This window comes from Microbacterium esteraromaticum, assembly GCF_016907315.1.
In the GTDB taxonomy this organism is placed as follows: Bacteria; Actinomycetota; Actinomycetes; order Actinomycetales; family Microbacteriaceae; genus Microbacterium; species Microbacterium esteraromaticum.
Genome location: NZ_JAFBBS010000001.1, coordinates 281,918 through 511,087 on the forward strand (window position 1 = coordinate 281,918; position 229,170 = coordinate 511,087).

Sequence of the window (229,170 nt, forward strand, 5' to 3'; positions counted from 1 at the left end):
GATTCTGCGCGTTGATCGGGCTGATGCCGCCGAAGTGCCGGTAGTGGTGCGAGACGTCCTCGAGGCGCTCGTCCGGGATGCCGCGGCCGCGCGTGACATTGCGCAGGAACGGGATCACGTCGTCCTGGCCCTCCGGTCCGCCGAAGCCGGCGAGCAGGATGCCGTCGTAGGCGACGGGGACCTCGATGTGCGCCGAGCCTGCGGATGCTGCCGGCGACGCGTGCGGGACGACGATCTTCTCTGGGGAGCTCACGTGGTACATCCTGTCACCGACTCTCTATGAGCCAGCATCGAGGTCTGCGCACGTCTGCGGCGCTGGCGTAGGCTGTCATGGTTGCCGTCGGCGCCAGCAGCGTCGATGCACCTCGACATCCCCTCCACCCATGGGAGAAGACAGCTGTGCCTGGAGAAAACCTCACCCGTACCGAAGCGCAGGAGCGCCGTGCCGTCATCGACACGCAGTCGTACGAGATCTCGCTCGACCTGACCAAGGGCGCGGAGGTGTTCGGCTCGCGCAGCGTGGTCCGGTTCACCGCCACGCCCGGCGCATCGACGTTCATCGACCTGATCGCGCACGAGGTGCGCGAGATCACGCTCAACGGCGAGCAGGTCGACCCGAGCGCCGCATTCGCCGACTCGCGCATCGCCCTCGACGGGCTGCAGGCCGAGAACGTGCTCATCGTCGACGCCGACTGCCTGTACACGAACACCGGCGAGGGTCTGCACCGCTTCGTCGATCCGGTCGACGGCGAGGTGTACCTCTACTCGCAGTTCGAGGTGCCCGACTCGCGCCGCGTGTTCGCCGTGTTCGAGCAGCCCGATCTGAAGGCGACGTTCCAGTTCACCGTGACTGCTCCTTCCGCATGGAAGGTCGTCTCGAACTCCCCCACTCCCGAGCCCATCGTGCACGACTCGTCCTCGGGCTCCGAAGGCGTGGCGACCTGGGGCTTCGAGCCCACCCCGCGCATCTCCTCGTACATCACCGCGCTCGTGGCGGGTCCGTACGAGTCGACGTTCTCGGAGCTGACCAGCGCCTCGGGCAAGGTCATCCCGCTCGGCGTGTACGGCCGCAAGAGCCTGTGGCAGCACCTCGACGCCGACTACATCTTCGACAAGACCCGCGAGGGCTTCGAGTACTTCGAGGCGAAGTTCGGCGTGCCGTACCCGTTCGAGAAGTACGACCAGCTGTTCGTGCCCGAGTTCAACGCGGGCGCGATGGAGAACGCAGGCGCGGTCACGTTCACCGAGACCTACGTGTTCCGCAGCAAGGTGACCGACGCCGTCAAGGAGCGTCGCGTCGTGACGATCCTGCACGAGCTGGCGCACATGTGGTTCGGCGATCTCGTCACCATGAAGTGGTGGAACGATCTCTGGCTGAACGAGTCGTTCGCCGAATGGGCGTCCACCATCGCAACGGCCGAGGCCACGGAATGGAAGGCCGCCTGGACGACCTTCAACGCGATGGAGAAGACCTGGGCCTACCGGCAGGATCAGCTGCCGTCGACACACCCCATCGTCGCCGAGATCAACGACCTCGAAGACGTCATGGTGAACTTCGACGGCATCACCTACGCCAAGGGCGGCTCGGTTCTCAAGCAGCTGACGGCGTGGGTCGGCATCGACGCGTTCTTCGCCGGAGTCGGCCAGTACTTCCAGAAGCACTCGTGGGGCAACACCGAGCTGAGCGACCTCCTCACCGAGCTCGAGGCGACCAGCGGCCGGGACCTCACCACCTGGGCGAAGAAGTGGCTCGAGACCGCCGGTGTGAACACGCTCGCCCCGGTGATCGTCGAAGACGCCGCAGGCGTCATCACCCGATTCGCGGTGACCCAGACCGCTCCGGCCGACTACCCGACCATCCGTCCCCACCGTCTCGGCATCGGCTTCTACAGCCTCGCCGACTCCGACGGTCGCTCCGAGCTGGTGCGCACGCACTATGTCGAGGTCGACATCGATGGCGATCGCACGGAGATCCCCGAGCTGCAGGGTCTTGAGCGCCCCGACATGGTGCTGCTCAACGACAACGACCTCGCCTACGCGAAGATCCGCCTCGACGAGCGCTCGCTCGCTACGGCGATCGAGCACCTGTCCGACATCTCCGACCCGCTCGCGCGGTCGCTCGTGTGGGGTGCGGCATGGGATCAGACGCGCGATGCCGAGACTGCGGCCTCCGACTACATCGACCTCGTGCTCGGCAACATCGGTCACGAGACCGAGTCGACCACGGTGCGCACCACGCTCGCCCAGCTGCAGCTCGCCGCCAACATCTACGTCACTCCGAGCTCCCGCGCCGCCGCTCGCGAGAAGATCGCCGACGGCCTGTGGGCGCTCGCCCAGCAGGCGGAGGCAGGCAGCGACAGCCAGCTGCAGCTGGTCACCGCGTTCGCCAACTCGATCGCCACCGCCGAGCACGCCGGCGTCGTCGGACGCCTGCGCGCGGGCGAGGAGACCCTGCCCGGTCTCGAGATCGACGCAGATCTGTCGTGGCTGCTGCTCGTTGGCCTCGCGGCCGCCGGCGCGACCGACGCCGCCGCGATCGACGCGGCGCTCGCTGCCGACAACACGTCCAAGGGCGGCGAGTTCGCCGCCCAGGCTCGCGCCGCTCTGCCGACTGCTGAGGCGAAGCAGGCCGCCTGGTCGTCGCTCATCGACAACAGCGACCTGCCGAACACGATCGTGCGCTCGGCCGCCCTCGGCTTCGTGCACCCGTCCGGCGTCGAGGTGCTCGGCGCTTTCATCCCGAAATACTTCGAGATGCTGCTGCCCATCTGGGAGGAGCGCACCTACCAGATCGCCGACTATCTGGTCGTGGGCCTCTACCCTCGCTCGCTCGCCAGCGTCGAGCTTCGGGATGCGACCCGCGCCTGGCTCGCCGAGAACCAGGATGCCGCTCCCGCGCTGCGTCGCCTCGTGCACGAGAACCTGGCCGACGTCGAACGTGCCCTCGCCGCGCAGTCGCGCGACGCAGAGGACTGATCCGCACGGCTCACTCGCCGTGATCGAGGCCTCAGCGCTCAGTGAGCGCTGAGGCCTTCTCGGTACCATCGAGGTGATGGACATCCGCTTCCCCGCCGCGACACCCGCTCCCGACCCCACCGATGCCGGATGGTGGGGTGACGTGCTCGACCTGCTCCTCAAAGTCGGCGGAAAGGCCTTGGCCGTCGCCGTGATCATCGCGACGTGCGTGGTGATCGCCTTCGTACTGCGGGTGGTGATCCGCCGCGTCGTGCAGCGCATCGTCAACAGCGCGAAGACGAAGGCGCGCGTCGACGACACGCAGGCTCTCGAGCGCTCGCCCCTCGCCGACATGCGGCTCGTGCAGCGCACCCGCACCCTGGGCTCGATCCTGCAGAACATCGTCAACGTGATGCTCGTCGTGATCGCGCTGGTGCTCAGCGTGAACGCCGTCGACCCCAGCCTTCTCGGCTCTCTCACCCTGCTGACCGCCGCCGTCGGTGCCGGTCTCGGTTTCGGCGCGCAGAACATCGTCAAGGACGTGCTGAACGGCATCTTCCTCGTCGCCGAGGATCAAGTCGGCATCGGCGACGTGGTCGACCTGGGTCTCGCCTCAGGTGTCGTGGAGTACGTCAGCGTCCGGGTCACGCAGGTGCGCGATGTGAACGGCACGCTGTGGTACGTGCGCAACGGCGAGGTCACCAGAATCGGCAACATGTCGCAGGGATGGGCGCGCGCGATCATCGATCTCGGGGTGGAACCGGATGCCGATCTGGAGGTCGTGGAGAAGACCATGCTCGAGACCGCGCAGGGTCTGGCGAAGGATCCGAAGTGGCGTACCCGCATCATCGCGAAACCCGAGATCTGGGGCCTGGAGAGCATCGACGGGGACGCCCTGGTGGTGAGGGTCGTGATGAAGACCCGGGCCAACGCCATGGACGATGTGTCGCAGGAGCTGCGCAGCAGGCTGCGCACGGCGCTTCTGGAGCACGAGATCGGGATCCCGCGGATGAATGCCGTCACCCTCTCCGGCCTCGACGGCGCGCGCCGCGTACGCGGCGCCAACCCGCCCGTCACCAAGCCGAACCCGGTCACGGGGGTGCCGAAGCTCATCGAGCGCGGCATCTGGCGACGCAAGAAGACGACCGACGAGGAAGGCGGCGCACAGTGACGTTCTACGACGAGGTCGGCGGCCAGCCCACTTTCGAGCGGCTCGTCGCGGTGTTCTACCGCGAGGTCGCGCTCGACCCCGTGCTCAAGCCGATGTATCCCGAAGAGGACCTCGGGCCTGCCGCTGAGCGACTGACCTGGTTCCTCGCCCAGTACTGGGGCGGGCCGAGCACATACGGCGAGCAGCGCGGTCATCCCCGTCTCCGCATGCGGCACGTGCCGTTCCACATCGATCCCGACGCGCGCGACCGCTGGCTCCGGCACATGCGCACGGCCCTCGACGAGGTTCAGCTCTCGCCGATGCACGAGGCCACGCTCTGGGACTATCTCGAGCGCGCGGCATATGCCATGGTGAACACATTCGAGCCCTCGGGCATCGGGACGAGCCCCCAGGGCCGCCCCACGCTCGAGCACCGCGCCGCCCCGGAGTCGACGGAGACCGCATGACATCCCTGCCCCGCACCCCTGCATCCGATGTGCTCGTGATCGGCTGGGGGCTGGCGGGGCTGGTGTCGGCTGCCGAGGCGCTCGCCGCGGGAAAGCGCGTGACCATCATCGATCAGGAGCCCCGCCAGAACCTCGGCGGGCAGGCATGGTGGTCGTTCGGCGGACTCTTCCTGGTGGACTCACCGGAGCAGCGTCGGATGGGCATCCGCGACTCGCTCGAGCTGGCGCGACAGGACTGGTTCGGCAACGCCGGCTTCGACCGCGACGTGGACGCCTGGCCGAGGCGCTGGGCCGAGGCGTACCTGGAGTTCGCGGCGGGCAGCAAACGGGCCTGGCTCCGCGAGCGCGGAGTCGGCTTCTTCCCAGTCGTCGGCTGGGCGGAACGCGGCGGCAGCGGCGCGATCGGGCCCGGCAACTCGGTGCCACGATTCCATATCACCTGGGGCACGGGCCCTGGCATCCTGGAGCCCTTCATCGCCGCGGTCGAGCAGGGCGAGGCAGAGGGCAGGATCACGATCCTGTCGCGGCACCGGGTGTCCGAGCTGATCGTCGAGTCCGGCGCTGTCGTCGGCGCCACGGGTGTCGTACTCGCAGACACGCACGCACCTCGGGGCGTGCCCACGTCGCGGGAACCGGTGGCTGATTTCGAGGCGAGGGCGGATGCCGTGATCGTCGCCTCCGGCGGCATCGGCGGCGACCATGACCTCGTCCGCGCCTTCTGGCCCGATCGTCTCGGGGCTCCGCCGAAGCGCATGCTGACCGGGGTGCCTGCGTACGTCGACGGCTCTATGCAGGCTGTGGTCCGCGCCGCGGGGGCCGGCCTCATCAATACCGACCGGATGTGGCACTACGTCGAGGGCATCGAGAACTGGGATCCCGTGTGGCCTGGTCACGGCATCCGGATCCTGCCCGGCCCGTCGTCGCTGTGGCTGGATGCCACGGGCGCGCGTCTGCCTGTGCCGCTGTATCCGGGTTTCGACACCCTCGGCACGCTCGCTCATCTGCGGCGCACGGGGCACGATCACTCCTGGTTCGTCACCTCGCTGAAGATCATCGAGAAGGAGTTCGCCCTGTCGGGCAGCGAACAGAACCCTGACCTGACCGGCCGAGACGTCCGCCTGCTGCTGAAGTCGCGTCTGGCGAAGGGACCAACGGGTCCCGTGCAGTCGTTCCTCGACGAGGGCGCCGACTTCGTCGTGGAGCGCGACCTCGAGTCGCTGCTCGACGGCATGCGCGCCATGCCAGGAGGCGATGTGCTCGATGCGGGACGCGTTCGCGATGAGGTCGTCGCCCGCGACCGTGAGATCGAAAACGACTTCACGAAGGATGCCCAGATCGCGATGCTGCGCTCCATGCGCGGCTACCGCGGCGACCGGCTGATCCGCACCGCTCCCCCGCATCGGCTGCAGGACCCCGCGGCAGGGCCGATGGTCGCCGTCAAGCTCCACGTGCTCACGCGAAAGTCGCTCGGCGGCATCCACACCGATCTCGACGGACGAGCGCTCGACGCCTCAGGCGACCCGATCCCCGGCTTGTTCGCAGCGGGAGAGGCGAGCGGCTTCGGGGGCGGTGGGATGCACGGCTATCGCGCACTCGAGGGCACCTTCCTCGGCGGATGCCTGTTCTCGGGCCGGCAGGCCGGTCGCGCAGCCTCCCGCTAGCCGTTCCCGCCCGTGCTGCGCACCGCCGTGAGGCCCGTCACCGCTGGTCCACGGCTCAGCACGTGCCCGCGGGCGAAGGCGAGCCGGGTCCACCGGCCCGACTCTGTCACCCGCACCTGCTCGGCCCCGCTGATGAAGCCGAACGCGTGGGCGGCGAAGGCGACCCCGCGAGGCAGACCTCCGAGGGCCTCATCGGGCTCGCCCCAGATCCGTGCTCGAAGTGCGCGAACGGCTTCCTCGCCGGAGCCGGGCGAGGTGCCGTGCGCGACCGCAGCGATGCCCCACTGCGCGCGCTCGGCCACGATCTGCGCGGTGAGGTCGGCCACGTGCATCCACTCGCCGCGCGGCGGGGCGACGCCCGCCCACGCCGGCGCACGGCCGGTGTCGGGAAGCGTGAGCTCATGGGGATTGGAGCCCTCGGCGAGGTCATCGACCACGATGTCGCAGCGCAGCTCGGGATCGGCGCGGACGATGCGCATCGCGAGCACCGTCGGCGTCTGGTCGAAAAGGCTCTGTGGCGCGAGCGCAGCCGATGTGAGAGCGAGCACCCCGTCGGCTGCCTGCAGTCGCACCCCGTCGGCGCCCGCTTGAGCGGCCCGTCCCGAGAAGGTCAGCACGTCACGTGCGGTCTGGGTGTCGGCGAGCACGAGCGGTCTGGTCACTCCTCCTAAACTAGTCGGATGACCGCTGAGCAGGATGCCCGCCGAACCGTCGACGCCCTGCTGGACGTGCTCGATCTCGCGGCGTCGGAGGCGAGGACGACCGAGGACATCTTCACCGGTCGATCGCACTTCATGCCCACGGGGCGGGTATACGGCGGCCAGGTGCTGGCGCAGTCGCTGGTCGCTGCCGAGCGGACCTTGCCCGAGGACCGCGTGGTGCACTCGATGCACGGATACTTCCTGCGTCCCGGCGACACCTCGAGCGGCATCACGTTCGCCGTCGACCGCATCCACGACGGCCGGTCGTTTTCGACGCGGCGTTGTCAGGCCTTCCAGGGCGGGGTGCCGATCTTCTCGATGATCGCCTCGTTCCAGGACGAAGACCCCGGTGCCGACCATGCCGAGCCGATGCCCGCCGGCATTCCGGAACCAGAGCAGCTGCGGCCCGATGAGGAGCTTCTCGGCGATGTGCATCCGCTGACGCGGAAGATGCTCACGGAGCGACCCGCCGATGTGCGTCATGTTGAAGGGCCGCTCTTCGTCGATGTGGCCGGTGAGCGCGTGGCGCATCAGGCGGTGTGGATGCGGCTGCGAGCGGAGATGCCAGACGACCCGCGACTTCACCGCGCCGCGCTGGCCTACCTCAGCGACATGACCATTCAGGAGTCGATCCTGCGTCGGCACGGCGTCACGTGGAACACTCCGGGTCTCAAGGTCGCGAGCCTCGATCACGCCATGTGGTGGCACCGCTTCGGCCGCGCCGATGACTGGGTGCTCTATGTGCAGGAGTCGCCCAACGCCCGCGGCGGTCGTGGTCTCTCGACCGGCCGGATCTACGATCGCGAAGGCGCCCTGCTCGCCAGCGTCGCGCAGGAGGTCATGGTGCGGGTGCCAGGAGCCGATTCCTGAGGGCGGGCCTCAGCGGCGCGAGTAGCTGATCGGCTCGCCGACGAAGGGCTCCCACGCAGCGCGCATCTCGGGGCTGATCCGCACCGGTCGTCCGGACGCCGCGTCGACCAGCACGATCACCGCGGTCGAGCGCGCGTAGAGGGTGCGCTCGACGCTCGCGGGGTCGTTGTGCACCTCGTAGCAGACCTCGAGGCTCGAACCGCCGAGCTTGCCGAACCACATCTGCACCTCGAGCGGGCGGCGCTGGTAAGGCACCGGCGCGAGATACTCGATCTCCTGCCGGGCGATCAGAGTGAGGATGCCCTGCTCGATGCCGGAGTCGAGCACTGCCGTCGCCGGCGCCTGCTCACCCTCCTCCGGCTTCCAGAAGGCTCGCACCCGCGCCTCTTCGAGCAGCTTGAGCATCGAGGTGTTGTTGACGTGGTTGAACGCGTCCAGATCTCCCCATCGCAGGTGGATGGGGATGTGCAGCCGCTCAGTTGTCACGCTCACACCTCTCGTCAGGTTCGATCGACGCGGAGACCACGCCCCGCGGCTCCGCGCAGCGAGAACGACGCCCGGAGCCGAGTGGGTTGCGATCAGTCGCGGGTGAGCTTGCGGTGGGTGGTGCGGTGCGGACGAGCCGCCTCCGGGCCCATGCGCTCGATCTTGTTCTTCTCGTAGGCCTCGAAGTTGCCCTCGAACCAATGCCACTGCGAGGGGTTCTCGTCCGTGCCTTCGTACGCGAGGATGTGCGTGGCGATGCGGTCGAGGAACCACCGGTCGTGCGTGATCACCACGGCGCAGCCGGGGAACTCCAGCAGCGCGTTCTCGAGCGAGCTCAGCGTCTCGACGTCGAGGTCGTTCGTCGGCTCGTCGAGGAGCAGCAGGTTTCCGCCCTCCTTGAGCGTGAGCGCCAGGTTGAGACGGTTGCGCTCACCGCCCGAGAGCACGCCGGCCTTCTTCTGCTGGTCGGGCCCCTTGAAGCCGAACTTCGACACGTAGGCGCGAGAGGGGATCTCGGTCTTGCCCACCGTGATGAAGTCGAGCCCGTCGGAGACGACCTCCCACAGCGTCTTGTTCGGGTCGATGTTGGCGCGCGACTGGTCGACATAGCTGATCTTGACCGTCTCGCCGACCTTGAGGTCGCCGCCGTCGAGCGGCTCGAGGCCGACGATGGTCTTGAAGAGCGTGGTCTTTCCGACACCATTGGGGCCGATGACGCCGACGATCCCGTTCGGCGGAAGGCTGAAGCTCAGCCCGTCGATGAGCACGCGGTCACCGAACGCCTTGTGCAGCTTCTTCGCCTCGATGACGACGTTGCCGAGGCGCGGACCTGCGGGGATCTGGATCTCCTCGAAGTCGAGCTTGCGGGTGCGCTCAGCCTCGGCAGCCATCTCCTCGTAGCGGGCCAGACGCGCCTTCGACTTCGTCTGACGTCCCTTGGCGCTCGAGCGGACCCACTCGAGCTCGTCCTTCAGTCGCTTGGCGAGCTTGGCATCCTTCTTGCCCTGGATGTCCAGGCGCTCGGCCTTCTTCTCGAGGTAGGTCGAGTAGTTGCCCTCGTAGCCGATCAGCCGGCCGCGGTCGACCTCGGCGATCCACTCAGCGACGTTGTCGAGGAAGTACCGGTCGTGCGTGATCGCGATGACCGCGCCCTTGTAGTCCTTGAGGTGCTGCTCGAGCCAGAGCACGCTCTCGGCGTCCAGGTGGTTGGTCGGCTCGTCGAGCAGAAGCAGATCAGGCTTCTGCAGCAGCAGCTTCGCCAGCGCCACGCGGCGCTTCTCTCCACCGGAGAGCGGGCCGATCTCGGCGTCGGCAGGCGGGGTGCGCAGTGCGTCCATCGCCTGCTCGAGCTGCGAATCGAGGTCCCAGCCGTCGGCCGCGTCGATCTCCTCCTGCAGCACGCCCATCTCGGCGAGCAGCGAGTCGAAGTCGGCGTCGGGGTCGGCCATCAGCGCCGAGATCTCGTTGAACCGGTCGAGCTTGGGCTTGATGGCCACGCCGTCCTGGATGTTCTCGAGGACGGTCTTGGACTCGTCGAGTTCCGGCTCCTGCATGAGGATGCCGACGCTGAATCCGGGGGTGAGCTTCGCCTCGCCGTTCGACGGGGTGTCGAGGCCGGCCATGATCTTGAGGATCGTCGACTTTCCGGCACCGTTCGGGCCGACCATGCCGATCTTCGCCCCCGGCAGGAACGCCATCGTCACGTCGTCGAGGATGAGCTTGTCGCCGACCGCCTTGCGGGCCCGCACCATGGAATAGATGTATTCAGCCATACCGTTCAACGCTCCTCTGGAAGACCTGTCTCAGCGCCCGTGATCCGGCGCAGCGCATACCGGTGCCGGATGCGCGAAGTGTGTGGCCGACGATGGGGCGGGGCCCCGACTCTCATCGGCTCGACTCACCAGCCTACCGGTCGCAGCTTCACGCCGCGCTCAGGCGCCGTAGGACGACGCACGAGGCGACAGGCGTCACCAGTCGATGGTCCTGGTCCGGCCCGCGAGACACGATCCGTCCGCCAGCCGCGGCATGAGAGCGGTCTGCGGCTCGCCTGTCGACGGCCCCACCTGACCGACCAGGCACTCGGCATCGCTCCATGCGACCGAGAACTGCAGGCTCTCCGCCGGGTTCCCGACCGTGCTCAGGTCTGAGGTGACCTGCATGCTCTGCTTCGCGAACCCCGCCTGCACGAGCGCGTCGATGTATGCGCGTCCCTGGTCGCGGGCATCCGATCCCCAGATCCGCACGGTCACGTCGGTGAACGATGCGAGCGCGTCCTCGGCGCCCGTGGGCGTGGCCGACGGGGTCGGTGTCGGGCTCGCCGCGGACGCCGCCGCCGATGGCGATGAGGACTCCTGCCCCGGCAGCTCCGGGGCAGAACCGCAGCCGGTGATCGTCAGGGCGAGGACGACGACGGAGGCGCCGAGCGGCAACCGAACACAGCGATGGCGCCGGACGGAGACGGATGACCCTCGAAGCACGCGAGAAGTCTAAGGGCTGAGGGCCCCGCCTCCGTCTCTCGCGCTCACGCGAGGGACATCGCGCGCCCCTGAGCGCCTTCCAAGTCGGTGGCCACGTCGCCGTCCCCCGTCGGAACCAGGCCCGCGTCGCCCCACGCGTCGTGCTCGGCCGACGTCGGCTCGTCGTCGCGCGGCGCCTCTTCCGACTGAGCCGGAGCCGAGCCCTGTCCGGCGCGCGGCCGACGGACGAACGCGCTCGTGCCGCGACGGAGATCGTGCCCGATCGCATCGGCGGTGAGCTCGATGTCGATCCCCTTCTTGCCATTCGCCTCCCACTCCCTCTGGCGCAGGCGCCCGACCACGATCACCGGGTGACCGCGGTGCAGGGATCCCTTGGCGTGCTCGGCCAGGTTGCCGAACGCCGACACCGCGTACCAGTTGGTGCCGTTCTCGACCCACGCACCCGTCCGCTGGTCGAAGTAGCCCGAGGTGGTCGCGACGCGGAAGTTGATCACAGCCTTTCCGGCGCGGGTCTCGTTGCTGATGGGGTCGTTGCCGATGTTCCCGGCGATCGTGACGACGTCGTTGCTGATGCTCATGCGGTACTCCTTCGTTGCCGGGACGAGCCCGGGTCAGAACAGAGTGCACCTCGCCACGGGACGCTCGCGGCGGGAATCCCGGTGGTGGTGGACAACTCGTCGACGAGTGAATCGGTGCAGGAGGACCGGATCGGCGCGCACCGCCGTCAGTGCACGAACAGCAGCAGCCCCGCGACGAGGATGAACAGTACGCCGAAGACCGAGTTCAGGACTCGCTGTCCCCTGACATCACGACTGAAGCGACGGAACGGCTTCGCCGCTGCGGCGAAGAAGAACCACATCACGAGGATGTCGACCACGACCACCGTGCCGATGAGCACGAGGTACTGCGGCAGCGGATCACGGTCGAGACGCACGAACTGCGGCACGAAAGCGAGGAAGAAGACGATCGCCTTGGGGTTGAGCAGGTTGACCCAGAAGCCGCGTCGGAAGATCGACAACGCTCCCTCACGGACGACGCTCGAGCGCTCGATCGTCTGAGGGTCGGGCCTGGCGATGATCAACCGGATGCCCAGGTACACCAGGTACGCCGCTCCCGCGTATCTGATGATCTCGAACAGCACCGGCGACCGCGAGACCAGCAGTCCGACACCTGCGGCGACGATCATGACGTGCACGATGAGAGCGGCCTGCTGCCCGAGCACCCCCCAGAGCGAGCGACGCCACCCCTGTGCGAGCGCATTGCTCATCGTGTTGATGGCGCCGGCGCCGGGTGTGAAGCTGATCACCACGCACGCCGCGAGCAGCGAGAGCCATACCGTCCACGTCACCAGCACAGCGTAGTGACAGAGCGCCTCCGGCGCGGAATCGGCGATGTCGGGGCACGCTCCTATGGTGAGGCCATGGCCCTCCCGATCCACGCCGCTCCCTGGCTCGCCCGTGTGGGCGTCTTCGACCTCGAGACCACCGGCCTCGACGTCACGGACGACCGCATCGTGACCGCTCATGTGGGCGTTCTCGACAGACACGGCAGAGAGCTCGCCGCACGGGACTGGCTCGCCGATCCGAGCATCCCGATACCCGACGGTGCGACGGCCGTTCACGGGATCAGCACCGACCACGCGCGCGAGCATGGTCGGCCCGCGCAGGAGGTGGTCGCGCAGGTGATCCACGCCCTGCGCGTGCTCTTCGCACAGGGGCTGCCGATCGTCGTGTACAACGCCTCCTACGATTTCTCGCTGCTCGCTCACGAGGCGCGGCGCCACGGCATCGACGAGCTGACCATGCCCTCACCGGTGATCGACCCGCTGGTGATCGATAAGGCGTACGACCGCTACCGGCCGGGCAAGCGCACGCTCAGCGTCGTCGCCGATCACTACTCGGTGCCCCTGCAGGGCGCGCATGAAGCGTCAGCGGACGCGGTGGCGGCCGGACGCGTGGCCCTCGCTCTGGCGAAGGAGTTCCCGCTGCCGCACTCGGCCACTGAGCTGCACTCACGTCAGATCGGCTGGGCGCGCGAACAGGCGGCCGGCCTCACCGAGTACTTCATCCGCACCGGTCGGCTCGAACCGGAGCAGACAGTTGACGGCACGTGGCCCGTCCGCGCATGACGCAGGCACGCCCGGGGACGGATCCCGGGTACGACGAAGGCCCCGCCGGAGCGGGGCCTTCGCGGTGGCAGCTTACTTGGAGGAGCCGCCGAAGCCCTTGAAGCGCTGGTTGAACTTCTCGACGCGACCGGCCGAGTCCATGATGCGCTGCTTGCCCGTGTAGAACGGGTGCGAAGCCGAGGAGATCTCGACGTCGATGACGGGGTACTCCACACCGTCCAGCTCGATCGTCTTATCGCTCGTGACGGTGGAGCGGGTGAGGAAGGTCTCGCCCGATCCGAGGTCGCGGAACACGACGGCCTTGTACTCGGGGTGGATGTCAGTCTTCATGGGATTCCTTACGTGGTGCCCTGGATTCTGCCAGGGACGAGGGAAGTCTGCGGTGCGATCGCACCAAGGATCTACTTTAGCACCTCTCAGGCAGCACGTGCCGCGTAGCGGCCGGCCTCACGGGTGAGCACGATCGGCATGCCGAACGCATCGGTGAGCGCCTCGGCCGTGAGGGTCTCTGCGATCGGCCCCGAGGCCACGACACCCCCATCACGCAGCAGCAGGACATGCGTGAACCCGACCGGGATCTCCTCGACGTGATGGGTGACCATGACCATCGCCGGCGTCGTTGGCGATGCGGCATAGCCGCTGAGAAGCTGAAGCAGCTCCTCACGGGCGCCGAGGTCGAGGCTCGCCGTCGGCTCATCGAGCAGCAGCAGTTCAGGATCGGTCATCACGGCACGAGCGATCTGCACCCGCTTCTGCTCACCATCGCTCAGCGTGCCGAACAGACGCTCCGCGAGGTGCTCGAGGTGCCAGTCCGCCAGAACGCGGCGCGCACGGCGTTCGTCGATCGCCTCGTACTCCTCGTTCCAGCGGCCCATGACCGAGAACGCTGCCGTCATCACGGTGTTGAGGACGGTCTCGTCGCGCGGGATGCGGCGGGCCATCGCAGAGGAGGCGAAGCCGATCCGAGGACGCAGCTCGAAGACATCCGTTCGACCGAGGGTCTCCCCCAGCACCGTGACGGTTCCCGACGTGGGGTGCATGAGCGTGTCCGCCAGCTGCAGCAGCGTGGTCTTGCCTGCGCCGTTCGGCCCGAGCACCACCCACCGCTGATCCTCCGACACCGACCAGGTCACCTGATCGACGATGTTGCGGCCTTCGCGACGCACGACGACATCAGTGAGATCCAGAGCGCTCGACATGACGTCAGCCTATCGGCTCAGGAGGTCAGCTCCTCGTACAGCGCGCGCGTGGTGTCGGCGATCGCTCCCCAGCTGAACTCGCTGCGAGCACGCTCGCGCCCTGCCTCGCCGTACTGCTTCGCCCGCCCCTGATCCCCCGTGACCTCGGTGAGCACGGCGGCGAGATCCGACACGTAGCGGTCAGGATCGACGGGAGTCCCGGTGCCGTCCTGCAGCTGCTCGATCGGGACGAGTCGGCCGGTCACACCGTCGTCGACCACCTCGGGGATGCCTCCCGTCGCCGTCCCGACGACGGCAGCCCCGCACGCCATGGCCTCGAGGTTGACGATGCCGAGCGGCTCGTACACCGACGGGCACACGAACGTGGTCGCGGCGGCCAGGATCGCCGAGAGCTCGTCGCGCGGCAGCATCCGTTCGATCCACACGACCCCCTCCCGCGTCTGCTGCAGCAGGCGAACACCCTCCTGCACCTCAGCCATGATCTCGGGGGTGTCGGGAGCACCAGCACAGAGCACGAGCTGCACGTCCTTCGGCAGCAGCTGCGCTGCCCGCAGCAGGTACGGCAGGCCCTTCTGCCTGGTGATGCGTCCGACGAACACGACGGACGGGCGCGACGGGTCCATGCCGATGCTCTCGAGGAACGCCGGGTTCTCGACCGGGCGCCAGCGCTCGACATCGATGCCGTTGTGGATGACCCTCACGCGAGCGGGGTCGACCTGCGGATAGCTGCGGAGGATGTCCTGCCGCATACCGGCGCTCACGGCGATGATCGCGGCGGCGTTCTCATAGGCGAGTCGTTCGATGCCGCTCGACACGGCGTATCCGCCGCCGAGCTGCTCGGCCTTCCAGGGCCGCAATGGCTCGAGGCTGTGGGCTGTGAGGACGTGCGGGATGCCATGCAGCTGCGAGGCGAGGTGGCCCGCGAAGTTCGCGTACCAGGTGTGGCTGTGCACGAGGTCGGCTCCCGCGACGTCACCGACCATGACCAGGTCGGTGCCGAGCGTCTGCAGCGCGGGGTTGGCACCGGCGAGCTCAGCCGGGACGCTGTACGCCACGGTTCCGGGCTCTGCGCGCTCGGCGCCGAAGGCCCTCACCCGTACATCGATGCTGCTTCGCAGCGCGGCGACCAGCTCCGCGACATGCACCCCGGCGCCGCCGTATATCTCGGGCGGATATTCCTTGGTGATGATGTCGACTCGCATGTCTGCACGGTAGTACATCGACCGCCGGGCGCTCTATGGTGGACGCATGTCGGCTCCAAAGAAGGTTTTCGGGATCATCCTCGCCGGCGGCGAGGGCAAGCGACTCATGCCCCTCACTGCGGACAGAGCCAAACCGGCGGTGCCTTTCGGCGGCCAGTACCGGCTGATCGACTTCGCCATCTCGAACCTCATAAACTCCGGCCTCAGACAGGTCGTCGTGCTGACGCAGTACAAGTCGCACAGCCTCGACCGGCACGTGTCCCAGAACTGGCGGATGTCGGCGCTCCTCGACTCGTACGTCACCTCGGTGCCGGCGCAGCAGCGTCTCGGCAAGCGCTGGTTCTCGGGTTCGGCCGACGCGATCCTGCAGAGCCTCAACCTGATCAACGACGAGAAGCCCGACATCGTGGTCGTCATCGGCGCCGACCACGTCTACCGCATGGACTTCCAGCAGATGATCGACGCGCACATCGCATCGGGCGCGCCCGCGACCGTGGCGGGCATCCGCCAGCCGATCGCATTGGCATCCCAGTTCGGCGTGATCGACGCCGACCCCGAAACGGGGCGGATCCGGGACTTCCTCGAGAAGCCCGCTGACCCGGTCGGGCTGGCCGACTCGCCCGACGAGGTGCTGGTCTCCATGGGCAACTACGTCTTCGATGCCGATGCACTCGTCGCGGCGGTGGAGGCCGACGGCGAATCCGCCTCCTCCGGTCACGACATGGGCGGCGACATCATCCCCTACTTCGTCGAACGCGGCGAGGCCGGCTACTACGACATGAAGCAGAACGACGTCCCTGGCTCATCGCCACGCGACCGCTCGTACTGGCGCGACGTGGGAACCATCGACTCGTACTTCGACGCGCACATGGATCTGATCTCGACGCTGCCGATCTTCAACCTGTACAACACCGACTGGCCCATCCGCACGCAGAACGTGAACATGCCCCCGGCGAAGTTCGTCCGCGACGCGGTGGGTCGCATCGGCAACGCGATCGACTCCGTCGTCGCGGCAGGCTCCGTGCTCTCCGGCACGCACATCGAGCGCAGCGTGATCGGTCTCGGCGGCGTGGCGCTCGGCGGATCGACGATCACCGACTCCGTGCTGCTCGACCACGTCCATCTGGGCCTCGGGGCACGCGTGCGGCGGGCTGTGCTCGACAAGAACGTCATCCTCGAAGATGGAGCGACCGTCGGCGTCGATCGGGAACGCGATCTCGAGCGCGGTTTCACCGTGACCGACACCGGCATCACGGTCGTCGGCAAGGGCGTGCGCATCACTCGCTGACCGATACGCTCGACGGGTGACCGCTGCGCGCTTCCTCGTCGTCCTCGATGCCGATTCCACGCTCATCCGCAACGAGGTGATCGAGCTGCTCGCCGACGAAGCGGGCCGCCGCGCTGAGGTGCAGGCGGCGACCGAGGCCGCCATGCGCGGCGACGTGGATTTCGCCACGAGCCTGCGCTCGCGGGTCGACGCGCTGCGCGGTGTGCCGACGGCGGCGTTCGAGAGGGTGCTCGCCCGCATCGAGCCGACTCCTGGAGTGCGGGAGCTCACGGATGCGGTGCACGAGCGGGGCGGAGTCGTGGGTGTCGTCTCGGGTGGCTTCCACGAGATCCTCGATCACATCGCCCCCGACCTCGGCGTCGACCGGTGGCGAGCCAATCGACTGCTCCTCGACGGCGACGCGCTCGCGGGGTCGGTCGAGGGCGAGATCGTGGATGCCGAGGCGAAGGCGGCCTCTCTGCGGAACTGGGCTGAAGAGCTGGGCGTCGCACCGCACGCGACCATCGCGATCGGCGACGGCGCGAATGATCTCACCATGATGGCCGTCGCGGGCCTCGGCATCGCGTTCAACGCGAAGCCCGCGGTGCGAGCGGCGGCGTCGCTCGTGATCGGGCCGCAGGATCTGTCGGAGGTCATTCCTCTGCTGCCCTGATGTCGGCGGTGGCGGCTAGCGTCGTCACATGGACATCATCCTCATTCCCGGCCTGTGGCTGGACGCGTCCTCGTGGGACGACGTGACTCCGATTCTGAGCACCGCCGGGCATCGAGTTCATCCGATGACGATGCCCGGACTGGGCGAGGCGGCACCCGAGGTCGGCATGGCCGACTGGGTGGATGCCGTCGTCGCGCTCATCGACGACCTCGAGGGCCCCGTGGCCCTCGTCGGTCACTCCGGCGGCGGCAACGTCGTCTGGGGCGCAGCCGACGCGCGACCGGACCGGGTAGCCCGCGTGATCTTCGTCGACACCGTACCTCCGGCTCCTGACCGCGGCATCGGCGAGTTCGAGGTCGTGGAGGGCGTGGTGCCCTTCCCCGGGTGGGATCATTTCCCCGACGAGGACGTGCACGACCTCGACGACGAGACCAGAGCACGCACCGCCGCTCAGACCACGAGCATCCCGGCACGAGTTCCGTCAGATCCGATCAGCCTCGCGGATGAGCGCCGCTTCGCCGTCCCGGTGACGCTGCTGATGGGCGCATACGACCGGCAGCGGCTCGAGGCGGAGCTCGCGGACTGGGGCCCGTGGGGTGCCGAGTTCGCGTCGATCGCCGATGCGACCGTCGTCACGCTCGGATCAGGTCACTGGCCGCAGTTCTCGATGCCGGAGCGGCTCGCGACGGCGATCCTCGACGCCGTCAGATCCTGAGCCTGTCGCGGCGGTCGGGTCAGTGCCCCATACCCAGGCCGCCGTCGACCGGGATCACGGCGCCCGAGATATAACCGGCGTCGTCGCCGGCGAGCCATGCCACGGCTCCGGCCACCTCATCCGGGGTGGCGAAGCGACCCGCCGGGATGCTGGCCTTGTACTGCTTCTGGGTCTCTTCGGGCAGCTCGGCGGTCATGTCGGTCTCGATGAACCCTGGCGCGACGACGTTCGCCGTGATCCCCCGGCCACCCAGCTCCCGCGTGAGTGAGCGGGCGAAGCCCACCAGGGCGCTCTTGGACGCCGAGTAGTTCACCTGCCCAGCCGAGCCGTAGAGCCCGACCACGCTCGAGATGAGGATGACCCGACCGAAGCGAGCGCGGAGCATGCCCTTCGACGCGCGCTTGACCACACGGAACGCGCCGCCCAGGTTGGTCGCGACGACGCTGTCGAAGTCGTCCTCGCTCATGCGCATGAGCAGGGTGTCCTTGGTGATCCCGGCGTTGGCGACGACGATCTCGACGGGCCCGAGCTGCTGCTCGACCTCGGTGAACGCCGCATCGATCGCGGCGGCATCGGTCACATCGGCTCGGACCGTGAGCGTACCCGCGGGGCCCTCGCCGCTGCGGGCGGTGACCGCGACGCGGTAGCCCTCGCGGACGAAGCGTTCGGCGATCGCGCGGCCGATGCCGCGGTTTCCGCCGGTGACGAGGACGACGCGCTCAGCGCTCATGGGGAACTCCTGACTGGGAACGGATCGCTCGCCATCCTATCGAGCGCCGACCCTCCGAACGGCGACCGGTGTGCCGGGCGCGGCGTAGGCTGGAGGCACCGTGAAAGAGAAGCACCACGCCCCGTCCGTCACCTCCCTGCCGCCGTCGCCGCGGGACGAGGCTGACCACCGCGTGCGCCGTTACGCCCTGACGATGGGCATCCGCTCGGTCTGCTTCCTGCTCATGGCGCTCGTGCAGCCCATCGGCTGGTGGACATGGGCTTTCGCGGCTGCCGCGATCTTCCTCCCGTACATCGCAGTCGTGTATGCCAACGCCGGCAGCGACAGCACTCCGAGCACCGTCGAATCGCCGGTCGCTGAGCTCGACGCCCCTCGGGCATCCGCTCCCGACTCCATCTCCACGCAGCCCGAGGTGATCACGATCATCGAGAAGCGCGACGACCCCGGAGCCGACGAGAGATGACCGACGCGCTCGAATGCGCGCGGGCGGAGTGCCGGCAGCCCGCTACGCATTACATCGTCTGGCGCAATCCGCGCATCCATGCCGCTGACCGACGCAAGATCTGGCTCGCCTGCGACGCGCACGTCGGATTCCTCAGCGACTATCTGCGAGCCAGGGACTTTCCCGTCGAGGTGCACGAGGGGACGCCGGAGTGAGTCGTCTGATGCGCTGGGGCGTCTATCTGCTCGTCGCCATCGGCTTCGCGATCGCGTGCGCATTCCTCTCGCAGTGGCAGTTCGATCGCAATGAATCGCGGGCGGAGCAGATCGCGCTCGTGGAGCGGAACTACGACGCCGACCCCGTGCCGGTGTCGGACCTGCTCGGAACCGCCGGAGTGCTGCAGGCTTCCGATGAATGGCATCCGGTGCTGCTGCGGGGCGAGTATCTCGCCGACGAGCAGCTTCTGGTGCGCAACCGCCCGCACGGCGGTACCAGCGCGTTCGAGGTTCTCGTGCCGTTCCGCGACGAGAGCGGACTCGTGCTGCTCGTCGATCGCGGGTGGATCTCACCCGGCGAGGACAGCGTGCCGAAGTCGGTGCCCGCTCCCCCGGAGGGCGACGGCACGGTCGTCGTGCGGCTGCGCCCTGGCGAGTCGCTTCCGGCATCCGGGCGCAGCGCTCCCGCGGGCCAGGTGCCGACGATCCATCTGCCGACGATCGCCGATCGCGTGAATCCGTCGCTCGTCACCGGCGCCTACGGTCAGCTCGTCTCCGAGGACCCGGCTGCGGAAGCCGGACTCGGCGGGTTCGCATCACCCACCGATGATCCTGGGCCCCATCTCTCCTACGCGATCCAGTGGATCCTGTTCGCGATCATGGGCTTCGCCTTCATCGCCTACGTGATCCGCATCGAGATCGTGAAGGCGAAGGAGGACGCCGGCGAGCTGCCGAAGCGGCAGCCACGGCGACGCGACCGCGATGCCGACGACGAAGACGCGCTGCTCGACGCCGTCCCGCGCTGACGCGTCCGTGCTGAGGCGACGCTCCCGTCGGATCGGACTCAGGCGAGCTCGATGAGGTCCTGGTAGTCCTTGCTCCAGATGTCCTCGACGCCGTCCGGCAGGATCAGCACGCGCTCGGGGTTCAGCGACGCGACCGCGCCCGGATCGTGCGAGACCAGCACGACAGCGCCTTCGTAGTGAGCCAGCGCGCCGAGGATCTCCTCACGCGAGGCCGGATCGAGGTTGTTCGTCGGCTCGTCGAGCAGCAGCATGTTCGCCGACGAGACGACCAGGGTCGCCAGTGACAGACGCGTCTTCTCGCCGCCGGAGAGCACGCCGGCCGGCTTGTGCACGTCATCGCCGGTGAAGAGGAACGATCCGAGCACCTTGCGAGCCTCGGTCTCGTTCAGATCCGGCGCCGCCGAGATCATGTTCTCGAGCACCGAGCGCTTCACGTCGAGGTTCTCGTGCTCCTGCGCGTAGTAGCCGATCTTGAGTCCGTGGCCCGGTTCGAGCTGGCCGGTGTCCGGCTGGTCGACGCCTGCGAGCAGACGGAGCAGCGTCGTCTTGCCTGCGCCGTTGAGGCCGAGCACGACGACCTTCGAGCCGCGGTCGATCGCGAGGTCGACATCGGTGAAGATCTCGAGCGAGCCGTACGACTTGGACAGCCCTGACGCCATCAGCGGGGTCTTTCCGCACGGAGCGGGCTTCGGGAAGCGCAGCTTGGCGACCCTGTCGACCTGACGCACCTCATCGAGGCCGGACAGGAGCTTCTCGGCCCTGGCGACCATCTGGTGCGCCGCAGCGGCCTTCGAGGCCTTCGCGCCGAAGCGGGCGGCCTGAAGCTGCAGCTGCGTCGCTTTCTTCTCGGCGTTGGCACGTTCCTTCTTGCGGCGCTCTTCATCGGCCACCCGCTGACGCAGGTAGTTCTTCCAGTTCATGTTGTAGATGTCGATGACCTGGCGGTTCGCATCGAGGTAGAAGACCCGGTTGACCGTCTCGCCGACGAGCTCGACGTCGTGACTGATCACGATGAGCCCGCCCTTGTAGTTCTTCAGGAAGTCGCGAAGCCACACGACGCTGTCGGCGTCGAGGTGGTTGGTGGGCTCGTCGAGGATCATCGTCTCAGCATCGGAGAACAGGATGCGGGCGAGCTCGATGCGGCGGCGCTGTCCACCGGAGAGGGTGTTCAGCGGCTGGTCGAGGATGCGGTCAGGGAGCGAGAGGTTGTGGGCGATGGATGCCGCTTCCGCTTCGGCCGCATAGCCACCGAGCGCTTCGAAGCGCTCGGTGAGATTGGCGAACTTGCGCATGGCACGCTCGGCGATCTTGGGGTCTTCGGACGCCATGTCGTGCGAGGCGTTGCTGATTCCCAGCTGGATCGAGCCCAGGCCGCGTGCGTCGAGGATGCGCGTGCGCGCGAGCATCTCCGGGTCGCCGGTGCGCGGGTCCTGCGGCAGGTACCCGATCTCGCCCGACCGGGTGACCTTGCCCTCGGAGGCGAGCACGTCGCCGGCGAGCACCTTGGTGAGGGTGGTCTTGCCGGCGCCGTTGCGGCCGACGAGGCCGATCTTGTCGCCGTCGGCGACTCGGAACGAGACGTCCGACATGAGCACGCGGGCTCCGACGCGGATCTCGAGTTCGTGCACGGCGAGCACAGCGCAGTCCGATCTTCGGGAGGTGAGGATGAGCGGCCGAATGGCCAGCCTCCCAGTGTACGCGACTGTCGTGCGTCGGTCCGTCGCCCGAACGACGCCGTCGCGGGACCGCTCTGTGTCAGCGGGCGAGACCGCGAGCGGACAGGGCATCCCCGACGTCGTCAGCATGCCGCATCGCGAGAACCAGCAGCGGAAGCGCGACCCGGGGACCGAGCCGCACACCGCGGGCGTGCTGCGCCTCGCGAACCTGCCGCAAGAACCCGGCGAGGGCCGGAACCATCGCGATCGTCAGCGAGATGGTGAGCGCGGCTGTCTCGGGGTTCACCCCCACGCGACGGAAGGGGCCCAGTCCCCGCTCGATCACGTCGAGCAGATCTCCCATGCGCGTCGTGCGGGTCACGGTCTCAGCCAGAAGGATCAGCCCGACGACCCGCGAGGTGTTCTGCACGGCGGTGAACGGGTCGACGAACACCCATAGCGCGCCGCCGAGCAGAAGGATCAGCCAGCGCAGATTCCACCACGCGCTCGCGACCTCCCGCGGGCCGAGGCCTGCGATGAACAGAGTCGCGGTCGCGATGACCACAACGCCCACACCGCCTACCACGCCGAGGGGCACCAGAGAGATCGCGAGCGCCGCGACGATCAGCCCGCACAGCTTCGCCCCGGTGGGGAGTCTGTGCACGATGGTGCTCCCTGGCCGGAACAACGAGATCATGCGACCAGCCGCCGGTAGGCGTCGATGACGTCGTCGGGTTCCCCGACACCCCGCACCCTGCCCTCATCGAACAGCACCACCTCGTCGCACGCCGCGGCGAGATCGAGATCATGGGTGACGATCACCACCGGCGCATCGAGCGACAGCAGCAGATCTCCGATCCGCTGGGCGTTGCGAAGGTCGAGGAGCGTGGTCGGTTCGTCGGCGACCACCAGATCGGGTTCGGTGGCGAGCACCGACGCGATGGCCAGCAATTGGCGCTGACCGCCCGACAGCGAGGACGCGGGCTGGTCCCCTCTGCTCTCCAGGCCGAACCGCGACAGCGTCTCGTGAACCCGCTCAGCCCGCTGCGCTCTCGGCAGACCGCGCAGCGAGAGCGCCACGTCCTCCGCGGCGGTCGGCATGAGGATCTGGGCCTCGGGGTTCGTGAAGACGAAGCCGACACGATCGCGCAGCGCACGGGCATCCCGGCTGACGTCATACCCGAGCACAGTCGCCCGACCGCTCGTCGGCGCGCGCAGCCCGTTGAGCATGCGCGCGAAGGTCGACTTTCCCGATCCGTTCGCCCCGATCACAGCGGTGCGAGCCGCGCTCAGACGCAGATCGACGTCGTGCAGGACGCGCTCCCCGTCCACCGTGCACTCGACGCCGTCGAACCGGATCCCGGGATCGGTCACGGGAGGGCTGATGCCGGCGACGCGGCGCCGCGCACGGGGAACGCCCGCGGGTAGGCCCGACGCAGGGCCAGCGCCAGCACCGTGGCAGCTCCGGCCTTGATGAGATCTCCTGGCAGGAAGACGAGAGCGGACAGAGCCGTCAGGTCGAGCGGCACCCCCGTGACGGCGGCCTGCACCGGGACGCCGAACAGATACACCACGGCGATGCCGCCGATGATCGTCGCGGCGGCGGTGCGCCACCAGACGGGGCGTCCCGAATGGGCGATCAGGCCGATGACGATCGTCCCGAAGACCCAGCCGAGCATGTAGCCCGCCGTCGGTCCGACGAACACCCCGAGTCCGCCTCGCCCGCCTGCCAGAACCGGGAGCCCGACCGCGGCCAGGGCGAGCACGACAAGGATCGCCAACGGAGCTCGCCGCGCACCCAGCACCAGTCCAGCGAGCATGACCCCGAGCGTCTGACCGGTGATCGGCACGCCTCCCGGGAGTGGCACGATCACGGTGCCGAGCACGATGATCAGCGCAGCGAAGACGGCGATGCGGGCGATCTCTGCACCGAGCGGGCGGGGTTCGGTCATGGGTCCTCCGTGAGTCGTGGCCTGCGGACGCCTGAGCGTCATGGGAACACTGTTCACTGTATTGACGTGCCTGCCGACACCAGCACGGAACAGATACAGCGTCGCCGGGAAAAGCTTGTCGCCGGTCGACACGCATACCCGCGCATGTCAGCGCTGTGCGTCGCCCATCCTCAGACCGGGCAGCACTGCCAGGATCGTCAGCACGGCGGCGAAGGCGTACACCGTCAGGTACCCGCTGCCGAGCAGCGGCAGGGCGACGAACCCGAGACCGGCGACGGCCACGGCGAGGGCTGAGCCGGTGGCGTCCGAGATCGACAGCGCGGAGGAGTTGAATCCCTCGTCCCTGGGCGTCGAATACGCGAGGGTGAGCACCGTCAGCCGAGGGTAGAGCAGACCCATCCCGGCGCCGGCGAGCCCCCAGCCGACCACGATGATCCACGGCAGCGGCCAGAACAGCACCACGGCGATGATGCCGAGCAGAGCGGCGATGAGCAGAACGAAGGTGATCAGCATGATCCGCCGGCTGCCGAGCCTGTCGCCGTAGCGTCCCTGCACCGCCGACGCACTCGACCAGCCGAGCGCTGCGAGCGTGAGCGCGAGGCCCGCGATCGAGGGCGAGAAGTCGAAGTCGTCCATCAGCAGCTTGGGGATGTACGCCTCGGCGGCGAAGAACGCGCCGGCGATGAGGCCACGGGTGAGGACGACGCTCGGCAGACCCGGTGCGGCCTTCAGAGTGCGGCGCGGAAGCAGAGGAAGCAGAGCGAACCCGATGATCGCGATCCCGATCGCCGCGAGGGGCCCGCCGGCAGCCGGCGGGAGCTCAACGGTGAACCCCACTCCCACGGCGCAGATCGCGACGACGACGGCGAGCAGCATGCGCATCGCGAACGCACCCTGATCGGCAGGTTCGACTCCTTCGGCATCCGCGATGGCGGCGTCCGGGTTCTCTTCGCCCGCATCCGTCTCGAGACGAACGCCGCTCAGTCGCTGCACGACGAGCACGAACGCGCCCGCCGTCAGCACTGCCACGCCGAGGAAGGTCCAGCGCCAGTGCAGCAGCTCCGTGACGAGCCCCGCGAGGAACGGCCCGATCATCGACGGGACCACCCAGGCGGCGGCGTATGCGGCGAAGATGCGCCCATGCAGCTGGGGCGGGTAGACGCGGGCGACGACCACATACAGCGCGACCGTCTGTCCGCCGGCGCCGAGTCCCTGGATCAGCCGGCCGGCGAGGAAGGTGTACATATCGAGGGCGAGGCCGGACACGACGAGCCCGACGAGGAACAGCGCGACCGCCGTGTACAGCGGAGCGCGGGGTCCCGAGCGATCGCTCCATGTGCCTGCCGCGACCATGCCGATGACGCTCGTCGCGAGCGTGCCCGAGAACGCCACCGCATACAGCGCCTCGCCGTGCAGATCGGCGCTCACCACCGGCATCACCGTGGTCACCGCGAGAGCCTCGATCGCCGCGAGGAAGATCAGGACGACCGAGCCGATCGTGATGCCGAGACGGGTGCGATCCCAGATCGTCGCGACCGGTGAGGTGGTGGTCACTCCTCGGCCCCGGCGGGGCGAGCCGAGTCGCCGGTGCGCAGCGCGGCGATCCTGGTTATGGCCTCTGTGATGATCTCAGGGCTGGTGCCGAAATTGAGGCGGACATGTCCCGCACCCTCGGCGCCGAACGCCGGCCCGTAGTGCAGCGCGACATCCGCCTCCCGCAGAATGCGTCTCGCCGGGTTCTCGCCCCAGCCGAGGTGCGTGAGGTCGATCCAGGCGAGGTACCCGGCGTCGGGCATCCGGTAGCGCGCCTCGGGCAGGTGCTCAGCCAGAAGCGCTGCGAGGAGACGGCGATTCTCGTCGAGCGTGCGGAGAAGACCGTCGAGCCAGTCGTCGCTCTCGGGAGCGAACGCGGCCACAGCCGCCAGCAGGCCGAACTGACCGGTGCGCCACTCGACCTCGACCGGCAGCTCGCGAAGAACCCGCTGCGTGTCAGCGCTTGCGGCCACCATGAGCGCGCACTTGAGTCCTGCGAGATTGAACGCCTTGCTGGCGCTCACGACCGCGTATCCGACTCGCGACGCAGCGTCGCCGGTCGCGAGGAACGGCGTGAAGCCGGACCCCGGCTGACTGAGCGGCGCGTGGATCTCGTCCGAGATCACCGCCACGCCGTGCTCAGCGGCGAGCTCCGCCAGCGCACGCAGCGACTCGGCCGAGTGAACGGTGCCGGTCGGATTGTGAGGGTTGCAGAGCAGAACCGCACGGGCACCGGATGCCAGAGCGGCGGCGATGCCGTCGAGATCCAGCTCCCACCCATCGCCCGTGTCGCGCAGCGGCACGCGCTCGACGACTCCCCCGGCCTCAGCGACCAGGTCGAAGAACGGCGGGTACACGGGCGGGTTGACGACCACCCGCTCCCCCGGCACGATGACCCGACGGAGGATCTCGACGATGCCCATGCTCACATCCGCTGTGCTGCGCATGCCGGCCAGGTCCGGCGACCAGCCGAACCAACGCTCCGCGAACGCCGCGTATGCTCCGGCGAGCGGACTGCGGGAGGCGACATATCCCGTATCGCCGATGCGAACGGCACGCTCGAGCGCAGCGCTGACGGCCGGAGCGAGTGGGAAGTCCGTCTCGGCGACGAAGAGCGGGAGCACCCCTGCCGGGTACTCCCGCCACTTCTCGCTCGTGCGCTGCCGCAGTTCCGCCAAGGGAAGAGCCACGACGTGAGCCGTCATGTCAGATCGCGAATCCGAGGGCGCGCATCATGTCGCGCCCGTCGTCCGTGATGCGCTCGGGGCCCCACGGCGGCATCCACACCCAGTTGATGCGGAACTGGTCGACGACCGAGTCCAGTGCCTGCGCGGTCTGCTCCTCGAGCACGTCCGTGAGCGGGCATCCGGCGCTGGTCAGCGTCATGTGGATGACAAGCGCGTCGTTCTCGTCGTCCCACGAGAGGTCGTAGATCAGGCCCAGGTCGACGACGTTGATCCCGAGCTCGGGATCCATGACGTCCTTCAGAGCCTCGGTGACCTCGTCGTGCTTCTCAGGAGTGAGCGTCGCGGTCATGCTCTCAGCCTACGCTTCGATGGGCTCTGAGGGGTCGAGGAAGCGGTCGTAGCCCTCTTCCTCGAGGCGGTCGGCCAGCTCGGGGCCGCCCTCTTCGACGATCTTCCCCTTGACGACCACGTGCACGAAGTCGGGGCGGATGTAGCGCAGGATGCGGGTGTAGTGCGTGATGAGCAGCACACCGAGGTTGGTCGCCTCCTTGGCGCGGTTCACGCCCTCCGAGACGATCTTCAGTGCATCGACGTCGAGACCGGAGTCGGTCTCGTCGAGCACGGCGAGCTTCGGCTTGAGCACCTCGAGCTGCATGATCTCGTGGCGCTTCTTCTCGCCGCCCGAGAAGCCCTCGTTGACGTTGCGCTGCGCGAACTTCGGGTCCATGCGCAGGTTCGACATGGCCTCCTTGACGTCCTTCGTCCACTGACGGATCGAGGGCGCCTCGCCGTCGATCGCGGTCTTCGCGGTGCGGAGGAAGTTGGTCACCGTGACGCCGGGGATCTCGACCGGGTACTGCATGGCGAGGAACAGGCCGGCACGTGCCCGCTCGTCGACGCTCATCTCGAGCACGTCCTCACCGTCGAAGGTGATGGTGCCCTGGGTGACGGTGTACTTGGGGTGACCGGCGATCGTGTAGGCGAGCGTCGACTTTCCTGAGCCGTTCGGGCCCATGATGGCGTGCGTCTCACCGGTCTCGATGGTGAGGTCGATCCCGTTGAGGATCGGGGTCTCGCCCTGGTCGGTCTCGACCGTTACGTGCAGGTCGCGGATCTCGAGCACAGACATTCAGACTTCCTTAGTGACAGTGGGGTCGATGAGCACATCGTCGCCGTCGATCTCGACGACGAACACCGGGACGGGCTCGTAAGCGGGGAGGTTGAGGGGGTGACCGGTCTCGAGCGAGAACGCCGAGCCGTGGGCCCAGCACTCCAGCGTCTTGCCTTCCACGAAGCCCTCGGACAGCGAGATGTCGCCGTGGGTGCAGCGGTCGCCGATCGCGTGGATCTGGTCGTCGCCGTCCTTCACGATGGAGATCGCGATGCCGTCGAGTTCGACGCGCAGCGGCGTGTCCTGCTCGAGCTCGCTGACGCTGCAGGCGCGCTGAGCGCTCACTTGGTCACCGCCTCGAGCTCGGCCTCGAGGGCGGCGATCAGTTCGTCCTGCAGCGAGGGGATGCCGATGCGCTGCACGACCTCGGTGAGGAAGCCGAACACGACAAGGCGACGCGCCTCCTCCTCGGAGATGCCGCGCGCCTGCAGGTAGAACAGCTGCTCGTCGTCGAAGCGTCCCGTCGCGCTCGCGTGACCGGCGCCGGCGATGTCGCCGGTCTGGATCTCGAGGTTCGGGATCGAGTCGGCGCGGGCGCCCTCGGTGAGCACGAGGTTGCGGTTCGCCTCGTACGAGTCGGTGCCGGTGGCATCCGGTCCGATCAGCACGTCGCCGATCCACACGCTGTGCGCGCTCTCACCGTGCAGCGCGCCCTTGTAGAGCACGTCGCCGGTCGTGTGCGCGCCCTTGTGGTGCAGGTAGACCTGGCTCTCGAGGTGCTGGCCCGAATCCGCGAACGACAGACCGTACAGGTAGCCGTGCGAACCGGTGCCGGCGAGCTCGACGTTCGGGTTCACTCGGACGACGCCGCCGCCGAGGCTGACGACGATGTGGGTGAGCTCGGCATCGCGGTCGACGCGAGCCTGGTGGGCGGCGGCGTGCACAGCATCGTCTTCCCAGCGCTGCACCGTCACGAGCTTCAGCTTCGCGCCGTCGCGCACGATGATCTCGACGTTCTGCGCGTACTCTGCCGTGCCGCTGTGCTGCAGCACGACCGTCGCCACGCTGTGGCGTCCCGCCTCGATCACGAGATGCGCATCGGCTCGACCGCCGGTGCCGTCGATCGTGACGACGATCGGCTCGGCGACCTCTTCATCGGCGGGGATGCTCAGGTGCAGCGCCTCGCCGGCGCCCTGCCACGCGACGGCCGAGACGACGTCCTCGGGGACGAAGAACTCGCCGCGAGGAGCCGTGCCGTGTGCGAGCGGCGTGCTGACGTACTGCTCGTGGCTGAAGGCGTAGGTGACGCCCTCGCCCGCGTCAGCCGTCTCGAGGAGCGACTTCAGCTGTGCGATGGGCGTGTGCTTCCAGTTGACCTCGCGGCCCGTGGGGGCGCCGAAGTCCTGAGGGTCGAACGACCGCGGCCGCTCGGAGCGGGTCTGCACCGGCACGAAGCCGGCGTCTGCGACCTGCGCGGCAGGGTCGATGTGCGCGTTCGTCTGCGGCGCCAGCTCGGGCGCCTGTGTGGGGGCCGTCATCAGCCGACCGATCCTTCCATGCCCATCTCGATGAGCTTGTTCAGTTCCATCGCGTACTCCATGGGCAGCTCGCGCGCGATCGGCTCGATGAACCCGCGCACGATCATCGCCATGGCCTCGGTCTCCTCGATGCCGCGGGACTGCAGATAGAAGAGCTGCTCCTCGCTGACCTTCGAGACCGTGGCCTCGTGGCCGAGCTGCACGTCGTCGACGCGGATGTCGATGGCCGGATACGTGTCGGAGCGCGACTGCGTGTCGACCAGCAGGGCATCGCACACCACCGAGTTGGCGGAGTGGTGCGCCGCCGCGTCCACGCGGACCTCGCCGCGGTAACCCGCACGACCGCCGCCACGGGCGATCGACTTCGAGACGATCGACGACTGCGTGTACGGCGCCATGTGCACCATCTTCGCGCCGGCGTCCTGGTGCTGGCCGGGACCAGCGAACGCGACCGAGAGCGTCTCGCCCTTGGCGTGCTCGCCCATCAGGTAGATCGACGGGTACTTCATGGTCACCTTGGAGCCGATGTTGCCGTCGACCCACTCCATGGTCGCGCCCTCGTGGGCGACCGCGCGCTTGGTGACGAGGTTGTAGACGTTGCTCGACCAGTTCTGGATCGTGGTGTAGCGAACGCGGGCGTTCTTCTTCACGATGATCTCGACGACGGCCGAGTGCAGCGAGTCCGACTTGTAGATCGGCGCGGTGCAGCCCTCGATGTAGTGCACGTAGCTGTCTTCATCGGCGATGATCAGCGTCCGCTCGAACTGACCCATGTTCTCGGTGTTGATGCGGAAGTACGCCTGCAGCGGGATCTCGACGTGCACGCCCTTGGGCACGTACACGAACGACCCGCCCGACCACACGGCGGTGTTCAGCGCTGCGAACTTGTTGTCTCCCGACGGGATGACGGTGCCGAAGTACTCCTCGAAGAACTCGGGGTGCTCGCGCAGCGCCGTGTCGGTGTCCATGAAGATGACACCCTGCTCCTCCAGGTCCTCGCGGATCTGGTGGTAGACGACCTCGGACTCGTACTGAGCCGCGACGCCGGCCACGAGACGCTGACGCTCGGCTTCGGGGATGCCGAGTCGCTCGTAGGTGTTCTTGATGTCGTCGGGCAGGTCTTCCCAGCTCTGCGCCTGCTTCTCGGTGGAGCGCACGAAGTACTTGATGTTGTCGAAGTCGATCTCGCTGAGGTCGGCGCCCCAGGTGGGCATCGGCTTGCGGTCGAAGAGCGACAGCCCCTTGAGGCGGGTCTTCAGCATCCACTCCGGCTCGCTCTTGAGAGCCGAGATGTCGCGCACGACGTCTTCAGACAGACCGCGACGCGCGCTGGCTCCGGCGGCATCCGCGTCGTGCCAGCCGAACTCGTACACCCCCAGCCCTTCGAGTTCCGGGCGGTCGATCAGCACATCCGACATGACACACTCTCCTCAACACGGGCCCAGACGGTGTCATCCGCCCCGGCACACCGGTTCCCCGTCGAGTCTTCAGGGAATGGATGCCGCTGATGGGCCCTCATCTTCGGCGCAGGACTCGCGCCTAAACTGTCGGTGAGGGAATTCGCGCTGCGCGCAGCCCCTCACCACAATCCCGATTCTACAGGTTCCGCCTCGCGCGCGGGCCGCGCCCGCCTGTCGATTCCGCGAACCGGAGGCACCATGAACCACACCGCCGCCCCGGATATGATCCCGGGTCGCCACACCCGCAGTGACCGCTTCGGGTGGCTCCCGACGACGATCGACCGGCGACTGAGGATCTTCGCCTGGCTGTCGTTCCTCGCCGAGGTCATCATCATCGGCACCGGCGGCGCCGTGCGCCTGACCGGGTCCGGACTCGGATGCTCCGAGTGGCCGCTGTGCACGCCCGAGTCTCTCGTGCCGATCCTCGAGGTGCAGGGCCTGCACGGCGCGATCGAGTTCGGGAACCGGGTGATGACCGGGGTCGTGGGGCTGCTGGCGCTCGCGGTGCTGATGATCACGCTGCATGTCATCAGCGGCCGACGCCTGGTGGTACGGGCCCTCTGGTTCGCGCTCGGCGGCATCGTGCTCGGTGTGCTGGTCTACACGGCGACGGCCGTCATCGGCGTGCCAGGCGCCGACGGCCGGACGACCGCGGTGATCGCCGCGGCCTTCATGTCGGCGGCCCTGCTGCTCGCCGTGCTCGTCGGCGCCACCGATTCGCTGCGTCAGCCGACGCCCCGGAAGGATCTCGCCGTGCTCGCCTGGGTCGTGCTGGTCGGCGTGATGGCACAGGCCGTGGTCGGCGGTTTCGCGGTGATCAGCAACCTCAACGCCTTCGTCGTCGGCTTCCACTATGCGGTCTCACTGACCCTGGTGTGCGTCACAGCCCTGTTCCTCGTACGGCTCGACACGCCTGAAGCGCCGCAAGCGCCGGCCGTGCCGAGGTGGTTCTCCGTCCTCACGCACGTCACGGGCCTGGCTCTGGCGCTCACCATCGTCTTCGGGGTGCTGACGACCGGTTCCGGGCCGCACTCGGGCGACGAGGCCATCACACGTCAGGGCTTCGACGCGACGGTGCTCGCTCATGTGCACTCCTGGCCCGGATACATCCTCGCTGCTCTGGTCGTGACTCTGCTCGTGACCGCCTGGGTGATGCGTCTGCGGCCGCGCACCTGGCTGCTCGTGCTGACCGCAGCGATCGCCGTGCAGGTGGGCGTCGGCGTGCTTCAGGCCCGCACCGGGCTGCCGCCCGTGCTCGTCGGCGTGCACATGGTGCTCGCAGCTCTCTCCGCCGCGACCTACGTGGTCGTCGTCACGAAGCTTAAGAAGCCAGTGGCCTGAGGCCCTCCCTCACCGCACATGACAGTGGCCCCGCCGGATCGGCGGGGCCACTGTCATGAAGTCCGATGATCAGAACGGCAGCAGCGGGTCGACCGCGACGGCGAGGAAGATCAGCGTCAGGTAGGTGATCGATGCGTGGAACACGCGCATCGGGCGCGCCTCGCCGCCGTGCACGGCGCGGTTGTACAGGCGGTGCGACTCGTAGATGAACCAGCCGCCGAAGACGAGCGCCGAGACGGTGTACACCAGACCCATCTGGGCGACCGGCACGAGCAGCAGCGAGCAGGCGACGGTCGCCCACGCGTAGAGGATGACCTGCAGCCCGACCTGCGAGGCAGAGCGGGTCACCCCGAGCATCGGCACGTCGACGTCGTCGTAGTCGTCCTTGTACTTCATCGACAGCGGCCAGTAGTGCGGGGGCGTCCACAGGAACACGAGCACGAACAGCACGAAGGGCGGCCAGTCCAGCGATCCCGTGACCGCGCTCCAGCCGATGAGCACGGGGAAGCATCCGGCGATGCCGCCCCACACGATGTTCTGCTCGGTGCGACGCTTGAGGATCATCGTGTAGATCACGACGTAGAAGAAGATCGCGACGACCGAGAGCGTGGCTGCGAGCCAGTTGGTCGTGAGCAGAAGCCAGACGGTGGATGCCACGGCGAGCACCCAGGAGAAGACCAGGGCGCCCCGCGGCGACACCTCTCCCGTGACGAGCGGACGGTTCTCGGTGCGCTTCATGTGCACGTCGATGTCCCGGTCCAGGTACATGTTGAAGGATGCTGCGGATGAGGCGCTCATCGCACCGCCGATCACCGTCGCGATGACGAGCCAGATGTCGGGCATCCCGCCTTCGGCGAGGAACATCACCGGCACGGTGGAGACGAGCAGCAGCTCCAGCACACGGGGTTTGGTGAGGGCGATGTAACCGCGGATCCTCTGACCGAGCGAGTGATGAGTCGCGGCGGTCTGCGATGTCGTCGAGATCGCGATCCCCTCCTTATGCGTGCATGGCGGACGTCGTCCCAGTCTATGCCACTCGGCGTGTCGCACCGGGTGGCCCGAGAGTCCGCGGCGCAGTCGCTCCTCAACAGGCTGGAAAGCGATTTCCCTGACGCTGTGACCTCGCGCAACACACGCCGGACGACCGGGGGCACCCCGCTATGCTGAAACCCACTCGCGCACCCGCAGCTGTGCAGTTCCACTCCGTGACGACGCGGAAAGCGCAGGAATACGGGAGCCTCCGCAAGCGTCTGAAGGAGTATGGCCGTGGCAGAACTTCACTGGGATGAGATCGACCGACGTGCGGTGGACACCGCCCGAGTGCTCGCGGCCGACGCCGTCGAGAAGGTCGGCAACGGTCATCCCGGAACAGCGATGAGTCTCGCCCCTGCCGCGTACCTGCTGTACCAGCGCGTCATGCGTCATGATCCCGCCGACACCGACTGGCTCGGCCGCGACCGTTTCATCCTCTCGGTCGGCCACTCGTCGCTCACCCAGTACGTGCAGCTCTACCTCGGCGGCTTCGGACTCGAGCTCGAAGACCTGCAGTCGCTGCGCACCTGGGGATCGAAGACCCCTGGGCACCCCGAGTACGGTCACACGAAGGGCGTCGAGATCACCACCGGCCCCCTCGGCCAGGGCCTCGCCTCGGCCGTCGGCTTCGCCTACGCCGCGCGGTACGAGCGCGGTCTGTTCGACCCGGATGCCGCCCCGGGCACCAGCCCGTTCGACCACTTCGTCTACGTGATCGCGGGAGACGGCGACCTCCAGGAGGGCGTCACCAGCGAAGCGTCGTCGCTCGCCGGGCACCAGCAGCTCGGCAACCTCATCGCCATCTACGACTCCAACCAGATCTCGATCGAGGACGACACCGACGTCGCGTTCACCGAGGATGTCGCCGCGCGCTACGAGGCCTATGGCTGGCATGTGCAGACCGTCGACTGGAAGAAGACCGGCGAGTACGTCGAGGACGTGGCGGAGCTGCACGCCGCGATCGCCGCCGCGCAGGGCGAGCAGGCGAAGCCGTCGCTGATCATCCTGAGGACCATCATCGGCTGGCCGTCGCCCGGCAAGCAGAACACCGGCAAGATCCACGGCTCCGCGCTCGGCGCCGACGAGCTCGCCGCCACCAAGAAGGTGCTGGGCTTCGACCCCGAGCAGCACTTCGTCGTCGCCGACGACATCATCGCGCACACCCGCAAGCTCGGTGAGCGCGCCGCCGAGGCACGTGCCGAATGGCAGAAGTCGTTCGATGCATGGGCCGAGGCGAACCCCGAGCGCAAAGCGCTGCTCGACCGTCTCGAGGCGCACGAGCTGCCCGAAGGCATCGCCGACGCGCTGCCGGTCTTCGAAGCAGGCAAGGACGTCTCGACCCGCGCGGCCTCCGGCCAGGTCATCAACGCCCTCGCCGCAGAGCTCCCCGAGCTCTGGGGAGGTTCCGCCGACCTCGCGGAGTCGAATCTCACCACCATCAAGGACGCGCCGTCGTTCATCCCGGTCGAGTGGTCGACGCACGAGTGGAAGGGCAACCCCTACGGCCGCGTGCTGCACTTCGGCATCCGCGAGCACGCGATGGGCGCGATCGTCAACGGCATCGTCCTGCACGGACCGACCCGCGCGTTCGGCGGCACATTCCTCATCTTCAGCGACTACATGCGCCCCGCGGTGCGTCTGGCAGCGCTCATGAACGTGCCGAGCATCTTCGTCTGGACCCACGACTCCGTCGCTCTCGGCGAGGACGGCCCGACCCACCAGCCGATCGAGCAGCTCGCCTCCTTGCGTCTCATCCCCAACTTCACCGTCGTGCGCCCCGCCGACGCCAACGAGACCGCTGCCGCGTGGCTCGAGCTGCTGCGCCGCCACGGCGGCCCCGCGGGAATCGCGCTGACGCGTCAGAACATCGCGGTGTTCGAGCGCGGCGACGGCGAGGCATCCGGTGACACCTTCGCCTCTGCAGCCCACACGGCCAAGGGCGCATACGTGCTCGCAGAGGCGCCGGGCGGGACGCCCGACGTGATCCTCATCGCCACCGGCTCCGAGGTGCAGCTCGCCGTCGCCGCCCGCGAGACGCTGGCAGCCGAAGGTGTGAACGCCCGCGTGGTGTCCGCGCCGTCGCTGGAGTGGTTCGCCGAGCAGGACGAGGCGTACCGCGAGTCGGTGCTGCCGGCGTCGGTCACCGCCCGAGTCTCGGTCGAGGCCGGATCCGTCGCCAGCTGGCGCGGCATCGTCGGCGACCGCGGCCGCTCCGTCGGCATCGACCACTTCGGCGCGTCGGCCGACTACAAGACCCTGTTCGAGAAGTTCGGCGTCACCGCCGAGGCCGTCGTGGACGCCGCCCGCGAGACCATCGCCGCGTCAGCGCGCTGAACGACGCAGAAGGAGAACAAGACATCATGAGCACCCCCACCGAGAACCTCGCACAGGCCGGCGTCAGCATCTGGCTCGACGACCTGTCCCGCACCCGCATCAGCACCGGAAATCTGCAGCAGCTGATCGAGAGCCGCAACGTCGTCGGCGTCACGACCAACCCGACCATCTTCGCGACAGCCCTGATGGACCAGAACGACACCTCGTACGACGCGCAGACTCACGAGCTCGCCGTGGCAGGCGCCTCAGCGGAGGACGCCGTGTTCGCGGCCACCACGCAGGACGTCGCCGCCGCGCTCGACATCTTCCGTCCCGTGTGGGAGAAGACGAACCACGTCGACGGCCGCGTCTCGATCGAGGTGTCCCCCGACCTCGCGCACGACACCGAGGGAACCGTGGCCCAGGCCAAGCAGCTGTGGGAGAAGATCGACCGCCCCAACCTGCTGGTCAAGATCCCGGCCACGAAGGCCGGCCTTCCCGCCATCACCGAGGCGATCGCAGCAGGCATCAGCGTGAACGTCACGCTCATCTTCAGCCTCGAGCGCTACAACGACGTCATCGACGCGTACCTCGCTGGTCTCGAGGGCGCCAAGGAGGCGGGCATCGACCTCTCGACGATCCACTCGGTCGCGTCGTTCTTCGTGTCGCGCGTCGACACCGAGACCGACAAGCGACTGGTCGAGATCGGCACCGACGAGGCCCTGGCGCTCAAGAGCAAGGCCGGTCTCGCCAACGCGCGCCTCGCCTATGAGCTCTTCGAGAAGAAGTTCGCCGAGAAGCGGGCGCAGGACCTCATCGCCACTGGTGCCAACCTGCAGCGCCCGCTCTGGGCATCCACCGGCGTCAAGGACCCGAACCTCCCCGACACGCTCTACGTCACCCAGCTCGTCGCCCCCGGCGTCGTCAACACGATGCCCGAGAAGACGCTCGAGGCCACGTTCGACCACGGCGAGGTCACTGGGGACACGATCACCTCGACCTACGCCGAGTCGCACGAGGTCTTCGCCGGTCTCAAGGCCGTCGGCGTCGACTTCGACGACGTCACCCAGGTGCTCGAAGACGAGGGAGTCGCCAAGTTCATCGACTCGTGGCACGGTCTGCTCGCTCAGGTCGCAGAGGGCCTGGAAGCCGCACGATGACCGTCTCGGTGCACGTGTCGCATGCGGCGCAGCCCGCCGTCGACCAGGTCGTCGCAACGCTGGTCGGCGACCTCGTCGCGTCACGTGTCACCGCAGCGGACAGCGACCTCTGGGGTCCGGATGCCGCCGCCGAAGCAGCCATCAGACTCGGCTGGGTCGAGGCCGTCTCGAACTCGCGCCCGCTCGTCGCGGAGATCGTCGCGCTGCGCGATGACCTCCGCGCACGCGGAGTCGATCGCATCGTCCTCGCGGGCATGGGCGGATCCTCGCTCGCCCCCGAGGTCATCGCCAACACGGCGGGTGTGCCCCTGACGATCCTCGACAGCACCGCGCCCGCGCAGGTGCTGCGCGCGATAGACGACGACCTCGCGCGCACGGCGCTGGTCGTGTCGTCGAAGTCCGGATCGACGATCGAGACCGACTCTCAGCGCCGCGCGTTCGAGGCCGCCTTCAGCGACCTGGGAATCGACCCGGCAGAGCGCATCATCGTCGTCACCGATCCCGGCTCGCCGTTGGAGTCCTCGGCACGGGATGCCGGATACAGGGTCTTCACGGCCGACCCGAACGTCGGCGGACGGTACTCCGCACTCACCGCATTCGGGCTGGTACCCGCGGGCCTCGCCGGCGCCGACATCGGGGAGCTGCTCGACGAGGCAGAGGCCTCGCTGCTGCAGTTCGCCGTGGACTCCTCCGACAATCCGGCACTGCGGCTGGCAGCGGCGATCGTCGGCACCGCCCCCCGACACGACAAGCTCGGCCTGATCAGTGACGGCACCCACATCGAAGGACTGCCCGACTGGATCGAGCAGCTCGTCGCGGAGTCCACAGGCAAGGCGGGCACGGGAATCCTCCCCGTCGTGCTGCTGCCCGTCTCCCCCGAAGTCGACGCCCGGCCGGCCGACCTGCAGATCGTGCGTCTCGTCGACGACGCCGACGAGCTCCACCTGCGTCACCAGGGCGACATCCTCGTCAGCGGAACCCTCGGAGCGCAGTTCCTGCTCTGGGAGTATGCGACCGCGATCGCGGGTCACCTCCTGGGGATCAACCCGTTCGACCAGCCCGATGTCGAGGCAGCGAAGACCGCCGCGCGAGGCCTTCTCGACGCCAGACCCGAGGTCTCCGCGCCGGCGTTCATCGAGGAGGGCATCGAGGTGCGGGCATCCGACCCCGCTCTTCTCGCCGCCGGCACTCTCGCGGGCGTGCTCGATGCGCTCTGGGCCCGCCTCGGCGCCGACGGCTACGTCGCCATCCAGGCGTACGTCGACCGCACCGGCGTTCCCCAGCTGCGGGGGCTGCGAGAGATGGTGGCGGCCGACTCGGGCCGGCCGACGACCTTCGGATGGGGCCCGCGCTTCCTGCACTCGACCGGCCAGTATCATAAGGGCGGCCCCGCGCAGGGCGTGTACCTGCAGATCACCGAGCGCACCGACGTCGATCTCGAGGTCCCCGGACGCCCGTTCACCTTCGGGCAGCTGATCGAGGCGCAGGCCGCGGGTGACGCGGCCGTGCTCTCGGGCCTGGGCCGTCCCGTCGTCACCTTGACCATCACAGATGCCGTGGATGACGTGCTGGCGCTCTTCGAAGCCGCCCAGTGAGATCACCCGCACCACTTGGAGAACTCCCCCACCGATGACTGCCCCCGTCTCCCGCGGACACAACCCCCTCCGCGATCCCGATGATCGCCGTCTGAACCGCATCGCAGGGCCGAGTGCCCTTGTGATCTTCGGAGTGACCGGCGACCTGTCCCGCAAGAAGCTGATGCCGGCGGTCTACGACCTCGCCAATCGCGGCCTGCTGCCCCCCGGATTCGCTCTCGTCGGGTTCGCCCGGCGGGAATGGGAGGACCAGGACTTCGCCAAGGTCGTGTACGACGCCGTCCGCGAGCACGCCAGGACCGAGTTCCGCGAAGAGACGTGGCAGCAGCTGGTGCAGGGCATCCGCTTCGTGCAGGGCACCTTCGACGACGCCGACTCCTTCGCGCGTCTGCGCGAGACCATCGAGACGCTCGACGTCGAACGCGGCACCATGGGCAACCACGCCTTCTACCTCTCGATCCCCCCGAAGGACTTCCCCACGGTGGCGCGACAGCTGAAGGAATCCGGACTCGTCGGCGAGCACAGCGACGACGACAGCTGCTGGCGGCGCGTCGTGATCGAGAAGCCGTTCGGCGACGATCTCGAGTCGGCTCGAGCGCTGAACAGCGCGCTCGAGGTGGCCTTCCCCGCCGACTCGATCTTCCGCATCGACCACTACCTCGGCAAGGAGACGGTGCAGAACATCCTCGCGCTGCGCTTCGCCAACGAGCTGTACGAGCCGATCTGGAACCGCAATCACATCGACCACGTGCAGATCACCATGGCCGAGGACATCGGCGTGGGCGGACGAGCCGGGTACTACGACGGCATCGGGGCCGCGCGCGACGTCATCCAGAACCACCTGCTGCAGCTTCTCGCCCTGACCGCGATGGAGGAGCCGATCAGCCTCTCGGCCGAGCACCTGCGCGCCGAGAAGGAGAAGGTGCTCGGGGCCGTGCAGCTGCCAGACGACCTCTCGCTCGCCGCAGCGCGCGGCCAGTACGCCGGCGGATGGCAGGGCGGTGAGAAGGTGAACGGCTTCCTCGAAGAGGAGGGCATGAACCCGGAGTCGACCACCGAGACGTACGCGGCTCTCAAGCTCGAGATCGCCACTCGCCGCTGGGCCGGCGTTCCGTTCTACCTGCGCACGGGCAAGCGCCTCGGGCGCCGGGTCACCGAGATCGCCGTCGTCTTCAAGCGCGCCCCGCAGCACCTCATGGGCCGCTCGTCCGAGCTCGGCCAGAACGCCCTGGTCATCCGCGTGCAGCCGAACGAGGGCGTCACCATCCGGTTCGGCTCGAAGGTGCCCGGCGCAGGAGCCGAGGTGCGCGACGTGACCATGGACTTCGGCTACGGCCACGCGTTCACCGAGGCGAGCCCCGAGGCGTACGAGCGGCTCATTCTCGACGTCCTGCTGGGCGATCCCCCGCTGTTCCCTCGTCACGAGGAGGTCGAGCTGTCGTGGAAGATCCTCGACCCCATCGAGGAGTACTGGGCATCGCTCGACTCGCAGCCCGAGCAGTACGCACCAGGGTCCTGGGGGCCGGCGTCGGCCGATGACCTCCTCGCCCGCGACGGACGAGTCTGGAGACGCCCGTGATCATCGACATCCCCGACACGACCGTCAGTCAGGTCGCCAAGCAGCTCGTGAAGGTGCGCGAAGAGGGCGGCGCCGTCGCCCTCGGTCGCGTTCTGACGCTCATCATCGCGGCCCGCAACGGCGTCGCTGAAGAGGCCATCGAGGCGGCCAACGACGCTTCCCGTGAGCACCCCATGCGCGTGATCGTGCTGACCCTGGGCGACGGCGACGCTCGTCTCGACGCGCAGATCCGTGTCGGCGGGGACGCCGGTGCGAGCGAGGTCGTCGTGCTGCGTGCATACGGAGACGCCGCGAGTAACGCCGAGAGCCTGGTGACCGGTCTTCTTCTGCCCGATGCCCCGGTCGTCGCGTGGTGGCCGGATGAGGCGCCCCTCGACGCCGCCGACTCTCCGCTGGGCCGCATCGCGCAGCGCCGCATCACGGATGCCGCGACGTCACCCGACGTGCGCGACAGGCTCACTCTGCTGGGCAGCACGCATGCACCGGGCGACACCGATCTCGCCTGGACGCGCCTCACGCACTGGCGTGAGCAGCTCGCTGCCGTTCTCGATCAGCCCCCGTTCGAGAGCGTGACGGCTGCCGAGGTCAGGGGCGCCGCGGCGTCGCCGTCGACCGCACTGCTGGCCGCGTGGCTGCAGATGGCTCTCGACGTGCCGGTGACCTGGTCGTACGAGAACCCCGACGAGTGGCAGGAAGGCATCAAGTCGGTGCGACTGACGCGCGAGAGCGGCGACATCCTGCTCGAGCGTCCGTCGCCGAGCATCGCCGTGCTGACGCAGCCCGGTCAGCCCGATCACGAGCTGCACCTGCCACGGCGTACCCTGCGTGAGTGCCTCGCCGAGGAGCTGCGCCGCCTCGACGCCGATCTGCTCTATGGTCGAGTCATCACCGAGGGCTGGTCGCACCTCGGCCCGCCAGAGCAGAGAGCGTGATCGGATGAAGGTGCAGGGGACGATGAAGTCCGTCGTCGTCGAGGAGACCCCCGAAACTCTCGCCTCGCGCGTAGCCGACCGCTTCATCACCCGGCTCCAGGCGCGAACCCGCAACGGGCGCCTGGCGCACGTCTGCCTGACGGGCGGGTCGATGGGCGGCAAGGTGCTCGCAGCGACCGCACGCGATGCCCGCGCGGCCGATCTCGACTGGTCGCTTGTGCACTTCTGGTGGGGCGACGAGCGCTTCGTCGAGCGCGACGATCCCGATCGAAACTCGCTGCAGTCGCGCGCGGCCCTCCTCGACCACATCCCGGTGCCGGCCGAGAACATCCACGAGGTAGCAGCTCCGAGCGACGGTGTGACCCTCGACGAGGCCGCCGCGGCGTACGCAGCCGACCTGGCACGGTTCTCGAGCGACCACGGCGACTGGCCGTCGTTCGCGGTCTGCTTCCTCGGTGTCGGTCCCGACGGGCACATCGCATCGCTGTTCCCTGACCGCCCAGAGGTGACCGTCACCGACGTGGCCGCACTGCCCGTGCGCAACTCTCCCAAGCCACCGCCTGAGCGCGTCACCCTGACCCGCCCCGTGCTCAACTCGTCCAAGCGCGTCTGGCTCGTGCTGACGGGCGCAGACAAGGCATCCGCCCTGGGTCTTGCTCTCGCCGGAGCCAGCTACGCGAGCGTCCCCGCTGCAGGAGCGAAAGGTCGTCGTCGCACGATCTTCTTCGTCGACGAGGCCGCGGCGTCCGAGGTCTCGCCCGAGCTCATCGACCGGGACTACTGAGCGGAGCCCGGCTCGCTGCCGCGTCGGATGCCGAGCTCCTGGCTGTCGCTGAGCACCTGCGGGTGGTAGCGCGCGAGCCCGAACACTCCCCAGATGGCGATCGCACCGGCCACGGCGAACAGCACGAGCACCCACACGGGCGCCGCAGCCGCCTCGCCGAGGACAAGAGCGCCGATGAGCACGGCGACGATCGGATCGACCACGGTGAGTCCGGCGATCACCAGGTCCGGCGGGCCGGAGCTGTATGCCGTCTGCACGAAGTAGGCGCCCACCGCGGCGGCCGCGATGAGGGCGATCACGCACACCACGGTCAGCCACTCGAAGTCGCCCGCCTGGATGCGGCTGATGACCGCCTTCGCAAGCGTGGCGACGAAACCGTAGAGGATGCCGGCTCCCGTGACGTAGAACAGCGCGCGCATGCGACGACGGAGGATGAGCCAGCAGGTGCCGAGAACGATGATCACGACCAGAAGGATCGTCAGGATCATGAACAGGTCGTCGTTGCTGATCGGGCGCTCGGTCGCATAGAGCGCGGCGAGGATCACGAACAGGAAGATGCCGCCAAGGCACGCACCGATCGCGATCAACGACTGCCTGGTCGGGGTGTGCCCCGAGATGCGGGCGTTGAGCAGCGTCGTCACCACGAGCGCGATCGCGCCGAGCGGCTGCACGACGATCAGCGGAGCGATGGCGATCGCGCTGAGCTGGCACGCGATCGCGAGCCCCAACATGATCGTTCCGATGATCCACGAGGGTCTGGTGAGCAGCGCCCTGATCTGAGCGCCGCTGAGCCCGGTCGTGCCCTCGGTGCCGCTGAGCCGCTCGACCTTCTCGACCCCGCGATGCTGATACTGGGCGCCGAGCGACATGAAGACGGCGCCGGCCAGCGCGAGCGGGATTCCGAGCAGCAGAGCCGGGTTCTGGAAGACTCCGACCAGCTGATCGCTGACGTTCGCTGCGAACTCCACCCCATGATGCACCGTCTCACCCTACCTGGCACCGCGCTCCCATTAGGGTTGTGGCGTGGCTGTTCTTCCGATCCGCATCATGGGTGACCCTGTCCTGCACGCACGAGCGAGCGAGGTCGACGACGTGACCGACGAGATCCGCACCCTCGTCGCCGACATGTACCAGACCATGGACGTCGCGCCCGGCGTCGGCCTCGCGGCCCCCCAGGTCGGCGTGGGCCTTCGCATCTACGTGTACTCGTACGTCGATGACGATGACAACCCCTGGCGGGGCGAGATCATCAACCCCGTGCTCTGGATCGCGCCGATCGAGCCGGGGTCGCCGGATCCCGACGAGGAGTCGGAAGGCTGCCTGTCGTTCCCCGGCGAGCGATTCGCCCTGCGCCGATCCGATCGCGTCCTGGTCACCGGGAGCGACCTCGAGGGGCGCGACGTGCGCATCGAGGTGGACGGCTGGCGTGCGCGCATCATGCAGCACGAGTTCGATCACCTCGACGGCATTCTCTACGTCGATCGCCTTGACGACTCCGATTGGAAGACCGTTCAGAAGATCGCGCGCAAGCGCGGCTGGAACCGCGGCTCGCACAGCTGGATGCCAGGAGTCGACGACCTCGAGGGCTGACACCGACTTGCCGCGCGCCCTCGGGCGTCAGTACGGTCTGAGAGGCGGAATCCCGTCACCTCTCCCCTGCACTGGAGCGCTCTCCCATGTCACTTCGCTCGTCCCTTCGCCCTCTCGCCCTCACCGGGTCGGCCCTCGCGGCCGCTGTGCTGCTCAGCGGCTGCAGCATCCCCGCCAACGTCTTCAGCGGCGACGCTGAGCGCAATGAGAAGGGCGCTGTCACCGCCGACTCGAAGATCGACATCTTCGAGTTGAAGGTGGGTGACTGCAAGCTCGCCGACGACGCGTCGAGCACCGAGCTCAGCGACACCAACGTTGTGCCGTGCGATGACCCGCACGACGAGGAGATCTTCTACGAGTTCGACCTTCCCGAGGGCGATTTCCCTGCGGCCGATGTCGTGGAGAAGACCGTCTGGGAGACGTGCGATCCGCAGTTCGAGGCATTCGTCGGCCTCAGCGAGGCGGACTCGACGCTGACCTACGCGTACTTCTCGCCCACCAAGGATGGCTGGGAGCAGCTCGACGACCGCACGATCCAGTGCGTGCTCTTCAGCGAGGAGGGCACTCCGCTCGAGGGGTCCGCCAAGGGCACCAAGATCTGAGCCGCACCGGCGCGCGGTCGCCGGGAATCACGGACGATCCGGTGTGTCGGGGCGCGAGCCTGCACCGACACACCGGATGCCGGGCATCCGGTCCGATGTCTCCGGCAGGCGCGCTCGGCAGCTCTGCGCGCATACGACGAAACCCCGCCACGAGGGCGGGGTTTCGAGGGGATTGGCTCCCCGGCTTGGACTCGAACCAAGAACCTGCCGGTTAACAGCCGGCTGCTCTGCCAATTGAGCTACCGAGGATCATTCGGTCGCTGCCCGCTGCGCGGGCAACTCCCCCAGCTTAGCAAACTCCGCGGGCACTGCCGAACACGGACGGCACCCCGGGCGTGGCGCGGTCAGGGTGCCAGATCGGTCTCGGCGTTGGGTGCCCAGATCAGGTCAGACCCGATACCCCTGGCGACCACGTGGCCCGTCTTGAGCAACAGCGTCTCGGCGTCGAGCTCGCGGATGAAGGCGGCATCGTTCGTCACCAGCAGCGCCGCCATCGCGCGCTCGGTGCGGCGGCGGGTGATCGCGTCGAACACGACCGGCCGTACCTCCAGGTCGAGGTTCGAGAGGGGCTCGTCGGCGATCAGCACGTGCGGCTCGAGCATGAGAGCCCTGGCGATCGCGACGCGTTGCCGCATGCCCGCGCTCAGCTCGTACGGGAACTTCGATGCGAGGCCGAGCGGCAGGTGCAGCTCGTCGAGCAGAGACGCCACACGGATCGCCAGCGCCCTGCCGTTGACCTTCTTCTCGCGCGACGTGATGGGTTCCGAGATCGCCTCCCCGACGGTGAGCCGCGGTGGCAGCGATGCCCCCGCGCTCTGCGGGAGGTGACCGGTGAGCGCCGTGAGAGTGCGTCGCCTACGGCCGGGCCTGCGGATGTTCACGCCGCAGACCGTCGCACGGCCGCCGGCGACCTTCAGTGACGCATCGCCCATGCCGGCGAGTGCAGTCACCAGGGTGGACTTGCCAGAGCCTGTGGCCCCGCCGATGCACATCAGCTCCCCGGGCTTGAGCGCGAAGGTGACGCCGTCGACCGCGCGGGTCGTCCCACCGTGACCGATCCTGTCGATGACCAGGTCGTGGCAGTCGATCGCGAACTCGCTGTCGGCAGGCATACCGTCCATCCTGCCCGCTCAGCGCCCGAATGCGCTCAGGACTCGGCGAACCTGAGCCGCTCGGCGTCCACATCACGCAGCCGCATGCGCAGCGCACGCCCGCCGTCGGAGTCGGCGGGAACCCGCTGCACGGCACCAAGAAGCTCCTGCTTCTCGCGTTCGATCGCCCTCAGGATCAGGCGGCGGCAGAGGTCGACGGACGAGGCGAGAGCACCTTCGTCGTCCCGGGCGGGGAACGGCATCATCAGCAGCTCGCCCGCGAGGCTTCGATACGGCTCGCGCACGGCATCCGCGGCAGCCGTCGCCCAGCCGACGCGGGTGCGGTCGGAGACGGATGCGACGGCGTCGCGCACAGCCTCCAGCGCCGGATGCCGGAAGGGCTCGTTCAGCGCGCGCGCCAGCGTCTGCTGGTCGAGGCGGTGTCCGTACTGCAGCACGCCCATCAGGGCGTCGCGCTCGAGCGCGACCTCGGGGGTACGCGGCAGGTCGGCCAGGCGCACGCGGCTGATCGCCTCCCCGCCGTCGGCGGGAGCGTTCTGCTGGCGCAGCACGGGCTGCTCGCGCTGGCCCTTCGCGGCTCGCTGCACCTGCTGGTGCACGGCGGTGGGATCCATGCCGAGCCGTCGTGCGAGCACGCGCTCATAGCCGGGGCGCAACAGCTCATCGCGGATCTCGGCGACGATCGGAGCGGCTGCCCGCAGCGCGCCGACCTGGCCTTCCACGGTCGCGAGATCGTAGCCCGCGAGCTTGCGGTCGATCGCGAACTCGAACATCGGCACCTTGGCGTCCATCAGACCCCGCACCGCGGCATCCCCCCGCTGCAGACGCAGATCGCAGGGGTCGAGTCCGTCCGGCGCGACGGCGACGAAGGTCTGCGCGGTGAAGCGCGAGTCCTCTGAGAACGCGCGCAGCGCGGCCTTCTGCCCCGCCTCGTCGCCGTCGAACGTGAAGACGACCTCGCCGGCGGCGGAGTCGTCGCCCATGACGCGCCGCAGCACCTTGATGTGCTCGGCCCCGAAGGCCGTACCGCAGGTGGCGATCGCGGTGGTCACACCCGCGAGGTGACAGGCCATCACGTCGGTGTATCCCTCGACGACGACGACGCGACGCGGGTCCCCCCTGCTGATGTCGCGCTTGGCCAGATCGAGGCCGTACAGCACCTGGGCCTTCTTGTAGATCGGCGTCTCGGGGGTGTTCAGGTACTTCGGGCCCTGATCGTCGTCGTACAGCTTGCGCGCGCCGAAGCCGATGGTCTGCCCTGTGACGTCGCGGATCGGCCATACGACCCGGCCACGGAACCGGTCGTACACGCCCCGCTGGCCGGCCGAGACGAGGCCTGCGGCCGTGAGCTCCTCACGGGTGAATCCCTTGGCGGTGAGGGCCTTCAGCATGTTGTCCCAGCCGCGTGGAGCGTACCCGACTCCGAAGTGCGCCGCGGCACCCGCGTCGAAACCGCGTTCGCCGAGGAAGCGTCTGGCGCTCTCGGCCTCAGGGCTGAGCAGCTGCGAACGGAAGTACTCACCCGCGGCCGTGTTCGCGGCATACAGCCGGCTGCGCCCGCTGGTCTCGGGGGCGGCGCCGCCGTCTTCGTAGTGCAGCGAGTAGCCCACGCGCGCCGCGAGTCGTTCGACCGCCTCCGTGAAGCTGACGTGGTCCATCTCGCGCAGGAACGAGTAGACGTCGCCCGAGGCCCCGCAGCCGAAGCAGTGGTAATAGCCGACCTGAGGCCTGACGTGGAAGCTCGGGCTCTTCTCGTCGTGGAACGGGCACAGTCCCTTGAGCGATCCGACGCCCGCCGACTTCAGCGCGACGCGCTCACCGACGATGTCGGCGATGTTCGTGCGGGTCTTCACCTCTTCGACGTCTGCCTGCAGGATGCGGGGCATCAGAGCACCCCTTCGGCGACCACCCGGGATTCTGCGCGGCGCTGCACACCCGGACGCGCATGACGCGGACTCCAGATGCCCACTTCGGCCGGATCGATCTCGCCGACCAGGCGGTTGTGCCAGTCCACGGCCGTCTGGTCCGTGAGGCTGGCGATCTGATCGACGACCACGCGGGCACGCTGGGCGTCGGTGCCTGCGGCGAGGAAGTCCGCCGAGAACGCGGGCTCGAGCACGTCGGCGCCGGCCGACCACAGCGCGTCGGTCGACCAGAGGGCGTCGGCGAGGCGGTGCAGTACCCGACGCTGCTCTTTGTAGACGCCCTTCCTGGCGTCTATCGTCACGATCGCCTGCCCCATGATGCCCTTGAGCACGGCGATCTCGGTCTCGACCTCGCGCGGGATGACGACGTGCGCGCTGTATCGGGCAAGGGTCTCGCCGGGGTACGCGGCTCTGGTCGCCGCGACCGAGCCGCGTGCGAAGCGGCCGATCATGTCGCTGGTCAGGTTCTTCAGGCGGGCGAGGTCGCGACGCGAACGGTCGAACGACCGCATCCACATCGTCTCGCGGGTGAGACGGTACAGCGCGTCGGCCAGCTCATCGCGGGTGTAGTCATATCCGACCCACTGCTGGATGCGCCCGACGAGCGGATGGTGCTCGACCGGGTCCGAGAGCTGGGCGACATCGACGTAGCCGTTGACGATCGCGTCCTCGAAGTCGTGCACCGAGTAGGCGATGTCGACGGAGAGATCCATGATCTCGGCCTCGATGCAGCGCTCGCGGCCGGGTGCGCCCTCGCGCATCCATCGGAAGACCGGCTCGTCTTCAGGATAGACGCCGAACTTCAGGCGCCCTCCCGGGTCGGGCACGGGCTCGTCGACCGTCCAGGGATACTTGCACGTCGCATCCAGGCTGGCTCGTGTGAGGTTCAGCCCGACGGAGTGATCGCCGTCGTCGAGCACCTTGGCCTCGAGGCGCGTCAGGATGCGCAGAGACTGGGCGTTGCCCTCGAAGCCGCCGATATCCTCCGCCCACTCGTTCAGCGCCCGCTCGCCGTTATGGCCGAACGGCGGATGCCCGAGGTCGTGGCTGAGGCAGGCCGTATCGACCACATCGGCCGAGACTCCCAGCGCGCTGGCCAGTTCACGGCCGACCTGGGCGACCTCGAGCGAGTGCGTGAGCCGGTTGCGGGCGAAGTCCGCTGTGCTGGCGGGGCTCAGCACCTGCGTTTTGGCAGCCAGACGGCGGAGGGCGGCCGAGTGCAGCACGCGTGCACGATCGCGTGAGAAGTCGTCTCTCTCGGAGCGATGGGTCTCGGCGAAGAAGCGTTCGGCGTCGTGGGCGCGGTAGCCGCGGGCGGGAGACGGGTCAGCCGCCATCGTTCTCGGTCTCCGCTCCGCGCATCATGTCGCCGACGCCCTCACCGAGCTCGCGCGAGTCGAGCCAGCCTTCCGGCAGGGCCGTGCGCTTGGGCGAGCCGGCACGACCGCGCTGCCCCTCGGCACCCGCGCCCGGATAGGGCGCGTCGCCGATGGTGCCGAGCAGGTCGTCGATCTCCTGCAGCGTCGACGCCCGGGCGAGCGCCGCGCGCAGCTCGCCGCCGACCGGGTAGCCCTTGAAGTACCAGGCGACGTGCTTGCGGATGTCCTTGCAGCCTCGGTCCTCGTCCTCGAAGAACTCGACGAGCAGCTCGGCATGCCGTCGGAAGGCGTCCTTGACGAAACCGAGGGTCGCGTCGACGACCGGGCGCTGGCCGGCGGCGGAGGACTGAGGTCCGAGCGCTGCGGCGAGCTCGCCGAAGAGCCACGGGCGCCCCAGGCATCCGCGTCCGACGACGACGCCGTCGCAGCCGGTCTCGTCCATCATCCGCACGGCGTCGTCCGCCGACCAGATGTCACCGTTGCCCAGCACGGGGATGCTCGTCACGGCCTGCTTGAGCTCGCCGATGGCGCTCCAGTCGGCGTGCCCCGAGTAGTACTCCGACGCGGTGCGCGCGTGCAGGGCGACAGCGGCGGCACCGGCGTCCTCCGCGGCGCGACCGGCGTCGAGGAAGGTCAGATGGTCCTTGTTGATGCCTTTGCGCATCTTCACGGTGAGCGGCACGTCGCCCGCCGCGGTGACCGCGCGCTGCACGATCTCGGAGAACAGTCCGATCTTCCACGGCAGCGCCGCTCCCCCGCCCTTGCGCGTGACCTTGGGCACGGGGCAGCCGAAGTTCAGGTCGATGTGATCGGCCTTGTCCTCGGCCACGATGATGCCCACGGCCTCTGCGATCGTCGCTGGGTCGACACCGTACAGCTGGATCGATCGAGGTGTCTCGCTCTCGTGATGCTGGATGAGCCGCATCGTGATCGCGTTGCGCTCGACGAGAGCCCTCGAGGTGATCATCTCGCTGACGTAGAGACCTGCGCCGTACTCGCGGCAGAGCCGTCGGAACGCGGTGTTGGTGATGCCCGCCATCGGGGCGAGCACGACCGGGGTGTCGAGTTCGATCGGGCCGATGCGCAGCGCCGGAGTCGGAGCGGCTGCGATGGCGGAGTCAGTTACCAGAGTCATGTCCTGTCCATTCTCCCAGACACCGGCCGGGCGCGGGCGCAGCCGATCTAGGCTGTGCACATGACCGATCCGACCCTGCGACAGATCCCCTTCACCGACGCCACCGGCGCCGAGAAGACACTCGACGACGTCGGTGCCGACGTCGTGCTGATCGTGAACGTCGCCTCGAAGTGCGGGCTCACACCGCAGTACACGCAGCTCGAGGAGCTGCAGCGCCGATTCGGGGAGCGAGGCTTCAGCGTGATCGGCTTCCCCTGCAACCAGTTCTTCGGGCAGGAGCCGGGTTCGCTGGACGAGATCCTGGAGTTCTGCTCCACCTCGTACGGCGTGACGTTCCCCGTGAACGACAAGGTGAAGGTCAACGGGCGCAGCGCGCACGAGCTGTACAAGGCGCTGAAGCAGACCCCTGATGCCGCTGGAAGAGCCGGACGGGTGGAGTGGAACTTCGAGAAGTTCCTCGTCGACGCCGATGGCGCGGTGCAGCGATTCCGTCCGAAGCAGAAGCCGGACGACCCCGAGATCGTCGCCGCGATCGAGGCAGCGCTGGCAGACGTCGACCGCTGACGCGAATCGTTCACCCCGACCCGCCCGGCCCCGGCGCGGCTCGTTCACCTCGCATTCTCCTCCTGGCCTCTCTGCGGCCCTAGGTTCTCGTGTCGGCGACACCGCCGACGAACGGAGAACCGAGAATGACCGAACGACCGCCCCTCAGCCGCCGAACCGTCCTGACCGCAGGCGCGCTGGGCGCCGTCACCGCCGCCCTGCCCCTGAGCGCGGCCAACGCCGCAGCCGCGGCATCCACCTCCGGACCCGCCTCGGGCCGGCCAGGGCCGCGCGCGCCTCGTCTGCGCTTCCGCTCGGACCGCACGTTCAAGGTCGTGCAGTTCAACGACACGCAGGACGACGAGCGTACCGACCAGCGCACGGTCGAGCTGATGGAGAAGACGCTCGACCAGGAGAAGCCCGACTTCGTCGTGATCAACGGAGACGTGATCACCGGCGGCTGCGAGACACGGCTGGCGGTGAAGCAGGCCATCAACAACGTCGTGTCGCCGATGGAGGCCAGACGGATCCCCTGGGCCGTCACCTACGGCAACCACGACGAGGATTCCCTTCCGCAGTCGGGCGTCGACGAAGCGGGGATGCTCGAGATCTACCGTTCGTACGACTTCAACGTCAACGCGGAGAGCACTCGAGGCCTCACCGGCACGAGCAACACGATCGTGCCGATCGCCTCGTCGTCGCGGAAGAACCGCGAGGCGTTCGCGCTGTGGCTGATCGACTCGGGCCGCTACGCACCGTCGAAGATCAACGGCCAGAACTTCGACGGCTACCCCACGTGGGACTGGCTGCGCATGGATCAGGTCAGCTGGTACCGGGAGCAGTCGCAGGGTCTGGAGAAGCGCCTGGGTCGCAAGCTGCCCGGCCTCATGTTCATCCACATCGCACTGTGGGAGCACCGGTTCATGTGGTGGGGCGGTGTCGACACGCGCACGGCCGCAGACGCCGCACGAGGCAAGGCACGTCACGGCATCGTCGGCGAACGCAACGAAGACGAGTGCCCCGGTCCGTTCAACTCGGGCATGTTCAACGCGATCCTCGAACGGGGTGATGTCAAGGGCGTCTTCGTCGGCCACGATCACATCAACGACTATGTGGGCGACTACTACGGGGTGAAGCTCGGCTACGCGCCAGGCACCGGCTTCGGGGCGTACGGACTGGCCGGCGCCGAACGCAACCGCATGCGTGGCGGGCGCGTGTTCGAACTCACTGAGAACGGCGACGACGTCACGATCGAGACCCGGGTCGTCTACGCGCGCGATCTCGGCATCGACCTGACGGCGAACGACCAGCCGATGGAGCCGCGGCCGCTGCCTGCGAAGCAGCAGGCTCTCTGAGCCGACCCGACGCAGACGAGGGGCCCGATCCGGCTGGATCGGGCCCCTCGTCTGCGTCGGGTCAGTTCGCGGCGGCGGTCTTCTGCGTCCAGACGTCGCGGATGACGTTCTCGAACGCCTCCGGAGGCTGGGCTCCGCTGACGCCGTACTGCCCGTCGATCACGAAGAACGGCACGCCGTTGATGCCGTACGCGCGAGCCTGCGCCTGATCGGCGCGAACGGCATCGAGGTGCGCGTTCGTCTCGAGCGCGGTGCGCGCCTCATCCGCATCCAGCCCGACCTCCTCCGCCAGGGCGACGAGATCGTCGATGCGGCCGACGTGGCGGCCCTCGGTGAAGTACGCCGACATCAGGCGCTCCTCCATCTCGTGCTGAAGACCTTCGGCCTTCGCGAAGTGCAGCAGCTCGTGGGCCTTCACGGTGTTGGTGTGCTGCAGCAGGTCGAAGCGGTATTCCAGCCCTGCTCCGGATGCCACGTTCGTGACGTGCGCGAGCATCTGCTCGACCTGCTCGCGGGGCATGCCCTTGTGCCCGGCGAGGAAGTCGACCTCGTCGCCGTCGAAGTCGACGGGCGTGTCGGGTGAGAGCTCGAAGGAGTGGAAGGTGACGTTCACCTGCGGGGCGTCGTCGTCAGCCGAGGTGGCCGCGAGCCCCTTCTCGAGGTTGCGCTTGCCGATGTAGCACCAGGGGCAGGCGATGTCGGACCAGATGTCGATCGAGATGGGTTCAGTCACAGTGACATACAACCGCATGCCCCCGTGCGCATATTCCCGTTCGGGTAGCCTTCTCGGGTGCTCACCGCAGTGGACCCTCTTCCGTTCCGTCCTTCACGGGTGCTGATCGCGGGCGTCACGGGCTCTGGCAAGACCACCCTCGCACGGCGTCTCGCCGCGGTATGGGGTCTTCGCCACGTCGAGATCGACGGGCTGTACCACGGCGCTGGGTGGAAGCCACGGCCCGACTTTCTCGACGATGTACGGGCCTTTGCTGCCGAGAGTCGCTGGGTGACCGAGTGGCAGTACACGAGCAAGGGCACCGACGAGATCCTCGCTCCCCGCGCGGAGGCGGTGCTCTGGCTCGACTACCCCTACCGGGTGGTGCGCTCGCGTCTCGTGCGCCGGACGGTGGCCCGCCAGGTGCTGCGGACCGAGCTCTGGAACGGCAACAGGGAGCGGGGGATCCTCAACATCTTCAACCGAGACGCCGAAGACAACATCCTGCTGTGGCAGACGCGGACTCTGCACAAGTGGACGGAGCGCATGCCTGAGGTCGAGGCGCGGTTCCCCCATCTGAGCATCGTGCGCTTCACCCACCCGCGGGAGACCGAGCGCTGGCTGAGCGCTCAGGTCGAGACGTCGGGAGAGTCGACCGCTCCCCCGAAGCGGCGGTCGCGCGACAAGTAGATCTCGATCGCCCGCCACAGCTCCTCTCGGGAGAAGTCGGGCCACAGGGTGTCGAGGAACACCATCTCTGCGTAGGCGGCCTGCCAGAGCAGGAAGTTCGAGGTGCGCTGCTCGCCCGAGCTGCGCAGGAAGAGGTCGACATCGGGCATGTCCGGCACGTAGAGGTGCCTGCGGATCTGCTTCTCGGTGATGGCGCTGGGGCGCATCCGCCCCGCCTTCACCTCTTCGGCCATGGCGCGCATCGCGTCGACGAGCTCGACGCGGCCGCCATAGTTCACGCACATCGTGAGGGTGAGCACGTCGTTGTCTCTCGTGAGCTGCTCGGCGAACTGCAGCTCCTTGATGACCGATCCCCACAGACGCGGCTTGCGTCCGGCCCAGCGCACCCGCACGCCCCACTCGTTGAGCTGATCGCGGCGGCGGTGGAGCACGTCACGGTTGTAGCCCATGAGAAAGCGAACCTCTTCGGGCGAACGTGCCCAGTTCTCGGTCGAGAAGGCGTACACCGACAGGTGCTTGACCCCAGCCTGGATGGCGCCGGCGACGACGTCGAGCAGCACCTCTTCGCCGGCTTTGTGCCCCTCAATGCGGTTGAGGCCGCGACGGTTCGCCCAGCGTCCGTTGCCGTCCATCACTATCGCGACGTGCTCTGGTACCGCGGGGAACGCCGGCGGGGTCTTGCCCGTCCAGTCGAGCGGGCGGAACGGCACCGCATCCTTGTGCGTGTACGGCTTCGGGGTCACCGTGCTCCAATTCTCGGGGGGTGCGTGACGTGCTCGAGTGAGCGGATCCCGCGCTCGAGGTGCCACTGGGCGTACGCGGCGATCGTGCCTGACGCGGCGGCGAGATCGGGCTGCGGTGCGGCGTCGACCGTCTCCCACTGGCCGCTCATCAGCGCTCGCAGCAGTCCGAGGGTCGACGGCGAGATGCGGGGACTGCCGGCCGGCGCGCACGAATCGCACACCGATCCCCCGAGCTGCGCGCCGAAGTGCCGGTGCGGACCGGGCGCTCCGCAGCGGGCGCAGTCGTCGAGTGCGGGAGCCCAGCCCGACAGGGCCATGACGCGCAGGAGGTAGGAGTCCAGGATGCTGCGAGCAGCGTGCTCACCGCGCGACAGCGAGCGCAGGCCGCCCACGAGCAGCAGGTACTGCTCGGCCGTCGCCTCTGCCTCGTTGAGCCGGTCGGCCGTCTCGACCATCGCACTGGCCGCCGTGAAGCGTTCGTAGTCGACCGCGATGTCGGCGCCGTACGCGCCGAGGGAATCGGCCTGCTGCACGATGTCGAGGGTGCGGCCCTTGTACATCTGCACGTCGGCGACCATGAACGGCTCGAGCCGTGAGCCGAACTTCGACGAGGTGCGCCGCACGCCCTTCGCGACCGCACGGATCTTGCCGTTGCGCCGCGAGAGCATCGTGACGATGCGATCTGCTTCACCCAGCTTGTGGGTGCGCAGGATCACCGCTTCGTCTCGGTAGGTGGGCACTCAACGATTATCTCCCGGGCACGAGAGAATGGACGGGTGACGGAACCGCTCTTCACCATCCCGCTCTGGGCCGATCTTCTCGGTGTCGGGCTCGGCGGCATCCAGGGGGCGATGTTCGCCTCCGGCTTCCAGGGCCAGCGCCGCCTCGACTGGCTCGGCGTCGCGATCATCGGCATCATGATCGGCATGGGCGGCGGTCTCATCCGCGACCTGCTGATCGGCCAGCCGCCGGCGACGCTGCAGAACGACTGGTATCTCATCACCGCGGGCGGTGCGGCACTGTTCGGGATGCTGCTCGCCGGCGTCTTCAACCGGATCAACACGTTCATCGTGGTGCTCGACGCGGCCGTGATCGGCATGTTCGGGGCCTTCGGCGTCAGCAAGGCGCTCGGGTTCGGCATCCCGCCGGTACCGGCTGTGTTCATCGGCGTATGCGCCGCCGTGGGCGGCGGCGTGCTGCGCGACGTGCTCATGGGTCTGCCGGTCGCGATCATGCACGTCGGTTCGCTGTACGCCGTGGCGGCCGGGGTCGGATGCACGGCGATCGTCATCATGCACGCCTTCGGCGTCCCGATCGCCCTCGCCGCCGTCATCGGCATCGTGGTCACCGCGGTGATCCGCGTGCTCGCGGTGATCTTCGACGTCTCCCTCCCCGAGCAGCGCCGGCTCTACCGCCGCAAGGTCGCCACCGAGACGGGGATGATTCCGATCATCAAGCCGTGAGGCAGCTCAGCGCGACGAGCCGTCTCCCTGTTCGATGATCGGCGCCAGCCCGTCGAGCACGCGTTCCAGGCCGAAGCGCCACGCGGCATCAGCGTCGTAGGCGCCATCGAGCTCGGCACCCACCGCGGCGCCGACGCGCTGGGCGAGCGGATGCCTCTCGCCCAGGTGCCCAGCCAGCGGCATGGCGACCCGCTCCCAGTCCAGCGCGCCGGCGCTCTGCGCTTCACGACGCCGCAGAGCGCCGGCCCTGGCGAAGTCGAGGACGAAAGACAGCGCCGCGTCACGCCGGAGGTCGTCGAGCCGCAGACCGTCGAAGACCGCCAGCTCACGGTCGTACTTCGCAATCGTCCCCGGGCCGAGCACCAGTCGCGGGTCGTGCACCTCGAGCAGCCAGGGCCGCGCGCACAGCAGGTCGCGATTGCGGTCGGCGAGATCTCGCACTCGTTCACGCCACGTCGACGGATCGCCGCTGCAATCGGGGGCGGGCATTCGGGTGTGTGCGAGGTCAGCCATAAGCACGAGCAGGTCTTCACGGCTGTTCACGTAGGTGTACACAGCCATCGGCGTCAGGCCGAGCCGCTGCGCCAGCGCCCGCACCGTCAGCGCCGAGAGGCCCGACTCATCGGCCAGGGCGATCGCGGTCGAGACCACCTCGCGCGGCGTCGTTCGCCGGCGCGGGCCGCGACGAGCTGCGCCGGCGTCGGACTCGTCGCTCCACAGAAGATCGATCAGATCCGGCATCGGGGAATACCTCCTCACGTCATTCACTTACTCTATACGCTGTATAAAAAACAATGGGAGGCTTCATGAACATCACCCGCACCGCGATCTCACTCAACGTCGCCGACATCACGGCATCCGCGGCCTTCGCCACCACGCACTTCGGGTATCAGCAGGAGATGGCCGCCGACGGGTTCGTGTCGCTCACGCACCCGACCGGAGGAGGCAACATCATCTTCCTCGAGACGGGGCTGAGCACCTTCCGGCCGTCCGAGAACGCAGGGCCCGCAGGACAGGGGCTTCTGCTCGTGTTCGTGATCGACGACCTCGACGCTCAATACGCCCGCATCGCCGCCTCCGGGGCACGAGTGGTGACCGAACCCGAGACCGAGCCATGGGGCGAGCGCTACTGCCAGTTCGCCGACCCCAACGGCATCATCTGGCAGCTCGTCCAGTGGGTCGACTGACCTCGTCGATCGGCCGACGCGAACACGATGGCCCCGGGTTCACGACCCGGGGCCATCGTGGTGAACCTCAGACCGCGGCGAGTTCGCTTTCGCGCGAGCGGATCGAGCGGTTCACGCACGAGACGATCGCCTTGAGCGAGGCCGTCGAGATGTCGCCGTCGATGCCGACTCCCCACAGTCGCTGGTCGTCGACCTGCAGCTCGACGTAAGCGGCCGCCTGCGCGTCGCCACCCGTCGACAGCGTGTGCTCGACGTAGTCGTAGAGCGAGATGTCGAAGCCGCGTTCACGCAGCACCTCGATGAACGCGGCGATCGGGCCGTTGCCGCTGCCCGAAGCGCTCTCGCTGATCTCGCCGTCACGCAGCACGACGTCGAGCGAGACCTCGCCCGACATGTCGCTGCGCGTCTGCGTGCCCAGCAGCTCGAAGCGGCCCCACTTCGAGGCATCGTCGTGCGAAGGCAGGTACTCGTCGTGGAAGATCGACCAGATCTGCTCGCTCGTGACCTCACCACCCTCGGCATCGGTCTTGGCCTGCACGACACCCGAGAACTCGATCTGCAGCTTGCGGGGCAGGTCGAGAGCGTGGTCCGTCTTCAGCAGGTAGGCGACGCCGCCCTTGCCCGACTGCGAGTTGACGCGGATCACGGCCTCGTACGAGCGACCCAGATCCTTCGGGTCGACCGGCAGGTACGGCACGCCCCATTCGATCTCGTCGACCGAGACGCCCTGCTCGGCGGCCTTTGCCGCCATGGCCTCGAAGCCCTTCTTGATCGCATCCTGGTGCGAGCCGCTGAAGGCCGTGAAGACCAGGTCTCCGGCCCACGGGCTGCGCTCGGGCACGGGCAGCTGGTTGCAGTACTCGACGGTGCGCTTGACCTGGTCGATGTCGCTGAAGTCGATCTGCGGGTCGATCCCCTGTGTGAACAGGTTGATGCCCAGCGCGACCAGGTCGACGTTGCCCGTGCGCTCTCCGTTGCCGAACAGGCATCCCTCGATGCGGTCGGCGCCGGCCAGGTATCCGAGTTCGGCGGCGGCGATGGCCGTGCCGCGGTCGTTGTGCGGGTGCAGGGAGAGGATGACGTTCTCACGGTGCGCCAGGTGACGGTTCATCCACTCGATCGAGTCGGCGTACACGTTCGGCGAGGCCATCTCGACGGTCGCAGGCAGGTTGATGATCACCTTGCGGTCGGGCGTGGGCTCGAGAACGTCGAGTACCGCGTTGCAGACCTCGACCGCGTAATCCAGCTCCGTGCCGGTGTAGCTCTCAGGCGAGTACTCGTAGTACACCTGCGTGTCGGGGATGCGCTTCTCGAACTGACGGCACAGTCGGGCGCCCTCGAGTGCGATCTGCTTGACGCCCTCGCGGTCCGAGCGGAACACGACCTCGCGTTGCAGGACGCTGGTGGAGTTGTAGAAGTGCACGATGGCCTGCTTCGCGCCGGCGATCGCCTCGTAGGTGCGCTCGATGAGGTGCTCACGGCACTGCGTCAGGACCTGGATCGTGACGTCGTCGGGGATGAGGTTCTCTTCGATCAGCTGGCGCACGAAGTCGAAATCGGTCTGGCTGGCCGACGGGAAGCCTACCTCGATCTCTTTGTAGCCCATGCTCACGAGCAGCTCGAACATCACGCGCTTGCGCTCGGGCGACATCGGGTCGATCAGCGCCTGGTTGCCGTCGCGGAGGTCGACGGCGCACCAGCGCGGCGCTTCGGTGATGCGCTTCGACGGCCAGGTGCGGTCTTCGAGGTCGATGCGGATCTGCTCGTGGAACGGACGGTACTTGTGCACCGGCATAGCGGAGGGCTTCTGGTGATTCTTCATGATTGGGGCTGCTTCTCTTCGTCAGATAACGTGCTCGGGCCAACACAAGCGCCGCGACGAGGAAGGCCCGATGATCAGGACTCGTCGCGGCAGCTAAGAAGAAGCAGACCGCCCAGAGGCATGCCTCGATGCTAGCACCTCGCTGAGCACAATGCTCACCCTGGCGCTCATCACGGGATCAGCGCGATCTTCCCGCCCGGATGCCCCTCCGCGAGGAGCGCGAGCGCCTGCGGCGCCTGAGCAAGCGGATACTCATGCGCGACGGGAACGATGAGCTCGCCCCGTTCCGCCGCCTCGACGAGGCGGGTGCGCACGGCATCGCGGTATCTCGCGGTCGCGGGATCGGAGCCCGAGCTCGCCAGGAACCCGTGCTCGGCCGCCGAACCAGGGGCGGCGATCGTGACGATCCGCCTGCGGTCTGGCACAAGGGCGATCGACGCGTCCGTCGCCTCGGTCGTGCCAGCGGCATCGAGGGCCGCGTCGATGGCCCCGACCCCTGCATGTGCCATCGCCTCGCGCACGTGCGATGCGAGCATCCCGTCGCCGTACTCGACGGGAATCCCGCCGAAGCGTCGCACCTCGTCGAAGCGGGCCCGGCTCGCCGTGCCGATGATCCGGATGCCCTGCATCGCCGCCTGCTGAAGAACGCTCACTCCGACAGCACCGGATGCGGCGTGCAGCAGCAGCGTCTCGCCGCGCATCGCGCCGACGGCGTGCAGCATCGCCGCTGCGGTGGTGCCTGCGAGCAGCAGGTTGGCCGCCTGCGCGTGACTCAGCGCGCGGGGTTTGCGCAGCACCTTCTGTGCCGGGACCGTGAGCTCTGAGGCGTACCCTCCACGCACGCGGAAAGCGATGACCTCATCGCCGACAGCGACCGGTCCGGTGACGATCTCGGTGCCAGGGCCGACAGCCGTCACGACGCCGGAGATCTCGTAGCCGATGGGAACGGGGAGCTCGACACCCGCGCGAGCGGTTGCGACATGCTTCGCGTCCGCCGGGTTGACCCCGGCCGCGTGCACGCGGATGGTCAGCTCGCCGGCGTCCGGAGCCGCGACATCGAAGGGCTCGAGACGCCACCCCTCAGGCGAACCCCACTCGTGGGCGACCCAGTGCTCGGCCATCGTGGAGGCCGCCTTCAGAATCCGAGACGCCCGAGCTGCTTCGGGTCGCGCTGCCACTCCTTCGCGACCTTCACATGCAGCTTGAGGAACACGCGGGTGCCCAGCAGCTCCTCTATGCCCTCGCGGGCCACGGCTCCCACGTCGCGCAGACGAGCGCCCTTGCGGCCGATGATGATCGCCTTCTGGCTGTCGCGCTCGACGACGATCGACGCATACACGTCGGTGAGATCGCTGTCCTCGCGAGGCGCGACGTCGTCGACCACGACGGCGATCGAGTGCGGCAGCTCGTCGCGCACGCCCTCGAGCGCCGCCTCGCGGATGATCTCCGCGATGCGATCCTCGTCGGACTCGTCGGTGACGATGCCGTCCTCGTAGAGACGGGGCCCGGTGGGCATGAGCTGCAGCATCTCGTCGGCGAGCACGTCGAGCTGCTCGCGGGTGAGGGCCGAGAGCGGGATGACCGCCGCCCAGTCCTCGCGCAGCGAGTCGACCTCCATGAGTCGCTCGATGATGGCGTCCTTGTCAGCCGCATCGGTCTTCGTGACGATCGCGACCTTCTTCGCGCGCGAGTATCCGTCGAGCGACGCCGCGATGCGGCGGTCGCCAGGGCCCACCTTCTCGGTCGCAGGAACGCAGAAGCCGATCACATCGACGTCGCCGAGCACCTGCTCGACCAGATCGTTGAGCCGCTCCCCGAGCAGCGTGCGCGGCTTGTGGATGCCAGGCGTGTCGACGATCACGAGCTGCCCGTCGGGGCGGTTCAGGATGCCCCGGATCGCGCGCCTCGTGGTCTGCGGCTTCTCACTCGTGATCGCGATCTTCTCGCCCACCAGCGCGTTCGTCAGCGTCGACTTGCCGACGTTCGGCCGTCCGACGAACGTCACGAAGCCGCTTCGCGTCTCGTGCCCTGCCATTCCGGTCTGCTCACTCATCGCCGTGTCCTCCATCGCCTTCATCGTCCCAGCCCTCGGGCGCTCGCTCCACGAACACCGTCGCGATCCCTCTTCCTCGTCCTCGGGACGCGCCGCCGGTGAGCACCAGGCCCTGCACCGTGGCGGTGACGCCAGGCTGCGGGATCTGCCCCAGAGCCTTGGCGAGCAGACCGCCGATGGAGTCGACGTCATCGTCTTCCAGCTCGAGCCCGAACAGGTCGCCGACATCCTCGAGGCCGAGGCGCGAGTTGACCCGATACCGGCCGTCCGGCAGCTCGACGACCTCCGCAGGTCCGCGGTCGTACTCGTCGGCGATCTCGCCCACGAGTTCTTCGATGAGGTCTTCCAGCGTGACGAGCCCCGAGATGCCGCCGTGCTCGTCGATCACGATGCACACGTGCACCGCGTCGCGCTTCATCTGCTGCAGCAGCGTCTCGGCGCGCATCGACTCGGGCACGTAGACCGCGGGCCTGGCGATCGGCCGCACCGGCCTGCCGCGCCACGCGCTCTCGTCGCGGTAGGCGAACTGCACCAGGTCCTTCAGATACAGCACGCCGACGACGTCGTCGGCATCGTCGTCGACCACGGGCATGCGCGAGACGCCCGTGCGCAGGAACAGCTCCATCGCCTCGGTCGTGGTGGCCTCGGCATCCACCGTCATCATCTCGGTGCGCGGCACCATGACGGCACGCACGAACTGGTCGGTGAAGTCGAACACAGAGTGGATCAGGTCGCGGTCGTCCTCTTCGATGAGCAGGTTCGACGCGGCCTCGTCGACCATGCTCAGCAACTGCTCCTCAGATGCGAAGCTGCTGCGTCCCGCACCGGGCGTGACCCGCTGACCGACCGAGACCAGCGCCTGTGCGAGCGGGCCGAGAAGGATGCGCATGCCGTGCACGACCGGCGCCCAGGCGCGGAGCATCGACGCGGCGTGCAGACGGCCGAACGAGCGAGGGCTGGCGCCGACGAGCACGAACGTGATGCCGGTCATCAGCACCGCGGCGGCAAGCATCGCCCACCAGATGCTGGGCAGCAGCGCGTCGAGCGCCACCGTCACGAACACAGCCGCCGTGGTCTCCGACAGCACGCGCATGAACGCGACGGCGTTCACGTGCGGGGCGGGGTCGGCGGCGATCCGCGCGAGCGCGTCGGCGTTGCGTCCGTCGGCCGCCATGTTCTCGAGGTCACTGGTCGAGCTGACCGAGAACGCGGCGTCGACGGCGGCCATCAGACCGCCGAAGGCGACCAGCAGCACGGCCGCCGCGAGGAGTATCGCCGGGGTCATCGACCGCGTTCGGCGCGCGCGAAGCCCTCGATCAGCGACTTCTGCAGCCCGAACATCTCACGCTCCTCGTCGGGTTCAGCGTGGTCGAAGCCGAGCAGGTGCAGCAGGCCGTGCGTCGTGAGCAGGATGAGCTCATCCATCAGCGAGTGACCGGCGGTCTGCGCCTGCGCTTCGGCGACCTGCGGGCAGAGCACGATGTCGCCCAGCAGACCGGGAGCGGTGGGATTCTCGGCGCTGCCCGGTCGCAGCTCGTCCATCGGGAAGCTCAGCACGTCGGTCGGCCCTGGTTCGTCCATCCACTGCACGTGCAGCGACTCCATGGCGCCCTCGTCGACCAGCACGATCGCGACCTCGGCGTCCGGGCTGACGTGCAGCTGGGCGAGGTTGAAGTCGGTGAGCCGCTGCAGCACGGTCTCGTCGACCGCGATCGCAGACTCGTTGTTGATCTCGATCATTTCAGGCCTCGCTTCGGCATACGGTCTCGGGGTTTCTGCGGCTGACCGCTGCGGCGCTCGGCACGGTTCGCGAACTGGTGCGCCTGCTCGCGCTCGACGCGCGCGGCCGTGCGCTGCTCGTCGTACTCGCTGTAGGCGTCGACGATGCGACCGACGAGGGAGTGGCGGACGACGTCATCGCTGGTGAGACGGGCGAAGTGGATGTCGTCGATGTCGCTGAGCACGCGCGTGACCAGGCGAAGGCCCGACGCACCCTGCGGCAGGTCGATCTGGGTGATGTCACCGGTGACGACCATCTTCGTGCCGAAGCCGAGGCGTGTCAGGAACATCTTCATCTGCTCGGGCGTGGTGTTCTGGGCCTCGTCGAGCACGACATACGAATCGTTGAGGGTGCGGCCGCGCATGTACGCGAGAGGGGCGACCTCGATGGTGCCCGTGGCCATCAGCCGCGGCACGACCTCGGGATCCATCATCTCGTTGAGCGCGTCGTAGAGCGGGCGCAGGTATGGATCGATCTTGTCGTTGAGCGACCCGGGCAGGAAGCCGAGCCGCTCCCCCGCCTCGACGGCGGGGCGGGTGAGGATGATGCGCTGCACCTCTTTGCGCTGCAGTGCCTGCACGGCCTTCGCCATCGCCAGGTAGGTCTTTCCTGTACCGGCTGGGCCGATGCCGAACACGATGGTGTTCTGCTCGATCGCGTCGACATATTCCTTCTGGCCGAGCGTCTTCGGACGGATGACCTTGCCGCGCGTCGAGAGGATGGCCTCGCCGAGCACCTCGCTCGGACGCGGCCCCTCGTCGCGACGCAGCATGCGCGCGGAGTGCTCGACATCGCTCGGCACGAGATCGTGCCCGGAGCGCGTCATCTCCATGAGCTCTTCGACGAGACGCCTGGCGGCGCCGACGTCTTCGGTCGATCCGCCGAGAGTGATCTCGTTGCCCCTCACCAGCACCTGGACGCTCGGATGCTGCTTCTCGAGCATCTTCAGCAGCCGGTCCTGCGGGCCGAGCAACTGCACCATGGCGATACCGTCTGCGTAGATGCGCTCGGTGCGCTCGGGCTGCACGGGGAACTGGGGTGGTGCGCTCTCCGGGTGAGCGCTGTCGTCAGAAGCCAACGAGCTTGCCTTCCTCGATGTTGCCGAGCACGTGCGCGTGCACGTGGAAGACCGACTGCGCGGCGCTCGCGCCGTTGTTGAAGATCAGACGGTACTCGCCGTTGGCGTGCTCGGTGGCGATCTGCTTCGCGACGGCGACCATGTCTGCCATCAGCCCGGGGTCGCCGGCCGCCAGCTCGGTGACGTCGCGATACTGCTCGGTCTTGGGGATCACGAGCGCGTGCAGCGGCGCCTGCGGATTGATGTCGCGGATCGCGAAGACCCGGTCGGTCTCGGCGAGGATCTCGCCGGGGATCTCCCCGTTCAGGATGCGGGTGAAGATCGAGGGTTCGCTCATGCCTGCAAGTCTATTCACCAGCGGCCGAGGTTGGCCGAGAGCACCGCGATCGCCGCGGGACCGGCCGTCGACGTGCGCAGCACCGTGTCTCCGAGGCGCACGCGCTCGGCGCCTGCCGCCTCGAGCCGCTCGATCTCGTCTGGCGCGATCCCGCCCTCCGGACCGACCACCAGCACCAGATCGCGCCCGTCGGGGCGGATGCCCGTGAGCGGCGTCTCTGTCCACGGGTCGAGGACGAGGAGGCGCGCGTGCGCCGCTCGTTCGGCCAGCTGAGCTGTCGAGTGCACCGGCGCGACCTCAGGGACCCAGGCGCGATGCGCCTGCTTGGCGGCCTCGCGCACGATGCTCGCCCAGCGCTCGCGGCCCTTGGCCGCTTTCGGCCCCTCCCAGCGCGATACGCTCCTGGCCGCCTGCCACGGCACGATCTCGTCGACGCCGAGCTCGCAGGCCGCCTGCACGGCCATCTCGTCCCGGTCCCCCTTGGCGAGCGCCTGCACGAGCACTATCCGCGTCTCGGGTCCGTCCTGCACGCGGCGCTCGGTGATCCGCACCGACACCTGGGACGCCGAGACGTCCTCCGCCGTACCCTCGAGCCACACGCCGCGGCCATCGCCGATGGTGACGGTCTCGCCCATGCGCACGCGGCGGACCACCGAGGCGTGCTTGGCCTCAGCGCCCGTCAGTCTCACGAGCTCGCCGACGGCGGCATCGGTGCAGTCGGGTACGACGAAGTGCAGGGCCATGGGGGCTCCGATCGGCTGGGGAAGGTCGGTCAGTGGCTGCGGAAGCGATCGCGCAGCTTCGAGAACAGCCCCTGCTGGAACTGAGCGAGCTTCGGCGCAGGCGCCTTGGCCTTCTTCGCGAAGTCCTCGATGAGCTTGCGCTGCGACCCGTCGAGCTTGGTGGGGGTGATGACCTGAACGCCCACCCGCAGGTCGCCGCGCTGCGATCCGCGCAGCGGGGTGATTCCCCGCCCGCCGATAGTGAGCACGTCGCCCGACTGCACGCCCGCACGAAGTTCGAGGTCGACGGTGCCGTCGAGTCCCTCGATGCTCGTCGTGGTGCCGAGGATGGCATCCGTCATCGACACCTCGAGCGTCGCGAGCAGGTCGTCGCCGTCGCGGCTGAAAACAGGATGCGGTGCGACCGAGACCTCCACGTACAGGTCGCCGTTCGGGCCGCCGGCGCGGCCGACCTCGCCCGATCCGGGAAGCTGAAGGCGCAGACCCGTCTCGACGCCGGCGGGGATGTCGAGCGCCACGGTGCGGCGCGAGCGAACCCGGCCCTGACCAGCGCACGAACCGCACGGGTTGGGGATGACGGTGCCGAAGCCCTCGCAACTGCCGCACGGCTGGGTCGTGACCACGTTGCCGAGGAGGCTCCGCACCTGGCGCTGCACGTGACCGCTGCCACCGCAGACGTCGCAGGTGACCGGCGATGTTCCTGGCTGGCAGCAACTGCCCTGGCAGGTCTCGCAGAGCACCGCGGTGTCGACCTCGATGTCGCGGTGCACGCCGAACACGACGTCTCCGAGTTCGAGGTCGATGCGCACCAGGGCATCCTGCCCCCGCTCGCGACGCGAGCGAGGACGCGCCGAGCGGCCTCCCCCGGCCGCGCCGAAGAACGTCTCGAAGATGTCGCCGAAGCCGCCGAACCCTCCGAAGCCGCCGTTCTGGTCGCCGCCCATGTCGTACCGGCGGCGCGAGTCCTCGTCGCTCAGCACGTCGTAGGCGTGCGTGACGAGCTTGAACCGCTCTGCCGCGTCTTCTCCCGGGTTCACGTCCGGGTGCAGCTGCCGAGCGAGCTTGCGGTACGCCTTCTTGATCTCGTCCTGGGAAGCGTCTCTCGACACCCCGAGGACCTCGTAGTGATCCGCCACGGTCACCTTTCTTCGTGTGCGTTCGTGTGTTCGACCGTCCGCATCAGCGGGCGGCCTCGTCTTCTTCGAGCATCCGCGACAGGTAGCGGGCCACGGCCCGGGCTGCGGCGAGGTTGCTCGGATAGTCCATGCGGGTCGGTCCCATCACGCCGACACGCGCCGTGCCGCCGGGTGCGGCGTAGTTGCTCGCGACGATGGACGCCTCGCCGAGCCCGAACGGCGCGTTCTCGGTGCCGATGCTGGTGGCCAGGCCGTGCTCGTCGGTCACCATCTCGCTCATCAGGCGAAGAAGGGTCACCTGCTCCTCGATCGCCTCGAGCAGAGGGTGGATGCTGCCGCGGAAGTCCTGCTCGCGGCGCGCGAGGGTCGCCGCACCCGCCATCACCAGCCTCTCCTGCCGGAACTCGGCCAGCTCCTCCGCGATCACGGCGGCGAGAGCGCCGAGGGCGGGCTGCAGACGCGCGCCCGTCTTCGGCTCGATCGCCGAAGCGATGCGCTCGGCGGCCTCGCCGACGGCGCGGCCGGTGATGAGCGCCGCCAGCTGCGCGCGGAGCACCGCCAGATCGGCATCGTCGATGTCTATAGGCAGCGGTGAGATGCGCTGCGATACACCGCCCGCGTCGGTGACCAGCACCACGAGCACGCGGTTCGGCGCGAGGGCGACGAGCTCGACGTGGGTGATGCTCGCCCGGGCGAACGACGGGTACTGCGCGAGCGCAACCTGACCCGTCAGCTGCGTGAGCACGCGCACGGTGCGCGCCATCAGGTCGTCGAGGTCGCTGGGTGCCGCCAGGAACGATTCGATGGCGGTGCGCTGCGGCGCCGACAGCGGACGCAGCTGAGCGAGGTGGTTGACGAAGACGCGATAGCCCTTGTCGGTCGGCACCCGGCCCGATGAGGTGTGCGGAGCCGTGATGAGCTCTTCGTCTTCGAGCTGGGCCATGTCGTTGCGGATCGTCGCCGCCGACACGCCGAACGCATGCCGCTCGACGATCGACTTGCTGCCGACCGGCTCGTGCGTGGCGACGTAGTCCTGCACGATCGCGCGGAGGACCTCCAGCCCTCGCTGTGTGACCATCATCCCTCCCGCTGGCACTCGAACGTTCCGAGTGCCAATCCTACCCTGGAGCGGCTGTGGCCGGAGCGGCGCGCGGCGATCACTCGGTGAGCGCGCGCACGACGGCATCGGCCAGCAGCCGGCCGCGCAGCGTCAGCCGCACTCGGCGCTCTCGCAGCGCGGCGCTCGCGTCGGCGAGGCCGTCGGAGATGAGCTCGGCGACGCGGTCCCGACGGCTCTCTGCTATGTCGTCGATGGGCAGCCCCTCCGCTAGACGGCTCTGCAGCAGCACGCGCTCGAGGGTGCGCGCCTCGAGGTCGGGCCGCTCACGTCCCGCTGCGGGCGACTCGGCCAGCGCGAGCCGCTGCGCATAGGCGGCCGGATGCTTCACGTTCCACCACCGCAGCCCCGCGACATGGCTGTGCGCTCCGGGTCCGAATCCCCACCAGTCCGATCCGCGCCAGTACGCCAGATTGTGCCGCGAACGGTGATCGCCGCCGTCGGCGCGCGCCCAGTTGCTCACCTCGTACCAGTCGAAACCTGCCGCGCCCAGCCGCTGATCGGCTGCCTCGTACATGTCGGCCTGCAGATCGTCGTCGGGTGCAGCGACCTCGCCGCGACGGATCTGCCTGGCGAGCTTGGTGCCGTCCTCGATGATCAGCGCATACGCCGAGATGTGGTCGGGTGCGAGTGCGAGCGCCGCGTCGAGCGACCGCTCCCAGTCGGCCAGCGACTCCCCCGGCGCGCCGTAGATGAGATCGACGCTGACGTCGAGCCCGCCGTCCCGAGCGGCATCGACGGCCGTGCGCACGTTCTCGGGACGATGCGTGCGGTCGAGAGCGGCGAGCACGTGCGGCACGACCGATTGCATGCCGATCGAGAGGCGGGTCACACCGGCATCCACCAGCGTCCGCACGACCTCGGGCGTGACCGTGTCGGGGTTGGCCTCGACCGTCACCTCGGCGCCGTCACGGATGCCGAAGGCGGCCGTCGCCGCGGTGAGCATCCGGGCCAGATCACCGGCGGGCAGCAGAGTGGGTGTGCCTCCGCCGAAGAAGACGGTGTCGAGCGGACGGATGCCCCCGGCTTCGTCGAGCACATCGCGGGCGAGTGCGATCTCGCGGATCAGCGTGTCGGCGTACTCGTCCTGCTTCGCGCCGCGCAGTTCGGTCGCCGTATAGGTGTTGAAGTCGCAGTAGCCGCAGCGCACGCGGCAGAACGGCACGTGCAGATAAGCGGAGAAGGGCGCCGCAGCGTCGACGACGAGGTCTTCGGGAAGACGTCCGTGGGATGGGGCGGGGTCACCCAGCGGAAGAGCACCCGCCATCAGATCGGCGTCGCGTACAGCGGCGAGATGGCGCGCAGGTACAGCGCGAACAGCTCGCGGCGCCGGCGGCGCACCATGCCGGGAAGACGGTAGAGCAGAGCCACGGGCGCGTCGAAGGCACGCACCGTGAACCACACCTCGTCGGTGTCCTCGCGCCACTCGATGTCGAACGACTCCTCACCGCTGACCACCGAGCCGCCGACGGTGCCGAGCACGAAGCCGATACGACGATGCTCCTCGGTCACCGAGATGACCCGCAGCTCGGCATCCGCCCGCATGCCCTTCACTCGGCCGTGCAGCTTGAGCGTCATCCCCGGCGCGACGAAGGGCATGCCGTCGGCGGCGAAGCGCTGTTCGACCTGGGTGCGGTTCGGCGCGATGGGAGCACCCTCCGCATCGAAGCTGACGCCCGTGTACGCCGACCCGGCGGCGGGACGGACGTCGCGCAGCTCGAGGCCGGCGGCGCGCTGCGCCGTCCAGGACAGCAGGGCTTCACCCGCGGTGCGGAAGCGATCCTCGCCGCTGCCGAGACGCCACGAGTCCTCGGCCGGGATGCTGCGCTCCGGCGGATACTGCATGAGGTCGGGCGCATGGGTCGCACCCACCGCGGCATAGTCCACCGTGCCTTCTCGGAAAGTCCCGCGCCGCATGATCTCCAGCCTAAGTGACCTGTCTGAACAGACTCCGAACGACACCGCGTTCGCGGTGGACTACTTCTTATCCTTGCCTTCGACGTCACCCGACAGGGCTGCGATGAACGCCTCCTGCGGCACCTCGACGCGGCCGACCATCTTCATGCGCTTCTTGCCCTCCTTCTGCTTCTCGAGCAGCTTGCGCTTGCGGCTGATGTCACCGCCGTAGCACTTGGCGAGCACGTCCTTGCGGAGTGCGCGAATGGTTTCCCGAGCGATGATCCTGGCGCCGATGGCGGCCTGGATCGGAACCTCGAAGTTCTGACGAGGGATGAGCTTGCGCAGCCGCTCGGTCATGAGCGTGCCGTACGCATAGGCCTTGTCGCGGTGCACGATGGCGCTGAAGGCGTCGACCTTGTCGCCCTGCAGCAGCACATCGACCTTCACCAGGTCGGCCTCCTGGACTCCGGCGGGCTCGTAGTCGAGCGATGCGTAGCCCTGAGTCCTGGACTTGAGGTGGTCGAAGAAGTCGAACACGATCTCGCCGAGCGGCATCATGTAGCGCAGCTCGACGCGCTCCTCCGAGAAGTACTCCATGCCGAGCAGCGACCCTCGCCGCGACTGGCACAGCTCCATCACTGTGCCGACGTAGTCCTTGGGCAGCAGGATCGCCGCCTTGACCATCGGCTCGGCGACCGAGGCGACGCGCCCATCCGGATACTCGCTCGGGTTGGTGACGGTCACGTTCTCACCCGTATCGGTGGTCACCTCGTAGATCACGCTCGGAGCCGTGGTGATGAGGTCGAGTCCGAACTCGCGCGACAGGCGCTCGGTGATGATCTCGAGGTGCAGCAGTCCGAGGAAGCCGCAGCGGAAGCCGAAGCCCAGCGCGACAGAGGTCTCGGGCTCGTACTGCAGGGAGGCGTCGGACAGCTTGAGCTTGTCGAGTGCCTCACGCAGCTCGGCGTAGTCGCTGCCGTCGATCGGGTAGATGCCGGAGAACACCATCGGCTTCGGGTCGGTGTAGCCGGCCAGCGCCTCGGTCGCGGCGTTCCTGGCGGTTGTGACGGTGTCACCGACCTTGGAGAGGCGCACGTCCTTCACACCGGTGATCAGGTAGCCGACCTCGCCGACGCCGAGTCCCTTCGACGGGATGGGCTCGGGGCTCGAGACGCCGATCTCCAGCAGGTCGTGCATCGCCTTGGTCGACATCATCTGGATGCGCTCGCGCGGGTTCAGCTGGCCGTCGACCATGCGCACGTAGGTGACGACGCCGCGGTACGAGTCGTAGACGGAGTCGAAGATCATGGCGCGGGCAGGGGCATCCGGATCTCCGACCGGGGCGGGGATGTCCTGCACGATCCTGTCGAGGAGCTCCTCAACTCCGACACCGGTCTTGCCCGAGACGCGCAGGACGTCCTCAGGCTTTCCGCCGATCAGATCGGCGAGCTCCTTGGCGAACTTGTCGGGGTCTGCCGCGGGCAGGTCGATCTTGTTCAGGACGGGGATGATGTGCAGGTCGTTCTCGAGCGCCAGATACAGGTTGGCGAGGGTCTGCGCCTCGATGCCCTGCGCAGCATCGACGAGCAGGATGGCGCCCTCGCATGCGGCCAGTGACCGCGACACCTCGTAGGTGAAGTCGACGTGGCCCGGGGTGTCGATCATGTTGAGGGCGAACGTCTCGCCCTCCGCCGACCAGGGCATCCGCACGGCCTGGCTCTTGATCGTGATGCCGCGCTCACGCTCGATGTCCATGCGGTCCAGGTACTGCGCGCGCATGTCGCGATCCGCCACCGAGCCGGTGACCTGCAGCATCCGGTCGGCCAGCGTCGACTTGCCGTGGTCGATGTGGGCGATGATGCAGAAGTTGCGGATCTGCGTGGCGGGCGTCGCCGCAGGCGACAGCGGGGTGAGAGCGCGGGGTGACATGTGGTCCTTGAGGCGTCCGAGAGGGTTCAGGCAAGTCTACGTTCAGGCGGGCGGATCACCCATTCGTGCAGACCGGTGATAGTCTCGCGAAGTTGCCCTGATGGCACTGGATGCCGTCGGTGACAAGACTCCGTCACGGACCGCCCGTGTCTGACGGCGTTCGCTCCCCCGGGGGTGTGTTTGAATGCATCCCGACCCAGCGTTGCGTCGGCAGATCCCGAGCGCGTCTGTAAAAGAGAAAGACTCAACACCTTGATCAAGTATCTGTTGCGCCGCCTCATCGGGTGGGTGCTGATGATCGTCATCGCGACGAACATCACCTACTTCCTCGCGTGGCTGTATCTCGACCCAGAGAACAACTACTCCCAGCGCCGCCCGCCCATGTCGCCCGAGCAGATCGACGGTCTGCTCCGGCCGCGCAATCTGAGCGAGAACGTTCCGCTCGTGGAGCGCTGGTGGACCTGGCTCTCGAACATCGTCCTGCACTGGGACTGGGGCATGGGCCCCACCGGAGAGTCGGTCAACGAGCAGGTCGCCTACCGCGTCTGGGTCAGCGCGGAGCTCGTGCTCGGCGCGACGATCCTCACCACGGTCATCGGCATCGCGCTCGGCGTCTACACGGCGTCTCGCCAGTACAAGCTCGCCGACCGCATCGGCCAGGCGACCAGCATCGTGACGATGAACATCCCGACCGTCGTCGCCGGTTTCGGTCTCGTGCTGCTCGCGATCGGCTTCAACAACTGGGTCGGCACCACCGTCTTCTACGTGGTCGGCTCATCGAGCAAGGGCGTCGAGGGCTTCTTCCCCGTTCTGATCGACGCGCTGCAGCATCTCGCACTGCCGACCATCGGACTCGTGATCGTCGGATACGCGCAGATCCACTTCCTCCAGCGGTCGCTGCTGCTCGACAACATCAAGGCCGACTACGTGCGCACCGCTCGCGCCAAGGGCCTCACCAAGCAGCAGGCCATCCGCAAGCACGCCCTGCGCACCTCGCTGATCCCCGTCACCACCCAGGTCGCCTTCACCATCCCGCTGGTCTTCACCGGCGCGGTGATCACCGAGACGATCTTCAACTGGCGCGGTATGGGCAGCTACTTCATCACGACGCTGAACACGAACGACGTGCACGGCACGGTCGCCGTCGCCGCGTTCGGTGCCCTCATGACCGCCATCGGCGCCATCCTCGCCGATGCCATGGTCGTCATCCTCGATCCGAGAGTGCGGGTGAGCTGATGTCCTCCATCACCACGAATCCCCCGGCCGACGTCACACCCAAGGCACGCAAGCGCACGTCGATGCTGTCGCTGTACACACGGCGGTTCATGCGCAACCGCGGCGCTGTCATCGGCCTCGTCGTGCTCGCCCTGCTCGTGCTGTTCTCGGTCATCGGGCCGCTGATCTCGCCCTACGGCCCGGAAGACCTCGACTTCATGGCGCTGCGCACGCCACCGGACGCGACGCACTGGTTCGGCACGAACGGCTCGGGCAACGACAACTTCTACCAGGTGGCCACTGGCCTTCAGCGCTCGATGATGATCGCGGCTGTGGTCTCGATCGGAACGACCGCACTGTCGGCCGTGATCGGAGCCACCGCTGCGTACTTCGGCGGCCCCTACGAGCGGATCATGCTCACGGTGATCCACTTCATGATGGTGATCCCGAACTTCCTCATCCTCGCGATGATCTCGAACGACGCGGGCGGAAACTGGATCGTCATCTCGCTGGTGATGATCTTCGTCGTCGGCTGGTTCATGCCGGCGCGGATCATCTGGACCCTGTCGCTCTCGATCCGCGAGCGGGAGTACATCCATGCCGCGCGCTACGCGGGCATCTCGGGCATCAAGATCGTGCTGCGGCACATGCTCCCGAACATCGGATCGCTTCTCGTCATCAACTTCACGATCGGGGTCGTGAACGCGGTCGTCACCGAGACGGCGCTGTCGTTCCTCGGTTTCGGCGTCAAGCTGCCGGACGTCTCCCTGGGTGCGCTCATCGGGTACGGCTCGAGCACGCTCGTCAGTGCACCGTGGCTGTTCTACTTCCCTGCTGCTGCGCTGACCCTGCTCACCGTGTCGATGGCGCTCATCGCCGACGGCCTGCGTGACGCCCTCGACCCGACTTCGGCGGCTGGAGGTCGCGCATGAGTACTGTTCTTTCCGTTCGCGACCTCAAGGTCAGCTTCGCTTCCGAGGCCGGGCGCGTCGATGCCGTGCGCGGCGTCTCGTTCGACCTCGAGGCGGGCAAGACGCTCAGCATCGTCGGGGAGTCCGGATCAGGCAAGTCGGTCACGTCGCTGGCCATCATGGGCCTGCTCGACGAGAACGCCAAGGTCACCGGGTCGATCATGTTCGACGGCCAGGAGCTCATCGGCAAGTCCGACAAGCAGCTCTCGGTCATCCGCGGCAACGGCATGGCGATGGTCTTCCAGGACCCTCTCACCTCGCTCACGCCGGTCTTCACGATCGGCGACCAGCTCATCGAGGCGCTGACCGTGCACCGCAGCCTGCCGAAGAAGGATGCCTGGAACCGTGCCGTCGAGCTGCTGACCCTGGTCGGCATCCCCGAGCCGGAGCGCCGCATGAAGTCGTTCCCGCACGAGTTCTCCGGCGGCATGCGCCAGCGCGTCGTCATCGCTATCGCGATGGCCAACAACCCGAAGCTGATCATCGCCGACGAGCCCACGACGGCCCTCGACGTGACGATCCAGGCGCAGATCCTCGAGCTCATGGACAAGGCTCAGGACGAGACCGGCGCAGCCATGATCATGATCACGCACGACATGGGCGTGGTGGCCAAGACCGCCGACGACGTGCTGGTGATGTACGCAGGCAAGCCCGTCGAGCACGCGCCCGTGCGCGAGCTGTTCTACCGCACGCGGATGCCCTACTCGATCGGCCTGCTCGGGGCGATCCCGCGGGTCGACAAGAGCGAGAAGGTGCCCCTGATCCCGATCAAGGGCAACCCGCCGCTGCTGATCGATCTGCCCGACGCCTGCCCGTTCGCCGCGCGCTGCCCGATCGCGATCGAGGCGTGCGTCCAGCGGGAGCCCGACCTCATGCCGATCGGCACCGACGGCGACGCGCCGCACACGGTGGCCTGCATCCGCGCTCACGAGATCGACGACGAGGGCAGGATCGGCGGCCTGCCGGTGTACCCCGTTCCGGTCATCCCGGAGAGCACGCTGACCCGCATCCCGCGCGAGGAGCGTCCGATCACGCTCGAAGCGGTCAACCTGAAGAAGTCGTTCCCGCTGATGAAGGGCTCGTTCCTCAAGCGCAAGGTCGGCGAGGTCCAGGCGGTGAAGGGCATCAGCTTCGACATCCGCGAGGGCGAGACGCTGGCGATCGTCGGCGAATCGGGCAGCGGCAAGACGACGACCCTGCTGCAGATCATGGATCTGGTGAAGCAGGAGGACGGCGACATCCGGATCACCGGCACCAGCGTCGCGGACATCCGCAACCGTGCTCAGGAGCGCAAGCTGCGCCGCGACCTGCAGATCGTCTTCCAGGATCCGATGGGCGCGCTCGACCCGCGTATGACGGTGTGGGACATCATCGCAGAGCCGATGCTGGCGATCGGGATGCCCAAGGCCGAGGTGTTCGATCGCGTGGAGGAGCTGATGGGGCTGGTCGGTCTCGACCCGGCGCACGTCGATCGCTTCCCGCAGGCGTTCTCGGGCGGTCAGCGTCAGCGCATCGGCATCGCCCGCGCGCTGTCGACGAACCCGAAGATCGTCGTACTCGACGAGCCCGTCTCGGCGCTCGACGTGTCGATCCAGGCCGGCGTCATCAACCTGCTCGACGAGCTCAAGGCGAAGCTCGGTCTCTCGTATCTGTTCGTCGCCCACGACCTCGCCGTGATCCGGCACATCGCCGATCGCGTCGCCGTCATGTACAAGGGCGCTTTCGTCGAGCAGGGGGATGTCGATCAGGTGTTCGACGACCCGCAGCACCCGTACACGAAGGCTCTGCTGTCGGCCATCCCGATCCCGGATCCTGACATCGAGCGCACACGCGAGCGCATCATCCTCCCCGTCGACGGGTTCGATGCGGTCGCCGCTTCCTGACTCGCGATCGATTATGCACAGTCCGATAACGAAACGGCTGTGGCGTCGAACCGCGTTGCAGGGGCGGAGTTAGTCTGCCCCTATCCCAAGAAAGGCCGACAGGCACTAAGGAGTACCATGAAACGGCATCAGAAGCTGGTGGGCATCGCAGCCCTCAGTGGCGCCCTCGCACTCGTCATGAGCGGATGTGCGCCCGCGGGCAACGGCAACGGAACCGGCGACGAGGGCGACGCCCAGACCGTCACCGGTGCGGACTACAACCCGCAGCCGCGCGAGAACCTCAAGCAGGGTGGCGAGCTTCGCATCCCCGTCTCGAACATCGCCGAGCAGCTCAACTACTTCCACGGCGACGGCGACGCTCGCGTCACCCAGATCGGCACGTGGTTCCGTCCCCAGATCCTGCTGATGAAGCCGGACGGAACGGTCTACAAGAACGACGCGTACCTCGACGAGTACAAGTTCGGCGTCGAGGACGGCAAGACCGTCCTGCACTTCAAGGTCAACGAGAAGGCTGTCTGGAACGACGGCACCCCGATCGACGTCTCGGCGTTCAAGGCGACCTGGCAGGCCCAGAGCGGCGAGAACGAGGAGTACCAGCCGAACTCCACCGATGGCTGGAAGGAGATCGAGTCCGTCGAGGCCGGCGAGAACGACCGCGACGTCATCGTCACCTTCAAGGGCGAGTTCGCCTGGCCCGAGATGGTCTACTCGCAGCTGCTGCACCCCGCTGTCGACACCCCCGAGAAGTTCAACACCGCGTTCCTCGGTGACTGGCACCCGGAGTGGGCAGCCGGCCCGTACACGATCAAGGAGTTCGACAAGACCGGTGGCGTCGTCACCCTCGAGCCGAACGACAAGTGGTGGGGCGAGAAGCCGCTGCTCGACGAGGTGAGCTTCATCCAGATGGAGCCGACCGCTGCCGTCAACGCTCTGCGCAACGGCGAGGTCGACATGGCCGAGACCGGCTCCGCCGAGCTGCTCGCGCAGGTCGAGGACCTCAAGGGCGTCAAGACCTACAAGGGTCAGGCCACCGCTAACGCGCTGTTCACCCTGAACGCCAAGTCGCCGGCGCTCGAGGACCTCGAGGTCCGCAAGGCCGTCATGACCGCGATCAACCTCGAAGAGGTCAAGAAGATCGTCTTCAACGGCCTGAACTACACCGAGGACCCGGCGGGCTCGCTCACGCTGTTCTCGTTCCAGCCGAACTACTCGAACTCGCTCGAGAAGGCCGGCCGCAAGGACGGCGACACCGAGGCTGCGAACAAGCTCCTCGACGAGGCCGGCTGGGTTGCCGGCGACGACGGCATCCGTGAGAAGGACGGCGAGCGGCTGAAGCTCGTCTTCCCCGTGCACAGCGACACCGAGACCGCCAAGGCTCGCTCGCTCGCCGTGCAGGCGCAGCTGAAGAAGGTCGGCGTCGAGGTCGAGGTGGACATGCGTCCGTCTGCAGACTTCGCCGAGGACTACAACACCCAGAACGGTGACATCTTCTTCCTGAACTTCACCTCGTCCGACCCGTTCGGCGCGGCGTGGTTCTGCCAGCTGTACTGCCAGGGCGACAGCCTGAACCTCACCGGCACCCAGACGCCGGAGATCGACAAGATGATCCACGAGGAGCTGGAGACCATCTCCGACCCCGAGAAGCAGACCATCAAGGCCATGGAGATGGAGGCCGAGATCATGTCGCAGACGTGGGGTCTGCTTCCCGCCTTCAACGGCCCGGAGATCTGGACCGTCAAGGAGGGTCTCGCCAACCTGACCCCCGAGCCCTACGTGGGCCTCGACCTCTTCGGCATCCAGCCGGTGGAGAACGTGGGTTACGAGAAGTGATCTGACGGGTAGCTGAGCAGACCGCACAGCGCCCGACGAGCGGGGCCGGTGGATGATCCACCGGCCCCGCTTTCTTTCTTATGCTGAACGTGTGAGCGTTCAGGTCGTCCTCGTGCACGGGATCCGCACGTCGGCGACGATGTGGCGTTCGCAGCTCGAGTGGCTGGCCGAGAACGGGATCGCGGCGACTGCGGTCGATCTGCCCGCGCACGGCACGCGGATGGATGAGGACTTCACCCTGCATGAGGCTCTGCACACCATCGACGTCGCGGTGCGCAGAGCCGCTGCCGCCGGACCGGTGCTGCTCGTCGGCCATTCGATGGGCGGGCTGCTCTCCCTCGCCTATGCGGGCGGCGAGGACCCGCCGCCGATCGCGGGGATCGTCGCGGTGTCGTGCACCGCTCTTCCCCGCGGGCCGGCGCTGCGCGCGTACCGTGTGCTCGCCGGGGCGATGAACTCGCTCCCAGGGCGTGGGCAGTGGCTCACGGATCGGGTGCTCGCGGCGACGCTGCCTGTCGACACCCGCGGCGACTTCGCCGCGGGTGGGTACGCGTTCGACGCACAGGATGCCGCCCTGAGCAGCCTCGAGGCGCTCGACCTGTCGACCTCGCTCTCGCGCATCCGGGTTCCGCTCTGGTTCGTGAACGGGCAGTTCGACCAGCTGAGAGTGAATGAGGGGCTGTTCCAGCGTCTTGCGCCGCATGCCGAGCTGATCGTCGTGCCACGGGCGTCGCACCTGGTGACGGCGATGCGCCCGTCCGTCTTCAACGCGGTGCTGCGAGTGGCGACGGCGGTCGTTGATGCACAGGGGCGGACGTGAGCGAGGGCCGGCACGCTGATGAGGCGGGGTCCGCACCTGGTCCCGGCTGCTGGTAGTATTGTTTCTTGGCTTGCGTGTGGGTTCGTCCCTCACGACCGCTGTGCGACGTCCCTCTACCGTCGGCAGCATCCGATTCCCATCCAGACAGAAAGTGTCCACACGTGGCAAACATCAAGTCGCAGATCAAGCGCAACAAGACCAACCTGAAGGCTCAGGAGCGCAACCGCGCCGTCAAGAGCGAGCTGAAGACGCTGGTCCGCAAGACCCGCCAGGCCATCGCCGCCGGCGACAAGGAGGCCGCAGAGGGCGCCCTCAAGGTCGCTTCCGTGAAGCTCGACAAGGCCGTCAGCAAGGGCGTCGTGCACAAGAACCAGGCGAAGAACCGCAAGTCGGCCATCGCCAAGCAGGTCGCCGCGCTCTGAGCTGAAGCATCCTGCTCTGAAGGCCCGTCCCGTTCGCGGGGCGGGCCTTCTGCTGTGTCAGGTCAGTGAGAGGCGGTGAAGGCGTCTCGGGTGGCGACGACCGTCACCATGCGCTCGAGGGCGAAGATCGGGTCGCGTGCGGCGCCCTTGACCTCGGCATCGGCGCGGGCCGTCGCCTGGATCGCCATGCCGAGCGAGCGCTCGTTCCACCCTGCGAGATCTTTGCGGGCGCGATCCACCTGCCAGTCCTTCATACCCAGCTGCTGCGCGAGCTGACGGCTGGGCTCGCGCCGGCCGGCGACGCGCGCCATGGTGCGCAGCTTCATGGCGAAGGCGGCGACCATGGGCACGGGGTCGGCTCCGGATGCCAGAGCGTGACGCAGTGCGACGAGAGCCTCGCCGTAACGACCGGCGATGGCGGTGTCTGCGACGACGAACGCCGATACCTCGACCCGGCCGCCGTAGTACTTGCTGATGACGTCATCCGTGATGTCGCCCTCGACGTCGCCGATCAGCTGCTGACACGCAGCAGCGAGCTCGGTGAGGTCATCGGCGAAGGCCGAGACGAGCGCACGCAGGGCGGTCGGCTGGATGCGCTTCTTCACGGACTTGAACTCGCCCGCGGCGAAGTCGACGCGGTCGGAGTCTCGTTTGACGGCGGCGCAGGGGATCTCGATGCCGCCGCCGGTGCCGGCGCGCACCGCGTCGAGCAGCTTCTTGCCGCGCACGGTCGCTCCGGTGTGGCGGAGGATCACCGTCGCACCCTCCTGCGGTGCCTCGAGGTAGCGAACAGCCTCCTGGAGGAAAGCGTCAGTGCACTTCTCGACCCCTGCCACGCGAACGAGACGGGGCTCGCCGAACAGTGAGGGCGAGGTGAGCCCGAGCAGGCTGCCGGCGGAATAGTCATCAGCTCGGATGTCGCTCACTTCGAGCGCGGGATCTTCCGCACGCAGGTAGTCGCGCACACCGGCGATCGCACGCTCGGCCAGCACCTCTTCAGGACCCGACACGAGCACGATCGGAGCGGGTCGCGGCTCACGCCACGACACCTGCGGGATCTTGGCGCCCTTCGCGGCCGTGCTGCGTGCCGAAGAACGAGGAGCTGCCATGCTCTCAGCCTACCGGCGGGTGCCGACCTTCACTCCTGGTGCTCGGTCCACACGGCGAGCCGACCGTCGTGCCCGCCCACCAGCACAAGCCCTCGCCGGTCGGTGCGCAGCGCCCGAGAGCCCGCAGCCTCGAGCAGCGAGAGAGTCTCCTTGCGCGGATGCCCGTAGTCGTTCCCCTCTCCGACGCTGATCAGCGCCACCGGCGCCGCGACCTCGGCGTACAGCGCCGGCTCCTGGTCACGACTGCCGTGGTGCGCGACCTTCACGACCGCATAGCGGTCGTTCACACGTCCGCTCGACAGCAGCTGCCGCTGAGGAGCCGCAGAGAGGTCGCCGAGCATCAGCATCCGCGGGACTCCCCCGCCGGCGATGTCGACGACGAGACTCGCGTCGTTGCCGCTCGGAAACGCCGCTGAGTCCGGCGGCGGCCAGACTATCCGCCATCGGGCCGCACCCAGCGACCCGTGTGTGCCGACAGCCCCCTCCCGGAGCACCGCGCCTGCCGCCGCCAGCTCGTCCAGGATCCTCTGATCGGCGGGTTCGGCGACCGGTCCGTGCAGCACCGTCGCGACCCTTCCCGCGAGCGATGTCGCCGCGCCGACGTGATCGAGGTCGAAGTGGGTGAGCACGAGCAGGTCGATCTGCTCGGTGCCGGTCTGGGCGAGACAGCGACCGAGGGCGTCGGGATCAGCACCCGTGTCGACCAAGGCCGTGTGGCCATCCGATCTGATCAGCACCGCATCGCCCTGCCCGATGTCGCAGGCGGCGATCGACCATTCCCCTGGCGCCGTCATGGATGCGAGAGGCCCGGTGAGCAGCATCCGTGCCGCCGATACGGCCAGGGCGATGACGACCACCGCGGCGGCGGCGAGATGCAGCCGTCGCGAACGAGGTCGGACGAGCACGAGCGTGACCGCGGTGCTCAGCAGCGCGACCACGAACGCCGTCACAGGACCAGCCGGCACAGCCGCTGTCGCGCCGGGGAGGCCTGCGGTCACGGTCGCCGTCGTCTGGATCCAGGCCGCGGGGAGCCACGCGGCCGCGGCGAGCAGATCCGCCAGCGCGGGCAGAGGTGCCGCCAGGCACGCGAGAAGCCCGATGACCGTCGCGATGGGTGCGGCGGGCGCCGCGAGAAGATTGGCGATCACTCCGACGATCGATTGCGTCTCGGAGAACAGTGCGACGATCGGACCGCACACGAGCTGCGCTGCGAGCGGCACCGACAGCGCCAGCGCGAGCGGCCGGGGCATCCACCTGACGAGCCCGCGCAGCAGCGGCCTCGACAGCACGAGCAGCGCGGCGGTCGCCGCCGCCGAGAGCGCGAAACCCGGTGCGGCGGCCAGCCACGGGTCGACGATCAGCAGCCCGCAGACCGCCAGCGACAGCATCGGCAGTCCCGCGCTCGGACGACCGAGCAGCACCGCGAGCATGGCGAGCGACGCCATGACCGACGCGCGCACGACGCTCGGCTCCGGCGTGACGAGCACGACGAATGCCCCCAGTGCGAGCAGCGACAGGGCGACACGCAGAAAGAGTCCGCCGGCGCACAGCGACACGAGCCAGAAGACGGCTGCGACGACGATCGCGCAGTTCGCGCCGCTGACGGCAGTGAGGTGGCTGAGGCCGGATGCCAGCATCGCCGCGCTCACGTCTGGAGGCACGGCTCTCGTGTCGCCCACGGCGAGACCGGGCAGAAGTCCGGCGCCGGGTTCGGGCAGTGCCCCGGCGCGCTCGATGAAGCCCTCACGCACCCCGGCAGCGACGGCGAAGATACCGGTCGCCGGTCGAGCCACCTCCGCACGGGAACCGAATACGACCAGCACGACACGCTCGCCGGCATCCGTGCGCTTGCCCTGCCCTGTGACGCGAAGGACAGCACCGAGGTCCGCGCCGTCGATCGGGTCGACTCCGACGCGAACCGGCGCGCTGATCCGCTGATGCTGCGCCGGCGGCCCGATCTCGAGTGTCTGCGCGTCGAACCACAGCCGGCCGTCACGGCCCGCGGACGCCGAGGAGGTGACCTCCACCAGAGCCTCGATCACGTGTCCGTCCTGTGCGGCAAGGATCTCTCGCGCCGGCTGCGCCGCTGCGACGGTGGCTGCGAGCCCCGCGGCGCACAGCAGTCCGAGCACGACGAGGCCCGCACCGCGCCGCCGCAGAGCCACTACGAGCACGGCGCCGGCGATGCCTGCGCCGCTCGCGGGGACGGCGAGGCCAGGCACATGGACCAGAAGCAAAGCGATGCTCCACAGCGCCACCGCCAGCAGGGCGGTGCGCAGGTCTCTCACACCCTCACCTTCTCGCGCACACCGGCGAGCAGCTTCTCGCCGATACCGGGCACGGCCAGCAGATCGTCGACGGAGCGGAACCCGCCGTTCTCATCACGCCAGTCGATGATCCGCTGAGCGAGGGCGGGACCGATTCTCGGCAGGGTCTCCAGTGCCGCGGTGTCAGCGGTGTTCAGGTTCACAACGCCATCGCTGTCGGGACCGGCACCTGCCGCTCCGGCAGCTCCTTGCGCCGGCTCAGCGCCGATCTTCGGTACGACGACCTGCTCGCCGTCGCTCAGCGGCCGAGCCAGATTCACCGCCTGGAGGTCGGCGCTCTCGAGCGTGCCGCCGGCCGCGGCCAATGCGTCCACGAGCCGGGCCTCGGGATCGACGACGTACAGCCCCGGCGCGGTGACCTCGCCGAGCACGTGTACGTACAGCCCATCGGCGGGCGCGACCCCGGATGCCTCGCCTTCTGGGAATGACGTCGACGAGCCGTCATCGAACGCGATGCTCTCGACCGGTGCACCCTGCCCGCGCAGGATGCCCCACCCGACCGCGACCGAGAGCACCACCAGCCCCAGCGTCACGGCGGCGCCCACGCCCAGTCTGAGGCGCGAGCGCGCGCCGAGACGCGACTCTGCGGGTTCGTCAGCTGGCACCCTGCAACGCTAGGCCGCACTTCGCATCGCGCCGGGCGCGGATCCCACTGCGTGTGGACAACTCACCAGCGCCGATGGCTGTGCAGAACCGGGGCATCTAGCGCGCGCCGTTCCATAGGGGGCGATCATCCGCCGCATGGCCGGAGAACCGACCACGCGGCGGGCGTCCGCTGAGCCCGTCAGCCCTTGACGGCGAAGTTGACGATCTTCGGCGCGCGGACGATCACGCGCACGATCTCCTTGCCCTCGAGAGCGCGCTGCACCTTCTCGTCGGCGCGTGCCGCGGCCTCGAGGTCTGCGTCGGAGATGTCGGCTGCGACGTCGAGGGTCGCGCGGACCTTGCCGTTGACCTGAACCGCGACGGTCGCCGTGGCCTGCACCAGCAGGGCAGGGTCAGCATCCGGCCACTGCACGGCGCTCACCGACGGCTCGTGGCCGAGTCGTGCCCACATCTCCTCCCCGGTGTGCGGGGAGATGAGCTCGATGATCATCGCCACCGTCTCGGCGGCCTCGCGCACCGCAGAGTCGGCGGCGCCTGCACCGGTGTCGATCGTCTTGCGGATGCCGTTCACGAGCTCCATCAGACGGGCGACGAGCACGTTGAACTTGGTCTGCTCGACCAGTGACGGCGCATCGGCCAGCAGACGGTGGGTGATGCGACGCAGGGTCACGTCACCGGCATCGGGAGTCGTGCCTGGCTCGCTCGCGACCTCGTCCGCGACGCGCAGCGCACGCGAGAGGAACTTCTGTGCGCCCGACAGCGAGACGCCGTTCCACTCCTTGTCGTCCTCAACCGGGCCGGCGAACGCCAGCCCCAGGCGCAGCGCGTCGGCGCCGTACTGCCCGAGAAGGTCGGACAGCTCGACGAGATTGCCCTTGCTCTTCGACATCTTCGCGCCGTCCATGATGACCATGCCCTGGTTCACCAGGTTCGAGAACGGCTCCTCGAAGTCGATCAGACCGAGGTCGAACAGCACCTTGGTGATGAAGCGGGCGTACAGCAGGTGCAGGATCGCGTGCTCGACACCGCCGAAGTAGCCGTCGATCGGAGCCCACCGCTTCGCCTGCTCGGGGTCGAAGGCGAACTCGTCGCTGTTCGGCGACAGGAACCGCAGGAAGTACCACGAGCTGTCGACGAAGGTGTCCATCGTGTCGGCGTCACGCAGAGCGGGCTCGCCAGAAGCCGGATCGATCGTGCGCACCCACGACTCGGCCGCGCCCAGGGGCGACGAGCCCTTGGGGCGCAGGTCGAGACCGTCGACGCTCGGCAGCTTCACGGGCAGGCGGTCCTCGCGCACCGGCACGACGCTGCCGTCGTCCAGGTGGAGCATCGGGATCGGGGTGCCCCAGAAGCGCTGACGCGAGATCAGCCAGTCGCGCAGGCGGTAGTTCTTCGCGGCGCGGCCGGTGCCCGCCTCGCTCAGCTTCTCGACCGTGCGGGCGATGGCCTCGTTCTTCTCGAGGCCGTCGAGCTCACCCGAACCCGTCATGCGGCCGTTGCCGATCAGAGCGACGCCGGTGATCGCAGGGTCGAGCTCAGCCAGGTCCTCACCCTCGTTCGCCCCGCCAGCGACGGTCGTGTCGAGCACGACCCGGATCGGCAGATCGAAGGCGCGGGCGAAGTCGAGGTCGCGCTGGTCGTGCGCCGGCACGGCCATCACGGCACCGTGACCGTAGTCGGCCAGGACGTAGTCGGCGGCCCAGATCGGCATCCGCCCGCCGTTCACCGGGTTGATCGCAAAGCGCTCGAGGAACACGCCCGTCTTCGGACGGTCGGTCGACTGCCGCTCGATCTCGCTCTGCTTCTGCACCGTCTCGAGGTAGCCCTGGAAGCGCTCGCGCACCTCGGACGACGCTCCGGATGCCAGCTCCGCCGCCAGGTCGGAGTCAGGGGCGATCACGAAGAACGTCGCGCCGTGCAGGGTGTCGGGGCGCGTCGTGAAGACTGTGACGGGCTCGTCGCGACCCTCGATCAGGAAGTCGACGTCGGCTCCCGTCGATCGGCCGATCCAGTTCCGCTGCATCTGCAGCACCTTGTGCGGCCAGTGGCCTTCGAGGGTGTCGAGGTCATCGAGCAGACGGTCGGCGTATTCGGTGATCTTGAAGTACCACTGCGTCAGCTTCTTCTTGACGACCTCGGCGCCGCACCGCTCGCATCGGCCGTCGACGACCTGCTCGTTGGCCAGCACCGTCTGGTCGTTCGGGCACCAGTTCACGGCGCTCTTCTTGCGGTACGCGAGACCGCGTTCGTACAGCTTCAGGAACAGCCACTGGTTCCAGCGGTAGTACTCGGGGTCGGAGGTGTGCAGCACGCGCGACCAGTCGTACGACATGCCGTAGCCGCGGAAGCCGGCCTTGTGCTGGTCGATGTTCTTGTAGGTCCACTCACGCGGGTCAGCGCCGCGCTTGATGGCCGCGTTCTCAGCGGGCAGGCCGAACGAGTCCCAGCCGATCGGGTTGAGCACGTTGTGGCCGCGGTGACGCCAGTACCGCGCGACGATGTCGGGGTACAGGTAGTTGATGGCGTGCCCCATGTGCAGATCGCCCGACGGGTACGGGAACATGCCGAGGATGTACTTGCGCGGCCTCTCGTCGTCGTCGCCGCCGGCCACGAACGTCTCATTGTCGGCCCAGTACTCCTGCCACTTGAGCTGGATGTCATGTGCGGACATGACTTCAGTGGACTCGGCGTGCGACGCGTGCTCGGTCAAGGAAACGGCCAATCTGACGATGCGGGACAGCCCGGAAATCGGGTCCTTCCAGGGTATCGCGAGCCAGACGCGCCTAGGTAACCGGCAGCAGGTCCCGCCACGGCTGCGGCAGCTGCGCACCGAGGGCGGCGAGCGGCGCTCGCGCCTTCGTCGCGACCTCGGCAGCCTCGGCTTCCGGCTGCGACAGCCAGGTGATCCCGCCGCCGGCGCCCACGGATGCCGAGTCCGCGTCGACCACGATCGTGCGGATGACCATCGCCAGGTCGACGCGTCCGTCGAGGCCGACGTGTCCGAAGCATCCGGAGTAGATGCCGCGAGGCGCCCGCTCGAGGCGGTGCAGGATCGTCATCGCCGACAGCTTGGGCGCACCGGTCATGCTGCCCGCGGGGAAGGCGGCGTCGCACAGGTCGCCGAAGGTGACGCCCTCGCGCAGCCGAACGCTGACCGTGCTGACAAGCTGATGGACCGCGGGATACGTCTCGACCTGCCAGAGCCTCTCGACGTCGACCGTGCCCGGGACGCCGACGTGCGACAGGTCGTTGCGCATGAGGTCGACGATCATGACGTTCTCCGCGCGCTCCTTGACATCGGCGCGCAGCTCATCGGCGAGCCGGGCGTCGTCCTCCGCCGTCGCACCGCGCGGCCGGGTCCCCTTGATGGGGCTCGTCGACGCCCGCCCGTCGCCTGTCGCGAGGAACTGCTCGGGGCTCGCGCTGAGCACGTGCTGCTCCCCCACCCGCAGGTAGCCGCCGTGATGAGCGGGCGTCGCCGCACGCAGTCGCCGGTAGACGGCGAAGGGATCACCGGGCCGCGCTGTCGTGAATCGCGTCGTGAGGCACAGCTGATACGCGTCGCCGCGCCGGATCGCCGCCCTGCACTCCTCGACGAGTGCGGTGTACTCGGTCACCCCGTGCCTCGGGGTCGCGATCTGCGAGCCTGCGGGGTCTGCGGCGGGTTCGAGAGCAGAGGCGCTCATCGCCTCGCTCACGGTGCGCGCCCATGCGTCGATCTCGTCCGCAGGCGCGAGCGCATGCACCTCGCCCGTGGCATGGTCCACCGCAACCGCGCGGGCGACGGCGATCCAGGTCGGCGGCGCTGCGGTGCCGGCGACGGGCGCGCCGTTCGCCGCAGCGCCGTGCTCGTACGGCAGCCAGCCGACCCAGCCGCCGAGGAACGGGATGGGCGACGTCTCCGCCGGTCTGCTCAGGTCGACGGCGCGCACCGCCCCGAGATCGAGCTCGGCGAGGCCCGTTCCGATGAGACTCCAGCCGACCTGCGGGTCGATGCCGGCATCCAGCCAGAAGACATCCCCCTCGCGGCCGAACAAGCGGGCGAACATCGTCTCGACGTCCGGATGCCGATCGTCGACGGCACGCGCGACGCGTGCGCTCAGCGGGAGTGGTGCGGGCACCTTCACAGCGTATGGCTCCGCGGCAGGCTTTACGCTCATGGGGTGAACGACTTCGTGCTCTGGGTCATCGAGGCCGTGCAGGCCGTCGACCCGGTGCTGCGCACGGTGCTGGCGGGTGTGGCGATCATGCTCGAGACGAGCATCCTGATCGGCCTCGTCGTCCCCGGCGACACGGTCGTCCTCGTGGCGGCGATCGGCGTCGACGGCTGGGCAGAGGGCATCGCACTCGGCGTCACGGTGGTCATCGGCGCGCTGATCGGCGAGTCCATCGGCTTCTGGCTGGGCACCTGGGCAGGTCCGCACATCCGCGCCTCCTGGCTCGGGCGCCGGATCGGCGAGGAGCACTGGCAGCGCTCCGAGCGCTATCTTCGTCGCCGCGGCGGCGTCGCCATCTTCCTCTCCCGGTTCCTGCCGGTGCTGCACTCGCTCGTGCCGCTCACCGTGGGGATGAGCGGGTACGCGTACCGCCGGTTCATCGCCTGGACGCTGCCTGCGTGCGTGCTGTGGTCCGGTCTCTATGTCGGCCTCGCCGCCACCGCTGCCGGCAGCTACCACGAGCTCTCGGACCGAGTGCACTACGCCGGCTACCTGTTCGTCGGGGTCATCGTGGTGCTGCTGGTGGTGCTGCTCGTCGGCAAGAAGCTGCTCGCACGGCGCGAGGAGCGGCACATGCGCCATCCCGGCGAGGTGAACGAAGGCGAGCGGCACTCCGAAGGGTGACCCTGCAGCGCAACCGTGAAAGACTGGTGACGATGTCTCCTGCCTCACCGGCCAAGATCCACTGGTTCGCCCGACTCGAACACCGCGTCCACGTCTGGCGCGAGCGACGCGCTCGCCGACGGGGGCGTTCGGCGACCGCGGTGCCTTTCCCCGGCTACGGCAGCACCGCCGGCTGGGTCCGCGTCGTGGGTCGCGCGCTGATCGTGCCGGCGCCGCTGAAGAAGACCCGCGGCGAGGGCAGTGTCCGGGGCTGGCGCTCGTTCGTCAGTATCCCGGTCAGCTTCGCCTCCGTCGTCATCGAGATCGGCGGGCGGACGCACACGGTCGTCGCCGACCGCGGCGGCGTGATCGACACGGTGATCGACGCGGACCTCCCAGCGGGCTGGCAGACCTTCACGATGTCTGTCGAGGGACAGAAGCCGCTCGAGGCCACCGCCTTCATCGTCGACGAGAACGTCGAGTTCGGCGTGGTGTCCGACGTGGACGACACCGTGATGGTCACGGCGCTGCCGAGGCCGTTCATCGCCGCATGGAACTCGTTCGTGGTCGACGAGCACGCCCGCACGCCGGTGCCCGGCATGGCGGTGCTGCTCGAGCAGCTGCGGCGCGACAACCCCGGCTCGCCGATGATCTACCTCTCGACCGGAGCGTGGAATGTCGCGCCGACCCTGCGGCGCTTCCTCAGCCGTCACCTCTTCCCGGCCGGCGCCATGCTGCTCACCGACTGGGGCCCCACGCACGACCGCTGGTTCCGCAGTGGCCAGGCGCACAAGACGAGCAACCTCCGCCGCCTGGCGCAGGAGTTCCCGAACGTCAGGTGGCTGCTGATCGGAGACGACGGACAGCACGACGAGGCGATCTACTCGCAGTTCCAGGAGGAGCATCCCTCATCGGTCGCCGCGGTGGCGATCCGCCGCCTGCTGCCGGCCGAGGCGGTGCTGGCCGGCGGTCGTGCGTCAGGTGAGCACGCCGACGGGGACGTTCCGTGGGTGAGCGCCGAGGACGGCGCCGGCCTGCGCGAGCGGCTCACCGAGGTCGGCATCCTCAACGACCCGTCATGATGACTCTGTCGCGCGCCGAATGGTCGGCTCGTGCTGAGGCGCATTCCGAGCGAGCCGACGCTCTGACGGCTGCGCACCGCAAGCGTCAGCAGCGCGGCGAGAAGCATCCGGTCGAGGACTTCCTCTTCACCTATTACTCGTACAAGCCCGCGCAGCTGCGCAGGTGGCATCCCGGTGCGGGGGTAACGCTTCACGACGCCGCCGAGCGAGCCGGCTGGCGGTGGTACTCGCCCGGCCCCCATTCCGGTGACGTCGTTCCCGATGCGGAGATGTTCCGCGCAGAGAAGCCGCAGCTCGCCTCGCTCATCGAGCGCATGCTGCGGCTGACGGCTGCACGCCCCGGTCAGTTCGGATGCTTCGGACTGCACGAATGGGCGATGGTCTATCGCACCGAGGAGCACCGGCATGCCGTTCCCCTGCGGCTGGGCAGCGCTGGTACGGATGCGGTCGTCGAGGACGGCGACCTGCGATGCACGCATTTCGATGCCTTCCGCTTCTTCACCGACGACGCGGCGCCCCGCAACCGGCTGCCCCTGAGTCGTGAGAGCCAGCCCGATCTCGAGCAGCCCGGATGCCTCCATGCGGGCATGGACGTGTACAAGTGGGCCATCAAGCTGGGTCCGCTGGTACCGGGTGAGCTCATGCTCGACGCCTTCGAGCTCGCCTCCGACATCCGCCGTCTCGACATGGAGGCCGCGCCCTACGATCTGTCGGAGTGGGGTGTTCGGCCGGTGCGGATCGAGACCGCGGAGGGCAAGGCCGAGTACGTGCGCCGGCAGCGGGTATTCGCTGAGCGGGGTAACGCTCTGCGTCACGCCATACTCGACGCCTGGCTCGGGGTGCCACTCGCCGCGGAGTCGGCGGCGAGCTGAGAGAGCTGCCGGCGCACACCGGTCGCTGCAATGCGCCCGGCGCGGTTGGCTCCGATCGTGCTCGCTGAGGGCCCGTAGCCGACGAGCTGGATGCGGGGATCGGCCACCGCGGTCGTGCCGCGCCCGCCACGATCGAGCTGGATGCCGCCTCGCGGGCCGCGCAGACGAAGCGGGGCGAGGTGGGCGATCGCGGGCCGGAACCCGGTTGCCCAGACGATGATGTCGACAGCTTCGAAGGACCCGTCCGCCCACCGCACGCCGTCGGGCTCGATCGACGAGAACATCGGGCGTCGTGCCGCGTACGCCCCGAGCCGCTCGGCTTCCCGCTCCTGCGGACGCAGCATCAGTCCTGTGACGCTGACGACGCTCTCGGGCGGCAGGCCCTGAGCGACTCTCTGCTCGACCAGGGCGACCGCAGCGGCCCCCGCCTCGGGCGTGAAGTCGTCGGTTCGCCAGACCGGCGGCCTGCGGGTCACCCACACCGTGTCGGCGATCGGGGCGAGCGCACCGAGGAACTGCACGGCGGATGCGCCGCCGCCGACGACCAGCACCCGCTTGCCGCGGAAGTGCTCGGGTCCCGGATAGTCGACGGTGTGCAGCTGCTCACCGACGAAGGTCTCCATGCCCGGGTAGTGCGGCACGAATGGCTGGGTCCAGGTGCCCGTCGCGTTGACGAGGGTGCGACTGCGCCAGGACCGCTCCCCCGCCCGGACCACCAGGATGCCGTCGTCGTCGCGCACGTCGTCGACGTGGACAGGACGGATCACGGGCAGGTCATGCTCTCGTTCGTATGCAGCGAACGTCTGCGGCACGGCGATGTTCGCTCGGGCATCGTCATGCACGGGCGCGTCGTCGCCGGGCAGCTCGGCGACGCGATGCACATCGCGCATGGTCAGGGCATCCCACCGGTGCTGCCAGGCCCCGCCCGGGTGCACGTTCGCGTCGAGTACGACGTGCTCGACGCCGAGCCGCTGCAGGTGGTACGACGCAGAGAGGCCCGCCTGGCCAGCTCCGATCACGACGCTGTCGAGAATGCTCACACCCGTGCACAACATCTGCACAGGCGCCGTTGTTCCTGCTTGCTACCCTGGTTCTGAAGCGACCGGCGGGACGACCCGGCGGAGAGATCACAGGTGGGGACGGCCCCGCAGATTCGGTTCGCACCGTGACCCGCTCAGACCTCCTCCGCTCCGTCCTCACTCGCAGCGCCATCGTGCGTCTCGTGCTCGGCTGGGGCTCATTCGTCCTCCTGCTGGCCCTCGGGCCGCTGCTGTCAGGGCCATTGCCGACGATCATGCTCTGGCTGGCGCTGGCGGCCATCGTCGCGGTGATCGTCGTCTGCGCATTCGGCGTGGTCATCGAGGCCGAGCATCTGGCGCATCGCCTCGGTGATCCGTACGGCACCCTCGTGCTGACGCTGTCTATCGCCGCGATCGAGGTGATCCTCATCGCCGCCGTGATGCTCGGGCCCGGTGAGCATCAGACGATCGCGAGGGACTCGGTGATGGCCGTGTCGATGATCATCATGAATCTGGTCATCGGCGTCGCGCTCATCGCCGGCGGACTGCGTCACTCCGAGCCCAGGGCGAATCGGACGGGCGTCTCGACGTACCTCGGCATGCTCATCGTGCTGCTCGCGGTGGCCTTCGCGTTCCCGGCGTTCCTCGGTGACGGCGGCGCCTATGCCCCCGCCGCAGCGGTGGCGATGATCGTGCTCGTCGTGCTGCTCTACGCGTTCTTCCTGCTGCGTCAGATGGGCGCACAGAAGACGGATTTCCAGGAGGTGGACGACAGCCGGGATGCCCGTGGCGATGGCACCCGCACCTCCGCGGTGGCCGTGATGGTCGAGCACCGCGCGGAGCTCATCGCCCGCGCCCTGCTTCTGCTCGCCCTCGTGCTGCCGATCGTGCTGCTCTCGCACGACATGGCGACGCTGCTCGACGATGGGTTGGGGAGACTCGGAGCGCCGGTGGCACTGTCGGGCATCCTCATCGCGATGATCGTGTTCCTGCCCGAGACGATCACCACCGTGCGGGCGGCGCTGGGCGGCGAGATGCAGCGGGTCAGCAATCTGTGCCACGGTGCCCTGGTCTCGACCGCCGGGCTTACGATCCCCGCGGTGCTCACGATCGGCCTGCTGACCGGGCAGACCGTGCTGCTCGCCGAGAGCCCGGGGAATCTGCTGCTGCTGGGCCTCACCCTGCTGCTGACGATGTCCACCTTCAGCGCGCGGCGCCTGAACCCGTTGCACGGCGCCACGCATCTGCTGCTCTTCGTGCTCTACGTGTTCAGTGTGTTCGCATAGCGGCGGCGCCCAGGCATCCGGGAGCAGACGTCGTGCGCTCTGGAGAGCCTCTGGTGAGCCGACGGACGTGGAGGCCTTCAGCGGTGCGCGGCGGGAAGGCTGAGAGCCTGTTCTCGGGCGGAGCGGATCCAACCGAGAACAGGCTCTCCAATGGGGAACTCCAACGGCGTCGAGGAATCAGTCGCGCGGGAACGGCTCGCGCGTCGGAATGTCCTCATAGTCTTCGGGGTCGAGGTTGTCGATGCTGCCGTCAACGACCGCGTCGACGAGGCCCATGAGACCGGTTTCGACCTGCTTGACCAGCTTGCCGCTGGACTTCGTGCCGTCGTACTGTGTCTGGCTCGAGGTCTCGAAGAGGACCGTCGCGCTGCCACGCAGAGCGAACGAGCCGAGAGCAGTGCCGGGGAGGTTTGTGTCCTGCGGGTACAGCGTCACGTTGCCGAAGCCTGACTCGCCGCGGTTCTGCAGAGCGTTGTACACAGCGACGTTTGCGCGACGCGAGTGATCGTAATCGAACTTGGGCCAGTCGCCGAACGCGGTCGGGTCGGCGATGAAGCGGCCCGAGATCGACAGGAATGAACGCTCTCCTGTGGCGGAGTCCAGGTAGCAGTTGCCCTGGTTATGCAGGTCCACGAAGTAGTCGACGGTGCCGAACTCACCTTCGAGGTCGCGATACAGGTCGCGCACGAGCTGGGTCTCGGGGTTGATGTACCAGCCAGTGCCGGCGCTCGTACCAGGGAAGTCCGCGGGGTTCGGAACATAGTCGAGGTCGGGGTTGAAGTCGCGGTTCATGTCGAAGCCGCCGACGCGCGAGTTGTAGTTCCACGAGGGCTGCGCACCTGCGAGCTGGGGGAAGTCAGCGACGACCTCGTCCCACGAGTGCTGGTTCTGACGCGTGTCGTTCTCGCCGCCGTCGACGTTCATACGCGGGATCGTGACGATCGTGACCGCATCGCGCAGCTGCTGGGCGGCGCGCGTGTTGCTGCCCCAGTCAGCGAGCAGGTTGAGCAGCGCCTCGGTGCCGTGGTTCTCGTTGCCGTGGATCTGCGACTCGATGAAGATGACGGTGTCGCCATGGCCGACGCGCGCGGTGTAGATGTCGGTTCCATTGCCCGTCTGACCGAGGACGTCGACCGCGACGGTGCCGTTGGTCGTGTGCTCGATCTTGTCGAGAGCCTTCGTCAGCTGCGCGTGGTTGACGAAGCCGTCGATGTTGTTGCTGGCTTCTGTGCCGCAGTGTGCGTTCGCGGGCGGTCCTGCGTAGGCCGGGGCTGTGGCCAGAAACAGGCTGCCGACCATGGCCGTAGCGCTGGCGATAGCGAGGACTTTGCCGCGAGTTCTCTTCGTGGGACGTGATTCGATCATTGAATCTCTCCTTCTGAGTTCGGTAACTGACCGTCACACGGTTTGTGGAGAAAGCGCAAGCCTGTCTGCGGAAATGACCTATTTCTCGTGTTCGACCTACATGAAGTCGGCGACACGCGCTCGAGTGCAGGGATCTTCCTGTGGATCTCCGCCACGATGGGGCGTTTGGGCATCGCCAGACTGTCTACCGGGGTCAACGAGGCGTGCACCGCCGACCGGAGCGCCAAACGAAGAACTCCCCGCCGAGGCGGGGAGCTATCTTGGTGGACCTGAGGGGACTCGAACCCCTGACCCCCTGCATGCCATGCAGGTGCGCTACCAGCTGCGCCACAGGCCCATCTTCGCTGCCGAACTCGGCAACCTGATCAGCATACTACGTACCGGCGGGCGACAGCCAAATCGCCCGTGCCGGTCGGGAGTGTCGGCTACTCCTCGGTCGACGCGGCGTCAAGAGCCTGCGGTGCGCGCCGCACGCGAGCTAGATTCACGGCACCCGGCTCGCATCGAGTCGACGAGCAGAGGAGCGATCATGACCAACCCCACCCCCAACATGCTTCCCGAAGATCCCGACCTCGAAGAAGACGACGCGGGCCTGCCGACCAGGGAGATCGACGGCGAGGTCGAGATCGATCCGGACGCCGATCCGGATCAGGTCGACAGCATCGACGCCGATCGCCTGGCCTCCGGTGCAGAGGAAGAAGACGACGCATGGGCGGGCGACAAGCGCATCGACTGACGTCAGCTGATCGCGAGGGGCCCCTCGAGAGCGTACGAGATATCGGCGACCTCGAAGCCGATCGCCCGGTTCAACGAGAGCATGGCGCTGTTGTCGACGGCGGTCGACGTCTGCACCCATCGTGCGGCGGCCGCCGCCGGCACCGAGCGCAGCTGCCGTAGATTCTCAGCCTTGAGCAATCGCGCGATTCCGCGGCCGCGATACGCGCCCTCGACGAAGGTGTCATCCTGCACGATGATCTCGTCACCGTCTCTCGCGACGAAGATCACCGTGTAGCCGACGCCGCGCGATCCTGCGCGCGCCATCGCCCGAACGAGGATCCACCCCTGATCGCTCATGCGCTTCTCATGAGCACGCACCCAGTCCGGGTCGATCACGGTCGCCCGCCTGGTGAGCTCGCCCAGGGGCACATCATCGCGCATGCTCGCGTTCAGGCGCACCCAGTCACCGAGGAGCCCATCGGGAACGGCCCCCGTCCACGCGACGACGTCCACGCCCGAGACCGCAGGGGCATCGGGCGCCGCGGACGCGCTGTCGCGCAGCATCCGGAACTCGCTGTTCGCGATCGACAGGCCGATGCGCTCCGCGAAGGCCACTCCCGGCGCTGACCACGTCTCTGACTGCACGACAGCAGGCGAGTGCTCAGCGAGCAGCTCTCGCGCGGCCTCCCAGAGCGCCGTACCGCGACCGCGACGACGGTGTTCGGGGAGCACTCCGACAGTGACCTCTGCAGGATCGCCGTCGCTCACCGCCACATCCGCCGCGCCCGCGACAGAGCCGTCGTCAGCGTGATAGACGAGCGCCCAGCGGCGACGGCCCGAAGGCGGGTCGGCGAACTGCGCCAGAACGCTCTCGTCGCTCGGCCACCAGGCCCCGACGCGGTCTTCGACACATGATCGCCGGATCGCAGCGCTCCATTCGATGAGCGCCGCCGCGTCGACCGGGTCGACGACGGAGACGCTCACCGTCACTCCCCCGCGGCGGGGGCGGGAAGCTCGATCGGAACGACCGGGCAGTCCTTCCAGAGACGCTCGAGCCCGTAGTAGACGCGCTCCTCGGAGTGGAAGACGTGCACGACGAGGTCACCGAAGTCGAGCAGCACCCAGCGCGACTCGGCCCGGCCTTCACGGCGCACGCGACGGTGACCGGCCTCGAGAAGCTGGTCCTCGATCTCGTCCGCGATGGCGGCGACGTTGCGCTCGCTGTTTCCGGTGACGAGAAGGAAGATGTCGACGAGCGGCAGCGGCTCGGAGACGTTGAGGGCGATGAGGTCCTCCCCGCCCTTCGCATCCGCCGCGCGCGCGGCGATCTGCAGCATCTCAACGGCGGTCTGAGGGGATTGCATCAACCGAGGACTCCTGAAGTGAAAGCGATGATGAGCGACGCGGCCAGCGCGAGCGCGAGACCACCGGCGACGATCGCCAGGGTCAGAGTGAGCTTGTTGCTCTTGTCGGGGGCGGGCGGTCGGATGACCTCGCCCGCGGGCTTGGAGGTGCTGATCGCCGAGCTGGCGGCGATCGGGGTGGGCGACGAGGCGGGAGCGAGCTCGCCGTCGAGCAGCACGGCGTCGATGTCTTTGCCGTCAGTGGTGCCGAGTGCGTGGCCCTGCGAGCCGACGCCCTCAGGAAGCTGATAGGTGCCGGTGATCAGCAGCTCACCGGTGGACGCGACGGGCCCCGAGAGCGACCCCGCCCCCGGCGACGGCGTGAAGATGAGGGTGCTCGCAGTCTTGTGGGGGCCGGCGGAACCGCTCTCGAGCAGTTCGTCGAACGCTGCGGGAGCAGCGTGTTCGCCGTGTGACCTCTTGACGCCGATGCCGAACGCGGCACCGACCATCGGACGATCCGCTTCGCTCTCGGTCTCTATCACCTGCGCGGCCGCAGAACCGACGGTCGGCTCGGTCTGCGAATCGACGCCGGACTCAGCTGAGATCGGCTCGAACGGGGCAGGCTCGTCGGCGGCCGGCTCCGAGTCAGCGGGCTCCGACGGCGCGTCGACGCGCGGCGCCTGTGCGGGCTGGGGAGCGAAAGCGGGGATGCCCGACACGAGGCCGGGCGACTCGACAGACGGCTCATCCGGCGTGACCTGCTCGATGACAGGCTCGTCGACGACGGGCTGCTGGACCACCGGCTCGTCGACGACCGGTTGCGCGACGGCCGGCTCGTCAGCGACCGGCTGCTCGCCAGTGGCGACCACGGGGACGGACCCGGTGCGAATGCGCTCCTGCTCGCGCGCGGCGCGACGGGTCAACGGCGAGGCTGCGGGCGGCACGGACTGTGGCCCAGCGGAAGGTGTCGGAGCGGTCGTCTCGTCGGAGGGCTCGGCGACCTGCAGCTCGGCAGGCTCCGGCTGAGCGGCAGCCGCGGCCTCCTCACCGCCGACGACCGGTGTCGAGCCGGTCAGACGAAGCTCACGCAGCTGCTTGCGCGTGAGGGTGTGCCCGTCCTCTTCAGTGCTCATGCCTTGCTCCGATACAGATGATGCTTCGCGATGTACTGGACCACGCCATCCGGTACCAGGTACCAGACCGGCTGCCCGTCGGCGACGCGCTCTCGGCAGTCCGTCGATGAGATCGACAGCGCCGGCACTTCGAGCTGACTCACATCCTCGGTGGGCAGTCCGTCCGTGCTCAGCACGTGGCCTGGTCGAGAGACGGCGACGAAGTGGGCGAGATCCCACAGTTCATCATGGTCCCTCCAGCTGAGAATCTGCGCCACGGCATCGGCCCCGGTGATGAAGAACAGCTCGGCGTCGGGTCGCTGCGCCTTGAGATCGCGCAGGGTGTCGATCGTGTATGTCGGACCGTCGCGATCGATATCGACCCGGCTCACGGTGAAGTCGGGATTGGATGCCGTCGCGATGACCGTCATCAGGTAGCGATGCTCGCTCGGTGAGACGTTCTGCTTCTGCCACGGCTGCCCTGTGGGCACGAACACGACCTCATCGAGGTCGAACGAGTGCGCCACCTCGCTCGCCGCGACCAGGTGACCATGGTGGATGGGGTCGAACGTGCCACCCATCACGCCGATGCGCGGTGCTCGAGCGGTGGAATCGTGCATGCGGTCCTAGTGGCCGTGGCCGTGGCCGTCCTTGCCGTGCTTCAGCGCGTACGCCTCGGCCTTGGCCGCGTGACGGTTGGCGACGTTGCGGAAAGACAGCGTCACCAGGCCCATCACGGCGAAGATGATCGCGGCGATGACACCGAAGATGAAGGTTTCGGCAGCCACGTTGCCGTGGTGCTCCGTCTCGGCTGCGGCCATCGCAATCTGTGCGACGAGGTTCATCCTGACTCCGTTCGTGACCTGGCGAGCAAACGCCTGTCCAGTCTAGTCCTCAGCCGCGGATCTGACCGGACCCGCGCGCGAGCCACTTCGTGCTGGTCAGCTCGCCGAGGCCCATGGGGCCGCGCGCGTGGAGCTTCTGCGTCGAGATGCCCACCTCGGCACCGAAGCCGAACTCCGCACCGTCGGTGAACCGCGTGGAGGCGTTGACCATCACGACAGCGGAATCGACCTCGGCCAGGAAGCGCTCGGCGTTGCGCGAATCGGTCGTGATGATCGACTCCGTGTGACCCGTGCTGTAGCGACGGATGTGCGCGAGTGCCTCGTCGAGGTCATCGACGACCTTGATCGCGATCTCGAGCCCCAGGTACTCGGTGGCCCAGTCCTCGTCGGTGGCCGGGATCGTACCCGCGACGAGGCCGACGACCATGTCGTCTCCATGGATCGCCACGCCCTCACTGAGCAGAGCGCTGGCGATGACAGGCACGAGCTGAGGGGCTGCCTGGCGATGCACGAGCAGCGTCTCGACGGCGTTGCACACGCTGGGTCGCTGCACCTTCGCGTTGACGACGATGTCGCGCGCCCAGTCCATCGGCGCCGACTCGTCGATCACGATGTGCACTACGCCGGCCCCGGTCTCGATGACCGGCACCGTCGACTCGGTGACCACGGTCTCGATGAGAGAGGCGCTGCCACGCGGCACCAGCACGTCGATGAGCCCGCGGGCGTGCATCATGGCCTTCGCGCCCTCCCGTCCGAAGTCATCAACGCTCTGGATCGCTTCGGGATCGTGCCCGAGCGCCTCGACAGCCTGGCGCATGACCGAGACGAGAACCGTGTTCGAGTCCCGTGCGGCGCTGCCGCCCCGCAGCACGACCGCGTTGCCCGAGCGCAGCGCGAGCGCGGCGATGTCGACGGTCACGTTCGGCCGTGCCTCGTAGATCGCTCCGACCACCCCGAAGGGCACGCGCACCTGCTCGAGAGCCACGCCGTTCGGCATTCGGTGCCCGCCCACGACCTGACCGACCGGGTCGGGCAGGGTGGCGACGTCACGGACCGCGGCGGCAAGGGCCGCGACGCGCCGCTCATCCAGCCGCAGCCTGTCGATGAGCGCGTCGCCGATGGCATCCGCCCGTCCTCGCTCGACATCGCGGGAGTTCGCCTCGACGATGCGCGCCGTGCTCGATTCGATCGCGGCGGCGATCGCCTCGAGCAGGTCGGCCTTCTCGCCGCTGGTCAGACGGGCGACCGAGCGAGAGGCCTCCTTTGCGCGCGTCAGGCGATCCAGCGCGGTGTCCGCGGGGGCGTCGGTGACGGAGGAAGTGCTCATCCGGTCAGTGTATCGACGGCCGAGCAGCCCCCGGGCCGCCGTGACGTCCGCCGTCAGGCCGTGACAGAGGGTGCGAACCAGGTGCCGATCTGCGCGCCCTCGAGAGCCTTGCCCACGAGGTCGGCGCTCGTGACCAGCACGCCGATGCCCGATCCCGCCGCCATTCTGGCCGCGGAGACCTTGGTGGCCGCTCCCCCGGTGCCGACGCTGTTGACGACTGACGCACCGAACTCGAGCCCGCTCAGATCGGAGTCGGCGGGTATCTCGTCGATCGGCACCGCCGTCGGGTCGGTCGGCGGCTTCGTGTACAGCGACTCGACATCGCTCAGCAGCACGAGGGCGTCGGCGCCGACGAGCTGGGCGACCAGGGCCGCGAGCCGATCGTTGTCTCCGAAGCGGATCTCCTGCGTCGCGACCGTGTCGTTCTCATTGACGATGGGCAGGATGCGCAGCGACAGCAGCCGCTCCATCGCGCGCCTGGCGTTGCTGCGAGATGTCGGGTTCTCGAGGTCGCCCGTCGTCAGCAGCACCTGGCCGGCGACGATGCCGAACGGCCGCAGCGCCTCCTGGTAGCGGAAGACGAGCACGTTCTGTCCGACCGCCGCAGCGGCCTGCTGGGTCGCCAGATCGGTCGGACGGGAGTCGAGCGCCAGAAACGGGATGCCCGTGGCGATCGCGCCTGAGGAGACGAGGATGATCTCGGAACCGCGGCGATGCGCCGATGACAGCGCCTGCACGATCATCGGGATGCGCCACGACGACTCGCCGCTGATCGACGACGAGCCGACCTTCACGACGATCCGCCCCGCGGTCGCGAGCTCCGCGCGGGTGCGCGCGGTCATTCCTCGTCCTCGCGGGATGCGAGGCGCTTCTCCTCGAGCTCCGCCCGGGCTGCAGCCCTGGCATCCATCATCTCGTGGTACTGCTCGCGACGTTCGGCCGTGGTACGACGGTTCGACCCGCCGATGCGGACATCGGTACCGCGCGGCGAGCTCATCAGCTCGGCCGTCGAGGCGATCGAGGGCTCCCAGTCGAAGACCACGCTGTTGTCGCCGGTGCCGATCATGACGGTCGCCCCCGGGACGGCGCCGGCCTTGAACAGGGCGTCCTCGACGCCGAGGCGCTCGAGGCGGTCACCGAGGTAGCCGACAGCCTCCTCGTTCTGGAAGTCGGTCTGCTGAACCCAGCGCCACGGCTTCTCGCCGAGCACGCGGTAGACGTTGCCGTAGGTGCCGCCCTCGACGCGGATCGAGAACTCCTCCCTGGCGCCCTTCGGACGGATCACGACGCGCTCACGCGGAATCTCGGCGGCGACCTCGGCGCGGTGCTGGTCGACGAGCTCGGCCAGCGCGAAGCTGAGCGGGCGCAGGCCCTGATGGGCGACCGCAGAGATCTCGAACACGCGGAAGCCGCGCGCCTCGATCTCGGGGCGCACCATCTCGGCGAGATCGCGCGCCTCAGGGACGTCCACCTTGTTGAGGGCGACGAGCTGCGGGCGCTCGAGCAGCGGCTTCTGCCCCTCGGGCACCTCGTACGCGGCGAGCTCGGCGAGGATGACGTCGAGGTCGGAGAGCGGGTCGCGCCCGGGCTCGAGCGTCGCGCAGTCGAGGACGTGCAGCAGAGCGCTGCAGCGCTCGACATGCCGAAGGAACTCCAGCCCGAGGCCCTTGCCCTCGCTCGCACCCTCGATCAGTCCGGGCACGTCGGCGACGGTGTAGCGGCTGTCGCCGGCCTGCACGACGCCGAGGTTCGGGTGCAGCGTGGTGAACGGGTAGTCGGCGATCTTCGGTCGCGCTGCCGACAGCGCGGCGATCAGGCTCGATTTGCCGGCCGACGGGTAGCCCACGAGGGCGACATCCGCGACGGTCTTGAGCTCGAGGACGACCGAGCACTCCTGACCTGGCGTGCCCAGCAGCGCGAAGCCGGGAGCCTTGCGCTTGGGTGAGGCGAGAGCCGCGTTGCCGAGCCCTCCGCGACCGCCCTCGGCCACCACGTACCGCTCGCCCGGGGTGATCATGTCGTGCAGGACTTCGCCCTCGACGCTCTTGACCACGGTGCCGACCGGCACGGGCAGCTCGAGGGACTCGCCGTCGTAGCCCGAGCGGAGATCTCCCATGCCGAAGCCGCCGTTGCCACCGGTGCGGTGCGGCGAGTGGTGGTACGACAGCAGCGTCGTCACCTGGGGGTCGGCGATGAGGATGATGTCTCCGCCATCGCCGCCCTTTCCGCCGTCGGGGCCGCCGAGCGGCTTGAACTTCTCACGACGGACCGAGACGCAGCCGTTGCCGCCCTTGCCGGCGCGAAGGTGCAGCGTGACGGTGTCGACGAACGTGACCATGTGCGTGCTCCTCCGAGGGTTGTGCTGGGATACGAGGACGGGGCGAGCCGAAGCCCGCCCCGTCCAGGAAGTCTGCTGCTCTTACTGAGCAGCTGCGACGATGTTGACGACCTTGCGGCCGCCCTTCTTGCCGAACTCGACAGCGCCCGCCTCGAGAGCGAACAGCGTGTCGTCGCCGCCACGACCGACGCCTGCGCCGGGGTGGAAGTGGGTGCCGCGCTGACGGACGAGGATCTCGCCGGCGTTGACGGTCTGACCGCCGAAGCGCTTCACGCCGAGTCGCTGTGCGTTGGAGTCACGACCGTTGCGGGTCGAGCTCGCGCCCTTCTTATGTGCCATGTCTGAGCCTCTTCCGTGCTTACTTGATGCCGGTGATCTTGACGCGCGTGAGCTCCTGACGGTGGCCCTGGCGCTTCTTGTAGCCGGTCTTGTTCTTGTACTTCTGGATGACGATCTTCGGTCCGCGGAGGTTGCCGAGAACCTCAGCCGTGACCTTGACCTTCGCCAGCTTGTCGGCGTCGGTGGTCACAGAGGCACCGTCGACGAGAAGCACGGCGGGAAGCTCGATGTTCTCGCCCTGGGCAGCCTGAACACGGTCGAGCTGAACGATCGTGCCGACCTCGACCTTCTCCTGCCGGCCACCGGCGCGCACTACTGCGTAAACCACTTCATACCTGTTTCGTTGGGGAGCGGATCGCTCCGGGAATCTCACGGGAAGACTGTTGCTTGCGTACATCGCCCGGGGCGACGGGTGCAGACGCAAGACTTCTCCTGCGACCGGAAAAGCCGTCAGGGGTCTCGCACCAAAGGACAACTTTACCGGATCATCGCCGATGCCGCAAAGCGAGGCCGGAGGTGTGTCCCGGTCCTAAGATCGCGACATGACCGTTCTCGTCGACGACCCCATCTGGCCAGCGCACGGCCGGCTCTGGGCGCATCTCGTCAGCGACTCGGATCTGGCGGAGCTGCATGCGTTCGCCGCAGAGCAGGGCATCCCCGCTCGCGCCTTCGACCGCGACCACTACGACGTTCCCGAGGACTCGCTGCCGAGACTCCTCGCCGCCGGTGCGGTGCACGTGGGCGGCAAGGAGCTCACCAGGCGACTGATCCGCTCAGGACTCCGGGTTCGAGCCCGCGACCGGCGCTGATCCCTCGCCCTGTGCCTGCGAGGCGTTGGGCGTGAGCATGGCGGTCGTGACGCGACGGCGGTTGCGTCCCTGTCCAGGGGCCTTCGGCTCAGGAAGCGCGTCGAGCACGGAGTCGAGCAGCTGCTCGGTCTCGGTCTTCGGCGCCTTGCGGTCGCCGCCGCGCTTCTTGCGCTTCTTCGGGCGCTCGCTCTGCGCAGGCGCCTCGACGACGGTCTGCGGCTCGGCTGCAGCCGGCTGCTCGCCGGGGGTCTCACCGTTCGCGACGATGGTCGAGGCGGCGATCGCGGCGAGAGCCGACTTCGCACCCTCGGTGATGCTGTGCGTGCCGCCGTTCGCCTGCGGCTGCTGTGCCTGAGCGGCGGCGGGCTGCTGCGACTGCGATCCGCCGCGCGAGCGACGGTTCTGACCGCCGCCGTTGCTCGAGCCGCCGTTGCCACTGCGATGCTTGACCACAGGATCGTGGTGCACGATCACGCCTCGGCCGGCGCACACGTCGCATGCCTCGCTGAAGGTCTCGAGCAGACCGAGGCCGAGCTTCTTGCGGGTCATCTGCACGAGGCCGAGCGAGGTGACCTCGGCGACCTGATGCTTCGTGCGGTCGCGGCTCAGGCACTCCACCAGGCGGCGCAGCACGAGATCGCGGTTGGACTCGAGCACCATGTCGATGAAGTCGACGACGATGATGCCGCCGATGTCGCGCAGACGCAGCTGGCGGACGATCTCCTCGGCGGCCTCGAGGTTGTTCTTGGTGACGGTCTCTTCGAGGTTTCCGCCAGAGCCGACGAACTTGCCGGTGTTGACGTCGACGACCGTCATGGCCTCGGTGCGGTCGATCACGAGCGAGCCGCCCGAGGGCAGCCAGACCTTGCGGTCGAGCGCCTTCTCGATCTGCTCGGTGATGCGGTACGCGTCGAACGGGTCGACGTCGTCGGTGTAGGTCTCGACGCGCTCGAGCAGATCGGGGGCGACGCTCTCGAGGTACGCGCGGATGGTGCGCTGCGCGTCGTCGCCCTGGATCGTCATGCGGGTGAAGTCTTCGTTGAAGACATCGCGCACGATCTTGACCAGCAGGTCGGGCTCGGCGTGCAGCAGCGCCGGAGCCTGCTGCGTCTGCACCTGCTTCTGGATGTGCTCCCACTGCGAGGTGAGCCGCTGCACGTCGCGCGTCAGCTGCTCCTCGGTGGCGCCCTCGGCCGCAGTGCGGACGATCACGCCCGACGACTCGGGGAGCACCTCCTTGAGGATGCGCTTCAGGCGGGCGCGCTCGTTGTCGGGGAGCTTGCGCGAGATGCCGTTCATCGATCCGCCCGGCACGTACACGAGGTACCGGCCGGGAAGCGAGATCTGGCTGGTGAGGCGGGCTCCCTTGTGTCCGACAGGGTCCTTGGTGACCTGCACGAGAACGCGGTCGCCGGCCTTCAGAGCGAGCTCGATGCGGCGCGGCTGGTTGCCGGTCTCGACACCATCCCAGTCGACCTCGCCCGAGTACAGCACGGCGTTGCGGCCGCGGCCGATGTCGACGAACGCGGCCTCCATGCTGGGCAGCACGTTCTGCACGCGACCCAGGTACACGTTGCCGATCAGCGACGCGTCCTGATTGCGGGCGACGTAATGCTCGACGAGCACGTCGTCTTCGAGCACGCCGATCTGGGTGCGGCCGTTCTTGGCGCGCACGACCATCATGCGGTCGACCGACTCGCGGCGGGCGAGGAACTCGGCCTCGGTCACAACGGGACGACGGCGACCGGCATCGCGACCGTCGCGACGGCGCTGCTTCTTGGCCTCGAGGCGCGTCGAGCCCTTGATGGCCTTCGGCTCGGTGATGTACTCCACCTGGCGCTGACGCTGGCGCGGCTCTTCGCGCTGGTCGTCACCCTCCCCGCGGCGACGGCCACGGCCACGGCGGAAGGCGCTGCCGCGGTCGTCACCCTCGTCGTCGTCACGGCTGCTGCGCGCGGGCAGCGGCACCACCTCGGGTGCGTAGAAGTGCAGCTGGGTCGACACCTTCGAGACGAAGACCTCGGGCAGCAGCCCCAGGCTCACGGCCGTCACCGGCTTCGGAGCCTCGGGCTCCGCAGCCGTCTCGGGCTCCGCGACCGTCTCCGGCTGCGGCTGAGGCTCGGGCTCCGCGCCCGTCTCAGGCTCTGCGGCCGTCTCCGGCTCCGACTGAGCCTCGGACTCCGCGGATGCCTGTGGTGCGGCTTCCGCGTCTGGATCCCCGTCGCGCTCGGCGGGCGCATCCGCAGCGGACTGGTCGTCCGCGGCGGGCTGCTCCACAGCATCCGGCTCCGCGACGGGCTCAGCCGTCTCGGCGGTCCGGGCGTCCTCGACTACCGGCTGCGCCGGCGTCTCGTCGAGGGTGGGGGTGTTGTTGTCATCGTTCTCATCGGCCATCTCTGGCTAGCTCCCTGCGCGGGCACTGCGTGCGCCGCGAAAACTCGTGCGGCGAAACAGCGGCCGCGAACTCAATCGGCTGGCGGTCGGCTCTGCGGCGCGACCACCTGGGGCACATGACCCCGAAGTCTTGTCGATTCGATCGCGAATGCACGCGACGTCGTCTTGAGCCATTATCGCACTACCCGACGCCGACGACCGCACGCGTTCGACTCGCGCGCCGCGATTCACCCGAGCCGCATAGACACCGTTGGGATAATCGCGCCATGACCACGCAGCGCTCCCGCCATGTCGGCTACGGAATCTGGCTCGTCTTCGCCACGATCGTCGGCTGGTGGGCGGCGTTCCAGCTCACCATGGAGAAGTTCTACGTTCTCGAGAACCCGGGCGAGACCACCAGCTGCTACGTGAGCGTGATGCTGCAGTGCGACAAGAACCTCTCGTCGTGGCAGGGCGAGGTGTTCGGGTTCCCCAACCCCCTCATCGGCGTGACCGCGTGGATGGCGGTACTGGTGATGGGCGTGGCCGTGCTCGCCGGCGTGCGATTCCCGCGCTGGTTCTGGGGGCTGTTCGGCGTCGGCGTGCTCGGGGCCTTCCTCTTCGTGTGCTGGCTCATCGGCCAGAGCATCTACAGCCTGCACACCCTCTGCCCGTGGTGCATGGCGACGTGGTCTGTCACCATCCCCACCTTCTTGGCGACGACGCTGCATCTCATCCGCAACGGCACGCTGGGTCGTTCGGCCGCGATGCGCGAACGCGCCGGACGCCTGATGGTCTGGGTGCCGCTGGCGACGATCGTCGCCTACGCGATCATCATCGCGATGGCTCAGCTCGCCGGCCTCGACCTGCTCGGCGAGGTCGTCGGCATGATCTTCTGACGCAGGCAGATGCGCAGACGAAGAGAGGGATGCCCGTGCGGGCATCCCTCTCTTCGTCTGCGGTCGGGGTTCAGTCGAACCAGATGCCGAGCTCGCGCGCAGCCGACTCGGGGCTGTCGGAGCCGTGCACGAGGTTCTGCTGCACCTTGAGGCCCCAATCCCGGCCGAAGTCGCCGCGGATGGTGCCGGGAGCGGCAGTGGTCGGATCGGTCGTGCCCGCGAGCGAGCGGAAGCCCTCGATGACACGGTTGCCCGCGAGGCGGATCGCCACCGACGGGCCCGACATCATGAACTCGAGAAGCGGCTCGTAGAACGGCTTGCCCTCGTGCTCGGCATAGTGCGCCGCAAGGCGGTCTCGGTCGGGCTCGACCAGACGCAGGTCGACGAGCGCGTAGCCCTTCGCCTCGATGCGGGCGAGGATGCTGCCGGTCAGGCCGCGGGCGACGCCGTCGGGCTTGACGAGGACGAGGGTTTCTTCAGTGGCCATGTCATTCGCTCTCTGTGTGAGGTTCTGCCGGCGGGCCCGCCGGCCGCTGTCGGTCGATTCGGGCCCCACCGATCGTCGCATACGCCCACATGCCGCCGAAAATCAGCACCACGAAGATGATGGCGGGCTCGAAGATGCCGCCGAGGGCGATGACGCCCTGCAGGACCCACCCTGCCGGGATCGCCCATGGCCTGGTGATCGACCCGGCGACACCGATGAGGGCGACGGCGACCACCACGCCTGCGACGATCCCCCACCACGACGGGATGCCCGCGGGCAGGGCGTCGAGTCCGAAGATCACGAGACCAGCGAGCAGCGCGCCGACGGCCTCGAAGCCGAGCACGATCGAGCCGAGCTTCTGCACCAGGGTGCGCTGCGTGCGAGGACGAGGCGCTCTGGGCGCGCGGGCGCTCACGCGCGCCACCCCGACTTCCAGTCCTCCTCCTCGGAGAGCAGGATCGCCTCGCCCGCGAGCACGATGGACCCGGCGATGACGACGGCGCGGCGATCGGCGGAGGCCGCCCATTCGCGCGCGGCATCGACGGCGTCGGCGAGGGTGGGATGCACGCTCGCGCGGCGTCCACGCTCCTCCACCAGGTCGGCGATGGCATCGGCATCCGCCGCTCGATCGGAATCGGGAGCCGTCGCGAAGACCTCTGCCACCTGCGGCAGCAGCGCGTCGACGATGCCCGCGGCGTCCTTGTCTGCGAAGACGCCCAGCACTAGAGCCCACTCGTCGAAGTCGAAGCTGTCGTCGAGCGATCGTGCGAGGGCGGCGGCTCCGTGCGGGTTGTGAGCGGCGTCGACGACCACGGTCGGCGCGATGCCGAGCAGCTGAAGCCGTCCGGGCGACGTGGCGTTCTGCAGGCCGTCCGCGAGGATGTCGCCGACGATGCGCTGCGAGGCGCCGCCGATCAGCGACTCCACGGCCGCCACCGCGAGAGCGGCGTTGTGGCCCTGGTGCGCGCCGTACAGCGGCAGATACTCGTCGGTGTACTCCCCCGCGAGGCCGCGGATGCTGATCAGCTGACCCCCGACGGCGAGCTTCTGCTCGCTGAGCCCGAACTGCTCGCCCTCGAACGCGATCGTCGCGTCCTTCTCACCGGCCACCCGGCGAAGCACGGCAGCGACCTCCGGCTTCTGCTCGGCGGAGACGACGGCGGCGCCGTCCTTGATGATCCCTGCCTTGACCTCGGCGATCGCCTCGACCGTGTCGCCGAGGCGGTCGGCGTGGTCCATGTCGATCGGAGCGAAGACCGCGACATCGCCATCGGCCGTGTTCGTCGAATCCCAGGATCCCCCCATGCCGACCTCGAGCACGAGCACGTCCACGGGCGCATCCGATGCGGCGACGAACGCGAGCACGGTCAGCAGCTCGAAGAAGGTGAGCGGAGCGTCGCCCGCGGTCTCGAGCTCGGCGTCGACGATGCCGACGAACGGCTCGATCTCGTCCCAGGCGTCCGCGATCGCACCGTCGGCGATCGGCTCGCCGTCGATCATGATGCGCTCGGTGAACCGCTTGAGGTGAGGACTGGTGAACAGGCCGGTTCGCAGACCGTGCGAGCGCAGCAGGCTCTCGATCATGCGGGCCGTCGAGGTCTTGCCGTTCGTACCGGTGATGTGCACGACCCGGTAGGTGCGCTGCGGGTCGTCGAGCAGGGTGAGGATGCGGGCGACCCGCTCCTTGCGGGGCTGGACCCACCGCTCCCCCGCACGCTCGAGCAGCTTCTCGTAGACGATGTCGGCACGCTGGACGTCACTCACTCTGAGGCTCCGATCCTCGAGACGGCGACGGTGAAGTCGCCGCGGTTCGCATAGGTTCCCTTGGCGATGACCGCGGAGAACTCGCTCTCCGCCAGTACGTCGTCCGCGCCCAGCAGGGCGTGCTCCAGCGCGAGCGTCTCGCCCGCGACGTCGGCGATCTCGAACGCTGAGTACACGGCATCCCCGTCTTCGGCGTCGTCGAAGCGCAGCGCGAGACGGATGCGGTCGCTGACGTCGAAGCCGGCGTTCTTGCGCGTGTCCTGCACGGCGCGGATCACGTCGCGCGCGAGTCCCTCTGCTTCCAGCTCGGGCGTGGTCGCAGTGTCGAGCAGCATGAATCCGCCGCCGGGAACCAGCGCGAGCGCCTCACCCTCGGGCCGGCCGGACGTCTCGAGCACCAGGTCGTACTCGTGCGGCTCGAGAGCGACGCCGTCGGCGGTCACCACTCCGCCCTCTTCGGTCCAGAAGCCCTCCTTCGCCGCCCGGATGACCTTCTGCACCTCCTTGCCGAGGCGCGGACCGGCAGCGCGGGCGTTGACGCTGAGGCGGTGACTGATGCCATAGTCGGATGCCGTGGTCTCGGCGAGCTGCACGAGCTCGACCGACTTCACGTTCAGCTCCTCCTGCAGGATCCCCTCGAACTGGGCGAGGTCCGCGGCGAGCGGCGACACGACGGTCAGGCGCGCGAGCGGAAGACGCACGCGCAGCTTCTCCTTCTTGCGCAGGGCGTTGCCCACGCTCGACAGCTCGCGCACCGCATCCATCGCGTCGCGCACCTCGTCGGCCGCCGGGAACACGGCCGCATCCGGCCAGTCGGTCAGATGCACGCTGCGCCCGCCGGTCAGACCCTGCCAGACGCGCTCGCTGATGAGCGGCACGAGCGGAGCCGCCACGCGGGTGAGCGTCTCGAGCACCGTGTAGAGGGTGTCGAACGCCTCGCGGCTCTTGGGGTCTTCGCTCACGCCCTCCCAGAACCGGTCCCGCGAGCGGCGGATGTACCAGTTCGTCAGCACCTCGGCGAAGTCGCGCAGACGCGCCGATGCGGTTGTGGAGTCGAGCCCCTCGAGGTCGACACGCACCTCGCGCACGAGATCGCCGAGGCGCGCCAGGATGTACCGGTCCAGCACGTCGGTGCTGTCGGTGCGCCACGCGGCCTCGTAGCCGCCGCTCGCGTTGGCGTAGGTCGCGAAGAAGTACCACGAGTTCCACAGCGGCAGGATGAACTCCCGCACACCAGCGCGGATGCCCTCCTCCGTGACGGCGAGGTTGCCGCCGCGCAGCACCGAGCTCGACATGAGGAACCAGCGCATGGCATCCGAACCGTCGCGGTCGAGCACCTCACTGACATCGGGATAGTTGCGCAGCGACTTCGACATCTTGTAGCCGTCGCTGCCGAGCACGATGCCGTGGCAGCTCACCCCTGTGAAGGCCGGACGGTTGAACAGCGCGGTCGACAGGACGTGCATGACGTAGAACCACCCACGGGTCTGCCCGATGTACTCGACGATGAAGTCGGCCGGCGCGTGGGAATCGAACCACTCCTGGTTCTCGAAGGGATAGTGCACCTGTGCATACGGCATCGAACCGGAGTCGAACCAGACATCGAAGACGTCTTCGATGCGGCGCATCGTGCTGTTCCCGGTCGGGTCGTCGGGGTTCGGCCGGGTGAGGTCGTCGATGTAGGGGCGGTGCAGATCGATCTCGCCCTCGGGATTGCGGGGCAGCGTGCCGAAGTCGCGCTCCAGCTCCTCCAGCGATCCGTAGGCGTCGACGCGCGGGTACTCGGGGTCATCGCTCTTCCAGATCGGGATGGGCGAGCCCCAGTAGCGGTTACGGCTGATAGACCAGTCGCGCGCCCCCTCGAGCCACTTGCCGAACTGACCGTACTTCACGTTCTCGGGCACCCAGGTGATCTGCTCGTTGTTCGCGAGGAGGTCGTCCTTGATGTCGGTCACGCGGATGAACCAGCTCGAGACGGCCTTGTAGATCAGGGGGTTCCGGCAGCGCCAGCAGTGCGGATAGGAGTGCACGTAGCTCTGCTCGCGCAGCATTCGGCCAGAGGCGCGCAGCAGGCGGATGAGCGGCGTGTTGGCATCCATCCACAGCTGCCCGGCGACGTCTGTCACGGACGACAGGAAGCGTCCGCCGTCGTCGAGGGAGATGATCGTCGGGATGCCTGCGGCGTTCGTGACCCGCTGGTCGTCCTCACCGTAGGCGGGCGCCTGGTGCACGATGCCTGTGCCGTCGGTGGTCGTCACGTAGTCGTCGACGAGGATGCGCCAGGCGTTCTCGGTGCCCCAGGTCTCCGCATCCGCGTAGTAGTCGAAGAGCCGGTCGTACGCGACGTCCTCGAGGTCGCGACCGAGGACGGTCTGCTGCACAGCGGCGAGCGCGTCGTCAGCCGACTCGTACCCGAGGTCCTTGGCGTAGCCACCCAGCAGGTCGCGGGCGAGCAGGTAGCGGTGCGCGTCGCTCTCGGCCACGTCGTCGCCGGGGACGATATCGGCGGCGCCGTTCGGGCCGCCGGGCACGACGACGTACTCGATCTCGGGTCCGACGACGAGCGCGAGGTTCGTGGGAAGGGTCCAGGGCGTGGTCGTCCAGGCCAGCGCGCGCACTGCGGTGAGACCCAGGCTCTCGGCCTTGGCTCCCACGAGCGGGAAGGTGACCGTGACCGACGGGTCCTGACGGTCCTTGTACACGTCGTCGTCCATGCGCAGCTCGTGCGCAGACAGCGGCGTCTCGTCGCGCCAGCAATACGGCAGCACGCGGTATCCCTCGTAGGCGAGGCCCTTGTCGTAGAGGGTCTTGAACGCCCACAGCACGCTCTCCATGTAGCCGAGGTCGAGCGTCTTGTATCCGCGCTCGAAGTCGACCCACCTGGCCTGACGCGTGACGTAGTCCTGCCACTCGTGCGTGTAGGTGAGCACCGAGTCGCGCGCCTTCGCGTTGAAGACGTCGATGCCCATCTGCTCGATCTCGCTCTTCTCGGTGATGCCGAGCTGCTTCATCGCCTCGAGCTCGGCGGGCAGACCGTGCGTGTCCCACCCGAAGACGCGATCGACCTTCTTGCCGAGCATGGTCTGGAACCGGGGGAAGACGTCCTTCGCATACCCGGTCAGGAGGTGACCGTAGTGCGGCAGTCCGTTGGCGAACGGAGGGCCGTCGTAGAAGACCCACTCGTCGGCGCCGTCGCGCTGCGCGATAGAGGCCCGGAAGGTGTCGTCGGCCTTCCAGAAGTCGAGCACCTCGCGCTCGATCTCGGGGAAGCGCGGGCTCGGGGTGACGGCGTCGGCTGCTGCGCCGAAGGAGGAGCGCGGGTAGGTCATCGTCTCTCGCAGTGGTCGTGGGCGGATGCTGCTGCAGGGACGACCCGTGCTGACGCACGAACCGCGGTACCACCCTGCGTGCTTCTCGCGAAGCCACTCTCACTGCGGCGATGACGGGCCTGCCCCGCTCGGTTCTACTTCCCCGCCGAGGCGGAGGGTTCTTCCGAGAGCTCCCCGGTGATGGCCGGATCACAGCTGATGCGCCCATTCTACGCGGCCCCCGCGGTCATCGCATCCGCACCCGCGCCCACCCCGCCCGCCTCGCCTGCGCCCGACGCACCGCGAGTGCGTCCGACCCGCCGCCCGTGCGTCCGACCTGCACCGTGCGCCTGCCGCGGAGATGTACGCCTGCCGCGGAGATCTCTCGCGAATTCGTCCGCGCGAAGCGCACATCTCCGCGCGAAGCGCACAGACGACTACCGCGGAACATGCAGACCCTGAGCGATGGCTCGCATGATCACGTCCTGCACAGCGGGCCAGTCGAACATCACCTGCGAGTACGAGACCCTGATGACGTGGTACCCGAGCAGCATCAGCTCGGCGTCGTGCTTGATGTCCTCCGAGCGCTGCGCTCCGACGTGGTGCCTGCCGTCGATCTGCAGCACCAGACGGTCACCGAGGAGGGCGTCGACGCGGTGACCGTGGATCCAGATCTGGATGCGAAGGGGTTGGCGCAGCCAACGCAGTCGGGGCCTCAAGTAGGTCTCGAGTCCAGCATCCGCGAATGGAGACGCAGAGGCGAGCACGCGGCGAGCCGCCGGCCGCAGAGGCAGTCGCGAGAGAGCGTCGATCTGGACCAGGCCCTTGTTGAGCGCCGAGTCCCACGTCGCGAGCGCACGCTCGAAGGGCTCGCACTCCGCGATGTATCCGAGCGTGTTCTCGATCGGATCGATGACCTCATCGGGTGAACGCGGGATCAGCGGCGCACCCCAGTGCACCTTGGCGCCGACACCCACCTTCCCTGTGTGGGACTCCGGCACAGCGACGTGGGGTCTGCCGGATGCATCGTGCAGCCAGAGCCTGTAGTGCTGCGCGGCCGTGCGACAGGTGATCACCACGCCGGTCTTCACAGCGTCACGCAGAGTCGGGGCGAGATCAGGCGTGGCGATCCAGCCGCGACGCGGACGAGTCAGCGTTCCCGCCGACACGGCGGATTCGATGGTTCGTCGCGCGAAGCCGTGCTCCGTGATCAGCGCCATTCGTGCATACCCTCCCTGCGCCCTCACGAGCTGGACGAGTTCGACTGCTGAAGGGACGACCATCTGCTCAGGATCCGGCGACGCGCCAGCCCGGGCATCCGGCAATCGCGCTGTCTGGGGACAACTGGCCCTGAGCGCCCGACTGTGGAGACTCGAAACGGGTGCTCTCGCCGCGGGGATGTACGCCTGCCGCGGAGAGCTCCCGCGAACTCGTCCGCGCGAAGCGAACTCGTCCGCGCGAAGCGCACATCTCCGCGCGAAGCGCACATCTCCGCGCAGGGCTCACGGCGCACGGCGCAGGACGCGCGGGAGACGCAGGAGGCGCAGGACAAGCAGGACGAGCAGGAAGGCTACATGGACCCGCATAGAGTCGAGGGCATGGCCAGCCGTCGCACCGCCCTCCGCCCGCCCCTGGTCTCGGAGCCCGATCTGCCGGACATCGTGAGTCCCGCCGCTCCCCGTCGCAGTTCCGATCTGAGAGCCGCGATCATCGAAGTAGACGGCGAGGCCGATCTCGCGCATTCGACGCTCGAGCAGTGCGTCCTCAGCGGCAGCGGGTCGGCACTCGACCTCGACGGCGCCACGATGATGGATGTGGACGTACGCGATCTCCGCGTCGCCAAGGTCTCGGCACGGCGATCGACTCTCCGTCGTGTGCGCATCTCAGGAGGTCGCCTCGGGACCCTGGATCTCAGCGACAGCGGCGTCCACGAACTCGAGCTGCGCGATGTGCGCATCGACTACCTCACGCTGGCCGGATGCAAGGCCGTCGACGTGCGCGTGGATTCCTGCAGGATCGCTGCCCTCGACATGCCGGGCGCGACGCTCTCGCGTGTGGCGTTCGCAGCCACGTCCAGCGACGAGGTCGACCCGCGCGGCATGCGAGCGGAGCATCTCGATCTTCGCGGACTCGACGCCCTGGGCTTCCTCGACGTCACGGCATTGCGCGGCGCGACGCTGACGCTGCGTCAGGTGGAGCTGCTTGCGCCGGTCTTCGCCACGGCGGCCGGCATCCTCATCAGCGACTGAGCGCGCTCCGCTGCCGGATCAGACAGCGGCCGCCACCAGTTCTCGGGTGAACGGATGCCGAGGGCGCCCGAACACCTCGCTCACGGCGCCCTGCTCGACGATGACCCCGTCGCGCATCACGAGCACGTCGTCGCACACCGCGGCGATGACCGCGAGATCGTGCGCGACGAACACCATCGTGAGCTGCCGTTCGACCTGCAGTCGCGAGAGCAGATCGAGGACGCGTGCGCGCACCGTGGGGTCGAGTGCCGACACCGGTTCGTCGAGCACCAGCACCTGCGGATCGGCGGCGAGCGCTCGCGCGATCGCCGCTCGCTGACGCTGCCCGCCCGAGAGCTGCCGAGGGCGTCGAGCAGCCAGCGTCTCGTCGAGACCCACCTCGCTCAGCAGCCGGACGACAGCTCGGGGGCGTTCGCTGCGCGGCATGCCGGCCGCCTGCAGCGCCTCCGAGATCGACCTGCCGACCGTCCACCGCGGGTCGAAGGCTCCGAGCGGGTTCTGGTGCACGAGCTGCACACGCTGCGCACGCGCCCAGTCGATCGAGCCTTCGTCGGGGCGCTCGACGCCGATCAGCAGCCTGGCCAGCGTCGTCTTGCCCGACCCCGACTCGCCGACGATGCCGAGCGTTCGCCCTGATCTGAGCGTGAACGTCGCCCCGACGACGGCAGGACGCGCGAACCGCTTCGATGCCTCACGCACCTCCAGCAGCACCTCACCTGAGACGCCGTCCTGCATGCGCGGTGTCGCGACGCTCGCCTCGATGAGCGACCGCGTGTACGCCTCCCGCGGCGAGGTCATGACCTCGGTGACCGCTCCCTGCTCGATGATCCGCCCCTCGCGCATCACCAGCACGCGGTCGGCCACTCGGCGCACCGCGGCGAAATCATGGCTGATGAACAGCACGGCGCGCCCCTGGTCGGCTATCGATCGCAGCAGCGAGAGGATGCGCGCCTGCACCGTCGCATCCAGTGCGGTCGTCGCCTCGTCGGCGACGAGCACGGCGGGATCCGCGGCGAGCGCCGAGGCGATCAGGGCGCGCTGCCGCATGCCTCCTGACAGCTCGTGGGGATAGCTTCGGGCGCGGTGTCCCGGTTCTGGCAGCGAGACGGATTCCAGCAGCTGCACGGCCCGCTCATCCCGACGGCCTCGGTGCAGGCCGTGGATCTCCATGGGCTCGGCGACCTCGCGGCCGATGCGGCGCAACGGGTCGAGTGCGGCGAGAGCGTCCTGCGAGACGAGGGCGACGCGCCGGCCACGGAGCCTCCGCCAGCCGGACTCACCCAGCGCCGCGGCGTCGGTGCCGTCGATCCGCAGCTCGTCGACCGTCATGCGAGCACCGTCGGGCAGCATCCCGAGCAGGGCTCTCGCCGTGAGGGACTTGCCCGCTCCGGATTCGCCGACGATGGCGACGCACTCCCCCGGTGCGACGTCGAGGTCCACCCCGTCCACGACGCGCTGTGCGTCGATCTCGATGCGCAGCCCGCGCAGTCGGACCGCAGTCATGCGCGCCTCCCCTCCACGCTGGCGCGCAGCGCACGACCGATGACCGTCGCGCTGATCACCGTGAGGGTGATCGCCAGACCGGGGAAGACCGAGATCCACCAGGCCCGGCCGAGGACGTTCCGACCGCCCGAGAGCATCAGCCCCCACTCCGGTGCGGGCTCCGATGGCCCGAGGCCGAGGAAGCTGAGGCCTGCGGCGGCCAGGATGCTCGATCCGATGCCGATCGTCGCGAGCACGCTCAGCGATCCGAGCACCCCAGGCGCGACGTGACGCGTGAAGGTGCGCACGGGCCCGACGCCGAGAATGCGCGCAGCCTCGACGTGCTCGGCGACGCGCAGCGTGCGGGTCTGCGTGCGGGCGAGGCGGATGTACACCGGCACCGCGGCGATCGTGACGGCGATCGCGACGTTCACCGCGCCGGGTCCGAGCACGGCCACGACGATCAGGGCGATGAGGAACTCGGGGAAGGCGAGCAGGACGTCGGTGGCGCGCATCGCCGCCGAGTCGAGAATCCGTGGCGCGACGCCCGACAGCGAGCCGAGCACGAGACCGACGGCCACGGCGAGCAGGGTGGCGAGCAGACCGATGCCGACGGAGCGCCCGGCTCCGTGGACGACGCGGGAGAAGACGTCGCGCCCCGACTGATCCGTGCCGAAGAGATGCGCTCCTCCCGGCGCCTCGAGAGCGGAGCGCACGTCGGCGCGCAGCGGATCATGAGTTGCCAGGGCATCGGGGAACACCGCGGCGAGCGCGACCGCGGCGAGGAACATCACCGCGAGGACGAGTGCGGTACGTCTGGCGATCATCGCCGCTCCTCGATCGCGGGCGCTTCGAAGGCTGCGGGACGAGCACGCAGCCGCGCGTCGATGAGCGGGTGCAGCAGCTCGACGATGACGTTCACGACGACGAAGACCGCAGCACTGAGCATGATCACGCCGGCGACGACGGGCAGGTCGCGGTCGACGATGGCGGTCAGCGTCACGCGTCCGAGCCCCGGCCTGGCGAAGACCGTCTCGACGAGCACCGCACCGCCGAGAAGCGAACCGATGAGATACGCGGTGAGCGTCAGGGCGCCGGCCGCGCCGTGACGCAGCGAGTGACGCAGCACGAGGCGGGCGGGCCCCGCGCCGCGCGAGCGCGCTGTCTCCGCGAACGGCTGCCGCTCCGCCTCGTCGATGCCGTCTCGCAGCACCTGGCTGATCAGCGCCGACACCGGGAGGGCGAGCGTGACGGCGGGCAGCACGACCGTGGCGGGGCTGCGGGTCCCTGCCACGGGGAACCATCCGAGGCTGAAGGCGAAGACGGCGAGCAGCACGATGCCGATCCAGAACACCGGCGACGAGAGCACGATCAGCTCCCCGGTCACGACCGCCGCCCGAGCGATCCCCCTGCGCGCGAGCAGCGCCACGGCCAGGGCGATGAGGATCGCGATCAGCAGGGCCAGACCGGTGAGCTGCAGCGTGGAGCCGAGCTGGCGCCCGATGACGTCGCTGACGGGCATCCGGAGCTGGTATGACGTACCGAGGTCGCCGCGCAGCAGCCCGCCGACGTACGAGAAGTACTGCTCGAGCGGCGGCCGGTCGAGGCCGAGCTCCGCGCGCACTCCTGCCTTGACGGCATCGCTGACCTTGGCCTGGGGGCCGAGCATGACCGAGACAGCATCGCCCGGGATGATCCGGAACGCGAGGAAGGCCAGCGTCGCCGCACCCCAGAGCACGAGGACGGCAGACGCGGCGATCCCCACGATCCGGATCAGGGCGTGCCGCACGTCAGCGGCTGACGCTCGCGTCGTAGAACAGCGGACGGCCGTACAGGTCGTACTCGATGCCCCCGACGCCCTTCGCGGAGCCGGTGATCAGCGACGACACGTAGAGCGGCACGATCGCGACGTGCTCGGCGTTCCACTGCTGCAGCTCGGTGTAGATCTTCGCGCGCTCGGCGGTGTCGGACGTCGAGAGACCCTGCTCGAGCAGCTCGTCCACAGCAGGGTCGCTCACCTGCGAGGCGTTCTGGAAGCCGTCGGTCCCCAGGTGGCTGCGCAGCAGATCGGCGTCCACGCCCGAGAAGTCCCAGTCGGTGATGTCGTAGGTCTTCGGGCCGTACTGCTCGTTGTAGGCGGCGGGCTCGAGCTTCTCGCGCACGATCTCGAAGCCGACGTCCTTCAGGTCGGACTGAATGGCGTTGGCCAGCGCCGTGCGGTCGTCCGAGATCGGGGTCCAGGCGATCCAGCGGGCTGAGAGACGCTCGCCGTCCTTCATCCGGATGCCGTCTGCGCCACGCTCCGTCCAGCCGGCGTCGTCGAGAAGGGCGTTCGCCTTGTCGGCGTCGAATGCCCAGGTGCCCTCGAGCGACTCGTCGTAACCAGGGGTGGTCGGGCCGAGGATGCTCCAGGCACGGGGGAACTCGCCGAAGAAGATCTCGTCGACGGCCGCATCGATGTCGATCGCCAGGGAGAACGCCTGGCGCACCTTCTGATCGGCGAACACGCCGTGCTTCTCGTTCAGGAACAGCGAGTAGGGCAGGCCGGGGTACTCCTTGGCCGTCACGGTGATGTCGTCGCCGAGGTCGGCGACGACGTTCGGCGGCAGCTGGGTGGCGACGTCGGCCTCGCCCGACGAGAGCACGCCGGCGCGGACGGATGCCTCGGGCAGCAGCTCGATGCGGAGCGTCTTGATCTTGGGAGCCTCGGCCCCGTCCGGCCCCCAGGCGTAGTCGTCGTTGCGGGTGTAGACGATCTCCTGGTCGGCGGTGTACTCGCTGAGCACGAACGGGCCGGTGCCGACCGTGACATCGGGACCGCCTGCCGCGAGCTGATCGGCCGAGCTCTCGAGCACCTTCGGCGACCAGAAGCCGAGCTGCGCGGTGCTGGCGGCCTGCAGGAAGGGTGCATACGGCTGGGTGAAGCTGACCTCGACCGTGTGCTCGCCGACCACCTCGGTGCCCGCGTACAGCTCGCCGCCGAGCATGCTGGCGGCCTGAGCAGACTTCGTCGCGGGGTCGACGATGCGGTCGAAGTTCGCCTTCACTGCGGCGGCGTCGAACGCCGTGCCGTCGGAGAAGGTGACGTCGTCGCGCAGTTCGAAGGTGTACGTGCGGCCGTCGTCCGACACCTTCCAGCTCTTGGCGAGCCACGGCGAGAACGAGCCATCGGCCTCCTGGAAGACGAGCGAGTCGAGCACCTGGCGCTGCACCATGCCCGATACGTCGAGCTGGCTGGTCTGCGGATCCATGTGTCCTGCGGAGAGGTTCGCCCCCTCGATGGCCCAGACGAGTTCGGCGTCGGTGTCGGCGGACCCGCCGTCGTCGGCGGGTCCAGCGCAGGCGCTGAGGAGGAGGGCGGATGCTGCTGCCAGGGCGACAACGGGCAGAAGGCGACGCACGGGGAAGGAAGGCATTCGGGAACCTCGATGAGTGCGGGAAAAGGGGAACACTCCATCCTACCGGCGGTTGTTGCACTGGGTCGATCTACGAGTCCCACTGTGGCGACCGATAGACTCGCGGGACAACCCACACTCAGGCACGCTCACACAGTGCCGCACACATCGCTCGAGGAGACCTCCATGTCCAGCATCCCTGACAAGCCCGCACTCGAAGGCCTCGAGACGAAGTGGGGAGAGCGATGGTCGGCACAGGGCACCTTCCTCTTCGACCGCGCCCGCGCCGTGGCATCCGGCCGTGACAGCGTCTACTCGATCGACACTCCCCCGCCCACCGCCTCCGGCAGCCTGCATATCGGCCACGTGTTCTCGTACACGCACACCGACATCAAGGCGCGATTCGAGCGCATGCGCGGACGCAACGTGTTCTACCCGATGGGCTGGGACGACAACGGCCTGCCGACCGAGCGCCGCGTGCAGAACTATTACGGCGTGCGCTGCGATCCGTCTCTCCCCTACGACCCCGACTTCACCCCGCCGTTCGAGGGCGGCGACAACAAGTCGTCGCGCGCTGCCGACCAGCAGCCCATCAGCCGGCGCAACTTCATCGAGCTCTGCGAGAAGCTGACCGTCGAGGACGAGAAGCAGTTCGAGGCGCTCTTCCGCCAGCTCGGATTGAGCGTCGACTGGACGCAGACGTACCGCACGATCTCCGACGACACGATCAGGCAGAGCCAGCTCGCCTTCCTGCGCGGTCTTGAGCGCGGAGAGGCCTACCAGTCGCTGGCGCCCACCCTGTGGGACATCGACTTCCGCTCGGCGATCGCGCAGGCTGAGCTCGAAGACCGCGACCAGCAGGCGGCGTACCACCGCGTCGCCTTCCACAAGACCGACGGATCGGGTGACATCCACATCGAGACCACCCGTCCCGAGCTGCTTCCCGCCTGCGTCGCGCTCGTGGCGCACCCCGACGACGAGCGCTACCAGCCGTACTTCGGCAAGACGGTGCGCACCCCGATCTTCGACGTCGAGGTGCCCGTGCTCGCGCACCACCTCGCGCAGCCCGACAAGGGCTCCGGCATCGCGATGATCTGCACCTTCGGCGACGTCACCGACATCATCTGGTGGCGGGAGCTCGACCTTCCCAACCGCACCATCCTCGGCAAGGACGGCCGCGTGCTCGCCGACGTCCCTGAGGCCATCGTCTCCGAGGCGGGCAGGAACGCCTACGCCGAGCTCGCCGGCAAGACCGTCTTCAGCGCCCGTAAGAGCATGGTCGAGCAGCTGCAGGCGTCCGGTGACCTGCTCGAGGTCGGCAAGCCCTTCAATCACGCCGTGAAGTTCTTCGAGAAGGGCGATCGCCCTCTCGAGATCGTCTCAACGCGCCAGTGGTACATCCGCAATGGGGCGCGCGACCCGCAGCTGCGCGAGCAGCTGCTCGAGAACGGTCGATCGCTGAACTGGCACCCCGACTTCATGCGCGTCCGCTACGAGAACTGGGTAGGCGGCCTCACCGGCGATTGGCTCATCTCGCGCCAGCGGTTCTTCGGTGTGCCCATCCCTGTCTGGTACGCCCTCGATGAGAACGGAGAGCGCGACTACGACCGTGTGCTGACCCCCTCGCTCGATAGCCTGCCGATCGATCCGACGACCGATCTCCCCGACGGGTACACGGAAGAGCAGCGCGGTGTGCCCGGCGGCTTCGACGCCGAGCAGGACATCTTCGACACCTGGGCGACCTCGTCGCTCACCCCTCAGCTGGCCGGCGGCTGGCAGCGTGACGAAGAACTGTGGAACACCGTCGCCCCGTTCGACCTGCGCCCCCAGGGCCAGGACATCATCCGCACCTGGCTGTTCTCGACCATGCTTCGCTCGACACTCGAGGACCAGCGCTCGCCGTGGCGCAACGCCGCGATCTCGGGCTTCATCGTCGACCCCGATCGCAAGAAGATGTCGAAGTCGAAGGGCAACGTCGTCACCCCGGCGGACATCCTCGACAAGCACGGCTCGGATGCGGTGCGCTACTGGTCGGCATCCAGCCGTCTCGGCATGGACGCCGCGTTCGACCCGCAGAACCCCACGCAGGTGAAGATCGGCCGTCGCCTGGCGATCAAGATCCTGAACGCGGCGAAGTTCGTGCTGTCGTTCCCGGTGCCCGAGGGGGCGCAGGTCACGCACGCGCTCGACGCCTCGATGCTCACGGCTCTCGACCAGGTCGTGCGCGACGCGACGAAGGCGTACGAGAACTACGACCAGGCGAAGGCGCTGGAAGTCACCGAGGCGTTCTTCTGGACGTTCTGCGACGACTATCTCGAACTGGTGAAGGAGCGCGCCTACGATCAGACCGACGTGGGCCAGGCCTCGGCCGCGCTCGCGCTGCACCTGGCGCTGTCGACGCTGCTGCGCCTGCTCGCCCCGATCGTGTCGTTCGCGACGGAGGAGGCGTGGTCGTGGTTCGAGGAGGGCTCCATCCACACCGCCGCCTGGCCCGAGCCGCTCGGCATCGAGGGCGACCCCGCGGTGCTCACGACCGCCAGCGAGGCGCTGATCGGCATCCGCCGCGCGAAGACCGAGGCGAAGGCATCGCAGAAGACTCCTGTCGCGACCGCCACGATCGCGGCGCCCGCGGCGAAGGTCGAGGCGCTCCGCGCCGCTGCCGACGACCTGCGCGCCGTGGGCCGCATCGCCGAGCTCACCTTCGCAGAGGCCGACGAGCTCGCCGTCACAGCGATCGAGCTGGCACCGGTGGAGAGCTGATGCAGCTCGGCACTCGCTGGGCGACGGGAGCCGAGCCGCCTGCGTCGGTCCCCGCCGCCCTGCGCCCGGCGATCGCCGAGGTCGAGGCCCGTGGCCTTACCGGGCACTGGACGCTCACCTGGCTCGAAGGCCGGCCGATCGCGGAGCTGGATGCCGGGTGGGAGGTTCTGCTCACGGCATCCGGCGACGTCGTCGCCCGCCCTTTCCAGGACTGACCCGGGTCCTCTCTTCACCGCGGCGCATCGGACCGGCGCTCAGCGGCCAGAGAGACCGACCATCGCAAGAAGGTGGTCGACCTCGTGCGGGTCAGCGCGGCGGGTCTGCTGCTCCTGCAGCAGACTGAGCGCGATCTCTCGGCGCTCGGCACGAGCGGTCACCCGGCGCTCGACGTGCCGGGTGAGTGCTGCGGCCAGCTGCTGCAGCAGACGCTCGAACGGCGTGGGCGATGCGAGGCGAAGAGTTGCAGTGGTCATGGTCACTCCTGATTCATGGCGCCGCGGCTGTTCGCCACGGGAAGATCGAAGACCTCGGCGCGCAGAGACACGCGCCGGGTGCCGGGCAGCGACTCCTGCCCCCGATAGCGCTCGACCGCCGCGTCGACCACGGCGGTGAGCTCATCCTTCAGCTCGGCCATCTGCTCAGGCGTGATGTCGAGCATCGTGGTCATGACCAGGCCGGCATCCCTCCAGCCCTCTGGCTGCTCGGACTCAGGACGGTTGATGTACTCCATCAGGGTCTGGTGACGAAGACGAAGGAACTCGGTCGTCACGATCTGCGCAGCGGCGCGGTTCGACGGCGACATCGCCTCGGCGGGACCCGGCATGTTGATCCGCCCCTTGGGCCGCTCCCACCAGCGCTCCCGTGCGGTCCCCCGGTCGGGAACCTCACGGATCAGATCGTGAGCGGCGAGGGCGCGCAGGTGGTAGCTGGTCGCGCCCGAGGTCTCGCCGATCAGCGCGGCGAGCGTGCTCGCCGTCTGGGGTCCGCGTTCGCTCAGCAGATCGTAGATCCGCACACGCAGCGGGTGCGCAAGAGCTTTCAGCGCACTGGCGTCAAGGGTGCGTATCTGCTGTTCGTCCGTCATGCATGCAAAGATACTCTTGCAAATAGTTCTTTGCAAGAGTTTCTTTGCACGTCTTCTCGAGTCAGTTCTCGGCGTCGCGGGCGGCGACGAACGCCGCCACGCAGCGTTCGACCTGCTCGCTCGTGTGCGCCGCTGAGAGCTGCACACGGATGCGCGCCTTGCCGCGCGGTACGACAGGGAAGCTGAACGCAGTGACGTACACGCCCTGGCGCTGCATCTCGTCGGCGATACGCGCGGTGAGCGCCGCGTCGCCGAACATCACCGGCACGATCGGGTGCTCGCCGGGGAGCAGGTCGAAGCCCTCCTCGGTCATGCGGCGGCGGAACAGCTCGGCATTCCCGGTCAGTCGTGCCCGCAGGTCTGCCGAGCCCTCGACCAGGTCGAGCGCAGTGAGGGTGCCCGCGACGATCGAGGGCGCGAGCGTGTTCGAGAAGAGGTACGGTCGCGAACGCTGACGCAGCAGGGCGACGATGTCGCGGTGTGCGGCGACGTAGCCGCCCGATGCTCCACCCAGCGCCTTGCCGAAGGTGCCGGTGTAGATGTCGACGCGGTCAGAGACGCCGCAGAACTCGGGAGTGCCGCGTCCGTTCTCACCGACGAACCCGACCGCATGCGAGTCATCGACGAAGACGAGTGCGTCGTAGCGCTCCGCCAGGTCGCAGATCTCACGCAGCGGGGCGATGTAGCCGTCCATCGAGAAGACGCCGTCGGTCACGACGACGCGGAATCGGGCATCCGACGCGGCCTTGAGCTGCTCTTCCAGATCAGCCATGTCGCGGTTGCGGTAGCGCAGACGGCGCGCCTTCGACAGTCGGATGCCGTCGATGATCGACGCGTGGTTCAGCTCGTCCGAGATGATCGCGTCGTCCGCCGTGAACAGCGTCTCGAACACACCGCCGTTCGCGTCGAAGCACGAGGAGTACAGGATCGCGTCGTCGGTGCCGAGGAAGGCGGCGAGACGCCGCTCGAGCTCGAGGTGCTGCTCCTGCGTGCCGCAGATGAAGCGGACGCTCGCAAGGCCGTAGCCCCACTCGTCGAGTGCGCCCTTCGCGGCCGCGAGGATGCGCTCGTCGTCGGCGAGACCCAGATAGTTGTTGGCGCAGAAGTTGAGCACCTCGACGCCTCCGGTCACGATCTCGGCCTTCTGCGGGCCCGAGATCCCTCGTTCCCGCTTGGTGAGCCCCGCCTCCTCGATGCCGGCGAGCTCGGACTGCAGGTGATCCTTGAATGTCGTGTACATGGCTGCTCCTTGCAGTCGTTCTTACAGCTCGGTCCAGTCGAGGATGATCTTGCCCGTGCCCGCCGACTCGGCGGCGGCGAAACCGCGCTCCCAGTCGCGTGCGGGGATCACGTCGGCGATCACGCGGGCGATAGACTCACGCAGCGTCGCGCTGGTCTGCAGCATCGCGCCCATCGCGTTCCAGGTCTCGAACATCTCGCGGCCGTAGATGCCCTTGATCGTGAGCATGTGGGTCACGAGCTTGCCCCAGTCGATGTCGAATCCTGAGCTCGGGAGCCCCAGCATGGCGATCTGGCCGCCGTGGTTCATGTTGTCGATCATCGCGGGCAGTGCCGAGGGTGCACCGCTCATCTCGAAGCCGATGTCGAAGCCCTCGCGCATGCCGAGCGCGCGCTGCGCGTCGCGGATGTCCTCCTGCGAGACATCGACGACCGCGTCGGCGCCCATCTGCTTCGCCATGTCGAGGCGCGGCGCGCTGACGTCTGTGGCCACGATGAACCGCGCGCCCGCGTGCCGGGCGACGGCGATCGACATGAGGCCGATGGGGCCGCATCCGGTGATCAGCACGTCCTCGCCGATCACGCGGTACATGAGTGCGGTGTGCACGGCGTTGCCCAGCGGGTCGAAGATGGCGCCGAGCTCAGGCGTGACGTCGTCGTGGTGCACCCAGACGTTGGTCGCGGGAAGCGAGAGGTACTCGGCGAAGGCACCGTCTCGCTGCAGCCCGAGGCCGATGGTGCGGATGCACATCTGGCGGCGCCCGGCGCGGCAGTTGCGGCAGGTGCCACAGACGATGTGCCCCTCACCCGAGACCCGATCGCCGACCGATATGTCGTGCACGAGCGGCCCGACCTCGACGACCTCGCCGTAGAACTCATGGCCGGGGATCAACGGCGCCTCGATCGCTGAAGCGGCCCAGTCGTCCCAGCGGTGGATGTGCAGGTCGGTGCCGCAGATGCCGGTGCGGAGCACGCGGATGACGACCTCGCCGGTTGCAGCGACGGGGTCGGGGCGATCGACGAGCTCGAAGCCCGCGCGCGGACCGCTCTTGAACAGTGCCTTCATGCTTCGATCTCACCGTATCCAACCATGTAGAACAACGACCTCTTACTGCACGGTCGATTAAGAGGATCTGAAAAGTAGGATCGGATCATGGAACTCCATCAGCTCCAGATCCTGCGCGAACTCGGCGCCCTCGGCAGCGTCACGGCCGTCGCCGATGCGCTGCGGGTCACGCCGTCAGCAGTGTCGCAGCAGCTCGCCGCGCTGCAACGCGGCGTGCGCACTCCCCTCACCCGGAGACAGGGGCGCACACTCGTGCTGACGGCCGCCGGGCAGGTGCTCGCCGAAGCCGGCGGTGAGGCGCTGGATGCCATGGCCGCCGCGCGCGGTGCCCTCGACGCCTTCGAGCACGACGCCGCGGGCGTCGTCAGTGTGAGCGGCTTCCACAGCGCAGGCCAGGCTCTGTTCGGCGCGCTGCTGCGCGAGCTCTCCGGCAGCGACGACGCTCCCACCGTGCAGCTCACCGACGAGGATGTCGCACAGAGCGAGTTCCCCGCCCTCACCGCTCGATACGACATCGTGCTCGCGCACCGCATGGAGCACTCCGAACCGTGGCCCTCGCAGGGCGTGCGCAGCCTCACCCTCGTACGCGAACCGCTCGACGTCGCGGTCGCCGTATCGCACCCTCTCGCCACACGCTCCTCGGTCTCGCCTGCGGACATCGCCGGCGAGCGCTGGGTCACGAGCCGCATCGGATATTCGCCCGACGACGTTCTCGGCGCCGTCGCCGCAGTCGCGAACGTGGCCCCGCGCGTGCAGCACCGCATCAACGACTACGGGGCGGTGGCGGCCGCCGTCGCGGCGGGCGACGTGATCGGCCTGCTCCCCCGCTTCACCTCACGCAGCGTCGACGACAGCGAGATCGTGCGCATCCCGCTGCTCGGCGTCAGCACCCACCGTCTGATCGACGTGCTCGCACGCCCCGAGACACTGCGCCGTCGAAGCGTGCGGCTCGTCGTCGAGGGTCTGCAGCAGGTCATGGCGCGCCTGAGCGGCTGACGGCATGTCATCGGCTCGGAACGGCAGAGGGGCCGGCCCGAAGCAGCGCTTCGACCGGCCCCGGTGCCCTCCGCCTCAGGAGGAGCAGGTGACCTCGGTGCGGTAGATCTGCATGTCACCGCCGGCCGCGTGCGGCGTCATGCACGGCGTGTGGGCGATGTACATGACCTGCTGATACAGCGGCTGGATCACCTGGTCCGCGAGGATGCGGTCCTCCGCCTTCTGCCAGAGTGCGTCCGCCTCATCCTGGCTCGGCGCGGCGAGCGCGGCGTCGACCGCCGCCTGCCCCTCCGCGTCCGCGTACTGAAGCCGGTAGTTGGCGTCGACGTACACCGACGCGACCCACTCGGATGCCGCGGGGAACGACGAGCCCCAGAGCTGGATGACAGGACCGTCGAGCTTGTAGGAGTTGATCGTCTCGGACAGGGCCGCAGCGGGAACCGGCTTCGGCTCGACCTCGAGCCCGATCTCCTTCGCCGAGTTCGAGACGGCGAGCGCCGTTGCCGCATCGGTGGTGTTCTCCGACGAGTAGTTCAGCGGAATGGTGCCCGTGAAGCCAGACTTCTCGATCAGCGCCTTGGCGGCATCGGGATCGAACGTGCAGGACTCGCCGCATGCGTCTTCGCGGTATGCCGACACCGAGTTCGGCATCAGCGAGCCGGCAGGCACCGTCGCCTCCTTGAACAGGTCCTTCGAGATGCTCTCCCGGTCGACGATCATCGAGAACGCCTGGCGGACCTCGAGCGGGAACGTCGCGTCGAGGTAGGTCGGCCAGGTGAAGTAGGTCTCGAGCGTGTTGCGCTCGATGGCCGTCAGCCCCTTCTCACCGAGCGAGTTGCGGCCCTGCGCGATGAGCCCGGGCGGCAGGCTGCGCAGCACATCCGCATTGCCGGCGAGCACATCCTGATAGGCGGTGTTGGTGTCGGTGTAGACGCGGAAGGTGATCTTGTCGGCGGCGCCCTCGGGCACCCAGCCCTTGTACTTCGGATCCTTCTCGAGCACGGCCTCGACCTGAGGGTCGAGGGACTTCAGCGTGTAGACGCCGTTTCCGATCGGCTTCTTGTCGTACGCGAGCGGGTCGGCGAAGGCACTTTCGGGCATCGGGCAGAACGCGAGCTGCGAGAGGATGTAGGGAACGTCGTTGTTCGGCGTCTTCATCTCGATCGTGAAGGTGGTCTCGTCGACGAGGGTGATCCCCGAGAACGTCTCGGCCGCCGCCTCACCCTCGGCGGGGTTCATCTCGTCGTAGCCCTTGATGGGGCCGTAGGCGTAGTTCGACGGCATCGCGTTCACGCCGGCGCCGACGAAGTTGAACGTGTCGACATAGGTCTCAGCAGTGATCGGCGTGCCGTCGGAGAACGTGTGCCCGTCGGCGACCTCGATCGTCCAGGTGACCTGGTCTTCGCTCTCGACCGATTCGGCTCCGCGCATGAAGACCGTGCCGTCCTCTTCGATGCCGGTGAGGGGTTCACAGAGGGCCATCGCGATCTGACTGCCCGGGTTCTGGGCTCCGGTGATGCGGCCGATCTCGCCGTTGTTCACCGCCACGAGCGATGTCGTGCCGTCGCCGGTCTCGGTGGGCTGACCGAGACAGCCTGTCAGCATGGTGGCGCATGCGGCAGCGGCGACGATGCCGGTCCCGATGCGACTGGTGGTGCGCTTCATGGGTGGGTCCTTTCGGAGGGGGTGGTGCTCTGCGTGTCGGACGGGAGGATCGGAATGGTCGAGACCATTCCGACGGAAGAGTGCGTGATCTGCGCCGAGAGATGGCACGACGCCCGGTGCGAGGGCGCTCCACCCGGCACGGGTCGGAGTTCGGGCACCTCGACGGCGCAGCGTTCGATGGCCGCGTAGCAGCGGGTGTGGAACGGGCATCCCGGCGGCGGGTCGATCGGCGAGGGCGGGTCGCCTTCGAGTACGACTCGCTCCAACCTTTCGTTCGGGGCCAGCTTGCGGGGAATCGCAGACAGGAGTGCACGCGTGTAGGGATGCGCGGTCGCTCCGTACACGTCATCGCCGTCGCCCTGTTCGACGACCTTGCCGAGGTACATGGTCACGATGCGATCCGACATGTGCTGGACGACGTCGAGGTCGTGTGCGATGAAGATGATCGACAGACCCAGCTCGCGCTTGAGACGGTTCAGCAGGTTGAGAACCTGCGCACGCACGGAGATGTCGAGGGCGGACACCGGCTCGTCGCACACGAGCAGCTTCGGCTCGACGGCCAGAGCGCGGGCGATGCCGATCCGCTGCAGCTGGCCGCCCGAGAACTCGTGAGGATAGCGGTGCGCGTGGTCGGGGTTGAGACCCACCTGTGCCAGCAGCTCGGCCACGCGGCCGTCGATCTGGTTCGCCGGGAGCAGCGCGTGGGTCACGATCCCCTCGGCGATCGACTGCCCGATCGAGCGGCGGGGATCGAGCGAGGCGTGCGGGTCCTGGAACACCATCTGCACCTCGCGGTGCAGGAGCGTCTTGCGGTCGGCGCGCGACATCGTTCCCACGTCCGCACCGTTCCAGCGAACGGTCCCCTCACTCGGCTCCTCGAGACCGCAGATGATCCGCGCCAGCGTCGACTTCCCGCATCCGGATTCTCCGACGAGTCCGACGGTCTCGCCCTCGTCGACGGCGAAGTCCACTCCGTCGACGGCTCGCACCTGCCCGTGAACCGCTCGCGAGAACAGTGCGTGCTTCTGCTTGTAGAACCGGCGCACCGATTCAAGCTCCAACAGGGGCATCCGCGAGCACCTCCTCCTTGTGATGGCATGCGGCCGCGCGCTGGGCGGCGAACGGTTCGAGCAGCGGCAGCACTGACCGGCACTCGTCGGTCGCGAACTCGCACCGCGGGTTGAAGCTGCAGCCCGGCGGCCTCAGCGCGATGTCGGGCGGAAGGCCGGGGATGGTGGGAAGATCCGCACCGCGATGGGCTGCGCTCGGGATCGAGCCGAGGAGTCCTCTCGTGTAGGGATGCGCGGGACGATCGAACATCGTGCCGATCGGACCCGACTCAGCGACGCGGCCGGCGTACATCACGAGAGCCCGGTCTGCCAGCTGACCGGCCACACCCAGATCGTGCGTGATCATCAGCAGCGCCATGCGCCGCTCCTGCGTGATCTCACTCAGGAGCTCCAGGATCTGCGCCTGAACCGTCGCGTCCAGCGCCGTCGTCGGCTCATCGGCGATGAGGACATCCGGGTCCAGGGCCAGAGCCATCGCGATCATGATGCGCTGACGCATGCCCCCCGAGAACTGGAACGGGTAGTCGTTCGCGCGGTTCGCCGCATCGGGGATGCGCACCGCACGCATCATGTCGATGGCCGCTGCGATCGCCTGCCTCTTCGGCATTCCGCGGTGCACGCGATACAGCTCCGCGATCTGCGTGGACACGGTCTGCACAGGGTTCAGGGCACTCAGGGCATCCTGGAAGATCATCGCGATGCGGGCGCCCTGCACTTTGCGCAGCCTGGCCGGCGGCAGTGTGAGCAGATCTTCCCCGTCGAACATGATGCGGCCGCCGGTGACGCGGGACGCGGGCTTCGGGAGGATGCCCATGATCGCCTTGGCGGTGATGCTCTTGCCGGAGCCTGATTCGCCGAGAACGGCGAGAGTCTCACCGCGGTCGAGAGTGAAGCTGACGTCCTGCAGCGCGGGGATGGGCGGGCGTCCTCCCGATCGGAATTCGAGGGAGAGGTTCTGCACGTCGAGCAGCGCGGTCATCGGCGGGCCTTCGGGTCGAGGGCGTCGCGCAGGCTCTCGCCGAGCACGACGAAGGCGAGCGTTGTGAGGCCCAGCATGAGCGCGGGGAAGAACATCAGCAGTGGTGCGATCTGCCAGTTGCCGTCTTGACTGGCGAGCGCGATCTGGATGCCCCACGAGAAGGCGGGAAGACGAAGGCCGACCCCGAGGATCGAGAACCCAGCCTCAGCCGCCATACCGGCGCCGACGGACAGCGTGGTCATCACGATCAGCGGTGTCACCGCATTCGGGATGACATGGGTACGCAGAATGCGCCATGGGCCCACGCCGAGTCCACGCGCTGCCTGAATGTACTCGAGGTTGCGCACCTGCATGACGGAGCTGCGCATGTAGCGCATGGTCGCCGCCCAGCTGAAGAGCACGAGCACCATCACGATGGTCCACACAGTGCGGGAGCGGAACTGGTAGAGGATCACGAGGCTGGCGATGCCGACGGGGATGCCGAGGATCACGTTCGATGTCCAGGAGATGACCGAGTCGGTGATCCCGCCGAAGTAGCCGGCCAGGGATCCGGCGATGAGTGCGATGACGAAGGAGATCGCCGCTGTGTACACGCCCACCTCGAGCGAGGTGCGCGCTCCGTGGACGATGTTCGACCAGTAGTCGCACCCCTGGATGTCGAAGCCCATCGGATGCCCGGGCTGCGGACCGACGCGCGACATCGACAGGTCGCAGTCCCGGGGGTCGATCGACGTGAAGAGGCCGGGGAAGAGCGACATCAGCGTCACGACGACGATGATCAGCGCGGCGATGTCGAAGAAGGGGCTCTTCCACAGGCTGCGCAGTCCGCTGCGGGGGCGCCCGCGTCGCATGCGCGTGCCGCGCATGGCGATCAGCGTGGTCGTGGATTCAGGCATGACGGACCCTCGGATCGATGATCGGGTACAGCAGGTCGACGACGAGAGCAGCGACCAGGTAGAACAGCAGCAGGAACACGGAGACCCCGACCACGACCGGGCCGTTCTGCGTGTCTATCGCTCTCGCCAGGGTCCCGCCGAGCCCGGGAAGGTTGAAGATCGTCTCGATGAGGACGGACCCGCCGAGCAGCGCGGCGATGCTGAGCCCGAGGTACGTCACGACCGGCACGAAGGCGTTGCGCAGGGCATGCACCCACATGATCCGCTGCGGACCGATCCCCTTCGCGGTGGCCGTCACGATGTAGTCCGAGCGGAGCACGTCGACGAGGCTGGTGCGGCTGAGCCTGGCCAGCGGGGACGCCGTCTCCAGAGCGAGCACGATCGCCGGCAGGATGAACGCGAGCGGGAACCCCGCTTGGACCCCGGAGATCGGGAGCCAGTGCAGCTTGATGCCGAAGACGTACTGCGAGAAGTAGGCGATGATGAAGCCAGGCACCGCCAGGAAGAAGATCGTGAAGAACAGGTTGAACTTGTCCGGGAAGCGGCCCTGACGAAGACCTGCCCAGACGCCGAGGCAGACCCCGATCACGATCTTGAGAACGAACGCCGACAGCGCGAGCACCACGGTGTAGGGAAGCGCGGTGGCGATCAGCGTCGATACCGAGTTGCCGTTGAAGTCATGACCGAAGTCGCCCTGCAGCACGCCCCACAGGTATTTGCCGTACTGGACGAAGAACGGATCGTCGAGGTTGTACTGGTCGCGGATGGCCGCGATCGTGGAGTTCGAGAGCCGCTTCTCTCCCCCGGCGAGCCGCGCGACAGGGTCCCCGGGGATGAGGAAGACGAGCAGGTACACGAGGAACGTCGATCCGATGAGAGTCGGGATCATCATCAGGATGCGGCGCAGCGCGTAGCGGAGCATCAGCGGCGGGACGGCTGGTGCGCCGCGTAGTACTCGAGCAGGTCGTCGCTCAGACGAGGGATCTGGACCGGCGCGGACTGGGAGCGGATGGACAGAGCGCCACCGATTCCGGCCGCCACTGCGTCGCGTGCGGCGACGGGACTGGTGTCGGTGGGCGTTCCGCGGCGGACGAAGTCGACGAACTCCGCAACGGTCAGCGGGTCCGCTCCGCCGTGCCCGCCGTCCCCGCCGTCGTCGATCGGGTACCGAACGTGGCCCTTCTCGAGGTAGTCGCTTCGGGCGTTCCACAGCCGGATCTCGCCGCCCGCGTCGTCGTCGAAGTTCTCGATGCGCCCCTCGGTGCCGATCACCGTGTAGTTGCGCCAGTAGTCGGGCGTGAAGTGACACTGCTGGTAGCTCATGAGCACGCCCGAGTCGGTGCGCATCATGATCATCGAGATGTCCTCGACGTCGATGACGGGGTTCAGGTCCTGCTGCGCCGCCGGAGGCCAGTTCGACATCGAGAACCAGTCACCCATTCGACGGTCGGAGTTGTCGCGTCGCGACTCGACGTCGCCGTACACGGCCAGGTCGCCCACACCCACCACCGAGCGGGTCGAGGTGCCGGCGATCCAATGCATCACATCGATGTCGTGCGCACCCTTCTGCAGCAGGAGGCTCATCGCCTTGTCGCGCTCGGCGTGCCAGTCCTTGAAGTAGTAGTCCCCGCCGTGTCCGACGAAGTGACGGCACCAGATGGCCTTGACCTCGCCGATCTCACCGCGGTCGACGATCTCCTTCAGCATCCGGACGACTCGCATGTGGCGCATGTTGTGGCCGACGTAGACCTTCGTGCCTGTGCGGTGGCCGGCCTCGAGGATGCGATCTGCGTCTTCGATCGAGATCGCGAGCGGCTTCTCGATGTAGGTGGCGATGCCTGCCTCGAGCAGCTCGACCGACACGTCGGCATGCGTGAAGTCGGGCGTCGTGACGAATGCGCCGTCGATCTCGATGCCGGATGCGAGCAGTTCCGCCACCGAGCCGAAGACCGGGATGTCACCGAACAGGCGCCGTGCACGCTCGTGGGTCTTCACATCGGGGTCGACCGCCGCGACCACGCTTCCGCCTGCCTCCCGCACGTGCAGGGCGACGCCCGCGCGGGCGCCCACGCCGATCACCGCGGCGCGGAACGGTGCGGCCTCGACGGCTGGGTCAGTGGTCATCTGTTCGTTCTCCGATTCGGTGGTGATGAGGGGCGCCGGCACGTCCGGCAACCCGTAGATGGCGTGCGAGTGCTTCTCGAATGCGAGTCCCAGAGCGCCGAGAGCAGCGGCATCCGGGCCCAGATCGCCTCCGCGGATGACGCGCGCGCCGGCCTCGATGCCGGTCACGGCGACGCGGATGCCATCGGCCAGCGGCCCGGCGAGGAGGTCGGCGTACTCGCTCAGTTCGCCGCCGAGGACGATGACATCGGGGTCGACGGTGAGCAGCAGCGCAGCCATCGCCGGGGTCATCGCCGCGCTCAGAGCGTTCAGCGCCGCGAGACCGCGCTGATCGGCTGGGTCGTCGCGCAGACGACGCAGCTCGCTCTCGACGCGCGGAACGGCTTCAAGGAGGCTCCCCTCGGGCACGTCGACATCGCTGAATGCGCGCAGCAGGCCGACCTCGCCCGCGCGTCCCCTGCGGCCCCGAAGCACGCTGCCTGAGGCGGTGACTCGCGCAGACACGTGGTGCCAGGTGAGTGCATACACCCCGGTCTCAGCGTCTGCGAGCGCGCCCTGCCGCGACTCCGCTTCGGCCGCCAGCGACAGGTCGTTGTCGACGACGGCCGGCACGCCGAAGTAGTCGCTGAACATGGTCTGCAGATGGCGCCCGCTCCACTCGCTGATCTGAGGCGCCGAGACCAGGATTCCGTCCTCGTCGATGAGACCGGCTACTGCTATGCCCATCGCCGCGACGTCGGAGAGCCCCCGCCCGACTCGCTCCAGCGCCTGCACGAGCAGAGAGCGCACGGGCACGAGGGAGGGGCGGCCTGTCGTGGGCGGGGCGATATCGGAGCCGCCTGCGATCAGCACACGTCCCGTCCGATCAGCGATGACCAGGCGGACGGTGCTCCGGGTGAGATCGAGCCCTACGGCCACCGTTGAGCCCGCAACCGGGGAGTAGGTGCGCGCCGGACGCCCTGCCGCTGCCCGGGCGTCGTGCTCGGTGGCCTGACCCGATGCGACAAGGGCGTGGAGCGCCGCGGTCACGGTCGGCCGGGAGAGCCCTGTCATCTCGGTGAGGTCCGAGATGGTGGCGCGGCCCAGGTCGCGCAGGCTTGCGAGGGAAGCTGCGACGAGCTTCGCATCGATGGTGGACATCTTCGACCCCATTTACGAATTCGGTTTCGTAACCGTTATGAAATGACTTTCATCATTGTGAGGGTCGCGCGGGCCGGTGTCAAACCGGCAGATCCGTCACCCTAGACTCGGCTCATGACCGAGGCCGTGAACCCGCTGCTCACCCGCTCGACACTCCCCTACGAACTGCCCGACTACGCGGCCATTCGCACCGAGCACTACCTCCCCGCGTTCGAGGCGGCCTTCGCTGAGCACCTCGCTGAAGTCAGAGCCATCACCGTGGTGCGATCGATGCCGACCTTCGAGAACACGATCGAGGCTCTGGAGCGCAGCGGCGAGATGCTGGATCGCATCGCGCACGCGTTCTACACGGTCAGTTCCGCAGATGCGTCGCCTGGCATCCAGGCAGTCGACGAGCAGCTCGCCCCGATGATGGCCGCTCACGACGACGCGATACGGCTCGACGGCGCGCTCTACTGGCACGTGTCGCAGGTGCATGATCAGCTCGATCAGCTCGACCTGACAGACGAGCAGCGCTATCTGGTTCAGCGCCATCTCCGCGAGATGACCCATGCGGGAGCCGCGCTCGACGACGCATCCAAGACACGTCTGACCGCAGTGAATCAGCGCCTGTCAACGCTCAGCACGACGTTCGAGAAGAACCTCCTGGCCGACACGAACGCCCTGGCCGTGGTCTTCGACGACGCCGCAGAACTCGACGGTCTCTCCGAGGGCGAACTCAGCGCGACCGCACGCGCGGCAGCGGAGCGCGGTCTCGAAGGGAGGTATCTGGTCTCGCTGCCGCTGTTCAGCGGCCATCCCTACCTCGCTTCCCTCACCCGGCGCGAGAGCCGTCGTCGCATCATGCAGGCGTCACTCGCCCGCGCCTCACGCGGGAACGAGCACGACAACAGAGCCGTCCTCGCTGAGATCGTGTCTCTCCGCGCAGAGCGCGCGGAGCTGCTCGGCTACGACTCGCACGCCGCGTACGTCACCGCAGACGAGACAGCCGGCACGCCGTACGCCGTCGAGCGCATGCTGCGAGAACTGGCCGCTCCCGCCGCCCGCAACGCGCGGCGCGAGTCGGCGGCGCTGCAGCAGATCATCGACGAAACGGAGCCCGAGCCATTTCCACTCGAGGCTCACGACTGGGCCTACTACACCGAGAAGGTTCGACAGGCCCGCTATGACATCGACACCGCAGCCCTGCGGCCGTACTTCGAGGCCGGACGAGTGCTGCGCGACGGCGTCTTCTTCGCCGCGACGAAGCTGTACGGGATCACCTTCACGGAACGCACCGACCTGGTGTCGTACCACCCCGGAGCGCGGGTCTTCGAGGTGCACGACGAGGACGGCTCAGCGGTCGGGCTGTACGTGCTCGATCTGTACACCCGCGATTCCAAGAGAGGCGGAGCGTGGATGAACCCGATCGTGAGCGAGTCGGCGCTGCGCGGCACCCTGCCGGTGGTGGCGAACAACCTCAACGTCTCGCAGCCCGCCGAGGGGATGCCCACCTTGCTCACGCTGGATGAGGTGACCACGCTGTTCCATGAGTTCGGTCACGCGCTGCACGGACTGTTCGCCCGGGTCACGTACCCGCACTTCTCGGGCACGAACGTGTTCCGCGACTTCGTCGAGTTCCCGAGCCAGGTGAACGAGATGTGGATCCTGTGGGAAGAGGTTCTGCGGAACTACGCGCGCCACCATGAGACGGGAGAGCCGCTCGACGCGGGGATCATCGCGCGCCTGCGCGCGTCGGAGAAGTTCGATCAGGGTCACGCGACAAGCGAGTACCTCGCCGCAGCGTGGCTCGATCAGGCATGGCACCGGGTGGGCGCGGGCGCCGAGCCGGGCGACATCGCGGCATTCGAGCGCGATGCTCTGGCCGACGTCGGACTGCTGAGCCCGGTCGTGCCGACCCGCTATTCATCCGCGTACTTCGCTCACATCTTCTCGGGCGGGTACAGTGCCGGCTACTACTCGTATATCTGGAGCGAGGTGCTCGACGCAGACACCGTGGAGTGGTTCCGGGAGAACGGCGGCCTCACCCGCGCGAACGGGGATCGCTTCCGCCGGCGTCTGCTCGGCGTGGGCGGGTCGAAGGATCCGGTCGAGGCCTACCGCGACTTCCGGGGTCGGGATGCTGAGATCGCTCCGCTGCTCGAGCGCCGCGGACTCGATCGTTGAGAGCCTCGCGTCTCAGCTGTGATGCTGCCGCGTCAGGTACTGCATCGCCTTGTACCAGGTGAGCTGATGGTAGCTCTGCGTCAGGTGCTCGCCGAGCGCTGACACAGGCATGACTCGCACCGCGATGCTCTCGGTGTCGTCGAGCCGCTGCTCCCCCGCGCGAACGCAGTCCAGAGCGAGGAAATGGTGCACTCGATTCGTGTGGTTGCCGAAGTTCGCCCAGGTCGGTCCGAGGTCGATCACCTCGGATGCCGTGAACCCCGTCTCCTCACGCAGTTCGCGATGCGCAGCATCGAGCGGGGACTCGTCCGGTTCCACGGCGCCGCCGATCGTGCCCGGAGCGACGATGCGGGCGCCATGCCGGTACTCCTCGACAATGATGGCGTCGCCGCTGCGGTCCAGCGCGAGCACCGAGATCCAGTCACCGGGTTGCAGCACGTAATACGGCGCGATGCGCCGACCCCGGGCGTCTTCGCAGTCATCCGCTCGCAGCGTGATCCAGCGATCGGCCACGATGGTGCGCGTGGTGACCACCCGCCAGGGTTCGGGGCCGTCGCCCGTCATGCCGCTCAGGCGCTCTTGCGCTTGCGCGAGAGAACCACGGTGGGCGGTGCTCCTTCTTCGACGGCCGCCTTGGTGACGACGACCTTCGAGACGTCTTCAGCAGACGGGATCTCGAACATGATCGGGCCGAGCACGTCCTCGAGGATCGCACGCAGCCCGCGGGCGCCGGTCTTCCGGAGCACCGCGAGGTCGGCGATCGAGCGCAGCGCGTCGTCTTCGAACTCGAGCTGCACGCCGTCGATCTCGAACATCCGCTGGTACTGCTTGACCAGCGCGTTCCGCGGGCCGGTGAGGATGTCGATCAGGGCATCCTGATCGAGGGGCGAGACCGAGGTGACGACGGGCAGGCGGCCGATGAACTCGGGAATGAGCCCGAACTTGTGCAGGTCCTCGGGAAGAACCTCGCTGAACAGATCGAGATCCTTGCCCTTGTCGTGCAGCGGAGCGCCGAAGCCGACGCCATGCTTTCCGACGCGAGCCGAGATGATCTCCTCGAGGCCGGCGAACGCACCTGCCACGATGAACAGCACGTTGGTCGTGTCGATCTGAAGGAACTCCTGGTGGGGGTGCTTGCGACCGCCCTGCGGGGGAACGGATGCGACGGTGCCCTCGAGGATCTTCAGAAGCGCCTGCTGCACGCCCTCACCCGACACGTCGCGAGTGATGGACGGGTTCTCTGCCTTGCGGGCGATCTTGTCGATCTCGTCGATGTAGATGATGCCGGTCTCGGCGCGCTTCGTGTCGTAGTCGGCGGCCTGGAGCAGCTTGAGCAGGATGTTCTCGACATCTTCGCCGACATAGCCGGCCTCGGTCAGAGCCGTCGCGTCGGCGACGGCGAACGGCACGTTGAGCCGCTTCGCGAGGGTCTGAGCGAGGTAGGTCTTGCCACAGCCGGTCGGGCCCAGCATGAGGATGTTGCTCTTCGCGACCTCGACCTCTTCGGCCCGCTGCTCGGCGGACTGGATGGTACCGCGGGCGCGCACGCGCTTGTAGTGGTTGTAGACGGCCACCGCGAGCGAGCGCTTCGCGGCGTCCTGGCCCACGACGTACTCCTCGAGGAACGAGAAGATCTCACGCGGCTTGGGCAGCTCGAAGTCGGCGACCGGCCCGCTGCCTGCCTCGGCCATGCGCTCTTCGATGATCTCGTTGCACAGCTCGACGCACTCGTCGCAGATGTAGACGCCGGGGCCGGCGATCAGCTGCTGCACCTGCTTCTGGCTCTTTCCGCAGAAAGAGCATTTGAACAGATCAGCGCTTTCACCGATGCGTGCCATGCGCGTCCTCCTCGGGGCAATGAGAGATCGTCATTCGAGCGTAACCGCTGGCCCCGACACCGGGCCGCATTGACGGGCGCACGACACGGGCCCGACTCCGCTCTGGGCGGAATCGGGCCCGAGATCAGTCACTCACACCATCGACTTGGTGTGCCACACGGTCTTGGTCTCGGTGAACGCGGTGATCCGATCGAGACTCGGCTCGACCGCTCCAGGGCGCAGCACCCGCTTCAGCGTGTCCGCCGCGGCGATCTCGAGATCGACCCAGTCGAGAGCGCCGGCGCCGCTCAGGTCGAGCGCATTGACGTCGGCGTGGGATGCCAGCCAGGGTGCGATCTCGGCGGGCGAGCCAGTGAGCACGTTCACCACTCCCCCTGGTACGTCGCTGGTCGCCAGCACCTCGGCCAGGCTGATGGCCGACAGCGGGAACCGCTCGCTCGCGACGACCACGACCGTGTTGCCGGTGACGAGGGCCGGCGCGATCGCCGACACCAGTCCGAGCAGCGCGGAGTCCTGCGGCGCGATCGTGGCGACGACGCCGGTGGGCTCGGGAACCGAGATGTTGAAGTACGGGCCCGACACCGGGTTGGCGTTTCCTGCCACCTGCGCGTATTTGTCGCACCAGCCTGCGTACCAGACCCACAGGTCGATCGCGGCGTCGACCTGTGCGCTGGCGGCGCCGGCGGACACGCCCTCCTGGTCGGTGATCTCATCGATGAACTGCGCGCGCCGGCCCTCGAGGATCTCGGCGACGCGGTAGAGCACCTGGCCGCGGTTGTAGGCGGTCGCTCCCGACCACCCCTTCACGGCGGCCCGTGCGGCGACGACTGCATCCCTGGCGTCCTTACGGGATGCCTTCGCGGCGTTCGCGAGGAAGGCTCCCTTCGGCGTGACGACCTCATACGTGCGACCCGATTCGCTGCGCGGGAACGCACCCCCGATGGCCAGCTTGTATGTCTTCGGAACGGTGAGGCGCTTGCTCATGCCGATGCTCCCTTCAGGTATGCGGTCAGGCCGTGCCGGCCGCCTTCACGGCCGTAGCCGGACTCCTTGTAGCCGCCGAACGGGCTCGACGGATCGAATCGGTTGAACGTGTTCGCCCACACCACGCCGGCGCGAAGGCGATCCGCCACAGCGAGGATGCGCGAGCCCTTGTCGCTCCAGATGCCGGCCGACAGGCCGTACGGCGTGTTGTTGGCCTTGGCGATCGCCTCGGCCGGGGTGCGGAATGTCAGCACCGACAGCACGGGGCCGAACACCTCGTCGCGCGCGATGCGGTGCGAGGCCTCCACCCCGGTGAAGATGGTCGGGGCGAACCAGAAGCCCTTCTCGGGGATGGCGCAGTCCGCGGTCCAGCGCTCAGCGCCCTCAGCCTCGCCGATGTCGCTGAGCTCGCGGATGCGGGCCAGCTGAGCGGCCGAGTTGATCGCGCCGATATCGGTGTTCTTGTCGAGCGGATCGCCCAGACGGAGCGTCGACAGACGCTGCTTGAGGCGGTCGATGACCTCATCGTGGATCGACTCCTGCACGAGCAGACGGCTGCCGGCGCAGCAGACATGCCCCTGGTTGAAGAAGATGCCGTTCACGATGCCCTCTACGGCCTGGTCGATCGGCGCGTCGTCGAAGACGATGTTGGCGGCCTTGCCTCCCAGCTCGAGGGTCACCTTCTTGTCGGAGCCGGCGATCGCCTTGGCGATGTCGCGGCCGACTCCCGTCGATCCGGTGAAGGCGACCTTGTCGACATCCGGATGCCTGACCAGCGCCGCGCCCGTGGCACCAGCACCGGTGACGATGTTGACGACACCGGCGGGCAGGTCGGCCTGCTGGAGGATCTCGGCGAAGATCAGCGCGGTCAGCGGCGTCGTCTCAGCGGGCTTGAGCACCACGGTGTTGCCTGCGGCGAGAGCCGGGGCGACCTTCCACGCCAGCATGAGCAGCGGGAAGTTCCACGGGATGACCTGTGCGGCGACACCGAGCGCCTTCGGGTTGGCGCCGAGACCCGCGTAGTCGAGCTTGTCGGCCCATCCGGCGTAGTAGAAGAACCACGATGCGACGAGGGGCACGTCGACGTCGCGGCTCTCCTTGATCGGCTTGCCGTTATCGAGGCTCTCGGCGACGGCGAGCTCACGAGCGCGCTCCTGCACGAGGCGGGCGATGCGGAAGAGGTACTTGCCGCGGTCGCGACCGCTCATCTTCGACCAGACCTTGTCATGGGCGCGGCGGGCGGCTGCGACAGCGCGGTCGATGTCGCCGTCGGACGCCGACGCGATCTCGGCGATGCGGTGCTCGTCGGCGGGCGAGATGGTGTGGAAGCTGTCGCCCGTGCCGTCGACGAACTCCCCGTCGATGAACAGACCGTAGCTGTCCTTGAGGCGCAGGATCGCCGTGGACTCCGGCGCGGGAGCGTATTCCAGGAATGACATATCTATCCTCGGTTGCTGAGTTCGACGGAGTATCAGTCGATGGTGACGTAGTCGGGGCCGGAGTAGTGTCCGGAGACGAGCTTCTGACGCTGCAGCAGCACGTCGTTGAGCAGGCTGGAGGCGCCGAAGCGGAACAGGTGCGGCTGCAGCCACTCCTCACCGGCGGTCTCGGCGACGGTGACGAGGTACTTGATCGCGTCCTTCGACGAGCGGATGCCGCCGGCCGGCTTCACGCCGATCTTCTCGCCCGTCGCCCGGTGCCAGTCGCGCACGGTCTCGAGCATGAGCAGCGTGGTCGGCAGGGTGGCTGCGGGCTGCACCTTGCCGGTCGACGTCTTGATGAAGTCGCCGCCGGCGAGGATCGACAGCCACGAGGCGCGCTTGATGTTGTCGTAGGTGTTGAGCTCCCCGGTCTCCATGATGACCTTGAGCGAGGCGCAGCTGCCGTCCTCGCGGCGGCACGCCTCCTTGACCTGGGCGATCTGGTCGAAGACGAAGCCGTAGCGCCCTTCGAGGAACGCGCCGCGATCGATGACCATGTCGATCTCGTCAGCGCCGGCGGCGACCGCCTCTGCCGTGTCGGCGAGCTTGATCGCGAGCGAGGAGCGCCCGGACGGGAAGGCCGTGGCGACGGCGGCGACCGAGATGCGGCCGTCGTCGGGGTCTCCGTGCAGCGCTCCTAGCGCCTCGACGGCATGGCCGACCATGTCGCCGTACACGCAGACGGCCGCGACGAGCGGTGTGGTCGGGTCAGCCGCATCCGGGTTCTTGGCCTTGGCGACGAGCGAGCGCACCTTGCCCGCCGTGTCGGCGCCCTCGAGGGTGGTCAGGTCGATCAGCGAGATGATCTTGTCGAGCGCCCATGCCTTGGACGTGGTCTTGATCGAGCGCGTTCCGAGCCCTGCCGCGCGCTGTTCGAGACCGACGGCATCGACACCGGGCAGACCGTGCAGGAACCGGCGCAGGGTCTGGTCGTCGGGCTCGCCGCCGAGCAGGTCGACCGCGCTGCGGCGGGCCAGTTCTGTAGTCGTCACTTCTCCTCCAAGAGATCGCGAGCGGTGGGTTCGTCGGTCACCAGGATGCTGCACAGCCCGCTGTTCACGACTGTACGCGCGATGTCGTGCTTGGCGGCACCGGCGGTGACGAAGATGGATCTGGGTGCGCTGCGCAGCTGCTCGAGGTCGACGCCGACCGTCCGCTCGTCGAGCTGCGGATCGACGATGTTGCCGTCGGCGTCGATGTAGCGCCCCAGCAGATCGCCGACGGCCCCACGGCGCACGAGCTCGGCGATGTCGTCGGTCGTGAGGTAGCCGTTCTCGACGTGGGCGGAGCCTGCGTCAGCCGGGCCGGCGGTGAAGAGGAAGGTGTTCGCGCCTGCGGCCTGCTCGAGTATGGCGGACACGGTGCGGTCGGACTCGATCGCGCGCTTGGTCTCCACGCGCTCGAGTATGGCGGGGCTCGGCAGGAGCACAGCGTGACCGCCGCCGCGCTGCGCGATGGTGGCGGCGACGGATGCGGCGCCGCCGGCTCGACGGTTGAGGCTCACTCCTCCATTGGCCTGCACGACCGTCACTCCGCGCGCCCAGCCGTCGGGCAGCGCGTCGGCGATCGCGGTCAGCGTTCGTCCCCAGCTCACGGCGAGGGTGCGTGGCACGGGCCGGAGGGCGGAGAGCAGATCGGCCGCAGCGCGCGCGACGCGCTCCAGCATGGCATCCGGCCCTTCCGGGGCGGGAACGACCACCGCGTCCCGCAATCCGTATCGCTGCACGAGCTCGCGCTCGAGTCCGAGACGCCGGGCGCGCGGGTGCACGATCTCGATGCGCACGATGCCGCGCTCTCGCGCCTGCACGAGCAGACGGCCCACCTTCCAGCGGGATATGCCGAGGAGGGCGCCGATCTCGTCCTGCGTCTTGTTCTCGTCGTACGAGAGCTCTGCGACACGGACCATGAGCAGTTCGTCGTCCACGGCATCCTCCTTCCGCTTCCAGCTTAGGAGCCCACCGACGCACGCGCAGGTTCCTGCTCAGATGAGCAGCGGAGCCCAGCTGCCTTGCGCATTCGTCGGCATATGCCCCGCACACGCAGAAGAGCGGCCCGGACATCTGTCCGAACCGCTCTTCTGCTGGGCAGGTCTCAGCCGCGCTTGCGCGAGGTGAGCACCTGGTCGACGATGCCGTACTCGAGAGCCTCGTTGGCCGACAGGATCTTGTCGCGATCGATGTCGCGGTTGATCTGGTCGACGGGCTTGCCCGTGTGGCGCGCCATGGTCTCTTCGAGCCAGGTGCGCATGCGCAGGATCTCAGCTGCCTGGATCTCGATGTCTGATGCCTGGCCGTGGCCGGCCTCGCCCATCGCGGGCTGGTGCATCAGCACACGCGCGTTGGGAAGCGCGAGGCGCTTGCCCGGCGCGCCGGCGGCGAGCAGCACGGACGCTGCCGATGCGGCCTGTCCGAGAACGACGGTCTGGATGTGCGGAGCGACGTACTGCATCGTGTCGTAGATCGCCGTCATCGCAGTGAACGAGCCGCCGGGCGAGTTGATGTACATGGTGATGTCGCGCTCGGCGTCCTGGCTCTCCAGCACGAGCAGCTGCGCCATGACGTCATCGGCGGATGCGTCGTCGACCTGCACGCCGAGGAAAATCACGCGGTCCTCGAACAGCTTGTTGTACGGGTCCTGGCGCTTGAAGCCGTAGGCCGTGCGCTCTTCGAACTGCGGGAGGATGTAGCGGCTCGAGGGCAGGTTGCCGGCCGCGCGGAACGTTGGTGTGTACATGCGTGTCTTCCTGCCTTACTTGTCCGCGCCGGTGCCGCCGCCGCCGTGCACGTCACTGGCGTGCTCGCGGATGTGGTCGACGAATCCGTATTCGAGCGCCTCGTCGGCGGTGAACCAGCGGTCACGGTCTCCGTCGGCGTTGATCTGCTCGACCGACTTCCCGGTCTGCGCGGCGGTGATCTCCGCGAGGCGGCGCTTCATCGACAGGATCAGCTGAGCCTGGGTCTGGATGTCGCTCGCCGTACCGCCGAAGCCGCCGTGGGGCTGGTGCAGCAGCACGCGGGCGTTCGGGGTGATGTAGCGCTTGCCCTTGGTGCCGCTCGTGAGCAGCAGCTGGCCCATGGACGCCGCCATGCCGATGCCGACCGTCACGATGTCGTTGGGCACGAACTGCATGGTGTCGTAGATGGCCATGCCCGCGGTGATCGACCCACCGGGAGAGTTGATGTAGAGGTAGATGTCCTTCTCAGAGTCTTCGGCGGCGAGAAGGAGGATCTTCGCGCAGATCTCATTCGCGTTCTCATCGCGCACCTCAGAGCCCAGCCAGATGATGCGGTCCTTGAGCAGCCTGTCGAAGACGCTCGTCGCCATCAGGGGTTCAGCCATGTCAGCTCCTGTTTCCGTGTTTCGGTGATTCGAATCTACCGGCGGTCACACGCGCCTCCGGCCGTGTTCGCCGTCGGCATATCAGCGTGGCGTCGTCACGTCCTCAGACTTCCCTCGGGTCCAGCAGCTCGGCGGCGTAGCCTGTGACTGAGCGCGTGTAGCGGGTGAGGTGCGGGGCGAGCGCTTCCAGAGCGATGGATGCCCCGCGCACCGGGTCACCGGAGGAGACCAGAGCCAGGGCGTAGAACGCCGCGGCCTCGTCGGCCATCGCCGCACTCCGTGTGCGCTCGTACTCGTCCGCGAGCAGCTGCAGCGACTCGTCGACGCGGCCGAGGTTGCGGATGGTACTGGCGAGCTGGATGATCGCCCTTGTGCGCCGTTCGGGGTCGAGTCCCGCGTCGAGGGCAGCTCGGTACAGCGGCTCGGCTGCCTCCTCCTCCCCCGCGCTGTCACGCGCGCCGGCGCGCTCGAACAGCGCAACCGGATGCCCGGCGCCGAGTTCCGCGGCCAGAGCGTCGATCCGAGCGATGCGCTCGTGATCGCTCAGCGCGCCGTCCGCCCACACTGCATCGATGCGCGACTGCCATTCGTCCGGTGCATGATCCATGTCGTCCTCCTCATACGACGAAGGGCGGATGCCGCAGCATCCGCCCTTCGCTCTATCACGAAGTGATCACTCGGCCTTGTCAGCCTCGTCCTTCGCGGCGGCCTTCTTGGCCGGAGCCTTCTTCGCAGCCGGCTTCTTGGCAGCGGGCTTCTCAGCCTCTGCGTCCTCGGCGGCGTCCTTCTTGGCAGGAGCCTTCTTCTTCGCCGGGGCCTTCTTGGCAGGCTTCTCCTCGGCGGCGGGCGCCTCCTCGGTCTCAGCGGCGTCCTCGTCCTCGGCGTCGCCGATGAACTCAGAGAGGTCGACCTTGGCGCCGTTGCTGTCGACGATGCTGACCTTGCCCAGCGTCACGGCGAGGGCCTTGTTGCGAGCGACCTCGCCCACGAGGGCAGGCAGCTGGCCCGCACCCTGCAGCGCCTCGACGAACTCCTGCGGAGCCATGCCGTACTGAGCGGCCGACTGGATGAGGTACTGGCTGAGCTCCTCCTGCGAGACCTGGACGTTCGCGTTCTCGGCGATCGTGTCGAGCAGCACCTGCGTGCGGAACTGCTTCTCGCTGGCCTCGGTGACCTCGGCGCGGTGCTCGTCGTCCTCGAGGCGGTTCTCGTTCTCGAGGTGCGCGTGCACCTCGTCCTCGATGAGCTGCGGCGGAACCGGGATCTCTACCTGCTCGAGCAGCTTGTCGATCAGCTGGTCGCGAGCGGCGGCACCCTGGGTGAACACGCCCTGCTGGGCGACGCGCTCAGAGAGGCTCTCGCGCAGCTCGGCGATGGTGTCGAACTCCGACGCCATCTGCGCGAAGTCATCGTCAGCCTCGGGCAGCTCGCGCTCCTTGACAGCCTTCAGCTTGACCGAGACCTCGGCCTGCTCGCCGGCGTGGTCGCCACCCACGAGGGCGGAACGGAAGGTGGTCTCCTCACCGGCGGTCAGCGAGTCGAGCGCCTCGTCGATGCCCTCGAGCAGCTCGCCCGAGCCGATCTCGTACGAGACGCCGTCGGCGCGGTCGATCTCGGTGCCATCGATCGTGGCGACGAGGTCGAGCTCGACGAAGTCGCCCTTCGCGGCGGGACGATCGACCGGGATCAGGGTGCCGAAGCGGGCGCGCAGGCTGTCGAGCTCGCTGTCGATCGCCGCGTCGTCTGCCTCGATGGCGTCGACGGTGAGCGTGATGTCCGAGAGCTCGGGAAGCTCGATCTCGGGACGCACGTCGACCTCGATGTCGACGAGCAGGTCGCCGGAGAAGTCCTTCTCGTTCGGCCACTGGGTGATGTCGGCTGCCGGACGACCGACGATGCGCAGGTTGTGCTCGGAAGCCGCCTCGCGGAAGAAGCCGTCGAGCGCCTCGTTGGCGGCGTGCTCGATGACCGCACCGCGGCCGACACGCTGGTCGATGATCGGCGCGGGAACCTTGCCCTTGCGGAAGCCGGGGATCTGCACGTCCTGAGCGATGTGCTCGTAGGCGTGCGCGATGCTGGGCTTGAGGTCCTCAGGGGTGACCGTGATGGTGAGCTTGACCCGGGTCGGGGACAGCTTCTCGACGGTGCTGTTGGCCATGCTGGTGTGTTCTCCTTGTGGTTTCCGCGCGAACGGCGCAAGTCTTCGGGCCGTGGTCGGGGCGACAGGATTTGAACCTGCGACCTCCCGCTCCCAAAGCGGGCGCTCTACCAAGCTGAGCTACGCCCCGGCTTGAACCCGCGCACACGGGAACGGCCCTGACGAGTCTAACGGACAGAACACGTCTCTCCGTCCGCTATGCTTGACGAGGTGCTTCGCTCGACGGAGCATCCGAGAGGGCGACAGGCCCCCGGAAACGCGGGGATGTAGCTTAATGGTAAAGCCTTAGTCTTCCAAACTAATGACGCGGGTTCGATTCCCGTCATCCCCTCCGATCAGAAGGCCCCCACCGCGAGGTGGGGGCCTTCTTCGCATGCACGGCACCGGATCCCCCGCGGAACATGAAGAACCCCCGGAGCAGATGGCTCCGGGGGTTCTTCATGTCAGGTCTCAGCGTCCGCCGCGGCGCTCGCGAAGCTGCGTGAGCGCGTCTTCGAGCAGCTGCTCGGCCTCTTCGTCCGTGCGGCGCTCCTTCACGTATGCGAGGTGCGTCTTGTAGGGCTCCGCCTTCGCGAGCGCCGGCGGGTTCTCACGGTCGCGGCCCGCGGGCAGTCCGCTCTGCGGGTGGTCGATCGTCTCGGGGATCTCCTCGTCGGGCAGGCCCGCCGCGAAGTAGCGGACGGTCTCGTTGCCCAGGCCGTCCCAGTACGAGACGGCGATGCGGTCGGCGTGGTAGCCGTGGTCCTGCTCCCCCATCGGCCCTGAGCCGACTCGGGTGCCGCGGATCGCATTTCCTCCGGTAGCCATCAGATCACCTGGAACTTCGTGATGAGACCGAGCGCGACGATCGAGATGAACCAGATCAGCGCGAGAACGATCGTGAATCGGTTGAGGTTGCGCTCGGCGAGGCCTGACGAGCCCACCGCAGCGGACATGCCGCCGCCGAACATATCGGAGAGGCCGCCACCGCGGCCCTTGTGAAGAAGAATGAGGAGCGTCAGCAGCACACTGGTGATGCCAGTGAGCACCTGCAGAACGAACTCGAGAACCTGCACGGGGAAAGCCTTTCGCCGGGGCCGATAGGCCCGCCTAGCGGTCAATTATAGGACGAGGCGCTCACGCGCCCCGTCCCGACTCACACGCCGACGTGCTTCTGGAAGCGCACGATCGCCGCGAATTCGTCCACGACCAGGCTCGCACCGCCGACCAGAGCGCCATCGACGTCGGGCTCGCGCATGAAGCTCGCGATGTTGGAGGACTTCACCGATCCGCCGTACAGCACCCGCGTGCGCGCGGCAGCGTCCTCGTCGAGCGTCTTCGCGAGGACGCCGCGCAGCGCCGCGCAGACGTCCTGCGCCTGGGCGGGCGTGGCCGCCTGCCCAGAGCCGATCGCCCAGACCGGCTCGTACGCCACGACGATGTCGGCCGACGCCGGAACGCCGTCCAGCGCCTTCTCGAGCTGGCCCGCGGGCACGGCGCTCGCGCCGAACTCCTCGAGATCCTCAGCGGTCTCGCCGACGCAGATCACGGGCACCAGGCCGTGCTTGAGCGCGGCCTTCACCTTGGCGTTCACGATCGCGTCGTCTTCGCGGTGGTACTCACGGCGCTCGGAGTGGCCGATGATCACGTAGCCCACGTTCAGCTTCGCGAGGAATGCACCCGACACCTCGCCGGTGTAGGCGCCCGAATCGTGCGCGGAGAGATCCTGCGCGCCGAGCGCGAACGGGATCTTGTCGGCGTCGATGAGCGTCTGCACGCTGCGGATGTCGGTGAAGGGAGGGAAGACCGCCACCTCCACCGAATCGCCCTCATGACCGGCATCCTTCAGCGTCCAGTGCAGCTTCTGCACCGTTGCGACGGCCTGGAGGTGGTCGAGGTTCATCTTCCAGTTGCCCGCGATCAGCGGCGTGCGGCGAGTCTTCGCAGTGGTCACGGAGTTCACTCCCATCCGAGGACCGTCAGGCCCGGTAGCTTCTTGCCCTCGAGGAACTCGAGGCTGGCGCCTCCGCCCGTCGAGATGTGGCCGAACTGATCGTCCGAGAACCCGAGCTGGCGCACGGCCGCGGCTGAGTCGCCACCGCCGACGACTCCGAGGCCATCGACCTCGGTGAGCGCCTGCGCGACAGCCTTCGTGCCGGCGGCGAACGCGGGGAACTCGAACACACCCATCGGGCCGTTCCAGAAGACCGTCTTCGACTCGCGCACAGCCTGGGCGAACACTGCCGCCGTGTCGGGTCCGATGTCCAGTCCGATTCCGGATGCACCGAACGAGCTCTGCTCGATGGCATCCGCCGCGACGGTCTCGTGGTCTGCGTCCGCCGCGAAGCCGGAGGCGACCACGACGTCCGTCGGGAGCACGAGCTCGACGCCGCGCTCCTTCGCTTCTGCGATGTAGCCGCGCACGGTCTCGAGCTGGTCCTTCTCGAGAAGACTGGATGCCACGGCGTGTCCCTCTGCGGCCAGGAAGGTGAACAGCATGCCTCCGCCGATCAGCAGACGGTCGACGCGAGGCAGCAGGTGAGAGATCACGCCGAGCTTGTCGCTGACCTTCGATCCGCCGAGCACGACCGTGTAGGGCCGCTGGGGGTTCTCGGTGAGCCGGTCGAGCACATCGAGCTCGGCGGCGATGAGAAGACCCGCAGCCGAGGGCAGCAGGTCCGCGAGATCGTAGACGCTGGCCTGCTTGCGGTGCACGACACCGAAGCCATCGGAGACGAGCGCATCGCCGAGCTCGGCGAGCTCGGCGGCGAATGCCTCGCGGGTCGCGTCGTCCTTTGAGGTCTCGCCCGGGTTGAAGCGCAGGTTCTCGAGAACGGCGATCTCGCCGTCCCCGAGACCCGCGACGGTGTCGCGTGCCGAGTCGCCCACCGTGTCCGTCGCGAAGGCGACAGGCACGGTGAGCAGCTCCGACAGCCGCTGCGCGACCGGCTCGAGACTGTACTGGGGGTCGGGCGCGCCGTCCGGGCGCCCGAGGTGCGAGCACACGATGACGCGTGCGCCCGCATCGGCGAGGGCCTTGAGGGTCGGCAGCGATGCCCGTACGCGACCGTCATCCGTGATGACGCCGTCCCGCAGCGGGACGTTCAGGTCGCAGCGGACGATGACCCGCTTGCCCGAGAGGGAACCCAGTGAATCGAGAGTGCGCAGCGCCATGGTTCAGAGACGCTCGGCCACGTACTCGGTCAGGTCGACGAGACGGTTCGAGTAGCCCCACTCGTTGTCGTACCAGCTCGACACCTTGACGAGGTTGCCGCTGACGTTGGTGAGCTCGGAATCGAAGATCGAGGAGTGCGGGTTGAGCTGGATGTCGCTCGAGACGATCGGGTCCTCGGTGTACTGGAGGATGCCCTCGAGACGGCCCTCGGCTGCGGCCTCACGGTAGGCGGCGTTGATCTCTTCGACGGTCAGATCGTCGCGCTCGGCGATGATCGTGAGATCGACGATCGAGCCGGTGGGAACCGGCACGCGGTACGACGAGCCGCTGAGCTTGCCGTTGAGCTCCGGGAGCACGAGGCCGATGGCCTTGGCGGCGCCGGTCGACGCGGGGACGATGTTGACCGCGGCTGCGCGCGCGCGGCGAAGGTCGCTGTGCGGGCCGTCCTGGAGGTTCTGGTCGGCGGTGTAGGCGTGCGCCGTCATCATGAATCCGCGCTCGATGCCGAACTTGTCGTTGAAGACCTTCGCGAGCGGGGCGAGGCAGTTGGTGGTGCACGATGCGTTCGAGATGACGTTCATCGTGGCGGAGTCGTAGGTGTCCTCGTTCACGCCCACCACGAAGGTTCCGTCGACGTCGGTGCCGGGCGCCGAGATGATGACCTTCTTGGCACCTCCGGCGATGTGCTTGGAGGCGTCCGCGGCCTTGGTGAAGCGACCGGTCGACTCGATCACGATGTCGACGCCGAGCTCGCCCCACGGGAGAGCGGCGGGGTCGCGCTCTTCGAAGACCTTGATGGCCTTGCCGCCGACCGTGATCACGTCGCCCTCGTAGGTGACCTCGACGCCGAGGGGACCACCGACGGAGTCGTACTTCAGGAGGTGTGCCAGAGCGGCGTTGTCGGTGAGGTCGTTGACCGCGACGATCTCGAGGTCAGCGTTCTGTGCGAGAGCCGCACGAAGGAAATTACGTCCGATACGACCGAAGCCGTTGATACCGATCTTGACAGACACGAAAGTCTCCTGGTTCTTACTCAAGGAAATACGTATTTCTTGCGGAAAGCGCGGACAACGGCGTCCTGATGGGCCAGACGCCCATCAGGACGCCGGTCTTTTACGACAGTACCAGCAGACCGGAGGTCTTCTCGCGCGCGATTTCGAAGCGTGACGCGACGTTCTCCCAGTTCGCGATGTTCCATGCGGCCTTGATGTAATCGGCCTTCACGTTGAGGTAGTCGAGGTAGAAGGCGTGCTCCCACATGTCGAGCTGGAACAGGGGCACCGTGCCCTGCGCGGTGTTCGACTGCTGGTCGAACAGCTGCTGGATGATCAGGCGTGCGCCGATCGGGTCCCAGCTCAGCACGGCCCAGCCAGAGCCCTGGATACCAGCGGCTGCAGCGGCGAAGTGCGCCTGGAACTTCTCGAACGAGCCGAAGAACTCGTCGATGGCGGCCTTGAGCTCGCCCTCGGGCTGTCCGCCGCCCTCCGGCGACAGGTTGGTCCAGAAGATCGAGTGGTTGACGTGGCCGCCGAGGTTGAACGCGAGGTCCTTCTCGAGCTTGTTCACGTTGGCGAGGTTGCCGCTCTCGCGGGCCTCGGCAAGACCGTCGAGCGCCGCGTTGGCGCCGGCGACGTATGCGGCGTGGTGCTTGTCATGGTGCAGTTCCATGATCTTGCCGCTGATGTGCGGTTCCAGAGCCGCGAAGTCGTAGGGAAGGTCGGGGAGCGTGTAGGTCGCCATGTCGATTTCATCCAATCCGCGCCGCGCCGCGGCGCTTGCCGATCCTCTGCGAGGCCGAAGTGCCTCTCAGAGCAGACGTTTTTCATCCTACTGACGACAACGCCGCAGGCGGCGGGATGTTCCGAATGGCGGACGGATGCGGCCGCTCCTCGAGTTCTCAGCCGTCCAGGCCTGCGGGCACGGCCGCCTCGGTGCCAGGGATGCCTTCCTGCTGGGCGCGCTTGTCGGCCATCGCCAGCAGACGGCGGATGCGTCCGGCGACGGCGTCCTTCGTCAGCGGGGGGTCGGCATGGTGGCCGAGCTCGTCGAGGCTGGCGTCGCGGTGCGCGAGCCGGAGGCTGCCAGCGGTGCGCAGGTGCTCGGGGACGTCGTCACCGAGGATCTCGAGCGCGCGCTCCACGCGCGCGCACGCCGCGACGGCGGCCTGTGCCGACCGGCGCAGGTTCGCGTCGTCGAAGTTCACCAGGCGGTTGACGCCGGCGCGCACCTCACGGCGCTGACGCATCTCTTCCCAGGCGACGGCGGTGCGACGGGCGCCCATCGCCGTCAGGATGGCCCGGATGGCCTCGCCCTCGCGCACGACCACACGAGGCAGGCCACGCACCTCGCGGGCCTTCGCTGCTACACCGAGTCGGTGGGCGGCGCCCACGAGCGCCATGGCGGCCTCCCCGGACGGGCACGAGATCTCGAGCATGGCCGACCGGCCCGGCTCGCTGAGGGATCCGGATGCCAGGAATGCGCCGCGCCAGATACCGGCCAGCTCCTCCGGGGAGCCGGTGGTGAGGCGGTTCGGAAGCCCGCGGACGGGGCGACGACGAGCGTCGAGCAGACCGGTCTGGCGTGCGAGGGTCTCGCCGGCCGCGATGACGCGCACCGCCCAGCGGGCCCCGCTGTTCGCTCCGCTTGCGCCGGCGACGCTGGCCTTGACCTGCGCGATCTCGGGACGCACGCCGTAGATCTCGGCGAGATCGCGGCTCACGCGACGGGCCAGCAGCTCGGCATCCACCTCGGCTTCGACCGCGACACGACCGGCGATGGAGTGCAGACCTCCCGCGAACCGCAGGATGGTCGTCACCTCAGCGACACGCACCGTCGGAGGTGCGTTGCGCACGCTGACGAGCTCGGCCTTGACGTCGGTGGTTAGTGCCACGGGACTCCCTCACGATCCTGGCGTCGGATCGCGACGCAAGGGACTAGCCTACAAGGCTCACGGGCTTCGCACCGACTCGATCGAGTCCGGGCCGACGCCGAGGCGGGTCACTCGCGCCCGAGATCCCGATGGCGCACGTTGATCGCGACGCCGGGCACGTCGGCCAGCCGTCTGGCCAGCTCCTCAGACATCGCGACCGAACGATGCTTGCCGCCGGTGCAGCCGATCGCCACGGTGGAATGCGTCTTGTTCTCGCGCTGATAGCCCTCAAGAACCGGTCGCAGCGCGTCGGCATACGAGTCGAGGAACTGCGCCGACCCGGGCAGACCGAGCACGTAGTCGCGCACTGCGTCGTCGCGGCCGGTGAGGTCGCGGAGCTCGTCGTTCCAGAACGGGTTCGGAAGGAACCGCATATCGGCGACGAGGTCGACGTCGGTCGGAAGGCCGTACTTGAAGCCGAAGCTGAGGATGGTGAGGCGGTGGCGGGCGGTGCCCTCCTCCGAGAACATCTCGGTGACCTGCATCGCCAGCTGGTGGATGTTCAGCGTCGACGTGTCGATCAGCAGGTCGGCCGACTCGCGGATCGTGGCGAGACGGGCACGCTCGGTGCGGATGCCGTCGAGCAGCGTGCCGTCGCCCTGCAGGGGATGCGGGCGTCGCACCGATTCGAACCGGCGCACGAGCACATCGTCGGAGGCGTCGAGATACAGCACCTTGACGCCGCCGCGGGAGCGCAGGGCACGGTACACCTCGGGAAGCTCGTCGAACAGGCCCCGGGCCCCGTACATCCACGACGGCAGCCACCTTGGGCAGGTTGCCCCCGCCCATGTCGGTCAGCTCGAGCAGCGGACGCAGGATCTGAGGAGGGAGATTGTCGACCACGTACCAGCCGAGGTCTTCGAGCGCGTTCGCCGCGGTCGTGCGACCGGCTCCCGACATCCCCGTGACGATCAGGAACTCGCCCTCTTGTGCGGCCGTCATGGTGTGTGCTCCCTTCCCTGCACCAGCCTAGCGAGTCGCAGGGGCGAGCCCGCCCGCCAGGTGCGCATGGATCGTCGCTGCGAGCACGGGGCCTATGCCGGCGACCTCGCTGATCTGCTCAGGGCTGGACGCCCGGAGCGCGGTCACCGAGCCGAAGTGCGTGAGCAGCGCCTTGATCCTCGCGTCGCCGAGTCCAGGGATCTCCTTGAGGACCGACTGGATGTCGCGCCGGCGGCGCTTGCGCTGGTGCGTGATCGCGAAGCGGTGCGCCTCGTCACGCAGCCGCTGCACGAGGTAGAGCGCTTCGCTTGTGCGCGGCAGGATGACAGGGAAGTCGTCATCGGGCACCCAGATCTCCTCGAGCCGCTTCGCGATGCCGCACAGCGCTATCTCGGTGCGGCCGCTGTCACGCAGGGCGCGAGCCGCCGCCTGCACCTGCGGCTGGCCGCCGTCGACGACGAGCAGCTGCGGCCGGTAGGCGAAACGAGGACGCCGCCTGCCCTCGGCTTCGTCATCCTCATCCGTCTCCGGGCCCGAGTCCACGCGCGCAAGACGTCGCATCAGCACCTGGTACATCGAGTCGGTGTCATCGGTCGTCTCGGCGATGTTGAAGGACCGGTACTGGTCCTTCCGCGGCAGGCCGTCTTCGAAGACGACCATCGAGGCGACCACGTTCGTGCCGCCGAGGTGCGAGATGTCGAAGCATTCGATGCGCAGCGGCGCCTCGTCCATGCCGAGCGCCTCCTGCAGGTCGGTGAGCGCCTGCGTGCGCGCAACGTAATCGCTCGTCCTGCGCGTCTTGTGACGCAGGAGCGCCTGCTGGGCGTTGAGTGTCGCGGTGCGCATGAGCTCGGCGCGCTGTCCACGCTGGGCGACGGCGATCTCGACGCGGCGACCGCGGCGGTCGCGCAGCCACTGCTCGAGCTCGGCGGCGTCGTCAGGCAGGGTCGGCACGAGCACCCGGCGAGGGATGTCGGCCGATTCGCCGTAGACGCGCTGCAGGATCTGGTCGACGAGCTCGCCACGGCTGATGTCGAGCTCCTTGTCGACAGCGAGCGACCGCACACCGCGGACACGACCGCCGCGGATCACGAAATGGTGCACGGCAGCCGAGAGCTCGTCCTCGGCGATGCCGAACAGGTCGGCGTCCTCATCCGATGGGAGGACGAGCGCGCTCTTGCCGAGCACGGCTTCGATCGCCGAGAGCTTGTCGCGGAATCTCGCGGCGGCCTCGTAGTCCATCGCTGCAGATGCTGCCAGCATCCGCTTGGTGAGGTCGCGAGTGAAGCGCTCATCTCCCCCGGCCATGAAGGCGACGAAGTCGTCGACCATCGCCCGGTGCTCCTCGATCGTCACCGTCATCGAGCACGGCCCGCCGCACTTGCCGATCTGACCGGGGAAGCACGGACGCCCGGTCTGCATCGCGCGTCTGTAGCTGGAGTCGCTGCACGTGCGGATCGGGAACGCCTTCACCATCAGGTCGATGGTCTCGTGCACCGCCCAGACCTTGGGATACGGACCGAAGTAGCGGGCCCCTGGGATGCGCCGGTTGCGCGTGACCATGACCCGCGGCGCCTCGTCGCCGAGGGTGATGGCCATGAACGGATACGACTTGTCATCGCGGTAGCGCACGTTGAACGGCGGATCGAACTCCTTGATCCACATGTACTCGAGCTGCAGCGAGTCGACGTCGGTCGCCACGACCGTCCACTCGACCGACGCCGCCGTGGTGACCATCCGCCGGGTGCGCTCGTGCAGGGTGCGCAATGGCGCGAAATAGTTCGACAGCCGCTGACGGAGGTTCTTCGCCTTGCCGACGTAGAGCACGCGGCCGTCGGCGTCGCGGAAGCGGTACACCCCCGGATCGGTCGGGATCTCCCCCGGCCGCGGTTTGTACGGGAGCACATCGGCCATCAGCCGGCCTTGCGCCTCGCTCCGGGCTCCTGCCCGAGGATCTCGGCGAGGAAGGCGCCGGTGTGACTCTCCTCGACCTCGGCGATCTGCTCCGGTGTGCCGGCGGCGAGGATCTGACCACCGCCCGAGCCGCCTTCGGGCCCGAGGTCGATGACCCAGTCCGCCGACTTGATGACGTCGAGGTTGTGCTCGATGACGATGACGGTATTGCCCTTGTCGACGAGGCCGTTCAGCACCTCGAGCAGCTTGCGCACATCTTCGAAGTGCAGCCCGGTGGTCGGCTCGTCCAGCACATAGATGCTGCGGCCGTTGCTGCGGCGCTGGAGCTCGGTGGCCAGCTTGACGCGCTGCGCCTCGCCTCCCGACAGCGTGGTCGCTGCCTGACCGAGGCGCACGTAGCCGAGACCCACGTCGACCAGAGTCTTCATGTAACGGTGGATCGCCTGGATCGGCTCGAAGAACTCGGCCGCCTCGGCGATCGGCATCTCGAGCACCTCGGCGATGTTCTTGCCCTTGTAATGCACCGCGAGCGTGTCTCGGTTGTACCGCTTGCCGTGGCAGACCTCGCAGTCGACGTAGACATCGGGCAGGAAGTTCATCTCGATCTTGATCGTGCCGTCGCCCGAGCACGCGTCGCAGCGACCGCCCTTGACGTTGAAGCTGAAGCGACCCGGCTGGTAGCCGCGCACCTTCGCCTCGGGCGTCTCGCTGAACAGGGTGCGGATGCGGTCGAACACGCCTGTGTACGTGGCGGGGTTCGACCGCGGGGTGCGGCCGATCGGCGCCTGGTCGACGTGCACGACCTTATCGAGGTTGTCGAGGCCGGTGACGCGCGTGTGCTTGCCCGGCACGGTGCGGGCGCCGTTGAGCCGGCCCGCGAGCACCTGGTACAGGATGTCGTTCACCAGCGACGATTTGCCCGAGCCGCTGACTCCGGTGACGGCGGTGAGGACGCCGAGGGGGAAGTCGGCGGTGACGTTCCTGAGGTTGTTCGCGCGGGCGCCGACGACACTCAGCATCCGCTTCTTGTCGATCTTGCGGCGCTTCGCGGGCGTGGCGATCTCACGACGGCCTGCGAGGTAATCGCCGGTCATCGATCCCGTCTCGGCCAGCAGCGCCGAGTACGGACCGGAATGAACGACCTCACCGCCGCCTACTCCGGCGCCCGGTCCGATGTCGACCACCCAGTCTGCGGCCTCGATCGTCTCTTCGTCGTGCTCGACGACGATCAGCGTGTTGCCGAGATCACGCAGACGCACCAGGGTCTCGATGAGACGACGGTTGTCGCGCTGGTGCAGGCCGATCGACGGCTCGTCGAGCACGTACAGCACGCCTGTCAGACCGGAGCCGATCTGCGTCGCCAGGCGGATGCGCTGAGCCTCGCCACCCGACAGCGATCCCGCTGACCGGCCGAGGTTCAGGTACGACAGGCCGACCTGCAGCAGGAACTCCAGGCGCAGTCTGATCTCTCGCAGGACCTGCGCGGCGATCTTCGCCTCGCGCTCGGTGAGCTCGAGCTCGTGCATGAAGGTACTGGCGTCGGCGAGGCTGAGGCTCGACACCTCGGCGATCGAGTGCCCGTGCACCTTCACGGCGAGCACCTCGGGCTTGAGCCGCGCGCCGTCGCACACCGGGCACGGCACCTCGCGGAGGTACTCGCCCCAGCGGCCTCGCTGCGTGTCGGACTCGGCCTGCAGGTACTGGCGCTCGATGTAGGGCACGACTCCCTCGAAGCCCGAGGTGTATCGCATCTCGCGTCCGTAGCGGTTCTTCCACTTGACGCTGACCTTGTAGTTGTCGCCGCGGAGCACAGCCTCCCGCACATCGGAGTGCAGCTGGTTCCACGGGGTGTCGAGCGAGAAGTCGAGGTCACGCGCCAAGCCCTCGAGCAGCCGCTCGTAGTACTGGAACAGGCCCTTGCCCTGCGTCGTCCACGGCAGGATGACGCCTTCACGGATCGACAGCTCCTCATCGCCGAGCATGAGGTCCACGTCGACCGACATGCGGGTGCCCAGACCGGCGCACGCAGGGCACGCCCCGAAGGGCGCGTTGAACGAGAACGTGCGCGGCTCGATCTCGGTGAGCGTGATCGCGTGGCCGTTGGGACACGCGAGCTTCTCGGAGAACGACTGCCAGGCGGCATCGCCCTCTTCGTCAACGAAGTTGACCTGCATGACGCCGCCGGCGAGGCCAAGCGCCGTCTCGACCGAGTCGGTCACGCGCCCCAGGATGTCGCCGGACGCCACGAGGCGGTCGACGACGACCGCGATGTCGTGCTTGTAGCTCTTCTTCAGCTTCGGCGGCTCAGCCAGCTGCACGAGCTCGCCGTCGACGATCGCGCGCGAGTATCCCTTGGCGCCGAGCTCTTTGAAGAGATCGACGAATTCGCCTTTCTTCTGCGTGACGACCGGCGCGACGATCTGGTAGCGCGTGCGCTCCGGCAGCTCGACCAGCTGGTCGGCGATCTGCTGCACCGTCTGGCGCTGGATCCGCTCGCCGCACTCGGGGCAGTGAGGGATGCCGATGCGCGCCCACAGCAGACGCATGTAGTCGTGGATCTCGGTGATCGTGCCCACCGTCGACCGCGGGTTGCGGTTGGTCGACTTCTGGTCGATCGACACGGCTGGGCTGAGTCCCTCGATGAAGTCGACATCGGGACGGTCGACCTGGCCGAGGAACTGTCGCGCGTACGCACTCAGCGACTCGACGTAGCGACGCTGCCCCTCCGCGAAGATCGTGTCGAACGCGAGGCTTGACTTCCCCGACCCCGAGAGGCCGGTGAACACGACAAGCGAGTCGCGTGGGATGTCGATGTCGACGTTCTTCAGATTGTGCACGCGGGCACCGCGGACACTCAGTTTTGCGGAGGAGGCGACAGGAACGATGGGCACCGTCCAAGTCTAGGAGCGGCCACCGACACCGGGCTCCGCATCAGCCGAGGGCGAACGCACTGACGGTGCGGAGAGCACCGGCCGACGGCTGCGGGGACCCTCAGCCGACGGGGGTGGCGCGCCCGGCGAACGGCTTGAGCGCGTCGCGCAGCGACGCGACCTCGTCGATTCCCGTGCCGACCGCGGCCATCACAGCCCGCGGCACGTCGACGGCCCTCTCGCGCAGAGCCCGTCCCTCCGCGGTGAGGGTGATGTCGAGGCGGCGCTCGTCGGTGGCGCTGCGTGCGCGTTCGACGAGTCCGTCCTTCTCGAGCCGCTTCACGAGCGGGGAGGCGCTCGCAGGCTCGAGAGCCAGATCAGCCGCGAGATCGGTGAGGGAACGGGGCGCGCGCTCCCACAGAGCGAGCATGACGAGGTACTGCGGATGCGTCAGTCCGAGCGGCTCGAGAATGGGCCGGTAGACGGCGACGACGTTGCGGGCTGCGGTGACCATCGCGAAGCAGAGCTGGTTCTCGAGCCGCAGGAGGTCGTCATCGCTTGTCATGATCCGAGTCTATTCGAGCACAGATATTTAGTACACTAAAGATATGGCAAAGGATCCCGACCACGTCCCGCTTCGCACGCGCATCCGAGAGGCCGGCGGACTGTACGCCTGGTTCAACTCGAACCTGATTCGCTTCGCCGGACCTGCTTCGGTCGGGCCCTACGAGCCCACGCTTCCGCCCAGCGCCGAAGAGCGCGCTGAGCGCGCCTGCCCGCTGTGCGGCGCGCCGATGAATCAGCACACGATCGACCGAAGCGGACCTAAGCCGCTGATGCACTGCCCCTGACGCAGGATCAGCAGGACCGCACTCGCGGATGAGCGACGTTCAGGCGTGCCCGGCGCGCTCCATCGCCCGCAGCTCCTTCTTCAGGTCCTGCACCTCATCGCGCAGACGGGCTGCCAGCTCGAACTTCAGCTCGCTGGCGGCCGCCAGCATCTGATCGGACAGGTCGGCGATCGTGTCCTCGAGCTGCGTGGCACCCTCAGCCGCGATGCCCGTGCGTCGCAGGTTCGGCGTGGGCGACTTGCCCTTGCCGCTCTTGTTTCGCGCCGACCGCATGTCAGCCGTGTCGGCGGCCTCGCGTGCGAGCACCTCGGTGATGTCGGCGATCCGCTTGCGCAGCGGCTGCGGGTCGATACCGTTCGCTTTGTTGTAGGCGATCTGCTTCTCGCGACGTCGGTCGGTCTCCTCGATGGCTTTCGCCATCGAATCCGTCATGTTGTCGGCGTACATGTGCACCTGGCCAGAGACGTTTCGCGCCGCACGGCCGATGGTCTGGATCAGCGACGTGCCCGAGCGCAGGAAGCCCTCCTTGTCGGCGTCGAGGATCGCGACGAGCGACACCTCGGGAAGGTCGAGGCCCTCCCGAAGCAGGTTGATGCCGACGAGCACGTCGTAGACGCCCGCACGCAGCTCGCTGAGCAGTTCGACGCGGCGGAGAGTGTCGACGTCCGAGTGCAGATAGCGCACCCGCACGCCATGCTCGCCCAGGAAGTCCGTCAGTTCCTCGGCCATCTTCTTCGTGAGCGTCGTGACCAGCACGCGCTCGTCGCGTTCGACCCGCAGGCGGATCTCCTCGAGCAGATCGTCGATCTGGCCCTTGGACGGCTTCACGATGATCTCGGGGTCGACGAGCCCGGTCGGGCGGATGATCTGCTCGACCACGCCATCGGCGATGCCCATCTCGTACTTGCCAGGGGTGGCCGACAGGTAGACGGTCTGGCCGATCCGGTTCTTGAACTCGTCCCAGCGCAGAGGACGGTTGTCCATCGCGCTGGGCAGGCGGAAGCCGTGCTCGACGAGCGTGCGCTTGCGCGAGGCGTCGCCCTCGTACATCGCGCCGATCTGCGGCACGGTCACGTGCGACTCGTCGATCACCAGCAGGAAGTCGTCGGGGAAGAAGTCGAGCAGCGTGTGCGGCGGCTCGCCAGGAGCACGTCCGTCCATATGGCGCGAGTAGTTCTCGATGCCCGAGCAGAAGCCGAGCTGCTGCAGCATCTCGATGTCGAACGTCGTGCGCATGCGCAGCCGCTGCGCCTCGAGCAGCTTGCCCTGGCGCTCCAGTTCGGCCAGCCGCTGTTCGAGCTCGTGCTCGATGGTGCCGATGGCACGCTGCACCACGTCGGTGCCCGCCACATAGTGCGATGCCGGGAAGATCGGCACGGAGTCGAGCTTGGCGATGACCTCGCCGGTGAGCGGGTGCAGAGAATACAGAGCCTCGATCTCGTCGCCGAACAGCTCGATGCGGATCGCGTGCTCTTCGTACACCGGGATGATCTCGATCGTGTCTCCTCGCACACGGAAGTTGCCGCGCGAGAAGTCGACGTCGTTGCGGTTGTACTGCATGGCGATGAACTGGCGGATCAGAGCGTCGCGGTCGTACCGCTCCCCCACCTGCAGCGCGACCATGGCACGCAGGTACTCCTCGGGCGCGCCGAGGCCGTAGATGCACGAGACGGTCGAGACCACGACGACGTCTCGGCGGCTGAGCAGCGAGTTCGTCGTGGAATGCCGCAGACGCTCCACCTCGGCGTTGACCGAGGAGTCCTTCTCGATGAAGGTGTCGGTCTGGGGCACGTATGCCTCGGGCTGGTAGTAGTCGTAGTACGAGACGAAGTACTCGATCGCGTTGTTCGGCATGAGCTCGCGGAACTCGTTCGCAAGCTGGGCCGCCAGCGTCTTGTTGTGCGCCATGACCAGCGTCGGGCGCTGGACCTGCTCGATGAGCCACGCCGTCGTCGCGGACTTTCCCGTACCGGTCGCGCCGAGCAGCACGACATCGGTCTCACCGGCGTTGATGCGCGCCGCGAGCTGCGCGATGGCCTGCGGCTGGTCGCCGGCCGGCATGTACTCGCTGACGACCTCGAAGGGGCGGACGCTGCGCGTGGGTTGCATCTCTCCAGCCTACGAGCACCCTCCGACATCGAGGGCGGCCTCGGCGCATCCCGTCCGGCCCGGCCTAGAGTGTGACCGTGATCGAGTTCATCATCGGCAGCAGCCTCGCCGCCAGCGCGGGGCTGAACGCCTGGATGCCCCTCTTCCTTCTCGGCCTGTCCGACCGGCTGCTTCCGGCGGTCGATCTCCCCGGAGGCTGGTCCTGGCTGTCGAGCGACATCGCACTCTGGATCGTCGGCGCTCTGCTTGTGCTCGAGATCGTCGCAGACAAGATCCCGGCGCTCGACTCTGTCAACGACATCGTGCAGAGCATCCTTCGTCCGGCATCAGGCGGCATCGCCTTCGGAGCGGGTGCGAGCGCGCAGACCGTGGCCGTGGACGACCCGTCCGCCTTCTTCTCCGAGAGCACCTGGGCGCCCATCGTCGCGGGAATCGTGATCGCCCTGATCGTGCACGTCGTCAAGGCGACGGGGCGACTCGCCGCGAACACGGCGACGGCGGGCCTCGCCGCCCCTGTCCTCAGCACCGTCGAGGACGGCGCGTCCTTCGCACTCGCCGCCGCCGCGATCGTCGTCCCCGTGCTCGCGCTGCTTCTGCTGATCGGCCTGATCGTGGCTGCCGTGCTGATCGTCCGCCGTACCGCCCGACGGCGACGCGAGCGGATCCCGCGTCAGCCGGGCAGCGGCGTCCAGACATAGGGCGTGGTGGTCGACACGCGCACCAGTCCCGCCCGCTCCAGGATGGGTCGCGAGAACTCTGTCGAGTCCGACTGCAGGTAGCGCCTACCCAGAGCCAGCGCCGCTCGGGCGCGTTCAGCTGTCAGCGCGCGGTAGATGCCGCGCCCTCGCCACTCAGGCAGCGTTGCACCGCCCCACAGCCCCGCGAGCTCCGTGTTCTCGACGGGTTCGAGGCGTCCAGCACTGATGACCTCCGCCCCGGCGACAGCCGTCCATAGCTGCAGAGAGTCGTCGACGCGCAGCCGTCTTAGCGTGGCGTCCGCGCGCGAGCGCCAATCACGGTCGCCGAAGACGAGTCCCTGCATCCGCTCCATGGCGAGCACCTCGTCGTCAGTCGTGGCACGACGCAACTCGACTCCGTCGGGAAGCGACACATCCTGCACGAGCAGGGCGGCCTCGCCGACCATGATCGACTCGGTGTCCTCAGGCTGGAAACCGCGCGCCATCAGCGCGTCGGCCAGCCCGGGCGCAGGGTCATGCGCCCGGGTCTTCCACTCGACCGATCGGATGCCGGGGCGGGACGTGAAATGCTCCAGCGCGGCGTCGACGAGCCCTCCGAGGTCGGTCAGGTCCAGGTCACGGCCGCTGATGAAGCCCCTTCCGCCGTCGAACTCGGCCAGCAGCAGCGGTCCGAACTCGACAGCGTCGACTGCGTGCGCCGCCTCGGACCGACCGCGCAGCTGACTGTCATAGGCCGCCAGGTAATCCGCGATCATGCTCGCGGTGCCAGCGAGGTCCAGAGCGCGTCGACCTGCGCGAGCGTTCGGTCCATGCTTCCGGAGGTGTCGATCACGACATCCGCGATCGCGCGACGCTCCTCGTCCGACACCTGGGCGCCGATGCGGCGGCGCGCGTCTTCCTCGTTCATCCCCCGAAGCTGAACCATCCGACGCACACGTTCTTCAGCGGGTGCGTCGGCGACCACGATGAGATCCCAGGGGTCGTCGACCCTCGCCTCCACCAGCAGGGGCACGTCGTACACGACGACCGAGGCGGGGTCGGCGGAGAGTGCCTCCGCAAAGCGCCGGTGCGACTCCGCGCGCACGGCCGGATGCACGATCGCGTTCAGCCGCTGCAGAGCCTCGTCGTCTCCGAAAACGCGGGCTCCGAGGGCCGCGCGGTCCAGTGCGCCGTCGGCGGCGAGCATCTCCCGGCCGAACTCCGCGACGATGGCGTCCAGCACCGCGCCGCCGGGCTGCTGCACCTCGCGCACGATCGTGTCAGCGTCGATGACGGTCGCACCGTGCTCGGCGAGACGGGCGGCTACGGTCGACTTTCCCGAGGCGATGCCCCCGGTGAGTGCGATGAGTGGCATTCACCCATCCTGGCACTGCGCAGGGTGCCGGATATGCGGAACGGGCCGCCACCCGAAGGTGACGACCCGTTCCTGGTGTGATCAGAGATCAGCTGTTGCCGCCCGAGAGCTTCTCGCGCAGCGCGGCGAGAGCCTCGTCGTCGGCCAGGGTGCCGGCACCGGTCGAGTCGCTCGAGAACGTCTGCGCACCGAAGTCGTCGCCTGCAGCGGCCTCGGCCTCGGCAGCCTTGACGACCTGAGCCTTGTGAGCCTCCCAGCGGGTCTGAGCCGCGGCGTACTCCTGCTCCCAAGCCTCGCGCTGAGCGTCGAAGCCTTCCTTCCAGGCACCGGTCTCGGCGTCGAAGCCCTCCGGGTACTTGTACTCGCCGTTCTCGTCGTACTCGGCGAGCATGCCGTACAGAGCCGGGTCGAACTCGGTGCCGTTGGGGTCGACCGACTCGTTGGCCTGCTTCAGCGACAGCGAGATGCGGCGACGCTCGAGGTCGATGTCGATGACCTTGACGAAGACCTCTTCGCCGACCGACACGACCTGCTCAGCCAGCTCGACGTGCTTGCTGGAGAGCTCGGAGATGTGCACGAGGCCCTCGATGCCGTCTGCGACGCGCACGAACGCACCGAACGGGACGAGCTTGGTGACCTTGCCCGGTGCGATCTGGCCGATCGCGTGGGTGCGGGCGAAGACCTGCCACGGGTCCTCCTGTGTGGCCTTCAGCGACAGCGAGACGCGCTCGCGGTCGAGGTCGACCTCAAGGATCTCGACGGTGACCTCCTGGCCGACCTCGACGACCTCGGAGGCGTGCTCGATGTGCTTCCACGAGAGCTCGGAGACGTGCACGAGGCCGTCCACGCCGCCCAGATCGACGAACGCACCGAAGTTGACGATCGACGAGACGACACCCTTGCGGACCTGACCCTTGTGCAGGTTGTTCAGGAACGTGGTGCGCGACTCCGACTGCGTCTGCTCCAGCAGCGCGCGGCGGCTGAGCACCACGTTGTTGCGGTTCTTGTCGAGCTCGAGGATCTTGGCCTCGAGCTCCTGGCCGAGGTACGGGGTGAGGTCGCGGACGCGGCGCAGCTCGATGAGCGACGCGGGCAGGAAGCCACGCAGTCCGATGTCGACGATGAGGCCACCCTTGACGACCTCGATGACGGTGCCGGTGACGACGCCGTCGTTCTCCTTGATCTTCTCGACATCGCCCCAGGCGCGCTCGTACTGGGCGCGCTTCTTGGACAGGATCAGGCGGCCTTCCTTGTCCTCCTTCTGGAGGACGAGGGCCTCGACCTGGTCGCCGACGGCGACGACCTCATTGGGGTCGACGTCGTGCTTGATGGAGAGCTCGCGCGAGGGGATGACACCCTCGGTCTTGTAGCCCACGTCGAGCAGAACCTCATCGCGGTCGATCTTGACGATCGTGCCCTCGATGATGTCGCCGTCGTTGAAGAACTTCAGGGTCTTCTCGACCGCGGCCAGGAAGTCCTCAGCAGAGCCGATGTCGTTGATCGCGACCTGCTTGGTGGCCGGGGCGGTCGTTGCGCTAGTCATGTAGTGGGTTGTCCTTGTGAATGGATGATCGGGCTTCGACGGCCGGCGCGCACGCCGGGATGAGTCCTCGAAGCGGTTGGATTGTGAGTGCGATGCCATGAGGGCAGGCACATGCCTGCCACGAATGACACTTCAGATTATCAGATCCACCCGGGTTGCGCTCCCCTCTCCTCCTATGCTGGAGCAGTGACCGAACGACTGATGCTGCTCGACACCGCCAGCCTGTACTTCCGGGCGTTCTTCGGCGTGCCCGACAAGGTGAAGGCGCCGGACGGATCGTCGGTGAATGCGACTCGCGGACTGCTCGACATCATCGCGAAGCTCGTCACGCTCTATCAGCCGTCCCAGATCATCGCGTGCTGGGACGACGACTGGCGTCCGCAGTGGCGCGTCGATCTCATCCCGAGCTACAAGGCGCATCGCGTCGTAGAGGAGATCACCGCGTCTCCCGATGTGGAGGAGGTCCCGGATGCCCTGCAGCAGCAGATCCCTCTGATCCGCGCGGCGCTCGGCGTACTCGGCATCCCGATCATCGGCGTGGCCGAGCACGAAGCCGACGACGTCATCGGCACACTGGCGACGCACGCCGCCCTTCCTGTGGACATCGTCACCGGCGACCGCGACCTGTTCCAGCTCGTCGACGACAGCCGCGACGTGCGCGTTATCTATACCGCCCGCGGCATGAGCAACCTCGAGATCATCACCGACGAGACCGTGGTCGCCAAGTACGGCGTCCTCCCCTCGCAGTACGCCGACTTCGCCACCATGCGCGGAGATGCATCCGACGGCCTTCCAGGGGTCAAGGGCATCGGCGAGAAGACCGCCGCCACCCTGCTCCGCGCGCACGGTGATCTCGCCGGCATCCGCGCTGCGGCTGCGGAGGGACTGCTCTCGGCGACCGCGGCCACCCGCTTCTCGGAAGCGTCCGACTACCTTGACGTGGCGCCGACCGTCGTCGAGGTCGCGACCGACCTCGACATCGCCGCCCCCGGCACTGCGCTGGGCGATCTGACCACGGCCGACCGGGACGCCGCGGAGGCCCTGGCCGAGCAGTGGAACCTGGGCACGTCGATGAGCCGTGCGCTCACCGCCCTGGCATCCGAGGACTGAGTCGCAGCCGATGCTCAGCCGCGTGCCCAGGCGCGGAGCCGCTGCAGGCCCCAGGTCGTGACGATGCGCTCCGCCGGCACACCAGCCACCTCGGCACGCTCCGCCCCATGATCGATCAGCGAGAGCTGGCCCGGCGCGTGAGCGTCGGAGTCGATCGAGAACAGGCACCCCTCCTCGAGGGCGATCGCGATCAGATCGTCCGGTGGGTCCTGCCGCTCGGGCCGTGAATTGATCTCCACGGCGACGCCGTTCTCGGCGCACGCGGCGAAGACCGCCCTGGCGTCGAACTCGGAGCGGGGTCTGGTGCCGCGTGATCCTTCGACGAGGCGACCTGTGCAGTGCCCGAGCACGTTCACCCGGGGATCTGCGACAGCGGCGAGCATCCGGCGCGTCATCGGAGCGGAGTCCATCCGCAGCTTCGAGTGCACTGACGCGACCACGATGTCGAGTGCGTCGAGCATCTCGTCGGTCTGATCGAGCGCTCCGTCCTCGAGGATGTCGACCTCGATGCCAGCCAGCACCGTCAGCCCTGCACCCGACTGCGCGCGGACCAGCGGGATCTGCTCTCGCAGCCGCTCGACCGAGAGGCCCCGTGCGACCTTCAACCGGGGCGAATGGTCGGTGATCGCCACGTACTCGTGGCCGAGTGCTCTCGCGGCGGCCACCATCGCCTCGATCGGGGTCGTTCCGTCTGACCAGTCCGTATGGCTGTGAAGGTCGCCCTTCAGCCGCGCCCGCAGCTCGGAGCGCCGCTCGGGCTCGACCTCGCCTCGCAGCTCGATCAGATAGTCCGGCACCCGCCCCTCCTGCGCCTGCCTGATCACGGCGAACGTCGAGTCGCCGATGCCCTTCTGCGACTTCAGCAGAGTGGGATCGTCGACGACCTCCGGAGGCAGGGACGCCACGACCGCCGCGGCCTGGCGGAACGCCTTGGCCCGGTAACGCGAAGCACGCTCGCGCTCGAGCAGAGCGGCGATCTCGAGCAGGGCCTCGGCGGCGTCCATGACTGATCCGCTCCGCTCAGGCGGGCACTGGCTCCTGGGTGACCTGCACCCACTGATCCAGCTTCGCTGCGGCGCGCCCGTCGTCGATGACCGCCGAAGCGCGCTCGTACGCGTCTCGCAGACGCTCGACGATCGGAACCTGCGTCAGCGTCGAATCGTGCGACAGCTCGTAGGCGACGATGCCCGCCGCCGCGTTCAGGAGCACGATGTCGCGCACCGCGCCCGTCTCGCCGGCGAGAGTGCGTCGCAGCACCGTGGCATTGTGCTCGGGAGAACCGCCCACGAGGTCGTCGAGGTCGGCCAGCGGGATGCCGAGATCGCGAGGGTCGAGGTCGTGCTCGTGGATGTCTCCCCGCGTCACCTCCCAGATCCGGCTGTGGCCCGTGGTGGTCAGCTCATCGAGCCCGTCGTCGCCGCGGAAGACCAGCGCCGTGGCGCCCCGGGTGCGGAACACCCCTGTGATCAGCGGAACCCGATCCAGCTGCGCGACGCCGACGGCGTTCGCCTCGGCTCTGGCCGGATTGCAGAGCGGGCCGAGCATGTTGAAGACGGTCGGCACCGCGAGCTCGGACCGAGCGGCTCCGGCGTGCTTGAACCCGGGGTGGAAGGCCGCCGCCCATGCGAAGGTGATGCCGGTGCGCTCGAGAGCGGCAGCGACCCGCCCGGGGTCGAGAGAGATGTCCAGTCCGAGCGCGGCGAGCACATCCGACGAGCCGGACGACGAGCTCGCCGCCCGGTTGCCGTGCTTCACGACGGGGATGCCCGACGCGCCGATGATGATCGCGGCGGTCGTCGAGATGTTGACGGTGCCGATGCGATCGCCGCCCGTGCCGACGATGTCCAGCACGTCGGAGGAAACCGGGAGCGGCACAGCCGCCTCGAGGATCGCGTCGCGGAATCCGACGATCTCATCGACGGTCTCGCCCTTCGCACGCAGCGCGACGAGGAAGCCGGCGAGCTGCGCATCCGACACCTTGCCCCGCATCACCTGGCGCATGGCCCAGGTCGACTCCCACACACTCAGATCACGTCGGTCGAGCAGCGTCGAGAGGAGATCGGGCCAGGTCAGGGTGTCAGCCATGACTGCGATCCTAATCGCGGCGCGATGATGCCGATTCGAGATGACGACTCGTGCTCGTCCGCTGGACAAGCGGTTGTCCGCAGAATGAAGGCACATTCGCAGGTACTTCTTAGGTTCTCCTTAGTCGCGGGACAGCGAGACAGGCCACGTCGGTGCAAGAATCCCCGAGCGGAATCGGCCATAATGGTCAGGTGACCACCTCAGCGACGTATGCCCCGGCGGCAAGAACCATCAAGCGCCCCAATCCGGTCGCTGTCGGCACCATCGTGTGGCTCGGCAGCGAAGTCATGTTCTTCGCGGGACTCTTCGCGATCTACTTCACGCTGCGCAGCACCTCCCCCGAGCTGTGGGCAGACCGCACCGAGCTGCTGAACGTCGTGTTCGCAGCGGTGAACACCGCGATCCTGGTCGCGTCGTCGTTCACCTGCCAGATGGGTGTGTTCGCTGCTGAGGACCTGCAGCCCTACCGCATCGACAAGGGCCGGGTGAACGCCTTCGGCCGTCGCCGCCTGTTCGGCTGGGGAATGGTCGAGTGGTTCTGGCTCACCTTCATCCTCGGCGCGATCTTCGTCAGCGGTCAGGTCTGGGAGTACGCCCAGCTCGTGGCCGAGGGCATGCCGATCCAGGCCGACTCGTACGCTTCCGCGTTCTACCTCACGACCGGCTTCCACGCCCTGCACGTCACCGGCGGCCTCATCGCCTTCGTGCTGGTCATCGGCCGCGCGTACGCCGTCAAGAACTTCGGCCACAAGGAGGCGACCTCCTCGATCGTCGTGTCGTACTACTGGCACTTCGTCGACGTCGTCTGGGTCGCCCTGTTCGCCGTCATCTACTTCCTGAAATAAGAGCGGAGCGATTTCCCGAAATGGCACGAGAGAAGAAGCACCGCTCACGCGGTCGCCGCAGTCCACTCGCCGCTGCCGCCCTGATCGGCGCCGGCCTGCTGCTCACCGGTGGTGTGTACGCCGGAGCATCGGCTGCGATGGCATCCACCACCGATGCGCAGACCAGCGCGACAGCAGAGCTGACGGTGCAGGACGGCGAGAAGCTGTTCACCGCGAACTGCGCGACCTGCCACGGCCTCGACATGCAGGGCACCACCGAGGGCCCGAGCCTCGTCGGCGTCGGTGAGCTCTCCGTCGAGTTCCAGCTGGCCACGGGCCGCATGCCTCTGCAGATGCAGGGCCCGCAGGCCCCGCAGAAGAAGCCCCAGTTCACCGACGCGCAGATCCGCGCGATGGCCGCGTACGTGCAGAGCGTCGCGCCCGGCCCGAACTACCCGCAGGACTGGGTCACCGCCGGCGAGGAGAACCCCGACAACTCGCAGGACGAGGTCGACATCGCACACGGTGCGGAGCTGTTCCGCATCAACTGCGCCATGTGCCACAACGTCGCCGCCGCTGGTGGCGCTCTGACCGAGGGCAAGTACGCCCCCGCGCTGACCTCGACCAGCCCCCTGCACATCTACGCGGCCATGGTCACCGGCCCGCAGAACATGCCGGTCTTCGGCGACATGAACCTGAGCACCGAAGACAAGCGCGACATCATCGCCGCGCTCGTCTACCAGCAGGAGGCCGTGCAGATCGGCGGCTTCACGCTCGGCTCGCTCGGCCCCGTGTCCGAGGGCCTGTTCATCTGGATCTTCGGAATCGGCGCGCTCGTCGCCCTCACCGTGTGGATCACGGCGAAGTCCAACTGACGCACTTTCATCGAAGAGTTACGTACGAGGAGCACCATGGCACACGACGACGACACGCAGGCTCTTGAGAGGGCCTACCAGCCCTCGCGGGGGCTGGGCGTCGCAGTCAGCGATCCTGCGGAGAACCCGGGACTGCCGCCACACCGTGAGCGGATGACCGACAAGGACCCGCGCGCCGAGAAGGCTGCGGTCCGCACGGTCTACACCCTGTTCTACCTGTCGCTCGCTGGCAGCATCTGGGCGGTCGCCGCATACATGCTGTTCCCGATCGAGAGCGGCCTGGCGATCGACATCCGCCACAACAACATGTACATCGGCATCGGCATCGCATTCGCGCTGCTGGCGCTCGGCATCGGCGCGATCCACTGGTCGAAGGCGCTCATGTCCGACAAGGAGTACATCGAGCACCGCCACCCCACTCGCGGCAAGGACCTCACCCGCGAAGCGGCGGTCAAGGCGTTCTCGGATGCGAACGACGACTCGGGTTTCGGTCGCCGCACCGTCATCCGCAACTCGCTGATCGCCGCGGTCATCGCGTCGATCCTTCCCGGGGTCACGCTGTTCCGCGGTCTCGCACCGCACAACAACTCGCACGGCAACCCGATCGCGGGCGACCCGGTGGCGCTGCTCAAGCACACCATGTGGGAGAAGGGCATGCGCCTGGCCCGCGACCCGGAGGGCACGCCCATCCGCGCCGCGGACGTCACCCTCGGCTCCGCCTTCCACGTGATCCCCGAGCCCCTCGCCGAGCTCGGTCACCACGACGGCTACATGGAGGAGAAGGCCAAGGCCATCGTGCTCCTCATGCGTCTGCGTCCCGAGCAGCTCATCGAGGCCGAGGATCGCAAGGACTGGTCGTACGACGGCATCGTCGCGTACTCCAAGGTCTGCACCCACGTCGGCTGCCCCGTCGCCCTGTACGAGCAGCAGACCCATCACCTGCTGTGCCCGTGCCACCAGTCGCAGTTCGACGTCACGGACCACGCCAAGGTCATCTTCGGCCCGGCCGCCCGCCCGCTGCCGCAGCTGCCCATCGCCGTCGACGATGAGGGCTACCTCATCGCGCAGCGCGACTTCACCGAACCCGTCGGCCCGAGCTTCTGGGAGCGTCATTGAGCACCGCAACTCTTAAAGAGGACAACAAGCAGAAGCCCCTGGGCGGACGCTTCATCGGCGCGACGGCGAACTACCTCGACGAGCGCACCAGCATGTCCGGCTTCGTCAAGGAGCTCGGTCGCAAGATCTTCCCCGACCACTGGTCGTTCATGCTGGGTGAGATCGCACTGTGGGCGTTCGTGGCCGTGTTCCTCTCGGGCACGTTCCTGACGTTCTTCTTCCAGGCGTCGATGGCGCCCACGCACTACACCGGCGCCTACGCTCCGCTACGTGGCGTCGAGATGACGGCCGCCTTCGAGTCCGCGCTCCGCATCTCGTGGGACATCCGCGGTGGCCTCCTGGTGCGCCAGATCCACCACTGGGCGGCTCTCGTGTTCATCGCGGGCATCGGCATCCACATGCTGCGCGTGTTCTTCACGGGCGCATTCCGCAAGCCTCGCGAGCTCAACTGGGTGATCGGGTTCGTGCTGTTCATCCTCGCTCTGGCCGAGGGCTTCACGGGCTACTCGCTGCCTGACGACCTGCTCTCGGGCAACGGTCTGCGCATCATCGACGGCATGATCAAGGGCCTCCCGCTGATCGGAACCTGGACCTCGTTCCTCATCTTCGGCGGCGAGTTCCCCGGTGACGACATCGTCGGACGCCTCTACACGATGCACATCCTGCTGCTTCCGCTGCTGGTCATCGGCATGATCGTCCTGCACCTCATGCTGATGATCGTGAACAAGCACACCCAGTTCGCAGGCCCCGGCCGCACGAACGACAACGTGGTCGGCTACCCGATGATGCCGGTCTACATGTCGAAGATGGGCGGCTTCTTCTTCATCGTCTTCGGCGTGATCGTGCTGATCGCCTCGTTCTTCCAGATCCTCCCGTTCTGGGACTACGGCCCCTACGACCCGTCTCCGATCTCGGCCGGTACCCAGCCTGACTGGTACATCGGCTTCGCGGACGGCGCCCTGCGTCTCGCTCCCCCGCACCTCGATGTCCCGCTCGGCAACTTCACGCTGTCGCTCGGCATCGTGATCCCGGTGCTCGTGCTCGGTCTGTTCATCGTCGCCGTGGCGCTGTACCCGTTCATCGAGGCATGGATCACCGGCGACAAGCGCGAGCACCACCTCGCCGACCGTCCGCGCAACGCTCCGACCCGCACTGCGATCGGCGTCGCCGGCATGATCTTCTACGCCGTGCTGTGGGCTGCCGCCTCGTCGGACCTGATGGCCACCCACTTCATGCTGACGATGGAGGGCGTGATCCACGCGCTCCAGGCTCTGCTGTTCGTCGGACCGATCCTCGGATACTTCGTCACGAAGCGCATCTGCATCGCGCTTCAGAAGAAGGACCGTGAGATCGTGCTGCACGGCTATGAGTCGGGCCGCATCGTCCGCCTGCCCGGTGGCGAGTTCATCGAGGTGCACCAGCCGGTCGACGTGTACGACCGCTGGAAGCTCATCGACTACACGACCTACGAGCCGCTCGTCGTTCGCCCGAACGCGAAGGGTCGTATCCCGTGGCACGAGAACCTGCGCAGCTCGATCTCGCGCTGGTTCTACGAGGACCGCCTCCAGCCGCTGACCCAGGCCGAGATCGTCGCTGCAGACGCGCATCAGCACCACACGCTGGCGCACGACGAGGAGATCGAGGCAGCGGAGATCGCGGGTGCTCACGAGCGCGCCGGTGTCACCTCCGACGACCAGATCGCTCCGGCTGACCTGCACGTCGGTGAGACGCCGAACACACCGAGCTCGGTGATCGCCAAGGAGCCGGCCAAGCCGCGCAAGCGCAAGAAGTCGGAGGACGGCGAGTAACCCGCACTCCCCCACGAACGAGGGCCCGTCCGTTATCGGACGGGCCCTCGTTCGTCTTCCGGCGTTGCTACGGTGGAGTCATGTCGTCCTTCGTCGTCCGCACCGCTCGCGAGACCGACGCGGAGCGGATCGCCCTGATCGAAGCGGAAGCGGATCAGATGCTGGTCGCGCTGTTCCAGGCCGATGACTGGCCGGCACCCGACAGCGCAGCCCACCGTCTCATGCTGCCTGGCGCTGTACTCGTCGGCGAATCGCGGTCGGGCGAGGTCGCCGGGTTCGCGCATCTGCTCGAGGTCGACGGACATGCGCACCTCGAGCAGGTCTCCGTGCTCCCCCGGTTCGGCCGCCGCGGGCTCGGCCGGATGCTGGTGACCTCAGCCCTGCATGAGGCCGCTGCCCGCGGTCATCGCGAGGTGACGTTGCGCACGTACGCGGATGTGCCGTGGAACGCGCCGTTCTACACGACCTGCGGATTCGTTGAGACAGAGCCCGACAGCGCCTTTCTGACAGGGCTGCTCGACGTCGAAGAGCGTCTCCGCCTCTCTATGCACGGCCGCCGGCTCCAGATGACCTCGCCAGTCCCGTCCCCGGACGTCACGAGTGGCTGAGCTCGGCGAGGCACGCAGTAGCCTGTGACCATGATCGATCGACAGGAGTTCTTCTCCGCCAAGCTTCAGTACGAGACCGACCCGAGCGACGTGTACGCCGCGCAGAAGACGGCAGCTCCGATCGTGATCGTCGATGTCCGGTCCGATGAGGCGTGGGCCCAGGGTCGCATCGCCGGCGCCGTGCACATGCACTACAGCGAGATCGCAGCGCGCGCACCCGTGGAGATCCCGCAGGACGCGGAGGTCGTCGTGTACTGCTGGAGCCCCGGTTGCAATGCGGGCGCAAAAGGCGCGCTCGAGTTTGCCAAGCTCGGCTACTCGGCCCGCGAGATGATCGGTGGCTTCGAGTACTGGGTGCGCGAGGGGTATCCGGTCGCCGACCACGACGGTGTCCATCGTCGCCCGATCGACCCGCTCACGGGCGTGCCACGTGTGCGCACGCGAGCCTGACGGCGCCCCTGGCACGGCGAAGGCCCCCTGGATGGTTCCAGGGGGCCTTCGTGTGTACCGGAAGCGTCAGCGCGCGAAGTGGCCGCGGTAGTACTCGTACACCCAGCCGACGATCGCCACGAGGAAGATCGCGAAGCCGATCGGGAGCAGGAAGTGACCGACCGCGAGACCGAGCAGGAACACCGCCGCGGAACCGGCGAGAACCAGCGGCCACCACGACCACGGAGAGAACTCGCCGAGCTCGGGGTCTCCGTCGTCGATGTCTGCCGTCAGCACGTCTTCAGGCAGCTCGCCGCCCTGCGCCTTGTAGGTGCGGTGCAGGTACACCGCGATCATGGCGCTCATGAAGGCGACGAACAGCAGGGCCACCGTGCCCACCCATTCCACGTAGCCATGGAAGGGGTCTACCAGGTTCCAGACGGTGTAGATGGCGGCAGCGATCGTGAAGAACACGACCAGGATCCACCACAGGATGACGTTGCTGCGCATGACTTACTTGACCTCTCCCGCTGCGACACCGACCGGGTGCTCAGCGGCCTCCGGGTGGTTCAGATCGAATGCCGGACGCTCGCTGCGGATGCGCGGAATCGATGTGAAGTTATGACGCGGGGGCGGGCACGAGGTCGCCCACTCGAGCGATGCGCCGTAACCCCACGGGTCGTTGACGGTGACCTTCGGAGCCTTGCGGGCCGTGATCCACACGTTCAGGAAGAACGGCAGCATCGATGCGCCCAGGATGATGGCACCGATCGTGGAGACCTGGTTGCCCCACTCCCAGTTGTCGTACGAGGAGTAGTCGGCGTAACGACGCGGCATGCCGTCGACGCCCAGCCAGTGCTGCACGAGGAACGTCATGTGGAAGCCGATGAACAGCATCCAGAAGTGGATGTAGCCGAGACGCTCGTTGAGCATGCGCCCGGTCCACTTCGGCCACCAGAAGTAGAAGCCGGCGAACATCGCGAAGACGACTGTTCCGAAGACCACGTAGTGGAAGTGGGCGACGACGAAGTACGAGTCGCTGAGGTGGAAGTCCAGCGGCGGCGCCGCGAGGATCACACCGGTCAGACCGCCGAACACGAACGACACGAGGAATCCGAGGGCGAAGACCATCGGCGTCTCGAACGTGATCGAGCCGCGCCACATGGTTCCGATCCAGTTGAAGATCTTCACACCGGTCGGGACCGCGATGAGCATCGTCATCAGGGCGAAGAACGGCAGCAGGACACCACCGGTCACGTACATGTGGTGAGCCCAGACGGCCACCGAGAGCGAGGCGATCGCGATGGCCGCGTAGACCAGCGTCTTGTACCCGAAGATCGGCTTTCGGCTGAACACCGGGAAGATCTCGGAGACGATGCCGAAGAACGGCAGCGCGATGATGTACACCTCGGGGTGACCGAAGAACCAGAACAGGTGCTGCCACAGCAGCACGCCGCCGTTGGCCACGTCGTAGACGTGCGATCCGAGAACGCGGTCGGCTGCGGCGGCCAGGATGGCTGCCGCGAGCACCGGGAACGCCATCAGGATCAGCAGGCTGGTGATCAGCGTGTTCCACGAGAAGATCGGCATGCGCCACATGGTCATACCGGGCGCGCGCATCGTGATGATCGTGGTGATGAAGTTCACGGCACCGAGGATCGTGCCGAAGCCCGACAGGCCGAGGCCCAGCATCCAGAGGTTGCCACCCACACCGGGCGAGAACGACGAGTTGGCGAGCGGCTGGTATGCGAACCATCCGAACGACGCGGCACCCTGCGGGGTGAGGAAGCCGGCGACGGCCATGACCGAGCCGAACGTGAACAGCCAGAAGGCGAACGCGTTCAGACGCGGGAAGGCGACGTCAGGAGCTCCGAGCTGCAGGGGCAGGATCGCGTTGGCGAAGCCGGCGAACAGCGGCGTCGCGAACATCAGCAGCATGATCGTGCCGTGCATCGTGAACAGCTGGTTGTACTGCTCCTTCGTCGGCACGATCTGCATGCCGGGAGCGAAGAGCTCTGCGCGGATGATCAGCGCCATCACGCCGCCGAGCAGGAAGAACAGCACCGAGGCGATCAGATACATGTACCCGATCGTCTTGTGGTCGGTGGAGGTGATCCACTTGACGATGATGTTGCCCTTCTCCTCCACACGGGAAGAGGTGAGCAGAGCCGCCTGACGAGGAGGCAGGGTGGTCGGACGAGCGCCCGGCACCGTGGTGGGTTCAGCTGTGGTGGTCATGGCTTACTCCTCTTCCTCGGGGTGCGTGCTGGCGCCGTTCCCGGGGAGATTGCTGAGTCTGTCGTAGGCGTCGGTGATGTCGCCCGTGTTGCCCTGCTCGCGCAGGTCCTCGATGTATGCGTCGTACTCGTCCTGCTCGACGACCTTCACGTTGAAGAGCATCATCGAGTGGTACTCGCCGCAGAGCTCGGCGCACTTGCCGTCGTACTCGCCGACGCGCTCCGGGATGAAGGACCAGGAGTTGTCCTTGCCGATGTACATGTCCTTCTTGTAGAGGAAGTCGATGATCCAGAAGGAGTGGATCACGTCCCGCGACTGCAGATCGATCGTGACCTTCTTGCCGACCGGAAGCACCAGCGTCGGCAGCTTCTCGCGGTCGATGTCGCCGGCCTCGTCGGGGTCGGCCTGGACGCCCATGGTCCACACGGCGTCCTCTTCGTCCTCAGCGCCGTACTGGAAGTCCCAGGCCCACTGCTTGGCGATCGCGGTGATCTCGACGTCGGGGTCATCCCACTGCGTCTCGATCGCGGTCTGGTCGCGGGCCGTGAAGAAGAACATGCCCAGCACGAGGATCAGCGGGATCACCGTGTAGAGGATCTCGATCGGCATGTTGTAGCGCAGCTGGACCGGGAGCCCGGTCTGCCCTGCGCGGCGGCGGTACATGACGAGCGCCCAGGCCATGAGGGCCCAGGTGATGACACCCACGGCCAGCAGGACGACCCAGGACGTGACCCACAGGCCCGAGACCGTCTCGGTCTGGTTGGTCGTGGGGGTGCCGTCTTCGACGAAGCCCGGAAGGAATCCATTGAGTTCGGTGGGAGTACATCCCGCCAGGGCCACAGCTGCCGCTGCTCCCAGCGGGAGCGCGGCCCAACGAAGGCGGCGTTTCGAGGGCACGATGCACCTTTCAGATCTCGGACAGGAGCAGACTCAAGTCTAGGGCAACCTCACACGCGATTCATGCCAACCACGCAGGTTGGCGCGCCTCAGTGGAAGCTGTCGCCGCAGGCGCAGCTGCCCGCAGCATTGGGGTTGTCGATCGTGAACCCCTGCTCCGAGATGGTGTCCTTGAAGTCGATCGACGCCCCGTCGAGGTACGGGACGCTCATGTTGTCGATGATGACCTCGACTCCGTCGAAGTCGACGGTCTCGTCGCCCTCGAGGTACCGCTCGTCGAAGTACAGCTGGTAGATCAGACCCGAGCATCCGCCGGGCTGCACGGCCACACGGAGGCGCAGGTCGTCGCGACCCTCCTGCTCGAGCAGGCTCTTCACCTTGAGAGCTGCGGCATCGGTCAGCGAGACGCCGTGGGCGGGGGCGGCGGTGGGCTCTGAGGTCAGGGTGGTGTCGCTCATCTCAACTCCTTGCAACGGGCAGCGCGGTCTCGCTGCTCGTGCTCGATTCTACCGCCGCGGATGTCCGCGGGGCCGCGCTTCGCAGCCTCGCGGACGTCCGCGGCGGAGGCTCAGGAGCTGGTGCGCTCGTTCATCCGGGCCAGCAGCAGCGCCTCCGTACGGACAGCGTTGCGGAAAGTGTCAAGATGCAGGGACTCGTTGGGGCTGTGGGCCCGGGAATGCGGATCCTCGACACCCGTCACCAGGATCTGCGCGCCGGGGAACTCACGGACGAGATCGGCGATGAAGGGGATCGACCCGCCGATCCCCAGATCCACGGCGTCCACGCCGTACCCGTCGCCCATCGCGCCGCGGGTGAGCTGCACCGCCCAGCCCGACGTGTCGACGAGGAATCCGTCACCCAGGTCGACGTCCGAGAAGGTGAGCTCGGCACCGAACGGCGCGTGTGCGCGCAGGTGGCTCTCGAGTGCTGCATATGCGTCGGCGGCCTTCTGCCCGGGCGCGACGCGGGCACTGATGACGAGGCTCACCTCGGGCAGGAGGGTGTTGGATGCCGCGGCGACGCTCGTCACGTCCATGCCGGTGATCGTGATCGACGGCTTGTTCCAGATGCGACCGTAGATGTCGTCTCGTCCGACCGCACTCACGCCGTCCAGCAGGCCCGTCTCGTCTCGCAGCGCCTGCTCCGAGTACTCCGGCGTCTGCGCCTCGCGGCTGGTCATGCCCTCCACGGCGACAGCGCCGTCGGCGTCCCACATCGTCGCGAGCAGCGTGACCGCCGCCATCATGGCATCCGGAACCGCTCCTCCGAACATGCCCGAGTGGGATGCGTGCTCCAGAGTGCGGACCGTGAGGGTGAAGCGGGCGTTGCCCCGCAGCGAAACGGTCAGGCCTGGCGTCGTCGAATCGAGGTTGCCGGAGTCCGCGACGACGATGGCGTCGGCACGGAGCGCGTCGGCGTTGTCGCGCAGGAACCGGGCGAAGGAGCGCGAGCCGTACTCCTCCTCCCCCTCGATGAACATCGAGACGCCGAGATCGAGATCGTCGCCCAGCACCTCGGCCACCGCACGCAGCGCCGCGATGTGCGCCATGATGCCCGCCTTGTCGTCCGCAGCACCGCGGCCGTACAGTCGTCCGTCACGCACGGTCGGCTCGAACGGCGGCGTCTCCCACAGCTCGTCGGCCCCGGGGGGCTGCACGTCATGGTGCGCGTACAGCAGGATCGTCGGGCGGCCGTTCCTCGCCGCACGTGTGGCGAGCACCGCGGGCTGGCCGAGCTCTTCGGTGTCGTCGACGTGAGCGCGCAGCACCCGCACGTCGTCGAAGATCCCGATACCGCGCGCGAGCTCGGCGACCGCGTCAGCCGAGCGCTGCAGCTGCGTCTGGTCGAACGCCGGCCACGCGACGCCGGGGATGCGCACCAATGCGCCCAGGTCGGCCAGAGCGGACGGGATGCCGAGGGACACGGCGTCGAGGAGCGCGGCCTCTGCGGCGGAGGAGACGGAGGATGCAGGGGATGTCATGCGAGTAATCTTAAGGTGAACCCGATTCCGAACTGAGGTCGAACGTGCCCAACCCCATCACCCCCGCCGACGACGCCCCTGAGACGCCCGCCGTGGGCAAGGGTCGTGCCACCCCTACTCGCGCCGAGCGCGAGGCGGCGAATCGCCGCCCCCTCGTCGCGAACACCAAGGAGGCGCGCGCTGCGGCCAAAGCCGATCTGCAGGCACGCCGCAACCGGGCGCGCATCGGCATGGAGAACGGCGAGGACAAGTACCTCCCCGCCCGCGACCGCGGTCCGCAGCGACGCTGGGTGCGGGATTACGTCGATGCCGGCTGGCACATCTCCGAATGGCTGATGGCCGCGATGCTCCTCGTGATCGTGCTGAGCCTCATCGACATCCGCGAGGTGCAGCTCTGGGCGATGGTCGGGTTGTGGGGCTTCATGCTCCTCGCGGTCGCCGACATGGTGCTTCTCAGCATCCGCGTCAAGAAGAAGGTCGCAGCGAAGTTCGGCCTCGAGCGCCGCGAGCGGGGCCTCGGCTGGTACGCCGCGATGCGATCGCTCCAGATGCGCTTCATGCGTCTGCCGAAGCCACAGGTCAAGCGCGGCCGGTACCCGGAGTGATCCGTCGGAGTCCTGTTCAGAGGCCTGTGCCGCTCAGCGGCGCAGGCCTCTGTTGATCTCCCTGGCCCACAGCGGACCGCGATAGAGGAAGGCCGTGTACCCCTGCACGAGGGTGGCCCCGGCATCCAGTCGTCGCTGCACGTCCTCGGCGGTCTCCACTCCCCCGACGGCGATCACGCAGAAGTCCTCGGGCACGGCCGCCTTGACGACGGCCAGCACCTCAAGAGAGCGTTCCTTGAGCGGTGCACCAGACAGCCCTCCCGCTCCGGCGGCCTCGACGATCGCGTCGTCGGTGACGAGACCCTCGCGTGAGATCGTCGTGTTGTGCGCGATGATGCCTGCCAGCCCCTCGGCGACAGCCATCCGCGCGATCGCGTCGATCTCGTCGTCAGGAAGGTCGGGCGCGATCTTCACCAGTAGTGGCGTGTCGCCCGCAGCCTGCTTGACGGCACGAAGCAGCGGAGCGAGCGTCTCGACGGCCTGCAGGCCGCGCAGACCGGGTGTGTTCGGTGACGACACGTTGACCGCGAGGTAGTCGGCGAGGGGAGCGAGCCGGGCCGCCGAGGTGACGTAGTCGCCGATCGCATCCTCCACGGCGACCACACGGCTCTTGCCGATGTTCACGCCGATCACGGCCCGCGGGGCGCGGCGCCGCAGCGCCGTCAGCCTGCGCGCGGCCGCATCCGCTCCCTCGTTGTTGAAGCCCATGCGGTTGATGACCGCCCGGTCGGCGACGAGACGGAACAGCCGCGGCTTCGGGTTGCCCTCCTGCGGGATCGCCGTGACAGTGCCGATCTCGACATGACCGAAACCGAGCGCGTCGAGTCCTCGCACACCGATGGCGTTCTTGTCGAAGCCGGCGGCGACACCGAATGGCGAGGGGAAGACCAGGCCGAGAGCGTGCACCTGCTGCTCGGGCCGCGGTGCCGTCAGCGCACGCGCCGCCCACGAGAAGGGCGGCACACCGAGCATGCGGATGACCGCCATCGCGGCGTGATGCGCGAACTCGGGGTCGAAGCGCGTGAGGACGTGGCGAAAGAGCAGTGAGTACATCACTGCCCAAGATTACCGGTCGCCGAGTTCCGCCCCGGACGTCGCGTGGTCGGCGCGGAGATCGCCGATCGCTCGCTCGAAATCCTCGAGGGAGTCGAACTCCTGGTAGACGCTGGCGAATCGCAGATACGCGACCTCGTCGAGCTCCCGCAGCGGTCCGAGGATCGCGAGCCCGATCTCGTTGGTGCCGAGCTGGGAGGCGCCCGTCTGCCGCACCGCCTCTTCGACCTTCTGCGCGAGCAGAGCGAGGTTCGCCTCTGTCACGGGTCGGCCCTGGCAGGCCTTGCGCACCCCCGAGATGACCTTGTCGCGGCTGAAGGCCTCCATCACACCCGAGCGCTTGATGACCATGAGGCTGGCCGTCTCGGTGGTCGAGAAGCGTCCGCCGCATTCGGGGCACTGCCGCCGACGACGGATCGACAGACCGTCGTCGCTGGTGCGGGAGTCGATGACGCGGGAGTCCGGGTGCCGGCAGAAGGGGCAGTGCATGATCGGTCAGCCTACTCGCTCGGGATCAGCTCACCTGGGAGCGTCCCGGAAGCGCGCCTCCACGGCATCGCCGTGCGCGGGCAGCACCTCCGCGTTCGCGAGAGCGACGACGCCCGACCGCACCTCGGCGAGGGCGGCGTGGTCGTACTCGATGACCTGCTGCGGCCTGAGGAACGTGTAGGCGCCGAGTCCGGCAGCGTAACGCGCCTGTCCCCCGGTCGGCAGAACGTGGTTGCTGCCGGCCATGTAGTCGCCGAGGCTCACGGGAGTCTGGTCGCCGACGAACACCGCGCCCGCACTGGTGAAGCTCGCCGCTGCCTCCGTCGCATCGACGAGGTGCAGCTCGAGGTGCTCCGGGGCGTAGGCATTGCTGAAGGCCACGGCCATCTCGCGGTCGTCGACGAGCACGATCGCGGACTGCGGCCCGGCGAGTGCCTCGGCCACCCGCGCGGCGTGCATCGTCGTGACGGCGAGCTCGGCGACCTTCTCGGCCACCTGCTCTGCGAGAGCCGCCGAATCGGTCACGAGCACCGCTGACGCCTGCTCGTCGTGCTCGGCCTGACTGATCAGGTCGACGGCGATCAGGGTGGCGTCGGCGTCGGCGTCGGCGACGATGAGGATCTCGGTCGCACCCGCTTCCGAGTCGGTCCCGACGACGCCGGCGACGACGCGCTTGGCTGATGCGACGTAGTTGTTGCCTGGGCCGGAAACGACGTCCACGGGATCGAGGCCGATGCCGGAGACCCCGTGCGCCAGAGCGCCGATGGCTCCGGCGCCGCCGATCGCATAGATCTCGTCTATGCCGAGAAGGGACGCGGCGGCGAGGATCGTCGGGTGCACCCTGCCGCCGTGGGCCGCCTGCGGCGGCGAGGCGAGGGCGATCGACGTGACGCCGGCGACCTGAGCGGGGACGACGTTCATCACGACGCTGGACGCCAGCGGTGCCTTGCCGCCGGGGATGTACACGCCGGCCCGGGTGACCGGCTGCCACCGCTGAGTGATCCGAGCGCCGGCGCCGATGTCGGTGGTCTGCGGAGCAGGGACCTGAGCCGCTGAGCCGCGACGGACCCGGTCGATGGCCGCCTCGAGGGCTGCGCGCACGGCGGGGTCGACGGATGCGGCGGCTTCGGCCACGTGCTCCTCCGGAACGCGGATGGCGTGCCCGCTCACGCGATCGAAGCGCTCAGCCTGATCTCTCAGCGCGGCCTCGCCTGACGTGCGCACTGCCTCGACGATGGCTGTGGCCGCCTCAAGCGCTTCAGCTCGAGCCTGGGCAGCTCGCGGAACCGCGGCCAGCATGTCGGCGGGAGAGAGCGACTGCCCTCGGAGGTCGATCGTGCGCACGTGCTCAGCCTTTCGTGATGTCGGAGATGTCGTGGAGGTAGCCGATACGGCCGTCCTCATGTCGCACGACGAAAGCCCCGCCGCGGTCCTCGATCGCCAGCGCCCATGCCGTCGGGCCTATCCGGAACAGCGGCTCGCCGTGTTCATCGAGGACGTCGCGCTCGGTCGGCGCGAGGATCCAGAACGGCTCCGGCCGGCTGGAGGAAGGAGCGTAGGAGTCGGTGCCGACGGGCGACTCAACACCCATGGGCTCCGCCTCGGTGGGCTCGGAGGGCTGCTCACCGCGGTCGCGACGCAGCATCGGCTCCCCTGGGGAATCCAGTGCGGACGTGTCCTCGGAATCCGGGGAGGGACCTCCTGCGGCTCCGGCGATGTCGGCGCCGGAGATGCCGTCGGGCGCAGTGTTGTGCTCGACCGGGCGTCGCGGGTTGGTCGTCTCGTCGACGTCGAAGATGTCGCGCAGCGCTTCCACCGCCGCGGTGTTGTAGAGCACGTCGTCCTCGGGCTCGGAAGCGGGCTGCTCGGGCACCGCGCGCGCCGGCGCTGAGGTGCCGGCCTCGGCGGCATGCTCTGCGGGGATGACCACGGTCAGCGCCGTCTCGACGCGCGGGTCGGCGGCGGGATCCATCGGCTCGTGCGTGGGGGGCTCCTGGTCCGCCTCGCGGCCGGGCGCGTCCGGTGCGCCGAACGGTGACCGAGCGGCCTCGCGCTCGGCGCGTGGTCGTGCGATCACCGGGCGGACAGGGTTGGCGTTGCGGTGCGCGAGGGTCTCGAGTCGACCCTGGAAGTCCTCGCGCAGACGGGGAAGCACGGGGCCGAAGACGGTCACCGCGACGAGCACGAGCATGGCCAGCAGCGCGACGATCGCCGCCCATCCGATCAGGAAGGCACCGGTGGCGACCGTGGCCGCGACCTGCTGCCACAGCACCTGCGCCCAGGCGACGGCCGCGACGGATGCTGCCACCGACGCGAACTGGTCGATGCCGAGCGAGCCGACACGGCGAATCCCCTCGGGCGAGAGGCGGCGCAGGACGACGAGGAACACCGCGGCGGTCGGCACCCCCATCATGAGGACCCAGTGGATGCCGCTGGTCCAGACGGTGTCGCCGATCGGGCCGATGGGGAAGAACGAGACGAGGAACCCGACGAGCCACGCACCGATGATGACCAGCTCGCGCAGGGTGAAGCCGAGGATGCCGTACTCGGGCTTGACCTGATCTTCATAGAGCACACCGTCATCCGGCTCGCCATCGCCGTCCAGCCGCTGCGCGTCGACGCCCGCCGGTGCCGCGAGGGCGTCCTCCTGGACGCTGTCCGCGTCGTCGGGCCAGTCGGCATCGCGTTCCGAGGCAGCGCGCACGCTGTCACCTGATGCGTCGCCGGGTGCAGTGCTGGGCCTGTCGAAGCTCATCGAGCAGTCCTTTCCTTCACGGGTGGGGTCGCCACGCGAGTCACGATCCTACCCACCCGACCCTGGAGTTCGGTCGGTCGTTTCGTCGTCGTGCGCTCAGCCCAGGCAGGCCGGGCCGAGCAGCGATTTGAGATCGCCGAACAGGTCGGCGGAGACCTTGACGGGCATCGGCACCTCGAAGACCTTGGCCGAGGTTCCGCGGTGCACGCGCAGCAGCACCTCGGTCTCTCCGGCATGCCGGCGCAGCACGTCGGCGAGGTCGTGCATGACCCGTTCGGTCGCGCGCTGTTCGGCAACGAGCAGAGACAGCGGCCCCGCGGCGTCGAAGGATCCGACGTCGGGTGCGAACGCCGATTGAGCGTGCAGGTTGAGACCGTCGTCACGCCGCGAGACGCGGCCGCGGACCGCGAGGATCGCGTCCTGCTGGAGCGTGTGCTGGAACTCGGTGTACGTCTTGCCCATGAACATGACGGTCACCTCGCCGTTGAAGTCCTCGACCGTGATCATGCCGTAGGGGTTGCCGCTGGCCTTCGCCACCCGGTGCTGCACGCTGGTCACGAGTCCGGCGACCGTCACCTGGTCGCCATCCTGCAGGTCCTCCGATGTCAGCAGGTCGTTGATCGAGATGGACGCGTGCTTCGCGAGCGGAACCTCGAGACCCGCCAGCGGGTGATCGGACACGTAGAGCCCCAGCATCTCGCGCTCGAAGGCCAGCTTGTCCTTCTTCACCCATTCGGGCCGGTCAGGAACCTTGGCGGGCGCCGCCTCTTCCATGTCGTCGTACAAGCTGTCGAAATCGAAGCCGATCGCACCCTGAGCTTCGTTCCGCTTGCGGTCGACCGCGGCTTCGACGGCGGACTCGTGGATCTCCATCAGTGCACGGCGAGTGTTGCCCATCGAGTCGAAGGCACCGGCCTTGATCAGGGACTCGACGGTGCGCTTGTTGGAGACGTGCAGCGGCACCTTGCTGAGGAAGTCGTGGAAAGACGTGAACGCGCCACCCTTCCGCGATTCGACGATCCCGTCGACGACGTTGCTGCCGACGTTGCGCACGGCCCCGAGGCCGAAGCGGATGTCCTCTCCGACGGCCGCGAAGAAGTTGATCGACTCCGAGACGTCAGGCGGGAGCACCCGGATGCCCATGCGCCGGCACTCGTTGAGGTAGAGCGCCATCTTGTCTTTGGAGTCACCGACGCTCGTGAGCAGCGCGGCCATGTACTCGGCCGGGTAATGCGCTTTGAGGTAGGCGGTCCAGTAGGAGACGAGGCCGTATGCGGCGGAGTGCGCTTTGTTGAACGCGTAGTCCGAGAACGGCAGCAGGATGTCCCAGAGCGCCTTCACGGCGGCCTCGCCGTAGCCGCGCTCCTTCATCCCGCCGGAGAAGCCCTCGTACTGCTTATCGAGCTCGGACTTCTTCTTCTTGCCCATCGCACGACGCAGGATGTCGGCCTGGCCGAGGCTGAACCCGGCCACCTTCTGCGCGATGGCCATGACCTGCTCCTGATAGATGATCAGGCCGTACGACTCCTCGAGGATGTCTGCCAGCGGCTCTTCCAGCTCGGGGTGGATCGGGGTGATCTCCTGGAGCCCGTTCTTGCGCAGGGCGTAGTTCGTGTGCGAGTTCGCCCCCATCGGGCCCGGGCGGTAGAGCGCGATGAGTGCCGAGATATCGCCGAAGTTGTCGGGCTTCATCAGTCGCATCAGCGAGCGCAGCGGCGGGCTGTCGAGCTGGAAGACGCCCAGCGTGTCTCCACGGGCGAGCAGATCGTAGACGGCGCGATCGTCGAGGCCGAGGTGCTCGAGATCGAGCTCCTCGCCCCTGTTCGTCCGGATGTTGTCGAGCGCATCCGAGATGATCGTCAGGTTTCGCAGCCCGAGGAAGTCCATCTTGATCAGACCGAGCGACTCGCACGACGGGTAATCGAACTGCGTGACGATCTGACCGTCCTGCTCGCGCTTCATGATCGGGATGATGTCGAGCAGCGGGTGCGACGACATGATCACGCCGGCGGCGTGCACACCCCACTGACGCTTCAGCCCCTCGAGTCCGAGCGCCCGATCGAAGACGGTCTTCGCCTCCGGGTCTGTGTCGATCAGTGCACGGAACTCGCTGGCCTCCTTGTACCGCGGGTGCGCACTGTCGTACATACCGCTGAGCGGCATGTCCTTGCCCATCACCGCCGGTGGCATCGCCTTGGTCAGGCGATCGCCCATGCTGAACGGGAAGCCGAGCACGCGCCCGGCGTCCTTGAGCGCCTGCTTCGACTTGATGGTGCCGTAGGTGACGATCTGCGCGACGCGCTCGGAGCCGTACTTCTCGGTGACGTACTCGATGACCTCGCCGCGGCGACGGTCATCGAAGTCGACGTCGAAGTCGGGCATCGAGACACGGTCGGGGTTGAGGAAGCGCTCGAAGATCAGACCGTGCTCGAGCGGGTCGAGATCCGTGATCTTCATGGCGTAGGCGACCATGGAGCCGGCTCCCGAGCCACGCCCGGGCCCCACCCTGATGCCGTTGTCCTTCGCCCAGTTGATGAAGTCGGCGACGACGAGGAAGTAGCCGGGGAAACCCATCTGCAGGATGACGCCGAGCTCGTACTCCGCCTGCTTGCGCACCTTGTCGGGGATGCCGCCCGGATAGCGGTAGTGCAGGCCGGCCTCGACCTCTTTCACCAGCCAGCTGTCTTCCGTCTCTCCGTCGGGTACGGGGAACTTCGGCATGTAGTTGGCCGAGGTGTCGAACTCGACCTGGCACCGCTCGGCGATCAGCAGGGTGTTGTCGCACGCCTCCGGGTGGTCGCGGAACAGCTGACGCATCTCCTGGGCGGTCTTGATGTAGTACCCGTCGCCGTCGAACTTGAAGCGGTTCGGGTCGTCCATCGTCGAGCCGGACTGCACGCACAGCAGAGCCTCATGCGCGTCCGCCTCGTGCTGGTGCGTGTAGTGCGAGTCGTTGGTGGCGACCAGCGGGATGCTGAGGTCTTTGGCGAGTCTCAGCAGGTCGGTCATCACCCTGCGCTCGATGGAGAGCCCGTGATCCATGATCTCTGCGAAGAAGTTCTCCTTCCCGAAGATGTCCTGGAACTCGGCAGCAGCTGCCCGAGCCGCGTCGTACTGCCCGAGGCGGAGCCTCGTCTGCACCTCGCCCGACGGGCATCCGGTCGTGGCGATCAGCCCCTTGCCGTACGTCTGCAGCAGTTCGCGGTCCATGCGGGGCTTGAAGTAGTACCCCTCCATGCTCGAACGCGAGCTGATGCGGAACAGGTTGTGCATGCCCTGCGTGGTCTCGCTCCACATCGTCATGTGGGTGTAGGCGCCCGATCCCGAGACGTCATCGCTCTTCTGATCGGGCGAACCCCACGACACTCGGGTCTTGTCGCTGCGGTGGGTTCCGGGCGTCATGTACGCCTCGAGACCGATGATCGGCTTGATTCCGGCGTTCTTCGCCGCGTTGTAGAACTCGAATGCGGCGAAGGTGTTGCCGTGGTCGGTGACGGCGATCGCAGGCATCCCGTAGTCGGCCGCAGCCTGCGTCATCGCATTGATCTTCGCCGCACCGTCGAGCATCGAGTACTCGCTGTGGACGTGGAGGTGCACGAAGGAGTCGGATGCCATGATTCGAGTCTACGGCGGGCCCACCGACACGGCAGTCGGCCGGATCGACGGGCCCGCCGACGCGACGCTAGGGCGCTGCGTCGACCACGGACACCTCGTACGTCTCACGGCGTTGCCAGTCCGGGAGTCCTCCGATGGCGGATTCCTCGCCCGTGAGTGCGCCCGAGTCCGTGACGCCGACGATGAGCCCGCGCTCGGTGTCGAGCGCGATGTCGCGCCACGCCGTCCACCATTTCGTCGACCATTCGAACCGGATCGTGGTCACATCCCCGTCGACTGATCTGACGCTGGAGCCGTCGAGTATCGCCAGCGTCCGCAGCACGGCTGCTCGAACCTCCGGGGGCGCCAGCGGCAGGGAGGGATCATCGACCAGGGTCTCCACGATCGAGCTGTCGGACGCTATGCTGTCGGCGGACTCCCCGACCCTGGCACGCATCCAGGCGAGCAGCTCGCGCGGCTCAGTGGACGGCATGTCGGCCCAGAACCGCCGACCGTCCAGGTACTGCGTCACGGTGCCCTCGCCGTCTTGGCCGTCACGGATCTCCTGCGTGCCGCCCGCAAGGCGGAGCGTCTCGCGCTGGAGCTGGTCGGGCTCGGTCGCCGCGTCCGCCAGAGCTTCCCGAGCGCGATCGCCGAGGGCCTCAGCGGCCGGTGACGGCTCGTTCACGCTGATCCATTCGGCGGATCGATCAGCCGGCACGTACAACGACCTGACGCCCATGGTCAGCAGCGCGGCCTCGGCATCCGCGCGATTCCCGTTGTTGAACCGCATCCACTCCTCCCCGGGCTTGACCGGCATATCCGCGTCCCAGTACCGGACGCCTTCCGAGGACGACCGGATCAGGAGATACTCTCCGGCCGGGACGGCGATGTCGCCGGCCCGGATGGTCACATCGGCCGCCGCGTTCAGCACCTGGGCCGCCGAGGCGCTCTGCGCCGTCGGCGGGGCGAGCACCGAGCCGATGACGATGGCAGTGACAGCCGCGCCCGCCACCAGGCTTCCGATGCCGAGACCCGTCCATCGGGGCATCCGGCGCCGACCTCGCGCCGGTGCGCCGTGGCTGATCTCTCGCATGAGCGCTGCTCTGGCGGCAGCCACCGTGCGCTCCTCGACATGCGCGTCGTGTGCTCCCAGCTCACGCGTTCGTTCCATAAGCGACATCGCTCTCCTCCTTCACCATCCAGGTCAGTCGGGCCGCGGAGTGCGAGCCCGGAGGTGCGAGCTTTCGACGTACCCGGTTGAGTCTCGAGCGGACGGTTCCGACCGGCACGGCGAGCGCGATGGCGATCTGCTCGTAGGTCAGATCGCCCCACGCATACAGCAGCAGCGTGTCGCGATCACGAGCCGAGAGCGCCGCGATCCGCGGCGCCAGCGCCCGCACAGCGGCATCGGCGTCCATCCGCTCGTCGCTACCGAGGTGACCGACGTCGTCGACAGACGCCGCGCCCGAAGCCGCCGCGAACGAGCGCCACTGCCTGGCCTCGTCGGCCCGGTGGCGCTTCATGATGCGCGTCGCGATTCCGAGCAGCCACGGCAGCGCCGAGCCGACACTCCGGTCGAACGCCGCGCGACGCCGGAACGCGACGAGGAACGTCTCGCTCAGCGCGTCATCGACGGCATCGGCCCCGACCCGCCGACGGATGTAGGCGCCCACGGGCCGGACGTGCCTCTCGAAGATCCCGGAGAAGGCCTCAGGCTCGTCGAGCGACCGCTCGATGATCTCGCTGTCTGTGCTCACATCCGGTATTGCCTTCGCCTGCGGGAACGGTTCACAGAATCTTCGCACCGCCGTCGATACGCTGGAGCGCATGGCCACCCCTGATTTCGTCCTCGCCCTCCGCGAGCACGTCGGCACCGCACCGCTCGCTCTCGTCGGAACGACCGCGATCGTCTTCCGCGACGAGAAGGTGCTGCTGGGCAAGCGCGCCGACAACGGCGCGTGGCAGGCGATCTCAGGCATCGTCGAGCCGGGCGAGGAGCCGGCGGATGCCGCGGCGCGTGAGTGCCTCGAAGAGGCCGGCGTCGTCGTCTCGGTCGACCGGCTCGCCCTCATCCAGCAGCTTCCGCGCATGACCTACGCCAATGGCGACGAGGTCGACTACCTCGACATCGTGTTCCGCTGCACCTGGGTGTCGGGGGATCCGCATCCCGCTGACGGCGAGCTGACCGAGGTCGGCTTCTACGACCTCGCGGCGATGGGCGACGTCGACGACGCGCATGTGCGCAAGATCGCCCTCGCGATGGCGGAGGACGATCCGGCGACCTTCCGCGGCGGGCGGGTCAAGCGCTGAGGTCGAGCCGCATCAGGACGCGGGGGAAGCCGTCGAGAACGGAGCCGGTGTCGGCTGCCTTCTCGAAACCTGCGTTCTCGAACAGGGAGCGGGTGCCGACGTACATCATCGTCTGGTTGACCTTCTCACCGCGGTTGTCGACGGGGTAGCCCTCGATCGCGGGCGCACCGCGCTCGCGTGCGTACGCGACCGCCCCCTCGACGAGGGCGTGCATGATCCCCTGCTTTCGATGGCCCGGTCGCACGCGGAAGCACCACAGCGACCACACATCGAGCTCATCGACATGGGGGATCAGACGGTTGCGGGCGAAGCTGGTGTCGCGGCGCGGATGCAGGGCGGCCCAGCCGACCGGCACGTCGTCGAGGTACGCGATGACGCCTGGTGGCGGGTCGTGATCGCACAGCTCCCTGACACGATCCGCCCGCGCCTCGCCCCGCAGCGCGACGTTCTCTTTGCTGCCGATGCGGTAGCTCAGGCAGAAGCAGACGTTGGATGCGGGATTCTTCGGCCCCACCAGCGTGGCGACGTCGTCGAAGCGCGTCGCCGGTCTCACCTCGATGCTCACCCGAGCAGTCTTGCGCACGCCGCCGACATCGCCGCGGAGGCGGTGATCAGTCCGTCCCGCGGCCGGGGTCGAGCACCTCGAGGGCGTGCTGGAAATCTGCCGGGTACGGGGACTCGAACTGCACCCACTCCCCTGTGGCGGGGTGGCTGAAGGCGAGCTGGTGGGCGTGCAGCCACTGCCGCGTGAGCCCGAGCTTGGCCGACAGAGTCGGGTCGGCGCCGTACAGCGGGTCTCCCACACACGGGTGCCGATGCGCTGCCATGTGCACGCGGATCTGATGCGTGCGCCCGGTCTCCAGGTGGATCTCGAGCAGCGAGGCGCCGGGGAACGCTTCAAGGGTCTCGTAGTGAGTCACTGACGGTTTGCCGTCCGGCACGACCGCGAACTTCCAGCTGTGATTCGGATGCCGGCCGATCGGCGCATCGATGGTGCCGCTGAGCGGATCCGGATGCCCTTGCACCACCGCATGGTAGATCTTCTCGACGGTCCGCTCTTTGAACGCCCTCTTGAGTGCGGTGTAGGCGCTCTCCGTCTTCGCGACGACCATGAGCCCGCTGGTCCCGACATCGAGCCGGTGCACGACGCCCTGGCGTTCCGACGCTCCGCTCGTCGCCACTCGGAACCCGGCCGCGGCGAGGGCTCCCACCACGGTCGGTCCCTCCCACCCGAGCGAGGGGTGAGCCGCGACGCCGGAGGGCTTGTCCACCACGACGATGTCGTCGTCGTCGTACACGATCCCGAGATCAGGCACCGGGATCGGTTCGATGCGAGGCTCTTCCTTCGGCGACCAGCTGACATCGAGCCAGCCGCCGGCGCGAAGACGGTCGGACTTGCCGAGCGGAGCGCCGTCCAGCGTCACCCCTCCGGCTTCCGCCACTTCGGCGGCGAAGGTGCGCGAGAAGCCGAGCATCTTCGCCAGCGCTGCGTCGACGCGCTGGCCGTCGAGCCCGTCAGGGACGGGAAGGCTGCGAGACTGCACGATCAGGCGCCCGCGGACGCTGCGGCGTCCTCCTGGCCGCTCACGGCCTCGACGGCGCCGCTCTTCCCGTGGTCGCGCTCGCGGGTGCCGTCCAGGCGCAGACCGAACACCACGAGGAGTGCGACCGAGATCATGCCGGAGACGATGAAGATGTCGGCGACGTTGAAGATCGCGGGCAGCATCCACGGCATCGAGATCATGTCGACCACATGGCCGACGGCGAAACCGGGCTCGCGCAGCAGTCGATCGGTGAGATTGCCGAGAACCCCACCCAGAAGACATCCCATCACCACGGCCCAGAGGCGGGAGCTGAGTTCGAACGTCTTCCAGACGATGACCCCCGCCACGATCGCCATGGCGATCGTGAAGATCCACGTCATGTTGGAGCCGATGGAGAACGCTGCTCCGGAGTTGCGCACGTAGTACAGCTGGAGGAACTCACCCAGCACCGGCACGGCCTCGTGCTTCGGGAGGTTCTCGATCGTGAGGTGCTTCACAAACTGATCGGCGGCCAGCACGAGCGCCGCGAGAATCGCGACGATCGCACCGGCCGCCGACCGACGAAGGGGACGACGTCCTGCCAAGAGTGACCTACAGGCCGATGGCGGAGACGGGCGTCGAGTCCGTCGGAGACTTCTGGTCGAGGTCGCGCAGCTGGCCCTCGATCATCGCGCGCAGCTTGCCGCGGTAGTCGCGCTCGAACTCGCGGAGCTCGGTGATGCGACCCTCGAGGGTGTTGCGCTCGCGCTCGAGTCGTGCCGACTCCTCGCGCTGCTTGGCCTCGGCCTCGGTGCGGATGCGAGCGACCTCTGCCTCGGCATCCTCGATGAGCTGCTTGCGCTTCGCCTCACCCTCGGCGACGTGCTCGTCGTGGAGGCGCTGAGCGAGTTCGATGATGCCGGCGGAGGTGCCGGTCGACGACGCCTCGGCGGCAGGAGCCGGAGCAGGTGCAGCTGCGACGGGTTCCGGCGCGTTCTCGCCGGACTCGAAGGCCGCGAGCTTCGCCTTCAGCTCGTTGTTCTCCTCGATGGTCTTGCGCCATTCAACGACGATCTCGTCGAGGTAGTCGTCGACCTCCTCGGGGTCGAAGCCGTCCTTGAATCGGACGTGCTGGAACTCCTTGTGGACGACGTCATCCGGGGTAAGTGCCATGGGTGGCTCCTCTTTCGATGAGTTCAGTTGCCAGTCGCTGAGAGCCGGCGATGTGGTTCTTTTGACGCGTACCCGGGGCGCGCGCCTGGGAGCCAAGCATAGTCCCCCAGTCTGAGCGGCGCAGGTCGATCAGGTCAGTGCGCGCACGATCGCCATCAGGATGAACACGCTGAGCATGGTCAGCATGAACCCGAAATCGAGCGCTATGGCGCCGAGCCGCAGCGGCGGGACCAGCCTGCGGAAGAAGCGGATGGGCGGGTCGGTGACCGTGTAGACGATCTCCGCCGCCACCAGGCCGGCGCCCGAGGGGCGCCAGGATCGGTTGAACATCGGGATGTACTCGAGCACCAGGCGAACGATGAGCACGAACACGTAGAGCGTCAGCACCAGTTCGACGATGCCGCCGATGATGCTGAGGATCGTTCCCACGGCTCAGGAGTCGAACGAGGCGGAATCCGCCTGCGCGATGCCGCCCTGTCCCGACACGGCGATGTTCTCGGGCGAGAGCAGGAAGACCTTGCTGGTGACTCGCTCGATACGTCCGTAGAGACCCAGCGACAGGCCGCTCGCGAAGTCGATCAGGCGACGCGCGTCGGCGTCGCTCATCTGCGACAGATTGATGATCACGGGAACGCCCTCGCGGAAGTTCTCGGCGATGATCTGCGCGTCACGGTACTGCTTCGGGTGCACGGTGAGGATCTCGTTGACCGCGCCGGCGGCCGGCTGACGCACGGCGGTCGGTCGACGCAGGGGCGTGACAGGGGCCGGCACGACCTCGTCCCGCTCAGGGGTCTCGTGCTTCTCACGCGGGGCTCGCGCAGGCGTCTGCGCGGCCTCCTCCTCGTAGACCTCTTCCTCATCGGCGAGGCCGAGATACACCATGGTCTTCTTCAGCGGGTTACCCATCGTGTCCTCCGGTTCGAACGTTCGGGCTGGTCTGGTTGAAAGGCTAACCCCGGTCGGGGCGCGGGCCTGTGATTGCGGAACCGATCCGCAGGTGTGTCGCACCCGCATCGATCGCCGCCTCGAAATCGCCGGTCATCCCGGCGGAGATCCACGTCGCGGCGGGTGCCAGCGCGCGGATGCGGTCGGCCACTCCGCGCAGCCGCGCGAAGGCCCTCGCGGGCTCCTCGTCGAGTGGAGCGACTGCCATGACGCCGCGAAGTCGGAGCGACGGAAGCTGGAGCACGTGCTCTGCCAGCGTCTCGGCATCGAAGAGCGTGCTGCCACCGCGACCGAGATCGTCTGTCAGGTTGACCTGCACCAGCACGTCGAGCGGTTCGCCGCCCGCATCCGCACGATGCAGGGCATCCGCGAGCTTCACCCGGTCGACGGAATGGACCACATCGGCGTCGCGGCGGATCGCCGCGGCCTTATTGGTCTGCGCCTGACCGATGAAGTGCCAGCGCATGTCGACATCGTCGAGAGCGGCGCGCTTCGCGGACATCTCCTGCTGCCGGTTCTCACCGACATCGACGACGCCGAGAGCGTGCAGCTCGCGCACCAGGAAGGCCGGATGGAACTTGGTCACCACGATGCGGGTGATCTCTCCTCGATCCCGACCCGCCCGGCGCGCGGCGTCGGCGATGCGCTCATCGATCGCCGACAGCCGCGCACTCAGATCCACGTCGGGCACAGGATCACTTCAGGAACTCGGGGATGTCGATGTCGTCGTCCGAGAACGCCGGCTCGATGTGCGATGCCACGGGCGCCGGGGCTGCGGCCGGCTTTGCCGGCTCGACGCGCTCCTCGGAGGGCTTCTCTTCGACACGCACCTCGGGCAGCGGGTTCGCTGCCGGACGCTCGACGACCATCGGCTCCAGCCGCGGGGCGGGCTCGCCACCGTCGAAGCCGGCCGCGATCACCGTGACGCGCACCTCGTCTCCGAGGGTGTCGTCGATGACGGTTCCGAAGATGATGTTCGCCTCGGGGTGCGCGGCCTCCTTGACGAGGTCGGCGGCGTCGTGGATCTCGAAGATTCCGAGGTTCGAGCCACCCTGGATCGACAGCAGCACGCCATGCGCGCCTTCGATGGACGCTTCGAGCAGCGGCGACTCGACAGCCAGCTCAGCCGCCTTGATGGCCCGATCGGCGCCCCGCGCAGAGCCGATGCCCATGAGAGCCGAACCGGCCCCCTGCATGACGGACTTCACATCGGCGAAGTCGAGGTTGATCAGACCCGGGGTCGTGATGAGGTCGGTGATGCCCTGCACACCGGCGAGCAGCACCTGGTCGGCGGTGGCGAACGCCTCGATCATGGAGATGCCGCGATCGCTGATCTCGAGGAGTCGGTCGTTCGGCACCACGATGAGCGTGTCGACCTCTTCCTTCAGCTTGGACACGCCCGCCTCTGCCTGACTCTGACGGCGGCGACCCTCGAAGGAGAACGGCTTGGTCACGACGCCGATCGTCAGCGCGCCGATCGACTTCGCGATGCGCGCAACGACAGGAGCACCGCCCGTGCCGGTTCCGCCACCTTCACCCGCGGTGACGAACACCATGTCGGCGCCCGTGAGAGCCTGCTCGATCTCCTCAGCGTGGTCCTCGGCTGCGCGGCGACCCACCTCGGGGTCTGCGCCTGCACCGAGTCCACGGGTCAGTTCGCGACCCACATCGAGCTTGACATCTGCGTCGCTCATCAGCAGCGCCTGCGCGTCGGTGTTGACGGCGATGAACTCGACTCCGCGGAGTCCGAGCTCGATCATGCGGTTGACGGCGTTGACGCCGCCACCGCCGACGCCGACGACCTTGATCACGGCGAGGTAGTTCTGGTTCTGGCTCATGGCCGGCCTCCGTTATTCGAGCCTGACGAGGGATAAACCTTAAACCTCAACGAGAGGGTTAAACTGTTTCCCGGTATTGCGTTCTCGTGATCGACGGTATGCGCAAGACCCGCGAGCGCTCGCACCCACGCGGCGTGTCGCCGTGATCGACGCCTCTTGGAGTTCCCCGGCGCGATGGACCGCCTCCGCGCGACGTGCAAGGAGGGATCAGCGCACCACCGGCACGGTCGGAGAGGACACGTCGAAGGCCTTCGATTCAGGCGACGCGGCGATGAGCCGGACGAGAACGGCGGCTTTGAGGACCGAATCCTTCTCGCTCCCCCACACCACGGTCTTGCCGTCGGCCAGCCGCAGCGTCACGTCGTCGCCCGACGTGGCTCGAACCGTCGTCACGGTCGCACGCAGGTCGGCCGGCAAGGAGCGCATCACCAGCCCGGCACTGCGAAACGCCGCGGAGTCGATGCCGCCGGTGATCTCGAGCTCAGGTCGCCCCTCCGGCAGCTGGGCACTCGATGAGAGCACGACGCCCGCCGCATCGACGACCGCGTAGCCGTCCGCGTCGCGGATGGCGCCGATGGGCGTCCGCTCCACGATGCGCACGAGCAGCTCTCGCGGCGGCCGCACCTCGAGCGCGTACGACTCGATGATGGGGAATCCGCCCAGTGCTGACTTCACCTCGTCGGCATCGACCAGCGCCAGCGGTGCACCGATCTGATCCGACAGGGACTGCTGCACGACGGCGGGGTCGATCGTCTTGGCGCCGGCGACGGTGATCTTCTCCACCGCGAACATCGGGCTGTATGCGGCTATGACGCTGCCGAGCACCAGGGCGACGACCGCGCCGACCGAGCCCCACACGATGAATCGGCGGCGGCGCGACCGCTGCGTGAACCGCCTGATCTCCGCACGCAGCGCCTTGCGGCGAGCTCGCGCCGCCCGCCACACCTCACCGCTGCGGATCGAGGCGCTGACAGCGTCTCGATCCCCCTCGTCGATGACAGCCGTGATCGACGAGGCGTCGCCGCTGGCGACGTCGGTCCCGTCGTCGTGGGTGTCATCGGCATCCGGTGCGGCGGGATCCGGCATCCGCACGTCGGCGGAGGCGGCAGCGGCATCCGCTCCCCCACCGCCGAAGCCCAGCAGGGCACGACGCCGACGGACGGACGGAGCGCTCTCGACGCCCTCGTCCGGGTGCGGCTCCTCGGGCGATGCCGGAAGCGGTGCCGGTCGCCGCATCTCAGTCCTCGGCGGACCGGCGCAGCGAGTCGAGCACCTGCGGGATGATCTGGTACACGTTTCCGCAGCCGAGCGTCACGACGTAGTCGCCGTCACGGGCGATGCGCGCCGTGTAATCGGCCGCCTCCTGCCAGTCCGGCACGTAGTGCACATTCCCCTGATCCGTGAAGGCCCCGCTGACCAGCTCGCCCGTGACGCCGGGAACAGGATCTTCGCGGGCGCCGTACACATCGAGCATGACCGTGTGATCGGCGAGCTCCTCGAGGACCTCGGCGAACTCGCGGTACATGTGCTGGGTTCGCGAGTATGTGTGCGGCTGCTGGATCGCGATGAGGCGCCCCGAGCCCGCGACCCCGCGCATCGCCTCCAGCGCCGCGCGCACCTCGGTCGGATGGTGCGAGTAGTCGTCGTACACGCGCACACCGCGGGCCTCACCGTGCAGCTCGAGGCGCCGGACGGTGCCCGCGAAGCCCTCGACTGCGCGCACGGCGGCCTCGAGGTCGTAGCCGAGAGTCAGCAGCACGGCGACGACGCCACCGGCGTTGATCGCATTGTGCGCTCCCGGCACACCCAGCTGCATGCGCACCGACTGGTCGCCGTGCACGAGCGTGGCGGATACCCCGCCGGCTGCGGCGATGTCGTCGATCCGCAGGTCTGCGTCGGCAGCACGGCCGAAAGTGACGACCGTGCGGTGGGTGAGGCCGGCGCGCACGCGCTGGGCTCCCGCATCGTCGCTCGAGATCACGACAGCCTCTCGGGCCCCATCGGCGAAGCGCACGAAGGCGTCGTAGAAGGCGTCCTCGGAGCCGAAGAAATCGAGGTGGTCAGGGTCGACGTTCGTGATGACCGCGATCGCCGTGTCGTAGAGCTCGAAGGTGCCGTCCGATTCGTCGGCCTCGATGACGAAGAGCTCGTCGGTGCCGGTGCCGCTGGAGACGCCGAGCTGCTCGATGACCCCGCCGTTGACGAAGCTCGGGTCGGCACCGAGAGCCTGCAGTGAGGTGACGAGCATCCCGGTCGAGCTGGTCTTGCCGTGCGCCCCGGCGACCGACACGAGACGGCGACCCCCGATCAGCCAGAACAGGGCCTGGGAGCGGTGGATGACGTGCAGTCCGCGCTGCTTGGCCGTCGTGAACTCGGGGTTCTCGGGCCAGATGGCGCCCGTGTGGATCACCGTGTCGGCGTCGCCCAGGTGCGCGGCATCATGGCCGACGTGCACCGTGGCACCGGCGGCCGCGAGAGCACGCAGGTTGGCGCTGTCGGCGCGGTCGGAGCCGGAGACGCGGATGCCCGCATCGAGGAACATCTTCGCGAGTCCGCTCATCCCGGATCCGCCGATGCCGATGAAGTGGGCGGAGCGGATCTCGTCGGGGATGGGGAGGGTGAGGTCGGGTCTGATCATGTCGCTCCCAGTCTACTTTTCGGCGAGGGCGCGATCGACGAGCGCGATGAGATCCTCAGCACCCGTCCGCGACCCGATGCGCTCGGCGGAGGACGCCATCGCGTCGATCTGCTGACGATCGCCGAGCAGCGGGATGATTCGCTCGCGCACCACATCGGCGTCGAAAGTCGCGTCGTCGAGCAGGACGGCCGCGCCCGCCGCGACTGCGGAGGAGGCGTTCAGGCGCTGCTCCCCATTGCCGACCGAGTAGGGCACGTAGACGGCGGGGATGCCGAGCGCACTGATCTCGCTGACGGTGGCGGAGCCCGCGCGGGAGACGATCAGGTCGGCAAGAGCGAAGGCCAGATCCATCCGGTCGATGTAGCGACGCATCGCATAGCCGGGCACCTCCGGATCGACGAGGTCGCTGCGCTCGCCCGTGGCATGCAGCAGCTGCCAGCCCGCTGCGAGCACGTCGCCCCACGACCCGGCGAACGCCTCGTTCAGTCGGAGGGCTCCGAGCGAGCCGCCGAAGACGAGCAGAACGGGTCGATCCGCGTCGAGCCCGAAGTACTCGGCCGCGTCGGCACGCAGGCCGGCGCGATCGAGCTCGACCACCTCCCGGCGCAGAGGCATCCCGACGACCTCCCCTCTCCGCAGCGGCGTGCCCTCGAAGGCCACCCCGACCGCTGCCGCGGTGCGAGCGCCGAGCACGTTGGCGAGCCCGGGCTTGGCGTTCGCCTCGTGCACCACGAACGGGATCCGCTCGCGGCGCGCGGCGATGTACGCGGGCGCAGATGCGTAGCCGCCGAAGCCGATGACCACATCGACGCCATGGCGCCGGATGTGCGCGCGCACCTGCGCCACCGCCCGCTGGAACGCCGCGGGGAACACGATGGCCGCCCGGTTCGGGCGGCGCGGGAACGGCACCTTGTCGACGATGAGCAGCTCGTAGCCGCGCTCGGGGACCAGGCGCGACTCGAGCCCTTCCTTCGTGCCGAGCACCAGCACGTCATCACCTTCGCGCTGACGCAGCAGATCCGCGACGGCGAGCAGGGGGTTCACATGGCCGGCGGTGCCACCGCCGGCGAGGAGGTACGAAGTCACCTCGCGACCTTACCCCTCGCTGTCGCACCGGCGGCCATCGCGGGTGCGGGCGGGGCCTCGGCTGCAGAAGCGGGCATGGTGCGCGCGAACGCCAGCAGCACTCCGCACGCCGCGAGGACCGAGATCAGTGCCGTGCCGCCCTGCGACATGAACGGCAGAGGAACGCCCATCACCGGGAAGACCCGCAGGACGACGCCGATGTTGATGAGCGCCTGACCCAGGATCCACACGCCGATCCCGCCGGCCGCCACGCGGACGAACGGGTCATCCGAGCGGCGCACGATGCGGAAGACGCCGATCGCGAGGACCGCGAACAGCGCGAGCACCAGCACGCACCCGATCAGCCCGAGCTCCTCGCCGACGATCGCGAAGATATAGTCGTTCTCGGCCGCCGGGAGCCAGCCGTACTTCTCCTGCGAGTTGCCGAGGCCCACGCCGAAGATGCCGCCGTTCGCCATGCCCCAGATGCCGTGCACGGCCTGGTAGCAGGGACCGGAGTTGTCGCAGGCCTCCGGGTTGAGCGCCGACAGGATGCGCCCCATCCGGTTGTCGCTCGAGGCCGCATAGAACGCCACGGCGATGACCCCGAGGATCATCGGCAGGATGAAGAGCCGCAGCTTGACGCCCGAGAAGAACAGGCAGCCGAGCATGATGAGCACGAGCACCATCGCCGTGCCCAGGTCTTTCGCTCCGATCACCGTCCCGATGACGAGCGCAGAGACGGGCACCACGGGGATGAACACGTGATGCCAGATGCCGAGGCGCGCGCGCTTGCGCAGCAGCACGTAGGCGATCCACAGGGCGAGGGTCAGCTTGAGGAACTCGGACGGCTGCAGCTGGAACCCGGCGATGCGGATCCAGTTGGTGTTGCCGTACGACGACACGCGCAGACCGGGGACGAACACGAGCAGCTGCAGCACCGTCGCCCCGATCAGGGCGGGCCACGCGATGCGCCCGAGGAACTTCACGGGGAGCCGGCTGATGAGCAGCATCAGCGGGATGCCGATCAGCGCGAAGATCCCCTGCTTGATCGCTCCATCCCACGGGTCGGGCTTCGCGCTCGTGGCGGACAGCACCATGACCCATCCGAAGACTGTGAGGACGAGCGCGGTCGAGGCGATGAGCACGAACTCGGTGGTCGGCGCGGTGAAGAGGCGCCCCAGAGAGACCCGGGCTGCGAGACCCCGTTCGTCAGTGCGCGGAGGGCGTCCGACCTGTGTCATCCGCGACTCCCCTGCTCACGATCCGGACTGCTCGATCCATGCGCGCACCGCCTGTGCGAAGCGCTCTCCCCGGTCCGCGTAACTCGAGAACTGGTCGAAGGATGCCGCCGCGGGGGCCAGCAGAACCGTGCCCTCGCCCACGATGATCCCCGTCGCCAGTTCAACGACGCGATCCATGACATCCCCAGTCTCACCGGGGATGACCTCGAACACCGGCACCTGGGATGCGTGTCGCTCGAATGCCGTCAGAACGGGTTCGCGGTCGACGCCGATCACGATCGCCGCGCCCGCGGTCCGCCCTGCCTCAGCGACGAGCTCGCCGAGATCGACGCCCTTGAGGTCGCCTCCGACCACCCACACCGCGCCGGGATACGCCCGCAGCGACGACGCCGCCGCATGCGGGTTGGTCGCCTTCGAGTCGTCGACCCAGCGGATGCCCCGATGCTCGGCCACCACCTGGATGCGGTGCGCATCGAGGGAGAATCCCTGCAGCGCCTCACGGATCGCGAAGGGCTCGACGCCGAAGGACCGCGCGAGCGCAGCCGCGGCGAGGATGTTCTGGACGATGTGCGGCGCATCGAGGCCAACGGCACGCAGGTCGGTCACCGTCGTCAGCTCGAGGGCGCTGTTGCGCCGATCGTCGTGGAAGGCTCGATCGACCAGGATCCCGTCGACAATGCCGAGATCACTGGGACCTGGGGTGCCAAGATCGAATCCGATGGCGCGCGCACCCTCGGTGACGTCGGCATCTTCGACCATCCGTCTGGTGGCCACGTCCGCCTTGTTGTACACGCAGGCCACCTTCGTGTGCCGGTACACGAACGACTTCGCCTCGCGGTACGCGTCGGCGCTGCCGTGCCACACCAGGTGGTCGTCGGCGAGATTCAGGCAGACCGAGGCGTAGGGGACGAGCTGACCGGCGACCTCAGACTGACCGATGTACCAGAGCTGGTGGCTCGACAGCTCGACCACGAGCACATCGAATCCGCCAGGGTCGCGCACGGCGTCGAGCACGGGGACTCCGATGTTGCCGCACGGCGCAGCGCGCAGCCCACCCTCCTGAAGCAGCGTCGCGGTGAGCTGAGTGGTCGTCGTCTTGCCGTTGGTGCCGGTGATCAGCACCCATTCGGCCGGCTCGCCGTCGGCGCGCACGACCTTGTCGCGTACGCGCCATGCGAGTTCGACGTCTCCCCAGAGCGCGATGCCGCTCTCGCGCGTCCACCGGATCAGCGGATGCGAGGGCGGGAAGCCGGGCGAGGCGATCACGACGTCAGGCGCGAACTCGCGCAGCGCCTCGGGCACATCGGTGAGCGGGCCCAGTTCGAGGCGCGCACCGATCACAGGCACGAGGCGGGCGTACTCGTCCGATGCGCCCTCCGAGAGCACGAGGACCTCGGCGCCGAGCTCGGTGAGGGTGTCGGCCGCGGAGAATCCGGTCACCGACAGCCCGAGTACGGCGACGCGCAGTCCCGACCAGTCGGAGTGCCAGCTCGTGAGCGTATCCAGCCGAGCGCTCATGCCTGGATCAGCCAGTCGACGTAGAAGAGGCCGACGGCCGAGACGGCGAGCAGGCCGGCGATGATCCACAGGCGCACGACGATCGTCACCTCTGCCCAGCCGCGCATCTCGAGGTGGTGGTGGAACGGGCTCATCAGGAAGAGCCGCTTGCCCCCCGTCACCTTGAAGTAGAGCCGCTGCAGGATCACCGAGCCTGACGAGAGCACGAAGATGCCGGCGATCACGAGCAGGAGCAGCTCGGTTCGCGTGAGGATCGCCATCGCGGTGATGACGCCGCCGATCGCCATGGATCCGACGTCGCCCATGAACACCTTCGCCTTGGGGGCGTTCCACCACAGGAATCCGACCAGTCCGCCCGCGAACGCCGCGGAGACGGTGGCGAGGTTCAGCGGTTCTCGGACTTCGTAGCAGCCGGCCTGCACCATGAGCGCGCCGACGCACGACTGCTTGAACTGCCAGAACGCGATGAGGCTGTATGCACCGACCACGACCACACCGGCACCTGCCGCCAGACCGTCGAGTCCGTCGGTGAGGTTGACGCTGTTCGAGGTCGCGACGCCGATCACCGACACCCAGATGAGGTACAGGATCCAGCCGAGCACGGCGCCGAACGCGAAGAGGTTCAGCCAGGAGATGTCACGGAACAGCGACACGTGTCCGCTGGCCGGGTACTGGCCGAGGCGGTTCGGGAAGTTCAGGGCCACGATGCCGAACGGAACCAGCACGAGCAGCTGCCCGACGATCTTGCGCCAGCCGGAGAGGCCGAGGCTGCGCTGACTGCGGATCTTCATGTAGTCGTCGATGAAGCCGACCACGCCGAACCCGACCATCAGCCACAGCACGAGGATCGCCGACAGCGCCGGAGTCGTGCCGCCGAACAGGCTCCCCGCGAAGTACCCGAGGATCGTTCCGACGATGAAGATGACGCCACCCATGGTGGGGGTGCCGCGCTTGGCCTCGTGGCTCGGGTTCGCGATGTCCTCGGGGGTGCGGATCACCTGCCCCCATCCGATCCGGCGGAACACCTTCAGGAAGACGGGGGTCAGGAAGAGCGAGAAGGCGAGCGAAATCGCCGTCGCCATAAGCAAGGACCTCACGAGAACGATTCTCCCAGACGATCGCCGAGATGCCGGAGCCCCGCGGAGTTGGACGACTTCACCAGCACGCGGTCACCGTCGCGCAGCTCGCCCTTCAGGTACTCGAAGGCAGCGTCCTGGTCCAGCAGGTGCACGGCCTCGCCGTCCCAGGATCCCTCGCCGACGGCCGCGAGATACAGCCGTCGTGCCTCAGGGCCGACGACCACGATGCGCTGGATGTTCAGACGCACGGCGAGCAGCCCGATGCGGTCGTGCTCCTCCCCCGCCGTCTCGCCGAGCTCGCTCATGGCACCCAGCACCGCAACGGTGCGCTCGCCAGGCGCCACGATCTGGGCGAGGGTGCGCAGCGCTGCTGCCATCGAGTCGGGGCTCGCGTTGTAGGCGTCGTTGATGATGCGCACGCGGTCGGAGCCCATCGGCTGCATCCTCCACCGCTCGGCGATCTCCACGGTCTCCAGACGGCTGATCGAGTGCGTGACGGGCACACCGAGGACTCGGGCCGCGGCGATCGCTGCGAGGGCGTTGTGCACGTGGTGGGCGCCGAGCACCTGCAGCCGCAGCGGGATCTCCTCGCCGTCGGCCTGGATGACGGCCGACGTGCCGTTGGCAGCCACCTCGATGCGGTCGGCCCGGACCTCGGCATCCGGATGCTGACCGAACCCGACCACGTTCATCCCGCGCTCCTCGGCGAGCGACCGCATGGCCCAGACGCGCGGGTCGTCGATGTTGAGCACGGCCGTGCCGTCGGTTCGAGCGGCGGAGACCAGTTCCGACTTCGCCTTCGCGGTCGCCTCGATGCCTCCGAAGCCGCCGGCGTGCGCGAGCCCCACCATCAGCACGACCGACACATCGGGCGTCACGAGACCTGCGAGGCGCGCGATGCTGCCGGCGCCTGCGGCGCCGAACTCGCTGACCAGGAACCGTGTGGTGGGTGTGACCCTCAGCATCGTCAGGGGCGCCCCGACCTCGTTGTTGTACGAGCGCACCGGGGCCACGGTCTCGCCCTCCTCCGAGAGGATCCGGGCGAGGAAGTTCTTGGTGGTGGTCTTGCCGTTCGACCCGGTGATGCCGACGATCTTCAGCGCGCCCGCGGCGCGCACGCGCGCGACGACCTCGCGGGCGAGGTCGGCGAGGGCGGCGACGGCGTCGGCGACGACGATCTGGGTCACCGCGACGTCGACCGGGCGCTCGACGATGGCGAGCACCGCGCCGGCCTCTGCGGCGGCGCCGACGAAGTTGTGACCGTCGGTCACCTCGCCGGGCTTGGCGACGAAGATCGAACCGGTGGTCATCTCGCGGGAGTCGGTGTCGACGGTCCCGTCGACGACGGTCTCGGCCGTGTGCGGGGCGTGCAGACGCAGCTCACCGTGCAGGATCTCGGCGATCTCGGCGAGCGGAAGGGCGATCATGTGGCATCTCCTTGCGCGGCGCGATGCCGGCTAGTCGAATTTCGGGAGCAGCTCATCCATGGGCTGCGAGGAGGGGGCGACGCGGTAGGTCTTCAGCACCTGCGTCATCGCCTTCTGGAAGGCGGCGGCGGTGGCCCCGGAGTTCCTAATCCTAGTCGGCTCGTCCAGGGTGACCAGCACGACGAACTGCGGATCCTCGATCGGCGCCATGCCCGCCATATTGGTGAAGTAGACGCCCTTCTTGTAGCCGCCCTTGCCGTCCGGCTTCTGCGCCGTACCGGTCTTGATGCCGATGCGGTAGCCGGGCACCTCGATCGTCTTGGCGAGACCGCCCTGCACGGCGACGTTCTCGAGCATCCGCTGCACGGTCTTCGCTGTCTTCTCGGTCACGACGCGCTCGCTCTTCGGGGCGTCGGGGGTGATCACCGTGCCGTCCCCGCTCGTGCATGATTCGACGAGCGACAGGTCGAGCTTCTCGCCGCCGTTCGCGAGGGCCTGGTACGCGCCCGCGATCTGTGCGGGAGTGACCGTGAACGCCTGCCCGAAGGTGGTGGTGTACAGCCCCTGCGGCCCCCATTTCGCGGGATCGTGGATCAGGCCGGACACCTCTTCAGGGAAGCCCACAGCGGTCTTCTGCGCGACGCCGAACTTCTTCAGGTAGTCGTAGCGCTTCTCGGGCGAGATCATCGTGCCGAACTGTGACAGCGACACGTTCGACGAGTCGATCAGCGCGCCGGCGAACGTGTACTGATAGGTCGGGTGCTTGAACGGATCGTTGACGACCGCTCCGTTCGGGAACTTCTTGTGGTCGGGAGCCGTCACCGAGGTCAGCGGCGTCGCCGCTCCCTCATTGATGACCGACGCCGCCGTCACCGGCTTGAACGTCGAGCCGGGCTCGAACGAGTACGAGAAAACCTGCGAGCGCCAGTAGTCGTCGTCCACCGAGTTCACGTCATTGGGATCGAGCGACGGGTACTCGGCCATCGCGCGGATCTTGCCCGTCTTGACGTCGACGACGGTGACCGAGCCCGCCTTGGCGCCCTGCTTCTTCGCCTCCTCGGCGATCATCTGCTGCAGGTACCAGTTCAGATCGCTGTTGATCGTGAGCTGCACCGTGCCGCCGTCGGTGGCGGGGGTGATCTGCTCGCTGCCAGGGATCTTCACGCCGCCCTGTCCGCGCAGGTAGGTCATCTCGCCGTTCTTCGCCGAGAGGCACGCGTCGTCCATCAGCTCGACGCCGTAGAGGGGCTTTCCCGACCCGTCGAGGAAGCCGAGGGCGCTGCCGGCGACCGCTCCGTTGGGGTACACCCGCACAGAGCGCGGCTTCATCGCGATGTAGGCGAGGCCGTCGTCGGTCTTCAGTTCGCGCAGCTTCAGGTACTGCTCGGTGCTGAGCCCTGTGGCGAGCGCGAGGTACTGGGAGTTCGGGTCCTGCTCGATCTTCTTCGACACGTTGTCGCGCAGGTCGTCGACGTCGATTCCCGCGATGTCGGCGATGCGCTCACTGGCGTCTTCCCAGGCCAGCTTCGGCTTCTTCTTCTCGTCTGTCTGCTCTTCGAACTGACGGATCAGCAGCGGTGAGAGCTCCGCGTCATAGACCAGCACGCTCGAGGCGAGCACCGTGCCGTCGGTGTCGGCGATGTCACCGCGCGCCCCCGCGATCACCTGGGTCGAGCCGAGGTTGCCGGTGTTGACGCCTTCGGCGACATGGTCATCGGCGTGCACCACCTGGATGTCGACGAGGCGGAAGACGAAGGCGCCGAGCACCATGAGGATGACGGCCAGGGCGACCGCTGTACGTCGGCGCTGTGCGCGAGTGGCTCGAGTCGTCATGCGCGTCTCCGTCGGGTGCGGCTATCGGGTGGTGGGGGTCGGAAGGCCGTCTGTGATCACGGGAGGGCCTGCCGGTTCGACTGTGCCGGCGGCAGCTTCGTCGCGCTTCGCGGCGGCCTCCTCCGCGGCCTTCTTCTCCGCCGCCGTGGGCGGCGGAGGGGCGAGGAGCGCGTTGCCGACCTTGGTTGCGCCGTTCGGATCGACGGTGGATGCCCAGTTGGCGCCGTCGCTGGCGCCGAGCACCTTCCCGTCGCTGAGCCTCAGGTATGACGCCGATCCGGCCACGACGAGGCCCATGCCATCCGCCTTCACCGCGAGGGACTGCGGCGAGCTGATGCCCACGAGGTTCTCGTGCAGCGCCTGCTTCTGCAGACCGAGTTCGTGCTGCTGGATGTTCAGGTCGGCGAGCACGAAGGCGTCCTGGGTGGTGGCGAGCGAGATGCCCATCTGGGCGGCCCCGATGGCCAGAGCACCGCCGACGGCGAGGGCTGCGTACGCCAGCCGGGGTCGGCGCGCGGCTGCGGGCGCGGTCACGGGCGTCAGCCGACGCCGGGGTTCACTGCGCTGGGGCTGCGGCTGCGGCTGCGGCTGCACGCGGGCTGTCTGCAGGCTCATGACGTCTCCCTCAGCTTCTCTGCGGCACGGAGCCGCACCGGTATTGCGCGAGGATTGCGCGCCTTCTCGTCATCGCGCGCGAGCTCAGCGCCCTTCGTGAGCACGCGGAAGCGGGGGGCGTGCTCCGGCAGCTCCACGGGGAGCCCGGCGGGTGCGGTCGACGACGACGCCGCGGCGAACGCCTGCTTGACCAGGCGGTCCTCCAGGGACTGATAGGCCATGACGGCGATCCGACCGCCGACCGTGAGCGCATCCATCGCAGCCGGGATGGCGTCGGCGAGAACGCTCAGCTCGGAGTTCACCTCGATGCGCAGCGCCTGGAAGACGCGCTTCGCGGGGTGACCGGCACGCTGCGCCGCGGCGGGGGTCGCTTCGACCAGAAGGTCGACGAGCTCGCCCGAGCGGGTCAGCGGATGCTGCTCCCGCGCCTGCACGATGAACCGGGCGTAGCGACCGGCGAGCTTCTCCTCACCGAAGCGCTCGAAGATCCGGCGCAGCTGCCCCTCGCTGTACTCGGCGAGGATGGTCGCCGCCGTGCGCCCCTTGGTCTGATCCATGCGCATGTCGAGCGGGGCGTCCTTCGAGTACGCGAAGCCTCGTTCTGCTTCGTCGAGCTGCAGGGACGAGACGCCCAGATCGAAGAGGATCGCCGAGGCGCCCTGCGCGTGCAGGCCGATCTCGTCGTAGACGGTGTGCACGAGGGTGACGCGGTCGCCGAACGGCGCCAGCCTCTCCCCCGCGATGCGGAGGGCGTCGGTGTCGCGGTCGAGGCCGATCAGCCGGGTGCCGGGGAAGCGCTCGAGAAATGCCTCGGAGTGGCCTCCCATGCCGAGGGTGGCGTCGACGAGCACCGCTCCGTCGTGCTGCAGCGCGGGTGCGAGCAGCTCGATGCAGCGTTCCAGCAGCACCGGGGTGTGGATGTCGCGGATGCTCATGATCTTCTCCCGTGACCTCCGGCTCTGATTCCTCTCCGCTCGACCCGGCACCGGGGAAGTGTGTCGGGGCGGAGCGGCGAGGCATCACAGCCGTGGTCAGAACAAGCCGGGAATCACCTCCTGTTCCAGATCGGCGTAGGACTCTTCGTTGCTCTCGAGGTATGCGTTCCAGGCGGCCGCGTCCCAGATCTCGGCGTGGGCGCCGACACCGGTGACGACCAGCTCCTTCTCCAGACCCGCGTACTGACGCAGGTGGGCCGGGATCGTGATGCGGTTCTGGCTGTCTGGCATCTCAGCGCTGGCTCCGGAGAGGAACATGCGCAGAAAGCTGCGTGCCTGCTTGTCGGTGAGCGGGGCCTGACGGACCCGCTCGTGCTTGGCCTCGAATTCGGCGGTGCTGAACACGTAGAGGCAGCGCTCCTGCCCGCGGGTGACCACGATGCCCCCGGCGAGGTCCTCTCGGAACTTCGCAGGAAGGATCACACGGCCCTTGTCGTCGAGCTTCGGTGTGTGGGTACCCAATAGCACTGGCCATCACCCCCTCTGCGTCCGGCCAACCCGAGGTGCGCACCACTTTACTCCACTTCGCTCCACTTTCCTACGAAAATCCGCCCCTCGTTCCTGCTGATCTTCTGAGTGCGGAACGCAGAACGCCCGTCATTCCGCGGAATGACGGGCGTGGAGGGCAGTGGAGTGCGAGTGGAGGGCGGGTGGAGGGAAGCAACCAGTCGAAGCACGAAAAAACCCGGATGCATGGCATCCGGGCTTCGTAGTGGGTCAGATCAGCGCTCGTCCTGGCGTCGATCCCAGCGATCGCTCATGCGATCCATGAAGGAGGAGTCGCGTGACTTCGCCGCCCGCGGCTTCGTGGATGCGGCAGACGCCGAGGTACGGCGAACAGGCGTGAAGGCCAGAATCGCGCCACCCAGCATGGCGAGGAACGCGACGACACCGAGGATGACGCTTCCGACGACACCCACCTTGTCGCCTGCGGCCACGGCGGCCACGAGTCCGCCGATGCCGGCGAGCAGCAGGAGCGCGCCGTAGACCAGGTTGCGATAGCTGAGCGCGCGATCGCCGGACGGCGCGGTGACGACGTCTGCGTCGTGCTGGAGAAGATGGCGTTCCATCTCATCGAGCATGCGCTGCTCTTGTTCGGAAAGAGGCATGTCCAACCCCCTCGGTTCGGTCAGTCAAGTCTACCCTTGCACGCGGGCCGTCGGCTAGCCGGGCCGGCCCCGATTGCCTGCATCTAGGCTGGGAATCGTGTCAGCATCTCCCGTCACAGACGCCGTTGCGGAACGCCTTGACGCGTTTCTGCTGAGCATGCGCTCCCGCAGCACCGAGTACGGCCCGGACGCCGAGACGTTCCTCGGCGCCGCTGCAGCGACCTTGAGCGGCGGAAAGCGTCTTCGGGCGCGCTTCGCCCATGCCGGATGGCTCGCGGCATCAGGCGGTCGCGAGCCGGATGCCGCCCTCTGGGGCCTCGGAGCTGCGCTGGAGATCTTCCAGTCGGCGGCTCTGGTGCACGACGACCTCATCGACAACTCCGACACGCGCCGCGGTCGCCCCGCCTCGCACCGCGCGCTCGAAGCCGCACACCGCGAAGCCGGCTGGCACGGCGATGCGGAGGCTTTCGGCCGGTCTGCTGCCGTGCTGCTCGGCGACCTCCTGGTCGCGTGGAGCGACGATCTTCTGGAGGAGACGCTCGACGGGCATCCGCATGCCGCCGCGACCCGAGCCGAGTACGCGCGCATGCGTCGCGACGTGACCGTAGGGCAGATGCTCGACATCACCGAGGAGTCGGCATGGAGCGTGAATCCGCCCGACTCACTCCTTCCACGGGCGCTGCGGGTCGCTGCCCTCAAGTCCGCCCGCTACAGCGTCGAGCAGCCGATCCTGCTCGGTGCGACTCTCGCCGGCGCGGACGACCGTCTGCTCGCGCGCTTGCGCGCCTTCGGGCATCCGGTCGGCATGGCCTTCCAGCTGCGCGACGATGTGCTCGGCGTGTTCGGCGACCCGGTCGTCACCGGCAAGCCCGCCGGCGACGACCTTCGCGAAGGCAAGCGCACGGCGCTCATCGCGATCGCACGTGAGGCGCTGCCACAGGACGCACGCGCGCATCTCGACTCGCGCATCGGCGACCCGCATCTGACCGCGACCGACGTGGCGGAGCTACAGCACCTGATCCGCTCGACGGGAGCCGCCGAACAGGTCGAGCAGATGATCGCCGAGTACTCGGAGGCCGCGGTGGCCGCTCTCGAGGACGCGGACCTGAACGAACAGGCGAGGCAGGCGCTGAGCGCTCTCGCCGAGGCGGCTATCGCGCGTTCCGCCTGAGCGAACCGTGCTAAGAGGGCCTCAGGCCAGGGTTCGCGCGACGCGTCGGACCTCGCTCTTGTGGCCGGCCAGCAGAGCCGCGATCGGCGTGCGTCCGAGCGTCTCCTCTTCGGCGAGCAGCCAGTCGATGACCTCGTCGTCCGAGAAAGAGACATCCTGCAGCGCCATGATCGTTCCGCGCAGCGACGGCAGCGGGCGGCCATCGACGATGAACGCGGCCGGCACGGCGAAGGCGCCATGGCGACGCGAGCCGATCAGGTAGTGCTCGTCGAGAAGACGGCGGACGCGCCCGGGGGTCTCGTCGAGCGCCTCGGCGAGTTCGGGGATGGTCAGCCAGGCGGAGGGGTCAGCAGCGTTCTCAGACACCCCTCCACTATCTCATCCAGCGCCGCATGCGCCGTCACCGGGACCGCTGATCACAGCAGTCACACGAGTCACACCAGTTGACAACGGTTTACATGCGTGTCAGCGTTTCTTCTGCATCTACGGGGAGAGAGACGATATGAGCATCACCACCCAGCGCACACTGCCGGTGCGCTTCACCGCACCCGCCGCTGTCGTCGGGACGCTGGCGGCAGCGCTCACCGTAGCCCCCGCCCAGGCCGCCGAGACCGGATCGCGTTCGGCGAGCGGCGCGCCCCACGTGCAGGCGCTCCCATCGAGGGACCTCGACAGCCGGGGCATCGCCCATCCTGCTGCCGCGCGCACGAGCACGTACACGATCAAGCCCGGTGACACCGTCTCCTCCATCGCCCGCGCGCACGGCGTCGCGACCGCCGACCTCCTGTCCTGGAACAAGCTGGGCTGGCGCTCGGTGATCTATCCCGGCCAGAAGCTGCGCCTCTCCCCCGCGTCCGCGGCTGCCGCGTCGGCGAAGCCGGCTCCGGCTGCACCTGCGACTGCCGTGACGCACACGGTCGTCCGCGGCGACACGGTCTACGGCATCGCGAAGAAGTACCGCACGACCGTCTCGGCGATCATGTCGCTCAACAGCATCGGTGGGTCTGCCGTCATCAGGCCAGGGCAGAAGCTGCGCGTATCCGGAACGATCGCCCTCGTCTCCGCATCGAAGCCGGCCCCAGCCCCGGCCGCCGCGCCCGCCTCGACGGCGAAGCCGACCTCGCACACCGTCGGCGCAGGAGACACCCTCTACGGCATCGCCGAGAAGTACGGCACGAGCGTCGCCGTGCTTCTGCAGGCGAACGACCTCGGACAGGGCAGCATCATCTACCCCGGCCAGAAGCTGCGGCTGCAGGTCCCCGCGTCCGCACAGCGGTCAGCCGCTCTGAACGACACCCAGAAGGCCCATGCCGCGCGGATCATCCGCATCGGTCGCGAACTCGGAGTGCCCGAACGCGGCATCGCGATCGCACTCGCCACCGCGATGGTCGAGTCATCGATGCGCAACCTCGACTACGGCGACCGTGACTCGCTCGGGCTGTTCCAGCAGCGCCCGAGTCAGGGCTGGGGAACCGCAGAGCAGATCACGGACGTCGATCGCAGCATCCGCGTCTTCTACGGGGGTCCGCAGAATCCCAACGGCAACGCGACCCGCGGGCTCCTCGACATCGCGGGATGGCAGCGCATGTCGTTCACGGGCGCAGCGCAGGCGGTGCAGGTCTCGGCATACCCGCATCGCTACGGCCAGTGGGAGCAGCAGGCGAATCGCTGGCTCGACACGCTGCGATGACACGCGCATCGTCACCGGATCGAAATTCAGCCGGGGTGCGCCGTTGCCTGTTCACCCAGACTGTTCTTCATAGACTCGACCTGTGAACACTCCGCAGGCCGACCCCCTCATCGGGCGGCTTGTCGACGGCCGGTACCGCGTCCGTGCGCGCATCGCGCGCGGTGGCATGGCGACGGTGTACGTGGCGACCGACATGCGCCTCGAGCGGCGCATAGCGCTCAAGGTGATGCACGCGCACCTCAGCGACGACTCGGCGTTCCAGAGCCGGTTCATCCAAGAGGCCAGGGCCGCGGCCCGCCTTGCCGACCCCCACGTCGTGAACGTCTTCGACCAGGGACAGGACGGCGAGCTCGCCTACCTCGTGATGGAGTACCTGCCCGGCATCACCCTCCGCGAGCTGATGCGCGAGCAGAAGCGTCTGACCGTCGCGCAGACGATCACGATCATGGATGCGATCCTCTCCGGTCTCGCCGCCGCGCACAGCGCCGGGATCGTGCACCGTGACGTCAAGCCCGAGAACGTGCTGCTCGCCGAGGACGGCCGGATCAAGATCGGCGACTTCGGCCTCGCCAGGGCGACCACGGCGAACACGGCCACCGGAGCGCAGCTGCTCGGGACAATCGCCTATCTCGCCCCCGAGCTCGTCACCCGGGGCACGGCCGACGCACGCAGCGACATCTACGCACTGGGCATCATGCTCTACGAGATGCTCGTGGGCGAGCAGCCCTACAAGGGCGAGCAGCCCATGCAGATCGCGTTCCAGCACGCCACCGAACAGGTGCCCCGGCCGAGCGTGCGCAACCCCGGCGTGCCCGAGCAGCTCGACGAGCTGGTGCTCTGGGCCACCGAGAAGTCACCTGACGATCGTCCGCTCGACGCCAAGGAGATGCTGACGCGACTGCGCGAGATCGAGCGCGAGATCGGCGTCACTCCTGTTCCCACCGCGACCGACGTCGCGTCCAGAGAGTACGACTCCGGCTCTGTCACCAAGATCCTCCCCGGCACCGCAGTGCTGCCCGCCCCCGTCGACGAGGCCGACGAGGGCACCGACAACGCCACGCGCCTGCGTCGCCGCACGGCGCGACGGCGCTCCACAGGCGCAGCGCTGCTCACCCTCGTGCTGCTGCTCGCTGTGCTCGCCGGCACGGTCGGATGGTGGTTCGGCTCCGGCCCCGGATCGCTGATCCCGGTGCCGCCCGTCGCCGGCATGACCTATGACCAGGCGGCAGCCGCGGTGAAAGCGGAGGGCCTGACGCCCGAGAGGGCAGAGCAGTCGTCCATCGACATCGACGCGGGCGAGGTGATCGAATCGGCACCGGGCGAGGGCGAGCGCGTCGAGAAGGACAGCGCAGTGACCCTCGTCGTCTCCACGGGGCCTGCCCAGCACGAGCTGCCCGCGCTGCGCGGAAAGAGCGCAGACGAGGTTCGCACGCTGCTCGCCGACAACCGCGTCAACGTCTCGGACGACGTCGAGGAGTACTTCGACGGGCTCGACAAGGGACTCGTGCTGAACGTCCGGATCAGCCCTCGCGACGAGGGCGAGGCGTACGGCTGCGCCGACGGATGCCAGGTGTTCGAAGACGACTCGGCCGTCATCCAGCTCTCCCTCGGGGCCGTGCCGGATGTCGTCGGCAAGCCGCTCGACGAGGCTGTGCGAACGCTCGAGGGCGTTCAGCTGAAGGTCGCCGACGACCGCCCCGAGGACTGGAGTGAGTCCGTCGCCAAGGGCTCGGTGATCGCGCAGACCAAAGAGCGGCCGGAAGGCGGCGCCTGGCGTCCGGGCGACACTGTGACGCTCACGGTGTCGAGGGGACCGCAGCCGCTGCCCATCCCCGATGTGAAGGGCAAGACCGTGCGTGAGGCGGTCGCGACTCTCAAAGACGCCGGCTTCAAGGTGAACCCCTCGATCGAGGACATGGAGCTCCCCCTGGGCGGCAAGTACTGGGACGTGTACAAGGTGTGCAGCTACGACCCGAACGGCACCGCGGCGCGCGGTTCGACCGTCACCCTCACTCCGGGCTTCTTCTGCTGAAGCGCTGCTCCCCCGGCATGACCGCGCGTCCCTGACGCGGATGCGAACCCCTTGTACGACGACAGAGCGGCTGCCCCCTTCCGGGGCAGCCGCTCTGTCTCGTGGGGTCAGCGCTTCTCGAGCTCCTCGGCGACGAGGAAGGCCAGCTCGAGGCTCTGCATGTGGTTCAGACGCGGGTCGCAGAGGCTCTCGTAGCGGGTCGCGAGACCGGCCTCGTCGATCTGCTCGGATCCGCCGAGACATTCGGTGACGTCGTCACCGGTGAGCTCGACGTGGATGCCGCCGGGGAACGTCCCCACTGCGCGGTGGGCCTCGAAGAAGCCGCGCACCTCGTCGACGACGTCGTCGAAGCGGCGGGTCTTGTAGCCACTGGGAGTGGTGATGCCGTTGCCGTGCATCGGGTCGGTGACCCACAGCGGCACGGCGCCCGAGTCCTTGACCGCTTCGAGCAGCGGCGGAAGGGCATCCCTGATCTTCCCCGCACCCATCCGGGTGATGAAGGTGAGACGGCCGGGCTCGCGGTTCGGGTCGAGCTTGTCGATCAGCGCGAGCGCCGTCTCGGGAGTCGTGGTGGGTCCGAGCTTGACGCCGATGGGGTTGCGGATCTTCGAGAAGTAGTCGACATGCGCACCGTCGAGGTCACGCGTGCGCTCGCCGATCCAGAGGAAGTGCGCCGAGGTGTTGTACGGATTGCTGGTGCGCGAGTCGATGCGGGTCATCGGGCTCTCGTAGTCCATCAGCAGGCCCTCATGACCCGTGAAGAACTCGACGCGCTTGAGCTCTTCGAAATCGGCTCCGGCGGCCTCCATGAACTTGATGGCGCGATCGATCTCGGCAGCCATCCGCTCGTAGCGCTGGTTGGCGGGGTTCTGCGCGAAGCCCTTGTTCCACGAGTGCACCTCCCGCAGGTCGGCGAAGCCACCCTGGGTGAACGCGCGGATGAGGTTCAGGGTCGATGCGGCCATGTGGTAGCCCTGCAGCAGACGACCCGGGTCTGCGGTGCGCGACGTCGTGGTGAAGTCGTAGCCGTTGACGATGTCGCCGCGGTACGCCGGCAGCGTGACGTCGCCGCGCGTCTCGGTGTCGCTCGAGCGCGGCTTGGCGAACTGCCCTGCCATGCGCCCCATCTTGACGACCGGCATCGAGGCGCCGTACGTGAGCACGACCGCCATCTGCAGCACGGTCTTGATCCGGTTGCGGATCTGGTCGGCGGTCGCGCCGGCGAACGTCTCGGCGCAGTCGCCGCCCTGCAGCAGGAAGGCGTTTCCGGATGCCGCGCGTGCGAGCCGCGCGCGGAGGTTGTCGACCTCGCCGGCGAAGACCAGCGGCGGCAGGGCCGCGAGCTGCGTCGACACCTCGGCGGTGCGCTCGGCGTCAGGCCACTGCGGCTGCTGCTTGATGGGAAGGGATCGCCACGCGTCGAGTTCGGGGTGCGAGGGAAGCATGTGCACCAGCTTAGTGTCCGCCCGGGACGCCGATTCGCCGCATGACGGCGGCCGCGCGGGCAGTCGCGAACCGGGTCACGGGCGACCGGGCGCGCCTGGCGGCAGCCGGTCTTTCACGGTCGATGCGTACACGTCGTCGTAGCGCTGTGCGCCCAGCCGCTGCAGTGCGATCATGATCTCGTCGGTGACGGAGCGCAGGATGTAGCGGTCGTTCTCCATGCCCTCGTAACGGGAGAAGTCGAGCGGCTCCCCGATGAGGATCCCGACGCGCATGATGTTCGGGATGCGCTGGCCGATCGGCATCGCCGTGTCGGTGTCGACCATGATCACGGGGATCACGGGGATCACGGGGACCTTCGCCTCGAGAGCCATCCGGGCGATGCCCGTGCGCCCCCGGTAGAGACGACCGTCGGGACTGCGCGTGCCCTCGGGGTAGATGCCGAGCAGGTCGCCCCGGCCCAGGATCTGCAGGCCCGTGTTGAGCGAGGCCTCGGAGGCCTTGCCGCCCGATCGATCGATCGGTATCTGACCGGTCCCCTTCATGAAGACGCGCGTGGCCCAGCCCTTGAGGCCACGACCGGTGAAGTAGTCGCTCTTCGCCAGGAACGACATGGGTCGATCCAGCACCAGGGGCAGGAAGATCGAGTCGGCGAATGAGAGATGATTGCTCGCCAGAATGGCCGCGCCACTGGTCGGGACGTTGTCGCGCCCCACGATCCAGGGTCGGAAGATCGCCTTGACCAGCGGACCGATCGCGACGTACTTCATCAGCCAGTAGAACATCGTGAGGAAGTCTAGCGCCGTGCAGACCCAGGCGACCGAGTTTCATTTCTCATGCGACTGGGTCTCATGCCATAGACTCGGAGATCACACGTCCGATCGGTGCCGAAGGAGCTGCCGTGGCCCAGTTCGAAGTCCCCGCAATCGTCCCTGCTGACCCGGAAGGGAACGTCAGCGATCTGCTGGCTCAGCGGGTTCAGAAGACCCCGGATCTCGCGCTGTTCAGCGTGCCGGACGGCAGCGGCTGGCGGGACATCTCAGCGAAGGACTTCGAGACCGCCGTCATCGCCCTCGCGAAGGGCTTCGTCGCCGCCGGCATCCAGCCCGGCGAGAAGGTCGGGTTCATCGCCAAGACCACCTACGACTGGACTCTCGTCGACTTCGCCCTCTTCTATGCCGGCGCGGTCATGGTGCCGATCTACGAGACCAGCTCCCCCGCGCAGATCCAGTGGATCATGGAGGACTCCGGCGCGACAGCTCTGATCGTCGAGTCGGCCGAGCACTTCACCCGCGCCGACGAGGTGCGCGGCGATCTGCCGCTCGTGCGCGAGATCTGGCAGCTGCACCTGGGCGCGATCGACACCCTCACCGCCCGGGGCGCCGAGATCGACGACGCCGAGATCGAGCGCCGTCGGGGCATCGCCGTCGGCTCCGACATCGCGACACTCATCTACACGTCCGGATCGACCGGTCGGCCGAAGGGCTGCGTGCTCACGCACAGCAACTTCGTCGAGCTCTCCCGCAACTCGGCCAAGGCTCTCGACGCCGTCGTATCGGCTCCCGGCGCATCGACGCTGCTGTTCATCACGACCGCGCACGTGTTCGCTCGCTTCATCTCCATCCTGGCCATCCACTCCGGCGTGCGCACCGGGCACCAGCCCGACACGAAGCAGCTGCTGCCGGCGCTGGGGTCGTTCAAGCCGACCTTCTTGCTCGCCGTCCCCCGCGTCTTCGAGAAGGTGTACAACTCGGCTGAGCAGAAGGCCGAAGCGGGCGGCAAGGGCAAGATCTTCCGCGCAGCCGCCGCGGTCGCCATCGAGCACTCGACGCTTCTCGAAGAGGGCAAGCCGATCCCGTTCGGCATGCGCCTCAAGTTCGCGCTCTTCAACAAGCTCGTCTACAGCAAGCTTCGCGAAGCCATGGGCGGCAACGTCGCCTACGCGGTCTCGGGGTCTGCGCCCCTGGGCGCGCGCCTCGGCCACTTCTTCCACAGCCTCGGCGTGGTGATCCTCGAGGGCTACGGCCTGACCGAGACCACGGCGCCCGCGACCGTCAACCTGGCCGACAAGTCGAAGATCGGCACCGTCGGACCCGCGCTTCCCGGTGTCGGCGTGCGCCTCGCCGAAGACGGCGAGATCGAGGTCAAGGGAATCAATGTCTTCAAGGAGTACTGGAACAATCCCGAGGCGACCGCAGCGGCGTTCAACGACGGCTGGTTCCGCACCGGCGACCTCGGCAGCTTCGACTCCGAGGGCTTCCTGACGATCACCGGCCGAAAGAAGGAGATCATCGTCACGGCGGGCGGCAAGAACGTCGCGCCCGCCATGCTCGAGGATCCGATCCGCTCGAACCCCATCGTGGGACAGGTCGTCGTGGTGGGCGATCAGAAGCCGTTCATCTCGGCACTGGTGACGCTCGACTCCGAGATGCTGCCCACCTGGCTTGCCAACAACGGCCTGCCTGCGGACATGTCGCTCAGCGAGGCGAGCCGCAACCAGGCGGTGCGCGACGAGGTGCAGCGTGCGATCGATCGCGCCAACAAGACGGTGTCGCGTGCCGAGTCGATCCGCAAGTTCACGATCCTGCCGATCGAGTGGACCGAGGCCAGCGGCCACCTCACCCCGAAGATGTCGATCAAGCGCAATGTGATCCTCGACGACTTCGCCGACGCGGTGGCCGAGATCTACGACGCCCCGGTGCACACGACCAACACTCCGCTCGGCTGAGTCGAACGGATGCATGAAGAAGGGCCCGCGCATCAGCGCGGGCCCTTCTTCATGAGGCAGTTCGAACTCGTCTAGAACCAGTCGCTCTCGCGCACCTGGCGCATCGCGAGCTTGCGGGTCTCGCCCTCGAGCCGGCTCAGGTACACGCGTCCGTCGAGATGGTCGGTCTCGTGCTGCAGCGCCTGCGCGAGCAGCCCCTCGCCCTCGAGCACGACCGGCTGGCCGTCGAGGTCGATGCCCTCCACTCGTGCCCACGGGTGACGGGGCGTGTCGTGCCACAGCCCGGGCACCGACAGGCATCCCTCCCCCGTCGGCGCGGCCTCGCCGCGCACCTCGGTCAGCACGGGGTTGATGACGTACCCGACCTCGCCGTCGACGTTGTAGCTGAAGGCGCGAAGCGCGAACCCGATCTGGTTCGCCGCCACGCCCGCTCGTCCCGGCAGCTCGACGGTGTCGATCAGGTCTGTGATGAGCGCACGCACGCCCTCGTCGATCTCGTCAATGGGGGCGCATACGGTGCGCAGCACAGGGTCGCCGTAGAGGCGGATCTCACGAACGGTCATCAGACGGCCTTCGCTCGCAGACCTTCGATGAGCGCGGCGGCCACCTCGCGCGCAGCCTGGCGCGTCGCCGGCTGAAGACTGGCGAAGTCGATCGCGCCTCCGCCGGCGATCTGCGCGTCATACGGGATGCGCAGCACGTGCTTGGCGCGCGTCGCGAAGTGCGACTCGAGTTCGCTCAGGCGCACCAGCGGGGCACCGGGAGTCGACTGGTTGAGCACGACGATCGCCTCACGTGCGAGGGCCGCGTGACCGTTCGTCTCGAGCCACGTGATGGTCTCGGATGCCAGACGAGCCTCGTCGACGCTCAGCCCGGAGACGATGATCAGCTGATCGGCGAGATCGAGCGTCGCACCCATCACCGAGTGCACGATGCCGGTGCCGGAGTCGGTGAGCACGAGGGAGTAGTACTGCGCCGCGACGGTGGCGACATCTCGGTAGTCTGCGTCCCCGAAAGCCTCGGACACGCGCGGATCGGCGTCGGATGCGAGGACATCGAGTCGGGTCTGATCGCGGGCGACGAGGGCCGAGACGTCGTGGAAGCCGCGGATGTCGTGCTGTGCGCGCACGAGGTCGCGCACCGACTTCGCATGCGAGCCGACGACGCGCTCGGCGAGCGTGCCACGGTCGGGGTTCGCATCGACGGCGATCACGCGGTCGTCGCGCGCATCGGCCAGTGCCATTCCGAGCAAAGCTGTCACTGTCGTCTTGCCGACGCCTCCCTTGCGCGACAGCACCGGCACGAACCGCGCGGTTCCAGTGAGCGGCGCCGCGATGCGAGCGCTGAGCTGCTTGCGCTCTCGGGCCTTGCGGCTGTCGCCGACATTGATGCGGCCACCGGACACCGAGTAGAGCAGGTGGCTCCAGGTGCCCTCGGGCTCCGGCTTCGCCACGCGTGCCGGGTCGAGCAGGCGGTCGGCGGTGAGCAGGTCGGCGGTCTCGCTGCTGGAGGCGGAGCCGAGATCGTCCAGACGCTTCGAGGTCAGGGCGATCTCAGCGGGACGCACGGGCGCGGGGCGCGCCTCGGGTGCGGAGTCGTCGGTGGCCACGGTGTGGTTCTCCTCTGCGGGGGTGGCAGCAGGCCGCGGCGACACGGCGACTGCCGACAGGGCGGCGGATGCCGGAGCGGTCGTCGCCGTGGGGTCTGGTGCGAGCCGAGGGGCGGGTGCATCGTCCGGCGCCGGCACGCTGTCCGGCATAGGTGCGGTGACGGAGACCGGAGCCGCCTGGGTCATGGCCGATCCCTCGGAGCCGGAAGCGGGCTCAGCGGGCGCACTGGAGCTGGATGCCGCGGCCGCCGACGACCCGGCGGGAGGCAGGTCTTCGCCGGCGGCTGTGCGCTCACCGACCTCCTCCACGCCGGCGAGCTCTGCCACGCCCTCGACTTCTGTGGCTCCTTCGCCGAGAGCGCCGTCGTCGAGTCCGTCGTCGTCGTCCTCGTCCTCTACCTCGTGGACGTGCTCCGCCTCGTCGTCCTCTAGATCTTCGTCGTCGTCGTCATCATCGTCGTCGTCGTCATCTTCGTCATCGTCGTCATCGTCGTCGTCGTCGTCGTCATCATCGTCGTCGTCGTCGTCATCATCGACGTCATCGACGTCATCGTCGTCATCGTCGTCGTCTTCGTCGACGTCGTCGATATCCGAAGCCGCGGCACCGGCTTCGGCCACTGCATCGACCACGTCGCCGAACCGGTCGTCGACGCCGTTCGCCTCGGTCTCCGCCGGCGCAGCCTCGACCGGCTCATCCTCGATCGGCTCGACCGGCGTCGAACCGACCTCGACCGGCTCGTCGACGAGGTCATCGTCGTGATCGGCCTCCCCCTCGATGACGTCGAATTCGACGACGTCGGCGTCCGTGGAGTCAACCATGTCAGCATCCGCCGGATCGTCCTCGACTGCCGCATCCGCCTCGATCTGCTCGGCTGCAGTCCCGTCGTCGATGATCTCGGCGACCAGTTCGGCCTCCTCTTCCGCCGGAACGTGGTGTGCCTCGTCCTCGACGCTCGGATCGGCGTGCGGCGCTGCAGGCAGTTCCTCTGCGGGCAGCTCGATCACGACGTCTGGCGCCTCCTGCTGAATGCGCGCGAGCACCTCGGCGTCGGCGACAGCCGATGTGTCGATGATGAGATCCGTGACCATGGACGTGGGAATGTCGTCGACGACCTCGTCATCGACCGCCTCGTCGTACATGTCGTCGTCCCCGCCGGTCGGCAGGACCACCGAGACATGAGCGGTGCCGCCTGTCAGGCCGATTCCCATCGCGTCCGACGACGGGGTGTCATCGAGCACACCCAGCGAGTCGTCCCCTTCGGGATCGACGTTGTTCTTCGGATTCACGGTTCAACTCCCAGCTCGCGCGCGTGTCGGCGCCCGGACAAGGTTAGTGCTCCTGGCTGATCACGAGCAAAAGACCGGTATTCCCCCTAACCCACCGCCCCGGCTGAGTGCCCCGCAAAGAAGCGCACGGTAACGTGTAGGGCGTGCACGTACTCAGCGTCAGCTCCCTCAAGGGAGGCGTCGGAAAGACGACCGTGACCCTCGGTCTCGCTTCCGCCGCCTTCGCCCGTGGCATCCGGACCCTCGTCGTCGACCTCGACCCGCAGTCCGATGTGTCCACCGGCATGGACCTCCAGATCGCCGGCCGGCTGAACATCGCCGACGTCCTCGGCAACCCCAAGGAGAAGGTGGTGCGTCAGGCGATCACCACCAGCGGCTGGGCAAAGGTGCACCCTGGCACGATCGACGTACTGATCGGCAGCCCCTCTGCCATCAACTTCGACGGCCCGCACCCCAGCGTGCGCGACGTGTGGAAGCTCGAAGAGGCACTTGCGACGGTCGAGAGCGAGTACGACCTCGTGCTCATCGACTGCGCTCCCTCGTTGAACGCGCTCACCCGCACCGCATGGGCTGCCAGCGACCGCGTCATGGTCGTCACCGAACCAGGACTCTTCTCCGTCGCCGCTGCCGACCGCGCACTGCGGGCAATCGAGGAGATCCGGCGGGGACTCTCCCCCCGCTTGCAGCCGCTGGGCATCGTCGTCAACCGCGTGCGTCCCCAGTCGATCGAGCACCAGTTCCGCATCAAAGAGCTGCGCGACATGTTCGGCCCCCTGGTGCTCTCCCCTCAGCTGCCCGAGCGCACATCGCTTCAGCAGGCGCAGGGTGCGGCGAAGCCGCTGCACATCTGGCCGGGCGACTCGGCTCAGGAGCTCGCGGCCGATTTCGACCAGCTGCTCGACCGCATCATCCGCACCGGCCGCGTGCCCGTGCCCGAGGGTGGCGCAACCGCCTGATGGCCCCACAGCAATGAAAGAAAGCCGCCCCTCGGGGCGGCTTCTCTTCTTTCCAGCCGGTTGCTCCGACCGCAGATCAGGCGGTGCGCTTCGAGCGGCGGGCGGCGAGCTCGTCGACAGGGTCGGGCGCCGTCGGATCGAACTCCACGAGAGTGGACTCCACCTCTCGCAGCACCTTGCCCACGGCGATGCCGAAGACGCCCTGGCCGCGGCTGACGAGGTCGATGACCTCGTCGTTCGACGTGCAGAGATAGACAGAGGCTCCGTCGCTCATCAGCGTGGTTCCGGCGAGATCCCGGATGCCCGCTGCGCGCAGCTGCTCGACCGCGGTGCGGATCTGCTGCAGCGAGATGCCGGTGTCGAGCAGTCGTTTGACGAGCTTGAGCACGAGGATGTCGCGGAAGCCGTACAGCCGCTGCGAGCCCGACCCGGACGCACCGCGGACGGTCGGAACGACCAATTCGGTGCGCGCCCAGTAGTCCAGCTGCCGGTACGTGATGCCTGCTGCACGGGCGGCGACCGCACCGCGGTAGCCGACCTCGTCATCCATGGCCGGAAGACCATCGGTGAACAGGAGTTCGGTCACGAACCGCGGGTCGCCTCCACGCTCATCCGCATTCATAATCTGTCCCTCCTGAACGGCCTATTCCCCCACGGTAGAGCAGGACCACTGCCCCGGCAATGACATCCGCCCCGGGGGGAAGGTGTGTCGCAATCCGTTCGTTACGAAAGCACTCGTGCGAGCGACTGGCTGACCAACTGACGCCGCACCTCGTCGATGTGCGTGGCGAGTTCAGGGGCCAGTTCCGCGGCTCGCCCGCGCGATGCGGAATCGGTGCGGCGAAGCAGCGTCGACAGCGCCGACTCGATCAGAGCGGCCTCGCGCTCAGCGTTCTGCCGCATGCTGCGCAGGTGGCGCGGTTCGATGCCGTGCCTGGCCAGAGTGACGAGTCCCGACAGCAGCGTCGCCACCTGGTCGGTGTAGTGCTCGGCACCGATGATCAGCCCGGCGCTGATGGCGTCGTTCAGCAGCTGCGGCGTCGCCCCCGTGTGCCGCAGCAGCTCGTCCCGTCGGTGGTGACGGGCGGGCGGCGAGATCGAGGGCGGCGCGATGCTGCCCCAGCCTTCACCCTTAGCCTCTGCCTCGTCGAGCTGCTCGCGGATGACACTGAGCGGCAGATAGTGATCGCGCTGCAGCGTGAGCGCCGCCCGCAGCCGCTCGACATCCGAGGCGGAGAACTTGCGGTAGCCGGACTCGGTGCGCGACGGGGTGACGATCCCCTGCACCTCGAGAAAGCGGAGCTTGCTCGAGGTGAGCTGCGGGAACTCGGGGGTGAGCCGAGCCAGGACCTGACCGATGCTGAGAAGTCCCGCGGAGGCGGAGCGGTCCCTGGCGGCGCCAGCCGCCGCCATCAGCCGTTCGCCGTCGCGAGATCAGTCGGCGAGGCGAAGAAGTTCATGCGGAACTTGCCGATGCGCAGCTCGTAGCCGTTGGCCAGCTCGCTGCGGTCGACGCGCTCCCCATTGACGTAGGTGCCGTTCAGCGAGCGCTGATCGACGATCTCGAACGCGGTGCCCGAGCGGGTGATCTCGGCGTGACGGCGCGACACGGTCACGTCGTCGAAGAAGATGTCGGCCTCGGGGTGGCGTCCGACAGTCGTGACGTCGGCGTCGAGCAGGTAGCGAGCACCGGCCAGGGCGCCGGCGCGCACCAGCAGCAGAGCCGATCCGGAGGGCAGCGCGGCGATCGCCGCGGCCTCGGCTTCGGTGAGGTCTGCGCCGAACGGCACGAAGGAGAGATCGGAGTCGTGTCCGAACGTCTGGGTCACATCGTGTCGCTGCTCGCCGCTGCGATGAATCGCGCCTCCGGCGCCGATCGTGCTGTCGTCTGTCACGGTTCTCCCTCCTCCGGCACTCCAGACTATCTGATGCTCTCGCTCCCGCGGAGGCCGATACAGTCCTGGATGCCACTTTCTGTCGGGTCACGCGCCCGCCCGCGCGTTCGGCCAGGGATTAGGCTGTGGGCATGCCACATTACGATGTCGTCATCCTCGGCGCGGGCCCTGGCGGATACGTCGCCGCCGTCCGCAGCTCCCAGCTCGGTCTGTCCACCGCGATCATCGAGGAGAAGTACTGGGGCGGTGTGTGTCTGAACGTCGGATGCATCCCCTCCAAGTCGCTCCTGAAAAACGCTGAGATCGCGCACACGTTCACTCACAAGGCCGAGTTCTTCGGCATCTCTGGTGACGTGAGCTTCGACTTCGGGGCCGCGTTCGATCGCAGCCGCAAGGTCGCGGACACGCACGTCAAGGGCATCCACTTCCTGATGAAGAAGAACAAGGTGACCGAGTACGAGGGCCGCGGCACGTTCACGGGCCCGAAGGCCATCTCGGTCGCCAAGAGCGACGGCTCCACCGAGGAGATCACGTTCGACAACGCGATCATCGCGACCGGCTCGACGGTCCGCCTGCTGCCCGGCGTGCAGCTCAGCGACAACGTCGTCACCTACGAAGAGCAGATCCTCTCGCGCGAGCTGCCCGAGTCGATCGTCATCGTCGGCGCCGGCGCCATCGGCATGGAGTTCGGCTACGTGCTGACGAACTACGGCGTGAAGGTCACCATCATCGAGTTCCTCGATCGCGCCCTCCCCAACGAGGACGTGGAGGTCTCGAAGGAGATCCAGCGCCAGTACAAGAAGCTCGGCATCGACATCCTCACCTCCACCGCGGTGAAGACGGTCACCGACAACGGCTCCTCGGTGCACGTCACCTACGAGACCCGTGACGGCAAGCCCGGCGAGATCACCGCGGGCAAGGTGCTCATGTCGGTCGGCTTCGCACCCCGCGTCGAGGGCTTCGGACTCGACAAGACCGGTGTGAAGCTCACCGAGCGCGGCGCGATCGACATCGACGACCACATGCGCACCAACGTCGAGGGCATCTACGCGATCGGCGACGTCACCGCCAAGCTGCAGCTCGCGCACGTGGCCGAGGCACAGGCGGTCGTCGCCGCCGAGACCATCGGCAAGGCCGAGACCCAGACGCTGGGCGACTACCGCATGATGCCGCGCGCGACGTTCTGCCAGCCACAGGTCGCGAGCTTCGGTCTCACCGAGGAGCAGGCCAAGGCCGAGGGTCGCGAGATCAAGGTCGCCAAGTTCCCGTTCAGCGCGAACGGCAAGGCCAACGGCCTCGGCGAGCCGGTCGGCTTCGTCAAGCTCATCGCCGACGCCGAGCACCTCGAGCTCATCGGGGGTCACCTGATCGGCCCCGACGTGTCGGAGCTGCTGCCCGAGCTGACGCTCGCCCAGAAGTGGGACCTCACCGCTCTCGAGGCCGCGCGCAACGTGCACACGCACCCGACGCTGTCCGAGGCGCTGCAGGAGGCCTTCCACGGCCTCGCCGGTCACATGATCAACATGTGACATCCGTCTCTGAAGAGGGGGCCCGGTCCGCATGGACCGGGCCCCCTCTTCATGCGGCGCTCAGACCAGATGCCCCGCGCGCACCAGCATGAGCCGGGACGGCAGCCGGCGCTCGACCCGCCAGCCGGTCGGCGCGGCGGCTGCGAGCTCGGTCGCGGTGTACGAGCGACGGATGCTGAGCATGCCGTCTTCCCGGATGAACGAGCCCTTCAGAAGAGTGCCGGCGAGGGGCAGTGTGAGCCCGCCGAAGAGCGCGTAGGCGGTGACGCTGCGGGCGATGTCGCTGTGCACCGCGATGCCCCCACGGGCCGTGAGACGCTCGCTGTCATCGAGCAGTCCGCCGAGCTGCGACGCGGTGAGGTGATGCAGCACATGGTTCGAGAGCACGACGTCGAACCGCTCACCCTCGGCGACGAGGTCGGAGCTCGACAGGCACCGCCACTGCACGAGACCGTCCTGGTCGGCATCCGTCGCCCAGCGCACCGCGCGCGGGTCGATGTCGGCGCCGACCACCTCGGCACGGCGACCGTCACGCTGCAGCCGGCGGGCGACATACCGCGCGATATCGCCGCCTCCGCAGCCGATGTCGAGCACGCGGATCGCTCCTCTTCGCGCGCGGGGTGCGATCTCGCGTCTGTACACGCCGCCCCGGCCCGAGACGATCGCGTTCACATATCGGAAGCGGTCGTACGTGCGCTCGAGCATGGCGAGGTCGGCGTCGTCGGCATCCATCCGCTCGGGCAGATCGAGCGCACGCCGCCGTAGGTCGACCGGCGGTCGATCCGGATCAGCGCGCATGGTCGTCTCCGGCGACGGTGAGCAGCGCGCTCTCGGCGGTGAGCCCGGGGCCGAAGGCCATCGCAGCGACGCGTTCACCCGGTTCAGGCCGCTCGGTCTCGAGGATGCGCTGCAGCACGAACAGCACGGTGGCGCTCGACATGTTTCCGTTCGCGCGCAGCACCTCGCGGGCGGGCTGCAGCTGCCGGTCGTCGAGTTCGAGCCGTTCCTGCACGCGGTCGAGGATGCTGCGTCCGCCCGGGTGAATAGCCCAGTGCCGCACGACCTCGGCGAGCCGCTGGCGGTCGAGCGCAGCCGCGATGCGGTCGTCGCTCTGCCACAGAGGGCGCAGGGCGTCGACGATGTGCGTGCCGATCAGCTGCGGCACCCTGGTCGACAGCACCATCTCGAAGCCGGTGTCGCCGACCGTCCAGGCCATGTCGTCCTCGCCGTCCGGGATGAGCCCGGTGTGGAAGCCGTCGAGGGTGAACCCCGGCGCAGCGGTCGGCAGCTCGCGCGCGGTGACCACCGCCGCGGCCGCACCGTCGGCGAACAGGGACGAGGCGATGATCGCGTCGGGGTCGCTCGACGAGCGCAGGTGCAGCGTGCACAGCTCGACGCTCACCACGAGCACGACCGCCTCTGGGTCGGCGCGGCAGAACTGCGTAGCGGAGCGCAGCGCAGGCAGGGCCGCATAGCAGCCCATGAACCCGAGGTGATAGCGCTGCACGGCGGGCGACAGGCCCAGCGCGCGGACGATGGCGTAGTCGGGCCCCGGTGCGTGGAATCCGGTACATGAGACGGTGACGACGTGCGTGATGTCGGATGCGGTGAGGTCGGGGTCGGCATCGAGGCTGCGCCCTGCGACCTCGATGAAGAGCCGGTCGGCCTCGCGAGCATAGATCTCATTGCGCGCAGCGGTGCCCGGCTCGAGCAGCAGGCCCGACTCGTGGTCCAGGAACTGGGGCGACTGCGGCGCCGCCGTCGCAGCGAGCTCGCCGAGCACGGTGTGCCTCGTCTCCACCCCGGCGCCGTCGAAAGACGTGGCGATCAGGCGCTTCGCCAGCCGCGAGATGCCCGGCTGCCCGGCGAACATGTCACGCACCGCGTGCTGCTCGACGGTCACCTCGGGCACGAGCGTCTGAATGGAGCGCAGCTGCACAGAGGAGGTCATGCTGCGACTCAAGCATCACCCGCTGTGCGAGTGAAAGGGGTTGCCTGCGCGGGCGCAGCTGTGTGAGGGCCGCCGTCAGAATCCGAGTGCTCGGGCGAGCTTCGATCCCGATGACGGCTTGCGGCCTCCCGCGGCGAACACCGCGGCATCCACGGCAGCGAAGAACGCGCCCCGATCGCCGGGGGCTGCGGGACCGAGCTCCATCTCCCATTCGCGCCACTCTCGGCGAGTGCCGGTGCGCAGATCCGTGGCGCGGACGTGGTCGTCGACGAACTCGGCGATGATGCCGTCAGCACCGAGCAGATGGAAGGCGGTGCGGGAGTTCTCGATGCGCGCGATCGGATGCAGGTCGGCGTCCGTCCACTGCGCGACCATCTCGGCGACAGCATCGGGGAGACGATCTGCGTCGCCGAGCGGCCAGCCGAGTTCGAGTCGGCCGTCGCCCTGCCTTGGGCCCTTGATGTGCCAGCCGGCATCGGGTCCGCCCGTGCGGCGGCGAAGGGCGATGCCGTTCCTGGCGAGGGCGGCGTCGACGGTGTCGAGATAGCGCGCATCGAGCTCACGGGGTTCGCCGTCGGTGACCGAGAGGACTCCGGGAATGCCCGTCCAGTCGGGAAGTGCCGTGTCTGCGTCGGCGTCGTACTTGCGCTCGATCTCGAAGGTGCGCTGAGGCTCTTCTGTCACGTGCTCGGCGCGGTCAGTCGTCGCCAGGGCTGATGTCGTCGCCCGCCTCGACGAACCAGAACGCGGTCTCGGTCGGGCCGTCGTGCGCACCGGTCCTGGTCGCCTCACCCTCTCGACGATAGGTGAGCTGCGTCTCGCTGTACGGCAGGATCAGCGAGTCCTGATCCGCGTCGTCGAGCGGGATGATCTGCCCGTCGAGCGGGCCGCCGTGAAGTCGTGCGAGTGCCATGTGCTCACCCTATCCCCCTACGCCGACAGCACGGCGTATGTGCCGCCGATCGCCAGAACCGCCCCGATGATCATCCACGGCCCGAACGCGATGCGGGTGTGCCTGGTGGCCCGGCGGAGGGCCATCAGCACGAGTGCGTGCAGCGCCCCGAGCAGGAAGGCTGCTGCAGCCCCGATCAGCAGCGTCGACCAGCCGTGCCAGGCGAGGACGAGACCGATGACGGCGGCGAGCTTCACGTCCCCTCCGCCCATGCCCTGCCTCGATGCGAGGCGCAGCACCGCATAGAAGACCCCCAGAGCGAGACCGCCGAGCAGCGTGCGCGTCATCCGCCCTCCGTCGCCCGTCGCGAGCGCCTCCATGACCACGAGCGGGATCAGAGCGGCCAGCGTGGGCAGGACGATGCGGTTCGGCAGCCGGTGCGTGCGCGCGTCGATCACGATGAGGCATAGGCCGACGACGGCGAGCGCGAGGTGCACGATGAGCACGGCTGCGGAGTGGAGCGTCACGCTCGCAGGCTAGGCGATCCGTCGCGTACGCCTGAGAGGGCTGTGGAGAACCTCAGACGTCGAGGATGTCGAGATCGACCGTGACGACATCGCCCTCGTCGATCCCCTGCTGCTGGCGCACCTGCTTCTTCAGCGGCAGCACGAAGGCGGAGCCGTCGAAGAAGATCGATGTCGTCCAGACCGTGAGGCCTATCCGCGCCTGCACGCGGAGCGACCCGAAGCCGCGTGGCGGGGTCGGCAGCTCGCGGATCTCGAGCGAGAGCTGCTCAGGCAGCGTGGCGAAGTACCAGGCATCCGTCCTTGCCTGCCATCGGGTGACCTCGCTGTCGAACTCGATCCGCATGGTCCCAGCGTACCCGCGGCCGGATTCGGATGATGTCGGATGTGCGAATTAGTCTCGCAGAAGAACTTGAAGTGTTCGAATCTTTATTCGAGGATGGATGCATGGGGATCAGAACGACCGCGGCCCTCTCCCCCGCCGACGAACGCGCGGGAGACATTCTGCGCCTGCGCCGCGAGATCGGGCGGATGCAGCGCCGCCGCAGCGACGACGCGCACCTGCCGATGCCCGCCGCACTGCGTGATCTGCTCCCGCAGGGCGGGTTGCAGACGGGAACGGTGTACTCGGTCTCGCCCTCGCCGAGTCTGATCTTCGCGCTGATGAGCACCGTCTCGCAGCGAGGCGGCTGGTGCGCCGCAGTCGGCATGCCCGCTCTCGGGCTGGAGGCCGCCACCGCCTTCGGAATCGACCTGTCCCGGCTCATCCTCGTGCCCGAGCCGGGCGAGCGCTGGCTCGCCGTCGTCTCGGCGCTGGCCGAGGTGGTGCCGCTGATCGCGATGAATCCTGGCTCTCAGGTGCGGGATGCCGATGCCGCCCGTCTCGCGGCACGCCTGCGCGATCGCGGCTGCACTCTGCTCACCACCTCGCCCTGGCCGCAGGGCGAGGGCCTGATCACGCTGCACGACCCCCACTGGGAGGGTCTCGGCGAGGGGTGGGGCCTGCTGTCGGATCGCACCGTGACGGTGACTGCGCAGACCCGTTCCGCCCCGGTGCCGAAGAGCCTGCGAGTGCGACTGCCCGACGACCTCGGGCGCATCGACACGGCCGCCGAGCCCGTCGTCGAGCCGCGTGAGACGCTGCCGACGCATCCGAGCTGGGCGGTGGCATCATGAGCACCCCGGGCGCGCTGGTCGCCGAGGCGATGCGCGTGCATGTGCTGTGGTTTCCCGACTGGCCGCTGCGTGCCGCGCTGGGCGCCGCTCCCCCGCATCCGCCCACCGCTCTCGTGCGCGCGGGGATCGTCTCGGCCTGCACGGATTCCGCCCGCGCGCACGGGGTCCGGATCGGGCAGCGCAAGAGGCAGGCGCAGAGCCGGCTGCCGTCACTGCGGATGCTGCCGCACGACGAGACTGCTGACGAGCGCGCCTTCCTTCCCGTGCTGCGACTGATCGAGGCTCACGCCCCTGGGGTGCATCTGCTGCGTCCTGGACTCGCCGCCCTGCGCTCGCGGGGCATCTCCCGCTATCACGACGGGGAGGAGGGGGCGGCGGCCGCACTGGTGCGCGTGCTCTCCGATGCCGGATACGACGAGACGCGCATCGGCGTGGCAGACGGCATGTTCACCGCCGAGCTCGCCGCACGAGCCGCACCGCCCCGGGGCGACGGGATCGATCCGTGGGTCGTGATCCTCTCTGGCGCCTCCCGGGCGTTCCTGGCTCCGCTGCCCCTGCAGGTGCTCGGCGAACCCGAGCTCGCCGACCTGCTGCGAAGGCTGGGCGTCGGCACCCTGGGTGAGTTCGCCGCCCTCGACGCGCTCACGGTGCGGGCGCGATTCGGCGAGCACGGCGCGCGGCTGCACGACCTGGCATCCGGCGCCGACTCACGGCCTCTCACACCTCGTCCACCCGACCCGCAGCTGGCGAGAGAGGTGCAGTTCGAGACTCCGCTCGGGCAGTCCGACCAGATCGCCTTCGCGGTGCGTCAGACGGCAGATGCCGTGCTGCTCGCTCTCGCCGACGTGTCTGCCGTGTGCACCGAGGTGCGCATCGATCTCACCGACGACGACGGAGCGGTCTTCTCGCGCACCTGGCTGCACCCGACCTGCTTCGACGCCGGCGATCTGGTCGACCGGGTTCGTTGGCAGCTCGAGACGATCGTCGACGACGCTCCTGACGATGCCGCCCATGCCTTCCGCGGCATCGTCGGGGTTCGGCTCGCGCCGGTCGCGGTCGATGACGCCGCTCATCATCAGCCTGGGCTCTTCGGCTCGGGCACCGACGAGCGGCTGCACCATGCGGTCTCGCGCGTGCAGACTCTGCTCGGCCACCGAGGGGTGAGCACGGCGGCGATGTCGGGCGGACGCATGCTGGCCGACCGCCAGGTGCTCACGCCGTGGGGCGAGCGGCCTCTCGTGCAGCGGGATCCGTCGCAGCCGTGGCCGGGCAGCCTGCCCGATCCCCTTCCGACCGAGGTGTACTCGCCCATGCGGCCGGTGCGGGTGCGCGGCGCCGGTGGCGCCGAGATCGAGATCGATGAGCGCGGAGCGCTGTCCGCCCCGCCGGCGCTGATCGACAACAGCGAGGTGGTCGGCTGGGCGGGCCCGTGGCCGGTGCACGAGCACCGGTGGGATGTCGAGCGCGCCCGCTCAGGGCACCGCTTCCAGATGCTCGATGCGGGGCATCGCGCCTGGCTGGTGTTCCACTCATCCGGCGGCTGGTGGGCCGAGGGACGGTACCGCTGATGGGCTGGCACAACAACCCAGGGCAGACGTGGGGCCAGATCGAGCGCACCCTCGATCTCGAGGGACCGGCTCCGGTGCAGAGCGAACCGGTTCGTCCTCGCGCCGATCCAGGACCGGTGAGCCGCCGCCGCAGACCCGCCGCTCACCTCGAGGTCACACGCCCAGCCGATGCGGTGCCCTACGCCGAGCTGCACGCGCACTCCTGGTACTCGTTCCTCGACGGCGCCTCATCTCCCGAGGATCTGCTGGCCGAGGCCGAGCGCCTGGGACTCAGCGCGCTCGCGATCACCGACCATGACGGCTTCTACGGGGCTTCCCGCTTCGCCGAGGTGGCCGAGATGATGCAGGCAGGGGTGCAGACGGTCTACGGGGCCGAGCTCTCGCTCGGCATCGCCGAGAACCCTCCCCGCGCCCGTTCGCGCGTGAGGGCGGGCGCTCCCGATCCCGAAGGCGATCACCTGCTCGTGCTGGCCCGCGGCACCGAGGGCTACCACCGTCTCTCCGGCGCCATCTCAGCCGCCCAGCTGCGCGGCGGCGAGAAAGGCCGCCCGGTGTACGACCTCGACGACCTGGCCGAACGCGCGGGCGGGCACTGGACGGTTCTGACCGGATGCCGCAAAGGCGCCGTCCGTCGCGGCCTGGAGGCCGGCGATGCGGAGACCCCGCTGCAGCGGCTGGTCGATCTGTTCGGGCACGACCGGGTCGCGGTCGAGCTCTTCGATCACGGTGACCCGCTCGACACCCGCCGCAACGATGCCCTCGCTGAGCTCGCCACCCGCATGCGCCTGCCGGTGGTGGCGACGAGCAACGCGCATTACGCCTCGCCAGAGACCGCACGACTGGCCGAGGCGGTGGCCGCCGTACGAGCCGTGCGCAGCATGGACGACCTCGACGGCTGGCTGCCTGCGCACGGCGGCGCGCATCTGCGCAGCGGCGCCGAGATGGCCACCAGGTTCCGACGCTATCCGGGGGCGATCGAGCACGGGCTCCGCCTGGCAGGCGAGTGCGCGTTCCCGCTGCGCCTGGCCAGACCTGCGCTGCCGAAGCAGGAGGTGCCGCCCGGTCATACCCCGATGACGTGGCTGCGTCACCTCGTCTGGCAGGCGGTGCCCGAGCGGTACCCGCGTCTCGATGCGGCCGGCCGGGCGCGCATCGAGCGCGAGCTCGATGTCATCGACGAGAAGGATTTCCCCGGGTACTTCCTCATCGTGCACGGCATCGTGCAGGAGGCCAGGCGCCGGGGCATCCTGTGCCAGGGACGCGGCTCGGCCGCGGCGAGCGCGGTCTGCTATCTGCTGGGCATCACCGCGGTCGACCCGATCCTGTACGGGCTGCCGTTCGAGCGCTTCCTCGCCACGACCCGCACCGAGGAGCCCGATATCGACGTGGACTTCGACTCCGACCGCCGCGAGGAGATCATCCAGTGGGTGTACGAGACCTATGGCCGTGAGCGCGCCGCCCAGGTGGCGAATGTGATCCAGTACCGGCCGAAGAACGCCGTGCGCGACATGGCCAGGGCACTGGG

At 68.1% G+C, this 229,170-nt stretch carries 218 protein-coding genes, 4 tRNA genes and 1 pseudogene (2 of these 223 only partly in view); 65 read left to right on the forward strand and 158 right to left on the reverse strand.

Annotated features, from left to right (window positions below):
- Positions 1–253, reverse strand: the 5' portion of a protein-coding gene (locus tag JOE67_RS01390) for a ferrochelatase (RefSeq protein WP_338041454.1). It extends 932 nt beyond the left edge of the window; 253 of the gene's 1,185 nt are visible here — the first part of the coding sequence; it begins with the start codon at positions 251–253; its stop codon lies off the left edge, out of view.
- Between the two features lie 146 nt (positions 254–399).
- Between JOE67_RS01390 and pepN the strand changes: the two genes are divergently transcribed.
- From pepN to JOE67_RS01405, 4 genes are all read left to right on the forward strand, one after another.
- Positions 400–2,976, forward strand: coding sequence for an aminopeptidase N (pepN, locus tag JOE67_RS01395; RefSeq protein ID WP_204973770.1), 2,577 nt, complete (start codon positions 400–402; stop codon positions 2,974–2,976).
- Between the two features lie 76 nt (positions 2,977–3,052).
- A complete protein-coding gene (locus tag JOE67_RS15440; RefSeq protein WP_239527939.1) occupies positions 3,053–4,126 on the forward strand; it encodes a mechanosensitive ion channel family protein in 1,074 nt (357 codons plus the stop codon).
- Entirely contained in the window at positions 4,081–4,572 is a 492-nt protein-coding gene (locus tag JOE67_RS15445; RefSeq protein ID WP_239528279.1) for a globin, read from the forward strand. Before JOE67_RS15440 ends, JOE67_RS15445 begins: the two co-directional genes overlap by 46 nt.
- Positions 4,569–6,233 (forward strand): FAD-binding dehydrogenase, encoded by a 1,665-nt coding sequence (locus JOE67_RS01405; RefSeq protein ID WP_204973771.1) that lies wholly within the window; start codon positions 4,569–4,571, stop codon positions 6,231–6,233. Before JOE67_RS15445 ends, JOE67_RS01405 begins: the two co-directional genes overlap by 4 nt.
- Here JOE67_RS01405 and JOE67_RS01410 read toward each other — a convergent pair.
- Entirely contained in the window at positions 6,230–6,895 is a 666-nt protein-coding gene (locus JOE67_RS01410) for a DUF8185 domain-containing protein (RefSeq protein WP_204973772.1), read from the reverse strand. The genes JOE67_RS01405 and JOE67_RS01410 overlap by 4 nt on opposite strands.
- 18 nt (positions 6,896–6,913) lie before the next feature.
- Here JOE67_RS01410 and JOE67_RS01415 point away from each other — a divergent pair, with 18 nt between their 5' ends.
- Complete coding sequence (locus tag JOE67_RS01415; protein WP_204973773.1) at positions 6,914–7,804, forward strand: acyl-CoA thioesterase; 891 nt, start codon at positions 6,914–6,916, stop codon at positions 7,802–7,804.
- A gap of 9 nt (positions 7,805–7,813) precedes the next feature.
- Here JOE67_RS01415 and JOE67_RS01420 read toward each other — a convergent pair whose 3' ends face one another.
- From JOE67_RS01420 to JOE67_RS01440, 5 genes are all read right to left on the reverse strand, one after another.
- Positions 7,814–8,290, reverse strand: a complete 477-nt coding sequence (locus JOE67_RS01420) for a thioesterase family protein (protein ID WP_204973774.1) — start codon at positions 8,288–8,290, stop codon at positions 7,814–7,816.
- Positions 8,291–8,382: 92 nt separating this feature from the next.
- On the reverse strand, positions 8,383–10,062 hold the full coding sequence (ettA, locus tag JOE67_RS01425) for an energy-dependent translational throttle protein EttA (RefSeq protein ID WP_204973775.1): 1,680 nt from the start codon (positions 10,060–10,062) through the stop codon (positions 8,383–8,385).
- Positions 10,063–10,257: 195 nt separating this feature from the next.
- On the reverse strand, positions 10,258–10,767 hold the full coding sequence (locus JOE67_RS15450) for a DUF6993 domain-containing protein (protein ID WP_338041456.1): 510 nt from the start codon (positions 10,765–10,767) through the stop codon (positions 10,258–10,260).
- A gap of 44 nt (positions 10,768–10,811) precedes the next feature.
- Positions 10,812–11,345: a single-stranded DNA-binding protein gene (locus JOE67_RS01435; protein ID WP_204973776.1), complete on the reverse strand. Its 534-nt coding sequence runs from the start codon at positions 11,343–11,345 to the stop codon at positions 10,812–10,814.
- A 146-nt stretch (positions 11,346–11,491) separates the two neighbouring features.
- Positions 11,492–12,115 (reverse strand): LysE family transporter, encoded by a 624-nt coding sequence (locus tag JOE67_RS01440; protein WP_204973777.1) that lies wholly within the window; start codon positions 12,113–12,115, stop codon positions 11,492–11,494.
- A 72-nt stretch (positions 12,116–12,187) separates the two neighbouring features.
- On the opposite strand from JOE67_RS01440, the gene JOE67_RS01445 reads away from it, so the two are divergent.
- The gene (locus JOE67_RS01445) at positions 12,188–12,895 is read left to right on the forward strand and encodes a 3'-5' exonuclease (protein WP_204973778.1); all 708 of its coding nucleotides are present in this window, start codon (positions 12,188–12,190) and stop codon (positions 12,893–12,895) included.
- A gap of 72 nt (positions 12,896–12,967) precedes the next feature.
- Here the strand turns inward: JOE67_RS01445 and JOE67_RS01450 are convergent, their stop codons facing one another.
- From JOE67_RS01450 to glgA, 3 genes are all read right to left on the reverse strand, one after another.
- Positions 12,968–13,225 carry a type B 50S ribosomal protein L31 gene (locus JOE67_RS01450; protein WP_025103626.1) on the reverse strand — a complete coding sequence of 86 codons (258 nt, stop codon included), beginning with the start codon at positions 13,223–13,225 and terminating at the stop codon, positions 12,968–12,970.
- A gap of 86 nt (positions 13,226–13,311) precedes the next feature.
- Positions 13,312–14,094, reverse strand: a complete 783-nt coding sequence (locus JOE67_RS01455; protein WP_204973779.1) for an ABC transporter ATP-binding protein — start codon at positions 14,092–14,094, stop codon at positions 13,312–13,314.
- A 17-nt stretch (positions 14,095–14,111) separates the two neighbouring features.
- Positions 14,112–15,296, reverse strand: coding sequence for a glycogen synthase (gene glgA, locus JOE67_RS01460; RefSeq protein WP_204973780.1), 1,185 nt, complete (start codon positions 15,294–15,296; stop codon positions 14,112–14,114).
- A 46-nt stretch (positions 15,297–15,342) separates the two neighbouring features.
- Here glgA and JOE67_RS01465 point away from each other — a divergent pair, with 46 nt between their 5' ends.
- From JOE67_RS01465 to JOE67_RS01475, 3 genes are read left to right on the forward strand one after another with little or no spacing between them, the layout of a single operon-like run.
- On the forward strand, positions 15,343–16,584 hold the full coding sequence (locus JOE67_RS01465) for a glucose-1-phosphate adenylyltransferase (protein ID WP_204973781.1): 1,242 nt from the start codon (positions 15,343–15,345) through the stop codon (positions 16,582–16,584).
- A 16-nt stretch (positions 16,585–16,600) separates the two neighbouring features.
- Positions 16,601–17,236 (forward strand): phosphoserine phosphatase SerB, encoded by a 636-nt coding sequence (serB, locus tag JOE67_RS01470; RefSeq protein WP_204973782.1) that lies wholly within the window; start codon positions 16,601–16,603, stop codon positions 17,234–17,236.
- 28 nt (positions 17,237–17,264) lie between these two features.
- Positions 17,265–17,951, forward strand: coding sequence for an alpha/beta fold hydrolase (locus JOE67_RS01475; protein WP_204973783.1), 687 nt, complete (start codon positions 17,265–17,267; stop codon positions 17,949–17,951).
- A gap of 19 nt (positions 17,952–17,970) precedes the next feature.
- Here the strand turns inward: JOE67_RS01475 and JOE67_RS01480 are convergent, their stop codons facing one another.
- Entirely contained in the window at positions 17,971–18,681 is a 711-nt protein-coding gene (locus tag JOE67_RS01480) for a beta-ketoacyl-ACP reductase (protein ID WP_204973784.1), read from the reverse strand.
- Positions 18,682–18,781: 100 nt separating this feature from the next.
- Between JOE67_RS01480 and JOE67_RS01485 the strand changes: the two genes are divergently transcribed.
- From JOE67_RS01485 to JOE67_RS01495, 3 genes are read left to right on the forward strand one after another with little or no spacing between them, the layout of a single operon-like run.
- Positions 18,782–19,144 (forward strand): DUF3099 domain-containing protein, encoded by a 363-nt coding sequence (locus JOE67_RS01485; RefSeq protein ID WP_204973785.1) that lies wholly within the window; start codon positions 18,782–18,784, stop codon positions 19,142–19,144.
- Entirely contained in the window at positions 19,141–19,338 is a 198-nt protein-coding gene (locus tag JOE67_RS01490; RefSeq protein ID WP_204973786.1) for a hypothetical protein, read from the forward strand. The genes JOE67_RS01485 and JOE67_RS01490 overlap by 4 nt, the downstream gene beginning before the upstream one ends.
- Before the next feature lie 8 nt (positions 19,339–19,346).
- A complete protein-coding gene (locus JOE67_RS01495; RefSeq protein WP_204976589.1) occupies positions 19,347–20,144 on the forward strand; it encodes an SURF1 family cytochrome oxidase biogenesis protein in 798 nt (265 codons plus the stop codon).
- Positions 20,145–20,182: 38 nt separating this feature from the next.
- Here JOE67_RS01495 and JOE67_RS01500 read toward each other — a convergent pair whose 3' ends face one another.
- The 11 genes from JOE67_RS01500 to sufB form a co-directional block, all read right to left on the reverse strand.
- Positions 20,183–21,781: an ATP-binding cassette domain-containing protein gene (locus tag JOE67_RS01500; RefSeq protein WP_204973787.1), complete on the reverse strand. Its 1,599-nt coding sequence runs from the start codon at positions 21,779–21,781 to the stop codon at positions 20,183–20,185.
- A gap of 118 nt (positions 21,782–21,899) precedes the next feature.
- Positions 21,900–22,463: an energy-coupling factor transporter transmembrane component T family protein gene (locus JOE67_RS01505; RefSeq protein WP_338041458.1), complete on the reverse strand. Its 564-nt coding sequence runs from the start codon at positions 22,461–22,463 to the stop codon at positions 21,900–21,902.
- A 29-nt stretch (positions 22,464–22,492) separates the two neighbouring features.
- Positions 22,493–23,173, reverse strand: coding sequence for an ATP-binding cassette domain-containing protein (locus JOE67_RS01510; RefSeq protein ID WP_204973789.1), 681 nt, complete (start codon positions 23,171–23,173; stop codon positions 22,493–22,495).
- On the reverse strand, positions 23,170–23,751 hold the full coding sequence (locus JOE67_RS01515) for a biotin transporter BioY (RefSeq protein WP_204973790.1): 582 nt from the start codon (positions 23,749–23,751) through the stop codon (positions 23,170–23,172). Before JOE67_RS01515 ends, JOE67_RS01510 begins: the two co-directional genes overlap by 4 nt.
- A gap of 147 nt (positions 23,752–23,898) precedes the next feature.
- Entirely contained in the window at positions 23,899–25,305 is a 1,407-nt protein-coding gene (locus JOE67_RS01520; RefSeq protein WP_204973791.1) for an MFS transporter, read from the reverse strand.
- Positions 25,302–26,489, reverse strand: a complete 1,188-nt coding sequence (locus JOE67_RS01525) for a MalY/PatB family protein (protein ID WP_204973792.1) — start codon at positions 26,487–26,489, stop codon at positions 25,302–25,304. The genes JOE67_RS01520 and JOE67_RS01525 overlap by 4 nt, the downstream gene beginning before the upstream one ends.
- A gap of 1 nt (position 26,490) precedes the next feature.
- A complete protein-coding gene (locus JOE67_RS01530) occupies positions 26,491–26,820 on the reverse strand; it encodes a metal-sulfur cluster assembly factor (RefSeq protein ID WP_182253337.1) in 330 nt (109 codons plus the stop codon).
- Positions 26,821–26,829: 9 nt separating this feature from the next.
- On the reverse strand, positions 26,830–27,600 hold the full coding sequence (gene sufC, locus JOE67_RS01535) for a Fe-S cluster assembly ATPase SufC (RefSeq protein ID WP_204973793.1): 771 nt from the start codon (positions 27,598–27,600) through the stop codon (positions 26,830–26,832).
- Positions 27,601–27,927 carry a non-heme iron oxygenase ferredoxin subunit gene (locus JOE67_RS01540; protein WP_182253339.1) on the reverse strand — a complete coding sequence of 109 codons (327 nt, stop codon included), beginning with the start codon at positions 27,925–27,927 and terminating at the stop codon, positions 27,601–27,603. It lies immediately after the preceding gene.
- Positions 27,924–29,120, reverse strand: a complete 1,197-nt coding sequence (gene sufD, locus JOE67_RS01545) for a Fe-S cluster assembly protein SufD (protein WP_204973794.1) — start codon at positions 29,118–29,120, stop codon at positions 27,924–27,926. The genes JOE67_RS01540 and sufD overlap by 4 nt, the downstream gene beginning before the upstream one ends.
- Complete coding sequence (gene sufB / locus JOE67_RS01550; protein ID WP_204973795.1) at positions 29,120–30,538, reverse strand: Fe-S cluster assembly protein SufB; 1,419 nt, start codon at positions 30,536–30,538, stop codon at positions 29,120–29,122. The genes sufD and sufB overlap by 1 nt, the downstream gene beginning before the upstream one ends.
- 240 nt (positions 30,539–30,778) lie before the next feature.
- Here sufB and JOE67_RS01555 point away from each other — a divergent pair, with 240 nt between their 5' ends.
- Positions 30,779–31,921, forward strand: coding sequence for a COX15/CtaA family protein (locus tag JOE67_RS01555; RefSeq protein ID WP_239527940.1), 1,143 nt, complete (start codon positions 30,779–30,781; stop codon positions 31,919–31,921).
- A 69-nt stretch (positions 31,922–31,990) separates the two neighbouring features.
- On the opposite strand, the gene JOE67_RS01560 is transcribed toward JOE67_RS01555, so the two are convergent.
- Positions 31,991–32,905: a heme o synthase gene (locus JOE67_RS01560; RefSeq protein ID WP_420827650.1), complete on the reverse strand. Its 915-nt coding sequence runs from the start codon at positions 32,903–32,905 to the stop codon at positions 31,991–31,993.
- Between the two features lie 282 nt (positions 32,906–33,187).
- On the opposite strand from JOE67_RS01560, the gene tkt reads away from it, so the two are divergent.
- Genes tkt through pgl form a run of 6 tightly spaced genes read left to right on the forward strand, consistent with a single transcriptional unit; the run spans position 33,188 to position 41,316 of the window.
- A complete protein-coding gene (tkt, locus tag JOE67_RS01565) occupies positions 33,188–35,287 on the forward strand; it encodes a transketolase (protein ID WP_204973796.1) in 2,100 nt (699 codons plus the stop codon).
- Positions 35,288–35,313: 26 nt separating this feature from the next.
- Entirely contained in the window at positions 35,314–36,426 is a 1,113-nt protein-coding gene (gene tal, locus JOE67_RS01570) for a transaldolase (protein WP_204973797.1), read from the forward strand.
- Positions 36,423–38,021 carry a glucose-6-phosphate isomerase gene (locus JOE67_RS01575; protein WP_204973798.1) on the forward strand — a complete coding sequence of 533 codons (1,599 nt, stop codon included), beginning with the start codon at positions 36,423–36,425 and terminating at the stop codon, positions 38,019–38,021. Before tal ends, JOE67_RS01575 begins: the two co-directional genes overlap by 4 nt.
- A gap of 34 nt (positions 38,022–38,055) precedes the next feature.
- Positions 38,056–39,600 (forward strand): glucose-6-phosphate dehydrogenase, encoded by a 1,545-nt coding sequence (gene zwf / locus JOE67_RS01580; RefSeq protein ID WP_204973799.1) that lies wholly within the window; start codon positions 38,056–38,058, stop codon positions 39,598–39,600.
- A complete protein-coding gene (locus tag JOE67_RS01585) occupies positions 39,597–40,532 on the forward strand; it encodes a glucose-6-phosphate dehydrogenase assembly protein OpcA (protein ID WP_204973800.1) in 936 nt (311 codons plus the stop codon). The genes zwf and JOE67_RS01585 overlap by 4 nt, the downstream gene beginning before the upstream one ends.
- Positions 40,533–40,536: 4 nt before the next feature.
- Entirely contained in the window at positions 40,537–41,316 is a 780-nt protein-coding gene (gene pgl / locus JOE67_RS01590; protein ID WP_239527943.1) for a 6-phosphogluconolactonase, read from the forward strand.
- Here the strand turns inward: pgl and JOE67_RS01595 are convergent.
- Positions 41,310–42,296, reverse strand: coding sequence for a DMT family transporter (locus JOE67_RS01595; protein ID WP_338041459.1), 987 nt, complete (start codon positions 42,294–42,296; stop codon positions 41,310–41,312). The two genes, pgl and JOE67_RS01595, sit on opposite strands and share 7 nt — an antisense overlap.
- A 43-nt stretch (positions 42,297–42,339) precedes the next feature.
- On the opposite strand from JOE67_RS01595, the gene def (JOE67_RS01600) reads away from it, so the two are divergent.
- Positions 42,340–42,906: a peptide deformylase gene (gene def / locus JOE67_RS01600; protein ID WP_204973801.1), complete on the forward strand. Its 567-nt coding sequence runs from the start codon at positions 42,340–42,342 to the stop codon at positions 42,904–42,906.
- A gap of 86 nt (positions 42,907–42,992) precedes the next feature.
- Positions 42,993–43,508: a septum formation family protein gene (locus JOE67_RS01605; RefSeq protein WP_204973802.1), complete on the forward strand. Its 516-nt coding sequence runs from the start codon at positions 42,993–42,995 to the stop codon at positions 43,506–43,508.
- Positions 43,509–43,681: 173 nt separating this feature from the next.
- Here the strand turns inward: JOE67_RS01605 and JOE67_RS01610 are convergent.
- From JOE67_RS01610 to dusB, 5 genes are all read right to left on the reverse strand, one after another.
- Positions 43,682–43,757: transfer RNA gene (locus JOE67_RS01610), tRNA-Asn, on the reverse strand.
- 95 nt (positions 43,758–43,852) lie between these two features.
- The gene (locus JOE67_RS01615) at positions 43,853–44,620 is read right to left on the reverse strand and encodes an ATP-binding cassette domain-containing protein (RefSeq protein WP_338041460.1); all 768 of its coding nucleotides are present in this window, start codon (positions 44,618–44,620) and stop codon (positions 43,853–43,855) included.
- A 35-nt stretch (positions 44,621–44,655) separates the two neighbouring features.
- A complete protein-coding gene (gene dnaG / locus JOE67_RS01620) occupies positions 44,656–46,506 on the reverse strand; it encodes a DNA primase (RefSeq protein WP_204973804.1) in 1,851 nt (616 codons plus the stop codon).
- Entirely contained in the window at positions 46,506–47,882 is a 1,377-nt protein-coding gene (locus JOE67_RS01625) for a deoxyguanosinetriphosphate triphosphohydrolase (RefSeq protein WP_204973805.1), read from the reverse strand. Before JOE67_RS01625 ends, dnaG begins: the two co-directional genes overlap by 1 nt.
- Complete coding sequence (gene dusB / locus JOE67_RS01630) at positions 47,872–49,059, reverse strand: tRNA dihydrouridine synthase DusB (protein WP_204973806.1); 1,188 nt, start codon at positions 49,057–49,059, stop codon at positions 47,872–47,874. The genes JOE67_RS01625 and dusB overlap by 11 nt, the downstream gene beginning before the upstream one ends.
- 60 nt (positions 49,060–49,119) lie before the next feature.
- Here dusB and JOE67_RS01635 point away from each other — a divergent pair, with 60 nt between their 5' ends.
- Together JOE67_RS01635 and JOE67_RS01640 are read left to right on the forward strand one after the other, a co-directional pair.
- Positions 49,120–49,623: a glutathione peroxidase gene (locus JOE67_RS01635; protein WP_204973807.1), complete on the forward strand. Its 504-nt coding sequence runs from the start codon at positions 49,120–49,122 to the stop codon at positions 49,621–49,623.
- A gap of 125 nt (positions 49,624–49,748) precedes the next feature.
- Positions 49,749–50,957 (forward strand): metallophosphoesterase family protein, encoded by a 1,209-nt coding sequence (locus JOE67_RS01640; RefSeq protein WP_204973808.1) that lies wholly within the window; start codon positions 49,749–49,751, stop codon positions 50,955–50,957.
- Positions 50,958–51,018: 61 nt separating this feature from the next.
- Here the strand turns inward: JOE67_RS01640 and JOE67_RS01645 are convergent, their stop codons facing one another.
- Positions 51,019–51,690 carry a DsbA family protein gene (locus JOE67_RS01645; RefSeq protein ID WP_204973809.1) on the reverse strand — a complete coding sequence of 224 codons (672 nt, stop codon included), beginning with the start codon at positions 51,688–51,690 and terminating at the stop codon, positions 51,019–51,021.
- 57 nt (positions 51,691–51,747) lie between these two features.
- Between JOE67_RS01645 and JOE67_RS01650 the strand changes: the two genes are divergently transcribed.
- Positions 51,748–52,359: a P-loop NTPase family protein gene (locus tag JOE67_RS01650; protein WP_204973810.1), complete on the forward strand. Its 612-nt coding sequence runs from the start codon at positions 51,748–51,750 to the stop codon at positions 52,357–52,359.
- On the opposite strand, the gene JOE67_RS01655 is transcribed toward JOE67_RS01650, so the two are convergent.
- Complete coding sequence (locus JOE67_RS01655; protein ID WP_204973811.1) at positions 52,299–53,102, reverse strand: isoprenyl transferase; 804 nt, start codon at positions 53,100–53,102, stop codon at positions 52,299–52,301. The genes JOE67_RS01650 and JOE67_RS01655 overlap by 61 nt on opposite strands.
- A complete protein-coding gene (recO, locus tag JOE67_RS01660; protein WP_204973812.1) occupies positions 53,099–53,842 on the reverse strand; it encodes a DNA repair protein RecO in 744 nt (247 codons plus the stop codon). Before recO ends, JOE67_RS01655 begins: the two co-directional genes overlap by 4 nt.
- A 36-nt stretch (positions 53,843–53,878) precedes the next feature.
- On the opposite strand from recO, the gene JOE67_RS01665 reads away from it, so the two are divergent.
- Positions 53,879–54,565 (forward strand): TRIC cation channel family protein, encoded by a 687-nt coding sequence (locus tag JOE67_RS01665; RefSeq protein WP_204973813.1) that lies wholly within the window; start codon positions 53,879–53,881, stop codon positions 54,563–54,565.
- Positions 54,566–54,571: 6 nt separating this feature from the next.
- Here JOE67_RS01665 and JOE67_RS01670 read toward each other — a convergent pair whose 3' ends face one another.
- Positions 54,572–55,306, reverse strand: coding sequence for a TetR/AcrR family transcriptional regulator C-terminal domain-containing protein (locus JOE67_RS01670; protein WP_204973814.1), 735 nt, complete (start codon positions 55,304–55,306; stop codon positions 54,572–54,574).
- A 65-nt stretch (positions 55,307–55,371) separates the two neighbouring features.
- On the opposite strand from JOE67_RS01670, the gene JOE67_RS01675 reads away from it, so the two are divergent.
- A complete protein-coding gene (locus tag JOE67_RS01675; RefSeq protein WP_204973815.1) occupies positions 55,372–55,752 on the forward strand; it encodes a VOC family protein in 381 nt (126 codons plus the stop codon).
- Between the two features lie 67 nt (positions 55,753–55,819).
- Here the strand turns inward: JOE67_RS01675 and leuA are convergent, their stop codons facing one another.
- The 13 genes from leuA to lepA form a co-directional block, all read right to left on the reverse strand.
- Complete coding sequence (leuA, locus tag JOE67_RS01680; RefSeq protein ID WP_204973816.1) at positions 55,820–57,574, reverse strand: 2-isopropylmalate synthase; 1,755 nt, start codon at positions 57,572–57,574, stop codon at positions 55,820–55,822.
- Positions 57,575–57,744: 170 nt separating this feature from the next.
- On the reverse strand, positions 57,745–58,695 hold the full coding sequence (locus tag JOE67_RS01685; RefSeq protein WP_204973817.1) for an NADP-dependent oxidoreductase: 951 nt from the start codon (positions 58,693–58,695) through the stop codon (positions 57,745–57,747).
- Between the two features lie 14 nt (positions 58,696–58,709).
- Positions 58,710–59,627 carry a GTPase Era gene (era, locus tag JOE67_RS01690; protein WP_239527945.1) on the reverse strand — a complete coding sequence of 306 codons (918 nt, stop codon included), beginning with the start codon at positions 59,625–59,627 and terminating at the stop codon, positions 58,710–58,712.
- Entirely contained in the window at positions 59,620–60,912 is a 1,293-nt protein-coding gene (locus JOE67_RS01695) for a hemolysin family protein (RefSeq protein WP_204973818.1), read from the reverse strand. The genes era and JOE67_RS01695 overlap by 8 nt, the downstream gene beginning before the upstream one ends.
- The gene (gene ybeY, locus JOE67_RS01700; RefSeq protein ID WP_204973819.1) at positions 60,909–61,367 is read right to left on the reverse strand and encodes an rRNA maturation RNase YbeY; all 459 of its coding nucleotides are present in this window, start codon (positions 61,365–61,367) and stop codon (positions 60,909–60,911) included. The genes JOE67_RS01695 and ybeY overlap by 4 nt, the downstream gene beginning before the upstream one ends.
- Complete coding sequence (locus JOE67_RS01705; RefSeq protein ID WP_204976596.1) at positions 61,364–62,389, reverse strand: PhoH family protein; 1,026 nt, start codon at positions 62,387–62,389, stop codon at positions 61,364–61,366. Before JOE67_RS01705 ends, ybeY begins: the two co-directional genes overlap by 4 nt.
- 85 nt (positions 62,390–62,474) lie before the next feature.
- Complete coding sequence (locus tag JOE67_RS01710) at positions 62,475–62,822, reverse strand: HIT domain-containing protein (RefSeq protein ID WP_204973820.1); 348 nt, start codon at positions 62,820–62,822, stop codon at positions 62,475–62,477.
- A gap of 14 nt (positions 62,823–62,836) precedes the next feature.
- On the reverse strand, positions 62,837–63,565 hold the full coding sequence (locus JOE67_RS01715) for a 16S rRNA (uracil(1498)-N(3))-methyltransferase (protein ID WP_204973821.1): 729 nt from the start codon (positions 63,563–63,565) through the stop codon (positions 62,837–62,839).
- 29 nt (positions 63,566–63,594) lie between these two features.
- Complete coding sequence (gene dnaJ, locus JOE67_RS01720) at positions 63,595–64,701, reverse strand: molecular chaperone DnaJ (protein WP_204973822.1); 1,107 nt, start codon at positions 64,699–64,701, stop codon at positions 63,595–63,597.
- Positions 64,702–64,744: 43 nt separating this feature from the next.
- A complete protein-coding gene (gene hrcA / locus JOE67_RS01725) occupies positions 64,745–65,779 on the reverse strand; it encodes a heat-inducible transcriptional repressor HrcA (RefSeq protein ID WP_204973823.1) in 1,035 nt (344 codons plus the stop codon).
- A 79-nt stretch (positions 65,780–65,858) separates the two neighbouring features.
- A complete protein-coding gene (gene hemW, locus JOE67_RS01730) occupies positions 65,859–67,085 on the reverse strand; it encodes a radical SAM family heme chaperone HemW (RefSeq protein WP_204973824.1) in 1,227 nt (408 codons plus the stop codon).
- Complete coding sequence (locus tag JOE67_RS01735) at positions 67,085–67,735, reverse strand: DUF1990 family protein (RefSeq protein WP_204973825.1); 651 nt, start codon at positions 67,733–67,735, stop codon at positions 67,085–67,087. The genes hemW and JOE67_RS01735 overlap by 1 nt, the downstream gene beginning before the upstream one ends.
- A 60-nt stretch (positions 67,736–67,795) precedes the next feature.
- Complete coding sequence (gene lepA / locus JOE67_RS01740; protein ID WP_204973826.1) at positions 67,796–69,646, reverse strand: translation elongation factor 4; 1,851 nt, start codon at positions 69,644–69,646, stop codon at positions 67,796–67,798.
- Between the two features lie 252 nt (positions 69,647–69,898).
- Here lepA and JOE67_RS01745 point away from each other — a divergent pair, with 252 nt between their 5' ends.
- From JOE67_RS01745 to rpsT, 6 genes are all read left to right on the forward strand, one after another.
- Complete coding sequence (locus tag JOE67_RS01745; RefSeq protein ID WP_204973827.1) at positions 69,899–70,882, forward strand: ABC transporter permease; 984 nt, start codon at positions 69,899–69,901, stop codon at positions 70,880–70,882.
- On the forward strand, positions 70,882–71,793 hold the full coding sequence (locus tag JOE67_RS01750) for an ABC transporter permease (protein ID WP_204973828.1): 912 nt from the start codon (positions 70,882–70,884) through the stop codon (positions 71,791–71,793). Before JOE67_RS01745 ends, JOE67_RS01750 begins: the two co-directional genes overlap by 1 nt.
- Entirely contained in the window at positions 71,790–73,715 is a 1,926-nt protein-coding gene (locus JOE67_RS01755; RefSeq protein ID WP_204973829.1) for an ABC transporter ATP-binding protein, read from the forward strand. Before JOE67_RS01750 ends, JOE67_RS01755 begins: the two co-directional genes overlap by 4 nt.
- A gap of 117 nt (positions 73,716–73,832) precedes the next feature.
- Entirely contained in the window at positions 73,833–75,545 is a 1,713-nt protein-coding gene (locus JOE67_RS01760; RefSeq protein WP_204973830.1) for an ABC transporter family substrate-binding protein, read from the forward strand.
- A 91-nt stretch (positions 75,546–75,636) separates the two neighbouring features.
- Entirely contained in the window at positions 75,637–76,365 is a 729-nt protein-coding gene (locus JOE67_RS01765; protein ID WP_204973831.1) for an alpha/beta fold hydrolase, read from the forward strand.
- A gap of 161 nt (positions 76,366–76,526) precedes the next feature.
- A complete protein-coding gene (gene rpsT / locus JOE67_RS01770; protein WP_182253380.1) occupies positions 76,527–76,787 on the forward strand; it encodes a 30S ribosomal protein S20 in 261 nt (86 codons plus the stop codon).
- A gap of 62 nt (positions 76,788–76,849) precedes the next feature.
- Here rpsT and holA read toward each other — a convergent pair whose 3' ends face one another.
- From holA to pabB, 5 genes are all read right to left on the reverse strand, one after another.
- Positions 76,850–77,896, reverse strand: a complete 1,047-nt coding sequence (gene holA, locus JOE67_RS01775; RefSeq protein ID WP_204973832.1) for a DNA polymerase III subunit delta — start codon at positions 77,894–77,896, stop codon at positions 76,850–76,852.
- Positions 77,897–77,925: 29 nt separating this feature from the next.
- Entirely contained in the window at positions 77,926–80,184 is a 2,259-nt protein-coding gene (locus tag JOE67_RS01780) for a ComEC/Rec2 family competence protein (protein ID WP_338041461.1), read from the reverse strand.
- The gene (locus JOE67_RS01785; RefSeq protein WP_338041462.1) at positions 80,181–80,828 is read right to left on the reverse strand and encodes a ComEA family DNA-binding protein; all 648 of its coding nucleotides are present in this window, start codon (positions 80,826–80,828) and stop codon (positions 80,181–80,183) included. Before JOE67_RS01785 ends, JOE67_RS01780 begins: the two co-directional genes overlap by 4 nt.
- 179 nt (positions 80,829–81,007) lie before the next feature.
- Entirely contained in the window at positions 81,008–83,500 is a 2,493-nt protein-coding gene (gene leuS / locus JOE67_RS01790) for a leucine--tRNA ligase (protein WP_204973833.1), read from the reverse strand.
- Between the two features lie 112 nt (positions 83,501–83,612).
- On the reverse strand, positions 83,613–84,950 hold the full coding sequence (gene pabB / locus JOE67_RS01795; RefSeq protein WP_338041463.1) for an aminodeoxychorismate synthase component I: 1,338 nt from the start codon (positions 84,948–84,950) through the stop codon (positions 83,613–83,615).
- 42 nt (positions 84,951–84,992) lie between these two features.
- Here pabB and JOE67_RS01800 point away from each other — a divergent pair, with 42 nt between their 5' ends.
- Genes JOE67_RS01800 through JOE67_RS01810 form a run of 3 tightly spaced genes read left to right on the forward strand, consistent with a single transcriptional unit; the run spans position 84,993 to position 87,603 of the window.
- Positions 84,993–85,670, forward strand: coding sequence for a VTT domain-containing protein (locus JOE67_RS01800; RefSeq protein ID WP_204973834.1), 678 nt, complete (start codon positions 84,993–84,995; stop codon positions 85,668–85,670).
- A 32-nt stretch (positions 85,671–85,702) separates the two neighbouring features.
- Positions 85,703–86,731, forward strand: a complete 1,029-nt coding sequence (locus tag JOE67_RS01805; RefSeq protein ID WP_204973835.1) for an App1 family protein — start codon at positions 85,703–85,705, stop codon at positions 86,729–86,731.
- Entirely contained in the window at positions 86,731–87,603 is an 873-nt protein-coding gene (locus tag JOE67_RS01810) for a 3-methyladenine DNA glycosylase (protein WP_204976603.1), read from the forward strand. The genes JOE67_RS01805 and JOE67_RS01810 overlap by 1 nt, the downstream gene beginning before the upstream one ends.
- Here JOE67_RS01810 and JOE67_RS01815 read toward each other — a convergent pair.
- Positions 87,543–88,643 (reverse strand): FAD-dependent oxidoreductase, encoded by a 1,101-nt coding sequence (locus JOE67_RS01815; RefSeq protein WP_204973836.1) that lies wholly within the window; start codon positions 88,641–88,643, stop codon positions 87,543–87,545. The two genes, JOE67_RS01810 and JOE67_RS01815, sit on opposite strands and share 61 nt — an antisense overlap.
- Before the next feature lie 125 nt (positions 88,644–88,768).
- Between JOE67_RS01815 and JOE67_RS01820 the strand changes: the two genes are divergently transcribed.
- Complete coding sequence (locus tag JOE67_RS01820; protein ID WP_204973837.1) at positions 88,769–89,908, forward strand: calcium:cation antiporter; 1,140 nt, start codon at positions 88,769–88,771, stop codon at positions 89,906–89,908.
- Positions 89,909–90,085: 177 nt separating this feature from the next.
- Here JOE67_RS01820 and JOE67_RS01825 read toward each other — a convergent pair whose 3' ends face one another.
- Both JOE67_RS01825 and JOE67_RS01830 read right to left on the reverse strand, forming a co-directional pair.
- Positions 90,086–91,273 carry a M14 family zinc carboxypeptidase gene (locus JOE67_RS01825; RefSeq protein ID WP_239527946.1) on the reverse strand — a complete coding sequence of 396 codons (1,188 nt, stop codon included), beginning with the start codon at positions 91,271–91,273 and terminating at the stop codon, positions 90,086–90,088.
- 261 nt (positions 91,274–91,534) lie between these two features.
- Positions 91,535–91,610 (reverse strand) — tRNA-Ala (locus JOE67_RS01830).
- Positions 91,611–91,802: 192 nt separating this feature from the next.
- Here JOE67_RS01830 and JOE67_RS01835 point away from each other — a divergent pair.
- Positions 91,803–92,009, forward strand: coding sequence for a hypothetical protein (locus tag JOE67_RS01835; protein WP_204973838.1), 207 nt, complete (start codon positions 91,803–91,805; stop codon positions 92,007–92,009).
- Positions 92,010–92,011: 2 nt separating this feature from the next.
- Here JOE67_RS01835 and JOE67_RS01840 read toward each other — a convergent pair whose 3' ends face one another.
- The 10 genes from JOE67_RS01840 to rplU all read right to left on the reverse strand — a co-directional run bounded on the left by JOE67_RS01840 (position 92,012) and on the right by rplU (position 99,625).
- On the reverse strand, positions 92,012–92,974 hold the full coding sequence (locus JOE67_RS01840; RefSeq protein ID WP_204973839.1) for a GNAT family N-acetyltransferase: 963 nt from the start codon (positions 92,972–92,974) through the stop codon (positions 92,012–92,014).
- Positions 92,975–92,976: 2 nt separating this feature from the next.
- Positions 92,977–93,354 carry a ribosome silencing factor gene (rsfS, locus tag JOE67_RS01845; RefSeq protein WP_204973840.1) on the reverse strand — a complete coding sequence of 126 codons (378 nt, stop codon included), beginning with the start codon at positions 93,352–93,354 and terminating at the stop codon, positions 92,977–92,979.
- Entirely contained in the window at positions 93,354–94,469 is a 1,116-nt protein-coding gene (locus JOE67_RS01850; RefSeq protein ID WP_204973841.1) for a hypothetical protein, read from the reverse strand. Before JOE67_RS01850 ends, rsfS begins: the two co-directional genes overlap by 1 nt.
- A complete protein-coding gene (gene nadD, locus JOE67_RS01855; RefSeq protein WP_204973842.1) occupies positions 94,466–95,068 on the reverse strand; it encodes a nicotinate-nucleotide adenylyltransferase in 603 nt (200 codons plus the stop codon). Before nadD ends, JOE67_RS01850 begins: the two co-directional genes overlap by 4 nt.
- 6 nt (positions 95,069–95,074) lie before the next feature.
- Entirely contained in the window at positions 95,075–95,293 is a 219-nt protein-coding gene (locus JOE67_RS01860) for a hypothetical protein (protein WP_204973843.1), read from the reverse strand.
- A 49-nt stretch (positions 95,294–95,342) separates the two neighbouring features.
- Entirely contained in the window at positions 95,343–96,620 is a 1,278-nt protein-coding gene (locus JOE67_RS01865; protein WP_204973844.1) for a glutamate-5-semialdehyde dehydrogenase, read from the reverse strand.
- 53 nt (positions 96,621–96,673) lie between these two features.
- Positions 96,674–97,462 carry a glutamate 5-kinase gene (proB, locus tag JOE67_RS01870; RefSeq protein WP_204973845.1) on the reverse strand — a complete coding sequence of 263 codons (789 nt, stop codon included), beginning with the start codon at positions 97,460–97,462 and terminating at the stop codon, positions 96,674–96,676.
- Entirely contained in the window at positions 97,459–98,958 is a 1,500-nt protein-coding gene (obgE, locus tag JOE67_RS01875; RefSeq protein WP_204973846.1) for a GTPase ObgE, read from the reverse strand. The genes proB and obgE overlap by 4 nt, the downstream gene beginning before the upstream one ends.
- A gap of 81 nt (positions 98,959–99,039) precedes the next feature.
- Positions 99,040–99,297, reverse strand: coding sequence for a 50S ribosomal protein L27 (rpmA, locus tag JOE67_RS01880; RefSeq protein WP_193596248.1), 258 nt, complete (start codon positions 99,295–99,297; stop codon positions 99,040–99,042).
- A gap of 19 nt (positions 99,298–99,316) precedes the next feature.
- On the reverse strand, positions 99,317–99,625 hold the full coding sequence (gene rplU, locus JOE67_RS01885) for a 50S ribosomal protein L21 (protein ID WP_182253397.1): 309 nt from the start codon (positions 99,623–99,625) through the stop codon (positions 99,317–99,319).
- Positions 99,626–99,839: 214 nt separating this feature from the next.
- On the opposite strand from rplU, the gene JOE67_RS01890 reads away from it, so the two are divergent.
- Positions 99,840–100,106 carry a DUF4031 domain-containing protein gene (locus JOE67_RS01890; RefSeq protein ID WP_204973847.1) on the forward strand — a complete coding sequence of 89 codons (267 nt, stop codon included), beginning with the start codon at positions 99,840–99,842 and terminating at the stop codon, positions 100,104–100,106.
- Here the strand turns inward: JOE67_RS01890 and JOE67_RS01895 are convergent.
- Positions 100,071–102,500 carry an Rne/Rng family ribonuclease gene (locus JOE67_RS01895; protein ID WP_204973848.1) on the reverse strand — a complete coding sequence of 810 codons (2,430 nt, stop codon included), beginning with the start codon at positions 102,498–102,500 and terminating at the stop codon, positions 100,071–100,073. The two genes, JOE67_RS01890 and JOE67_RS01895, sit on opposite strands and share 36 nt — an antisense overlap.
- 266 nt (positions 102,501–102,766) lie before the next feature.
- Here JOE67_RS01895 and JOE67_RS01900 point away from each other — a divergent pair, with 266 nt between their 5' ends.
- Entirely contained in the window at positions 102,767–103,378 is a 612-nt protein-coding gene (locus JOE67_RS01900; protein WP_204973849.1) for a vitamin K epoxide reductase family protein, read from the forward strand.
- A gap of 70 nt (positions 103,379–103,448) precedes the next feature.
- Here the strand turns inward: JOE67_RS01900 and ndk are convergent, their stop codons facing one another.
- The 5 genes from ndk to JOE67_RS01925 all read right to left on the reverse strand — a co-directional run bounded on the left by ndk (position 103,449) and on the right by JOE67_RS01925 (position 110,157).
- Positions 103,449–103,865 (reverse strand): nucleoside-diphosphate kinase, encoded by a 417-nt coding sequence (gene ndk / locus JOE67_RS01905; RefSeq protein WP_071643142.1) that lies wholly within the window; start codon positions 103,863–103,865, stop codon positions 103,449–103,451.
- Position 103,866: 1 nt separating this feature from the next.
- The gene (locus JOE67_RS01910) at positions 103,867–104,280 is read right to left on the reverse strand and encodes a DUF4233 domain-containing protein (protein ID WP_338041464.1); all 414 of its coding nucleotides are present in this window, start codon (positions 104,278–104,280) and stop codon (positions 103,867–103,869) included.
- Positions 104,277–105,629: a glutamate ligase domain-containing protein gene (locus JOE67_RS01915; protein WP_204973851.1), complete on the reverse strand. Its 1,353-nt coding sequence runs from the start codon at positions 105,627–105,629 to the stop codon at positions 104,277–104,279. Before JOE67_RS01915 ends, JOE67_RS01910 begins: the two co-directional genes overlap by 4 nt.
- Positions 105,626–108,958 (reverse strand): isoleucine--tRNA ligase, encoded by a 3,333-nt coding sequence (gene ileS, locus JOE67_RS01920; RefSeq protein ID WP_204973852.1) that lies wholly within the window; start codon positions 108,956–108,958, stop codon positions 105,626–105,628. Before ileS ends, JOE67_RS01915 begins: the two co-directional genes overlap by 4 nt.
- A gap of 416 nt (positions 108,959–109,374) precedes the next feature.
- Positions 109,375–110,157, reverse strand: a complete 783-nt coding sequence (locus JOE67_RS01925) for an endonuclease domain-containing protein (protein WP_239527947.1) — start codon at positions 110,155–110,157, stop codon at positions 109,375–109,377.
- 378 nt (positions 110,158–110,535) lie between these two features.
- Between JOE67_RS01925 and JOE67_RS01930 the strand changes: the two genes are divergently transcribed.
- Positions 110,536–111,186, forward strand: a complete 651-nt coding sequence (locus JOE67_RS01930) for a pentapeptide repeat-containing protein (RefSeq protein WP_204973854.1) — start codon at positions 110,536–110,538, stop codon at positions 111,184–111,186.
- An 18-nt stretch (positions 111,187–111,204) separates the two neighbouring features.
- Here the strand turns inward: JOE67_RS01930 and JOE67_RS01935 are convergent, their stop codons facing one another.
- Genes JOE67_RS01935 through JOE67_RS01950 form a run of 4 tightly spaced genes read right to left on the reverse strand, consistent with a single transcriptional unit; the run spans position 111,205 to position 116,084 of the window.
- Positions 111,205–112,689 (reverse strand): ATP-binding cassette domain-containing protein, encoded by a 1,485-nt coding sequence (locus JOE67_RS01935; RefSeq protein ID WP_204973855.1) that lies wholly within the window; start codon positions 112,687–112,689, stop codon positions 111,205–111,207.
- Entirely contained in the window at positions 112,686–113,495 is an 810-nt protein-coding gene (locus JOE67_RS01940) for an ABC transporter permease (RefSeq protein WP_204973856.1), read from the reverse strand. The genes JOE67_RS01935 and JOE67_RS01940 overlap by 4 nt, the downstream gene beginning before the upstream one ends.
- The gene (locus JOE67_RS01945) at positions 113,492–114,457 is read right to left on the reverse strand and encodes an ABC transporter permease subunit (protein WP_204973857.1); all 966 of its coding nucleotides are present in this window, start codon (positions 114,455–114,457) and stop codon (positions 113,492–113,494) included. The genes JOE67_RS01940 and JOE67_RS01945 overlap by 4 nt, the downstream gene beginning before the upstream one ends.
- A gap of 1 nt (position 114,458) precedes the next feature.
- Entirely contained in the window at positions 114,459–116,084 is a 1,626-nt protein-coding gene (locus JOE67_RS01950) for an ABC transporter substrate-binding protein (RefSeq protein WP_204973858.1), read from the reverse strand.
- A 165-nt stretch (positions 116,085–116,249) separates the two neighbouring features.
- Here JOE67_RS01950 and valS point away from each other — a divergent pair, with 165 nt between their 5' ends.
- Together valS and JOE67_RS01960 are read left to right on the forward strand one after the other, a co-directional pair.
- Positions 116,250–118,823, forward strand: coding sequence for a valine--tRNA ligase (gene valS, locus JOE67_RS01955; protein ID WP_204973859.1), 2,574 nt, complete (start codon positions 116,250–116,252; stop codon positions 118,821–118,823).
- Positions 118,823–119,038 carry a hypothetical protein gene (locus JOE67_RS01960; protein WP_204973860.1) on the forward strand — a complete coding sequence of 72 codons (216 nt, stop codon included), beginning with the start codon at positions 118,823–118,825 and terminating at the stop codon, positions 119,036–119,038. Before valS ends, JOE67_RS01960 begins: the two co-directional genes overlap by 1 nt.
- Before the next feature lie 39 nt (positions 119,039–119,077).
- On the opposite strand, the gene JOE67_RS01965 is transcribed toward JOE67_RS01960, so the two are convergent.
- From JOE67_RS01965 to tdh, 4 genes are all read right to left on the reverse strand, one after another.
- Positions 119,078–119,296, reverse strand: coding sequence for a hypothetical protein (locus JOE67_RS01965; protein WP_204973861.1), 219 nt, complete (start codon positions 119,294–119,296; stop codon positions 119,078–119,080).
- Positions 119,297–119,298: 2 nt separating this feature from the next.
- Positions 119,299–119,907 carry an ArsR/SmtB family transcription factor gene (locus JOE67_RS01970; RefSeq protein WP_204973863.1) on the reverse strand — a complete coding sequence of 203 codons (609 nt, stop codon included), beginning with the start codon at positions 119,905–119,907 and terminating at the stop codon, positions 119,299–119,301.
- Between the two features lie 61 nt (positions 119,908–119,968).
- Positions 119,969–121,147 carry a glycine C-acetyltransferase gene (locus tag JOE67_RS01975; RefSeq protein ID WP_204973865.1) on the reverse strand — a complete coding sequence of 393 codons (1,179 nt, stop codon included), beginning with the start codon at positions 121,145–121,147 and terminating at the stop codon, positions 119,969–119,971.
- 21 nt (positions 121,148–121,168) lie between these two features.
- Entirely contained in the window at positions 121,169–122,212 is a 1,044-nt protein-coding gene (tdh, locus tag JOE67_RS01980; protein WP_204973867.1) for an L-threonine 3-dehydrogenase, read from the reverse strand.
- An 87-nt stretch (positions 122,213–122,299) separates the two neighbouring features.
- Here tdh and JOE67_RS01985 point away from each other — a divergent pair, with 87 nt between their 5' ends.
- Complete coding sequence (locus JOE67_RS01985; RefSeq protein ID WP_204973869.1) at positions 122,300–123,208, forward strand: LysR family transcriptional regulator; 909 nt, start codon at positions 122,300–122,302, stop codon at positions 123,206–123,208.
- Between the two features lie 75 nt (positions 123,209–123,283).
- Here the strand turns inward: JOE67_RS01985 and JOE67_RS01990 are convergent, their stop codons facing one another.
- Genes JOE67_RS01990 through JOE67_RS02015 form a run of 6 tightly spaced genes read right to left on the reverse strand, consistent with a single transcriptional unit; the run spans position 123,284 to position 131,082 of the window.
- Entirely contained in the window at positions 123,284–124,873 is a 1,590-nt protein-coding gene (locus JOE67_RS01990) for an ABC transporter substrate-binding protein (protein ID WP_204973870.1), read from the reverse strand.
- Positions 124,870–125,943 (reverse strand): ABC transporter ATP-binding protein, encoded by a 1,074-nt coding sequence (locus tag JOE67_RS01995; RefSeq protein WP_204973872.1) that lies wholly within the window; start codon positions 125,941–125,943, stop codon positions 124,870–124,872. The genes JOE67_RS01990 and JOE67_RS01995 overlap by 4 nt, the downstream gene beginning before the upstream one ends.
- On the reverse strand, positions 125,924–126,922 hold the full coding sequence (locus JOE67_RS02000) for an ABC transporter ATP-binding protein (protein WP_204973874.1): 999 nt from the start codon (positions 126,920–126,922) through the stop codon (positions 125,924–125,926). Before JOE67_RS02000 ends, JOE67_RS01995 begins: the two co-directional genes overlap by 20 nt.
- Positions 126,919–127,818, reverse strand: coding sequence for an ABC transporter permease (locus JOE67_RS02005; protein ID WP_204973876.1), 900 nt, complete (start codon positions 127,816–127,818; stop codon positions 126,919–126,921). The genes JOE67_RS02000 and JOE67_RS02005 overlap by 4 nt, the downstream gene beginning before the upstream one ends.
- Positions 127,811–128,740, reverse strand: coding sequence for an ABC transporter permease (locus tag JOE67_RS02010; RefSeq protein ID WP_204973878.1), 930 nt, complete (start codon positions 128,738–128,740; stop codon positions 127,811–127,813). The genes JOE67_RS02005 and JOE67_RS02010 overlap by 8 nt, the downstream gene beginning before the upstream one ends.
- Entirely contained in the window at positions 128,740–131,082 is a 2,343-nt protein-coding gene (locus tag JOE67_RS02015) for an ROK family protein (RefSeq protein ID WP_204973880.1), read from the reverse strand. The genes JOE67_RS02010 and JOE67_RS02015 overlap by 1 nt, the downstream gene beginning before the upstream one ends.
- A gap of 114 nt (positions 131,083–131,196) precedes the next feature.
- On the opposite strand from JOE67_RS02015, the gene JOE67_RS02020 reads away from it, so the two are divergent.
- The gene (locus JOE67_RS02020; RefSeq protein ID WP_204973882.1) at positions 131,197–133,248 is read left to right on the forward strand and encodes a M3 family metallopeptidase; all 2,052 of its coding nucleotides are present in this window, start codon (positions 131,197–131,199) and stop codon (positions 133,246–133,248) included.
- Positions 133,249–133,260: 12 nt separating this feature from the next.
- Here JOE67_RS02020 and JOE67_RS02025 read toward each other — a convergent pair whose 3' ends face one another.
- From JOE67_RS02025 to JOE67_RS02075, 11 genes are all read right to left on the reverse strand, one after another.
- Complete coding sequence (locus JOE67_RS02025) at positions 133,261–133,812, reverse strand: NUDIX hydrolase (protein WP_204973883.1); 552 nt, start codon at positions 133,810–133,812, stop codon at positions 133,261–133,263.
- A 5-nt stretch (positions 133,813–133,817) separates the two neighbouring features.
- The gene (gene clpX / locus JOE67_RS02030; protein WP_204973884.1) at positions 133,818–135,086 is read right to left on the reverse strand and encodes an ATP-dependent Clp protease ATP-binding subunit ClpX; all 1,269 of its coding nucleotides are present in this window, start codon (positions 135,084–135,086) and stop codon (positions 133,818–133,820) included.
- Between the two features lie 132 nt (positions 135,087–135,218).
- Positions 135,219–136,070: an aldehyde dehydrogenase family protein gene (locus JOE67_RS02035; RefSeq protein WP_204973885.1), complete on the reverse strand. Its 852-nt coding sequence runs from the start codon at positions 136,068–136,070 to the stop codon at positions 135,219–135,221.
- The gene (locus tag JOE67_RS02040; RefSeq protein WP_204973886.1) at positions 136,067–137,509 is read right to left on the reverse strand and encodes an aldehyde dehydrogenase family protein; all 1,443 of its coding nucleotides are present in this window, start codon (positions 137,507–137,509) and stop codon (positions 136,067–136,069) included. Before JOE67_RS02040 ends, JOE67_RS02035 begins: the two co-directional genes overlap by 4 nt.
- Before the next feature lie 32 nt (positions 137,510–137,541).
- On the reverse strand, positions 137,542–138,543 hold the full coding sequence (gene deoC, locus JOE67_RS02045; protein WP_204973887.1) for a deoxyribose-phosphate aldolase: 1,002 nt from the start codon (positions 138,541–138,543) through the stop codon (positions 137,542–137,544).
- The gene (locus JOE67_RS02050; protein ID WP_204973888.1) at positions 138,540–139,475 is read right to left on the reverse strand and encodes a sugar-binding domain-containing protein; all 936 of its coding nucleotides are present in this window, start codon (positions 139,473–139,475) and stop codon (positions 138,540–138,542) included. Before JOE67_RS02050 ends, deoC begins: the two co-directional genes overlap by 4 nt.
- Before the next feature lie 167 nt (positions 139,476–139,642).
- A complete protein-coding gene (locus JOE67_RS02055; protein ID WP_204973890.1) occupies positions 139,643–140,284 on the reverse strand; it encodes an ATP-dependent Clp protease proteolytic subunit in 642 nt (213 codons plus the stop codon).
- 15 nt (positions 140,285–140,299) lie between these two features.
- The gene (locus JOE67_RS02060; RefSeq protein WP_204973892.1) at positions 140,300–140,890 is read right to left on the reverse strand and encodes an ATP-dependent Clp protease proteolytic subunit; all 591 of its coding nucleotides are present in this window, start codon (positions 140,888–140,890) and stop codon (positions 140,300–140,302) included.
- Between the two features lie 103 nt (positions 140,891–140,993).
- Positions 140,994–141,497, reverse strand: a complete 504-nt coding sequence (locus JOE67_RS02065; protein WP_204973894.1) for a tetratricopeptide repeat protein — start codon at positions 141,495–141,497, stop codon at positions 140,994–140,996.
- Between the two features lie 66 nt (positions 141,498–141,563).
- Positions 141,564–143,048, reverse strand: a complete 1,485-nt coding sequence (gene tig / locus JOE67_RS02070; protein WP_204973897.1) for a trigger factor — start codon at positions 143,046–143,048, stop codon at positions 141,564–141,566.
- Between the two features lie 53 nt (positions 143,049–143,101).
- Positions 143,102–143,178: transfer RNA gene (locus JOE67_RS02075), tRNA-Pro, on the reverse strand.
- A gap of 130 nt (positions 143,179–143,308) precedes the next feature.
- Here JOE67_RS02075 and JOE67_RS02080 point away from each other — a divergent pair.
- Positions 143,309–143,379: transfer RNA gene (locus tag JOE67_RS02080), tRNA-Gly, on the forward strand.
- Between the two features lie 119 nt (positions 143,380–143,498).
- On the opposite strand, the gene JOE67_RS02085 is transcribed toward JOE67_RS02080, so the two are convergent.
- The 11 genes and pseudogenes from JOE67_RS02085 to JOE67_RS02135 form a co-directional block, all read right to left on the reverse strand.
- Entirely contained in the window at positions 143,499–143,855 is a 357-nt protein-coding gene (locus tag JOE67_RS02085) for an RNA polymerase-binding protein RbpA (protein ID WP_204973899.1), read from the reverse strand.
- Positions 143,855–144,103 carry a preprotein translocase subunit SecG gene (gene secG, locus JOE67_RS02090; RefSeq protein ID WP_101186835.1) on the reverse strand — a complete coding sequence of 83 codons (249 nt, stop codon included), beginning with the start codon at positions 144,101–144,103 and terminating at the stop codon, positions 143,855–143,857. Before secG ends, JOE67_RS02085 begins: the two co-directional genes overlap by 1 nt.
- A gap of 80 nt (positions 144,104–144,183) precedes the next feature.
- A complete protein-coding gene (gene tpiA, locus JOE67_RS02095; protein WP_204973901.1) occupies positions 144,184–144,996 on the reverse strand; it encodes a triose-phosphate isomerase in 813 nt (270 codons plus the stop codon).
- Complete coding sequence (locus tag JOE67_RS02100; RefSeq protein ID WP_204973903.1) at positions 144,987–146,201, reverse strand: phosphoglycerate kinase; 1,215 nt, start codon at positions 146,199–146,201, stop codon at positions 144,987–144,989. The genes tpiA and JOE67_RS02100 overlap by 10 nt, the downstream gene beginning before the upstream one ends.
- A 3-nt stretch (positions 146,202–146,204) precedes the next feature.
- A complete protein-coding gene (gene gap, locus JOE67_RS02105) occupies positions 146,205–147,215 on the reverse strand; it encodes a type I glyceraldehyde-3-phosphate dehydrogenase (RefSeq protein WP_204973905.1) in 1,011 nt (336 codons plus the stop codon).
- Between the two features lie 100 nt (positions 147,216–147,315).
- Positions 147,316–147,942 carry a superoxide dismutase gene (locus tag JOE67_RS02110; protein WP_204973907.1) on the reverse strand — a complete coding sequence of 209 codons (627 nt, stop codon included), beginning with the start codon at positions 147,940–147,942 and terminating at the stop codon, positions 147,316–147,318.
- A 157-nt stretch (positions 147,943–148,099) separates the two neighbouring features.
- Positions 148,100–149,092 (reverse strand): DNA-binding protein WhiA, encoded by a 993-nt coding sequence (whiA, locus tag JOE67_RS02115; RefSeq protein ID WP_204973909.1) that lies wholly within the window; start codon positions 149,090–149,092, stop codon positions 148,100–148,102.
- Positions 149,093–149,199: 107 nt separating this feature from the next.
- A pseudogene (rapZ, locus tag JOE67_RS02120) lies at positions 149,200–150,073 on the reverse strand (RNase adapter RapZ).
- A gap of 27 nt (positions 150,074–150,100) precedes the next feature.
- Positions 150,101–151,987 (reverse strand): excinuclease ABC subunit UvrC, encoded by a 1,887-nt coding sequence (gene uvrC / locus JOE67_RS02125; RefSeq protein ID WP_204973911.1) that lies wholly within the window; start codon positions 151,985–151,987, stop codon positions 150,101–150,103.
- The gene (gene uvrA, locus JOE67_RS02130) at positions 151,987–154,878 is read right to left on the reverse strand and encodes an excinuclease ABC subunit UvrA (protein WP_204973913.1); all 2,892 of its coding nucleotides are present in this window, start codon (positions 154,876–154,878) and stop codon (positions 151,987–151,989) included. Before uvrA ends, uvrC begins: the two co-directional genes overlap by 1 nt.
- A gap of 100 nt (positions 154,879–154,978) precedes the next feature.
- Positions 154,979–155,422: a MarR family winged helix-turn-helix transcriptional regulator gene (locus JOE67_RS02135; RefSeq protein ID WP_204973914.1), complete on the reverse strand. Its 444-nt coding sequence runs from the start codon at positions 155,420–155,422 to the stop codon at positions 154,979–154,981.
- A 43-nt stretch (positions 155,423–155,465) separates the two neighbouring features.
- On the opposite strand from JOE67_RS02135, the gene JOE67_RS02140 reads away from it, so the two are divergent.
- Complete coding sequence (locus tag JOE67_RS02140) at positions 155,466–155,708, forward strand: hypothetical protein (protein ID WP_204973916.1); 243 nt, start codon at positions 155,466–155,468, stop codon at positions 155,706–155,708.
- Between the two features lie 39 nt (positions 155,709–155,747).
- On the opposite strand, the gene uvrB is transcribed toward JOE67_RS02140, so the two are convergent.
- Positions 155,748–157,817 (reverse strand): excinuclease ABC subunit UvrB, encoded by a 2,070-nt coding sequence (gene uvrB, locus JOE67_RS02145; RefSeq protein WP_204973918.1) that lies wholly within the window; start codon positions 157,815–157,817, stop codon positions 155,748–155,750.
- 77 nt (positions 157,818–157,894) lie between these two features.
- Here uvrB and JOE67_RS02150 point away from each other — a divergent pair, with 77 nt between their 5' ends.
- Positions 157,895–158,515 carry a DUF4126 family protein gene (locus JOE67_RS02150; RefSeq protein ID WP_204973920.1) on the forward strand — a complete coding sequence of 207 codons (621 nt, stop codon included), beginning with the start codon at positions 157,895–157,897 and terminating at the stop codon, positions 158,513–158,515.
- Here the strand turns inward: JOE67_RS02150 and JOE67_RS02155 are convergent.
- The 3 genes from JOE67_RS02155 to rpsA form a co-directional block, all read right to left on the reverse strand.
- Complete coding sequence (locus JOE67_RS02155) at positions 158,488–159,270, reverse strand: GNAT family N-acetyltransferase (protein WP_204973922.1); 783 nt, start codon at positions 159,268–159,270, stop codon at positions 158,488–158,490. The two genes, JOE67_RS02150 and JOE67_RS02155, sit on opposite strands and share 28 nt — an antisense overlap.
- On the reverse strand, positions 159,267–159,869 hold the full coding sequence (gene coaE, locus JOE67_RS02160) for a dephospho-CoA kinase (protein WP_204973924.1): 603 nt from the start codon (positions 159,867–159,869) through the stop codon (positions 159,267–159,269). Before coaE ends, JOE67_RS02155 begins: the two co-directional genes overlap by 4 nt.
- Positions 159,870–159,957: 88 nt before the next feature.
- Positions 159,958–161,412, reverse strand: a complete 1,455-nt coding sequence (gene rpsA, locus JOE67_RS02165) for a 30S ribosomal protein S1 (protein WP_204973926.1) — start codon at positions 161,410–161,412, stop codon at positions 159,958–159,960.
- Positions 161,413–161,598: 186 nt separating this feature from the next.
- Between rpsA and JOE67_RS02170 the strand changes: the two genes are divergently transcribed.
- On the forward strand, positions 161,599–162,522 hold the full coding sequence (locus JOE67_RS02170) for a 5'-3' exonuclease (protein WP_338041465.1): 924 nt from the start codon (positions 161,599–161,601) through the stop codon (positions 162,520–162,522).
- 14 nt (positions 162,523–162,536) lie between these two features.
- On the opposite strand, the gene JOE67_RS02175 is transcribed toward JOE67_RS02170, so the two are convergent.
- Both JOE67_RS02175 and trpD read right to left on the reverse strand, forming a co-directional pair.
- A complete protein-coding gene (locus JOE67_RS02175; RefSeq protein ID WP_204973928.1) occupies positions 162,537–163,526 on the reverse strand; it encodes a PHP domain-containing protein in 990 nt (329 codons plus the stop codon).
- A gap of 16 nt (positions 163,527–163,542) precedes the next feature.
- The gene (trpD, locus tag JOE67_RS02180; protein WP_204973930.1) at positions 163,543–164,607 is read right to left on the reverse strand and encodes an anthranilate phosphoribosyltransferase; all 1,065 of its coding nucleotides are present in this window, start codon (positions 164,605–164,607) and stop codon (positions 163,543–163,545) included.
- A gap of 191 nt (positions 164,608–164,798) precedes the next feature.
- On the opposite strand from trpD, the gene ctaE reads away from it, so the two are divergent.
- From ctaE to JOE67_RS02210, 6 genes are all read left to right on the forward strand, one after another.
- The gene (gene ctaE / locus JOE67_RS02185) at positions 164,799–165,452 is read left to right on the forward strand and encodes an aa3-type cytochrome oxidase subunit III (RefSeq protein WP_204973932.1); all 654 of its coding nucleotides are present in this window, start codon (positions 164,799–164,801) and stop codon (positions 165,450–165,452) included.
- Between the two features lie 20 nt (positions 165,453–165,472).
- A complete protein-coding gene (gene qcrC / locus JOE67_RS02190; protein WP_204973934.1) occupies positions 165,473–166,306 on the forward strand; it encodes a cytochrome bc1 complex diheme cytochrome c subunit in 834 nt (277 codons plus the stop codon).
- 36 nt (positions 166,307–166,342) lie between these two features.
- Positions 166,343–167,422 (forward strand): cytochrome bc1 complex Rieske iron-sulfur subunit, encoded by a 1,080-nt coding sequence (qcrA, locus tag JOE67_RS02195; protein ID WP_204973935.1) that lies wholly within the window; start codon positions 166,343–166,345, stop codon positions 167,420–167,422.
- Positions 167,419–169,230 carry a cytochrome bc1 complex cytochrome b subunit gene (gene qcrB / locus JOE67_RS02200; RefSeq protein WP_239527949.1) on the forward strand — a complete coding sequence of 604 codons (1,812 nt, stop codon included), beginning with the start codon at positions 167,419–167,421 and terminating at the stop codon, positions 169,228–169,230. The genes qcrA and qcrB overlap by 4 nt, the downstream gene beginning before the upstream one ends.
- 80 nt (positions 169,231–169,310) lie before the next feature.
- Complete coding sequence (locus JOE67_RS02205; protein WP_204973937.1) at positions 169,311–169,838, forward strand: GNAT family N-acetyltransferase; 528 nt, start codon at positions 169,311–169,313, stop codon at positions 169,836–169,838.
- Positions 169,839–169,868: 30 nt separating this feature from the next.
- On the forward strand, positions 169,869–170,288 hold the full coding sequence (locus JOE67_RS02210; RefSeq protein ID WP_204973939.1) for a rhodanese-like domain-containing protein: 420 nt from the start codon (positions 169,869–169,871) through the stop codon (positions 170,286–170,288).
- Between the two features lie 66 nt (positions 170,289–170,354).
- Here the strand turns inward: JOE67_RS02210 and JOE67_RS02215 are convergent, their stop codons facing one another.
- From JOE67_RS02215 to JOE67_RS02235, 5 genes are all read right to left on the reverse strand, one after another.
- On the reverse strand, positions 170,355–170,777 hold the full coding sequence (locus JOE67_RS02215; RefSeq protein WP_204973941.1) for a cytochrome c oxidase subunit 4: 423 nt from the start codon (positions 170,775–170,777) through the stop codon (positions 170,355–170,357).
- A 3-nt stretch (positions 170,778–170,780) separates the two neighbouring features.
- Positions 170,781–172,505 (reverse strand): aa3-type cytochrome oxidase subunit I, encoded by a 1,725-nt coding sequence (ctaD, locus tag JOE67_RS02220; protein ID WP_204973943.1) that lies wholly within the window; start codon positions 172,503–172,505, stop codon positions 170,781–170,783.
- Positions 172,506–172,508: 3 nt separating this feature from the next.
- A complete protein-coding gene (ctaC, locus tag JOE67_RS02225; RefSeq protein ID WP_204973945.1) occupies positions 172,509–173,402 on the reverse strand; it encodes an aa3-type cytochrome oxidase subunit II in 894 nt (297 codons plus the stop codon).
- Between the two features lie 89 nt (positions 173,403–173,491).
- Positions 173,492–173,860 carry an iron-sulfur cluster insertion protein ErpA gene (erpA, locus tag JOE67_RS02230; RefSeq protein ID WP_071643050.1) on the reverse strand — a complete coding sequence of 123 codons (369 nt, stop codon included), beginning with the start codon at positions 173,858–173,860 and terminating at the stop codon, positions 173,492–173,494.
- Between the two features lie 110 nt (positions 173,861–173,970).
- Positions 173,971–175,383, reverse strand: coding sequence for a dipeptidase (locus JOE67_RS02235; protein ID WP_204973948.1), 1,413 nt, complete (start codon positions 175,381–175,383; stop codon positions 173,971–173,973).
- 44 nt (positions 175,384–175,427) lie between these two features.
- On the opposite strand from JOE67_RS02235, the gene JOE67_RS02240 reads away from it, so the two are divergent.
- Positions 175,428–175,988: a DUF3043 domain-containing protein gene (locus JOE67_RS02240; protein ID WP_204973949.1), complete on the forward strand. Its 561-nt coding sequence runs from the start codon at positions 175,428–175,430 to the stop codon at positions 175,986–175,988.
- A 33-nt stretch (positions 175,989–176,021) separates the two neighbouring features.
- Here the strand turns inward: JOE67_RS02240 and JOE67_RS02245 are convergent, their stop codons facing one another.
- The 7 genes from JOE67_RS02245 to JOE67_RS02275 all read right to left on the reverse strand — a co-directional run bounded on the left by JOE67_RS02245 (position 176,022) and on the right by JOE67_RS02275 (position 185,639).
- Positions 176,022–177,041 (reverse strand): quinone-dependent dihydroorotate dehydrogenase, encoded by a 1,020-nt coding sequence (locus JOE67_RS02245; protein WP_204976612.1) that lies wholly within the window; start codon positions 177,039–177,041, stop codon positions 176,022–176,024.
- A gap of 12 nt (positions 177,042–177,053) precedes the next feature.
- The gene (nrdR, locus tag JOE67_RS02250; RefSeq protein ID WP_204973950.1) at positions 177,054–177,530 is read right to left on the reverse strand and encodes a transcriptional regulator NrdR; all 477 of its coding nucleotides are present in this window, start codon (positions 177,528–177,530) and stop codon (positions 177,054–177,056) included.
- A gap of 30 nt (positions 177,531–177,560) precedes the next feature.
- The gene (hisD, locus tag JOE67_RS02255; RefSeq protein ID WP_338041467.1) at positions 177,561–178,874 is read right to left on the reverse strand and encodes a histidinol dehydrogenase; all 1,314 of its coding nucleotides are present in this window, start codon (positions 178,872–178,874) and stop codon (positions 177,561–177,563) included.
- A gap of 4 nt (positions 178,875–178,878) precedes the next feature.
- Positions 178,879–180,285 (reverse strand): hypothetical protein, encoded by a 1,407-nt coding sequence (locus JOE67_RS02260; RefSeq protein WP_239527950.1) that lies wholly within the window; start codon positions 180,283–180,285, stop codon positions 178,879–178,881.
- A gap of 96 nt (positions 180,286–180,381) precedes the next feature.
- Positions 180,382–183,900, reverse strand: a complete 3,519-nt coding sequence (gene dnaE, locus JOE67_RS02265; protein ID WP_204973952.1) for a DNA polymerase III subunit alpha — start codon at positions 183,898–183,900, stop codon at positions 180,382–180,384.
- A gap of 67 nt (positions 183,901–183,967) precedes the next feature.
- A complete protein-coding gene (locus JOE67_RS02270) occupies positions 183,968–185,062 on the reverse strand; it encodes a hypothetical protein (RefSeq protein WP_204973954.1) in 1,095 nt (364 codons plus the stop codon).
- Complete coding sequence (locus JOE67_RS02275) at positions 185,037–185,639, reverse strand: sigma-70 family RNA polymerase sigma factor (protein ID WP_204973956.1); 603 nt, start codon at positions 185,637–185,639, stop codon at positions 185,037–185,039. The genes JOE67_RS02270 and JOE67_RS02275 overlap by 26 nt, the downstream gene beginning before the upstream one ends.
- Positions 185,640–185,709: 70 nt before the next feature.
- Between JOE67_RS02275 and JOE67_RS02280 the strand changes: the two genes are divergently transcribed.
- On the forward strand, positions 185,710–186,192 hold the full coding sequence (locus JOE67_RS02280; RefSeq protein WP_204973958.1) for an NUDIX hydrolase: 483 nt from the start codon (positions 185,710–185,712) through the stop codon (positions 186,190–186,192).
- On the opposite strand, the gene JOE67_RS02285 is transcribed toward JOE67_RS02280, so the two are convergent.
- The 20 genes from JOE67_RS02285 to JOE67_RS02380 all read right to left on the reverse strand — a co-directional run bounded on the left by JOE67_RS02285 (position 186,182) and on the right by JOE67_RS02380 (position 205,194).
- Complete coding sequence (locus tag JOE67_RS02285) at positions 186,182–186,757, reverse strand: GNAT family N-acetyltransferase (protein ID WP_204973959.1); 576 nt, start codon at positions 186,755–186,757, stop codon at positions 186,182–186,184. The two genes, JOE67_RS02280 and JOE67_RS02285, sit on opposite strands and share 11 nt — an antisense overlap.
- A 46-nt stretch (positions 186,758–186,803) precedes the next feature.
- On the reverse strand, positions 186,804–187,736 hold the full coding sequence (locus tag JOE67_RS02290; protein ID WP_204973961.1) for an RluA family pseudouridine synthase: 933 nt from the start codon (positions 187,734–187,736) through the stop codon (positions 186,804–186,806).
- A gap of 2 nt (positions 187,737–187,738) precedes the next feature.
- Positions 187,739–188,320 carry a signal peptidase II gene (lspA, locus tag JOE67_RS02295; protein WP_204973964.1) on the reverse strand — a complete coding sequence of 194 codons (582 nt, stop codon included), beginning with the start codon at positions 188,318–188,320 and terminating at the stop codon, positions 187,739–187,741.
- Between the two features lie 7 nt (positions 188,321–188,327).
- Positions 188,328–188,888 carry a DivIVA domain-containing protein gene (locus tag JOE67_RS02300; RefSeq protein WP_204973966.1) on the reverse strand — a complete coding sequence of 187 codons (561 nt, stop codon included), beginning with the start codon at positions 188,886–188,888 and terminating at the stop codon, positions 188,328–188,330.
- A gap of 129 nt (positions 188,889–189,017) precedes the next feature.
- Complete coding sequence (locus tag JOE67_RS02305; protein WP_204973968.1) at positions 189,018–189,317, reverse strand: YggT family protein; 300 nt, start codon at positions 189,315–189,317, stop codon at positions 189,018–189,020.
- Positions 189,318–189,320: 3 nt separating this feature from the next.
- Positions 189,321–189,794, reverse strand: coding sequence for a cell division protein SepF (locus JOE67_RS02310; RefSeq protein WP_204973970.1), 474 nt, complete (start codon positions 189,792–189,794; stop codon positions 189,321–189,323).
- A 43-nt stretch (positions 189,795–189,837) separates the two neighbouring features.
- On the reverse strand, positions 189,838–190,515 hold the full coding sequence (locus JOE67_RS02315) for a YggS family pyridoxal phosphate-dependent enzyme (protein ID WP_204976615.1): 678 nt from the start codon (positions 190,513–190,515) through the stop codon (positions 189,838–189,840).
- 13 nt (positions 190,516–190,528) lie between these two features.
- Positions 190,529–191,671, reverse strand: a complete 1,143-nt coding sequence (gene ftsZ / locus JOE67_RS02320) for a cell division protein FtsZ (RefSeq protein WP_204973972.1) — start codon at positions 191,669–191,671, stop codon at positions 190,529–190,531.
- A gap of 207 nt (positions 191,672–191,878) precedes the next feature.
- Positions 191,879–192,907 carry a cell division protein FtsQ/DivIB gene (locus JOE67_RS02325; protein ID WP_204973974.1) on the reverse strand — a complete coding sequence of 343 codons (1,029 nt, stop codon included), beginning with the start codon at positions 192,905–192,907 and terminating at the stop codon, positions 191,879–191,881.
- A gap of 1 nt (position 192,908) precedes the next feature.
- Entirely contained in the window at positions 192,909–194,309 is a 1,401-nt protein-coding gene (murC, locus tag JOE67_RS02330; protein ID WP_204973976.1) for a UDP-N-acetylmuramate--L-alanine ligase, read from the reverse strand.
- Between the two features lie 12 nt (positions 194,310–194,321).
- A complete protein-coding gene (locus JOE67_RS02335) occupies positions 194,322–195,395 on the reverse strand; it encodes a glycosyltransferase (RefSeq protein ID WP_204973977.1) in 1,074 nt (357 codons plus the stop codon).
- Positions 195,392–196,618: a putative lipid II flippase FtsW gene (ftsW, locus tag JOE67_RS02340; protein WP_204973978.1), complete on the reverse strand. Its 1,227-nt coding sequence runs from the start codon at positions 196,616–196,618 to the stop codon at positions 195,392–195,394. Before ftsW ends, JOE67_RS02335 begins: the two co-directional genes overlap by 4 nt.
- 15 nt (positions 196,619–196,633) lie before the next feature.
- Positions 196,634–198,136: a UDP-N-acetylmuramoyl-L-alanine--D-glutamate ligase gene (gene murD, locus JOE67_RS02345; RefSeq protein WP_204973979.1), complete on the reverse strand. Its 1,503-nt coding sequence runs from the start codon at positions 198,134–198,136 to the stop codon at positions 196,634–196,636.
- The gene (gene mraY / locus JOE67_RS02350) at positions 198,133–199,233 is read right to left on the reverse strand and encodes a phospho-N-acetylmuramoyl-pentapeptide-transferase (protein WP_204973980.1); all 1,101 of its coding nucleotides are present in this window, start codon (positions 199,231–199,233) and stop codon (positions 198,133–198,135) included. Before mraY ends, murD begins: the two co-directional genes overlap by 4 nt.
- Complete coding sequence (locus JOE67_RS02355) at positions 199,230–200,642, reverse strand: UDP-N-acetylmuramoyl-tripeptide--D-alanyl-D-alanine ligase (RefSeq protein WP_204973981.1); 1,413 nt, start codon at positions 200,640–200,642, stop codon at positions 199,230–199,232. Before JOE67_RS02355 ends, mraY begins: the two co-directional genes overlap by 4 nt.
- A 30-nt stretch (positions 200,643–200,672) precedes the next feature.
- Complete coding sequence (locus JOE67_RS02360; protein WP_204973982.1) at positions 200,673–202,475, reverse strand: peptidoglycan D,D-transpeptidase FtsI family protein; 1,803 nt, start codon at positions 202,473–202,475, stop codon at positions 200,673–200,675.
- A 21-nt stretch (positions 202,476–202,496) separates the two neighbouring features.
- Complete coding sequence (gene ftsL / locus JOE67_RS02365) at positions 202,497–203,090, reverse strand: cell division protein FtsL (protein WP_204973983.1); 594 nt, start codon at positions 203,088–203,090, stop codon at positions 202,497–202,499.
- Positions 203,087–204,025, reverse strand: coding sequence for a 16S rRNA (cytosine(1402)-N(4))-methyltransferase RsmH (rsmH, locus tag JOE67_RS02370; protein WP_204973984.1), 939 nt, complete (start codon positions 204,023–204,025; stop codon positions 203,087–203,089). Before rsmH ends, ftsL begins: the two co-directional genes overlap by 4 nt.
- Before the next feature lie 96 nt (positions 204,026–204,121).
- The gene (gene mraZ, locus JOE67_RS02375; protein ID WP_204973985.1) at positions 204,122–204,553 is read right to left on the reverse strand and encodes a division/cell wall cluster transcriptional repressor MraZ; all 432 of its coding nucleotides are present in this window, start codon (positions 204,551–204,553) and stop codon (positions 204,122–204,124) included.
- Between the two features lie 254 nt (positions 204,554–204,807).
- Positions 204,808–205,194: a DUF3040 domain-containing protein gene (locus tag JOE67_RS02380; RefSeq protein WP_204973986.1), complete on the reverse strand. Its 387-nt coding sequence runs from the start codon at positions 205,192–205,194 to the stop codon at positions 204,808–204,810.
- A gap of 94 nt (positions 205,195–205,288) precedes the next feature.
- Between JOE67_RS02380 and JOE67_RS02385 the strand changes: the two genes are divergently transcribed.
- Positions 205,289–206,365, forward strand: coding sequence for a polyprenyl synthetase family protein (locus tag JOE67_RS02385; protein WP_204976617.1), 1,077 nt, complete (start codon positions 205,289–205,291; stop codon positions 206,363–206,365).
- A 21-nt stretch (positions 206,366–206,386) separates the two neighbouring features.
- On the opposite strand, the gene JOE67_RS02390 is transcribed toward JOE67_RS02385, so the two are convergent.
- Entirely contained in the window at positions 206,387–206,731 is a 345-nt protein-coding gene (locus JOE67_RS02390; RefSeq protein ID WP_338041469.1) for an Rv2175c family DNA-binding protein, read from the reverse strand.
- 136 nt (positions 206,732–206,867) lie between these two features.
- On the opposite strand from JOE67_RS02390, the gene JOE67_RS02395 reads away from it, so the two are divergent.
- Together JOE67_RS02395 and pknB are read left to right on the forward strand one after the other, a co-directional pair.
- Positions 206,868–208,055 carry a muramidase family protein gene (locus tag JOE67_RS02395; RefSeq protein WP_204973987.1) on the forward strand — a complete coding sequence of 396 codons (1,188 nt, stop codon included), beginning with the start codon at positions 206,868–206,870 and terminating at the stop codon, positions 208,053–208,055.
- Between the two features lie 82 nt (positions 208,056–208,137).
- Positions 208,138–210,087 (forward strand): Stk1 family PASTA domain-containing Ser/Thr kinase, encoded by a 1,950-nt coding sequence (pknB, locus tag JOE67_RS02400; protein WP_204973988.1) that lies wholly within the window; start codon positions 208,138–208,140, stop codon positions 210,085–210,087.
- A 107-nt stretch (positions 210,088–210,194) separates the two neighbouring features.
- Here the strand turns inward: pknB and JOE67_RS02405 are convergent, their stop codons facing one another.
- Together JOE67_RS02405 and JOE67_RS02410 are read right to left on the reverse strand one after the other, a co-directional pair.
- Positions 210,195–211,532, reverse strand: coding sequence for a class II 3-deoxy-7-phosphoheptulonate synthase (locus tag JOE67_RS02405; protein WP_204973989.1), 1,338 nt, complete (start codon positions 211,530–211,532; stop codon positions 210,195–210,197).
- A gap of 75 nt (positions 211,533–211,607) precedes the next feature.
- A complete protein-coding gene (locus tag JOE67_RS02410) occupies positions 211,608–212,315 on the reverse strand; it encodes a lysophospholipid acyltransferase family protein (protein ID WP_204973990.1) in 708 nt (235 codons plus the stop codon).
- Positions 212,316–212,431: 116 nt separating this feature from the next.
- On the opposite strand from JOE67_RS02410, the gene JOE67_RS02415 reads away from it, so the two are divergent.
- Positions 212,432–214,258 carry an AMP-binding protein gene (locus JOE67_RS02415; protein ID WP_204973991.1) on the forward strand — a complete coding sequence of 609 codons (1,827 nt, stop codon included), beginning with the start codon at positions 212,432–212,434 and terminating at the stop codon, positions 214,256–214,258.
- 71 nt (positions 214,259–214,329) lie between these two features.
- Here JOE67_RS02415 and def (JOE67_RS02420) read toward each other — a convergent pair whose 3' ends face one another.
- Together def (JOE67_RS02420) and JOE67_RS02425 are read right to left on the reverse strand one after the other, a co-directional pair.
- Positions 214,330–214,821 carry a peptide deformylase gene (def, locus tag JOE67_RS02420; RefSeq protein ID WP_204973992.1) on the reverse strand — a complete coding sequence of 164 codons (492 nt, stop codon included), beginning with the start codon at positions 214,819–214,821 and terminating at the stop codon, positions 214,330–214,332.
- On the reverse strand, positions 214,821–217,154 hold the full coding sequence (locus JOE67_RS02425) for a MinD/ParA family ATP-binding protein (RefSeq protein ID WP_338041470.1): 2,334 nt from the start codon (positions 217,152–217,154) through the stop codon (positions 214,821–214,823). Before JOE67_RS02425 ends, def (JOE67_RS02420) begins: the two co-directional genes overlap by 1 nt.
- 143 nt (positions 217,155–217,297) lie before the next feature.
- Between JOE67_RS02425 and JOE67_RS02430 the strand changes: the two genes are divergently transcribed.
- Positions 217,298–218,110 carry an AAA family ATPase gene (locus JOE67_RS02430; protein WP_204973993.1) on the forward strand — a complete coding sequence of 271 codons (813 nt, stop codon included), beginning with the start codon at positions 217,298–217,300 and terminating at the stop codon, positions 218,108–218,110.
- A 76-nt stretch (positions 218,111–218,186) separates the two neighbouring features.
- Here JOE67_RS02430 and JOE67_RS02435 read toward each other — a convergent pair whose 3' ends face one another.
- From JOE67_RS02435 to JOE67_RS02445, 3 genes are all read right to left on the reverse strand, one after another.
- Positions 218,187–218,732: a MerR family transcriptional regulator gene (locus JOE67_RS02435; RefSeq protein WP_204973994.1), complete on the reverse strand. Its 546-nt coding sequence runs from the start codon at positions 218,730–218,732 to the stop codon at positions 218,187–218,189.
- Positions 218,733–218,833: 101 nt separating this feature from the next.
- Positions 218,834–219,523 carry a transcriptional regulator FtsR gene (gene ftsR, locus JOE67_RS02440; RefSeq protein ID WP_204973995.1) on the reverse strand — a complete coding sequence of 230 codons (690 nt, stop codon included), beginning with the start codon at positions 219,521–219,523 and terminating at the stop codon, positions 218,834–218,836.
- Positions 219,523–219,987 carry an FHA domain-containing protein gene (locus JOE67_RS02445; protein WP_420827651.1) on the reverse strand — a complete coding sequence of 155 codons (465 nt, stop codon included), beginning with the start codon at positions 219,985–219,987 and terminating at the stop codon, positions 219,523–219,525. Before JOE67_RS02445 ends, ftsR begins: the two co-directional genes overlap by 1 nt.
- 149 nt (positions 219,988–220,136) lie before the next feature.
- Between JOE67_RS02445 and lpdA the strand changes: the two genes are divergently transcribed.
- The gene (gene lpdA, locus JOE67_RS02450) at positions 220,137–221,534 is read left to right on the forward strand and encodes a dihydrolipoyl dehydrogenase (protein ID WP_204973997.1); all 1,398 of its coding nucleotides are present in this window, start codon (positions 220,137–220,139) and stop codon (positions 221,532–221,534) included.
- A 60-nt stretch (positions 221,535–221,594) separates the two neighbouring features.
- On the opposite strand, the gene JOE67_RS02455 is transcribed toward lpdA, so the two are convergent.
- The 6 genes from JOE67_RS02455 to JOE67_RS02480 all read right to left on the reverse strand — a co-directional run bounded on the left by JOE67_RS02455 (position 221,595) and on the right by JOE67_RS02480 (position 225,247).
- On the reverse strand, positions 221,595–222,332 hold the full coding sequence (locus tag JOE67_RS02455) for a methyltransferase domain-containing protein (RefSeq protein ID WP_204973998.1): 738 nt from the start codon (positions 222,330–222,332) through the stop codon (positions 221,595–221,597).
- Complete coding sequence (locus JOE67_RS02460; protein ID WP_204973999.1) at positions 222,322–223,485, reverse strand: type III polyketide synthase; 1,164 nt, start codon at positions 223,483–223,485, stop codon at positions 222,322–222,324. The genes JOE67_RS02455 and JOE67_RS02460 overlap by 11 nt, the downstream gene beginning before the upstream one ends.
- Before the next feature lie 75 nt (positions 223,486–223,560).
- Positions 223,561–224,169 carry a CYTH domain-containing protein gene (locus tag JOE67_RS02465; RefSeq protein ID WP_204974000.1) on the reverse strand — a complete coding sequence of 203 codons (609 nt, stop codon included), beginning with the start codon at positions 224,167–224,169 and terminating at the stop codon, positions 223,561–223,563.
- Positions 224,170–224,182: 13 nt separating this feature from the next.
- Positions 224,183–224,398, reverse strand: a complete 216-nt coding sequence (locus JOE67_RS02470; protein ID WP_204974001.1) for a response regulator — start codon at positions 224,396–224,398, stop codon at positions 224,183–224,185.
- Between the two features lie 17 nt (positions 224,399–224,415).
- Entirely contained in the window at positions 224,416–224,904 is a 489-nt protein-coding gene (locus JOE67_RS02475) for a prepilin peptidase (protein ID WP_204974002.1), read from the reverse strand.
- Between the two features lie 52 nt (positions 224,905–224,956).
- Positions 224,957–225,247, reverse strand: a complete 291-nt coding sequence (locus JOE67_RS02480) for a DUF1905 domain-containing protein (protein WP_204974003.1) — start codon at positions 225,245–225,247, stop codon at positions 224,957–224,959.
- A gap of 101 nt (positions 225,248–225,348) precedes the next feature.
- Between JOE67_RS02480 and JOE67_RS02485 the strand changes: the two genes are divergently transcribed.
- The 3 genes in view from JOE67_RS02485 to JOE67_RS02495 are tightly spaced (each overlapping or abutting the next) and all read left to right on the forward strand, a layout consistent with a single transcriptional unit that may run on beyond the window.
- Positions 225,349–226,077, forward strand: coding sequence for a hypothetical protein (locus tag JOE67_RS02485; protein WP_204974004.1), 729 nt, complete (start codon positions 225,349–225,351; stop codon positions 226,075–226,077).
- On the forward strand, positions 226,074–227,645 hold the full coding sequence (locus JOE67_RS02490) for a DNA polymerase Y family protein (protein WP_204974005.1): 1,572 nt from the start codon (positions 226,074–226,076) through the stop codon (positions 227,643–227,645). Before JOE67_RS02485 ends, JOE67_RS02490 begins: the two co-directional genes overlap by 4 nt.
- Positions 227,645–229,170, forward strand: partial view of an error-prone DNA polymerase gene (locus tag JOE67_RS02495; RefSeq protein WP_204974006.1) — the 5' end (the start) only. 1,975 nt of this gene lie beyond the right edge of the window; only the first 1,526 of its 3,501 coding nucleotides appear in the window; the start codon lies at positions 227,645–227,647; its stop codon lies beyond the right edge, outside the window. Before JOE67_RS02490 ends, JOE67_RS02495 begins: the two co-directional genes overlap by 1 nt.

Coding starts and splice junctions, on each gene's coding strand:
- JOE67_RS15440 (WP_239527939.1), top strand. CDS start 3,053: ATGGACATCCGCTTCCCCGCCGCGACACCCGCTCCCGACCCCACCGAT.
- JOE67_RS01405 (WP_204973771.1), top strand. CDS start 4,569: ATGACATCCCTGCCCCGCACCCCTGCATCCGATGTGCTCGTGATCGGC.
- JOE67_RS01415 (WP_204973773.1), top strand. CDS start 6,914: ATGACCGCTGAGCAGGATGCCCGCCGAACCGTCGACGCCCTGCTGGAC.
- ettA (WP_204973775.1), bottom strand. CDS start 10,062: ATGGCTGAATACATCTATTCCATGGTGCGGGCCCGCAAGGCGGTCGGC.
- JOE67_RS01435 (WP_204973776.1), bottom strand. CDS start 11,345: ATGAGCATCAGCAACGACGTCGTCACGATCGCCGGGAACATCGGCAAC.
- JOE67_RS01445 (WP_204973778.1), top strand. CDS start 12,188: ATGGCCCTCCCGATCCACGCCGCTCCCTGGCTCGCCCGTGTGGGCGTC.
- JOE67_RS01450 (WP_025103626.1), bottom strand. CDS start 13,225: ATGAAGACTGACATCCACCCCGAGTACAAGGCCGTCGTGTTCCGCGAC.
- JOE67_RS01455 (WP_204973779.1), bottom strand. CDS start 14,094: ATGTCGAGCGCTCTGGATCTCACTGATGTCGTCGTGCGTCGCGAAGGC.
- glgA (WP_204973780.1), bottom strand. CDS start 15,296: ATGCGAGTCGACATCATCACCAAGGAATATCCGCCCGAGATATACGGC.
- JOE67_RS01465 (WP_204973781.1), top strand. CDS start 15,343: ATGTCGGCTCCAAAGAAGGTTTTCGGGATCATCCTCGCCGGCGGCGAG.
- JOE67_RS01475 (WP_204973783.1), top strand. CDS start 17,265: ATGGACATCATCCTCATTCCCGGCCTGTGGCTGGACGCGTCCTCGTGG.
- JOE67_RS01480 (WP_204973784.1), bottom strand. CDS start 18,681: ATGAGCGCTGAGCGCGTCGTCCTCGTCACCGGCGGAAACCGCGGCATC.
- JOE67_RS01490 (WP_204973786.1), top strand. CDS start 19,141: ATGACCGACGCGCTCGAATGCGCGCGGGCGGAGTGCCGGCAGCCCGCT.
- JOE67_RS01495 (WP_204976589.1), top strand. CDS start 19,347: ATGCGCTGGGGCGTCTATCTGCTCGTCGCCATCGGCTTCGCGATCGCG.
- JOE67_RS01515 (WP_204973790.1), bottom strand. CDS start 23,751: ATGACCGAACCCCGCCCGCTCGGTGCAGAGATCGCCCGCATCGCCGTC.
- JOE67_RS01525 (WP_204973792.1), bottom strand. CDS start 26,489: ATGACGGCTCACGTCGTGGCTCTTCCCTTGGCGGAACTGCGGCAGCGC.
- JOE67_RS01530 (WP_182253337.1), bottom strand. CDS start 26,820: ATGACCGCGACGCTCACTCCTGAGAAGCACGACGAGGTCACCGAGGCT.
- sufC (WP_204973793.1), bottom strand. CDS start 27,600: ATGTCTGTGCTCGAGATCCGCGACCTGCACGTAACGGTCGAGACCGAC.
- sufD (WP_204973794.1), bottom strand. CDS start 29,120: ATGACGGCCCCCACACAGGCGCCCGAGCTGGCGCCGCAGACGAACGCG.
- sufB (WP_204973795.1), bottom strand. CDS start 30,538: ATGTCGGATGTGCTGATCGACCGCCCGGAACTCGAAGGGCTGGGGGTG.
- JOE67_RS01555 (WP_239527940.1), top strand. CDS start 30,779: ATGAACCACACCGCCGCCCCGGATATGATCCCGGGTCGCCACACCCGC.
- tal (WP_204973797.1), top strand. CDS start 35,314: ATGAGCACCCCCACCGAGAACCTCGCACAGGCCGGCGTCAGCATCTGG.
- JOE67_RS01575 (WP_204973798.1), top strand. CDS start 36,423: ATGACCGTCTCGGTGCACGTGTCGCATGCGGCGCAGCCCGCCGTCGAC.
- zwf (WP_204973799.1), top strand. CDS start 38,056: ATGACTGCCCCCGTCTCCCGCGGACACAACCCCCTCCGCGATCCCGAT.
- pgl (WP_239527943.1), top strand. CDS start 40,537: ATGAAGGTGCAGGGGACGATGAAGTCCGTCGTCGTCGAGGAGACCCCC.
- JOE67_RS01605 (WP_204973802.1), top strand. CDS start 42,993: ATGTCACTTCGCTCGTCCCTTCGCCCTCTCGCCCTCACCGGGTCGGCC.
- JOE67_RS01615 (WP_338041460.1), bottom strand. CDS start 44,620: ATGCCTGCCGACAGCGAGTTCGCGATCGACTGCCACGACCTGGTCATC.
- dnaG (WP_204973804.1), bottom strand. CDS start 46,506: ATGCCCCGCATCCTGCAGGCAGACGTCGAAGAGGTGAAGACCCGCACG.
- JOE67_RS01625 (WP_204973805.1), bottom strand. CDS start 47,882: ATGGCGGCTGACCCGTCTCCCGCCCGCGGCTACCGCGCCCACGACGCC.
- dusB (WP_204973806.1), bottom strand. CDS start 49,059: ATGACTCTGGTAACTGACTCCGCCATCGCAGCCGCTCCGACTCCGGCG.
- JOE67_RS01635 (WP_204973807.1), top strand. CDS start 49,120: ATGACCGATCCGACCCTGCGACAGATCCCCTTCACCGACGCCACCGGC.
- JOE67_RS01640 (WP_204973808.1), top strand. CDS start 49,749: ATGACCGAACGACCGCCCCTCAGCCGCCGAACCGTCCTGACCGCAGGC.
- JOE67_RS01670 (WP_204973814.1), bottom strand. CDS start 55,306: ATGCCGGATCTGATCGATCTTCTGTGGAGCGACGAGTCCGACGCCGGC.
- JOE67_RS01675 (WP_204973815.1), top strand. CDS start 55,372: ATGAACATCACCCGCACCGCGATCTCACTCAACGTCGCCGACATCACG.
- leuA (WP_204973816.1), bottom strand. CDS start 57,574: ATGAAGAATCACCAGAAGCCCTCCGCTATGCCGGTGCACAAGTACCGT.
- JOE67_RS01685 (WP_204973817.1), bottom strand. CDS start 58,695: ATGGCCGAGCACTGGGTCGCCCACGAGTGGGGTTCGCCTGAGGGGTGG.
- era (WP_239527945.1), bottom strand. CDS start 59,627: ATGAGTGAGCAGACCGGAATGGCAGGGCACGAGACGCGAAGCGGCTTC.
- JOE67_RS01695 (WP_204973818.1), bottom strand. CDS start 60,912: ATGACCCCGGCGATACTCCTCGCGGCGGCCGTGCTGCTGGTCGCCTTC.
- ybeY (WP_204973819.1), bottom strand. CDS start 61,367: ATGATCGAGATCAACAACGAGTCTGCGATCGCGGTCGACGAGACCGTG.
- JOE67_RS01705 (WP_204976596.1), bottom strand. CDS start 62,389: ATGGTGCAGTTGCTCGGCCCGCAGGACCGGCTGCTGAAGATGCTCGAG.
- JOE67_RS01710 (WP_204973820.1), bottom strand. CDS start 62,822: ATGAGCGAACCCTCGATCTTCACCCGCATCCTGAACGGGGAGATCCCC.
- JOE67_RS01715 (WP_204973821.1), bottom strand. CDS start 63,565: ATGGCCCTGCACTTCGTCGTACCCGACTGCACCGATGCCGCCGTCGGC.
- hrcA (WP_204973823.1), bottom strand. CDS start 65,779: ATGGTCACACAGCGAGGGCTGGAGGTCCTCCGCGCGATCGTGCAGGAC.
- hemW (WP_204973824.1), bottom strand. CDS start 67,085: ATGGCGGGTGCTCTTCCGCTGGGTGACCCCGCCCCATCCCACGGACGT.
- JOE67_RS01735 (WP_204973825.1), bottom strand. CDS start 67,735: ATGCGGCGCGGGACTTTCCGAGAAGGCACGGTGGACTATGCCGCGGTG.
- lepA (WP_204973826.1), bottom strand. CDS start 69,646: ATGTCACCCCGCGCTCTCACCCCGCTGTCGCCTGCGGCGACGCCCGCC.
- JOE67_RS01750 (WP_204973828.1), top strand. CDS start 70,882: ATGTCCTCCATCACCACGAATCCCCCGGCCGACGTCACACCCAAGGCA.
- JOE67_RS01755 (WP_204973829.1), top strand. CDS start 71,790: ATGAGTACTGTTCTTTCCGTTCGCGACCTCAAGGTCAGCTTCGCTTCC.
- JOE67_RS01760 (WP_204973830.1), top strand. CDS start 73,833: ATGAAACGGCATCAGAAGCTGGTGGGCATCGCAGCCCTCAGTGGCGCC.
- holA (WP_204973832.1), bottom strand. CDS start 77,896: ATGGCAGCTCCTCGTTCTTCGGCACGCAGCACGGCCGCGAAGGGCGCC.
- leuS (WP_204973833.1), bottom strand. CDS start 83,500: ATGTCCGCACATGACATCCAGCTCAAGTGGCAGGAGTACTGGGCCGAC.
- JOE67_RS01805 (WP_204973835.1), top strand. CDS start 85,703: ATGTCTCCTGCCTCACCGGCCAAGATCCACTGGTTCGCCCGACTCGAA.
- JOE67_RS01810 (WP_204976603.1), top strand. CDS start 86,731: ATGACTCTGTCGCGCGCCGAATGGTCGGCTCGTGCTGAGGCGCATTCC.
- JOE67_RS01825 (WP_239527946.1), bottom strand. CDS start 91,273: ATGATCGAATCACGTCCCACGAAGAGAACTCGCGGCAAAGTCCTCGCT.
- JOE67_RS01835 (WP_204973838.1), top strand. CDS start 91,803: ATGACCAACCCCACCCCCAACATGCTTCCCGAAGATCCCGACCTCGAA.
- rsfS (WP_204973840.1), bottom strand. CDS start 93,354: ATGCAATCCCCTCAGACCGCCGTTGAGATGCTGCAGATCGCCGCGCGC.
- JOE67_RS01850 (WP_204973841.1), bottom strand. CDS start 94,469: ATGAGCACTGAAGAGGACGGGCACACCCTCACGCGCAAGCAGCTGCGT.
- nadD (WP_204973842.1), bottom strand. CDS start 95,068: ATGCACGATTCCACCGCTCGAGCACCGCGCATCGGCGTGATGGGTGGC.
- JOE67_RS01860 (WP_204973843.1), bottom strand. CDS start 95,293: ATGAACCTCGTCGCACAGATTGCGATGGCCGCAGCCGAGACGGAGCAC.
- JOE67_RS01865 (WP_204973844.1), bottom strand. CDS start 96,620: ATGAGCACTTCCTCCGTCACCGACGCCCCCGCGGACACCGCGCTGGAT.
- proB (WP_204973845.1), bottom strand. CDS start 97,462: ATGACCGCGCGCACCCGCGCGGAGCTCGCGACCGCGGGGCGGATCGTC.
- obgE (WP_204973846.1), bottom strand. CDS start 98,958: ATGGTCACGTTCGTCGACACCGTCACGCTGCACCTTCGCGCCGGCAAG.
- rpmA (WP_193596248.1), bottom strand. CDS start 99,297: ATGGCACATAAGAAGGGCGCGAGCTCGACCCGCAACGGTCGTGACTCC.
- JOE67_RS01890 (WP_204973847.1), top strand. CDS start 99,840: ATGACCGTTCTCGTCGACGACCCCATCTGGCCAGCGCACGGCCGGCTC.
- JOE67_RS01895 (WP_204973848.1), bottom strand. CDS start 102,500: ATGGCCGATGAGAACGATGACAACAACACCCCCACCCTCGACGAGACG.
- JOE67_RS01900 (WP_204973849.1), top strand. CDS start 102,767: ATGACCACGCAGCGCTCCCGCCATGTCGGCTACGGAATCTGGCTCGTC.
- ndk (WP_071643142.1), bottom strand. CDS start 103,865: ATGGCCACTGAAGAAACCCTCGTCCTCGTCAAGCCCGACGGCGTCGCC.
- ileS (WP_204973852.1), bottom strand. CDS start 108,958: ATGACCTACCCGCGCTCCTCCTTCGGCGCAGCAGCCGACGCCGTCACC.
- JOE67_RS01925 (WP_239527947.1), bottom strand. CDS start 110,157: ATGGCGCTGATCACGGAGCACGGCTTCGCGCGACGAACCATCGAATCC.
- JOE67_RS01930 (WP_204973854.1), top strand. CDS start 110,536: ATGGCCAGCCGTCGCACCGCCCTCCGCCCGCCCCTGGTCTCGGAGCCC.
- JOE67_RS01935 (WP_204973855.1), bottom strand. CDS start 112,689: ATGACTGCGGTCCGACTGCGCGGGCTGCGCATCGAGATCGACGCACAG.
- JOE67_RS01940 (WP_204973856.1), bottom strand. CDS start 113,495: ATGATCGCCAGACGTACCGCACTCGTCCTCGCGGTGATGTTCCTCGCC.
- JOE67_RS01950 (WP_204973858.1), bottom strand. CDS start 116,084: ATGCCTTCCTTCCCCGTGCGTCGCCTTCTGCCCGTTGTCGCCCTGGCA.
- valS (WP_204973859.1), top strand. CDS start 116,250: ATGTCCAGCATCCCTGACAAGCCCGCACTCGAAGGCCTCGAGACGAAG.
- JOE67_RS01960 (WP_204973860.1), top strand. CDS start 118,823: ATGCAGCTCGGCACTCGCTGGGCGACGGGAGCCGAGCCGCCTGCGTCG.
- JOE67_RS01965 (WP_204973861.1), bottom strand. CDS start 119,296: ATGACCACTGCAACTCTTCGCCTCGCATCGCCCACGCCGTTCGAGCGT.
- JOE67_RS01970 (WP_204973863.1), bottom strand. CDS start 119,907: ATGACGGACGAACAGCAGATACGCACCCTTGACGCCAGTGCGCTGAAA.
- JOE67_RS01975 (WP_204973865.1), bottom strand. CDS start 121,147: ATGTACACGACATTCAAGGATCACCTGCAGTCCGAGCTCGCCGGCATC.
- tdh (WP_204973867.1), bottom strand. CDS start 122,212: ATGAAGGCACTGTTCAAGAGCGGTCCGCGCGCGGGCTTCGAGCTCGTC.
- JOE67_RS01985 (WP_204973869.1), top strand. CDS start 122,300: ATGGAACTCCATCAGCTCCAGATCCTGCGCGAACTCGGCGCCCTCGGC.
- JOE67_RS01990 (WP_204973870.1), bottom strand. CDS start 124,873: ATGAAGCGCACCACCAGTCGCATCGGGACCGGCATCGTCGCCGCTGCC.
- JOE67_RS01995 (WP_204973872.1), bottom strand. CDS start 125,943: ATGCCCCTGTTGGAGCTTGAATCGGTGCGCCGGTTCTACAAGCAGAAG.
- JOE67_RS02000 (WP_204973874.1), bottom strand. CDS start 126,922: ATGACCGCGCTGCTCGACGTGCAGAACCTCTCCCTCGAATTCCGATCG.
- JOE67_RS02005 (WP_204973876.1), bottom strand. CDS start 127,818: ATGCCTGAATCCACGACCACGCTGATCGCCATGCGCGGCACGCGCATG.
- JOE67_RS02010 (WP_204973878.1), bottom strand. CDS start 128,740: ATGCTCCGCTACGCGCTGCGCCGCATCCTGATGATGATCCCGACTCTC.
- JOE67_RS02015 (WP_204973880.1), bottom strand. CDS start 131,082: ATGTCCACCATCGATGCGAAGCTCGTCGCAGCTTCCCTCGCAAGCCTG.
- JOE67_RS02020 (WP_204973882.1), top strand. CDS start 131,197: ATGACCGAGGCCGTGAACCCGCTGCTCACCCGCTCGACACTCCCCTAC.
- JOE67_RS02025 (WP_204973883.1), bottom strand. CDS start 133,812: ATGACGGGCGACGGCCCCGAACCCTGGCGGGTGGTCACCACGCGCACC.
- clpX (WP_204973884.1), bottom strand. CDS start 135,086: ATGGCACGCATCGGTGAAAGCGCTGATCTGTTCAAATGCTCTTTCTGC.
- JOE67_RS02035 (WP_204973885.1), bottom strand. CDS start 136,070: ATGAGCAAGCGCCTCACCGTTCCGAAGACATACAAGCTGGCCATCGGG.
- JOE67_RS02040 (WP_204973886.1), bottom strand. CDS start 137,509: ATGTCATTCCTGGAATACGCTCCCGCGCCGGAGTCCACGGCGATCCTG.
- JOE67_RS02055 (WP_204973890.1), bottom strand. CDS start 140,284: ATGTACACACCAACGTTCCGCGCGGCCGGCAACCTGCCCTCGAGCCGC.
- JOE67_RS02060 (WP_204973892.1), bottom strand. CDS start 140,890: ATGGCTGAACCCCTGATGGCGACGAGCGTCTTCGACAGGCTGCTCAAG.
- JOE67_RS02065 (WP_204973894.1), bottom strand. CDS start 141,497: ATGGATCATGCACCGGACGAATGGCAGTCGCGCATCGATGCAGTGTGG.
- tig (WP_204973897.1), bottom strand. CDS start 143,048: ATGGCCAACAGCACCGTCGAGAAGCTGTCCCCGACCCGGGTCAAGCTC.
- JOE67_RS02085 (WP_204973899.1), bottom strand. CDS start 143,855: ATGGCTACCGGAGGAAATGCGATCCGCGGCACCCGAGTCGGCTCAGGG.
- tpiA (WP_204973901.1), bottom strand. CDS start 144,996: ATGGGAGTGAACTCCGTGACCACTGCGAAGACTCGCCGCACGCCGCTG.
- JOE67_RS02100 (WP_204973903.1), bottom strand. CDS start 146,201: ATGGCGCTGCGCACTCTCGATTCACTGGGTTCCCTCTCGGGCAAGCGG.
- JOE67_RS02110 (WP_204973907.1), bottom strand. CDS start 147,942: ATGGCGACCTACACGCTCCCCGACCTTCCCTACGACTTCGCGGCTCTG.
- uvrC (WP_204973911.1), bottom strand. CDS start 151,987: ATGGCCGATGTGCTCCCGTACAAACCGCGGCCGGGGGAGATCCCGACC.
- JOE67_RS02135 (WP_204973914.1), bottom strand. CDS start 155,422: ATGACAAGCGATGACGACCTCCTGCGGCTCGAGAACCAGCTCTGCTTC.
- JOE67_RS02140 (WP_204973916.1), top strand. CDS start 155,466: ATGGCAAAGGATCCCGACCACGTCCCGCTTCGCACGCGCATCCGAGAG.
- uvrB (WP_204973918.1), bottom strand. CDS start 157,817: ATGCAACCCACGCGCAGCGTCCGCCCCTTCGAGGTCGTCAGCGAGTAC.
- JOE67_RS02155 (WP_204973922.1), bottom strand. CDS start 159,270: ATGATCGCGGATTACCTGGCGGCCTATGACAGTCAGCTGCGCGGTCGG.
- coaE (WP_204973924.1), bottom strand. CDS start 159,869: ATGCCACTCATCGCACTCACCGGGGGCATCGCCTCGGGAAAGTCGACC.
- rpsA (WP_204973926.1), bottom strand. CDS start 161,412: ATGACTAGCGCAACGACCGCCCCGGCCACCAAGCAGGTCGCGATCAAC.
- JOE67_RS02175 (WP_204973928.1), bottom strand. CDS start 163,526: ATGGACGCCGCCGAGGCCCTGCTCGAGATCGCCGCTCTGCTCGAGCGC.
- trpD (WP_204973930.1), bottom strand. CDS start 164,607: ATGGCTGACACCCTGACCTGGCCCGATCTCCTCTCGACGCTGCTCGAC.
- qcrC (WP_204973934.1), top strand. CDS start 165,473: ATGGCACGAGAGAAGAAGCACCGCTCACGCGGTCGCCGCAGTCCACTC.
- qcrA (WP_204973935.1), top strand. CDS start 166,343: ATGGCACACGACGACGACACGCAGGCTCTTGAGAGGGCCTACCAGCCC.
- JOE67_RS02205 (WP_204973937.1), top strand. CDS start 169,311: ATGTCGTCCTTCGTCGTCCGCACCGCTCGCGAGACCGACGCGGAGCGG.
- JOE67_RS02210 (WP_204973939.1), top strand. CDS start 169,869: ATGATCGATCGACAGGAGTTCTTCTCCGCCAAGCTTCAGTACGAGACC.
- JOE67_RS02215 (WP_204973941.1), bottom strand. CDS start 170,777: ATGCGCAGCAACGTCATCCTGTGGTGGATCCTGGTCGTGTTCTTCACG.
- ctaD (WP_204973943.1), bottom strand. CDS start 172,505: ATGACCACCACAGCTGAACCCACCACGGTGCCGGGCGCTCGTCCGACC.
- erpA (WP_071643050.1), bottom strand. CDS start 173,860: ATGAGCGACACCACCCTGACCTCAGAGCCCACCGCCGCCCCCGCCCAC.
- JOE67_RS02235 (WP_204973948.1), bottom strand. CDS start 175,383: ATGACATCCCCTGCATCCTCCGTCTCCTCCGCCGCAGAGGCCGCGCTC.
- JOE67_RS02245 (WP_204976612.1), bottom strand. CDS start 177,041: ATGTACTCACTGCTCTTTCGCCACGTCCTCACGCGCTTCGACCCCGAG.
- nrdR (WP_204973950.1), bottom strand. CDS start 177,530: ATGCACTGCCCCTTCTGCCGGCACCCGGACTCCCGCGTCATCGACTCC.
- JOE67_RS02260 (WP_239527950.1), bottom strand. CDS start 180,285: ATGAGCTTCGACAGGCCCAGCACTGCACCCGGCGACGCATCAGGTGAC.
- dnaE (WP_204973952.1), bottom strand. CDS start 183,900: ATGGCATCCGACTCCTTCGTGCACCTCCACGTCCACAGCGAGTACTCG.
- JOE67_RS02270 (WP_204973954.1), bottom strand. CDS start 185,062: ATGTCGCTTATGGAACGAACGCGTGAGCTGGGAGCACACGACGCGCAT.
- JOE67_RS02280 (WP_204973958.1), top strand. CDS start 185,710: ATGGCCACCCCTGATTTCGTCCTCGCCCTCCGCGAGCACGTCGGCACC.
- JOE67_RS02300 (WP_204973966.1), bottom strand. CDS start 188,888: ATGGCACTTACCCCGGATGACGTCGTCCACAAGGAGTTCCAGCACGTC.
- JOE67_RS02310 (WP_204973970.1), bottom strand. CDS start 189,794: ATGGGTAACCCGCTGAAGAAGACCATGGTGTATCTCGGCCTCGCCGAT.
- ftsZ (WP_204973972.1), bottom strand. CDS start 191,671: ATGAGCCAGAACCAGAACTACCTCGCCGTGATCAAGGTCGTCGGCGTC.
- JOE67_RS02325 (WP_204973974.1), bottom strand. CDS start 192,907: ATGCGGCGACCGGCACCGCTTCCGGCATCGCCCGAGGAGCCGCACCCG.
- murC (WP_204973976.1), bottom strand. CDS start 194,309: ATGATCAGACCCGACCTCACCCTCCCCATCCCCGACGAGATCCGCTCC.
- ftsW (WP_204973978.1), bottom strand. CDS start 196,618: ATGACACAGGTCGGACGCCCTCCGCGCACTGACGAACGGGGTCTCGCA.
- murD (WP_204973979.1), bottom strand. CDS start 198,136: ATGAGCGCTCGGCTGGATACGCTCACGAGCTGGCACTCCGACTGGTCG.
- JOE67_RS02355 (WP_204973981.1), bottom strand. CDS start 200,642: ATGATCGCCCTTCCGCTCGCCGAGATCGCCGAGATCCTGCACGGTGAG.
- JOE67_RS02360 (WP_204973982.1), bottom strand. CDS start 202,475: ATGACGACTCGAGCCACTCGCGCACAGCGCCGACGTACAGCGGTCGCC.
- ftsL (WP_204973983.1), bottom strand. CDS start 203,090: ATGAGCCTGCAGACAGCCCGCGTGCAGCCGCAGCCGCAGCCGCAGCCC.
- rsmH (WP_204973984.1), bottom strand. CDS start 204,025: ATGAGCATCCGCGACATCCACACCCCGGTGCTGCTGGAACGCTGCATC.
- JOE67_RS02380 (WP_204973986.1), bottom strand. CDS start 205,194: ATGCCTCTTTCCGAACAAGAGCAGCGCATGCTCGATGAGATGGAACGC.
- JOE67_RS02395 (WP_204973987.1), top strand. CDS start 206,868: ATGAGCATCACCACCCAGCGCACACTGCCGGTGCGCTTCACCGCACCC.
- JOE67_RS02405 (WP_204973989.1), bottom strand. CDS start 211,532: ATGCTTCCCTCGCACCCCGAACTCGACGCGTGGCGATCCCTTCCCATC.
- JOE67_RS02410 (WP_204973990.1), bottom strand. CDS start 212,315: ATGTTCTACTGGCTGATGAAGTACGTCGCGATCGGTCCGCTGGTCAAG.
- def (WP_204973992.1), bottom strand. CDS start 214,821: ATGACCGTTCGTGAGATCCGCCTCTACGGCGACCCTGTGCTGCGCACC.
- JOE67_RS02435 (WP_204973994.1), bottom strand. CDS start 218,732: ATGAATGCGGATGAGCGTGGAGGCGACCCGCGGTTCGTGACCGAACTC.
- ftsR (WP_204973995.1), bottom strand. CDS start 219,523: ATGGCGGCGGCTGGCGCCGCCAGGGACCGCTCCGCCTCCGCGGGACTT.
- lpdA (WP_204973997.1), top strand. CDS start 220,137: ATGCCACATTACGATGTCGTCATCCTCGGCGCGGGCCCTGGCGGATAC.
- JOE67_RS02455 (WP_204973998.1), bottom strand. CDS start 222,332: ATGCGCGCTGATCCGGATCGACCGCCGGTCGACCTACGGCGGCGTGCG.
- JOE67_RS02460 (WP_204973999.1), bottom strand. CDS start 223,485: ATGACCTCCTCTGTGCAGCTGCGCTCCATTCAGACGCTCGTGCCCGAG.
- JOE67_RS02470 (WP_204974001.1), bottom strand. CDS start 224,398: ATGGCACTCGCACGACTTCACGGCGGCCCGCTCGACGGGCAGATCATC.
- JOE67_RS02480 (WP_204974003.1), bottom strand. CDS start 225,247: ATGCGGATCGAGTTCGACAGCGAGGTCACCCGATGGCAGGCAAGGACG.
- JOE67_RS02485 (WP_204974004.1), top strand. CDS start 225,349: ATGGGGATCAGAACGACCGCGGCCCTCTCCCCCGCCGACGAACGCGCG.
- JOE67_RS02490 (WP_204974005.1), top strand. CDS start 226,074: ATGAGCACCCCGGGCGCGCTGGTCGCCGAGGCGATGCGCGTGCATGTG.